This is a genomic window from Pseudomonas sp. LH1G9 (genome assembly GCF_002949975.1).
Lineage (GTDB): Bacteria > Pseudomonadota > Gammaproteobacteria > Pseudomonadales > Pseudomonadaceae > Aquipseudomonas > Aquipseudomonas veronii.
Genome location: NZ_CP026880.1, coordinates 3,369,669 through 3,593,244, shown reverse-complemented (window position 1 = coordinate 3,593,244; position 223,576 = coordinate 3,369,669). Strand labels below are relative to the sequence as shown.

Here is a 223,576-nt window from a genome sequence, read left to right as displayed (position 1 = left end):
TGCTGACCATGCCTGCGTCGATGAGCATCGAGCGCCGCAAAGTGCTCAAGGCCCTGGGCGCCGAGCTGGTGCTGACCGAACCGGCCAAGGGCATGAAGGGCGCAATCGACAAAGCCGCGGAAATCCTCGCCAGCGACCCGGCCACCTACTACATGCCGGCGCAGTTCGAAAACCCGGCCAACCCGGCGATCCACGAAAAAACCACCGGCCCGGAAATCTGGAACGACACCGACGGCGCCGTCGACGTGTTGGTGGCGGGCGTGGGCACCGGCGGCACCATTACCGGGGTGTCGCGCTATATCAAGAACACTGCGGGCAAGCCGATTCTGTCGGTGGCCGTCGAGCCGATCGTCTCGCCGGTGATCACCCAGGCGCTGGCCGGTGAAGAGATCAAGCCGAGCCCGCACAAGATCCAGGGCATCGGCGCCGGGTTCGTGCCGAAGAACCTCGACCTGTCGATGGTCGACCGCGTGGAACTGGTGAGCGACGACGAATCCAAGGCCATGGCCCTGCGCCTGATGCGGGAAGAGGGGATTCTGTGCGGGATCTCCTGCGGCGCGGCGATGGCGGTCGCCGTGCGCCTGGCCGAGAAGCCGGAGATGCAGGGCAAGACCATCGTGGTGATCCTGCCGGACTCCGGCGAGCGCTACCTGTCGAGCATGCTGTTCAGTGATTTGTTTACCGATCAAGAAAACCAGGCTTGATGCAAATCAGCGTGTGAGCGGGGGCCTTATGCATAATTGGCCTACCCTCGCGCCGTTTTAAACGCTGATTGTTGGACTGCGCGGGTTTTTCCCGAGGTCCGGAGTGTTTATCATGGCCGGCTGCTACGCCTGGTTTCCCCTCGACGGGAGGTTGTTGGCCAGGCGCTTATTTCCAGGAGTTGCTGCATGACCTTTTCTTTGGCCGCCAAACTGTCGGTGTTGCTGGTGTTTATCGGCAGCACGCTGTACGTACACCTGCGCGGCAAGGCCCGTTTGCCGATGTTGCGCCAGTTCGTCAACCACTCGGCGCTGTTTGCCCCGTATAACGCCTTGATGTACCTGTTCTCGGCCGTGCCGTCCAAGCCGTACCTGGACCGCAGCAAGTTCCCGGAACTGGACGTGCTCAAGGACAACTGGGAAGTGATCCGCGAAGAAGCCATGCACCTGTTCGACGAGGGTTACATCCGCGCCGCCGAAAAGAATAACGACGCCGGCTTCGGCTCGTTCTTCAAGAAGGGCTGGAAGCGTTTCTACCTCAAGTGGTACGACAAACCGCTGCCGTCGGCCGAGGCCCTGTGCCCGAAAACCGTGGCCCTGGTCAGCAGCATCCCCAACGTCAAGGGCGCGATGTTCGCGCTGTTGCCGGGCGGCAGTCACCTCAACCCGCACCGCGACCCGTTTGCCGGTTCCCTGCGTTATCACCTGGGCCTGTCCACGCCGAACTCCGACGACTGCCGCATTTTCGTCGACGGCCAGGAATACGCCTGGCGCGACGGTGAAGACGTGATGTTCGACGAGACCTACGTACACTGGGTGAAGAACGAGACGGAAAAGACCCGCGTGATCCTGTTCTGCGACATCGAGCGCCCGCTGAGCAATCCGCTGATGACCCGCATCAACCGCTGGGTCAGCGCGCAACTGGGCCGCGCCACCGCGCCGCAGAACCTGGACGACGAACGCGTCGGCGGCATCAACCAGGCTTATGCCTGGAGCAAGTCGTTCAGCGACAAGATCAGCAGCGTGGTCAAGCAGTGGAAGCGCAAGCATCCCAAGGCCTACCGCATTGCGCGGCCGGTGCTGGCGGTTGTCGTCTTGGTACTGCTGTGGAAGTGGCTCTTCGGCTGACTTGAAGTTTTAAATGCGGTCAAAACTGTGGGAGGGGGCTTGCCCCCGATAGCGGTGTGTCAGTCATCAGATGTATCGACTGATCCACCGCCATCGGGGGCAAGCCCCCTCCCACATTTGGCCTCCAGCGACCTTTAGCTGGCGATTAACTGGCGCAGCACATAGTGCAGGATGCCGCCCGCTTTGAAGTATTCCACTTCATTGAGGGTGTCGATCCGGCACAGCACGTCGATCTTCTCGCTGCTGCCATCCTCGCGGGTAATCACCAGGGTCAGGTTCATGCGCGGCACGAGCTGCGCGTCGCTGAGGCCCAGGATGTCGATCTTCTCCTTGCCGGTGAGTTTGAGCGCCTTGCGGTTCTGGTCCAGCTTGAACTGCAACGGCAGCACGCCCATGCCCACCAGGTTGGAACGGTGAATGCGCTCGAAGCTCTCGGCGATCACTGCCTTGACCCCTAGCAGATTAGTACCCTTGGCCGCCCAGTCGCGGCTCGAGCCGGTGCCGTATTCCTGGCCGGCGATCACCACCAGCGGTGTGCCGGCGGCCTGGTACTTCATGGCGGCGTCGTAGATCGGCATTTTCTCGCCGGTGGGCACATACAGCGTGTTGCCGCCTTCCTCGCCGCCGAGCATTTCATTGCGGATACGGATATTGGCGAAGGTGCCGCGCATCATCACTTCATGGTTGCCGCGACGTGAGCCGTAGGAGTTGAAGTCGCGCGGTTCCACGCCTTGTTCGCGCAGGTAATGGCCGGCCGGGCTGTCGGCCTTGATGTTGCCGGCGGGGGAGATGTGGTCGGTGGTCACCGAATCGCCCAGCAGGGCCAGGACGTTGGCGCCGTGGATGTCCTTGATCACTGGCAGCGGCCCGGCGATGTCGTCGAAGAACGGTGGATGCTGGATGTAGGTGGAATCCTTCTGCCACACGTAGGTCGCGGCCTGCGGCACTTCGATGGCTTGCCACTGTGCGTCGCCGGCGAACACCTCGGCGTATTCCTTGTGGAACATACCGGTGCTGACCTGGGCGACCGCGTCGGCAATCTCCTGGCTGCTTGGCCAGATGTCCTTGAGGTAGACCGGATTGCCGTGTTGATCGTTGCCCAACGGTTCGCGGCTGATATCGATGCGTACCGTACCGGCCAACGCATACGCCACCACCAGCGGCGGCGAGGCCAGCCAGTTGGTTTTCACCAGCGGGTGGACGCGGCCTTCGAAGTTGCGGTTGCCGGACAGCACCGACGCCACGGCCAGGTCGGCTTTCTGGATGGCTTTTTCAATTGGCTCGGGCAACGGGCCGGAGTTGCCGATGCAGGTGGTGCAGCCATAACCCACCAGGTCAAAACCGAGCTTGTCCAGGTATTGGGTGAGGCCGGCCGCCTTGTAGTAGTCGGTGACCACTTTGGAGCCGGGGGCCAGGGAGGTTTTTACCCAGGGTTTGCGGGTCAGGCCTTTTTCCACGGCCTTTTTCGCCACCAGCCCGGCGGCCATCATCACGCTGGGGTTGGAGGTGTTGGTGCAGGAGGTGATCGCGGCGATCACCACGGCGCCATTTTTCAGACGATAGGTCTGGCCGTCGTACTCGTAGTCGGTTTCGCCCACCAGATCGGCATTGCCCACGGCCACACCGCCGCCGCCTTCGCTTTCCAGGCGGCCTTCTTCCTTGTTGGTCGGTTTGAATTGCAGGTCGAGGAAGTCACTGAACGCCTGGCCGACATTCGGCAGCGACACGCGGTCCTGCGGGCGTTTCGGCCCGGCGAGGCTGGCTTCGACGCTGCCCATGTCCAGGGCCAGGCTGTCGGTGAACACCGGCTCCTGGCCGGCGTTGCGCCACAGGCCTTGGGCCTTGGTGTAGGCCTCGACCAGTTTGACGGTCTGCGCCGGGCGACCGGACAGGCGCAGGTAGTCCAGGGTCACCTCATCCACCGGGAAAAAGCCGCAGGTGGCGCCGTATTCCGGGGCCATGTTGGCGATGGTGGCGCGGTCAGCCAGGGGCAGGTCGGCCAGGCCGTCGCCGTAGAACTCGACGAATTTGCCGACCACGCCTTTCTTGCGCAGCATCTGGGTGACGGTCAGCACCAGGTCGGTGGCGGTGATGCCTTCTTTCAATTTGCCGGTGAGCTTGAAGCCGATCACTTCCGGAATCAGCATCGACACCGGCTGGCCGAGCATCGCCGCTTCCGCTTCGATCCCGCCCACGCCCCAGCCGAGCACGCCGAGGCCGTTGATCATGGTGGTGTGGGAATCGGTGCCGACCAGGGTGTCGGGGAAGGCGTAGGTGCGGCCGTCTTCGTCCTTGGTCCACACGGTGCGGCCGAGGTATTCGAGGTTGACCTGGTGACAGATGCCGGTGCCCGGCGGCACCACGCTGAAGTTGTCGAAGGCGCTCTGGCCCCAGCGCAGGAAGGCGTAGCGTTCGCCGTTGCGCTGCATTTCGATGTCGACGTTTTGCCCGAACGCGGCGGTGGTGCCGAACTTGTCGACCATCACCGAGTGGTCGATCACCAGGTCCACCGGCGACAGCGGGTTGATGCGCTGCGGGTCGCCACCGGCCTTGGCCACGGCGGCGCGCATGGCGGCCAGGTCGACCACGGCGGGCACCCCGGTAAAGTCTTGCATCAGCACGCGGGCCGGGCGGTACTGGATCTCGCGGTCGGACTGGCGCTCTTTGAGCCAGGCGGCGATGGCCTTGAGGTCGGCGCCGGTGACAGTTTTGTTGTCTTCCCAGCGCAACAGGTTTTCCAGCAGTACTTTGAGAGACATCGGCAGCTTATCCAGGTCACCCAGGCGCTTGGCGGCTTCGGGCAAGCTGAAATAGTGATAAGTCTTGTCGTCGATTTGCAGGGTTTTAAGGGTTCTCAGGCTATCAAGGGATGACATTACATGACTCCTTATGGTCCGCACGGCTACGGACCTGACGGGACGAACAGAACTATCAAACTAGCCCTGTTTTCAGTAGCTGGCTAATTACTGGACTCTATGGACAGATCCAAGGTTCCGAAGTCAGTTATCATGCGCGCGTTTTCATGACAGACATTGCGATAGCGCAAGTCCGTTGGGTCGCCAGGAGAGTCGATGAACACCCTTTTTATGCACTGCCGCCCGGGTTTTGAAGGCGAAGTCTGTTCCGAGATCGCGGAACACGCCGCGCGCCTGAACGTTTCCGGCTACGCCAAGGCCAAGACCGGCAGCGCCTGCGCCGAATTTGTCTGCACCGAGGAAGACGGCGCCCGGCGCCTGATGCACGGCCAGCGTTTTGCCGAGCTGATCTTCCCGCGGCAGTGGGCGCGCGGGGTGTTCATCGACCTGCCGGAAACCGACCGCATCAGCGTGATCCTCGCGCACCTGCGCGAATTCCCGGTGTGCGGCAGCCTGTGGCTGGAGATGGTCGACACCAACGACGGCAAGGAGCTGTCGAACTTCTGCAAGAAATTCGAAGTCCACCTGCGCAAAGCCCTGCTGAACGCCGGCAAGCTGGTGGACGACCCGAGCAAGCCGCGCCTGCTGCTGACCTTCAAGAGCGGCCGCGAAGTGTTCATGGGCCTGGCCGAGTCGAATAACTCGGCGATGTGGCCGATGGGCATCCCGCGCCTGAAATTCCCCCGCGATGCGCCCAGCCGCTCGACCCTGAAGCTGGAAGAAGCCTGGCACCACTTCATCCCCCGCGACCAGTGGGACGAGCGCCTGCACGGCGACATGACCGGCGTCGACCTGGGCGCCGCTCCGGGCGGCTGGACCTGGCAACTGGTCAACCGGGGCATGCTGGTGACCGCCATCGACAACGGCCCCATGGCCGAAAGCCTGATGGACACCGGCCTGGTGCAACACTTGATGGCCGACGGCTTCACCTTCGTGCCCAAGCAGCCGGTGGACTGGATGGTGTGCGACATCGTCGAAAAACCGGCTCGCAACGCCGCCTTGCTGGAAACCTGGATCGGCGAAGGCTATTGCCGTGAAGCGGTGGTCAACCTGAAACTGCCGATGAAGCAGCGTTACGCCGAGGTCAAGCGTTTGCTCGAGCGCATCGAAGACGGCTTCAAGGCGCGCGGTATTCGTGTGGAAATCGGCTGTAAGCAGCTGTACCACGACCGTGAGGAAGTGACCTGCCACTTGCGTCGGCTGGTGGATGTGAAGAAAACCAAGGCCCGTTAAACTGAGCGCCTGCCGTAGGAGTAATCAATGAGCGATATGACCGACACTGCCGTCGACGGCACCCTCGACGCTACCGGCCTGAACTGCCCGGAGCCGGTGATGATGCTGCACCAGCACATCCGTGACCTGCCGCCTGGCGGCTTGCTCAAGGTGATCGCGACCGACCCGTCGACCCGCCGCGACATTCCCAAGTTCTGCGTGTTCCTCGACCACGAACTGGTGGCTCAGCAGGAACAGGCCGGTACGTACCTGTACTGGATTCGCAAGAAGCTCGACTAAGCCCCCGATTCCTGTAGGAGCGAGCTTGCTCGCGAAAACCCCGAGAGCGCCACGTCAAACCAGGCAAGCTGCGTTATCGCTGGCGACCTTCGCGAGCAAGCGCGGGTGTGTGCTGCTTAACCCCGCGCCTTGTCCCGGCGAATGCGTCGGCGTGCGCTGCGCGCCAGGCGCACCAGCAACATCCCCGCCGCGCAGCTCAGGCCCACGATCAGCCCCTGCCACAAACCGCTGGGGCCGCTCGCCGCGCCCAGCCAGTCGGTCAGCCCCAGGGCGTAACCCACCGGCAAGCCCACGCCCCAGTAGGCGAACAGGGTCAGCACCATGGTCACGCGGGTGTCCTGATAACCGCGCAAGGCACCGGCGGCGGTGACCTGGATCGAGTCGGAAAACTGGAACAGCGCGGAAAACACGATCAGCGTCGACGCCAGGTGGATCACCACCGGGTCCGGGGTGTAGATCGCCGCGATCTGCTCGCGGAACACCAGCATCAGGCTGCAGGACAGGCAGGCATACGCCAGCGCCGTGCCCATGCCGACCCCGGCAGCGAAGCGCGCTTCACGCGGCAGGCCACGGCCGAGGGCCTGGCCGACGCGCACGGTGACGGCTGTGCTCAGGGAGTAGGGGATCATGAACACCAGGGAACTGACGTTCAGGGCGATCTGATGGCCGGAGACCACCGTGGCGCCCAGGCTGCCGATCAGCAGGGCGATCACCGCGAAGATGCTCGATTCGGCAAAGATCGCGATGCCGATTGGCAGGCCGATGCCCAATACGCGCTTGATCACCGCCCATTGCGGCCAATCGAAACGCTTGAACAGTTCGCTGCTCTGGTACGCCGGCCCCCAGCGCGTCCAGCCCGCCAGGCCGAGCATCATCACCCACATCACAATGCCCGTGGCCCAGCCGCAGCCCACGCCGCCCATGGCCGGCACGCCGAAATGGCCATAGATGAAGATGTAGTTCAGCGGGATATTCAGCGCCAACCCGCACAGGCCCAGGACCATGCTCGGGCGTGTGCGGCCCAGGCCGTCGCTGAAACAACGCAACACGTAATACAGGGCAACGGCCGGCATGCCTGCGGCGATGCCGTGCAGGTAGCCCATGGACGGTTCGATCAGGTCGGGTTCAACCTTCATCGCGTGCAGGATCGGTTCGGCGCTGAGCAGCAGCAGTGACGCGATGATGCCGACCACCACCGCCAGCCACAGGGATTGGCGCACCAGCGGCCCGATCTCGCTGTAGTGACCGGCGCCATAGCGCTGGGCGACTTTCGGCGTGGTGGCCAGCAAGGTGCCGGTCATCAGCAGGTACACCGGAATCCAGATCGAATTGCCCAGGCCCACCGCCGCCAGGTCCTGCGGGCTGACGCGCCCGGCCATCACCGCATCGACGAAGCTCATCGCGGTGGTTGCCAGTTGGCCGATCATGATCGGCACGGCGAGTGTCAGCAGCCCGCGCACTTCCCGGCTGATGCGGGCGGGACGGGTGAGGGTGGCGGTGGCGGTGTTCACGTGCAGATGTCCAAAGAAGAGCGCAGGACGGCGGATTCTACGCGTTGACGCAGCGGTCAGGAAAAAACCTGTGTTAGCTATTTGTAAGCGATCTTCCAGGCGCCGCAGCGTCCACCTTCGATCTGCGGTGGAACACCGATCGCATCCCTGTACACTGCTGTTCCGCCAAAGGAGCCTGCCATGCTGATTGTTGCCGACGAAAATATTCCGCTGCTCGATGCTTTCTTCCAAGGATTTGGCGAAATACGCCGGGTGCCCGGCCGTTCCATTGACCGCGCCACCGTCGAGCAGGCCGATGTGCTGCTGGTGCGCTCGGTGACCAACGTCAACCGGGCCTTGCTCGAAGGTTCCAAGGTGCGCTTTGTCGGCACCTGCACCATCGGCACCGATCATTTGGACCTCGACTATTTCCAGCGTGCCGGCATTCAATGGTCCAGCGCGCCCGGCTGCAATGCCCGTGGCGTGGTGGACTACGTGCTGGGCAGCTTGCAGACCCTGGCCGAGATCGAGGGCGCCGACCTCAACCAGCGGACTTACGGTGTCGTCGGCGCCGGTGAAGTGGGCGGGCGTTTGGTCAAGGTGCTCAAGGGCCTGGGCTGGAACGTGCTGGTCTGCGACCCGCCGCGGCAGATCGCCGAAGACGGTGACTACGTCAGCCTGGAGCAGATCATCGAGCAATGCGACGTGATCAGCCTGCACACGCCGTTGACCAAGTCCGGCAACGGCTCCACCTGGCACTTGTTCGACCGCGAGCGCCTCAACCGCCTCAAGCCCGGTGCCTGGCTGATCAACGCCAGCCGTGGCCCGGTGGTGGACAACGCCGCCCTGCGCGACGTGCTGCTTTCGCGTGAAGACCTGCAAGCGGTGCTGGATGTGTGGGAAGGCGAGCCCGAAGTGGATGTCGACCTGGCCGACCTCTGCGTGCTGGCCACCCCGCACATCGCCGGTTACAGCCTGGACGGCAAGCAGCGCGGCACGGCGCAGATCTACCAGGCGTTCTGCGCGCATCTGGGCCAGGCGCCGGTGATTGAACTGAGTCATTTGCTGCCGCCGCCGTGGCTGGCCGAGGTCCACTTGAATGCGTCTACCGACCCGGCCTGGGCGCTGGCGACGTTATGCCGCAGCGTGTACGACCCGCGTCGCGACGATGCGGATTTCCGTCGCAGCCTCGTGGGAACGGTGGACGAGCAACGCAAGGCGTTCGATCTGCTGCGCAAGCACTATCCGGAGCGCCGTGAGATCGATGGCTTGAAGGTGCGTATCCATGGGCAATCGGCGCTGTTGTCTGGCATCGTCGAGGCATTGGGCGCTGAGCTGCTGTAGGAACGAGGTCACAAAAAAACCGGCCATCAAGGCCGGTTCTGAAAGAGCGTGGGCGCTTCAGCCTTGCTGGGCAGGCTTGACCAGTCGCTGTTCCAGCTCGCGGCACGCTTGCTGGATCATGTCTTCGGTAATCTGCACTTCGCGGCCTTGGGCGTCGATGACGGAGCAAGGCAGGTATTGCGGTTGGCGGATTACTTCAATCTTGGCATCGCTGCTGTTTTGCAAGGTCATGGCCTGTCTCCTCATCAGGTTGTGTACCAACTTTAACCCCCCCGCGTGACCGAGCTGTTACAACTCCTTGCAAGATCATCGCTTCGAATACTCAGTCCACCAGAAACCGTTACAAATTTCCAGCCGGGTGTTAGACCGATAACCTCTAGGGGGCAGAGTGGGCGGGCATAATTAACCCGACTCATTGTTATTTACCCAAGTTCCCCCAATGTTGTCTGTAGGTTCCGATCTCCCCCTCATCAGGTGATGCCCCCCATGTTCTCAGTCCGTCAACGCCGCGCCATTCGCCTGGCCAGCCGCTTCATTGCGCCCTATCGCTGGCAGGCGCTCGGCGCGCTGGTGGCGCTGATCGTCACCGCCGGCATCACCTTGTCCATGGGCCAGGGCATTCGCCTGTTGGTGGACCAGGGCTTCATGACCCAGTCGCCGCACTTGCTCAACCAATCCATCGGCCTGTTCATGATCCTGGTACTGGGCCTGGCCGTCGGCACGTTTGCGCGGTTTTACCTGGTGTCGTGGATCGGCGAGCGGGTGGTGGCCGACATTCGTCGGCAGGTGTTCAACCACCTGATCTACCTGCATCCTGGGTTTTATGAAAACAATCGCAGCTCGGAAATCCAGTCGCGGTTGACCACCGACACCACATTGTTGCAATCGGTGATCGGCTCCTCGCTGTCGCTGTTCCTGCGCAATGCGTTGATGGTCATCGGCGGCATCGTGCTGCTGTTTGTCACCAACCCCAAGCTCACCAGCATCGTGGTGGTGGCGCTGCCGCTGGTGCTGGCGCCGATCCTGATTTTCGGCCGCCGCGTGCGCAGCCTGTCGCGCTTGAGCCAGGACCGTATCGCCGACGTCGGCAGCTACGTGTCCGAGACGCTCGGCCAGATCAAGACCGTGCAGGCCTATAACCACCAGGCGCAGGACGAACAACGCTTTGCCGTGACCGTCGAGGACGCTTTCAGCACCGCACGTAAGCGCATCGCCCAGCGCGCCTGGCTGATTACCCTGGTGATCATGCTGGTGCTCGGCGCTGTCGGGGTGATGCTGTGGGTCGGCGGCATGGATGTGATCAGCGGGCGCATTTCCGGCGGCGAGCTGGCCGCGTTTGTGTTCTACAGCCTGATCGTCGGCAGCGCCGTCGGCACCTTGAGCGAAGTGCTCGGCGAGTTGCAGCGCGCCGCGGGGGCGGCAGAGCGGATCGGCGAGTTGCTGCAGTCGCACAATGAGATCCAGGCGCCCGTCGCCGGCTGCGTGCAATTACCGCCACGCGTCAGCGGCCGCATGGAGCTGCAAGACCTGCGCTTTTCCTACCCGTCGCGGCCGGACACTTACGCCATCGACGGTTTGAACCTGACCATCAACCCCGGCGAAACCCTCGCGCTGGTGGGGCCGTCGGGCGTGGGCAAGTCGACGATTTTCGACCTGTTGCTGCGCTTCTATGATCCCCAGCACGGCCGCATCCTGCTCGAAGGCCAACCGTTGACCGAACTCGACCCCCAGGACCTGCGCCGCCACTTTGCCCTGGTGTCCCAGAGCCCGGCGCTGTTCTTTGGCAGTGTCGAAGACAACATCCGCTACGGCAACCCGAGCGCCACTCGCGAGCAGGTCGAAGCCGCCGCGCGCATTGCCCATGCCCACGACTTCATCCTGCAAATGCCCGATGGCTACCAGACCCACCTCGGCGACGCCGGCATGGGCCTCTCCGGCGGCCAACGGCAACGCCTGGCGATCGCCCGCGCGTTGCTGGTAGATGCGCCGATCCTGCTGCTGGACGAAGCCACCAGCGCCCTCGACGCCCAGAGCGAACACCTGATCCAGCAGGCGCTGCCACAACTGATGCAGGGCCGCACCACGCTGGTCATCGCGCATCGGCTGGCGACGGTGAAGCATGCGGACCGGATCGCAGTGATGGACCAGGGCAAGCTGGTGGCGATCGGCACGCATCAGCAGTTGATCGCGAGCAACCCGCTGTATGCGCGGTTGGCGGCGTTGCAGTTCAGTGATGGCGTGGAGGAACAGGCTGCGCACTGAAATCACTGCGCATAAAAAATGCCCGCATCCTTCGATGCGGGCATTTTTGTGTGTGCGTCACGCTTTATTGATCGTCGAAATACCGCTCATGCCAGTCCACCAACGGCTGTGGCGAATTGAGCTTCTGCCCGTAGATCACCGAATAAGACAGCACGTTCTGCACGTACTGGCGGGTTTCGTCGAACGGGATGCTTTCCACCCACACGTCGAAACTCAGGTGATCGGCGCCGCGCAGCCACTGGCGCACGCGGCCCGGGCCGGCGTTGTAGGCGGCGGAAGCGAGGACGCGGTTGCCGTTGAACTGGCTGTGTACCTGGCTCAGGTAAGCGGCGCCGAGCTGGATGTTTTTATCCGGATCGAGCACCTGGGCCGGGGAGGCCAGCGGGATGCTGAACTTGCGCGCGGTGTCTTTGGCGGTGCCAGGCATCAGTTGCATCAGGCCGCTGGCGCCGACGCCGGAGCGGGCGTCGTCCATGAACGCGCTTTCCTGGCGGGTGATGGCGAACACCCAGCTCGAATGCAGGCCGCGCACCTTGGCTTCGCGCACCAGGGTGTCGCGGTGGGCCATTGGGAAGCGGATGTCGAGGTCATCCCAGTACTGCGCCTGGCTGATGGTACGGATCGCCGGGAAGTACCACTTCATGTCGTAGGCCAGCCTGGCCTGGGCGACCATTTCGTCGCGGTTGAAGTGACGGCTGACGTGGTACCACTCGCGGCGGCCATCGACCACCTGGCCCCGCGCATAGAACTCCAGGGCGCGGCGCACGCCGGGGGTGTTGCGCACTTTGTTGATCAGCGCCTGGCTCATCAACAGCGGCTTGTTCATCAGTTGGTACGGCGCTTTGGAGCGGTCGGCGGCGAGGAAACCGTAGAAATCGCGCTCCCGCGACAGGTTCTTGTACAGCACCAGGGCTTGCGGGTTTTTCGGCTCGGCCAGTTCCAGGCTGCGGGCCTGCCAGTAGCGCCAGCGGTTGGTGGTGGCCAAGTCCTGCGGGAGTTTGCGCGTGAGTTGGTAGGCGTCTTCCCAACGGGCCAGGCGCAACAGCAGGCGCAGGCGCCATTCGGACACGGTGTTGTCGCGCAGTTCCGGGTCGTACTTGGTCATCACCTCAAGGGCGCGTGGGTCAAAGCGCTTGGCCAGGGTCAGGCCGATCTCGCGGGCAATCGCCACTTTTTCGTCACGGGAGAAGTGCATGCTGCTGGCATAGCCGTCGAGCATGGCCATGGCCTTGTCCGGGTCCTGGCGCGCCAGGCGGCGCAGGCCCAGGCCCACGGCGTCAGACATGGCCTCGGTGGCCGGCAGGAAGCGCGATGGGTCGTTGAGCATCTCCGGCTTTTGCGCCACGTCCACCATCAGGCGGCCTTGGGCGCCGAGGGTCGGCAGGCTTTTCACCAGGCTGTTGGCCAGCGCGTAGTTGCGGGCTTCGGCGGCGAGCTTGGCGCGGTCCCAGATTTTCTGTTCGGTGAGTTGGCCATCTGCGGCCCACTGCGCGAACGTGGCATCACAGGCGGACGGTTGCGATTTACCGGTCAGCCAGAGTTTTTCGGTGGTTTTGTAGCCTTCGGCTTTCAGATTGTGCGTGAGCTGGAACTGGCCATGCAGGCAATCGAGCTCGACGAAATTGAGCTTGGGGTCGTAGTACTTTTCAAAGGTCTGCCAGTCGCCACGCTCGGCCAGCCAGCGCAACCAACGCAGTTTCATCCAGTTGGCCTGGGGCAGGTCGCCGTTTTTGGCGAGGAATTGTTCGATTTCCTCGTTGCTCGCGGTCTTCAGGCGTGCGGTCAGCTCGTCGTAGGCCAGGTACGGCGTCAGCGGATAGTCGGCCAAGGCCTGGCTGTATTGCATGTAGGGCCCGGTATCGCCCTTGGCCAGGGCGCGTTTGGCTTCATCGTAATATTGACGTTGGGTGGTTATGTCCACGGCCAGGGCGGATTGAGCGGCAGTGGCAGTAAGAAGCAGACAAGATAAAAAGTTGAAAAGGCGACTGCGCATGAGACGTCCGTGCAGAGAAATCACGACTAGCGCCGGCACCGCCGACACTCATTGCCTCTAGCTTAGCCTTTTGCCAGCGGCCGGTGAAAGCTTTGCCGACCTGTTCGTTCAAGTTCGCAGGAATTGTCTTACAGAACCCACCCGTAGCGAAAATGCCGGCCGCATCCCACCCTCAACTCAGGTAGAATGCGCGCCCAGTTTTTGGAGAAGCGTATGACCCTGCTCAAATTCAGCGATGTGTCCCTTGCTTTCGGCGCTATGCCGTTGTTGGACAAGGTGTCCTGGCAGATCGCCCGTGGTGAGCGGGTGTGCATCATCGGCCGCAACGGCACCGGCAAGTCCAGCATGATGAAGCTGGTAAAAGGCGACCAGAAGCCCGATGACGGCTCTGTATGGCGCGCCCCGGGCCTCAAGATTGGCGAATTGCCGCAGGAACTGCCGGTGGCCGACGGACGGACAGTGTTCGACGTGGTCGCCGAAGGCCTGGACGGCGTCGGTGAGTTGCTTGCGCAATACCATCACCTGGCGCAGAACTGCGTCACCGAGGAAGACCTGGACAAGCTGATGCACGTCCAGCAAGACCTCGAAGCCCGTGACGGCTGGCGCCTGCAGCAACTGGTGGACAGCACCCTGAGCCGCCTGCAACTGCCGGCCGACAAGACCCTCGCCGAATTGTCCGGCGGCTGGCGTCGCCGCGTCCTGCTGGCCCAGGCCCTGGTGTCCGAGCCGGACCTGCTGCTGCTCGATGAACCGACCAACCACTTGGACATCGGCGCGATCGCCTGGCTCGAAGAAGCCCTCAAGGATTTCCAGGGCGCCGTGCTGTTCATCACGCACGACCGGTCCTTCCTGCAGAACCTGGCGACCCGCATCCTCGAGCTGGACCGTGGTGGCCTGATCGACTGGAACGGCGACTACGCCAGCTTCCTGGTCCACAAAGAAGCCACCCTGGCCGCTGAAGAAACCGCCAACGCCTTGTTCGACAAGCGCCTGGCCCAGGAAGAAGTGTGGATCCGCCAGGGCATCAAGGCGCGCCGCACCCGTAACGAAGGCCGTGTACGCGCACTCAAGGCCCTGCGCGTTGAACGCAGTGAGCGTCGCGAGCGCACCGGCAAGGCCAACATCATGCTGGAAACCGCCGACAAGTCGGGCAAGCAGGTGATGGTGCTGGAGAACGTCAGCTTCCATCACCCGGACGGTCCGTTCCTGATCAAGGACTTCTCCATGGTCCTGCAGCGCGGCGACCGTATCGGCCTGCTCGGCGCCAACGGCACCGGCAAGACCACGTTGCTCAAGCTGATGCTTAACGGCCTGCAACCGACCAGCGGTAAAGTGGAAGAGGGCACGCGCATCGACGTGGCCTACTTCGACCAGTTGCGTCACCAGTTGGACCTGGAAAAAACCGTGATCGACAACGTCGCCGAAGGCCGCGACTTTATCGATATCGACGGCCAGAGCCGCCATGTGCTGAGCTACCTGGGCGACTTCCTGTTCAGCCCGCAGCGCGCGCGCACGCCGGTCAAGGCCTTGTCCGGTGGTGAGCGTGCGCGCTTGCTGCTGGCCAAGCTGTTCAGCAAGCCGGCCAACCTGCTGGTCCTCGACGAACCGACCAACGACCTCGACGTGGAAACCCTTGAGCTGCTGGAAGAGGTCCTGCTGACCTTCAACGGCACTGTGCTGATGGTCAGCCACGACCGGGCATTCCTCGACAACGTGGTTACCAGCACCCTGGTCTTCGAAGGTGAAGGCAAGGTGCGCGAGTACGTCGGTGGTTACCAGGACTGGCTGCGCCAGGGCGGCTCGCCGCGCCTGCTGGGCGTGACCGAGAGCAAGTCCGGCAAGGCCGACTTGACCTCCGCCGTCGTCGCCCCCGTGGCCGCCGCTGCACCGGCGCCGGAAGCCGCGCCTGCCGCGAAGAAGAAACTCAGCTACAAGCTGCAGCGTGAGCTGGAAGCCCTGCCGGGTGAAATCGACGCCAAGGAGCAGCAGATCGCTGCGGTCGAAGCGCAAATGGCTGACGCGGGTTTCTACCTGCGTCCGGCGGCGGAAACCGCCGAGGTCATCGCGTCCCTGGAAACCTTGAACCAGGAGCTGGAAGTGCTGGTTGAACGTTGGGCCGAGTTGGACGCCTGATTGATTCCAGTGCATTAAAAAACCCGGTGTTCATTTCAATGAGCACCGGGTTTTTTATATGAGCTGCAGTCCAACATATGGGAGGGAGCAAGCTCCCTCCCATATTGGATCTCGATCGGTCCTACGCGCCTTTTACCAGCTTCACCGCCAGCACATCGCACGGTGCGCCGTGCAGGACGTCATTGGCGGTGGAGCCCAGCAGCAAGGCCAGGCCGTGACGGCCATGGCTGCCGACCACGATCAGGTCGCAGCCCTGTTCCTTGGCCAGGTGATGGATTTCCTGGCGTGGCTGACCATAGGTCAGGTGGCTCTGATCTTTTTTCAGGGGCGGGTACTTGGTGATCAGGCGCTCAAGGCGTTCCTTGGCTTGATCGAATTGCTGCTGTTGCAGTTGTGACAGGTCCATCGGCACGTCGCCGCCAAAGGCCATGGCCATCGGTTCGACGATATGCACCAGGGACAGTTTGGCAGTGGTGCCAGCCAGATCCACGGCGCGTTTGATCACTGGATCGCACTCTTCGGTCAGGTCTACGGCGACCAGAATATGTTCGTATGACATGGGGCGTTCCTCCAGGGGACTGCAATAAGTTCAGTATGGCTGCTTTCAAGCGGATGGGGTTGCGTCAGGTCAAATCCGCTTATCTAAAAAATCGGGAGTACACATATGACGGTCTGGATAGTGGTGTCAATCCTTGCGGTGGTTTTGAGCCCCCTGGCATGGCTGCGCCCGTCGCGCCATCAGAGTGGGCGCATGGCCCTGCGCATGGAGGCGCGCCGCATGGGCCTGGCGATGCAACTGGCGCCCCAGGCGTGGCCGCACTGGCTCAAGCAGGAGCCGCCGAGCCCGTGCGCGCAATACCACCGGCCACGGCGCGGCAAGGTCCCTGCACTATGGAGTTATTGGCAGTTGGAGCCTGGCGTGTGGGTCAATCAATGGCAGGAAGCCTGCGTGGACGAGCAATTGCTGGCGCATTTTGCGACGCTGCCGGCCAACGTCTACAAAGTCGAGGCAGACCGGCAAATGATCGCGTTGTGCTGGGGCGAGAAGGGCGAGGTGAGCGACCTGCAGGCCATTGATACGTTGCTCAAGGCCCTGGCCTGAACGTCGGGCAATAAAAAGCCCGACATCATCATCGGGCGGGGTTGGCCAGGCAGGCCGGTAAAACTGTGTGTTTCACGCCGGGTATTCACCCAGGCATTTTGACTATTCTGTAATGGCTGCCGCAAGCCTAGCCGGATATCCGGATCTGTACAGTCTTTTCCTACGCTGTATTCATTATTGATTTGGTGAATAGTTGAATATTGGCGAAGCGTGGGCCAAGGGTTGGGGTTCTGAAATGACTGGAAAGTCGCGTTTTTCCTAGCGCTTTCGAGCGATTGACAATTGCCCGGAATTGGATGAAGGTGGCGTACCCAAATCAAACGGGCGTATGAATTGAGCGTTTGTCTGTCAGACGTCTCATACAGAATCCCGACTATCGCATTGGCGGGTGTGCCTGGCGCATTGGGGTGAGCATTGACGAAATCATCAATGTCCAACCAGAGGCCAGCGTCCGATGTGTACTGTTCAGCTTCCATATCGTGGAGATCAGTTGATGATTTACGAAGGTAAAGCCATCACGGTTAAGGCTCTTGAAAGTGGCATCGTCGAACTGAAATTCGACCTCAAGGGTGAGTCCGTCAACAAGTTCAACCGTCTAACCCTGAACGAACTGCGTCAGGCCGTAGACGCCATCAAAGCAGATGCTTCGGTCAAGGGCGTGATCGTCTCCAGCGGCAAGGACGTGTTTATCGTCGGCGCCGACATCACCGAATTCGTCGAGAGCTTCAAGCTGCCCGATGCCGAGCTGGTGGCTGGCAACCTCGAAGCCAACAAGATTTTCAGCGATTTCGAAGACCTCAACGTGCCGACCGTTGCCGCGATCAACGGCATCGCGCTGGGCGGCGGCCTGGAAATGTGCCTGGCCGCGGATTTTCGCGTCATGTCGGCCACTGCGAAAATCGGCCTGCCGGAAGTCAAGCTGGGCATCTACCCAGGTTTCGGCGGCACCGTGCGCCTGCCGCGCATCATCGGGGCCGACAACGCCATCGAGTGGATCGCCGCCGGCAAGGAAAACAAAGCTGAAGACGCGCTGAAAGTCGGTGCCGTCGATGCTGTGGTTGCTCCGGACAAACTGGCCGAAGCCGCGCTGAACCTGATCAAGGGCGCCATCAGCGGCGAATTTGATTACAAGGCCAAGCGTCAGCCGAAGCTGGAAAAACTCAAGCTCAACGCCATCGAACAAATGATGGCGTTCGAAACCGCCAAAGGTTTCGTGGCTGGCCAGGCCGGCCCGAACTACCCGGCGCCGGTTGAAGCGATCAAGACCATCCAGAAAGCCGCGAACTTCGGTCGCGACAAAGCCCTGGAAGTGGAAGCGGCAGGTTTCGTCAAGTTGGCCAAGACCTCCGCTGCCCAGAGCCTGATCGGTCTGTTCCTGAACGATCAGGAACTGAAGAAAAAGGCCAAGGCCTACGATGAAGTCGCCAAGGATGTGAAACAGGCTGCCGTACTCGGTGCCGGCATCATGGGCGGCGGTATCGCCTATCAGTCGGCGTCCAAAGGCACGCCGATCCTGATGAAAGACATCAACGAACACGGCATCGAGCAAGGCCTGGCGGAAGCGGCCAAGCTGCTGGTAGGTCGGGTTGATAAAGGTCGCATGACCGCAGCGAAAATGGCTGAAGTGCTCAACGGCATTCGTCCTACGCTGTCCTACGGCGATTTCGGCCACGTCGACCTGGTGGTCGAAGCGGTTGTCGAAAACCCGAAGGTCAAGCAAGCGGTACTGGCGGAAGTGGAAGCCCAGGTCAAAGACGACACCATCCTGGCGTCCAACACCTCGACCATTTCCATCACGCTGCTGGCCAAGGCCCTCAAGCGTCCGGAAAACTTCGTCGGCATGCACTTCTTCAACCCGGTACACATGATGCCGCTGGTGGAAGTGATCCGTGGTGAGAAGTCCAGCGAGCTGGCCGTCGCCACCACCGTTGCCTACGCCAAGAAAATGGGCAAGAACCCGATCGTGGTCAACGACTGCCCGGGCTTTTTGGTCAACCGCGTGCTGTTCCCGTACTTCGGCGGTTTCGCCAAGCTGGTCAGCGCCGGTGTGGACTTTGTGCGTATCGACAAGGTCATGGAAAAATTCGGCTGGCCGATGGGCCCGGCGTACCTGATGGACGTGGTCGGCATCGACACCGGCCACCACGGTCGCGACGTGATGGCTGAAGGCTTCCCGGACCGCATGAAAGACGACCGCCGCTCGGCGATCGACGCGCTCTACGAGGCCAAGCGCCTGGGCCAGAAGAACGGCAAGGGCTTCTACGCCTACGAGACCGACAAGAAGGGCAAGCAGAAGAAGGTTGCCGATCCGTCGGTCCACGAAGTGCTCGCGCCGGTCATCTATGAACAGCGTGAGGTGTCCGACGAGGACATCATCAACTGGATGATGATCGCTCTGTGCCTGGAAACCGTGCGTTGCCTGGAAGACGGCATCGTCGAAACCGCCGCCGAAGCCGACATGGGCCTGGTGTACGGTATTGGTTTCCCTCCATTCCGTGGCGGTGCGCTGCGTTACATCGACTCGATCGGTGTGGCCGAGTTCGTTGCCCTGGCTGATCAATACGCTGATTTGGGCCCGCTGTACCACCCGACCGCGAAGCTGCGTGAGATGGCCAAGAACGGCCAGAGCTTCTTCGGTTAAGCGTCCCATACACTTGAGCGAGAATATTTATGAGCTTGAATCCAAGAGACGTCGTGATTGTCGACTTCGGTCGCACGCCGATGGGCCGCTCCAAGGGCGGCATGCACCGCAACACCCGCGCCGAAGACATGTCGGCGCACCTGATCAGCAAATTGCTGGAGCGTAACGTCAAGGTCGACCCGAACGAAGTCGAAGACGTGATCTGGGGCTGTGTCAACCAGACCCTGGAGCAGGGCTGGAACATCGCCCGCATGGCTTCCTTGCTGACCCAGATCCCGCACACCGCGGCCGCCCAGACGGTCAGCCGCCTGTGTGGTTCGTCGATGAGCGCATTGCACACGGCTGCCCAGGCGATCATGACCGGCAACGGTGATGTATTCGTGGTCGGTGGCGTGGAGCACATGGGCCACGTCAGCATGATGCACGGTGTCGATCCCAACCCGCACATGTCACTGCACGCGGCAAAAGCCTCGGGCATGATGGGCCTCACCGCGGAAATGCTCGGCAAGATGCACGGCATTACCCGCGAAGCCCAGGATGCGTTCGGCCTGCGTTCCCACCAGCTCGCCCACAAGGCGACCGTGGAAGGCAAGTTCAAGGATGAAATCATCCCGATGAACGGCTACGACGAGAACGGTTTCCTGAAACTGTTCGACTACGACGAAACCATTCGTCCGGATACCACCCTGGAAAGCCTGGCCGCCTTGAAACCGGCGTTCAATCCAAAGGGCGGCACCGTGACAGCCGGCACTTCGTCGCAAATCACCGACGGTGCCTCGTGCATGATCGTGATGTCGGCGCAGCGTGCCAAGGACCTGGGTATCCAGCCGATGGCGGTGATTCGTTCGATGGCCGTAGCGGGTGTGGACCCGGCGATCATGGGCTATGGTCCGGTACCGGCGACACAAAAAGCCTTGAAGCGCGCGGGCCTGACCGTCGCCGATATCGACTTCTTCGAGCTCAACGAAGCCTTCGCCGCACAGGCCCTGCCGGTGCTGAAAGATTTGAAAGTACTCGACAAGATGAACGAGAAGGTTAACCTGCACGGCGGCGCGATCGCCCTGGGCCACCCGTTCGGTTGCTCCGGCGCGCGAATCTCCGGCACTTTGCTCAATGTGATGAAGCAAAATGGCGGCAACCTCGGGGTTGCAACCATGTGCATTGGTCTCGGCCAAGGCATTTCCACCGTCTTCGAACGTCTTTAAGCGTTGGGTTGACGGAAGCCGGGGCCCAGTGCCCCGGTTTTTGTTTTTCGGTAGTTTTATTATTTTTTTTAACAAATTTTGTAAGGTGGCCAGAGCATGAAAGTCGAACCAGGGCTCTACCAACATTATAAAGGTCCGCAGTACCGCGTTTTTAATGTGGCGCGGCACTCCGAGACCGAAGAAGAAGTGGTGTTCTACCAAGCACTGTATGGCGATTACGGCTTTTGGGTGCGCCCGTTGAGCATGTTCCTCGAGTCCGTCGAAGTTGACGGCGAACAGGTCCCACGCTTTGCTTTGGTGCAGGCCGAACCCAGTCTTTTTTCAGGGCAATAACGGCAGGCTGCGCAGAATGCTGCGCTTGACCTCACCCGGTTGCCACTATATATAGCGTTGCCGCGTCAGGCGCCAACTGCCTTTCACTTCTCGAATTCAGGAATTTTCCGATCCATGGGCAAATCGCTGGTCATTGTGGAATCCCCGGCTAAGGCCAAGACCATCAACAAGTACTTGGGCAACGAGTACGTGGTGAAGTCGAGTATCGGCCATATCCGAGACCTGCCCACCAGCGGTTCGGCTAGCGCCAGCAAGGAGCCTGCCGCCAAGCGCGGCAAGGCGGCTGCGGGCGAAGGTCCGGTGCTCACGCCTAAAGAGAAAGCGCGCAAGCAGCTGGTCTCGCGCATGGGTGTGGACCCGGAACATGGCTGGAAGGCCAAGTACGAAATCCTTCCGGGCAAGGAAAAGGTCATCGAAGAGCTGCGCCGGCTCGCCAAAGATGCCGACACCATCTATCTCGCAACGGACTTGGACCGCGAAGGGGAAGCCATTGCCTGGCACCTGCGGGAAGCCATCGGCGGTGATGACAGCCGCTACAAGCGTGTGGTGTTCAACGAAATCACCAAGAAAGCCATCCAGGAAGCCTTCTCCAAGCCGGGCGAACTGGATATCGACCGCGTCAACGCCCAGCAGGCCCGTCGTTTCCTCGACCGTGTCGTGGGTTACATGGTCTCGCCACTGCTGTGGGCCAAGATTGCCCGTGGCCTGTCTGCTGGCCGTGTGCAATCGGTCGCGGTCAAGCTGGTGGTGGAGCGTGAGCGCGAGATTCGTGCGTTCAACCCTGAAGAATACTGGGAAGTCCACGCCGACCTCGGCACCGCCAAGGGCGCCAACGTGCGCTTTGAAGTGGCCCGTGAAAAAGGCGAGGCCTTCAAGCCGCTGAACGAAGCCCAGGCCATGGCCGCGCTGGAGAAGCTCAAGTCTTCCAGCTACAGCATCGTCAAGCGCGAAGACAAACCGACCAGCAGCAAGCCGTCAGCGCCGTTCATCACGTCCACCCTGCAACAGGCCGCGAGTAACCGCCTGGGCTTCGGCGTGAAGAAAACCATGATGATGGCCCAGCGTCTGTACGAAGCCGGCTACATCACCTATATGCGTACCGACTCCACCAACCTGTCGCAAGACGCGGTGGCGATGGCGCGCACGTATATTGAAAGCGAGTTCGGCAAGAAGTACCTGCCGGAGAAGCCAAACGTCTACAGCAGCAAAGAAGGCGCCCAGGAGGCTCACGAAGCGATTCGTCCTTCCGACGCCAACACCGAGCCGAGCAAGCTGAGCGGCATGGAACGTGACGCTGAGCGCCTCTATGAGCTGATCTGGCGCCAGTTCCTGGCCTGCCAGATGCTGCCGGCGCAATACCTGTCCACCACCGTCAGCGTGGGCGCAGGCGACTTCGAGCTGCGTGCCAAGGGCCGTATCCTCAAGTTCGACGGCTACACCCGCGTGATGCCGCAAATCGCCAAGCCAGGCGACGACGACGTACTGCCGGACATGGCCCAGGGCGACACGTTGAAGCTGATCAAGCTCGACCCGTCCCAGCACTTCACCAAGCCACCGGCGCGTTATTCGGAAGCCAGCCTGGTGAAAGAGATGGAGAAACGCGGTATCGGTCGTCCTTCGACCTATGCGGCGATCATCTCCACGATCCAGGACCGTGGCTACGTGGCGCTGCACAACCGGCGTTTCTATTCGGAAAAAATGGGCGACATCGTCACCGAGCGTCTGTCCGAGAGTTTCTCCAACCTGATGGACTACGGCTTCACCGCCGGCATGGAAGAGAACCTCGATGACGTGGCCCAGGGCGAGCGCGACTGGAAGAGCGTGCTCGACGAGTTCTACGGCGACTTCAAGAAAAAACTCGAAGTGGCCGAAAGCCCGGACAGCGGCATGCGTGCCAACCAGCCGGTGATGACCGACATCCCGTGCCTGACCTGCGGCCGGCCGATGCAGATTCGTACCGCGTCCACTGGCGTGTTCCTCGGTTGCTCGGGCTACAGCCTGCCGCCGAAAGAGCGCTGCAAGGCCACCGTCAACCTGGTGCCGGGCGATGAAATCGCCGCCGACGACGAGGGTGAATCCGAATCGCTGGTGCTGCGTGGCAAGCACCGCTGCCCGATCTGCAGCACGGCGATGGATGCCTACCTGTTGGACGAGAAGCACAAGTTGCATATCTGCGGTAACAACCCGGATTGCGACGGCTACGAGATCGAAGAGGGCAGCTACCGCATCAAAGGCTACGAAGGCCCGAGCCTGGAATGCGACAAGTGCGGCAGCGAGATGCAACTCAAGACCGGCCGTTTCGGCAAGTTCTTCGGTTGCACCAACCCGACGTGCAAGAACACCCGCAAACTGCTGAAAAGCGGTGACGCGGCGCCGCCGAAGATGGACCCGGTGAAGATGCCCGAACTCAAGTGCGAGAAGGTCAACGACACCTATATCCTGCGTGATGGCGCTTCGGGGCTGTTCCTGGCTGCCAGCCAGTTCCCGAAAAACCGCGAGACCCGTGCGCCGCTGGTGCTCGAGATTGTGCCGCACAAGGATGAGATCGATCCGAAGTACCACTTCCTGTGCGAAGCGCCGAAGAAGGACCCGGACGGTCGCCCGGCCGTGATCCGCTACAGCCGCAAGACCAAGGAACAGTACGTGCAGTCCGAAGTGGACGGTAAGCCGACCGGTTGGAAGGCGTTCTACGACGGCGGCAAGTGGAAGGTCGAGGACAAGCGCCAGGGCGCTTGATCGGTTAATCTGATAACGCTAAAAGCCGTCTGCATAGACGGCTTTTGCTTGCTGTAGGAGCGAGCTTGCTCGCGAAGGTCGTTAACGATTACACGAAAAACCTGATGCCCCACGGCGCCCCCAGGTTTTTCGCGAGCAAGCTCGCTCCTACATACCAGCATTACGCCTATTCGTTGTGGAGATTGCCGTCATGGCCAACGAACTCTATACCCGTACCAATCAGAAAATTTACTTCGCGGGTTTGTCCCTGGAAGCCCTTGGCCGTGCCGAGGAAGGGAAGGAGATGAACGCCATCGCGCTGGTCCAGGCGGGGCGTGAGGCGGCCCTGTTCCACCTGTACGGCGCCTTGCTCGGGCTGTGTCATGAAATCGCCGGGTTCTACCGTTTGCCCCAGGCCGGTTCGCCGCGTGCGGAAATGATCATGAATCGCGAAGTGCTGGACGCCATGGCGATCCCTGAACTCGCCGAATTGGTGGAAATGGCGCAAAGCCCCGACAGTTGGGTGGCACGCCTGCTCAAAGCGCATGCCGATATGTTCCAGCCGCCACGTGTTCCCCATGTGCCCAAGGGCGATGTGACACAGCCGTTGATCGTGGCGCTGTCGCTGGAAGAGGATGAACCGAAGCCGTTGAGCCGCGAAGAGCTCGAAGGTTGGCGCCAGGAGCTGAAAAACATGGCGCTGCGGTTTCGCGAAGGTTTGAACGAGTGCTGAGACACGCTCGTTGAGCCGGTGATCATTGCGAGCTGACAGCCAAGGCACCTGCGCAGATGGGTGCCAATCAAAATTGTGGCTCACTAAGCACCATTCATCCAGCCGTAAAGAAACCTCGCCAGATCCACTGCGAGGCCTGGCAGATGACTGATATAATCCCGGCCTTTCGTGGAGAACAGACTTTTATGCCAACGTCCTTTCTGGAAATTGTTGAATTGCCTGACGGCCGAATCGAGCTGCGCCGGGCTGAGGACGAGGGTTCTCTGGTTATCTTGGACTTTTCTGAAGACGCCAAGGCGTTCCTGCAAGGCCAGCACGTGGAAGTGGCAAAAGCCATGTTGAGCGTTGGCGTACAGATGGCAGGCCGCCTGGCGGAAGGCGAACCGGAGAAAGAAGACGGTCCACGGGTTCTGCACTGAGTGTGGCGTGGGAGCTTGCTCCCGCTGGGGCGCTAAGCGGCCCTGAACATGCGATTGCTGTACCGTCCAATGGGAGCAAGCTCCCTTGCCACAGGGCTAGCCTGCGGCACCTCGAATTACCCCAAACGAATATTCAAGCTCTGCGCATTGCCAGTACGCGCAGCGCTGATCAACTGTTGCTTGGCGTTGGCATTCAGCGGGTTCAACCAGCTCACCACTGTATGGCTGCGGCCCAGGCGCAGGGCTTCGCAGGTCAACTGCTGGGCACTTTGCGCGCCGCGTGGTTGCAGCAACAGGATGCGCTCGCGGTTGAGACCGGCGTCCCGCAGCCAAGCCTGGGTCAGGCTGGCGGGTGGGGCGATCAGCGTCAACCAGCGTGCATCCTGTTCCTCGCTCAGTTCACGCAGGATCGGCGCCAGCAGGCTCAGGCAGCTCCCGGCCGCACCGCGCAACGACAGTTCACTGAACGCCTCAGGCTCGGCGCACCAGGGCGCCTCGACCGTTTCCTTGAGGATGGGCGCAAGGGGTTGGGCCATGAAGGCCTCGAACAGCGACAGTTGTGTGTGTTGTGGGGTGTGCACGAGCTGCATGATGCCTCCTTTAGCGGCGAATGACGCCGACGCTCAGGCCTTCGATCACCAGGTCCTGGTCTTTCAGGTTGACTTCGATCGGGGCGAACTCAGGGTTCTCGGCCAGGAGCCAGACCTTGCTGCCTTCGCGCTTGAAGCGTTTGACGGTGACTTCATCGCCGATGCGGGCGACGACGATCTGGCCGTTACGGGCTTCACGAGTGGTGTGGACGGCCAGCAGGTCACCGTCGAAAATGCCCACGTCCTTCATGCTCATGCCATGCACCCGCAACAGGTAGTCGGCGCGAGGATGGAAGAAGGTCGGGTTGATGTTGCAGGATTCCTCGACGTGCTGTTGCGCCAGGATCGGCGCGCCGGCAGCGACGCGGCCGATGATCGGCAGGGTCGATTCGTCGGCCTTGGCTTCGAAACCGGGGATGCGAATGCCCCGCGAAGCGCCCGGGGTCATCTCGATCGCGCCTTTGCGAGCGAGGGCCTTGAGGTGTTCTTCGGCGGCGTTGGGGGATTTGAACCCCAGTTCCAGCGCAATTTCCGCGCGCGTCGGCGGGTAGCCGTTGTCGTCGAGGCAGCGCTTGATAAAAGCCAGAATCTCAGCTTGGCGTGGCGTCAGTTTTAGCATGTTGATCGCTCTGTCTTTTTATACAGTGACTGGGATTATATACAGTGGACTGCGCTTGGCAATCATCCTTTTTTGCGCGTCCGCTGGACGGTCATTCGTCAGCCCTCCTACAACGCAAAGACAGCGCTGCCTACAGAGTTGAAAGGATGTGATTAAATAGCGTTCAAATAGATGACTGCCCGGCCGGAAAGCGAACCCGCAGGCTTGACAAGACACAAGCTGAAACGTATGTTTCAAACAAGTGTTTGTCAGGCGGAGTAGCCATGGCCCAGTCGGAAACCGTTGAACGCATTCTCGATGCTGCCGAGCAATTGTTCGCGGAAAAAGGATTTGCTGAAACCTCATTGCGGCTGATCACCAGCAAGGCCGGGGTCAACCTCGCCGCCGTGAACTACCATTTCGGCTCGAAAAAAGCCCTGATCCAGGCGGTGTTCTCGCGTTTCCTGGGGCCGTTCTGCGCCAGTCTCGACCGTGAGCTCGAACGCCGCCAGGCCAAGGCCGACCATAAGCCAAGCTTGGAAGAACTGCTGGAAATCCTCGTTGAGCAAGCGCTGGTGGTGCAGCCACGCAGCGGCAACGACCTGTCGATCTTCATGCGCCTGTTGGGCCTGGCGTTCAGTCAGAGCCAGGGCCACCTGCGCCGCTACCTGGAAGACATGTACGGCAAGGTGTTCCGCCGCTATATGTTGCTGGTCAACGAAGCCGCCCCGCGCATCCCGCCGATCGAATTGTTCTGGCGCGTACACTTCATGCTCGGCGCGGCGGCATTCAGCATGTCCGGGATCAAGGCCTTGCGGGCGATTGCCGAGACCGACTTTGGCGTCAACACCTCCATCGAGCAGGTGATGCGCCTGATGGTGCCGTTCCTCGCTGCCGGCATGCGCGCCGAAACCGGCGTGACCGACCAGACCATGGCCGCCGCGCAATTGCGTCCGCGCAGCAAATCGACGCCAATCCCCGCGAAGGTTTGACCGCCCCGGGTGTGCGCGGCCGCCAGCATCCGCTAAGCTAGCCGCCCATGCCGAATTCAGCTATTTACTCGCAACCCATTGCTCTTGCCGCGCCCGTCGCGCCGCGAGGGCAATGGGTTGTGTGCGTTATTTAAGGAAGGTTTATGACTGCTGCCCTGCAAGGTTCTTTGATGGTCGACGTTGCCGGTACCTGGCTGACGGCCGAGGATCGCCACCTGTTGCGCCAGCCTGAGGTGGGCGGCCTGATCATTTTTGCGCGCAATATCGAGCATCCGCGCCAGGTGCGGGAATTGAGCGCGGCGATTCGTGCCGTGCGCCCGGACCTGCTGCTGGCGGTCGACCAGGAGGGCGGTCGCGTGCAGCGCCTGCGCCAGGGTTTTGTGCGCCTGCCGGCCATGCGCGCGCTGGCGGATCACCCTAACGCTGAATACCTCGCCGAACAGTGTGGCTGGATCATGGCCACTGAAGTCCTGGCCGTCGGCCTGGACCTGAGCTTCGCCCCCGTGCTGGACCTGGACTACCAGCGCAGCGCCGTGGTCGGCAGCCGTTCCTTCGAGGGCAACCCCGAGCGCGCCGCGGTGCTTGCCGGGGCGTTTATCCGCGGCATGAACAGCGCCGGCATGGCCGCCACCGGCAAGCACTTCCCGGGGCACGGGTGGGCTGAGGCCGATTCCCACGTTGCGATTCCCAATGACGAACGCAGCCTGGAACAGATTCGCGCCAATGACCTGGTACCTTTCGCACGCCTGAGCCGGCAATTGGCTGCGGTGATGCCAGCCCACGTCATTTACCCGCAAGTCGACGCCCAGCCGGCCGGTTTCTCGCGCCGCTGGTTGCAGGACATCCTGCGCGGCGAATTGCAATTTGACGGGGTGATTTTCAGCGACGACCTGTCCATGGCTGGTGCCCACGTGGTCGGGGATGCGGCCAGCCGTATTGAGGCCGCACTGACGGCGGGTTGTGACATGGGCCTGGTGTGCAACGATCGGGCGGCTGCCGAACTGGCGCTGAGCGCGGCCCAGCGGATGAAGGTCACGCCATCGGCGCGGATCGCACGGATGCGTGGGCAGGCGGTTGCGTCGATGGAGTATAAGCAAGACCCGCGTTGGCTGGTGGCGCTCGGCGCGTTGCGGGATGCGTAGTTGATCGATTGAAACGGCGGCGCGCCTATCGCGGGTAAGCCCGCTCCTACACTTGATTGCGTACATTCTGTCGAAGTGCGGTCGAATGTGGCGGCGCGCTGGCCCGCGAGGGCGATCTAACCGTCAGCGTTTTTCTTGTTTGTTGGGCAGCGGCGCAAACAGCGCCTCGATCTCTTCGTTGCCCAACTGCCAATCCCCGGTGGTCCGCCCGTCCAGCACGCCCGCTGCAAGGTCGGACTTTTCCTTTTGCAGGTGCTGGATTTTCTCCTCCACCGTGCCCCGTGCAATCATCTTGTAGACGAACACCGGTTTCTCCTGGCCGATGCGATACGCACGGTCGGTGGCCTGGTTTTCCGTGGCCGGGTTCCACCACGGGTCATAGTGGATCACGGTGTCGGCTTCGGTCAGGTTGAGTCCTACGCCACCCGCCTTCAGGCTGATCAGAAAGATCTGCAGCTTGCCGCTCTGGAAGTCTTTCACCGGCGTGCGCCGATCGCGGGTCTGGCCGGTCAGCAGCGCGTAGGCGACACCGCGTTTTTTCAGCTCGAGTTCAATCAGGCTCAGCATCGAGGTGAACTGGGAGAACAACAGAATCCGGCGCCCTTCGGCAAACAGCTCTTCGAGCATCTCCATCAAGCTGTCGAGCTTGCCCGAGCTGCTGCCGCGCGTCGGCAGGGTGGCATCGTTGACCAGGCGCAAATCGCAGCACACCTGGCGCAGCTTGAGCAGCGCTTCAAGAATGATGATCTGGCTGCGCGCCACGCCTTTGCGGGTGATCTCATCGCGGACTTTTTTGTCCATGGCCAGGCGCATGGTTTCGTACACGTCGCGCTGGGCTTCATTGAGCTCGACCCAGTGGATGATCTCGGTTTTCGGCGGTAATTCCGTCGCCACCTGTTCCTTGGTGCGACGCAGCAGGAACGGTTTGATCCGACCGTTCAGGTGCTGCAATCGTACATCGCTGGCGCGTTTTTCAATCGGCACGCGGTAGTCGCGGTTGAAGCTTTTCACGTCGCCCAACCAGCCCGGCAACAGGAAGTGGAACAGCGACCACAGCTCGCCCAGGTGGTTTTCCAGTGGGGTGCCGCTCAGGCACAGGCGCTGCCGTGCGTTCAGCTCACGCGCCGCCTGGGCCGCCTTGCTCGAAGGGTTCTTGATGTACTGCGCTTCGTCGAGGATCAGCACATGCAAGGGCAGGGCGGCGAGTTGCTCGATGTCTTTGGGCAGCAACGCATACGTGGTCAGCAGCAGGTCGTAGTCCTGCAGGTTTGCGAAGTGCTTTTTGCGGGTGGCGCCATACAGCGCCAGGACCTTGAGTTGCGGCGTGAAGTGCGCGGCCTCGTCGAGCCAGTTGGGGATCAGGCTGGTGGGCATCACCACCATGCACGGGCGGTCCAGGCGCCCGGCGATCTTCTCGCTGAGAATATGCGCCAAGGTCTGTAAGGTTTTGCCCAGGCCCATGTCGTCCGCAAGAATGCCGCCCACCTCCAGCTGGCGCAGTGACTGCATCCAGCTCAAGCCCTCCAGCTGATAGGGGCGCAAGGTCGCGTTCAAGCCTTCGGGCGCGACGCAGGTGAAATCCTTGATGTCGCGCAGGCGCTGGGCGAAGGTGCGGATCTTCTCGCCGCCTTCCCATTGCAGCGGCAGGTCTTCCAGCGGGTTGAGGCGGATCGCGTCGGCCTTGGCCAGGCGCAGCGTGGTGGTGCCGGGTTCCTGCAGGTAGAACTCGCCGAGGGTGGCCAGGACGGGTTTCAGACGGCCGTAGGGCAGCGCCACTTGCAGCGGGCCGTGGCCACCGTTGGGCAGGCCGGGGATGTTGACCAGGATCAGTTCGTCATCGCGGCGGCGTGCGAGTTTTTCCGGGTTGAGGATTTCGGTGTGCGAACGCATCAGGTTGAGCAGGATCGGCAGCAGGCTCAGGCGTTCGCCGTTGACGATGATCCCCAGTTCCAGGTCGAACCAGTCGCGCTCGGGGCCTTCGTCGACGGTGGCATACCAGTCGTCCACCGGGCTCAGGTCGAAGCCGAAGTCGTCGTCGATCTGCAACTCCCAGCCTTCGGCCCGCAGTGTCGGCGATGCGTTGAGGGTGAAGTTCAGCCAGGCGCTGTCATTGACCATCTCGAACAGTTCGCCGGCACTTTCCGGCAACGCTTTGCTCTGGCGCGTGGCGATCTTGAAACCGAGCAGGCGCAGTTGTTCGCGATAGCGCTGTTCCAACTCGGGGTGCCGCTTGATCCGCAGGCTCTGGGTTTCCTGGCGGACGATGATGTCGGCGTTCTTTTGCCCGCTGACGTAGTTGCCCAGATAGTTGAACGACAGCGCCGCACGGTGCTGGATATAGCGCTGCATCTTGCCGTTGCGCGGCTCGAACGCGCTGAACGCGACACTGGCCAGCCACAGGCGCGGCACGGGCAGCACGTCGTCCATCACCACTTGCGGCAGTACCACGCGGTTGTCCAGCACGGCCTGGAGTTTTTCCAGCAGTTCGGCGTCCTGGGCCGCCGCCGGGTAGGCCAGGGTTTCCTGGACCTTGAGCAGCACCGCGGCGATGTGTTTGCAGTTGGTGTGTACCGGGCAGGTGCAGCGGCTGTCCACCAGGATCAGCGTGCCCTTGGCCGATTCGCGCAACGAGATGGTCTGCCGGTAGACGTTGCTGCCCGAGCCTTCGCAACTGGCGATGATGGTGCTGTCGCCCGACTCGACGATGCGTACCCGGTTCTCCAAGGCATAGCGCCGCCCGCGCTCCAGGCTTTGTTCTTTGAAGCGATTGGCCCACGAAGGGGCCAGGGGCTTGGTGAGCGGCGACGTCAGGGGCATGGCGCTGGATCAGTCCTGAAAGTCGACGGGCGGTGCGCTGGGCTGTTTGGCGGTCAACGAAGTGATCTTGATCAGCAGCGCCAGGTGGCCGCCATCCAGGTAGTTGAGCTGGTTGTTTTTGGTCCGCACGTCTTTTTGTGCCAGGTGCTCGCTGGCGATGACGCTGCCGTTGCCGTCGAACTGGTTGATCCAGAAGTCCGCGTCGATATCGGTAAAGCGCCCCAGTTGCAGGCTCAGCACACCCTCGAGGGGAAACTGACCGAACTGCTCCCGGCCGTCGGTGATCGCGATTTTTACCGGCTGCTCACCGAGGTTCTGTTCCCAGGCCTTGTGCGCGAGCACCGTGTAGTTGGCGTCTGCGCGGAGTTTGTCGACGATCGTGCCCAGGCGCGCCGGGCTGCTTCTGTCGCCCAGGCGCTCGGCGCCGGCATCCCAGTCTTCCGGCGCGGCGCGGCTGTTGATCACCGGCTCCGCGTTCTGGCGCACCAGGACCATTTCCACTTGGTACAGGCTGTCGGCAAACGCCGAAGGTGCGAGTACCACTAATAACAAGCTCAGAATGCGAAACACGCGCATTGGGGCGTCCTTCAAACAGATTTCGGGATGAGGCGCTCAAACAGCGCCTCCAAGGTATTGAAGCGTTCTTCGGCACGTTCCATCGGCACCATGAACTTGAACAGCGTAGCCCCTTCGAACTTGTACCGGTTGGGCTGGCCCTGGATCAGCTTGATCAGCACCAACGGGTCCACCGGCGTCTGCGCTTCGAACTCGATGCGCCCGCCCTGCGGCCCGGCGTCGACCTTCTTGATCCCCAGTTGCTCGGCCTGCAATTTGAGCAGGGTCAGGCGCACCAGGTTCTTGGTCGGTTCCGGCAACAGGCCGAAGCGATCGATCATCTCCACCTGCAGGTCCTTGAGGCCTTCTTCGTCGGTGGCCGAGGCGATGCGCTTGTACAGGATCAGTCGCGCGTGGACATCCGGCAGGTAGTCTTCGGGGATCAATGCCGGCAAGCGCAGGTTGATCTCCGGACCGCCGCCCAGGGGTTGGTCGAGGTTCGGTTGCTCGCCCTTGCGGATGGCTTTCACCGCGCGTTCGAGCATCTCCATATATAAGGTGAAGCCCACGGCCTGGATCTGCCCGCTCTGGCCGTCGCCGAGCAGTTCGCCGGCGCCACGGATTTCCAGGTCGTTGGTGGCCAGCACAAAGCCGGCGCCCAGGTCCTGGGTGTTGGCGATGGCTTCCAGGCGTTTTTCCGCGTCGCCGGTGATTTGCTGGCGCGGTGGCGTCAGCAGGTAGGCGTAGGCCTGGTGGTGACTGCGTCCGACGCGGCCGCGCAGTTGATGCAGTTGTGCCAGGCCGAACTTGTCGGCGCGCTCGATGATGATGGTGTTGGCGCTCGGCACGTCGATGCCGGTCTCGATGATGGTCGAGGCGATCAGCACGTTGAAGCGCTTGTGGTAGAAGTCGCTCATCACCTGTTCGAGGTCGCGCTCGCGCATTTGCCCGTGGCCGATGGCGATGCGTGCTTCCGGCACCAGTGCGGCGAGGTCGGCGGCGCATTTCTCGATGGTTTTCACATCGTTGTGCAGGTAATACACCTGCCCGCCGCGCAGCAATTCGCGCAGCAGCGCTTCCTTGACCGTGCTGTTGTTCTGCTCCATCACGAAGGTGCGTACCGACAGGCGCCGCGCCGGTGGAGTGGCGATGATCGACAGGTCGCGCATGCCCGACACCGCCATGTTCAGCGTGCGCGGAATCGGCGTGGCGGTGAGGGTCAGAATGTCGACTTCGCTGCGCAGGGCCTTGAGCTGTTCTTTCTGACGCACCCCGAAGCGGTGTTCTTCATCGATGATCACCAGGCCCAGGTTCTTGATCTTCACATCGTCCGACAGCAGCTTGTGGGTGCCGATCACGATGTCGATCTTGCCCTCCGCCAGGTCGGCGACGGCGGCGTTCACTTCCTTGGCGGATTTGAAGCGGCTCATCACTTCCACGGTCACCGGCCAGTCGGCAAAGCGGTCGCGAAAGCTGTTGTAGTGCTGCTGGGCGAGCAGGGTGGTCGGCACCAGGATCGCCACTTGCTTGCCGCCATGCACCGCGATGAAGGCTGCGCGCATCGCCACTTCGGTCTTGCCGAAGCCCACGTCGCCGCACACCAGGCGGTCCATCGGCTTGGGCGCGAGCATGTCGGCGCGCACGGCTTCGATGGTGGTTTGCTGGTCCGGGGTTTCTTCGAAGGCGAAGCCGGCGCTGAAGGTGGCGTAGTCGGCTTTCGGGTCGGCGAACGCATAACCCTCGCGGGCGGCGCGACGGGCATAGATGTCGAGCAGCTCGGCGGCGACGTCGCGCACCTGTTCGGCGGCCTTGCGCTTGGCTTTCTGCCAGGTCTCGGAACCCAGGCGGTGCAACGGCGCCAGAGCGTCGTCGCTGCCGGTGTAGCGGGCGATCAGGTGCAGGTTGGCCACCGGCACATACAGCTTGGCGCCTTCGGCGTATTCCATGGTGAGGAATTCGGCGGCCTGGTTGTCGATTTCCAGCGTTTGCAGGCCCAGGTAGCGGCCGACACCGTGGTCAATATGCACCACCGGCGCGCCTTCGCGCAGTTCGGTGAGGTTTTTGATCACCGCGTCGTTGTTGGCGTCGGCGCGTTTTTCGCGGCGACGGCGCTGCATCACCCGTTGCCCGAACAGCGGGCTTTCGGCAATCAGCGCCAGGGCCGGATCGTCCAGCAACAGGCCTTCATCCAGCGGCGCAATGGTGATCGCCAGGCGCTCTTTGCCGGCGACGAAGTCCGGCCAGCTGTCGACGGTTTTCGGGCGCAGCTTCAGGCGTTCCAGCAGCTCCAGCAGCACTTCGCGGCGCCCGGCCGATTCGGCGGTAAACAGCACGCGCCCGGCGAAATCGCCGAGGAAGTGGGACAGCGCTTCGAGCGGCTGGCTGGCCTTGGCTTCAATCGCCAGGTTCGGCAGGTTTTGCGCGGGGAAGCGCGTGCGGCCGCTGCCTGCGTCCACATCCTCTTGGCTGGCGACCACGCGCGGCCAGTTTTTCAGGCGGGCGAAGCAGTCTTCCACCGGCAGGAACAGTTCAGCCGGCGGTAATAAAGGACGGGACGGATCGACGCGACGCTCTTCATAGCGGTTGCGCACGTCGCTCCAGAAGTTTTCCGCCGCCTGCTCGATGCCCGGCAGCGAGAACACCTGGGTGTCCTGGGGCAGGTAGTCGAACAGGGTGGAGGTTTCGTCGAAGAACAGCGGCAGGTAGTACTCGATACCGGCGGGGGTAATCCCGCTGCTCAAGTCCTGGAAGATCGGGCAGCGGCGGAAGTCGACGTCGAAGCGTTCGCGAAAGCGCGCCTTGAAACGCGTCACCGCGTCTTTCTGCAGCGGGAATTCCCGTGCCGGCAGCAGTTTGATCGACTCGACTTTGTCGATGGAGCGCTGGTTTTCCGGATCGAAGGTGCGCAGGGTCTCGATTTCGTCATCGAACAGGTCGATGCGGTACGGCAACTTGCTGCCCATCGGGAACAGGTCGATCAGCGCACCGCGCACCGCGAATTCGCCGTGCTCGTACACCGTGTCGACGCAGCGGTAGCCGCTGGCTTCCAGGCGTGTACGCATTTGCTCTACGTCGAGCTTCTGGCCGATATCCAGCACCAGGCTGCTGCCCAGCAGGAACTTGGTCGGCGCCAGGCGGTGCAGCGCCGTGGTGATCGGCACCACCAGCACGCCGTGGACCAGTTCCGGCAGGCGGTACAGGCTGGCGATGCGCTGGGAAATGATGTCCTGGTGCGGCGAGAACAGGTCGTAGGGCAGGGTTTCCCAGTCGGGAAAATGCAGCACCGGCAAATCGGGGGCGAAGAAGCTCAGCTCCTGCTCCAGCCGTTCGGCGCTTTGGCTGTCGGCGGTAAGCAGCAGGGTAAAGCGCTTGGCTGCGCTGGCAGCCTCGGCGATGGCCAGGCTCAGGGCGGCACCGGGCAAATTGCCCCAGTGCTGTTTACCTGCCGCGGCAGGGAGTTGCGGTAGACGCAGAACGGGCACGGAAGGTTGAGCTCCAAGCGTTGCGACAAAGTCGGTAATTGTAACGGCCCGAGGTGCCGCCTGTCAGTTGCTGACTGAGCCTATTACGGTTTGCGGGAAATGTGGTGGCTAAGACAAACAATGGCGCGTTTTGACTCAATATGTAGTGCCAAAATGCATATAGTTTTCGGAGGGTTACGGACAAGTCGTGCTGCCCGCTCCACTAGTGGCCTTCTGGAACCCGCGTATTTACTGGGCTGCAGCGAGGTGGCTTTTTTGGGTAAGCGCGTTTTGTTGTAGGACGCGCATTGCTCCGGGGGCGGCCGGACGGCATAATGTAGCCCCTTTTTTCAGCCCCTACATGTGGAAGGTTCCCGTGACTCAGAAGCCCGACCAGTGTCTTGGTGAATGGATCGACCGTGAAGCACTCGCTGAAGCGATGATCCCGCTTATCGGTCAGCTGTACCGCAATAACAATGTGGTGAGCTCGATCTATGGCCGCAGTCTGATCAACCAGTCAGTCATCGCGATTCTCAAGGCGCATCGCTTTGCTCGCCATCGTTCGACCAACGACAGCGAACTCTCCGTCCACGAAACATTCCCTCTGCTCAAAGCCATGAGCGAGCTCAAGCTCGGCGCGGCTTCGGTAGACCTGGGCAAGTTGGCCGCCAAGTTCCGCGCTGAAGCCAACGGCCGTTCCGTCGAGCAATTCGTGCGTGAAGAAATGTCCGACGTGGTCGGCAAGCAGAACGCCTCCGCCCGTAAAGGCACTGACGTTGTGCTCTACGGCTTCGGTCGCATCGGCCGCCTGCTGGCACGCATCCTGATCGGTAAAACCGGTGGCGGCGACGGCCTGCGCCTGCGCGCCATCGTGGTACGCAAGGGCGCCGAGAACGACCTGGCCAAGCGCGCGAGCCTCTTGCGTCGCGACTCGGTACACGGTCCGTTCAACGGCACCATCGTCATCGACGAAGAAAACAACACCATCACCGCCAACGGTAACCTGATCCAGGTGATCTACGCGAAGAACCCGACCGAGGTGGATTACACCCAGTACGGCATCAAGGACGCCCTGCTGGTGGATAACACCGGCGTATGGCGCGACGCCGAAGGCCTGGGCCAGCACCTGACCTGCCCGGGCGTTGCCCGCGTTGTCCTGACCGCGCCTGGCAAAGGCAAGCTGAAGAACATCGTTCACGGCATCAACCACATGGAAATCACCGCTGACGACAAGATCGTGTCCGCCGCTTCCTGCACCACCAACGCCATCGTGCCGGTGCTGAAGGCAGTCAATGACAAGTTCGGCATCATCAACGGCCACGTCGAAACCGTTCACTCGTACACCAACGACCAGAACCTGATCGACAACTTCCACAAGGGCAATCGCCGTGGTCGCAGCGCCGCGCTGAACATGGTGATCACCGAGACCGGTGCCGCCACCGCTGCCGCCAAGGCCCTGCCTGAGCTGGCCGGCAAGCTGACCGGTAACGCGATCCGCGTACCGACGCCTAACGTGTCGATGGCCATTCTCAACCTGAACCTTGAGAAAGCCGCTACCCGTGACGAGATGAACGAGTACCTGCGCTACATGGCGCTGCACTCCGATCTGCATAAGCAAATCGACTTCGTCAACTCCCAGGAAGTGGTCTCCACCGACTTCGTTGGCTCGCGCCACGCCGGTGTGGTGGACGCGGAAGCGACCATTACCCAGGACAACCGTGTTGTGCTGTACGTGTGGTACGACAACGAGTTCGGCTACAGCTGCCAGGTCGTTCGTGTGATGGAAGACATGGCTGGGGTCAACCCGCCTGCATTCCCGCGCTAAGCGTCCAGGTTGAATGAAAAAGCCCCGACTGGTTCGGGGCTTTTTTCTGTCTGTGGGTTTTGGGTGTGTGGGAGGCATCGCGCGCAAGCCTGCGCCTACAGGGGAATGCATTTTTTCAGGCGATACGCCGTCAACTGTGGCCGGCCAAGGTGGGACGATCCGCCTCATTGGTGAGCGCCGGGAGTGCGAACATCAGCCATAAACAGATAACGGCATGCCGCATAATGGGCGGTCCTGCCAGGGTGTACGCCTGCGGGTTAATTCACTTTTCGACGGCGATCAGGTTTATGGGCAATCTGCGACAGATAGCGATGGTGTGCGGTTTTGCGGCGCTGGCCGGCTGTGGCGGCGATACGCTGGAGCAGTTTGGGGGGCCGACCATGGGCAGCACCTATTCGATCCAGTATGTCAGAAGCTCGACGGCACCTACGCCGAAAGAGCTGCAGCGCCAGGTGGAAAAAATCCTGGGGGATGTCGACCGACAGCTGTCGACCTACCGCAGCGACTCGGATATCGAGCGTTTCAACAATCTGCCGGCCAATAGCTGCCAGCCGATGCCCGCACCGGTGCTGCAACTGGTGCGTACCGGCGAGCAACTGTCCCAGGCCAGCGCGGGTGCGTTCGACCTGACGGTGGAACCGCTGCTGAACCTGTGGGGGTTCGGGCCCCAGGCCCGGCAACTCAAGGTGCCGGACGCAGCGACGCTGGCCGAGGTGCGTCAACGGGTCGGTCACCAGCATCTGCGCATCGACGGCGAGCAACTGTGCAAGGACGCCGCCGTCGAGGTCGACTTCAACAGCATTGCTGCCGGTTACGCGGTGGATCGTATCGCCGAGCTGTTGAGCGGCCTGGGTATCCATCACTACCTCGCCGAAGCCACCGGCGAACTCAAGGCTGCCGGCCACAAACCGGATGGTTCGCCCTGGCGCGTCGCGCTGGAAGAGCCTCGCGATGACCAGCAGGTCGCCGAAAAAATCATCCGTGTAGACGGCTTTGGTGTGTCCACATCGGGTGACTATCGTAATTATTTCCAGCAGGGTGGTCGGCGCTATTCCCACACACTGGATGCGCGGACCGGCGCGCCGATTACCCATCAACTGGCATCGGTGACAGTGTTGCACCCGTCGGCGCTGATGGCCGATGGACTGTCGACGTTGCTGTTGATCCTTGGGCCGGAGCAAGGCTGGGATTACGCCGAACAGCACCAGATCGCCGCGTTTTTTGTGCAGCGCGAGGGGGACGTTTTCGTCACGCGCAGTAATCAGGCGTTCGAACAGATGACGGCGCTGAAACCGTAATCCACGTTGTGTAGTAAAGGCAAAACTGGCCTACGACGCGACCAAGGGTTAATGTGCGCGGCGTTGAGCCTTATATAGACTGTGCCCGGGTTCACACACTTGAGCCAAATTGTCCTTCATGACCGCTGGCCGCGGCATGATTTAGCCAGGCGTCAAACCGCGCGCCTGGCCTGTTCTGAGGAGTACGCATGGCTGTCTACAACTACGACGTGGTAGTACTGGGTTCCGGCCCGGCTGGAGAAGGTGCGGCGATGAACGCCGCGAAGGCTGGGCGCAAGGTGGCAATGGTCGATAGCCGTCGCCAGGTCGGCGGAAACTGCACCCACCTGGGTACCATCCCGTCCAAGGCCTTGCGTCACTCAGTGCGCCAGATCATGCAGTTCAATACCAATCCGATGTTCCGGGCCATTGGCGAGCCGCGTTGGTTTTCGTTCCCGGACGTGCTCAAAAGCGCGGAAAAAGTCATCGCCAAGCAGGTGGCTTCGCGGACCGGCTACTACGCCCGTAACCGTGTCGACCTGTTCTTCGGCACCGGCAGCTTCGCCGACGAGCAAACCGTCGAAGTGGTCTGCTCCAACGGTGTGGTCGAGAAGCTGGTGGCCAAGCACATCATCATCGCTACCGGGTCGCGCCCGTATCGCCCGGTGGATATCGATTTCCTCCACCCGCGTATCTACGATAGCGACACCATCCTCAGCCTAGGCCATACCCCACGCAAACTGATCATCTATGGCGCCGGCGTGATCGGCTGCGAATACGCCTCGATCTTCAGCGGCCTGGGGGTGCTGGTAGAGCTGGTGGACAACCGTGAGCAGTTGCTGAGCTTCCTTGACTCGGAAATTTCCCAGGCGTTGAGTTATCACTTCAGCAACAACAACATCACCGTGCGCCACAACGAAGAGTACGAGCGCGTCGAAGGCCTGGACAACGGTGTGATCCTGCACCTCAAGTCCGGCAAGAAGATCAAGGCCGACGCCTTGCTGTGGTGCAACGGTCGTACCGGCAACACCGACAAGCTGGGCATGGAAAATGTCGGGGTCAAGGTCAACAACCGTGGCCAGATCGAAGTGGACGAGAACTATCGCACCTGCGTGTCGAATATCTACGGTGCCGGCGACGTGATCGGCTGGCCAAGCCTGGCCAGCGCCGCCCATGACCAGGGCCGTTCGGCCGCCGGCAGCATTGTCGACAATGGCAGCTGGCGCTATGTGAACGACGTGCCGACCGGGATCTACACGATTCCGGAGATCAGCTCGATCGGTAAGAACGAACACGAACTGACCAAGGCCAAGGTGCCTTACGAAGTGGGCAAGGCGTTCTTCAAGAGCATGGCGCGTGCGCAGATCGCCGGCGAGCCGCAAGGCATGCTGAAGATTCTGTTCCACCGTGAAACCCTGGAAGTCCTCGGCGTGCATTGCTTCGGCTACCAGGCTTCGGAGATCGTCCACATCGGCCAGGCCATCATGAACCAGCCGGGCGAGCAAAATACCCTCAAGTATTTCGTCAACACCACGTTCAACTACCCGACCATGGCGGAAGCCTATCGGGTCGCGGCCTACGACGGCCTCAACCGGCTTTTTTGAGCGGCTCCGGCCGGTGGCCTGAGCCGGCCGGGGAGACCGATTTCAGTAATTCTCGAGCGTGGCAGTGGCCAAACCGGGAAAGTCTGTAATCAGGCTATCTACGCCGAAGTCGGCGAGCCTGCGCATCAGCGCAGGTTCGTTGACTGTCCACACCGACACGTGCAATCCCTGGCGCTGGGCTTTTTCCAGACGCTCGGGGGTACACAACGTCCAGTTCAACGCCAGAAACTCACAGCCATAGTTTTGCGCGACCTTCAGCGGGTCGAGCCAGGCGTATTCGGCCACCAGCCCGCGCGACAGGTCCGGGGTGAGTTCCACCGCCGCTTTCAACACTTCCCGTGAGCTTGAGGTCACTGTGACCTTGTCCATGAGGCCGAAACGCACGGCCATTTCCCGGATCGCCAGCACGGTGGTCGCGGCGCGGGTGCGCGAGGCGCTTTTGACTTCCAGTTGCCAGTGATCGAAGTCGCACTTTTCGAACAGCTCTTCCAGGCGCGGGATCGGGCAGGGGTTGATCCAGCCGGGGCCGCCTTTGCGGGCGTCCATCTTCACCAGGTCTGCCGCCGAATACTCGACGACTTTGCCGCGCCGGTCGGCGGTGCGCTTGAGGGTCGGGTCGTGGATGACCATCAGTTCGCCGTCCATGGACAGGTGCAAATCCAATTCGCAACGGCGTACACCGTGCTTGAGGCACTGCTGGAAGCTGGTCAGGGTGTTTTCTGGTGCTTCGCCTTTGGCACCGCGGTGGCCGTAGATCAGGGTCACAGTTGCTCCTTTGCGCCAGGTCGTCTGGCGGGGTGAATACGAATTCAGGTGTCTTTGGCGTCGCTCTGTTCCCGCGCCAGGCGCCGTTGCTGCGCCTGTTTCTGCAGGATGTAGCGTGCCAGCAGTTGGCGTTGGGCGTCGGTCATCGATTCGAATTCCGTGCCAATGGCAAAAGCGCCGCCCTTGGCATCGCAATGGGTGACCCGCGCCCGTAACAGCAGGCCCAGCGCCTGGGGCATCAGCACCAGCTTGACCGCCAGGTGGGCGTCGAGTGCCAGGGGCGTCGGGTGCAGGAAGTCGATGCCGCCTTCGGAAATGATCACCGGCTGCGGTGCGCCGACTTCGTCCAGCAGGCCGCGCGCCATGATCTGGCTGAGCAGATCCAGGCGTTTGTTCTGGATTCGGAGGAGGGCGGCCAGGCTGCGATCTTTCTCGCTGAGCTGGCGCAACAGGTGTTGGGCTTCGAATTCGCTCAGGTGCAGTTCACTGAGTAGATTGAATAGCGGCGAATCATCCAGCAACACTTCCTTGCTCGCCGCTTCGGGGGCGGACAGGCTTTTGATTTGAAGTGCGATCATGTCGTCGATACGGTAGTATTCGCGGCGTTCTTCTTCATCTAATGTCGACATGGCGAACCCAAAGTAGCGGTAATGGTCTGAGTGTAAAGCTGCTTACCAGACCCCGCCACCGGGACGTCTTCTTTTCCTCCGAACAAGCCCCGACATGTTCAGACCTCTCTTCGTATTTATTGGCACGCGTTATACCCGTGCAAAGCGTCGCAATCATTTTGTGTCGTTCATTTCCTTGACCTCGATGATCGGTCTCGCCCTTGGCGTGGTCGTGATGATCGTGGTGTTGTCGGTGATGAACGGCTTCGATCATGAGATGCGTACCCGCGTGCTGGGCATGGTGCCCCACGCGACCATCGAGTCGGGTGAACCGATCAGCGACTGGCAAAGCCTGGCCGACAAGGTCAAGCAGAACCCCAAGGTCGTGGCCGTGGCGCCGTTCACCCAGATGCAAGGGTTGCTGACCCATGACGGCAAGGTGCAGAAAATCCTGCTCAATGCCATCGACCCGGTCCAGGAGCGCAAGGTCTCGATCATCGACAAGTTCATGCTGCAGGGCAAACTCGACGACCTGGCGCCCGGCAGCTTCGGTATCGTCATCGGCGACAAGGCCGCGGCCAAGCTCGGCGTGGGCATCGGCGACAAGCTGACCTTCGTCGCCCCGGAAGTCACTGTGACCCCGGCCGGCATGTTTCCGCGCATGAAGCGCTTTACCGTGGTCGGCACCTTCCACGTCGGCGCTGGCGAGATCGACGGCTACCTCGGCCTGACCAACCTCACCGACCTGGCGCGTCTGCATCGCTGGAAGCCGGACCAGGTGCAGGGCCTGCGCCTGAAGTTCAACGACTTGTTCGACGCCCCGCGCGGCGCCTGGGAAATCGCCCAGCACCTGGGTGAAAGCCAGTACTACGCCCGCGACTGGACCCGTACCCACGGCAACCTGTACCAGGCCATCCGCATGGAAAAAGCCATGATCGGCCTGCTGTTGCTGCTGATCGTCGCCGTCGCGGCCTTCAACATCATCTCCACCCTGGTGATGGTGGTGAACGACAAGAAGGGCGACATCGCCATCCTGCGCACCCTGGGCGCCACGCCGGGGCAGATCATGGCGATCTTCATGGTGCAGGGCACGGTGATCGGCGTGGTCGGCACCTTGATCGGCACCGCGCTGGGCATTCTGGCTGCGCTCAACGTCAGCGCTGCCATCGCCGGCCTCGAAACCCTGATCGGCCACAAGTTTCTCAACGCCGACGTCTACTTCATCGATTACTTGCCGTCCCAGGTTCAGGCCCAGGACGTGCTGATGGTGGGCGGCGCTGCGTTGGTCCTGAGTTTCCTTGCCACCCTGTATCCAGCCTGGCGCGCGGCACGTACCCAGCCAGCACAGGCCTTACGTTATGAGTGAATCGGGCATGAGTGAAAAAGCAATCCTGAGCTGCCGCAACCTGGGCAAGTCCTACGAGGAAGGTCCGGAATCGGTGGTGGTGTTGTCCAACCTGCAACTTGAGCTGCACCCCGGCGAGCGCGTGGCGATCGTCGGCAGTTCCGGTTCCGGCAAAAGTACCTTGCTCAACCTGTTGGGCGGCCTCGATACGCCGTCCCAGGGCAGCGTGTGGCTGGCCGGCGAAGAACTCTCGGCCCTCGGCGAAAAGGCCCGCGGCCAACTGCGCAACCGTTCGTTGGGTTTCGTGTACCAGTTCCACCACCTGTTGCCGGAGTTCACCGCCCTGGAAAACGTGTGCATGCCGCTGCTGATCGGCAAGACCGCGATCCCAGAGGCGCGCCAGCGTGCCAAGGCTTTGCTGGAGCGCGTTGGCCTCGGCCATCGCCTGGAGCACAAACCGGCCGAATTGTCCGGCGGTGAGCGCCAGCGTGTGGCGATTGCCCGTGCCCTGGTGAACAACCCGGGCCTGGTGATGCTCGACGAGCCGACCGGCAACCTCGATTCCCACACCGCCCAGGGCATCAAGGACTTGATGCTCGAACTGAGCACCCAGATGCGTACCGCGTTCCTGGTGGTGACCCATGACATGAGCATGGCCCGGCAGATGGACCGCGTACTGCACCTGCAGGAAGGTCATCTGGTCGCCATCTGACCTGTTTCAAGCCCGGTGCATGACGCCGGGTTTTTTCATTTTTTCAGGCGGTGCAAGCGAATGTTCAGACCGTTATCGATTTTCATCGGCACGCGCTATACCCGCGCCAAGCGCCGCAACCGTTTTGTTTCGTTTATCTCGATGACCTCGATGATCGGCCTCGCCCTGGGCGTGCTGGCGATGATCGTGGTGTTGTCGGTGATGAATGGCTTTCAACGCGAAATGAGCTCGCGCATCCTCGGCATGGTGCCTCACGCCACCATCGTCGGCGTGAACCCGATCGACAACTGGCAGCCGGTGGCCGCGGCCGCGATGAAGAATCCCGAAGTGACTGCCGCAGTACCGTTCACGCAGATGGACGGTATGTTCTCCTACAAGGGCGCGATGCAGCCGATCGAGATCAGCGGCGTCGACCCGGCCCAGGAAGGCAAGGTGTCGATCGTGGCCCAGCATATCGTCCAGGGCAAACTGGAAGACTTGAAACCCGGCGAGTTCGGCGTGGTGGTCGGTGAAATCACCGCGCGGCGCTTTCGTCTGAACGTGGGCGACAAGCTGACCCTGATCGTCCCGGAAATCAGCAGTGCGCCGGGTGGCATCACCCCGCGCATGCAGCGATTGAACGTGGTCGGTATCTTCAAGGTCGGCGCCGAGCTGGACGGTTCGATGGCGTTGATCCATATGGCCGACGCGGCAGAAATTCAGCATTGGCAGCCGAACCAGGTGCAGAGCGTGCGCCTGGCGGTGAAGGACTTGTACGCGGCGCCCAAGGTCTCGGCGGACATCGCTGCCAGCCTCGGTGCGGCCTACAAGGCGGATGACTGGACCCACACCCAGGGCAGCCTGTTCAGCGCGATGAAGATGGAAAAAACCATGATCGGCCTGCTGTTGCTGATGATCGTCGCGGTGGCGGCGTTCAACATCATCGCCACGTTGATCATGGTGGTGAACGACAAGGGCGCGGACATCGCGATCCTGCGGACCATCGGCGCCACGCCACGGCAGATCATGGCGATCTTCATGGTGCAGGGCACGGTGATCGGTATCGTCGGCACCCTGATCGGCGGTGTGCTGGGCGTGATTGCGGCGCTGAACGTCAGTGAGCTGGTGGGTTGGCTGGAGCGCGTGACCGGGCAGCATATCTTCAGTTCGGACGTGTACTTCGTCAGCAACCTGCCCTCGCAATTGCAGGGTGGGGATGTGCTGCTGATCTGCTCGGCCGGGTTTGTGTTGAGCTTTTTGGCCACGGTTTACCCGGCGTATCGGGCGGCGAAGATCGAGCCGGCGCATGCCCTCAGGTATTCGTAGGATTTAAGACCGCTATCGGGAGCAAGCCCCTCCCACATTTTGATCTGTGAATACATTCAAAATGTGGGAGGGAGCTTGCTCCCGATAGCGCCGGCACAGCTTGCATCAACCCCCCCTGGCAACTCGATCACAAACCGCGTCCACCCCGGCTCAGACTCGCAATAAATCCGCCCGCCATGCGCTCGCACTATCGACTGGGTAATCGCCAGCCCCAGCCCTGCGTGTTCACTGCTGCCTTCATGCCGCGCCGGGTCGGCCCGGTAGAAGCGGTCGAACAATCGCGGTAACACCTCCGCCGGAATGCCTTCGCCGCTGTTCTCCACTGTCAGTGTCACGCCTTGTGCGCCCTGCGCCAGATGCACCCGCACTTCGCCGCCCGCAGGCGTAAAGCGCAGCGCGTTATCCAGCAGGTTCGACAATGCCCGACGCAACATGCCGCGATCGCCGGTTGTGTGAGCCATACCCTCGCGCACCAGGCTGACGTGCGCGTCTTCCGCCAGCAAGACGAAGAACTCCAGCAGTGCGTCCACTTCATCCGCGAGCTTCAACGGTTCGCGCGTGGGCGCCAACAGCCCGTGATCGGCCTTGGCCAGGTACAACATGTCGTTCACCAACTGCGCCATCCACTGCAACTCTTCCAGGTTGCTGTGCAGCGCCTCGCGGTAATCCTCCAGCGGGCGCGGCTGGGTGAGGATGACTTGGGTATGGGTCAACAGGTTCGACAGGGGCGTGCGCAGTTCGTGGGCGATATCGGCGGAGAACGCCGAGAGGCGCTGGAACGCGTCGTCCAGTCGGCCCAGCATGGCGTTGAAGGCCTGGGCCAGTTCCGCCAGTTCCACCGGCATGCCCTGCTCGGGCAAACGCTGGGTCAGGGAGTGGGCCGACACGCTGGCGGCCACTTCGCCCATGCGCCGCAACGGTCGCAGCCCGCTGCGCGCCGCCCAGGCGCCGAGCAGCGCGGTGGCCAGGGCCGAGAGGCTGACTGTGAGCCAGATCAAATGCTGCATGCGCTGCAGGAAGTGCTGATGGTGGGTGATGTCGAGCATCAGGCTCAGTTGCGGCGAGTCGGGTTGGCCCGGCCTTAGCGGCGCGTTGTACACGCGGTAGTCGGTGCCGGCGTTCTGCAGGCTGTGCAGGCCGGGTGACTCGGGCAGGGCAATGGCCGGCGCGCCGTCAAACCAGCGCTGGCCGGCGGCGGTGATGCGTACTGCGAGGTCGGGCTGGCGATTGAGCTCGGCACGCAGTTGCGCTTCGCGCTGGGCGAATAGCTGCGGTGAGTCGACGCCCTGCAAGGTGCTGCGCAGCGCCACCAGTTTGCTTTCGAGCAGTTGCTGGTCCAGCTCGACAAAATGCGCCTCGCTGGCGCGGTTGAACAGCACGCCGGCGAGCAACGAGACCACCGCGGTGCAGGCCGCAAACAGCAGGGCCAGGCGGCTGGCCAGGGACAGACGCTTGATCAACTGCATCGTTCCTCCAGCACATAACCCATGCCGCGCACGGTGTGGATGAGTTTATTGGGGAAGTTGTCGTCGACTTTCAGACGCAGGCGGCGGATCGCCACTTCGATGATGTTGGTGTCGCTGTCAAAGTTCATGTCCCACACCTGGGACGCGATCAGCGACTTGGGCAGTACTTCGCCCTGGCGCCGCAGCAGCAGTTCGAGCAGGGCGAACTCCTTGGCGGTGAGGTCGATGCGCTGGCCGTCGCGCTCGACGCGGCGACGGATCAGGTCCAGGCGCAGGTCGGCCAGTTGCAGGGTGGTTTCCTGTGGTGCGCTGCTGCCACGGCGCAACAGGCTGCGCACCCGCGCAAGCAGTTCGGAGAAGGCGAACGGCTTGACCAGATAATCGTCGGCGCCCAGTTCCAGGCCGTGTACGCGGTCTTCCACAGCGTCGCGGGCGGTGAGAAACAGCACCGGGATGTCGAGGCCGGCGCTGCGCACGGCCTGTAGGATCTGCCAACCATTGCGACCGGGCAGCATCACATCGAGGATCAGCAGGTCGTAATCGCCGGTCAGCGCCAAGTGTTGGCCGCTGGTGCCGTCGGCCACCAGTTCGGTGGTAAAACCGGCTTCGGTCAGGCCTTGGCGCAGGTAATGGCCGGTTTTGGGTTGGTCTTCGACGATCAGCAGTTTCATGGGCAGCTCTTGGCGGCGGGTCACGTCAGGCTTTATACCGTGGTGGCCAGGGGAGGGGCGCAACCTGACAAAGTTGTAATCTAGCAGTCAGCTGGCTGGCAGCGCTGCAATCTTAGAGTGGTCCTCAGACTGATCCCACACCTTTGGAGAATTGAGATGGCATTGCGTACCCCCTTGTTGTTGGCGGGCTGCCTGTTGGCGTTGAGTGTCGGAGCAATGGCCGGCACGGCCCACACCTATGCGTTCGGCCAGCCGGCATCTGCCGATAAGGCCACGCGCACCGTGGAAGTGGTGCTGCAGGATATGTCCTTTTCGCCCAAGTCCCTGGACGTAAAGGCCGGTGAGACCGTGCGCTTTGTGCTGGTCAACAAAGGCCAGTTGCTCCATGAGTTCAACCTGGGCGATGCGGCCATGCATGCGGAGCATCAGAAGCAAATGATGCAGATGCAGGCCAGCGGCATGCTGAACGCCACCGGCATGGGCAAGATGGACCACGGCGCAATGGGTCACGGCGATATGAGCAATATGGGCAATATGGTCGGGATGAAGCACGATGACCCCAACAGTGTTCTGGTAGGACCGGGTAAAACCGCTGAGTTGACCTGGACCTTCAGCAAAGCCACCGGGTTGGAGTTTGCCTGCAATATTCCCGGGCACTACCAGGCGGGCATGGTCGGCAAGATCAACGTCGATTGAGCCGCTGCGGCAACTGACGGTGTCGATGCGGCGGTTGTTAGAGGCGGGGGCAAAGGCTGGTAGACTGGTGGGGTTAATTTAGCCAGGTTTCCGCCATGCATCCCGCAGCCGAACATTCGCCGCTGGGCAAGTCCAGTGAATACATCTCCACCTACACCCCTTCGTTGCTGTTCCCGATTCCGCGCGCCGCGAAATGGGCCGAGCTGGGCCTGAGCGCCGAGACCCTGCCGTACACGGGCGTGGATTTCTGGAACTGCTTCGAACTGTCCTGGCTGCTGCCGTCGGGCAAGCCGGTGGTGGCCATCGGTGAATTCAGCATTGCGGCCGACTCGCCGAATATCATCGAGTCCAAGTCCTTCAAGCTGTACCTCAACTCGCTGAACCAGACTGTGTTTGCCGATACGCAAAGTCTGGAGGCGACGTTGCGCACCGATCTCAGCGCTGCTGCCGGCAAGCCGGTGGGCGTGCGCGTGCGCAGCCTGGCCGAGGTTGAAGCCGAAGGCGTGGTGGCGTTGCCGGGAGTGTGCATCGATGACCTGGATATCAGCGTCAGCAACTACGAACATCCGCGTCCGGAACTGCTGCGTTGCGATGACTCGCGCATTGTCGAGGAGAGCGTGTACAGCCACCTGCTCAAATCCAACTGCCCGGTCACCAGCCAGCCCGACTGGGGCAGCGTGGCGGTGCAATACCGCGGCGCACAGCTGGATCACGCCAGCCTGTTGGAGTATCTGGTGAGCTTTCGCCAGCACTCGGACTTCCATGAGCAGTGCGTGGAGCGGATCTTCCTGGACTTGCAGCGCCTGCTGAAGCCGGAGAAGTTGACGGTATATGCGCGGTATGTGCGGCGGGGTGGGTTGGATATCAACCCATATCGCAGTACTGAGGCGGTGCCGTTCCAGAACCTGCGCCTGGCGCGCCAGTAACCTTTACACAAACCAAAATGTGGGAGGGGGCTTGCCCCCGATAGCGGAGTGTCAGTCACAGTCTCTGTGCCTGACCCACTGCAATCGGGGGCAAGCCCCCTCCCACATCGCACAGCTGGATCACGCCAGCCTGTTGGAGTATCTGGTGAGCTTTCGCCAGCACTCGGACTTCCATGAGCAGTGCGTGGAGCGGATCTTCCTGGACTTGCAGCGCCTGCTGAAGCCGGAGAAGTTGACGGTATATGCGCGGTATGTGCGGCGGGGTGGGTTGGATATCAACCCGTATCGCAGTACTGAGGCGGTGCCGTTCCAGAACCTGCGCCTGGCGCGCCAGTAACCTTTACACAAACCAAAATGTGGGAGGGGGCTTGCCCCCGATAGCGGAGTGTCAGTCACAGTCTCTGTGCCTGACCCACTGCTATCGGGGGCAAGCCCCCTCCCACATCGCACAGCTGGATCACGCCAGCCTGTTGGAGTATCTGGTGAGCTTTCGCCAGCACTCGGACTTCCATGAGCAGTGCGTGGAGCGGATCTTCCTGGACTTGCAGCGCCTGCTGAAGCCGGAGAAGTTGACGGTATATGCGCGGTATGTGCGGCGGGGTGGGTTGGATATCAACCCGTATCGCAGTACTGAGGCGGTGCCGTTCCAGAACCTGCGCCTGGCGCGCCAGTAACCTTTACACAAACCCAATGTGGGAGGGGGCTTGCCCCCGATAGCGGAGTGTCAGTCACAGTCTCTGTGCCTGACCCACCCCTATCGGGGGCAAGCCCCCTCCCACATTTGGTTCTGTGCTTGGTTTGGGCGCGGGTTAAATGCCGATGTTGCCCAGGGTGATCACGATATTGCGCAGCGTCCCGGCAATGCCCGGATGGTCTAACTCGAAACCTTCTACCGCCCGGTTCACATCGTCTACGATGCTGGGCGGCTGGGTGGCCGGTTCCAGTTCAAGTTGTACTTCAAACTTGGCCAGCAAGGCTTCCAGCGCTTCACGTTTTTCGGGTGGCAGCGGTGGTTCCTGATTCAGTTGCTCGCGCAGGATATTGACCTGTTCTTGCAGTTTTTCGCGGGCAGGCATGGTGTTGTTCCTTTTATCGATAGGCACTGGCATAGACCACGGCACGCCGAGAAAGGTCTACGAGAGGAGCTGTAGATTAATCTACCGGCGCCGTCTGTGCATGATCTCAATCAGGGCTTTTCGCCTTTGAGCTGGCGCAGGCTGATGTCTGCCAGGCAGGTGCCGAGCTCGCCGAGGTGATCGATCACCGAATGCACCCCCAGCCCATACAACGCCACGGTGGCCTTGCCGCGTTTGTATTCGCGTTGTTGGTCGGTCAGTGCCTGCCATTGCTCGGGCGCCAGGCCGCACAGCGAACCGCAGGACGCCAGGCCGATAGTCCACAGCCCGGCATTCAGGCCCGATTGCAGCAGGCGCGGCTCACCGCTGACCAGCACGCAGCCTTCCAGGCGTTCGATGTTCAATTCCATCAAGGCTTGCCAGCATGCATGAGGGGCAGGCCAGCGGATGGAAGAGGGCGATGCGGCCTTGAGCCAATCGGGCAGCGCAGCGGCCAGCGGGGTCGTCACCGAGGGCGGCAGTTCATCCAGCCAGGCGCAGGGCACGCCTTGTTCCTGGAGGCTGCGCAGGACCTTCAACGCACCTGGCGTGGCTTCGGCGTGCGGGGAGGGTGAATCGGTACGCGCCTGGGAACCGAAATCGACCAGGCAGCCACTCAGGCCGAACAACACGGCGGTCAAGGTGGGGGCAGTGGCGACGGCAATCTCGGCGTGAGGCATTTCGACATCCTTGAAATAGCTGTGACGCTATCGGAGTGGCGTGACAAGCCCATGACACTTTGTAGGGTTTTTGTACATTCTCTGTATGTCGTTTCTTAGCATCTGCCCAAAAAGGACACTTCCGTCATATACTGGCGCCTTATTCAGGGCATAGCGCCCATGACAGACTATTCAAGGAGCAAAAGCTATGCGCTGGAGCCACTACTTCGCTCAGTTTTCGGTGTGTGCCGCTATCCTGATGGCCCCTTTCGCCGCACAGGCCGCGTCGGAAGATGATCCATGGGAAAGCATCAACCGCCCGATCTTCACCTTCAACGACACCGTTGATACCTACGCCCTCAAACCATTGGCCCAAGGCTATCAGTTTGTGACCCCGCAATTCGTGCAGGACGGCGTGCACAACTTCTTCCGCAATATCGGCGATGTCGGCAACCTGGCCAACAACGTGTTGCAACTCAAGCCACACGCGGCCGGCGTGGACACTGCCCGCCTGTTGATGAACACCACCTTCGGCGTGCTGGGCTTTATCGACGTCGGCACCAAAATGGGGCTGCAACGCAGCGATGAAGACTTCGGCCAAACCCTCGGTTACTGGGGCGTCGGCAGCGGTCCTTACGTGATGCTGCCGCTGCTGGGCCCAAGCACCCTGCGCGACGCGCCGTCCAAATACGTGGACAGCTACACCCAACCGTACCGCTACATGAACGACATCGGCTGGCGCAACAGCACCTTCGGCCTGAACATCGTCGACACCCGTGCCAGCCTGCTCGACAGCGAGAAGTTGATCACCGGCGACAAGTACACCTTCATCCGCAACGCCTACCTGCAGAACCGCGAGTTCAAGGTCAAGGACGGCAAGGTTGTCGACGACTTCTAGGTCGAGACCTCTTGAAACGAAAAAAGGCGACCATGTGGTCGCCTTTTTTGTGCGCGGGTATTAGCGCATTTTCAGGATCTTCAGCCCCAGATGCTGGCCGTCGCCCTCGTTCCTCGCCCATACCACCTGGGTGTCCGCTTCCAGGCCCGCGAGGGCCGCGTGCTCCGACTCGATACGCACGGTCAGCAGATCGCCCACCGTGAACTGGCGAGGTGCCTGCACCTGCATGCCGGAGCTGGAGAGGTCCACGCAAACCCCGTCAATTTCTTGCCCGGCATGGATCAAAGAGACATTGGCATCCACTCGCATGCGGATGAAATCGCGCTTTTCAGCGTAGTCGCGCTCGTGTTCGCTCACAGCTTCCATCCTTACTTTGTGTTGTGGTGATGGCTGTTCTTATAACTCCCGGTGATTTGCGATGTAAAGACGTTCGGCGACCATCGGCATGAGCTTGAAACCCCTGTCGGATGGGAGTACCGTCTGCGCCTTAGAAGGGCACCTCTGCTTTACCTTTGTGCGTGGGCAAAAAGCCTATGCTTTGTAGGACAGAGAGGCTAGAAAGCGAATCCAGTAGCGTGAGCCCGGCCATTGCCGAGCCGCCTACGCCAACCTAATTCTGGCGCCGTTTGCCCACATGCCAAAAACCAGTGCCACGCTGCTGATAATCGATGACGACGAAGTAGTGCGCGCAAGCCTTGCGGCCTATTTGGAAGACAGTGGCTTCAGCGTCCTGCAGGCCAGCAATGGCCAACAGGGTCTCCAGGTATTCGAGCGCGACAAGCCCGACCTCGTGATCTGCGATCTGCGCATGCCCCAGATGGGCGGCCTCGAACTGATTCGCCAGGTGACCGAGCTTGCTCCGCAGACGCCGGTGATTGTCGTGTCCGGTGCCGGGGTGATGAACGATGCCGTCGAGGCCCTGCGCCTGGGCGCCGCCGACTACCTGATCAAGCCCCTGGAAGACCTGGCGGTGCTGGAGCACTCGGTGCGCCGTGCCTTGGACCGCGCACGCCTGCTGGTGGAAAACCAGCGCTACCGCGAAAAGCTCGAAACCGCCAACCGCGAACTCGAAGCCAGCCTGAACCTGCTCCAGGAAGACCAGAACGCCGGTCGCCAGGTGCAGATGAACATGCTGCCGGTCAGCCCGTGGACCATCGATGAGTTCAAGTTTGCGCACCAGATCATCCCGTCGCTGTACCTGTCGGGTGATTTTGTCGACTATTTCCGCGTAGATGAGCGGCGGGTGGCGTTTTATCTGGCTGACGTGTCCGGCCACGGCGCGTCCTCGGCATTTGTCACCGTGTTGTTGAAGTTCATGACCACACGGCTACTGTTCGAATCCAAGCGCAATGGCACCTTGCCGGAGTTCACCCCCTCCGAGGTGCTGGGCCACATCAACCGAGGCCTGATCAGCTGCAAGCTGGGCAAGCACGTGACGATGGTGGGCGGCGTGATTGATGAAGAAACCGGTCTTTTGACCTACAGCATCGGCGGTCACCTGCCGATGCCGGTTTTATACACTCCTGACAGTGTGCGCTACCTGGAAGGGCGTGGTCTGCCCGTCGGCTTGTTCAATGAAGCCACCTACGAAGACCACATCCTGGAGCTGCCGCCGACCTTCAGCCTGACGCTGATGTCCGATGGCATCCTCGACCTTCTTCCAGAGCCTACACTCAAAGAGAAAGAAGCCGCCTTGCCCCAACGGGTCAAGTCGGCGGGCGGCAGCCTGGATGGCCTGCGGCAGGTTTTTGGATTGGCCACGCTAGGGGAGATGCCGGATGATATCGCCCTATTGGTGTTGAGCAGGAATCTTTGATGAGTACCGGAAGAATCCAATTCGCCGAGCAAGACGGGACGTTTGTCCTGAAGTTTGTCGGTGAAGTGCGCCTGACCTTGTGTTCGGCGCTGGATGCAACGATTGAGCGGATCTTCACAGCGCTGAATTTCTCGGCGATCGTGATCGATCTGACCGAAACCCGCAGCATCGATAGCACCACGCTTGGGCTGTTGGCCAAGTTGTCCATTCTGTCTCGGCAGAAGGTCGGCCTGTTGCCCACTGTCGTCACCACCCACGAAGACATCACCCGTCTGCTGCAATCCATGGGCTTCGATCAAGTGTTCAACATCGTTGACCGCCCGATCCCCTGCCCGGAATGTCTGACCGACCTGCCGTCCCAGGACCAATCCGAGGAAATCGTGCGGATCAAGGTGCTGGAAGCGCACAAAATCCTGATGGGCTTGAACGAGTCCAACCGCGAAGCCTTCCACGACCTCGTCAACGCCCTCGAACGCCACTGATCTCTCCAGGTGTGGGAGGGGGCTTGCTTCCGATTGCCCCAGACCTGTCAGTACATGCCTAACGGATTGACGCAAAAAAAGGGCGGAACCCTCACAGGTCCCGCCCTTTTTGCTGCCGCCGCTGTTACAGCTTGGCAGCCAGCAACGCCTCCAGCTTCTCCTGGTCGCGGGCAAACTGACGAATCCCCTCGGCCAGCTTCTCGGTCGCCATCGCATCCTCGTTGGACTCCCAACGGAACTGCGCTTCAGTCAGATGCACCCGCGCTTCACCGGCATGGCCTGGCGACAACTTGCGCTCCAGCTTGCCGGTATCGGCCGCCAGTTTCTCCAGCAGGTCCGGGCTGATGGTCAGGCGATCACAACCGGCCAGCTCTTCGATCTGGCTCAAGTTGCGGAAACTCGCCCCCATCACCACGGTCTTGTAGCCATTGGCCTTGTAGTAGTTGTAGATGCGCGTCACCGACTGCACGCCCGGATCGTCGGCGCCGGTGTAGTCGTTGCCGTTGGCTTTCTTGTACCAGTCGTAGATACGGCCCACGAACGGCGAAATCAGGAACACGCCCGCTTCGGCACAGGCCACGGCCTGGGCGAAGGAGAACAGCAGCGTCAGGTTGGTCTGGATGCCTTCTTTTTCCAGCTTCTCCGCCGCGCGGATACCTTCCCAGGTGGACGCGATCTTGATCAGCACGCGATCACGGCCAACCCCGGCTTTTTCGTACAGGTCGATCAGACGGTGCGCGCGCTTGAGTACGGCGTCAGTGTCGAACGACAGGCGCGCATCCACCTCGGTGGAGATACGGCCGGGCACCACTTTCAGGATCTCTTGACCCACCGCCACCGCAAAACGGTCGCTGGCCAGGCCGACATCACCGTTGCAGTCCTTCACGCACTCATCCAGCAACTTGGCATAGCCCGGGATCGACGCGGCCTTGAGCAGCAGGGAAGGGTTGGTAGTGGCATCTTGCGGCTTGAGATTGGCGAGGGCCGCAAAATCGCCGGTATCGGCGACGACGGTGGTGAACTGTTTGAGTTGTTCCAGCTTGGAAGTCATGAGCGTGCTCTGTCCTATGGGTCTGATGACATTACCCGAGCGCTGGCAGGCGCTCAAGGGCGCAAATGCGTTCGATCGTTTGCGAGGGCAACAACCTGAAAACAGCCGTTTGAATGACTGGCCTTGCTGGTAAATAGGAGGGCAAAATCGCCCGCAGGTTCAACCCAACAGCTCGATGAACACTGCGATCAACCTGTGGGCGCCGGTTTCACCGGCCCTCCAACAACTCCGCCGCCTGATCCAGCAACGCCAGCGGGTCACTCGCTTTATGAATATCCACCGACAACAACTGCCGGAACTTGCGCGCCCCAGGGAAACCCGTGCCCAACCCCAGCACATGCCGCGTAATGTGATGCATCGAGCCACCGCTTGCCAAATGCTCCGCGATATAAGGCCGCAACTGCGCCAACACCTGAGCCCGACTGATCACCGGCCGCGCACTGCCAAACAACTGCTGATCCACCTCCGCCAGTAAATACGGATTGTGATAAGCCTCCCGGCCCAGCATCACCCCGTCAAACGTCTGCAAATGCTCATGGCACTGCTCCAGCGTCTTGATCCCGCCGTTGAGAATAATCTCCAACTCGGCAAAATCCCGCTTCAACTGCGCCGCCACGTCATAACGCAACGGCGGAATGTCGCGATTCTCCTTCGGCGACAACCCCTCCAGAATCGCAATCCGCGCATGCACGGTAAAACTGGTACACCCCGCGTCCTTCACCTGCCCGACGAAATCGCACAATTGCGCATAACTGTCCCGCCCATTGATCCCGATACGGTGCTTCACCGTCACCGGAATCGACACCGCATCGCGCATCGCCTTCACACAATCGGCCACCAACGCCGGATGGCCCATCAGACACGCGCCGATCATATTGTTCTGCACCCGATCGCTGGGGCAGCCGACGTTCAGGTTCACTTCATCGTAACCGGCGGCCTCGGCCATACGGGCACAAGCGGCCAAATCGGCGGGGACACTGCCGCCCAGTTGGAGGGCGAGCGGGTGCTCGGCCTCGCTGTGGCGCAGGAAGCGCTCGTGATCGCCGTGGAGGATCGCGCCGGTGGTGACCATCTCGGTGTAGAGCAGGGCGTGTTTGGAGAGCAGGCGTAGGAAGAACCGGCAGTGGCGGTCGGTCCAATCCATCATGGGTGCAACAGAGAATCGTCTTGATATAACTTGTTGATTCATAAGTAATTTTTTCTAGCGTGATGCACCCATTTTACGCGGTTTTGAGCCCTGAGTGCACACGGGGTGCACATGGGGTGACTAATGGGTGATAATAGTGTCTATAATATGTGCCTACCGAATTGCACACGGGGTGCACACGAATATGGCTACGTTCACAAAGCTTCCCTCTGGCAAAGTCAGGGCGCAGGTGAGGATCGGAGGATTCTACAGGGCACAGACCTTCGATCTCGAAAAAAACGCCAGAAAATGGGCCAAAGAGATCGAGCAGCAGCTCAAGCTCTCTACGAATGGCGACTACATTGATCCGCCGAAGAATGCCAATTTCGAAGATCTCGTCAGCGTCTACGAAGAACATGTTGGCGGCGTGAAGGCGTTTGGAAAGAACAAGAAAGCTGTCCTGAAGTCGCTGAAAGCCAAGATTGGGCACGTCAAGCTGCGGGCTCTGAGCGAAGCTGTCGTTCGAGACTTCGTTGATCGTCGAGTCAAGGAGGGGGCGGGTGGGGTCACTATTGCTGTTGACCTCGCCTATCTCAGAGCTGTGCTCAGCTGGGCCCGCTACGTCAGAAACCTCAATTTAGATCCCGACATCACCCTTGACGTTCGACGCTCACTCGCAAGACGGGGGCTCAAAGTACGTTCCAACGAGCGCACCAGAGTCGCGAGCCCGAGCGAGCTGAGCAAGCTTTGTGAGCATTATCAAAAGATGAAGAGAAACACGATCGACATGATTGCAGTCATCGAATTTGCTCTGCTGACTTCGCTTAGACAAGAAGAAATCTGCATGCTCAGAATTGAGGACATTGATCTGGAGCGTAGAGTGATGCTCGTGCGAGATAGAAAGCATCCGACCGAGAAAATGGGTAATCACGGTGAAGTGCCGGTGCTAGATGACTTCGTTGAGCCGATTAACAAGGCTATAAATGGTAGGGAGACTGGAAGACTGTTTCCGTACGCTCCAAGGTCAGTTAGCGCTTCATTCACCCGCGCCTGCAAAGCAACTGGTATTGAAGACTTGAGATTCCACGATCTACGGCACACAGCCGCAACTGACCTATTCACACGAGAGCTCGACATCGAGTCAGTCTCCCTGTTTACCGGGCACAAAGACTGGAAAATGTTGCGTCGTTACACACATATCAAAGCTGAGTCAGTTCACCTGATCGAACGCAGAAAGGCTCTTCGCAGAGCCGGCGAAGATGTCTCACAAAGCGGCTCGGATGTGACTACGGTCTGATTTAGCTTGAGCAAGACTGTCGAAATAGCCTTTAACGTCTGCCTTCGAGTAAAGGGGCTCGTTTCCGAAGAGAATAGAGTCGGGCCCTTTCGCTCGCTTCCTCCATGATTCTAGCGTCGACTTTTTAACGCCAGCGAGCATCGCAACCTGGGTTTCTGTCAGATAGCCAAGGGACTCCGCAAGCCTCGCACGCTCCCGCTCCGCAGCTGCACCATCGATAGCTAGCTCAAACTCTTCGACATTCACGCACGCATTCATCTCTCATTCCAGTGCTCACAACGGGCAACACCACGCAGCCCCATGCCAATCAATATGTTGGCAAATCGAATTTCTGGCAATACCGCCTGTCGGAAAAAGTCATCAGTACCATTGACAAATTGGCAATTTACTGAAAATACACTTGGTGTACTAATTCAGCCCCGCGTGAGGGAAAACTGAGAAATCCCCAGCAAAACCGGGGCATTGGCATTGCACGACAAGCGGAATCATGCGTTAATAAATGCCATAATATGTCTATTGGAGATCGAAAATGGAAACCATCAAAAATTGGTGTCGTCGTCTGTTTGTCTTCGTGATGATTCTGTACATCCTGTCGATTTGGCTCTAGCTGCCCACAAATCCAACCTTCCAGGAGCTGCCTGGCGGGGTGTTTGGGAACAAAGCTGCCTGGGAGCTGGAGCTGCTGGGGACTACTTGGATTTCTTGGCCTCGATATCCTTCAGGCGCTTAATCTCTCTCGGAAGTGTCAGCTGGTCGTACACGTCGCGGACGGCTGCCAGCTCTGTCTTTGCTGACAGCAGGTGGAGGCGTGGGGAGTTGTGATGCTCTAAGGGGAGATCGGGCTCGCCGAGCTCGATGTAGCGCTTGCGATCCGCTTTAAGGAATTTTAGGTGGCTTTCCAAGCGTGTGACTTCCGACCTAGCTTCGATCTGGTCGACCCCTCCAAGCTCCTTCACAAGCCTCTTAAATTGGGCTAGCACGTCTCTGTAAATCTTGCTGGCCCTATCATGGATCTCCACGCCTTTGAGCTTGGATTCTAGGTCTGTGATCGAGCTGTCCAAATCTTGTTTGCGCTTGGCGTAGTCCGCTTCAACCTGAGCCACCGTCCGTGCAGGACGGCCCATCGATCTTGGGTTCTCTTCGTTGATCATGGCTTTCGCTAAAGCTAGGCGGGCTATGCCGTAGTTTTCTGCCAAGCCCCGATCTAGATTTTCGAGAGGGGTCTTTGATGGCCTGCCAATTTTCGGCGCTGACTCGATCCTCTGGGATATCGACTCAGGTGTTGATATCTCCTCTCCCTGCTCAACCTCAAGGACATTCAGCTCCTCAAGCTCTCGGGTGAATTCAGCGACCATTTCGACGTAGGCTTGCTCATCCGACTTCGCAATCTTTCCAACTCGCAGATGGACTTCTGGGGCTTTCTGAAACGCGAACACGTCATGCACTGCGGGAAGCTGCGCAAGCTGCTTTGAGAGAGCTGCTTTCGTCTCACCTCCCTTCGAAATCAGCATCCCTAGGCTGAGGCGCTGGGACAGCGCGTTTGCGCGCAAAATCGCTGTATGGGGATCGTCCACAGCCAGGGGCTCAGCGAGTTTGTACCCGCACTCATCGAGATTGGCTTTGAGTCGTGCGAGCTGATTTCGCTTTAGCTCGATTCCGGATGGCTTTGCCATGGTGCGGCCCCTGATGCAAATATCGGGGATAATATTCCATGCCGGGGCTTGTGGCTAATCTGAGCGCTCGGATTCTGGCAGAACGAGGTCAAGGTTGCGCCTGTATCGCTTGAGATCTGCTAGGGCCTTTTCGGGAGTGGCCTCCCAGATCTGCCTGTCTTCATTTCTGGTGATGTGGCCACACCAGGCGCTGGGATCTTCTTCAGTGTGTACGAAGTCGATGTCACCAAGCGCAGTGCTGTATCGATAGCTTCGGCCAGTAGTTACGAAGGTTAGGCAGAAAGGCAGTTGGCTGATCCACCCGCATTCACTCAGAACTGATTCGCAACTGAGATAGAAGGTGTCAGCAGGTCTGAGAAAATTGGTTAAGCGAAACAGCCCGGCTGCAGGCGGGCGCAGGAAGGGATTGGTATAAAGCTTGGGGGCAATGCGCTCGATCACTCCGGCTCGTGCATGCCTGGTCATAGCCACGCGGAAGTAGGCTTTATCTGGATAGCCTGCAAAACCAATGAGGGTGGACTCAGGAACACACCAGACGCCGGCAGCAGCCAGCGTTTTGCAGGATTCCAGCAACAGCTTTCGATTCATCACATGCCCTCATTCTACTCAACAAAAAACTATCATTTTTGATAATAAAATGTCGAGTAGGTGGGCGGATCATTGTGGCCCAGACCCAGGCACAACGCGCTGGAACGAGCGGCGGTAGTACTGCTGGCACTCCTTGAGCGAGTAGCGAATGTCGCGATTGTGGCCACGGAAGTAACCCAAATTCGGATTCCTGGCACGCCAGGTCTTTAGAGTGTTGACGCTGACACCCAGCACCTCTGCAGCTTCGCTGGCGGTGATCAGGTCGTTTGGAATCCGCTCGTACATCCCCATCGTTTCGCTCTCTTTTCTGTTGTGTCGTCAACCGACATGAACAAGGCTAAGAGCAATCAATATCCCTGTAAACCGTCGGGAAATAATCAACTAAGTGTACTAATACCCAGTGTCAGACAACCACTCCCAGCAACCCCAGCAATTCCGGGAGTTGTCTGACACTGCCCCAACTTTCTCTCATTACTTTCTCTGACGAATGGTAACGAAATTGGCAAATTGGCAACATAAAAAAGCCCCAGCCAGGAGAGAGAGGCCCGGCCAGGGCTGGCAGTACATAACAATAGAGGCATAGGCAGAAAGAGAGAGGAACTGCCTACATCTTTATATTACCACTGCCGCAATGCTGTATGTGGGGATAAATCAAAAGCTGTTGGGTTTTTGAGTGCAAAGTTTGGTGGGTTTGCGCGCAAAGCCAAAGATTTTATACCCCGGCTAAAATATCCAGGCCGGACTTGTTGATTAGCACATTATGCAGGCCAACGTTCCCTGCCTGATTGTAAATCGAAATCTCGAAGTACCTAGGATGCTGCATATTCCTAGATACGAGCTCATACCTATACACTGCGCTGGGGCAAGGATTCCCTTTCGCATCTTTTGTAAAAAGGCAGTTGAATGAGTCGTTGAGGAAATACTCCCCTAATTCCTCAGGTAGCTGAATGGCGGCTTTGTAAATGAGATTGGCAGTGGTCACTGGCAGCTTGCCGATACGCAGCTGTTCAATTTCCTTGCTTGTGACTTCGGCTGTATCAAACATGGTATAACTCCGCTTTCTTATTATTCTGTCATGTCATTATCTCAATGCGCTTTTTTGAAAGCAATAGTGTGATCTGCTGTATAACTTAAAGTAGTTTAGTGGCAAGGGCTGTCGGGGTGAAAAAGCCCCCGGAGGGGCTGAGCGTTCAGAATAAAGGCGGGACGGAATCAGGGGGTGTCGGGCGATCGGGGTTTCGAGCCTGCCATCGTTTATACATGATCGTCTCCCCTTGCTTCTCAAGCCATTCGACAAAGGCGGACAGCTGCGAAAGTGCATGGTGGAACTTCTCAGTGTCGATGTGAATATGCGGTCTTGTCAGCCAGGTGCGGCCTTCCTCAGTTAACTCCTCGGAAATCTCCTTCTCGCGATCACTGATGAAAAATGGGCTCGGCATCTTGGCCAGGTCTTCATCAGTGTATCGGTACGTATCGAATATCAGGGAGTCAGGGTGCTGAATGCTGTTACGTGCTAGTACGAGTTCCACGATCAGATCAAAATTGAATGGCCCAGTGCCGAAGCTATCAGAGCCATGTGCTTCGTAGAACGCCCTGTAACCGTTTGGCCAGCCTTTATTTTTGAAAACCGAATTAAGCGATGGGCCTGGCGGCGTTCCCAACAGGCTGTGCCACTCAGTCAAGTACAGATGCAGAGCAGCTGAAAGCATTGATAGGCATGAGCTACCTAGAACTTGAATGGAGGCATCGGCTTCTATCCACTCAGTTATGAACGCCGGCTCTCCATCTTCGCTATACGGCGGGATGAATGGATCTTCTTCGTTCTCGATCTTCCGCTTGCGCTCGTCGAAGGGCGCAGATCCATTTAGGTACAGCTGCTTAATAAAGGCTAGGCGTTGTTCGAAGAAGAAGCGAATATCCATTTCCAAGGTCTCGTGGGATGGGGCCAGCACATGATGGCACCTCAGGCTGGCCGACCATATCACGACAAGGGCTGTGTGAAGAACGTCCCGATTTCGTTTTGATCTGCAAAGCCATTAGCACCAGCTTTGAGCTTGATCCGAGCGTGGACGATCACATCTTTTGCTTTCAAAACGTCTGTGAACTTGGTGCTCGGGAGCTTAGCGGCGGTCTTGAGTTTTTCGAGCATCTCATTGCTGATTTTGATGGCTGTTGGGGGTTGCCCTGGCTGTAGAAACGGTGCCAGACGTGCCTGCCGGCGTGCTCTCCGGAGACGATTTCGAACTCTGCCAGCGCTGTTTCTCCGCCTGCCTTGGTCTTGCCCGGCTTAAAGTCTTTTAGTCTGACCCAGGCGTCATGTCCCGGCATTGGCGCTTTGCTCTGTGCTTTGCGGATGACGATCGCGGTGTCGATTCCACGGGCTTTGCGGCGCAGCCAGTTTAGATGAGACCTGACCCAGGAGCGGCATGCGCGGAGTGCTGCGGCGTCTTTGCTTTCGCCAGGGCGTGGTTTGTGACGGGCATAGGATTGATCGAGGAAGTATTCGTTTCCGTTATTCTGCTCCTGATCGACCTCCAAGATTTTTTGAACGATCTGGTCTTCGTTGGCGGAGCGGAACAGGCCACCCAGGATGCGATTGAGCTCGAAGCTGCGGCCTGCTGCGCCGACTGCAGTGCCGGGGGTGCGGGGTTTTATAGTCTTGCTGTATTGAGCGTCGATGCCATAGCTACTTTGAGCCAGCTTGAGGTCTAGGACGTTCAGGGGCTCGCCGGGGTTGTAGAAGCTGATAGCGCCTTTGCGACGCTCAGGGTGCGTTGTGAACGTGTAGTAGCAGCGGGCTGTCTCTCTCCAGCAACCGTCTATGACCTTCAGCAGTCGACCATCGAGGAACTCGTCCAAGGCCTCAAGGGCTGCAGCGGATACAGTCAGAAATTCATCTGGGTAGATCGCCCGATCAAGCGGAAGCACGATTCGAAAGCGCGGGCATTCGGCGGAGCTGCTGTATGAGGTGTAGACAGCATGCTCAAGGCCTAGATCAATCAGGGCATCTTCAACTTCTTCAAGGCTGACAAGGTCATCTTCTGGTTTTTGATCAACGTCAAAGATCACCATGCTTGTCGCAATCACATTCTCCATGTTTCTCTCAGGGGCGCGGAAAAAAGATGGCGTAAAGGTAGGCCCATCCTTTAGATCGCTCATGCGCTGATTTAGAAGTAAATGGTTGTAGAACTGGCGGAACGACTGGGCCTCGCGATTTTGTACGTAGCGAGTTTCAGCAGTGTTCTGAGTTGCGAATTTAATTGCTCTTGTGGTCATGATGGTCTCTCTTGTTATGTTGTGCTCTCTCGCACATTCATAGTGTTGTATATGAGCAAAAGCCAGTGCAACACCTATTTCGCTTGTCGATTCCGGAAGTGGAGGTATACGAAAGGAAATCTACTTCCGTTTTTCTTAGCCAATCAAACCCTGCTTACCCTCAACGGGTCTCTCCTTTTATAAAAGGAAAGGGACGGTTGAAGGTGGTTGCTGATAGAAAACACCAGGCTAATAAGGCTGGCAACTGTTTTGGTTAAGAAAAACTAAAATCACAACACTGCGTTACGCTTCACTCCCGAGCCTCATTTTTGCGCAGCCGAAATCACCCCGGCGTTACCTTGATACCCCTCGATCAACCGAGCGTTACTTGCATACCTCAATGTGCCCGAGTGTCAACCCAAAAAGGTGTTGCATGGTCTTTTGCTCATATTCAACAATACAAATGTGCACAGAAGCACGACAACAATACTGAGAGAAAATCGAAATGCATCAGGTCGAACAAAATATCACTGGCGCTGGCAACACGGTCATTATCGGGATGGATTTTCCAATCAATGGATTCCAAACTGTTATGGCTGATGATCTAACAGATTCTACGCAGTACATTAAGAGCGAATATCCAAGCCTTAAAAGACTGGTGAGTATCTCTAGCTCTGCAAGCCAAGCAGTTGAAGCGGCATTCAAAACCGCATCTGGCCTTTACGATCCTCTCTCTGGGAAAATCACAGACAACGTCTATCAACTGAACAGGTCTGACGTTGCACTGCTCGTGCTCAAAAACGAGATGACTGAAAGCAATTTCAGTAAAGCTGCTTACGAATTGGCTCGGGACACATATATTTCTGGAGATAAAGCAGTTGCAATTCAGCGCTTGGCCTCTGTCTCTGGAAAAAATGAGACAGAATGCGCCATGGCCATTGCTGATAAATCGCTCCGAGTCCAGGCATTCTTCGATTCAAAAAGCGATAGCCATGACTTCCCTGTAGTCCATAAGCCAGTTTCCGCGTCCTGGCTCCGCTCGGTTCTTCTACGCCGTAACCGCCGCGCCCTGATCAAGTGCCCCACCGGCTGGGGCAAAAGCTCGCTCGTCATCAACCCCTGCATCCAAGACTTCCTGGCAGCCGACAAAAAGGTTTTGGTGATCTCCCACCGTCGCTCGATCATCAAAAGCCTCGACATCCCAGGGCTCGTTGACTACGAAGATGTACAGCCCGGTCAGATGCAAAATACTCGCGGCCTCAAAGTCGTGGCCAACTCACTCATCAGTGCAAAATTTGACGATTTCATTAAAGACGTTGATCTGTTGGTAATCGACGAAGCGGCCCAAGTGCTCGATCACGTTTTTGAAGGCTCTGTGCAGCAGCGCGAAGTCGTCTGGAACACTCTGAAGGAAGTCGTACACAACGCAAAATCAGTTGTTTTTGCAGACGCTGACGTCAACGACGAATGTCTGGCTCTGATCAAAAAAGGTAAGGAGTTCATCCACTGCTTCGAGATTGATCAGGCTCACACTGACGTAAGCTGCAAGATTGGCGCTCTCGACCAAGTGCGTGCCATGGCCCTCTCTGCAGCCCAGGCAGGCCAGAACACCCTGATCGCCATCGACATCGCTCGTGACGCCGAGGCCCTGGGCAAAGTCCTCGAAAAGACCGGCATTGCCCCTTTGGTCATCACCAGCAAATCTGCAGGCTGGCCAGCTCAGGCAGCCTTCATCAGCAATCCCAATACCGCAGCCCACCAGGTGGTAATTTATTCACCTGCAATCACCTCGGCCCTGAGCATCACCAGTGGCCATTTCCAGGCCCACTACGGCTTGTTTGAGGGCTCTGTCACACCACGCTCAGCAATTCAGATGATGCGCCGTGACCGCACCGCCTGCGAGTTCGTGATTGGCCTCCGCAACCCTCAAAACAAGCGGGAAGAGATCGCCCAAGTCGAGTTTGACGCCTCTGCCAAATCCACCTTTGATGAAGCTCGTAAAGCCCACATGACCCGCACTGGCTGGCTCCGCGACAACATCCAGCTGACCTTGCCTTACGAGCTGAAACGCCAGGGCTTCCAATTGGAAATGATCCCAAACGACAACGACCTTGGCATCGAAGGCTTCAAAGCGAACAGCGCTGGTCGCAGAGCAGTGAAGAAGGACACTGCCTTGACCCTCCTGAACGCCACAGCAGCAACTGAGGCTCAAGCCAAGCGCACCCAAAAGATCGGTTCCAACTCCGAGGCCGAGCACTTTGCTGCAGTCCGGTACCAGGCTCAGAAAGGCCTGAAACGCAAGGAGCTGAGTTTCAATGATGCTCAGTTTTGGGGTGAAGGCATCGGACAGATAAAGCTGGACAACTACCGCAAGCTCTTCGGCGAGCCAGCCACTCAATTCGAAGAGCTTGTCCAGGAGCTTCACAATGGCCTTATCAATGACATCTGGACTCCAGCTGATTCAGTTGCCCTCTACGACCGAATCAACGCTGTGAGGCACGAAGCAATCCTTGCTGGATTCAAAATGCCCAAGAACACCGGCAGCGTGAGCGATCGCAGTAAACAAGGCGCAATTTCCGAAATCATGTCTCTGCACGGTTTGAAAACAAAGCGGAAGGATGGCGGTAAGTCAGGGTACTACTACATCATTGATCCTAAGTCCCTTGAGCAAATGAAAGAATACACAGGGCTTTAGGAGATTGCCTGGGGGCAAGGATGCCCCTAATTCACAGCAAGTTGTCCGACACAAGAAAGAATTAAGATAATCGAATAAAAGGCGCAATTAGGTGTTGCGCCAGGTTTTGCTCATTTACGATAATAAGATCATAGCAGCACATAATAATAAGAGAGTGCATTGTGAAAGGTCTAGATCCGCAGAAGATTGCTGATATCTTTAAATCAGATTCATACGCCAAGCACTTCCAGAAGCCGCATGGCTATCTCAACGTCGACAACGAGCTCCTCAAACTTTGTGCTGATGCGTGCTACGAAGTCGAGCAAGCCTTCTCCTGGAATGACTACAATCGTCAGGCATACCAGCGCAAGTTTGAGGATGGTGAATCAATCATCAAGACTCCAGACCTGCCTCGCTACCCGCGCCCATATCGGAGCTGGAGTGAATTCAGAATGGGACACTTCGGCGGTATGAAGGGCTTCGATTACGAGCCTTCCGCTTACAAAATTCCTTACTATGTTGAGCATAGCTATCAGCCAGACTGGATCGATCCTCTGAATGATCGCATTGTTTACGAAGGCAAAGGTGTAATCGCGGATCTTGAAACAGCCAGGAAATACATCTGTGCCGCGAAGCAGAACCATATTCACATCGTATTCATCTTTTCAAATCGCAATATCAAATGCCCGTGGGTTAAGCCTCGTGTTGATGGCACTTCAATGACGATGGAGGACTGGGCTAAAAAGCAAGGCTTCGACTATTGCTATGAAGGCCAAGAAGCCGCTTTCCGGAAGTCCGATCGTTACAAATGGCTTGTTCAAAACTTCGGACGTAATCTGCCGTCTCTGAAAGAGCAACTCAGCGCAGACGGAATGAATAGCCATTCAGGCTTTTTTGCGCACAAACAACAATCAGCAAGTGTTACAATGACTGTACAATAAAAATAATAAAGTCAGTCCCCATGCGACATATCCTTGGTATCGATCCAGGTCTTTCAGGTGGTATTGCAGTAATTGACGAGTGCTTCCAACTCGTTGATTGCTTTCGCATGCCCGTGAAAGACATTGGTGGTAAGAACAAAGTTGATGCCGGGGCACTCTTCGCTCGGCTTTCTCAATTCAAAATTGACCTGGCGGTGCTGGAGCTTGTTGGCACGAGGCCAGGTGAAGGGGCCGTGGGGGCTTTCAGTTTTGGCGACGGCTACGGGTGTGTACGGGCAGTTTTAGAGTGCCTTGGTATTGAGTATCGCCTTGAGCGTCCCCAGGCTTGGAGAGGCGGGCAGAGCCTCACTGGGCTGTCGAAAGAGCAGATAGGGGAGATCGCTTTCGAGGTGTTCCAATCTTCCGAAATTTACCGTGGCAAACGCCTGAAAAAGGATGGCACTCGCGGCTGCAACGATGGCATCTCCGACGCCTTGATGATTGCCAAATTTGGCGTGCGGTTTCTGGAGTGACCATGGGTACCAGAGCACTAACCCGAGACCTGATCAAGCGCCTGGCTACTGCGCTAACAAAGACCCCGCTGACAGAGGTTGCGGTGGGCTCGATCGGCCTGCCCAAATCAACGTACTACCACTGGAAATCTCTCGCTCAAGACATCTCTGATGGAAACCCAGATCGGGAAAACCTCAGCCCTAATGATGAGCTGCTCTTAGAGTTTTTGGACGCCATAGAGCTGTCTCGCGCCAAGGTTGGCCAGAAGCTCAGCGACGCAGCTCTAAAGGGGGCAATGCAAGACCCACGGGTAGCAATCGACATTCTGCAGAGGATGTTCCCCGACCAGTTCGCGGCCCCGGCCAGACGCGAAATTGTGATCAGGCAAGAGGGAGGTGAGACAGGAACAGGTATCGCGCTCATTCCAACCACCATGATCGATCAAGACATCGCACAGGTCTTGGCGCAGCAGCAACAACAAGCAATGCAGCTCGCAAAAAAAAGAACAAAAGAGCTCTCAGATGATCAAGCAACGAACCCTAACTGACTGCGGCGTAGCAAGCTTGGCCAACGCACTCAGCATCAAATATGAACAGTCCCTGCAATGCTTCGGGCCTCAGGCAGACCTGCTCGGCACAACCGCTGCGGACACTTGCAATGCTCTGATCACGCTAGGGCTCAATCCAGCCTATGCCACATTCCAGGCCTTCTACCAACACCTGGGCATCACCGGCAACCCCTGCAGCATCGACGTTGTCCGAGACCGTCCCGCAATCCTGACGATCCTCTCCCGCAATGGCTACAACCTGCATGCAGTGTACTGGGACGGCCAACAAGCCCACGACCCAGACCCCAAAGCCCTGCAACCCCGCGACCTCGACTCAATGGTCATCCTCGAAGCGGTGTTTGTAAGCAAAACAGCTTTGTGCGCAAACAGCGAAGCGGGGCTTGGGGCATGACGGCGTTTCAGGCTGTGCGTCCGTTAGCCAAAGCGGTGCAGAACATCATCTGGAAGCCGCTTCCTGGCTCTCAGTCGATGTTCTTGATGTTGGGTCAGCCGCAGCACCTGGTGCGTGAGGTGCTTTTTCATGGTTCTAGGGGCAATGGGAAGTCTGATGCACTGATCATGGGCTTTTTGCAGCATGTTGGTAAGGGTTGGGGGGCGTACTGGCGGGGAGTTATTATGCGCCTGGAGTTCAAGCCTCTGGAGGATTTGGTAAAGACCTCCCAGATGATCATCCCCCGAATTTTTCCAAATGCTGTGTGGAACGAAAAAAAGTACTGCTGGAAATTTGCTACCGGAGAGGTTCTTTTTTTCAAACACATCAAGCACCCACGCGAATACGATGGGAAGTTCCACGGTCATCAGTACAGCTATATTGGATTCGATGAACTGGCGACTTGGGCGACGGATGAAATTTACGAGTCCATCATGTCGACTCTTCGCACAGCCTATCAGCCAACACCAGCTCAACCTTCACTTCCGCCACTTCAAGTGCGCTCCACTACAAACCCTTGGGGTGTAGGCCGCAACTGGGTGTACGAGAGGTTCATTGAAGGCCGCAAGCCTGGCGAGATCACATACAACGCCGATGGCACACGTCAACGCACAGCACTGTTCGGAACAATCTTTCAGAATAACTACATCGACGATGGCTACATCCGAAACTACCTCGCCCAGCTCACAGATCCTGCCAAGCGCGCAGCCTGGCTTGAGGGCGATTGGGAAGCCGTGGACACAGGCGCGATGTTCGGCCCAGTTTGGTCACAAAACCTGTTTCTCGATCCGTTCACCATCCCCGCCAATTGGAAGGTGGACAGGTGCTTTGACTTCGGTCAGTCCACCCCATTTTGCTGTCTCTGGGTTGCCGAGAGTAATGGGGAATCTGTGCGGGTGGGGAATCGTGAATTTTGCCCTCCCAAGGGCAGCTTAGTGGTGATTGGCGAGGATTACGGCACTGAAGTTGACCCTCGCACGGGTAAACAGGCACGCCCGGATGCTGGGTTATTCCTTTCCGCTCGACAAATCGGTGCACGCCTCAAACAGAAAGAGGAAAAGCTGCTGACCGGGGTGTTGAGCAATCATAAGAAAGTTGCTCCTGGGCCTGCAGATAATCAGATCTACAACGGCTCAAAGGTCGATCAGGGAAATGCACCCACAGTGGCCAAGGATTTGAAGGCTGAGGGCATCGACTTTGTGAATTCTGACAAGTCCCCTGGCTCCCGTGTGACCTCTGCGCAGCTCATGTTCGGGCGGCTACATGCCACCAAAATTCAAGATCCGACTAACCCCCATATTTACTTCTTTCCAGCCGCTAAATTCCTCATCAAGACCCTGCCATTCCTGCAGCGCGATGACGATCAGCTCGATGCCGTGGCCAAGGGGCCTGACGATCATGCATGGGATGCCCTAGCTTACAGGCTGACCTGGAAACGCCCACACACATCCATTTCCCATGGGATAATGAGTTAAATAAACGCCATAATAAGAGTCGAAAAGACCGATGAAAGTCCAAGATCGCAGCGAAATCTGCTCGAAGTACCTGTCCGATCGCAAGATCATTCGTGCCCTCCGTGGAGGCACCGAAGCCATGCGCCAGGCCGGACAAGAATACCTACCAAAAGAGCCCGGAGAGACCCCGCACGCCTTCAATAAACGCCTAAAACGCTCAGTACTCACGAATTTCATCGCCCGAGTTGTGAAGAATTTGAGTTCAAAGCCTTTCTCCAGGCCTGTGGGTGTCACGTCTGATAGCCATCCGGAGCTGGCGGAGCTGTTTGCTGGGGATATAGATGGTAAAGGAACTTCAGTGTCTGCCCTGGCGTCCGTGGTGTTCCAGGATGCGCTCTGGAACGGGACGTCGTTCTTGTGTGTTGATGCTCCAGTCGACGGTGGGCAGCCTTACGTTTATTGGCTGTCGGCTGATGACATCTTGGGCTACAAGCTTGATGAAGATGGTCGCCTGCTGGAGATCAGGATCTCGGAAATCGCCGCTGTAGAAGATGGCGAATGGGGTGAGCGCAATGTGGCCCGTGTGCGGGTGTTCAGGCGTTCCGGGGGAAAGGTAATGTGGTGCCTCTACCAGGAGTCGGATAGTGCTGACTACACCCAGGTTGAGCCGTGGCGCGACTTTGGTCTGTCGGAAATCCCGGTCATTCCGATTCACTCGAACCCAGCTGAAACTCGCGGCACGCTGTTCTGTCCGCCACCGATGATCGATCTCGCCCACATGAACGTGGCTCACTGGCAGGAATTTAGTGATCAGCGCAATATTCTTCACGTTGCTCGCGTTCCGATCTTGTTCGCGTCTGGCGTGGAGGAAGGTGTTGAGATCAAGATTGGGGTCGACAGTGCCATCGTCGCGAATGCCGGCAGTGATTTGAAATTCGTAGAGCACTCGGGGAATGCGATCAATGCGGGGCGTCAAAGCCTGCAAGATCTTGAGGGTCTCATGGCCAGCTACGGTATCGAGATGCTGCAGAACAATGGCGTTGTCGAAACGGCGACGGGACGTGCGCTCAATGCCGGCGAAAACAACAATCAGATCGCCTCCATGGCAACCGCAACAGCGTCGGCGATCGCAAAGGTATTTGAGATGTTGGCCAGGTTCTCGCGTGTAAGTGCGGCATCGTTCAGCGTCGACATCAACACCGAGTACGGAATCAACGCGTCGACTGAAGAGCTCCAGGCCTTGGCAACCGCTCGTGCCAACGGCGACCTGTCCCAGTTCGAGTACTTGGCTGAGCTGAAACGACGTGGCGTGCTCAGGAATGACTTCAGTCAGGAAGACAACGCTGACCGGCTTGCGACTGAGTACACTGCTGTTTGATCAGACGATACTATTGCGCAATCTTGCCAAGCCCCTGTCAGCTTGCCATAATTTTGTATGATAGTGGCTTTTTGACTTCGTTCTAGCTAGCTTATTTTTGTGTAAGTAAAGCTAAAAACGAATTGGGGTTCTTTTTTTGGGCAGGAAAGTATGATCTGGTCGCCATTCGTTAATATATTAGAAGGCATCGTTGATTCCTGCAGGGACTCTGTCGAACCTAAAATAGGTAGCATTGTTTACTGCGACTTGGCTTTCGGAATGGCTGAGCATTCGGGTGTTTATATTGGTAATGGTAGAATTGTTAATTTGGCAGGTACAGGAAGGATCGAGATAGTAACGCCCAAGTACTTTATATCAGGTACAACCGCCATGAATATTTACGTTTCCTGTAATGAAAAAAATTCAGTGGGGTGTTCGAGTGTGGCGGATCGCGCATTATCGATGGCTCGCCAGAAGCGTAGTTATAGGTTATTGCTAGATAATTGCCACCAGTTCACCACTGGATGTATTACTGGGGATTTTGAGAATGCAAGTAATTTTCTTTGGATGATGAAGGATGAGGCTAGAAAAGAGCTTGGGGTTAATACATGGCGCTATTGGAATGTTAAACTATTCGATTGATTTATAATTTTGCCAGATACTCCCTTGTGCCTTGATCAACTGGTTTGCCGAGCAATCCCAGGCATCTAATTACCCCTGGAATGCCTCGTCTGAGAGTTTTTATAACACCCTCGCCAAGGTTTAATCTCAACTCATAAGCATTGAAGAACTCGTTATCGCTGCCGACAAGCTCCTGGATTTGATGGATCTCAAGGCCGTCGCCTAGAATAATGGGGAAGTCTTTCATTTCCTACTTTCTTATTATTATGTGCTGCAGGTGGATTTGAAAACAAAAGGCCCGAAGCAAGGGCCGCAGGGTGTGTGTGGTCAGTTATACATCTTGGATTCATCGATCTTTGCTTTGCGCTCGAAGAATATATCTCTGATTGAGCTTCGAGTTGAGCGAGCAGGTACTACGAGCTGTAGGTACTGCTGGTCATAGTCGGGAAGTATCTCTTTGACGATGTATACGTCTTTGATCTTGCCGTTGACTATCCATTCTTCTTTCGGATCAGCTCTGAAGTCATCGTTGATCATGAATGAGTTGCGCAGCATTTTTGGAATCTCTCTTATTAGTCCGGGTCAGCCCCATACCTAAAATGTACTGTACGCATATCCAGTATCGCAAGCCCTGGCAGAAAATATTCTCGACTCGTACAACAACTGGACTACATAAAGCTGGCCTTTTGACTTTGCTGCCATTAGATTTCATAGCACTTACTATAAAGGAGCATCACCGATGTCAAAGGCAGCCGAATACAGAGCCCTGGAACGTCAGATCGCCGAACAACTGCAAGCCTTGGAAGCCCTGAAAGGCAGCGAAGCCCTGCAGCGCGAGCTCGAGTTTGAAGACAAACTGCGCAAGCTGCTCGGGGAGTACGGGTACAGTCTGCGCAACATCATCGCGATCCTCGATCCTAAAGCTAGTTCGGCTGCTGGTGTCGTAGGGGCTGGCAAGGTTGATGGGCGTAAGGCGACGCGTGCACCACGAGCAGTTAAGCGCTACGTGAACCCGCACACCAATGAGGTCGTTGAGACCAAAGGTGGTAATCACGCGACCCTGAAAGCCTGGAAGAGTGAGCATGGCGCTCAGCAGGTAGAAAGCTGGCTACAGTGAGTTAGAATGCTGGCTTCTGAGAAATCTGGAGCCAGGTAATGCCAAGGAAGACACTGATATTCGGAAACGGGTTGGGTATGGCGCTCGACCCTAGGCACTTTTCCCTGACCAATGCCATGGCGGACGTTTGGGCTGACCCCGTAGCGCTTCCTGACGTTCAAAAGCAACTGATCAGTCAGTGTGTTGGTGGAAATGGCGCTATACCTGAGAGAGAGGATCAGCTAGATCCTCTACACCTCGTCATATCGGCTTGCAAGACCCTTGCAAGCATTAACATGTCACAGCGAATGGATGTCCACTGGCTTTCCCAGGAGGGTCAGCAGTTCCCTGTGGCTGTCTCAAACTACATTCACAAAGTCGCAACGAGACTGCACCTGTACGGCGGTGAGCTGCCTCCGGCGTTTTTGGCTCCACTGATTGATTTCGTAAGAACAACCAAATCCCATGTCGCAACTTTGAATTACGACAAACTCCTCTACGGGGCCTTTCTCGATGCCAATTTGATGGCTGGGTATTTCGATACCACGCTTGTTGACGGTATGGTTGGCGGTGGGTTTAGCTCAGAAGCCCTAGAACGACGCTATGGCAATAATTACGGCTATTACCTTCACCTCCACGGGTCGCCTTTGTTTTTCGATCATCATGGTCTAGCACGCAAGCGGGAACGACATGAGCTCAATCCATTCTCGCCGGAGGGCTCTGACCATATTGTTCTCACACACGTTAGGCATAAGCGGTCAGTGATTGGTGCTTCCATGGTTCTCTCAGCTTACTGGAACTACCTGAATTTCTGCCTAAACGAATCAGAAGAAATCATCGTATTTGGTTACTCTGGCGATGACTTGCATTTGAACGACGTCATAGCTGCGTATGCCCAATCCAGGCGTGTTGTGGTTGTAGAGTGGAGCGGGTCTGGAGCAACTGAGCAGCAACGACGTTGGTTCTGGACGCAAAAACTCAAGACGAATAATCTTCAGCACTTGTATCTGCCAAATATTCTGGCTTTTAATCAGTGGTAGCATAACTATTAGTTGCGCTCTCTTTTGCTCCACATGCATAGTTGAATTATGCAGGGCATAACAATAAGAGAGCGCACCGTGAACATCAGCAAAATCTACGCAGACGCAAAAGCCGCTATTGAGCAATCCTCTGGCACTTACTTCCTTTTTCAGATCGCCCCTGATGTCGAGGATTTCTGCGTAGACGAGTGCTTCCGGTTAGCACAGCAAGACACCCGGAAGCCTGTTGATCGCCCAGACCTCCAGCAGCTCCCGAAATGGCAACAGCAGTGCGCCGCTGCGTGCTTGGCTGAGTTTCATGCCTGCCTTTCTAGAATCGCCCAGGAACGCCTGGAGCGCCTGAAAACCGCCTAATTCCCAGCACCCCATGGCCTGGCACCCCCGCTGAGCCCTTGACATTCCTACCCCCAATTGCCAATCTGTCAATAACTGCCATGATATTGAGAGCTGGCCATGCTTACCTTCATCACTCCGAAAGACCGGCTCCTACTCAAGCTTTTGAAGCCAAAAGTCGCGGCTTGGCGGTGGTTTGCGAGGGCTAAAGGGCTTGTGGGCATTTCGGCTGAAAGCCACGAGTTTCTAGAACGTGCGCTTAACGACCAAATCGAGAACTATGACAGCTACTCGATGATCGGGGGCTTCAAGTTTGAGGGTGGTCAGTACCTTTTGAAGCTGCAGACAGCAGATGGCGTTGTGCATCGCTACTGCTCGTCGCTACTAGAGGTTGCTGTGATTGTGAGTTTTAAGTTTAAAGTGTGGAGCGGGCCAGTTCTTAGTTTTACTCCTCCGTTCTCAACTGCAGCTCTTAATGCCACTGGCCCAAATGACTTCATTGCGCGATTTCTTGGGTTGCTGAGAGAAGAGCGGCTTGATCAACTTCGACGGCTCTGGCTCACATATCTGACTACTGAGCGGGATAGCGATTCTTCCAGGCGCTCACAGGTTAAATGTATTGCCGGGATTCTATCTGGGAATTACGAGTCTGCTCATGCGGGAGCGGATGTCGGGGAAAGGTTTTCTGCTGACCTGGTGAGCCTGGGGATTGACAAGAAGAAGGCCTATAACGAGATCTTCGATCTGATGCATCCTTTGATTCTAAAAGAACTGCAGTTGGACAGGCCTCACGCTTATCACTTATACCCAATTTGCGAGAGCGAGGATGAGTTACGTCGACTCTTGGGCGGGGATATGGGTTTTCTTCGCAATAGAGTTGCATTAATGAGTGCTGAGCAGCGCGAATATATGTTTGGGTCGGAGCTGGGGCTGTGATGTACCTACAAAACATCATCAGATTCTGCTCGCCAGCAGATGTAAGATGTGAGAAGGGTCAGTACTACTTTGGTCAAATGGAATTTAGCAAGTTTATAGATTTGTTTAGATATGTAGAACTGGTCTACTCGTTTTCTGAAACCACAACTTTTGTTGATTGGGATTTTGAGTATCTTGCTGCGACTCTTGATCAAGTGCTTGAGCAAAATGCAATCACAGATGACCTGGAGTTTCTTGATTTTATAGTGGGCCGGATCTTCGAAGTGCACGGTCGTAATGAAGCCCTGGATGCACTAGCCGGAAAACTATATTGGTGTTTAAGAAATAGTGATGTCGACGCAGCCTGCAACGCCCTTGCTGGCTATTTCCAACAAGCTTCCGGGGGCGAGAATGCGTTTGTCGGTAGTTAGATACTTGCAATGGTTATTCCCAGCATTACTCAACACCCATGATGGTTATGTTCGCTATGATGGCCAGAAATATAAGTCTGAGCGGGATCTGATTATTGTTTTGTACTCAAATTTCCTGGCGTTGCCTGAAAGTTATTATCGGGAGCGAGGGTTTGACAAGGTTTGGGCGCTGGTTGACTTGATTGCTGATGAGGACTTGCTCTTTCATGAGCTGGGAAATGAGGTTGCTGGGGTTGCGTGGCGGCAGGGGTTTGTGGGAAGGCTGGACAAGATTCTTATTGCCAAGGAAAATGCGGCAGATGAGTATTACTGGGGCCTGCGTAGCGGTAGCGAACTGGCTCTTATGAAATTTGCTCTCAGGTATATGGGTAAGTTTAAGGATATGATCTACGGAGGAAGTATGAAATCACTTATCCAGAGCTTTCATGACAAAAAGCGTGAGGAATTCATTCGTCGATATCGCCTGGTTAATCCTGAGCGTGCAGAGATTCTTGATGAGTGCAAGACCGAAGGGGAGTGCGATAAGTTTTTGAAGAATGATAAGGAGTTCATGCAGGTTCTTCGGCAGAGGCTGATGGATGTCGGGAAGTTTGAGTCGATTGACTATCTAACTGGAGCTGACCTTGGTAAGTAATTTGGTTAAGAAAAACTGCTTTTTGTGATACGGAAGTTGCAGCTAGAATTCAAAGGCTATCTTCCGCATCGCTTGAGGCGTTGATCAGATAGCCGGCTTGACTTGGGCCTGGCAGTTGAGTTTGTAAGAGAGCACTGGTGGTATGTTTCCCCCGTGAGCTGCATGCCATGTTTTTCTAGCAGTCTCTTTGATGGGCAAACTGTAGTCCATTACACCACTGATTCTATTAATGGAAATAAATGTCCCGGTCTGATAGGCCCCTTCGATTTTGTTGCCAGAATCTGATGTGACTGAAAATACTTTGTGGCTTTCTTCCGGGGAGATGATCGTCTTATCCGTGAGATTTACTTCCCAGGTCTTTGGTGGCTCGACAAACAAGCCGATAATTCCTTGCTCAAGCGCATCTTGAATGAACTGCTCTCGCGGGTTCTTGGGCGCTACTTTGTAGGCATCTGGGATATTGAAACTTGACCCAGAAATCTGTTGGCAGTTCAAGAAAATGGACTCAGCGAACGCGCTTGCTGGCAGCGTTGCGAACACCAGCGCTGCGATCTGTACTTTTATCATCAAAAATCCTTTTACCCTTGTGAGCTCTGATGGCGTGGCGCCAGTTTACACGCCTCCGGTGGTCATATCGTAGCCGATCTAAGCTATTAGTAACTGCCATGATATTGACTGCTAGTCAGCTCATGAGTAATAATGAAGCATAAAAACAATAATAAAGAGTGACCCCTTATGACCTCAAAATTTTTGGTCGAGCCCGTGGTGGTATGCGACGAGTCCACTCGGCATCTGTGCGCAACCTATCTGTGCGGGGGGTACGACAAAGCCAAGAATTTCTACCCAGGCGCCTCAGGGTTTTTCAGGCGAGAACGTGGGAAGGCCCTTCGCGACTGGGGCATAGAAGCTGAGCTGGGAGATCACGGGTGCTGGCAGATTTTTAAGGCCATGACCCGTTACCTGCTCACATCAGGACGCTTCAAATATCGGCATACGACATATGAGTTCCGCGTCGATGCTTTTGACGACCGTACGCTAGACGCTCTCACATGGGAGGTTCTAGCCCAGATCAATGAGGACTGACATGCGTGATCCAGCAGCCGACCTGGTGTTTCAACACTTCAGAGCCCGCAACTTGGCAGGGCTCCAAGGCATCCGCCATCATCTGGACAAGCACGAGCTGCAAGCGGGGACAGTTCAGCTCCTGGCAGACATCGCCGATCACCTGCAGGCCCAGGGCTTTGATGGCAAAAGCAAGCCGCTGGACGATGGTTATCGGGAGATGCTGCTGGAGCTGTCGACGATGATCGGGCCTGTAGCGGTGCTGCTGGGGACTCAGCGGGGGGCTCCGATTTCCGGGGATTACGAGCTTGTGCGGTGCCTGCTTAACCAGCTCGCTGAACACCAAGACGAGCTGATCGTTGAGCAAATTCCCTCTGCATTGATGAATTCGCAGTTTAACGTTGGCATGTTGCTGGTTCGGTTTTACCTGCACAAGCTACCAGCGGGGCGAAAGCCGGAGCGGAAGTTGACGGCCATGGAGTTGTACCAGGCATTTGAGGCGTTGGATGAAGTTGTCCCGTTTAATAGCCAGGGCAATGAAGAATTGGTGGCATTGGAGATCATGAGGCTGATGCTGGACACCGGTTTTGTTCACAACGTTCTATATAGAGCACAGACCGGGCGCTTCGTACCTAGCCAGTATTTCTATAATGCACTCAACCTACTTAAGCCATCTGAGCAACAGTTTCTTAAGCAATTCCATGCGCGTAAAAAAGCATGAAAAATATTTGCATTTGTCCCCCTTTGTGTGTTTGGCATTGATATAATGAGATATACCAATAAGAAAACAAAATCCCTTGGGGGGACTAATGTTTCAAGCAAGCAAGCTCGTAAGCCTCATTCGATTCGGTGAAGACGAAGTACCACCACTCGACTTCAATGCCTTGCAGGAAAACCCTGCTTTCCTAGACTTCTTAAAAGCTCATGTAGAGAAGGAAGTCACCCCACTCAAGAGCAAAAACGCTGATCTTCTTAACGAGAAGAAAACTCTGGCTGAGCGCATGAAGGCCTTTGAGTCTGGCATCCAAGAAAAAGATGACTTGGAAGCAATGAAGGCTGGCAAGCTTGATCTCCAGACTTTGCTCGACAAGCGAATCAATGCCAACAGTGCAACATGGCAAGAGAAGCTGGCAGCTGAACAGGCTGAGAAAGAAGATCTACGCAAAGCTGTTGACGGCGAAAGACTCAAGCTCAAGCAGTTCCAGATCAAGCAAAGCATTGGCCAGGTGGCGCTCAAGAACGAGTTTTTCCATCCTTCGGCTCTTGATGACCTGATGTCGGTTGCAGGCAACACATGGCAGCTCAATGACGCAGGCGAGCTCGTGGCTCGTGACCCAAGCGGCAACGTAGCGATCGGGAAAAATGGCAGGCCTCTAACCCCTGACGAGTGGATTTCCGGGCTAACGGCCACGAAACCGCATTACTTTAAGCAAATGCCAGGTTCCGGCTCCAGAGGCGTCACAGGAGCTGGAAAAGCCATCAGCACAGCAGAATGGCAACGCACCCTGATCGCGGCAAGCGCAGAAGAAAAGAAAGCCTTGCTCGCAAAAAGAGCCTCAGGCGAGATCGTCATCAACTGATCTACTTCGGGGCTTTCGGGCCCCTCCGGTTGTGCCGGAACCATCACGCCTTGTGGGCTGATGCCGTGTTAAAACTCCTTATCCATCACCAAAAAAAACAATAAAAACAGGTGAAGTAATGACTGCAATGCTCCCGCTCCTGGCCCTTGTTCGCCACGGCAATGACACTGAAGCACTAATGACCGAGGTGATTCTGCCCTTGGCCATCGATCGACTCTACGGCCAGCTGACGATGCCCCATCTTGTCAGTGTCGATACAGCCGATGAGGCAAAAAATCACGGTGATACGATCCGAATCGCAAAGCCCATCGAATTCTCGGATGCTGAAGACCATCCAACCGATTCGGCTGGCTCGCAGTCTGAAGACATCACTGCCGGCAAAGTGGACGTGAAACTTGATCGTCACCTTTACAAGCAGTTCGCGATGAAAGACGCTGAGTTCCTGGCGCATGCGAACTCGCTGACTCTGCCGTCTGCTGCTGCCGCTGCTGTTGACGCAATTGGTCGTACCGTCAACAAAAACCTGTTCGCGCTGTACAAGGACATCCCGTACATCTCGGGCAACCCGGCTTCGACCGCTGGCCGCGACAAGTCCGATCTGATCGGCGCTCGGAAGGAAATGCAGAACCGCAAAATCCTGAACGGTCGCAGCATCGTTCTGACATCGGACACCGAAGCAGACCTGCTGCTGGAGTTCAGCAAGATTAACGAGAGCGGCGACGCGAACGTGGTCAGCCAGGGCCTGATCGGTCGTAAGTATGGGTTTGATCTGTACTCAGACGTTCAAGCTCCATATCACATCGCTGGCTCCGCTGCTGCTAACGCTGGCATGACCCTGTCTGCTCAGGCTGTCGCTGGCTCCACCACGCTCGCCCTGGCCGGCGTAAACGGAGCGACTTTCCTGAAGGGCGACGTGATCTCGGTTGCTGGCAGCCACCAGACTTTCGTAGTCACCGCCGACACCACTGGCGCTGCTGTTCCAGTCTACCCAGCAGTTCTTGAAGCAATCGCCTCGGGTTCTGCTGTCAGCGTCCTCGGCGATCACCCGATCGACCTAGCCTTCACCAAATCCGCGTTCCTGATCGCCTTCCGCAACCTGGAAGTGCCTGAAGACGCTGCTGGCGTGAACATCGCGCAGATGACTGACCCACGCACCGGGATCTCGCTCCGGATGCTTCGTTGGTACGAGCCTCGCACAGAATCCACTCAGTGGAAATTTGAAACACTGTGCGGCCTCAAGACCGTCAGCCCAGAACGCGCCCTGCGCCTCGGCGGACACTGACAGAGGCTGGGCCCTCCGGGGCCCTTTTTCTTACCATTAACAACTAATCGCCATGATATGTTCCACGTGGAACACGAGCATTTGAGAACAAAAATGAAGCCCGAAGTATCGGTAAATGCACTGCAGCTGGGTGATCACAGGGTGTTTGTGGACGCTGGATCGCGAGCAGAAGCGCACTGGCTTGGCCTGGGGTATCTGTACGTCGGCGGCACTGTCGAATCTACTCCTGGTGAACCTGAGCCCGTTGCTGAAAAGCCGAAGCGTCGGGGTCGCAAGCTTGCTGTCGAGGTTGCTGCGGATGACTAAGCGTCCAGGGTTGTTCACTGCCCAGACCCGCGAGAGAGAGCCGTTGCCAATCGTTGCTCCGGCTGAGTTGCTGGGTCGGAAAGAGCTTTCTGGGGTTGACGTGCTCGTGTCTGCGCCTTGTGAGTCGGAAGCTGCGTATCTGTTTTGCAAATCGCTGATCCACGTCTGCGTTGGCGGCGCTGTTAGCACTGACTCATCTCCTATCGATGCCCGTGGTGGGTCGTTCATTGCCGTTGATCGTGGCGCCGTGCTCCAGGTGCGGCTGATGGATGGCGAAGAGACCGCGAGCTGCTGGGTGCACGCAGTCAAATGATCAAAAACATCGGCCCTGCAGCGCTCTTAGGTCTGCGACTGGCGCCGAAGCAAGCCCACTTATTCGAAGCCCCTGTCGTTGATGCAGTGCTGTTTGAAATGACAGCAGGCAGCTACACGGGTGAGCACACAGACGATTTAGAGCAGCTATTTTATGAGTTCGAAGAAGACAATCAGTGACTTGCCAAGCTGGTCTGGCGACCCAAGCATGCGCATGCACGTACACAAGCCAGGGAGCTCTCAGGCACTGACCTTGAGCGAGTTTGCGGGCCTAATCACTACCGGCGAAGGCCTGCAGGTTGGTGATGTGATTTTGCGGCCAAACGGGTCGTACAGCGATGCCCTTGAATGCGATGGGAAGTTGAGGCCAACGGCTGATTTCCCGGTGCTAGCGGGCAAGCTGAACATCGGGGCTTTCGGGACAACGCCGATCAGTGTCAACGCAAACAGCGGCACCAGGTTCGGTACGGCCAACGTGTATGGCATCGCCCAACTGGGTCGGGTCAAAGTAGCTGGTGAGGCCGGGCAGAACAGAATCTACGTCGACAACGTCCTGAGCTCCTCGATCGCCCAGAGCGGCCAGGCTAATGCTGTGTTTCTGAAGTCCGAGAAGGCCCTGTACTTTAAGGAGCGCAAGGCCTCTGGGGCTGAGTCCGTGTACGCAGTAAGCAAGGAAGGTTTGGCATCGATCGTCTGGACAGCTGCTGGGCTTACTGATGTTGTTGGGGTTGTGTCTCTCAATGCCTCGGTCGACGTTGTGTTTATCAAGACCTCTACCGCTGTGATTGCTGTGCGATACGACACGACTTCGGTGAGCCTCGGCGTGCAGATCGGGGCTCTTGATGCGCAAGGATCAGTGACCCCGATCGTATGTCAGTCCGAGAACGGTAATGTGTACTTCGCTGGGGTTGCTGCTGGGACTCAGGGGCTGCACAAGCTCACAGTTACTGCCAATGCCGTGAGCCCATCTCTGGTTGTTGCCGGTGCTTATGTGCGCCTGGTGGGCGGCAAGTCGAACTACCTGTTGTACGGAACCGGCAACCTGGAATTTAGGCTCAATGCTGAAGACGATACGAGCGTGAAAGTCGTGATGCCAGCCAGTTACTACAGCGGCCTGACCTACGGGGCCTCCTTCGTCGTCCTCAACGGTATAAACGGTGCCAGGCCAGTGATGAGTTTCGACGGCGGCAGCAGCTGGGAAAACGTGCCTGAGATGACTGGATATCGCGCTGTCGACTACGACCACACGGTGGGTGAACTTATCGTTGCGGGTAACGTGGGCACGGCGGGATCGGTGAATGGGCAGTCTGGCTCGATGCAGAACAACGCAATGAATTTCACTTCTAACGTGGTCTTCAGAACTCCTAAAATTAACAGTGGAGTCTCGGGGCTCAAGGCGTATATCAAGACATGAAAATCACATACAACGCCGCTACTGGCTACGTGACCGCGCTCACTGATTCCAGCCTGCCGAGCCTGCCAAGCCTCGATATCCCAGAACTCACCGACTACCTCGAACAGCTCAACACCGGCTTGGTACCGCGAGTCGTCGATGGCGAGCTGATCTGGGAGACCGACAAGGCCGCAGCTTGGGACATGATTCGCACGCGTCGGGATGAGCTTCTGGTGTGCGCTGATCACGCGCTGAACATTGTCTACGACGAAGCCCGCATCGCCCAGGCAGATCCCGACCAGGAACGGATTCGGGCAATTGCTGAGTACAGGCAGGCCCTACGGGACATCACGCTTGCTGCCGATCCTCAGGCAGTTGTTTGGCCGCAAAAGCCCTGGGCCTGAGTGTCCGTCTGATACGAAACTGCTATCATCGCGCTAATTTTTTGCATGCCAGCAGAGACGTATGAAAAGCAAATATTTCGCGATTCCACTTGCCGCGCTGATGGCCTCCGGTTGCTCGAACCTAAAGTCAGTGTCTCCCGAGGAAGCCAACCAGGTCATAGCAAATCTCCAGGGGCCAGGCAGTCCTGAACCTGCGAAACGGATCGAATGGTTGCAGCCTGCAAACAAAAAAGAGTCGTGCAAGATCTACTTTGAGGGCAATGCTTCAGAAGTTGCCGTCATTGAGAAGGCTTACTGGGACGGTAACTGTAAAGACGGGTACGCATACGGGCTTGGCAGGGAGTTCTTGATTCGAGATGTTGACACTGGATCGTGGATCTCGACATACCCAGGCGGGCAGAATAAACCCACTTACCACTCAGTGAGTAACTACACCTCTCAATCCTTCGGATACGGTGACCCCGAGAAGGGTATGTCGGGTGTCGGCAAAATAGGTAATGCAACTACAGGTGAGAACTATAATCAGATTTTGACTATCCAGTCTGGTGGTGATGTCTATTTTAAGAACTTCTCTGTAGCTAGCGGCGAAATTTCGTACGGGAAACTCTACGCGAGTGGCTATGCCATTGGAGTTCAAACGCAAACTAATCCCGCTAGCCAGGTGCTTTCAATCAGTGGCATCAAGAAAGCTGGTCAGTTTTACGGATATGGGATTGTCACGTATCGGAATGGCGTTGTAGAACATAAAAAGGTTGAGCCGCAGGGAATCGTGCCTGCCAAGCTTCCAGGCTCATACATTGCCTTCCTGAATAACCTCGGGGCTGAGATTACAGCGAAGCTGGCTGCTGCAGAGCAGAATGCCAATGAATCTTACAGAAAGGTCGAGGCATACAAGCAAAAGTTCTGTGCCGCTCCGAAAAGCAGTTTTGAAGAGCCTGCGCACTACAGAGATATTTGCCAGGAACAGGGTGATGTTACAGCTATTTACGGTCGAATGATGGCACTCAGTAGTGACCGGAATGCAAGATTCGAAAGGTCTGTGGAGAGCCAAAGGCAAATGGCAGTCCAGGCCGCGCAGATCCAGGCGATCAACAACCAGACCGAAGCAATCAATAACCAGACGCTCACAAACAGCTTAAACAACCTGAATAATACGATTCAGCAGAACAACCAGCGTCTGCAGCAAAACACATATCTAAATCCCGTAACGCCTAATTTCGGAATCAAGCCTACTTATCAGACCAACTGCTACAACTTTGGCGCGGTTACTCGTTGTAATACGCAGTAAGGCATTGCTGGAAGTAAAGCCACATGCCCAGCGGTGTGTGGCTTTTTCGTTTCTGATGCCCACACTTGCAAGATGGCACATGTTACAATGAGTTAAAGGCCATAGAGCCCTTACTGACAACAATAAGAAGAATAACCATGTCAGCAACTCCTCCGGCGCCAACCAACGCCAGCAGCCTCGTCATTTCCCTTTACGCCCTAATTCCACTTCTATCCCTAGTAGTTAGCGGTGTATGGGCATATTCAGGGTTAGACAAGAAAATCGAACTGCTTGATCAGCGTGTCGATATCGTCTCGGCTCAAATCCAGACTTATCAGATTGAGCGCAAGGAAGACAGTAAGCGCATTGAAGACAAACTCGACAAGATCAGCGTGCGGATCGATGCCCTGATTGTTAAGGGGGTGTCGAAATGATCGCAATAGTATCTGCAATCTTTGGATTCCTGGGGCCGTTTGTTCCCAAACTTTTCGACATGTTCCAGGCTAAGCAGGATCACACTCAAGAAATTGAGTTGATGAAGCTGCGTATGGAGTCAGCCTCATCTGAGCACATGTGGAGGCTTGAGGAGATCAATGCCAGGGCTGACATTGCTGAAGCTGTTGCCGTTCATAAGCCCGAAGAGTCATATGCCGATAAGCTGATCAGCTCTGTTGGTGGTGGGACATTGCCAAACTGGGTCAAAGCTTATGTGGCACTGGTGGGCGTGCATGTGGACTTCGTGATCCGCATGTGTCGGCCATTGATCACGTATGCGATGGTGGCTTTCTACATGTCGTACAAAGTTGCCGTATTTCACGCGATTGAGGCTGCAGGCCTAACTGGGTTTGATGCGCTGAAGAGCTCGTGGACTGAATTTGACGAAGCGATGTTGGCCGCGATCATGGCATTTTGGTTTGGCGGTCGAATCCTTCAGCGTCACACGAAGGCTAAGTAATGACTGGCTCTCTGCTGGAACAAGCCGTTGAGATCGCGGCCAGGCTTGTGAGCCGTCCGGAGTTTGATGGGCTGCACGATCCTGATCGCTCCACCGCGTTGATCGAGCCATATTACGACCCAGTCGGCTTGCCCACCATTGGTTATGGCCACCTCCTGTCGCGGACAGCATGGGCGCCTCTGCATCAGTTTCCGGCGATCTCAGTTGCCCAGGCTGAGGCGCTGCTTAGGGCTGACCTAATGAAGGCTGCAGGGGCGGTGATGAGGATGGTAAAAGTCAAACTCAATGCTAATCAAATAGCCGCCCTGATCGACTTTGTCTTTAACTGCGGCGCCGGGAATTTTGAGATCTCGACGATTCGCAAGGTGATCAATCGAGGTGACTTTGCTTCGGTGCCAGCGCAGCTGATGAGATGGGTTTATGCCAAGGGTGTGCGGCTGCCTGGGCTTGTCAAACGCCGCAAGGCTGAAGCTGCGCTCTGGACGGCCTGATGAAAAAGGTCTCAGCCAAAAAGATCATTGGACGCCAGATCCAGCTTCGCGGGCAGTACACGCGCATTGCCAGGGGGGCCGTAGCTCAGCTGTACCAGTTGCGGGCGCAGGTTGCCGAGGAACTACGGGCCGACGTGAAGCCTGGCGGCATTCTCAGTGCCTACAGGCTAAAGGCAAAGCTCAAGACAATCGATCGAGCGATAAGTGATCAGTACAGCGCCATGGAAGTGGATCTCGTTGATGAGTTGACCGACCTGTACAAATCCCAGGCTGACTGGAACGAAGAGGCTTTCGAAGTCGACATCGGTGGTGCGCAGACAAGCGAGGACTTCATTCGATCGTTCATCGAGTCCGATCCCTTTGATGGCAAACTTTTGAAGGAATGGGTCAGCGAGCAGAGCTTGGCTACACAGAATGCGGTCAAGCGGGCTGTTAGATTGGGGGTGGTTAACGGGCTGCCGGTGAGCAAGATCGTCGATGCCATTGTCAGTGATCCTGTGAACCCGTTCACTGCCAGTCGCAGGAATGTTGAGATCCTGGTGCGGACGGCGGCGGCCCATGTCACTGCGAATGCGGACATTATCGGGTTTCAGGAGGCAGGGGTTAAGCAGTACCAACTGAGCTCCGTTTTGGATACTCGAACCACACTGATTTGCGCTTCGCTGAACGGCAAGAAATTCAAAGTTTCAGATCCCAAGAGAAAGGTGCCTCCATTTCACCCTGGCTGTCGCACTACGATGATCGCAATGTTTGATCTGGATGATGAGCCAGTACCAGGTACCTTCGACGATTTCTTAAAGGGTCTGGATGAAGACGATCAGATGAAGATCCTCGGCCCCACTCGATTCAGGATGTGGAAAAAGGGTATGCCGCTTGATGGTTTCGTTGATCAGGACTCCCATCACGTCATTCCTTTGAGTGAAATGAAAGGCATGTCACTGTCATAAAAAGCGTTTCTCTTAACCAAAAGAATCCTACTTCCACCCTCAACCCCCTCTCTTCTATTTAAAAAGAGAAGGTACCGTTGAGGGTAAAGAGGCCAGGTTAGGAGCCCATAAGCCCCAGATAACTTTGGTTAAGAAAAACTGTGTACGCAACCTACCTTGATTACACCTCAGAATTCCCGAATGACCAGCTACCCAGCGAAGGCGAAGCTAGGATCATCCGCGCCATCGAGAAGGCCTCCCGGCTCGCAGATAGCTACGTTCGGTCTGCCGGCCTTGATGCCCCACTCACCGACGTCGAAGCGATCGAAGACATCAGAGGCTTCGTTTTGGACATCGCCAGGTATTACCTGTGGAACGAGAACCCCACGGACGAGCAGCGCCTCAGGTTTGAAGACGCCAGGCGATGGTTCGAAGGCTTGGGCACTGGCCGCAACCGCATCCGCACAGCAACTCAGGAAAGCCGCAAATCAGGGTTTCATAACGTTCGGCTGATCCGGTCATGATTACCGCAGCCAGCCAGCCCATCACCCTGGAGGTCGACACACGGGCCCTACAAGAGCTCGTAAGCAAGGTCAGGCACCTCGGCCCCGCAAACCCTTACGTGAAAAAAGGCCTCAATCAGATTGGAGTCCGCTGGATTGCACGAGTCAAAACCTGTTTCCAGCGCGGAGTAGATCCCTACGGCAATCCATGGGCGCCTATTCACCACCGCCAAGGCCAGCCGCTCCTCGATTCAGGGCGACTCCGCAACAGTATCAAACACAACGTGCGCGGCACCAACCTAGAACTTGCAAGCAACTTGATATATGCCGATAATCACCAATACGGCATCACTGTTAAACAAAGACGGTACCTTCCAGACAAAACCGGACTTCCAAAAGCCTGGCTCGCCGAATATCAAAATATCCTCTTGCAAAATCTCGAAAACGCCCTGGCTACTACTCCGCCTGTGATAAAATAAGAAGAAAAACATGGCAATCACAGAAACCCTAGAAGCCTACAAAACCCTCATTGAGAATTTGCCATCAAAACCGAAGGTGGATCTTTTTTCTGGCAAACTAGCAGACGAAACCTTGAAGAATATTTCACTGCAGGGCGATCAGTGTTATGTGCTCCTGGCTTGTGGTGGCGGCCCCATTGTTGCTGACACTCCAAAAATGTACTGTGATGCCATCTTTGGTGCGTTCATTATCTCTAGGGCTGATCAGGACACAAAGGGTATTTCCCGTCGTGCAATGAGTTTGGGTGTTGAGATTTCAAAGGTACTGAAGAAGTATCGTGGCGTAACCAGTAGCAACCCAAACTTACCAAAAATCCAGTCATTCGAAGAGCTTCTGTCTGGATTCAAGGCGTCAAACAACAATTTTAGCGCCTGGCAACTTGCATGGACGCATTATGTAGCGTTCGATTAATCTACCAACACCAAAAAAATAAGAACAAAGGTGATTACATGTCTGTAAACGTAAAAGACACTAGCATCGGCTGGATCGGCAATGGCGCAATCCTTATTTCCGTGCTCGATGATAACGACGAGCCTACTGGTGGCTTCACTGCTGTCGCGCACTCGTCATCGGCTGTATTGGCCCTGACGTCTGATAAAGTCGAGATGCAGGACACCACTTTTGGCACTCTGTCGACTGCGAAGAGCAAGGTCATCAAGAACACTGGCGAGCTCACAATTAACGCCAAGGATTTTAATTCTGAATTGATGCGTCTGGCGCTATTTGGATCGCTGACCAAAGACGCCGCCGTAGCGTCGAAGGTCTGGACTGGCAAAGCCTACCTGGGCAAGAGTGTCGTCGTCCCTGGCGTGATCGCATCTGTGACCACCATTACCGTTGGCGGCGAGCCACTGGATGCCGGGCTTTATCGTGTCTCCGGTGGCTCCATTGAGTTCGACGCAGACTCTGGTTTCGAGGACGGCGCAGTGATCGAGGTCACGTATGCTAGCAAGGCCACCACTCGCCTCGAAGGCCTTGTGAACAGCGGCATCAACGTCCAAATTGTTTTCGATGGGTTCAACCTTGCCGAAGACGATCGCGAAGTGAAGGTCACGTATCACAAAGTCTCTCTGTCCCCCGCAGCCCAGCGTCAGCTCATCACCAGCGACTACGGCGAACAGGAAATCAAAGGCACTCTGCTTGCGTCCAAAGCCGTGAGCGGCAGCGGTCTGTCGAAGCTGTTCAAAGAAGAGTATGCATAACCACCTGCATTCCAGAAAGGCCGGTCACTGACCGGTTTTTTTTGTTAGGATGCCTTCAAATATTCAGTGCATAAGGACATGGAATGCAAGTGGTTCCACACGCAGATAGACACCATTGGGCTATGAGCATGGGCTGGGTGATTTACTCTGTTAATGAAATCGATTTTCAGCTGATATTTGTTTATGGGGTTCTCACTGGCCAAGAACTCCCGATAAGCCTACCGAATAATTGGAATAAAAAGACAACAGACGAGCGTGTCAAGGTTATAGGTACGCTAGCGGAGGAGCTACCACCATCCCCCGCAGTATCAAGAATAATAAATATGTGCAAACAAATTAAGAGCTTGCTTGATAAAAGAAACCATATCGCCCATGGGGTCTTAGCTATGGTTGGTGGTGGCCATATGAAGATGATTAAGTATGATAAGTCGGGGCAGGTTCACGAAATGGACTATAGCCAGATCTTGCAAGCTCGCGAAACTGCAAACATGATTTGCGAAGGCATAAATATATTGACATTGCATTGTAGAAATCCGGAGTTTATAGCTCCTTACAAGCCTGGCGAAGATATTAATACCTGGATGATCACTCCAAAAGATCAATTCGCATCAGACCAGTAAATCGGATACCGGCCCAGTTGGCCGGTTATTCTTTCAGGTAGTACAAATCAGTGATTGTACTTGAACCAGATCTGTCTTGCCGCTGCAGTACACCACGATTCCTTGAACGCCTCCAGGTTCGAGAACTCCCTCTCAAGCCCAGCCCTGGCATTCAAGCAGAAGCCCTCAATGCACCCCTGATCTGCAAGCTCATCCAGCAGATTGGCTTCAATGAACTCAGCCAGCTCATCAATCCTTTCACGCTCGTAAGAGAGGTCATTGCGCTGTGCGACCTTGCGCTTGCACATGTACTCTGTAACTTCCTGAAGAGACATCGACATCATTTGCGAATCAGTAAGCATCGGCGGGATATCAGTGCGAGCATCAAACATGGCCATTCTCCTCGTCCAGAGCGAGTGACCTGTATTCCTGCAGGGCCTCTTCTACAACCCAATCCATTTCTGGCGGAATAATGAGGTCAGAGCCGATAGACTCCACTTCCTTCCGGAATTCGACGAAGTTACAGGCTTCTGAGTTCAAGGCAATATTCCGAACTGCTGCGCGGATCTCATCCTTCGTTGCGTTCAGCTCAGGGTCATATTCGATATCGTTCATTTCAAATCTCTCTCTTGTTGTGCATTGCTTACATCTTCAATACTACCGATGCCTATCATGCCGCGCCAGTAGACATCTCCAGCAATTGCGGTATACAACGAAAATAGTTCTACCTCGATTTTCTTTGTTGTCAAACTGGGTTTGGCCCACGGGGGGGGGCTGAGTTAGGTATAATGAAGAAAAGCCACACATAATAATAAGAAGAATCTATGGCACTCTCCGATCTCGTGATCCCCTCGCGCCCGATTACTATTACTCAAGCATCTGCAGAAAAGCCAGAAGTCACTATCGATGTGTTCGGGCTGAATACCGAAGACTTCATTTATCTTGTTGATGGCTACAAAGACGCCCTGGGCGCTATTTTTCTGCGTAACGTAAAAGAGTCACTTGCTGACCCTGATGTATCGAAAGAGATCTTGATGAGCTTTCCGGGGTTTGCTGCTGCGTGTGTTGCATGTGCTTGCAAACAGCGTAGTGCCGAAGAGTATGTTCGAAATCTACCTTTCCCCATCCAGCTTGAGTTGCTGGCGACAGTCTTTGCGCTGACGTTTCCTGATGGCCTAAAAAAAAGTCTGGAAAAGCTGCTCCCGACGATCTTACCGCTGCTCAAAAAGTAGCTCAGTTCGAAGCGTCGAGGAAAAAATCCAAGCCTACCGAAGAACAAGATCCAGAGCAGTTTGCGCTTGTTCTTATTGAATGTTGCGAACTGTTGATAGCCAATGGTCATGCTGGCCTCAACCCTTACCAGTATTCGATTAAGCGCCTGTTGCACTTAGTGGGTATCCATAAAGATCGTCTGCGCGATCAGCTGATGACCAAGATCATTGCTGACCACATGAGCCGCATCGCTATTGCCACGAGCGATGGCAAAGAGTTCAAAAATCTAATCGACCAACTTAGCCAAAAAGAAGAATAAGAAATGGCAGGTTCTACAATTATTCAGCTCGTCCTGCGGGCTCGCGACGACATGTCCAAGGGTCTTGGTAGCGCAACTGCCAAGATCACCGCACTTATTGCTGCATTTGCCGGCGCAAGTGCCATTAAAGAAACGGTAGGTCAGCTTACAGAGCTTGACGTTGCAGCAAAGCGCTTGCAAGTAAGCGTTGAGGATTTGACTGCTGCTCAGTACGCTGCATTCAAAACAAGCGGAGTCGGGGCTGAGCAGTTTGTTGACGCGCTAGAAGAAGTTCGTATCAAGATTGAAGAGATGAACTCAATTCAATCTGGTGGTGCCATCGACTTTTTCCAAGTCATGAAGACGTCTAGCGAAGCGTTCATGAAGCTGAACCCCCTAGAGCAGCTTCAGAAAATCTCGGACACTATGAAGGGTATGTCTTCTAGTGCCCAGTTTACATTCCTCGATCAGATCGGCTCGGACAACCTACGAAACCTGCTGCCGCTACTCGAAGACGGATCAGGCAAGTTCAAGGATCTGATGGCGCAGGCCAAGGCAGCCGGGTACACCCTGAGCAGCTTGGATACGAAGAACGTCGAGCAGCTCAACCGCACGTTCAACGAGCTTTCCACCTCGATATCTACCAGCTTCAAGAAAGCGGTGGCTGACGCTGCCCCAGAATTCACCGCCCTGATTCAAATGATGCTGCAGGGCACGACCGATGTTAAGACCGGTGTTGACGAACTTGGCAGCTCTGGCCGCGAGCAATTTCGTAGCATCGTGAGTGCTGCAGGCCAAGCATTCGCAGCTTTTGGGCGTGTTGGTGACGCGCTGTACTCGATCTTTTTCGCTATCGCAAAAGGGGCCGCTGACACTGCCGGTGTGTTCGCGCTCGGTTTTGATCAGATCCTGACGTACCTCGGCAAGTTCGTGGGCAGCTTCGTCACGTTCTACCGCAAAGCGTTTGCTGATGTGCTGGGCTTGGTCGGCAACTCGTTTGTCCCTGGCATTCAAGCACTGCTGAACAAGATCCCCGGCAGCCTCGCAAGCTCTATGTCGAGCTCATTGGACAGCGTCAGGAGCTACATCAACAGCTCGATCGCCGACCTAAATCAGCCGGTCAACAGCGACTTGGGCGGGGGCATTTTTAAAGACTTCGCTGCACAAGCAGAAGGAGCCTCGAAAACCCTCGACAAGCTCGGGCAGGAAGCAGTCAGGGCCACGCTCACTGGTGTCGGCGGCATCAGCGGTGCGATCTCAACAGCGACAGACAAACTGCTTGATGCCGGCGCGGCGATCGAGGCTCAGAACAAGGCATTGGTCGATCAGGATGCAGCACGCGCAAAGCTTGGTATTAGCAAAGGCGGCGATGCCAAAAACTCACTGACAAATACCCAAACTGCAGCAAACCTCGCAGCAACCCAGGCGAAGCTCCAAGCTGATCTCGCGAAGATGGCCATCGACAAAACCATTGAGTCGATCCAGACCCGCCAGCAGCTCGAAAACAAGGCCCTGGATAATCGCGTAACTGCAGAAAAACTCACTGCCGGCGAGGTTGCTGATGCCCGCTTAGCAATCGATTTGAAAGCAAACCGGGAGATCGGCGATCAGCGCAAAGCGAGCATCGGTGAAGACCTGAAAGTGCTACAGGCGCAGCTCTCGGCACAGCAAAAAGTCCTGGGCCAGTCGACTATAGATAGTGAGCGCGGTACGGCTCTTGGTGCGATCGCAGACATTGAGGCTCAGATCAGCGTTAAGAAGCAAGAGCAGGTCAACCTGACGTCGCAGCTCGCGAACCAGGAAGCGTTGCTGAAGGCTGATCGTGCCTCTGCTTTGGCTGATTCTCAAGCTCAGGTGCAGGCCATCAAAGACCAGCTGGAAGTCGATTTGCTGCGCATTCGCGGCTCTGACTACAAAGCCGATCTGCTTGAGATCGAACGCGATTTCGCTGACACCAAACGCATTTTGGAAGCCATGGGTGAGGACTCGACGGCTGCTGCAGATCTGGTCGCGGCAAAGAAAGCGAAAGCAGAGTTGGATGAGATTGACCGGCAATACGCTGCCCTCAAGAGAAAGCTTGAGAACAATCAGATCTCGTCGAAAGACTATCTGACTCAAGTGAATGCCCTTGGCGAACGAGGTCAGAAGGCCTCTGAAACCACGGGTAATCAGGAGGATGTCGATCGAACCAAAGACAGCCTGGAGGCTGCAAAGTCGGAAGTCTTTTCGTTCGACAAGACCTGGAAAGATCTGCAGTCGAGTATGTCTACCGGCCTTGGTGATGCATTCACCTCGATCATTTCCGGTAGCAAATCTGCAAAAGAGGCGTTCGCTGACATGGGTTCGGCGATGATTAGCACGATCCTGCAAGTAATCGCCCAGCTCATGGTTCAGTACGCGATTCAAAGCATGATGGGCATGACAACCGGGGGTGGCTCAACAGCAGCTGGTGGCCTAGCTAGCCTGTTCGGCAAAAAGCACGGTGGCGGCGTGATCGGAGCCCCAGGAGGCATGTCTGGCTACGTATCACCGCTGGCGTTCGCAGGAGCTCTAAGATTCCACACGGGCGGTGTGATTGGCCTTAGCCCAGACGAAGTTCCAATCATTGCTCAGCGTGGCGAAGAGATGCTAACAGCCCAAGATCCAAGGCATCGAAACAACATCAATAAGGGAAATAGCGGCACAGGTGGTGGTGAGCAAACCCGTGTGACGATCAACAACGTCTTGGACTCCCCGTCGATTGCTTCAGCTCTTGAAGGCCCTGATGGCGAGCGAGTAATTATGAACCACATCCGCGCAAATCGCTCCGAAATCAAGAGCATGTAAGTGCTATAATAAATAAAAAGCCTAGAAGAATAAAAACATGGCTCTCTACACTTTCACTGCTGCATCACACACCGATTTTGTGACCAAACTCCTTGCCAGTGCCACTGCCGAGGGGTGGGTTGTTGAGTCGAATTCTGCTTTTGCGAAGGTCTTGCGTGTTCCGGCAGGGGGCTATGTTGCGCTGTTGATTGATGGCGTAAACGTAGAGCTGCAGGCGTTTCGGTCATTTGATCCAGGTCGTGCGATCGCTGATCAAATTGGTGCGATTAAGACGCCGGTTGGTGGGTATCAGTTGCCTCGGGTGCCGCTGCATGACCAGGCGTTTCAGGTGTGGTTGTCAGTCTCGGAAAGGCGCCTAGCGGGGGTGTGCCGGATCTCCAATTCCTACCACAGTTTTTACCTAGGTCTGCTGCTGCCTTTTGCGAACACTGAGTCGTATCCGTTTCCGTGCTTTGCTGGGGGATCGGGGGATGCTGATACCTGGTCTTCCACTGCTTCGACTGCCTCTGGGTTCCCTTGGTATGGCGGGGCTTCTAGGCCTCCGAGGGTTTGCCTGCCTGGCGGAGGGTGGCAAGCCGTTGCGAAGAATGATTCCAGTGACAGCCTGAACTTCACCCCAAATTACGGGTATGACCTGGGCTACGTGTGGCCCTTTGACGGCGGTGTTGCGGGCCTGGGTAAGACCCTTGCCGGGGATCATGTCTTGTACAACGCGATGGTGGTCTCAGGCTCCCCAGCTACTGGTGAAGGCGTAGATGACGGACTCTGGTGCGGATACCTCGACGGCGTGTTTGCAGTTAGCAATGTCGGTGCATCGGCTGAGTCAGTCGTCACGATCGGCGATGACCAATATCTCCTTGTCCCGAACATCTTTAGGGGCTCCCAATACTTCGCTCTGAGGCTCGCATGAAATATCAGACAGGCTCCTTTGCAGGCTCCGAGAACCTCATGCAGATCGTGCGTGAAAAGCTCTTTGCCGAGGGCTGGTTGATCGATCTCCATGCTTACGTGGACATCGCTGACACCCGCTTTGGGAAGCGTCTTCACATGCACAAAGGGGCAACGTACATCGCACTGCGTAGCTTCGACGACTTCAATCCTACGGGCGCTGGCTGGAGCTCCGGGTATGGGAAGTCAGGCATCGATATGCGTATCAGCACTGGCTTTGATGCAGCCCAATCCTGGTTCCAGCAGCCTGGTTATTCGAACAATGGCCGGTACATTCGCGCCGGGTCGTCAGGCACTTACCATCTGTTCACTGCTGATGCGCGGGTGCTGTTGATTTCTGAATTTGAAAACGGTCGGTATAGCCATGCGTTTTTCGGAGATGCGCCGATCATCGTTGCGGGTACTGGCGGAAGCGTTCTGACGGGGATGGAATACGCTTCTGGCGATGGTAAGGCCGTGCCCTTCGATCACTCAGGTGCCGTCACTTCGCTGTGGATTTCGAAGGCTGATTACAGCGGCTGGCTGTATTCGTATCAGGACTCCGGAACTCGCGGGTTTGCCTCAGGGCTGTCAGTTGGTAATGGCGTGCGCGTGCCCAACTTCAGCCCTTCGTCGCCTGCGCAGGTCGGCACGATTGGCAGCAGTGCTAGGAGCTCGAACAGGCTGAATGGGCTCTCAGCGTTGATGCCTGTGTACACGTACGTCCTGAACGATAGTGCCTGGTCTCCGTTTGCTGAATTTGATGACTTGTACTTCGTGAATTGCGACCTCATGGCTGCGGGTCAGGACTACATGGTCGGCGATCAGGTCTTCAAGATCTTCCCATTTTTCGGCAAAGAAATTCCGGCTGTCCGTATCCAGCCATACTTCGGCTTGGGGTTCGCGGTGAAAGTCGATGCCTAAGATCTCGCCTGGATTCCTGACCATTTTCGCTGCGGAACCAAGGTACTGCGGGTATGACTTTGCGCTTGATCCAAAGCCGGTGAGTGCTAGATCTGGAGTGCGCGGTGGGTACGGATACGTTGGATACGCTGGCCTGAATCTGGTACATCAGGGGCTTGACTCGGGAACGTGGGGAGACGTGTTTTTCGACAATGTATTCGTATCGCCACCGGTGATTGATGCAGGACTGATTACTGGCGGAGAGTCGTTCGAGTTCTCGATCTGGCATTCGTATCGTTCGAGCCTGCAGTTGGCTGGGATTACAGAATATGGAGCTGATGGGGTCGACCTGGATGGCATTCGCTCAGGTCGAGTGGCCTCTTTCGTTTCATCAGCGTACTCAGTTTTTCTTAACCAAACATCCGGTGACTTGAGCTACAGAGCCTCTTTTGATTTTGGTCAGGCAGGCTCATACAGCTTCCAGCTCTCAGCGAAGATGGCCATTGTTCTGAATTTCCCTATCGACTGGAGCATGCAGCCTGAGCTTCGTCACAGCTACCTAACCGAAGTCATTGAATCCTGGAATGGGGCCGAGCAGCGCATTTCTCTTCGTGATCAACCTCGACTGTCGGCAACATACCAGTACGGGCTAGCTGACACCGACCAGTACCTCTTCAGCAATCTCGCCGGGAATTTCTCAGGGCAATATTTGGTTCCGATCTGGCCCATGCAATCTGAGCTCGCAGAGCCTGTTGCAAGGTTTGATAGCAAAGCAATCGTGTCCGAGCTGAGCGCCTGGGTGGTGCCTGGCTGTCGAGTGATGCTGAGTGATGGGGATGTGTGGGAGATATGCCTTGTTGAGTCTGTTGCGGACGGTGTGGTGACGTTTGGTTTTTTGGTTAAGAAAAACTATCGAAGCGGCGCTCGCCTGGTGCCGGTTAGCCAGGCATGGATCAACGAAGATGTCTCGTCAACGGCGCACGGGATGAATGTCGAAGTCACAGGGGCATCGTTCGATTTCGACGAGGTGGAGCTGCTTCGTCCTGAGCCTGTCGATGACTTCACAGTTTTCAATCGCAAGCGAGTACTGGACATCAGGCCCGACCGTTCAAAAGACTGCACTATTCAATACAAGCGGCTGCGGGAATCGCTAGACCCAGCCATCGGTCGACGTTACATCTACGATCGCGTGCAAGGCTCAGTGAAATATTCCCAATACAGCTGGAGATTCTTTAACCAAGAGTCCCGAAAACGCTTTGATGACTTTGCTGAACTTGAGCGTGGCGCCCAGGGCGAGTTCTACATCGAAAGCCCTCTAGTGGCTATGCATCTGGTCAAGGATATAGAAGCTCCTACACTTGAGATAACCATTGCTCAGGCTAACTACAAAAACTTCCTGAAGTCGAACACCTTTGCCCCGGCAATTGCGCTCAAGTTGTATAATGGAACTGTGCTATATCGAAACGTCGAATCTGCAATTGATGGCCTAGACAACACTGAAGTGGTAACACTTGAAGAGTCGGTCGAAAATATCAAAATCGAAGATGTTGAGTATATAGCACCACTATTCCTGGGGCGTTTCGAATCGGATGAGTTTGCTCACACTTTCGATACGCCTGCTGACAGCTCAATCACAAAAATAATAAAGCAGCTGATCTATGTTGACCCTGAAATCGATCGAGAGATCACTATCACTTAACAAGCCTGTCGAGCTCTATCTGTTTGAGTTTGGCTCGCAGTTCTTTGCCTATACGTCCGGTTCTAGATCACACCTTCACACTGATGGTGTTATTTATGAACCCCTGGCAATGAAACGCGGCAAAGTCCAGAGAACAGCAGAGGACTACAAAAACCAGCTGACCATTGACCTGCCTGGCGACTCCCCAGTGCCCTTGCTGTTCCGATCGCATCTGCCTGCTAAACACGTAAACCTCAAAATCTTCAGATCCCAGCGCGACAACAAGAACCTGTACGTCAACGTATTTGCTGGGGAAGTCAGCGCTGTCGCATGGAACAACAGCATTGCCACGCTGACCTGCAACCCAGCAAGCGCCTTGCTCCGTCGTCAGATCCTAAGGTTTGGGTATCAGAGCCAGTGCAACCATCACCTCTATGATGATCTCTGCACTCTTGATATCACGCAATATCAAGAAACCCAGACAGTCCTTAAAGTCGAAGACGGCGGCGCCAAGATCTTTCTTTCAGCACTCAATCATGAAGCTGATTATTACTTGGCTGGCCTAGTTTCATTTGACGAAACTGACTATCGAATGATCCTGGAAGTTAACCCATCCGAGAACAGCGTCACCATGATCTCCGGGATGGACTCATTATCAGCAGGTAGCCAAGTCAAACTTGCCAAAGGCTGCGATCGCTCTGCCAGAGCCTGCCAATCTTTCAATAACTTTGAAAACTTCTCGGGATGCCTGACTATTCCTGACGAAAACCCATTCCTATAAAAATAAGAAGAAACCCATGGGCGCTCTCGCTATTTTTCAAATCATCATGATGGTTATTGCTGTCGCGATGATGTTCATTGGCAGCAAAGTAAAAGATGACCGCAAACCTGCTGGGCTAGAGGATTTTACTTTCCCGACTGCGGCAGAGAGACCAATTCAAGTTCTGTACGGGACTCGAAAGCTTGGCGGGGCCAACGTTCTTTGGTATGGAGATCTTCGTTCAAAAGAAATCACTAAGAAAGTGAAGTCTGGCTTCTCGTCAAAAAAGATGACGATTGGGTATAAGTACTTTATGGGTGTGCAGCTGGGGATCTGTCATGGCCCGGACGTTACCCTGCGTGAAGTTTGGTTTGACGACGATAAAGCCTGGTCGGGGCAAGTGACCTCTGGTTCTTTCACTATCAACAAGCCTGACCTGTTTGGCGGCGAAGAGAGCGGCGGCGGAGTTCAGGGCACCGTCAGCTTCTACAACGGTAGCCTGATCCAAAAAGCGAACGCCTACCTGCAGCGCGTGGTTGGTGTCGACCTAGTTTCTGGATTGCGCGGGGTCTGTTACGCCGTTCTTGAGCAGTTTTACATCGGCAACACAGAAACTCCCGCCAAGATCTCCTTTGTCTGCAGCCGATACCCAGCGTCGCCAGGCGGCAACAAGGCCATCGAAGTCGTCGGCGATTACGACGCGAATCCGGCCTATGTCATCTACGAATTCCTCATGGACAAGCGATTCGGGGCGTCGATTTCAGCCTCTCTGGTTGATCTTGCAACGATCGAGGCCTGCGCGCAGATCCTCTTCAATGAAGGCTATGGTGTCAGCGGTGCGGTCGATTCGGCAAAACAAGCATCAGCGGTCATCGACGACATTCTCAAGGTCATCAATGGATCTCTCGTCACTGACGCGGCAACTGGCAAGCTGAAGCTGAAGCTGGCCCGCGAGGACTACATCATTGCCGATCTGCCGGCCCTGAATGCTAACAACATCAGGGGCATCAGCAACTTTAACCGTGGCTCCCTAGACACCGCAATCAACGAAGTCAAAATCAAATACATGTCGATCAGCGATGGCTTCACTGAGCGCACTGCGACTGCGCAAAACCTGGGTCTCCGGATCCACAAGGGCGACAGCGATGGCGTGAGCTACGACTACATGTCCATTTCGACCGGGGCTCTTGCTGCCAAAGTCTCTCAGCGAGAACTCAGACCTTTGTCAGTGCCCCTGGCCAGCTGTATCGTCGAGTGCAATCGAAGTATGTACGACATCGAAATGCTGGACGTAGTAACGCTTGACTGGCCACCGCTGGACGTTAAAGGCTTGGTCATGAGAGTGATGTCTGTCGACGTCGGAAGTCTCAACGACAGCTTGATTAAACTGACTTTGACCCAGGACGTTTTCGGCGTTCAAAACACGGTCTATGCAGATGGCGGCGAGCGCACATGGACAAAGCCAGTGTTTGAGCCAGCTGATCCAGTAAGCATTCAGGTCGTCGAAGCCCCAGCCATTTTCAACGAAACCGCAGGCCTGACAAGAACGCTGATGGTGCTCGCTGAGCAACCTGCAGCAAGCCAGAACTACAAGCTCATTACGCGGCAAGGAATCGAGTCATGGAGCGAGCAAGGCGACTACCAATTCACGCCCGTCTTTCAGCTCAGCGAGGCACTCCCAGAAAGTCCCGCAACCCTGCTCACCGGCCCAATTATTTCCGGCGACATCTCTCTGCTCGACAACTACAGCACTAACGAAAACCGCGAAGCCCTGGGGATCCTCTACATCGATGGCGAATGGCTCAGTTACGAGACCTTCACGATCCTCACTAGCACAACAGCTCAGCTCAAAAACGTACGCCGGGCTCTCTTCGGAAGCACCGCAAAAGCACACCTAGCCAGCACCAAGCTCTGGGCAGTCAGCGAGGGTCACGGCATCACCCTCAGCCAGTTCAATTCGGGCTCGGCGGTCTACCTCAAGACGCTCGTCAAAACCCAAACACGCCGTCAAACAGAGCCCGAAGCAACAGAGCGCTCATTTGTCGTCAAAGGCACCAATGATCAGGTTTTCCCGCCTGCTCGCGTGTTGGTGAATGGTGTTGCGGGTGGTGAGATTAGCGGGATTGCAGAGGTGTCCTGGAGGTACAGGTCAGGGGCTGAGCAGGCTGTCGTTTTCTACACTGACGATCGCGATCAAGCTTTTGAGGGAAGCGTGTCGATTGGCGTATATTCCAGTGGCGTGAAGGTTGACCAGGTGGATAATCTCACTGGGAATTCATGGAGGTTTGAGGGCGAGGCACCGAGTAATGGCGGCGTCTTACGTGACAACTTGGAATTCAGAATCAGCACGTACAACAACGGGGTCAGCTCGTTGCCGATAGTGATCAACGTTACCAGGACGGTATTGACATAAGCGGTCGCAGTAGTAAATGCTATAATTATTTGAATTGGGTGATCGCATGGTCAATCACGAACTGTTTCGAAGGGTCGCTGCACGTCACGCTGTTGCCATGGAAGGTAGCGGGATGAGCGAGTCTGATGCCATGCGAATCTTCAACGAGTCTTCGGTCGAGTCGATCGCCGTTGTCCGAGACTGGTACTTGCTGTACATACCCTTTGACGACGATGGCAACGTACCGGGATCATCAGAGACGGTGAAGCCGTTCAGATTGACTGCCCTGAAAGTCCTTGCCGACAAAAAGAATCGATTTGATGGGTCGGGTCGGCTCGTGACTGGTTACGTGAAGCATTTCCTGGGGAGTCATACATTCCTAACGAAAAACACCACATACCTGCTTGTTGGTGAAGGATCGATTGTCTCAAATCACGAAGAATTGTCATGGGATCTGCTATCGACACAGGCGGAATAGCATGACTTGGCGACCCACCCCATACCCGCCTGGCACCCCATCCGAGAAGCTAGCAGCGCTCCGCAAGCACTCAACGCCAATAATCGGAAGCGGGATGAGTGAAAACCAGGCAATGGCGATATACCGCGAGTCTGACGCCCAATCCATTGCGATTGTCCGAGACTGGTTCATCTTCGAGAACGACTTCGACCATTTTGAATGGCCACAGGTGCCGGATTACAGCATCGTGAAGCCCTTCAAGATGTTCGTCGGCCACATCATCGCAGATCGTAAATGCCGGGATTTGGGGCTGTCGTACGTCACGACATACATGCGCTATTTCGAGCGGAAATGCATATTCGTCACGGCCAACTCGACTTACCTTTTGCTTGGGGAGGGATATATGGTCAACGACTATTCCGCTGTGCTTAACGAGCCAAATTCCATATCTCGCACCCTTTTTCTTTAGAATCCCTGAACTCCAGGGATTTTTAGTTATTGGCGGGGGAAGATGGGTTTTGTTTGCAAAGAATGGCCCTGCAGCGCAGGGCTTTCTTGTGTCAGCCGTATGTGTTGTCCAAGGCTTGGTTATTGAACATGTTATCTACATCCTGTTCCTGTTCAACCTGAGGCAATGATGTCCAATTGGAGCGGAGCTGGTAGTAGGGCTCGCCTTCTTTTTTGTCTTCGAGCTCCCAATTCGCTCTGATACCAAATAGAGCCAAGATCGCAGCTATTATCAACTTGATTGTTGCTTCAAGCTCTTGCTGCTGACGCGCCTTGATGCTGAGACGGATGGGTCGACGATTACGGGCTCTGAGCACGAGATAGAAAATTCGGATTCGTTCTTCGCGCTCCTCATCTCTTCGAGCAGCTTCTGCCTCAAGAGCTGGAAAGGTTTGTGGGTCATATTCGATGCCTTCCTGAGTGGTTAGTTTTTGGAATGTTAGGCGGCTGCGTTTTAGCTTGCGGCCTGAGATTACGGCGCCGTTGTATTCGTAGGCGATGCCGGTTGGTTGCCCTTCCTGGTTCTTTGTGAAGTGTACGAACACCCTTTGACGGCGCAGGAGTTGAACGAGCAGGAACATGTCACCGTTCTGGGACTGGGTTGCTTCTACGGCGCCTGCTATTTTCGCGACCATTCGGTGCTTGAGAGGCGTCGTACCTTCGCGCTGAGAGGCTTCCATCTGGCCCCTGGTGATGGTGGTTCCCCACGTTTCGATTGGTGCGGGCGCCTTGCTGAGGCCGAAGTGATCCTCGATCCTAGACGTGCTATCGCAGCTCCGGGAGCGCTCGTTGCTGTCCTTCACCATGCTGAACTCTTCATTCATGCAGATCCGGTTAGCGACCACGTGCACGTGCTGGTGGTCAGTATCGCCGTGTAGAACAGCAACCCACTTGTTGTCGTCGCCGAAACCGAGGTCATGGAGATACATTTCTACGGTTTCCTGCCATTGGACGTCTGTCAGCTCTTCACCTGGTGGGAGTGACAGGATTGCGTGCCAGACTGGCTTCACGACTCGATCGCTATCAATTGCGTTGTCTCGCAGTTTCTCAACAGCGTCAAACTCGGCAATCATGCCCTCTACATCGATTTTGTCTTTGTCGTGGCCATTGCGAAGTGGATCGGAAGAAAAGCAATTCCGGCAAATCGTCCTGATAGTAGTGAGTGCATGCTCGTGCTTTCGCAGCCCAAAGATGTACTCGATCCGGTTGCGGAATGAACCGACACCTTTATCTGTGATTTTTCCAATCATCTTATTATTCTCCAATGCCCAGCAGGCGATTGTTCATTTCAAATAGCTCCTGAACAATTCGCTCAGAACTTTCACCTTTGTTGATCAGGCTTGCGATCCTCTGGAGTTCCAAAGAAATCTGGATGTGAGCCAGGGGAATGCGTACTTTTCCTGGCATTTTCGAGTGGATCAGAAAGTCACGCACGAAAGCACCAGCGGCCTGATAACCAGCTTCTTCGCACTTGCGCTTAATGACATCTCGCTCTTTGGCGCTGAGTCGGATGATGAGTGGCTTGTCCCGACGTTTTGAAGCATCAAGAGTTGGCCTGCCTTTTTTGTTATTGTTTTCCATGCGCAACCTCCGAAGGAGAGTGAGCAGCTCATTTAATGTCTATCATAGACACAACTGGCCACTCATAAGATCTAGTTTTATTATGCAAATGGAGCAAGGGGTGGTGGAAGTGTTTTATGAAAAATATTTGACTTAAATGGCAATAAAAGTGCCTCAAATGGCAACTCAAGTGCCAGCTCTGGCAACAGAAGTGCCTTAAATGGCCCGATATACTTCTGACTTCGCAAAGTGTCAATGCGACATATTATAGTGGTTACTGTATGCGAGTGTGGAGAGGCTCAAATGTCGCAGTACATGAGTGCGGAACCAGGAAATGTCGCAGGCAATGAGAGTGAAATGGCTTCATGTCACTGAGGGTGATTGCGAGAGACCGGGCTGACGCAGTAGACCAGAGTGGCTCATGGTCATGTCGCACTCCAATTGAGCGGAGCCTGGTGTCTATTCACCCACCTGAGTAGGCAGTGTCAGTCGTGAGTGCCATGGGTTGGACAGACAGATCTGTCGTGAAGCTCTGAGAGCGACTGGACTGATGCTAGGCATGGAGAACGAAAAGGGGTCGTGAAGAGGTCGAGAGGGATGCGATGAGTGGTTCTGAAATTGCACACTGAGTGCACACGGGACAGCTTGAAGATCTGCGGAGGGCCAGTAAAATCAAGGCTTTCAGGCGGGTTTGTCGATCCCATCCATCATCGGCTCGACAGAGAAACAGCGGGATAGCGGAGCAGTTTGTAGGGACATTGGCAATCTGAGTCAACGAGGCGAATGGCGCAGTTTATCAGGGATGTCTCTTAGGTGTCGGGGAGGTGTATTTCGTGACCTTCACCACTTCGAGGGGGGGCGTTGCCGTGTGTGGAATATGCCGGGGTCGCGCCCAATTTTACTGGACGGTCTGGCGCGGTCGGTGGGTTCTAGCGTGCATCCGCATTCTGGGCTGATGTTCAGGCGCAACCTTTTAAGCAAGACCTTTATTCCACATCGGTTGCTTTCGCACTCGGCATGCGAACAGTTCGCCCCGGAATTCCTGTGCCTGGGCAACGCCTATCTGGAAGGGCGGCGCTCGATGCTCGGCCCGGTGCGCGAGCTGGTACCGCCGCTGGCGAAGTACATGCGCTCGGGCAAGGATTGTCGGCAGTTCATGGTCCAGGGCTGGAAGGAAGAGCACGAATTTGAGTAGGGCACCGTTTTCCATCTGCGGGAGGCTGATCTGCATCAGGAAGTGTACGGCCTGCCCGAGTGGATCAGCGCCTTGCAGTCGGTACTGCTGAACGAGTCGGCCACGCTGTTTCGTCGCAAATATTACGAAAACGGCAGTCATGCCGGCTTCATCCTCTACGTGACCGATGCCGCGCAGAACGAAGCGGACGTCGACTCCCTGCGCAAGGCGCTCAAGGATTCCAAGGGGTCGGGCAACTTCCGCAACTTGTTCGTGTACTCGCCGAACGGCAAAAAGGACGGGCTGCAGATCATTCCGGTCAGCGAAATGTAACTGATCCATAAACCCCACTTATCCAAACAGACGGCGCCTGAGGTGGGGAGGAATCAAATCATGCTGGCGCGGAGACGATTCTCGGCACAGTTACTTCATTTTTTCGGCCTGATATCCACCACCATCCCCGCCTGTACGTTTTTGATCGGTGACAGTAAGTGCGGCGAAATATTCCAGCGCTGGCCGGTGTCGGTTACCACTGTGACGGTTTTGCGGTTGAACTTCATGACGGTACCGGACAGGCGCTCACCATTGGGTGAATCGAAGCTTACCCGTGCTCCCGGATGGAACTGCATCATCGATTTATGAGCCTCCAATGACTCCAACATCTTCAGCCGTTCGATAATGTGATGATTCAATGTCACTAACTCATCGACGCTCAGATGATCAATGTTGATACTCATGATGCCCTCCAATTCCAGGGTAGTAACGCCTCAACATCTTCAACTGATTCAGCCTGCGGTAATCGCTCCAGTACGTGGCGCAGCCACGTATAGGGCTCCTGGCCGTTGGCTTTAGCCGTTTCGACCAGACTGTAGATCTGGGCACTGGCGGTGGCGCCCTTGGGCGTATCGCTGAATAACCATGCCTTGCGCCCTATGACAAACGGCTTTATCGCTCTTTCGGCGGCATTGTTGTCGATCGGTAAAAAACCGGCCTCCACGTAACGTTCCAGCCGGCTCCAGTTGCTACCCAGATAACTGAGCGCCTTGCCGAGAGCACTTTGCGATGCGACTTGCGGCTGAGTTTTCTCCAGCCAGCTTTTCAACTGCGCGAGCACCGGCAAGCTCTTTTCCTGGCGACCGGCAAAGCGCTGCTCATCCGTCATTTCTTTCAAATCACGTTCGATACCGTACAACTTGTTGATCATCGTCAGCGCAACATCGGCCCGACCGGTTTTACCCTTGGGCTGCACTTTCTGCGCATCGACAAACTTGCGCCGTACATGGGCCATACAAGCCAAACGCTCGACACTCGGCTGTGCGGCCAAGGCGTTATAGCCGGCGTAATCGTCAGTCATCAAATAGCCACGATAGTCGCCGAGCAGCCGCAACGGCACCTCCTGCGCTCGACTGGTGGTGTAGTCAAAAAGAAGGATTGGTCGCGCCGGTGGGCCGCTGGCTTGTACCCACATCCAGGATTGGCTGGTCGGGTCTCGACCTGGCTCTTTGAGCACCTGCACTCGCGTTTCATCGCAGTGAACAATCGGACTTTCCAGTAACCGATCACGCATCAGATTCAACAGCGGTTGGAAGTGTTCGCAGCACTGGATCACCCAGCGCGCCAGGGTTTGACGCGGGATATCGACACCGTGGCGAGCGAGGACTTTTTCGAAACGGTGCAGCGGCAGGCCATCGACATACTTGGCGGTCAGCAACATGGCCAACACGCTGGGGCTGGCCATGCTTTTTTCGATCAGTTGCGCGGGTTTGTCGGCGGTGACCGGTGCAGTTTCACAACCACGGCAGCCGTAGACCTTGCGGATGTGTTTGATCACCCGGATCTGCATCGGCACGATCTCCAGCTGTTCGCTGGTTTCTTCGCCGATGGTATGTTTGCGGCAGCCGCAAATGCAGGTCAGTTCGTGTTCGGGGAGTTCGTGGATGACTTCGATTCGTGGCAAGTTAGCGGGTAGAGGCTTGCGTTTGCCACGGCGTTTGGTCGGGGCGACAACTTCTTCCTCAGCATCAACGGGCACTGGCGTGGCGATACTTTCAGCTTCATTGAACAACGGCAGCTGTGGTGTCATCGGATCAACGGTTTGCTCAGATTTTCGTCCGAACAGGCGCTGACGAAGCAGTGCATTTTCCTCTTCAAGAAGAGCGACTTTCGACTGCATCTGAGCAAGTAATTGCTTGAGCGCAGCCGGGTCATCGGGATGGTTGTCGGGCATCGAAGTCATGGCCCGGATTATACCCAATCAAGCAACAAATCGCGGCGTCAAAACCTGATGCGGACGGTTGCGCCACAGGTCAAAACCGTCAAGCAGCCAGTTCAGTTCCTGGACGCTCAATACGATGGCTTCGTCAGTCGCGTCGGGCGAGGTTTTGAAACGCTCGGACTCCAGGCGCTTGAGCCAAAGGCAAAAGCCATTGCGCTCCCAGTAAAGGATTTTCACCCGGTTACGGGGGCGATTTAGAAAAACAAAAAGTACCGGGTCGAATACCGCCACCTTGATATCCAGCTCGACCAGGGCGGCGAGGCCGTCGATGGATTTTCGAAAATCCACGGGCTTGGGGTAGAGGTAGACTTTTTCGACTTTGGCGTCGGGACGCATCATGAGGTGCTGGCTCCGTAAAGAGATCGGGAGCACAGCATCAGGCTTCAATGGGCGGCTTTGAATGTGTAGGTGATGGATCGCTTACGATGCTTTAAACAAACAGGTCCAAGCATCCACCGATAAGCAGAGAGCGGAGGAGGGCAGGCGTTTAGCGCTAGAGCAACGTCTTCAGGCCAAAGACCAAACACACCATAAGGAATTGACCGATGAGCAAACAAAGCAGGCTCGTCTGCGTGATCGCCTGGCTACTACTGATCTGCGGTTGTCAGTCGTACTCGCCGCCACCAGCACCACCGGCAGCTGTTCAATGCCAACCACCAGCACCGCCGGCCGCGTGGTTCATGGAACCACAAGAGCCCAACTTGACCCAGCGCATGCTCAACGAATTATCGGAATCACCGATGCCGGCGACCGAGGACTGATCGCGCTACGGGCCTGTCAGGCCTATGCAAAAGAAGTCTCTATACCGAAGTGAAAGGAGCGGCCGGGTAGGATGCGTCAACATCCAAACTCGGCCACCTTCCCCGCAGATGGTCCCTGCAAGTCCGGCCCTGGCTTTAGCAATTAGCGTTGATAGTTGATTCATTGAGTATTCATCCTCACAACGCAACCTATCCGTCATACTTAACCGCAGTACACGTTGGTTATCCATACCTCATGATCCTAGTCGGTCAAAGGTGATGGTGTCCCCGGATCGGGGTAGTATCGCCTGGATCGTCATGCCCGGATGGGGACATTAAAAGCCGACGCAAGTTTCTTAAATCGAGCGTCTTTGAGGGGGGGCTTAAGGAAATATTTTAGTGGCAAGGGAGAAAAAAATAGACACTCAAAACACAGCGCTGGATGTTGTAGTCGTCGGCGCAAGTCAGTCAGCGATGACTGTCGCGTACGTCCTCAACTGTACCAGTTTGTCCTATGTCCGTATGCATCCGGTCATGTCATCTAACTATTGCGTCTGCTGGCATCTCGATTAATTTCTTTTTCACCAAAAAGTCTATAATCGCCAATGCCGATAACGATGGCGAACCTTTACTTCCATCAACTATAAAGTCAGGTTCAACAGGCGGTTCGTAGGTGTCTGAAACGCCGGTGAAAGAGTGGATTGTCCCGGCTCTTGCTTTTGCATAAAGTCCCTTCACATCTCGAGCTTCACATACACTGATTGGGGTATTAACATAGACTTCAAGAAAACAACCGTGTTCTAATATTGTATTACGCATTTCGGCCCTGCTATCAGCATAAGGAGCGATAATCGCGCATAAAACTATCCCCTGATGTTTAACAACTTCAGATGCGACATAAGCGATACGGGCGATATTCGATGTACGTCCCTCTCTTGAGAAATCCAAGTCCGCGCAAAGGTGGGTACGTACAATGTCACCATCTAATAAAGTAACATTTCTTTTAAGTTGTAGCTGTAAGTAGTCCATTAAGGCTTGTGCGATACTAGATTTTCCAGCCCCCGATAACCCTGTAAATAGTATTGATAATCCTTGGAGAGGTAGAGGGTTTGTATCGAGCGGTGGTCTTCTAGAAGAATGGTTGTCGTGGGTGTTCATATTCATTTGTCTTCAGGAAAGTTGGACCAGAATGATTCCTGGTTAGGAGTGGTGAACTTGCCCAACAGTTTTGTGTAAGTTTTGTTAAGGACTGAAGCCAGTGGCTTCGCGTCTGAGTCTGTCCAAGGCTCGAAAGGTTCTGACGGCAATGGATTGATCACCAGTTCAGCTTGCGCATTGAGTGTTGCTAGTGTTGGACGTACTGAACTGTTGGCGTGACTTTTTGAAAGGACGGATTTTTCAAAGCTACCCGAAATCCCATAATTATTAAGTTTTTTATTTAGAGAATTAAGCGTCTCAACGGGATGCGTGCAAAGTTCATCGTAGTTGACACCTATCGAGGAGTGGTAACTGCATTCTAGGATTCGGTTGTTGAGATCGTTCCATAACTGTGCTCGATCTTCGTCTTTCGGTCCCGCCCATTCGTACCCGAGGCTCCAAGAGCGCCTTAGACTATGAATAACCCCCGAATAGTGACGAAACATATAAATAAATAGTGCATTTGGATGTAGTGTCTGAAGTTGTGTAAGTATCCGTGCATTCCAAGGTGTCGAGTCACAAATAATAGACTTTTCTGAACTGGATGATCTGATTTCATCAAGAAAATCCAAAGCGTTACCCATTAAGTTGGCGCGATAGGCCTCTGTGTAAGGGGTAGGAGTTCGCCTAAAGGCCTCCTTACTAACTTGGGTTGAGAAGTACGATACGCCTAACTCTCCGCAATAATTGACTTTGTCCAGCGTCCCTAGCAGTTCTCCCATCAGGGTGTTTCCAGAGCGAGGGCATCCACACACAAAAATCATATCGATCATTTAAGAAGTCCTCATGAGTTAGTGCTCGCAGCAGGTGCAGCAGCAGGCGAAACTACACCTTCGATATGAAAGGATCTTGAAATGCGAAACCCTATTGCGATCAGCCCAATAAGACTACAAAGCAAAAAAACCGAGAACAAAAGACTGGTTCGCTCATCTGATGCTGGCTGATCTTGAGAAATATAAAAGACAAGAGGGAATTTGATTATGGCAGATACTATAAATGCTAACCTTTTTATAAAGGTTGTATCCCCTTTAGCACGTAGAATCGCTCGTTGGGAAAATAGTGTGATACAACTGATAAATGTTATCAGGCTTATTTGAACTATGATGTAGTATGGTACGTGTGTAGGTAGCTTGTTGCCTTGTAGAAACGTATGGTACAGGTAGCCATAGCATGCCAGGGCGCAGATCAGTGCAAGAGGCAAGCTATATAGTAAGTATCCTATCACCGTAGTGATGTAAGTGGTTTTGTTTTTGTTGATAGCTTCCGCGATGGAGACAGAGGCGGCAGTTGCAAAGCCCAAGGATATCCCCTGAAGCATGGCAGTAGTCGAAAAATAAAAACTCATCAATGCAACGAATTGTGTATCCTCTACAAGAATATAGAGGATTAAAAAATCTACCAGTGTCGAAATAATCATTGCTAGGAATAAATTACTAGCATCTTTTGCAAAGCTATTTTTAAACTCCGGTTTTGTGTCGGAAATATTCTGCGTTGTTGTGGGGGGCGCGGTCGTAGATAGGCGCTTATAGGCTTTAATAATCAGAAAGAGATAGATTACTTCTGCCAGTGCACAGCCCGCTCCTAAGTAAGATAGGCTTAGTTTTAGGTGTAAGATACTAATCGCAGAAAAGGTGCTTCCAATGATCAGTGAGATTAGTACGGATTTCAAAATATAGCTGCCCCTTTTTTTTGCGATTAGGGCCATATAATAGGGACTCGCTAACGTGATAGCTATATAAGAAACTGCCATCCAGCGCAGGTACTGCGGGACAGTGTCTACAGTATTTTCAGGGTTTGAGAGTTTGGCTATGTAATGAGAGCCAAGAAAAAATATGGCAAAGCAGGTCGCCGCACCTAGTATCGAAAAACGGACCATACGTTTTAAAACTTTTTCGAACTCGGCTCTTTGGTGGCTCCCATTCAATCGGTTGAGTCTTATGCTGCCTGCACCATTAATTGATATGATAATGGCGCCATAAATAAAGTAGGCTCTGTTTATATATCCAGCGGACGCCGCAGCACTTAAACTGATAGTGGATGCTAGGAAAATGGTCAACATACTCTGTGCTGCGTTTACACAGTTTGTCAGCACTAACGGTATCGCGGCTCTTAGAAAGGGAAGCAACTCTGGCAGAGGGCCGTGGTGAGCAATGCGGTTTGAAATACTCATCTCACATCTCCCATATAAATTTTTTCAGCTGGCGGGGTATCATCCATACGTTGAGATGGCTCGAATTATCGCCGGTGGGCAAGGCTCGATGAATAGTGCATCGAGGCAGGTACATTACGTCACCCGCCTCTAGCGTTATTTCATGGCTCGGAGCATTCTCTGCAACGTGTTCTTTAACTGTAGAGCTATAGAAGTGTGGTGTTGAGGTAGCTTCTACTTCTGAGACGATCGCCGGCCAGATCTGCCATTTTTTACTACCCTCCAACTGTATTATGAAAGCATCGTGCGCATCGAAATGTTCTTCAAAAAGAACTCCTGATGCTGGAGAATAAAATAAACAAAAATTAAATTTAAATGGCGACATTTCCAGATTCAAGTGGTTAACCAAACTGTTGAAATTCACATCGTATTTTTCCAGCCAGCGCAAATAAAGAGCGCACCCTTCTTGCTGTATTAGATGTTTGATATTTTCTTTGAGGCACAAGCCATTTGACATATAGGCATTGCGTTGGCAGTACGTCTTATCTTTGATAATTAGGAGGTCTTCGTGCTCAATGGGAGCATTCAACAGAGAGAGTGCGTAGTCTAGCGGTCTTCCTGTGATTAGGTTCTTGGTTTTTGTTTTTGAGGTGATCAGCGAAGTTTCCCAGTGGTTTGGGAATAAAAGACTCTTGCTGATCCCGAATATTGTTTCAAACACGGAAATTTCTCTATGTGCTAATAGACTTAAAGGTTTTTTTCAAGATCTTTGCTAAAATCTAAAAGTTGGATTAGTAAGTTTTCATTCGTGGAGGGCGTTGCTGATGCGAAGCAGTCAGAAAATGCGGAAATTACGGATCTTGGATATATGTTGTAGGTTTCAGAAAAGCGATTTAGGTTTCTATAACCTCTAAATAATTTTCCATTTATCGCAAAAAAAATATGACAGAAGGCCGCGTATAAAATTCCAAGAATCTCGTTGTAGGTGAAAAAATCTTTCCTTATAATAAATTTGTTAAGATTATAGTATTTTATATATTTTAATTTATCTAAAATAATTAGTCTTGCATGTTCGTATGTAAAGTCTATTTGACTTATTAGATTATCTATTTTTGGGGTGGACTTAAGATAAATACCGTCCTCGAAATTAGCGAGGCAATCTTGATTAGTCGCAGAGATATCTGAAAATGACTGAAAGTTTTGCGCCATGCTCTGTAAGTCTTCCAGGCTTATTACACGAATATCTAGCTTGTTTTTTGGCGGGAATTCAATTTCAACTCGGTACTCGTGCTGTCGGCGCTCATGCTCAGAACTTAATTGATTTAGATAGCTCTTGATATTTTTTTTTGAGGGGACGATACATAAATCAGTGTCTGATAAATGGTCCGCTGTACCTTTTGCAAATGACCCTCCAATTAATACAGCATGCAAATCTGAGGTGAATTGGAGACCGCCATGAAATGAAAGAAATGAAGTAACGTGCTGCCGGCTTTCGTCAAGTAATTTTCTCGCTATTAAGGATGTAGGTTCTTTGGGAGGTAACGCTTGGACTTCCAGAGCACACATTGAAAATGGTAATGCGCAACGGTGTTCTCCTTCCCGCTTTGTATTTACGGAGTCGCTGTGGATTTCAAACATATAGTAAAGGGCCGGTTTGCATGTTCTGAGTGAGTTTTTCTTACGGTGTTTCGTGTGTATCTCTGGAGCCTTTACATATAGCGGGGTTCACCGTCCATAGTGGCAACCATACCTGTCTTGAAAAGCTCTTTAGTGGCAAGAAGGGCTTTTACTTCTTTAGGGTTGCAGGAGGCGCTCGAAGCTTGAGCGCGGTTGATTTTTGCTGCCAGCGTTGAAAATTTAATTTCTGAGAAAGTTTGCGATTGAGATTTCATAATCATTCCTTAATTTATCTGCAAACCGGAGCGGGTAACGTAATTGGCTAAAAGTCGAAAAACAATGAGGGATTTTAAATTTAATTTTTTTATCATAAAAAATTATCTGATTTGACTTTAAATCTTAATTTTAGGTGGGGGACCCCATCCCCTTGATGAGGTTGCTGTTACCAGTACAAGCCTGGTGGCGGAACTTTTCTTTTTCTCAGCGGTGAAGCAGTGCTCCGGAATGCCATCAAGATTATGCTGGCTGCAAACCTGAGATGGATTAGGCTTGGCCGGAACTTGAGCCCTTGAGTGTGATTTTAACTTGCTTAGAAATTGCTACAACGCGAAAGGGTTATAGCGATTCGGCCCGTGAGGCAAGGGTGTTGGGGGAGGGCTAGTCCCAATCCATCATGGGTGCGACGGAGAAGCGGCGGGAGAAGGGGGTGGTTTGTAGGGGCATGGGGGGATCTGAGTTTGCGGGGCGAATGGGGCGTAGTTTATCAGGGATGGATCTTGGGTGTGCTGGAGGTGTGTTCCGCGGCATTCACCACTTCGAACGGGGACGTTGCCGTGTGTGGAATACGCCGAGGATCTGCAGACGATCACCGCGTATGCGATAGGGGATCAGATAAGACCAATTGGGTACTGCCCATTCGCGCGTGTTTGTGACCCGACCTTCACGGCCCATAGAGGGAAACTGCGCCAGTTTGTCGACGCTGGCGAAAATGGCATCGGAGAAGTCGTCAGCTGCTTTGGGGTTTTCGAGAGCTATATAGTTTGCTTCGTCTTCCAGATTTTTGAGTGCTTTTTCAAGCCACTCAACCCGCATTCCGGCTCCAGCGCCTGGCGCGCATGGCTGCTACCTGGTCATCGGTGGCAAATTTGCCCTGGTCGGCTTCTTTCACCGCCAGCTCGATTTGAGCGGTTAGCGTTTTTTCGTGCTCGATGTAGTCGCGGAGGACGTCCATCGCCAGGTAGGTCGCAGTCTGGCCGTTGGTTTTGGCCAGGTCGGCGAGAGAGTTGGACAGGTCTTCCGGCAGGTTTAGGGATATCCCGGTCATGACAGCCTCGAAGGTGGAAGGTTATGGAGCATCTTACACCGTGGAACGCTGGGTTGAATCAGCAGGTCGTCGTGAGGTGTGGCTGGGCTTTTACTCTGCCAGCTCGAAGCCGGGTGCCGGGTATCGTAGTCTGACTTCGATATCAGCAAAATAATTAGCAGGTGATGAGGCGGCTTTTTGCTGTCTGGTGATTAGCTTTTTTTCAGCGATGTTATAAATAAATCTGAGAATCATCTGGCCGGCCTCCCCACCTCACGGAGGTGGCGCAAAATTCAACGTGCGAACTTAGACTTTTGCTGAGGAGGCCGTGATGAAATTCTGTGGCATAGACCTGCATTCGAACAACAGCGTTGTCGTGGTAACCGACGAAACGGACAGAGTCTTGGTGAGCCGACGCTGTCCCAATGAGCTCACGCCGATCCTCTCACTGCTCGAACCACACCGTGACGAGTTGGTCGGTGTGGTGGTCGAGTCGACGTACAACTGGTATTGGCTGGTCGATGGCCTTATGGCCGCGGGCATGGACGTTAAACTGGCAAACCCGGTGGCGATGAGGCGCTACGACGGTTTGAAGCATTCAGACGACAAGGATGATGCGGTATTTCTCGCGCATTTGCTGCGACTCGGGATTCTACCGACGGGCTATATTCATCCGCCTCAGGAGCGTGCGTTGAGAGACTTGGCGCGTAAACGCATTCAACTGGTGCGCACAAGAACCCAGCATATCCTGGCTGTCGAGAACATTGCCGCACGCCAGTTCGGCCATGGTTTTAGCTGCAATGAAATCAAAGGCTTTTCTGCCGCATCCGTTGACAGGCTGGGCCTGCCAACAGATGTGGCTTTGGCAATGAACGCCAATGTGGCGGTCATCCAGACGCTTGAAGCGCAGATCGCCGGGCTTGAAGCGCGACTGCTTCAACAGGCCAAATTACGACCTGAGTATTTGTTGCTAAAAACGATGCCAAGCGTCGGTGAAGTACTGGCAACAGTCATCATGTTGGAAACCGGTGACATAGGACGTTTTGCAGAGGTCGGTCACTTTGCCTCCTATGCTCGGTGCGTAAAAAGTGCGCGCTACTCCAACGGCAAAAAGAAGGGTGAAGGCAACGCCAAAAACGGTAACGCGTACCTGATCTGGGCCTTTATTGAAGCGGCCAATTTTGCGCGGCGATTTAGTGACGATGCCAAACGATTTTTTGAGAAAAAGAAAGCCAAGACCAATGGCGTGGTGGCGACTAAAGCACTGGCTCACAAGCTAGCGCGAGCGACCTACCACATCCTTAAGGAGAAGCAGCCTTTTGACGCTAAACGCTGTTTCGCCTGAAGGGCGAGTCAGGTGATGATCGGGCAACCGAAAGGGGACTGGACGTGAGCCAAAAATCCGAGTGGCGTCCGATCATCACCGCCTGAGTGCGTTGTAACCGGGTCGTCCGCTAAGTGAGCCAGTAGAGACTGGACGTGCGCTTTGCGCACGAGCCACAGTTCTGTGACACGTTTTGGACACATTGGCGGTACCAACGTTTCTCTGGGGCAGTTCACTGCCAGGGCGGTGCGTGTTGTGTTGCTACCGCTTGATCCATATGGGTGTCAGGCACGACTCGGTCGTAGCCATTGATGAGAAAACGGGTACGACGGGTTCAACCGAGCAGGTTGAGACAAAGGGAAACCCTACAGTTAAAAGCTGCAGGGCGAGTTGGCTTTTAGCCTTGACTTGAGACCGGCTAATGGGTGTCAGGCACGACTCGGTCGTAGCCATTGATGAGAAAACGGGTACGACGGGTTCAACCGAGCAGGTTGAGACAAAGGGAAACCCTACAGTTAAAAGCTGCAGGGCGAGTTGGCTTTTAGCCTTGACTTGAGACCGGCTAATGGGTGTCCCCTTTTCGCCATATGGATTTCGTAGGCCATAGGTGTGCCGTCTCCTGACTTTTGGCTGTATGTGAGACACCTGAATGTCAGTGACGGCTGAGGCTAGCGACTGACATATCCCGCATTCTTCTCGACTTGCTCCTCAAACCTCCCGCCGCTAACCTCCTCAAGCCGCTGCCAATCCAGCGGCCGGAGGTGGAAGTCCGTATCGCTAAAGGCGTTTTAACTCCCGTCACTATTTGGAGCTTCGCCCATGCACAGCAACACGCCCAGTCTCTCTATTGATCGCGACCCTTCGCCCGTCGATACCAAGCTTCACGCCACAGCTCAACGTGCCATTGCTCGTGACTTGCCTCAATCCACCGACAATGCGCCTGACGAACACCCAACCCACAACCTATTCCTCGTCAGCCCCGACATAGACACCGAAACCCTCCTGGCCAACGCTTCCGAAAACCTTGCGTCCGCCAGCGAAATGGCCGCTACCGTGGCTTTCAACCTCGACGAGTCCCAGCGCTCCATTGTCTTGGGCATTCAACAACTGATCGACCTGAGCGCGCTACTCGTTGACCGGGCCCATGACCAAGTCGCTCGTGTCATCAGCCCGGCTACAGCCTGACAATCGACCTCCGCCGCCTTAGCCCAAGGCGGCAACCTGAACCCATTCTGTCTTCCGGCGAAGTTTCATCATTCCCTGTGCCGTTGAGGCCTACGATCATCTCTATGGGAAACCCCCGAACCCACAGGGAACTGAAAAAATGATCTCGAACCTTGTCAAAGTCGTGATGATCGCCGGCGCGTTGCTGTTGAGCGCTTGTTCGTCGGATTCGTCGGGCGTGAGTCGCGACCCTTGTTTTGCAGGGGGATGCCAGGCGTTTGGTGACCACAGCCCCAACAAGGCCGCCAAGATGAATTTTGGCGGCAGTGGGCTGGGTAGTAGTTATGGTGAGTATGGTTCTGGGTTGTTGCAGGATGACTGATGGGGTGGTGGGGCAGTCAGGGATGTGTTGATTGAACCGCCGCTATCAAATAGCCATGTCTGTGACGTCACGTCGCGTCTGTCAGGCTTGACACTCACCCCGATCAGCCTTGCCAAAACGCCTATTTTAGAGCTGTCAATTAGCCAAACAGCGCATGATCGCCGGTTGGCGTGATATTCTGCGCGCCATCTCGGTCTAGTCTTTCTCCGGAACGTACACCCGTATACGTCCCGGCGGCTGGCTGTCGCCCAGGTAGCTGAAGCCAATAATGATAAGAAGTCAGCGCAGAAGGGACATAAAAGTGAGGTCGATGCGTCGGCCTTGTGTGCCCACCCTGCGGTCTTTGAGTGAATGTGCAAACCCGGCGCTGCGTTGCCTGACGCGGCGTGATCGAGGGTTGCCCGGGCTCAGGGGCGGTGGGGCGGATGGCGTTTTATCATAGGTGCTACTGATGTTTAAGAAAGTAAACACGGCCCTGCTGGGGCTGGCTTTGTCGATGGGGATCACGTCCGTTCATGCGGAAGAGACAAAGAAAGTCGATGTACTGCTGATCGGCGGCGGCATCATGAGTGCGACCCTGGGTGTCTGGCTCAACGAGCTGGAGCCGGGCTGGTCGATGGAAATGGTCGAGCGCCTCGACGGCGTCGCCGAAGAAAGCTCCAACGGCTGGAACAACGCCGGTACCGGTCACTCGGCCCTCGCCGAGCTGAACTACACCCCGGAAGACAAGAACGGCAACGTTGAGATCCCGAAAGCGGTCGAAATCAACGAAGCGTTCCAGATCTCCCGCCAGTTCTGGTCCTGGCAGGTCCAGCAGGGCGTGCTGAAGAACCCGCGTTCGTTCATCAACTCCACTCCGCACATGAGCTTTGTGTGGGGCGATGACAACATCAAGTTCCTGAAAAAGCGTTACGAAGCCTTGCAAGCGAGCCCGCTGTTCGCTGGCATGCAGTATTCCGAAGACCCGGCGCAGATCGCCAAGTGGGTTCCGCTGATGATGGAAGGGCGTGACCCGAACCAGAAAATCGCGGCCACCTGGAGCCCGCTGGGTACGGACATGAACTTCGGCGAGATCACCCACCAGTTCGTCGCTCACCTGCAAACCACGCCTAAGTTCGACCTGAAACTGTCGAGCGAAGTGCAGGACATCACCAAGAACGCTGACGGTTCGTGGCGTGTCAGCTACAAAAACCTGAAAGATGGCAGCAAGACCGAAACCGACGCCAAGTTCGTGTTCATCGGCGCCGGCGGCGGTGCCCTGCACCTGCTGCAAAAGTCGGGCATTCCTGAAGCCAAGGAATACGCGGGCTTCCCGGTGGGTGGTTCGTTCCTGGTGACCGATAACCCAACCATCGCCGAGCAGCACCTGGCCAAGGCCTACGGTAAAGCGTCGGTGGGCGCGCCGCCGATGTCGGTGCCGCACCTGGACACCCGCGTGCTGGATGGCAAGCGCGTGATTCTGTTTGGCCCGTTCGCGACCTTCTCGACCAAGTTCCTGAAAGAAGGCTCGTACCTGGACCTGCTGACCAGCACCACCACCCACAACATCTGGCCGATGACCAAAGTCGGTATTCGCGAATACCCGCTGGTCGAGTACCTCGCCGGGCAACTGATGCTGTCGGATGACGACCGCTTCAAGGCACTGCAAGAGTACTTCCCGAACGCCAAGCAGTCCGACTGGCGCCTGTGGCAAGCCGGCCAGCGTGTGCAGATCATCAAGCGTGACGAAGAGCAGGGCGGCGTGCTGAAACTCGGCACCGAAGTGGTCAGCTCCGCCGACAACACCATCGCCGGCCTGTTGGGTGCATCGCCAGGCGCGTCGACCGCGGCACCGATCATGCTGACCGTGCTGCAGAAAGTGTTCAAGGACAAGGTCGCGACTCCGGCCTGGCAGGAAAAACTGCATCAGATCGTGCCAAGCTACGGCACCAAGCTGAACGACAGTCCTGAGGCTGTTGCCAAGGAATGGGCCTACACCGCCGGTATCCTGCAACTGACTCCACCACCTGCGATTCCGCAGATGACCGCTCCCAAGGCCACCGAGGCTGCCAAGCCTGCGGCTGAGCCGAGCAAACCGGCGTCTGATCTGGCGCTGTAAGACCAGGCCCTGAGACTGGGGCCGATCGGTCAAAAAAAGCCCGCTGAGCCGATAACGCTCAGCGGGCTTTTTGTGGGCGCGTGTTTATGCGCGGGGGTGGGTGCGCTCCACCGCAGGCAGTTCAACCGTTCGTTCGGCTGCCGCCAGCGCCGCCGTCAAGCCGGCTCGGTCCAGCACAACGCAATAGGCCGGTTTGGCCCGCTCGAAGCGCCAGCTTTCATCCAGCCCACCGGCATCCACGGCGTCGAAACCGAGTTCGTCGAGTAACTCGATCACTTGCGCTTTCGCCGCGGCGTCATCCGCCGCCACCGGCAGTGCGCGGCGGTCGGGTGCGCCGTGAGGGCGGGCGTCCCGCGTCAGGTCCGGTGCAAAGATTGCGTTGAACACCTTCACCACATGGGAATGCGGCAAATGCTCGGCGAGCAGCCGGCTGGTGGTGGTTTCAAAACGGTCCAACTCAGGGATATGCCCGTCGCGCTCTGGGTAGTAATTGTTGGCGTCCATCACTGTTTTGCCTTCCAGCCACTGCGCGGGCACGCTGCGGTAATGTTCCAGGGGGATCGCCACGAGGACCACGTCGCCAAATCTGGCTGCGTCTTGCGCGCTGCCCACTTTAACGCCCCAGATGCCGCTGAGTACGCTGCTCATGGACTGCGGGCCGCGGGAGTTGCTCAACATCACTTCGTGACCGGCCGCCAGCGCCAGTTGGGCCACCGCGCGTCCGATGAAACCTGCTCCAATCACGCCAATCTTCATGGCCTTGCTCCTGCAAAGTAGGGGAGCGGTTATGATGATTAACAATCACGGGGTGATAAACGAGCGTGTTGGCGTGAGTGTCGTTACTGGGAGTTGAGAATGATGGACCGTCTTTCGAGCATGAATGCCTTTGTGGTCGCCGCCGAGTTGGGCTCGTATGCGCGAGCCGCCGAGCGTTTGAATATGTCGGCGCAGATGGTGGCCAAGCATGTTACGGCGCTGGAGCAGCGCCTGGGCGCGCGCTTGCTCAATCGCACCACGCGCCGACAAAGCCTGACGGAGTTGGGTAGCGCGTACTACGAGCGCTGCAAGCATATCCTGACGGAGGCTGAGGCCGCCGATTCCCTGGCGCAGATCATGAATGACACCCCACGCGGCACGCTGAAAATCACCGCCCCGGTGACCTTCGGCTCCTACAGCCTGATGCCCTTGGTGACCGCGTTTTTGCGTGACAACCCCGATGTGAACATCGACCTGCACCTCACCGATCGTTTCGTCGACCTGGTGGAGGAAGGCTACGAAGCCGCCTTCCGCATTGGCCCCCCGGCGATCACTGGGCTGACCGCCAGGCCATTGGCGCCGTACCGTCTGGTGGTCTGTGCGGCGCCGGCCTACCTGGCGGCACGAGGCACACCGCTGTGGCCGGCGGACCTTCAACAGCATGAATGCCTGGGCTACGCCTTCTGGTCACGCCCGGCGGATCGCGAATGGGTGTTCTACCAGGGCTCGGCCCCGCACACCGTGCAGGTTGCCAGCCGTTTGCAGATCAACGAAAGCAGGGCCTTGATGTCGGCCGCGCTGGATGGGTTTGGCATTGTGCTCGGCCCGGAAGATTTTCTGCGCCCGGCCCTGGCCAGGGGCGAGTTGGTGCGAGTGCTGCCGGACTTTGACGCGCCGAGCCGGCCCATGCATTTGGTCTACACCGCCAACCGCCAGCGTACCGCCAAGTTGCGGCGTTTTGTCGAGGCTGTGCTGGAGCGCTTTGGCCCGGTTTGAGCGTTCAAATCGCGACCCGGCCTTCCGTCTGTTCCTCGGGATGCACTGTCGGCAGGTTCAGCAACCCGACAGACACCACCTGTTAAAAAGTACCCAGGCCTTGCAGGAGCGCGGCTGGAACAAGGGGGCGTTTTTTACTGAGGCAGGTGTGGGGCGTTAGCGCCCGAGGGGTTTGTATGTTGCTACGTTATGCAGCATTGGCGGCCATGGTCGTCGCGGCGTCCGGGTGTGTGCAAGAGCGTGTCGTGCATGAGCGGCGACCGGTGCAACGTGAGTACGTCGAAGTGGTCGCGCCACAACCGCCGCCGATGCAAGTGATCGAAGTCGAGCCGGCGGTGCGTGAAGGTTATGTATGGTCACGCGGGTACTGGCGTTGGGACGGTGGACGTTATGTGGCGGTACACGGCCATTGGGAGCCGGTGCGCGAGGGCTACCGTTATGTGCATCCGCATTGGGTGCAACGAAATGACGGTTACCACTGGCAGCATGGTGGCTGGGTTCGCTGAACCCCGCTCAGGCGAGTCGCTTCATGCCCGCAGCCTTGGCCGCATCGAGGTCAAAGGTGGCGGTGTACTCGCAGCCGGCTGCGTGGGCGCAGCGCGCTATCAAACAGTCGGCGAAATCGGCTTTGTTCGCCGAAAACCGCCGGAGCGCCTGCCAGATGATCTCGGCATGCTCGACGATCAATTCACGGGTTCGCAGCAGCGTTTCCAGCACCGCCACCACATCGCTCTTGGCTGACTGGTAGCAACTTTGTAGCACCCATACCAACTCCACCACCGACACCAGGCTGACAAAGCCTGGCGACAGGGTGGTGAGGGATTCGATCAGCTCGGATGCCTTGGCAGATTGGACCGGATCATCCTGGGTGACATAGCGCACCAGCACATTGGTATCCAGGCCGATCATCGGGCTTTCGCTCCCTGTGCCGCAATCGCGCGGTTCATGTCCTCGATGGAAATGGCCTGGGCAGGCTTGCGGATCAGCCCCTTGAGGTCGTGAACGGTTTTGCTCGCGGCAATAATGGAAAATTTGCCGTCTTCCATTTCGACGAATTCAACCCGGTCTCCCGTTTCCAGGCCCAGGGCTGTCCTGACCTGGACGGGGATGGTGATTTGTCCTTTTGAAGTCAGCGTGGCGGTCGCCATATTGAAGGTCTCCATCGTGATGCTCCTTACCTTAGGGTAAGGCGTCTGGGAGAACAAGATCCGTTGGTCCATAGGTCGCTCCTCGGTGTGGGTCAGTCGGGCTTCGTAAAAACGATAGCCCGACGTCTCCCGCCGACAAGCCTGAACACAAGGTTAAAGCGCTACAGCATGTGTGCTGACTTATTGCACCACGCGGTAACACGGCACATATGCCGCGCCACCCGGCAACTTCATGCGGTGCTGGGCGACGAACGCCTGCAGCAGTTCATCCAGCGGCTTCATGATGGCCGGGTCGCCATGGATCTGGTAAGGGCCGTTCTGCTCGATCAGGCGAATGCCCTTGTCCTTGACGTTGCCCGCCACAATCCCCGAGAACGCGCGACGCAGGTTGGCTGCCAGTTCATGGGGTGGCAGCGCGTGGTTCAGTTGCAGGCTGGCCATGTTTTCGTGGGTCGGGTCGAACGGGCGCTGGAAGCCTTCGTCGATCTTCAACAGCCAGTTGAAGTGGAACGCATCGTTACGCTCGCGGCGGAACTGCTTGACGGCCTTGAGCCCGGCGGTCATCTGGCGGGCCACTTCGGCCGGATCGTCGATGATGATCTGGTAGTGCGCCTGCGCGGCCTCGCCGAGGGTGGCGCCGACGAATGCGTGCAACTGTTGCAGGTACGGTGCGGCGTGCTTTGGCCCGGTGAGGATGACCGGGAACGGCAGGCCGCGGTTGTCCGGGTGCATCAGGATGCCCAGCAGGTAGAGGAACTCTTCCGCCGTGCCGGCGCCGCCCGGGAAGATGATGATGCCGTGGCCGACACGCACGAAGGCTTCCAGGCGCTTCTCGATGTCCGGCAGGATCACCAGCTCATTGACGATCGGGTTCGGTGCTTCCGCAGCGATGATGCCCGGCTCGGTCAGGCCCAGGTAGCGCCCGCCGTTGATGCGTTGCTTGGCGTGGGAAATGGTCGCGCCCTTCATCGGGCCTTTCATCACGCCGGGGCCGCAACCGGTGCAGACGTCGAGGCTGCGCAGGCCCAGTTCGTGGCCGACTTTCTTGGTGTATTTGTATTCTTCGGTGTTGATCGAGTGCCCGCCCCAGCACACCACGATCTTCGGCTCGACACCCGGGCGCAGCGTGCGCGCGTTGCGCAACAGGTGGAACACGTAGTCGGTGATGCCCTGGGAGTTGCTCAGGTCGATGCGCTGGCTGTCCAGTTCGTTCTCGGTGTAGACGATGTCGCGCAGGGCGCTGAACAGCATTTCGCGGGTACTGGCGATCATTTCGCCATCGACGAAGGCGTCGGCCGGGGCGTTCAGCAGTTCCAGGCGCACGCCGCGATCCTGCTGGTGGATACGCACTTCAAAGTCTTTATAGGCGTCGAGGATGGTCTTGGCGTTGTCGATGTGCGCGCCGGTGTTGAGGATGGCCAGGGCGCACTGGCGGAACAGGGTATAGATGCTGCCGGAGCCGGCTTCGCTCAGTTGCTGGACTTCACGCTGGGAGAGTGTTTCGAGGCTGCCCTTGGGGCTGACGGAGGCATTGATGACTTGACGTTGGGGCATTCTGATTCCTTGAAAGCACAGCCACCGCGCCCGTCATGGGGGCGATGGCTTGAGAAGAATGGGCGCCGGATACGGTCGCACGAGACGGCTATTTTCGCTGGCCCGCAGGCGCTACGCAAATACTGTCCAGCCCCATCATGCCGCAGAACCTACTGGATCAGCTTCCAGTTTTTGTAGAAAACCCGACGCAGCGTGAACACCAGGCCGGCAAACCCTGTGATCACGGCATTGAGGACGGCGGGCAACGCGGTCGGCCGCACGATATCAATGAACAGGCAGTAGCGCTTGGCATCGTTCTTGTTGAAGGACGCGTGCATCAGCGTGTCATCGAAGATAAACAGTGGGTCATCGTGCCAGTAATGCTTGTGCTTGCCCACCTGGATGTAAACGCCCTCATGGTGGGGCGCCGGCGCCATGTTATAGAGCACCCGGAACATCATGCGCAGGGGGCCGAAGTGGAAGGAGGTCGAACGGTTTTCGTTGAACACCGACACGCCGATGGTCTTCACGAACGGCAATTTCTTGCGCAGTTCCGGGATGTCCAGGGTGGTTTCGATCGGCCGGCCGTACCATTGGAAAAACAGCATGCCGCGTTTCTTCTCGGCCATGCGTTCGTCCAGGTAGCCGATGATTTCATCCTTGTGGGCCATGGCGTCGTCGATCACCTGTTGCAGGTCTTCACGCCAGGCGGGCGGCAGGTCGCGCATCGTGTAGACGTGGCGGTTGCGGCTGCTCAGCAGGTCGAACAGGGTGTTGAACGGTGCCAGCAGCCAGGTATTGCGGCCGCTGCCGATGAAGTATTTCTTGAAGGTGTTGCGGTCATACAGGCCGTTACGCAGGAAATCATAAATACCGCAGACCAGCACGAGGCCGAGGAACACCACGGTGGTCAGGGGAAAGAGGTAAATAATCAGCAGGATGCCGAATGCCCAGGCGAACGACACGGCTTTTTTGCGTAACGCAGATTGACTCATGAAACTCAGCTCCAGCTGGACGCCATTCGACAGGTCTATATGCGTGGCTGCGAGTGGTGGGGTTGCGAAACATATTGAAACAACCTCGTCATGATAAGGCGTTCTCAGGTCGATGGGCGTTTTAAATATTACGAAATTGTGAAGAGCTGACACAGTTTTTAACCCTCGGCGCGGCTTGCGCGGCGCGTTTTGGATTGGATTTTGTAAACAGAAGATTTGCGACTATCGTGACGCTTCGGTTTTTTGGACGTCATAGACCGGTACGATTACGTTGAATGGCCACCATTGGCCTTCGGCACCTTGGAAGAGGCAGAAATTTTATGATCATCAAACCGCGGGTTCGTGGCTTTATCTGTGTGACCGCTCACCCTGTTGGCTGTGAAGCGAACGTCAAGGAACAGATCGACTACGTCACCCAACACGGCGTCATCGAAGGCGGCCCGAAAAAGGTGCTGGTCCTCGGTGCTTCCACCGGTTACGGCCTGGCCGCGCGCATCAGTGCTGCGTTTGGCTGCGGCGCCGATACCCTGGGCGTGTTTTTTGAGAAAGAAGGCGAAGAAGGCAAGCTGAGCTCCGCCGGCTGGTACAACAGCGCCGCGTTCGAGAAGTTTGCCGTCGAAAAAGGCCTGTACGCCAAGAGCATCAACGGCGACGCGTTCTCTGACGAGATCAAGCGCCTGACCATCGAGACCATCAAGAAAGACCTGGGCAAGATCGACCTGGTGGTCTACAGCCTGGCCGCGCCACGCCGCACCGACCCGCAGGGCGTGGTGCACAACTCCACGCTCAAGCCGATCGGCAAGGCCGTGACCCTGCGCGGGATCAACACCGACAAGGGCGTTGTCGTTGACACCACCCTTGAGCCGGCCACCCAGGAAGAAATCGACGGCACCGTGAAAGTCATGGGCGGCGAAGACTGGCAGCTGTGGATCGACGCCCTGCGTGAAGCGGACGTGCTGGCCGAAGGCGCCAAGACCACGGCGTTCACCTACCTCGGCGAGAAGCTGACCCAGGATATCTACTGGAACGGCTCCATCGGCGAAGCCAAGAAGGACCTGGACAAGAAAGTCCTGACCCTGCGCGACAACCTGGCCGCACTGAAGGGCGACGCCCGCGTGTCGGTGCTCAAGGCTGTGGTCACCCAGGCCAGCTCGGCGATCCCGATCATGCCGCTGTACCTGTCGTTGCTGTTCAAAGTGATGAAAGAGCAGGGCACTCACGAAGGTTGCATCGAGCAGGTCTATGGCCTGTTCAAGGACAGCCTGTACGGCCGCGAGCCGAAGCTCGACGCCGACGGCCGCCTGCGTGCCGACCTGGCCGAGCTGCAACCGAAAGTCCAGGACGCCGTGGCTGCGCTGTGGAATCAGGTCACCGACGACAACGTCAACGAGATCAGCGATTTTGCCGGCTACAAGGCTGAGTTCCTGCGCTTGTTCGGCTTTGAGATCGACGGCGTGGACTACGAGGCTGATGTGAATCCGACCGTGAAGATCAACGGTCTGGTCCAAGCCTAAACACCCTCGAAAAACATGTGGGAGCGGGCTTGCCCGCGATTGCAGTGGGTCAGCCGAAACCTCCGGCACTGACAAACCGCCATCGCGAGCAAGCCCGCTCCCACATTCGTTGTGTGTAAAGCCATTGCGATCTGCCAGACTCCATCCGCTATCAACTCACGCTAACGGAGGATCTGATGACGATTCGTGCAGTCGTTTTTGATTTTGGCGGTGTCCTGTTCGATTGGAGCCCGCAGCACCTGTACCGCCAGCTGATCGCCGATGATGAGGAGCGGCAATGGTTCCTCGACAACATCTGCACCCAGGCCTGGAACACCGAGCAAGACGCCGGTCGCACCCTGGCCGAGGCGACGCGCAGCCTGGTCGCGCAATATCCCCAGCACGAACCCTTGATCACGGCCTACTACGACCGCTGGCATGAAATGCTGCGCGGGCCGTTGCCCGAGGGCGTGGCCATTCTCAAGGCGCTGCATCAGGCCGACGTGCCGCTGTTCGGGCTCACCAATTGGTCGGCCGAGACGTTCCCCTATGCGCGGGCCAACTACCCGTTCCTGCAGTGTTTTCGCGATATCGTGGTCTCCGGCGAGTTGAAGCTGATCAAGCCCGATGCCGCGATCTATCACGCCAGCCTCGGCCAGGTGCGCGCTCATCTGCCGGATATCCAGCCTGCCGAAGTGGTGTTCATCGATGACGTCGCGGGCAATATCGACGCGGCCATCGCCCTGGGCTGGCAAGGCATTCACCACGTTTGCGCCGAGCGCACCGCTGAGCGTCTGCGTGAATTGGGCGTGGGCTTTTAGCGCGCCCATTTCTCCAGGGCAAAATCCACGAACGCCCGCAGTTTAGGCAGGCGGTAACGATCTTGGCCGTACAGCAAATGCATGGGGCGGCGGGGCAGTTGATAGGCGGTCAGCAAGGCCACCAGCTTCCCGCTCTGCAGGTCGGGCTGCACCAGGGCGTCGGGCAGCATGACGATGCCCATGCCTTGCACCGCCGCCTGGCGCAGGGCTTGCGAGCTGTTGATGGTCAGCGAGCCGGACACCGGAATCTCCACTTCGCCGTCCGCGTCGCTCATGCGCCACAGTTTGTCGGCGTTACGCCAATCGTCGCCGGATGGGTAGGCGAAGGCCAGGCAGTCGTGTTGTTGCAGATCCTCGGGCGTTTGCGGCGTGCCGCGTCGCGCCAGGTAATCCGGCGCGGCGCACAGGGTGATGGTGTAGTCCTGCAGGGGCCGGGCGATCAGGCTTGAGGGTTCCAACTCGCCCAGGCGGATGGCCACGTCGAAGCCGCTGTCGACCAGGTCCATGCGTTGATTGCTGAGCACCACGTACAGCTTGATCAGCGGGTAACGTTGGGAAAATTCGCTCAAGGCCGGCGCCAGGCGTTCGGTGCCGAAGGCGGGCGGGGCGGTGATGCGCAGGGTGCCCTTGGGCACGTCGCTGTGGGCCTGTTCGGCCAATTGCTCGGAGTCGGCCACCAGCCCCAGCACTTCCAGGCAGCGCTGGTAATACTGCCCGCCGAATTCCGTGAGGCTTTGCTTGCGCGTGGTGCGCTTGAGCAGGCTGACCCCCAGGCGTTGCTCCAGGGCACGCAAATGGTTGCCGACCATGGTGGTCGACATCCCACTGGCATGGGCCGCGGCGGTCATGCTGCCGGTCTCGACCACTTTCACATACACCGACATCGCCTGGAACAGATCCATTATCAAGCCCTGGTTTAAAGTCATTGCAGAAAAGCACAGTTTATCCAGCTTGGGTGGCTAACGATACTGGACCCATCCCAACCCAGCACTGGAGCTTGCCACCATGACCGCCGCTTGCCTGATGACCACTTACCAACCCTTGGCCTTGAGCTTTACGCGTGGCCTGGGCACGCGCCTGTGGGACCAGCAGGGGCGCGAATACCTGGACGCCGTGGCAGGCGTGGCCGTGACCAACGTCGGACACTCCCATCCGAAACTGGTGACAGCCATCAGCGAACAAGCCGGGTTGCTGTTGCACACCTCCAACCTCTACAGCATCGATTGGCAACAACGCTTGGCCCTGCGTCTGACCCAACTGTCGGGCCTCGATCGTGCGTTTTTCAACAACTCCGGCGCCGAAGCCAACGAGACCGCGCTAAAACTGGCGCGGCTGCACGGCTGGAAAAAAGGCATCGAGGCGCCGTTGGTGGTGGTGATGGAAAACGCCTTCCACGGCCGCACGCTGGGCACCATGGCGGCCAGCGACGGGCCTTCGGTACGCTTGGGGTTCCAGCGCTTGCCGGGGGATTTTCTCAAAGTCGGCTTCGGCGACCTGGCGGCGCTGGAGGCGATCACGCAAACGTTCGGCACGCGCATCGCAGCAGTCTTGCTGGAACCGATCCAGGGCGAAAGCGGGGTGCAAGTGGCGCCGCCGGGTTACCTGAAAGCCCTGCGCGCTCACTGCACGCGCCACGGCTGGCTGATGATGCTCGATGAAATCCAGACCGGCATCGGCCGCACCGGCGCCTGGTTTGCCTTCCAGCACGAGGGCATCGTGCCGGACGTGATGACCCTGGCCAAAGGCCTCGGCAACGGCGTGCCCATCGGTGCCTGCCTGGCCAGGAACGTGGCGGCCGACTTGTTCACCCCGGGCAGCCACGGCAGCACGTTCGGCGGCAACCCATTGGCCTGCCGGGTGGGTTGCACCGTGCTGGAGATCATTGAAGAACAAGGCCTGCTGCAGAACGCCGCGCAACAGGGCGAGCGCTTGTTGGCCCGCTTACGGGTGGAGTTGGATGAGCACCCGCAGGTCCTGTCGATTCGTGGCAAGGGCTTGATGATAGGCATCGAGCTGGCAGACCCGTGTCGCGAGCTGGCCCTGCGCGCCGCCGAGGAACATGGGTTGTTGATCAACGTGACGCGGGGCAAGGTGATTCGCCTGCTGCCGCCGCTGACCCTGGAGGCCAAGGAGGTCGAGATGATCGTGCGGGCCATCACCCGCTTGCTGGATTGAAATGAGATCCCCTGTGGGAGGGTGCTTGCCCCCGATGGCGGTGTATCAGTTGCAGATTGCTCGACTGATACACCGCCATCGGGGGCAAGCCCCCTCCTACAAGGGATTCCGGTGATCTTCAGTGGTCACTCCCATTCAACCACTCTTGGTTCATCGTCTCGCTATCCCCCAGGTAGTCCAGCAACCAACTCATCGCCGGGGACAGTTTGTTCTGTGCCCAGGCCACGCATGACGGGCTGGCCGGGAACGGCCTGTGCAGTTGCAGCGCGACCAACTCACCACGTTCGATCCACGGCAACACCTGATGCGCCGGCGCCATGCCGACGCACAGGCCGTCGCGCAGGCAGTCAATGGCCGAGGCCCAGTTCGGTACCACCAGCCGGCGCTGGTTATCCAGGGTCCAGGTATCGCGCTTGGGCAGGTTGCGCGAGGTATCGGTCATGCACAGGGACGCGAACGGGCGCAGTTGATCGTCACTGAGCAAACCATCCAACGCCGCCAGCGGGTGTTTCGCGCTGACCACGCACAACCAGTTCAACAGGCCCATATCGCGAAACGTGAAGTGACTCGTCACCGGCACCGCGCTGGTGGCGCCGATCACGATGTCGGTGCGCTCATCGGCGAGGGCGTCCCACACGCCGTTGTACACCTCGTACTCCAGCAGCAATTCCACGTCAGGGAACTGCCGATAGAAATCCAGCACCAGTTGCCGGCAGCGCTGGGGTTTGACGATGGAGTCCACCGCGACCTTCAACTGGCCGCTCCAGCCATTGGCCACTTGCTGGCACAGGCGCCGTGTACCGAGCATGGTTTTCATCACGCCGCGGGCTTCGTCTATAAATAGACGGCCGGCCGCGGTGAGCTCGACGTCGCGATGGCGCCGCACGAACAAGGGCACGGCCAGCCACTCTTCCAACTGACGCACCGTGTAGCTGATGGCCGACGGCACGCGGTGCAATTCCTGGGCGGCGGCGCTGAAGCTGCCATGGCGTGCGACGGCATCGACCACATCCAGGGAGTATTCGGACCACATGGCAGTTGCCTTCAAATTAATTGATAGAAGTGTCCAATTATTATCGCTTCACAGAGAGGCTGCCAGCTTCATAATGGGCAGCAGTCAGCAAATAGTTTGATGGCAGGTTCAACAAGGCTTCAATGAAAAATTCTTTTGGTTTCACCTGGTACCTGGCGGGGCTGAGCATGCTCGGTTATCTCGCCATGGACATGTACTTGCCGGCGTTCGGCGCCATGGGCGAGCAATTACACATCGGCGCGGGCGCGGTGGGCGCCAGCTTGAGTATTTTCCTCGCGGGCTTTGCCGTGGGGCAGTTGTTGTGGGGGCCGTTGTCTGACCGACTGGGGCGCAAACCGATCCTGCTCACGGGCCTGAGCCTGTTCGTGCTGGGTTGCGTCGGCATGTTCTGGGTCGAGACCGCCACGCAGCTGCTGGCACTGCGTTTTATCCAGGCGATTGGCGTGTGTTCCGCCGCCGTGAGTTGGCAGGCACTGGTGATTGACCGCTACCCGGCCGACAAGGCTCACCGCGTGTTCGCCAGCATCATGCCGCTGATGTCGTTGTCGCCGGCCCTGGCGCCGCTGTTGGGGGCCATGGTGCTGAATCACTTTGGCTGGCAGGCGATTTTCGCGGTGTTGCTGGGCGTGTCGCTGCTGTTGCTGCTGCCGACTCTGTTCCTGCGCACGGCGCCGAAACGGCTGGCGGAGGAAGGCGAACCGACGCGCCTCGGTTATGGACAATTGCTCGGCTCCCGCGTGTTCACCGGCAACGTCATGATCTTTGCTGCCTGCTCCGCCAGTTTCTTCGCCTGGTTGACCGCCTCGCCGTTCATCCTCGGCGATATGGGTTACAGCCCGAATGACATTGGCCTGAGTTATGTGCTGCCGACCCTCGCGTTCCTGATCGGAGGCTACAGCTGCCGCAGCGCGTTGCAGCGTTTCCAGGGCAAGACGCTGTTGCCCTGGCTGCTGGTGGCCTACTGCATCAGTATGCTGGCGTTGTACCTGGTCGCCACCTTGAGCGTGCCGACCCTGACCACCTTGTTGATTCCGTTCTGCCTGATGGCGCTGGTCAACGGCGCCAGTTATCCCATCGTGGTGGCGAATGCGCTGATGCCGTTTGCGGAAAATTCCGGCAAGGCAGCGGCGCTGCAAAACACCCTGCAACTGGGCCTGTGTTTTCTCAGCAGCTTGTTGGTGTCGTCGATGCTCGAGCAGCCGCTGCTGATCACCGTGATCGTGATGCTGGCGACCGCGCCGCTGGCGGTGCTGGGTTACTGGTTGGCGCGGCCGAAAACCGATGATTCGCAGTTGGCGAATGCTTGATCTGACGGGTGGGTGCTGGATTGCCTGCGTTGCGCTGCATCAGGTTTACCGAGCCGATGCGATCGCAGGCAAGCCAACCCCCACACTTGATTGCGGCTTTTTCAGTGTCTTGAGCGGTAGATCCTAGAACGTCACTTCCATATTCAGCGTGGGTGTCGACGTGCGACTGCCCCGACCGCCGTCCACACCGAACTTGTTATGCCAGTACTCGTAGCCCACTCCGAGGTACAGGTTCGGCGTTACGCGCTTGCCGGGTCGCACCGCGACCATCAGCGCGCTACGCATCAGCGTTTCCGCTGCGGTATCGCGGCCGTGGAAGTCCTCGCCCTTGTTGCCGACATGGTTGATAAACCCCTGGAACTTGGCCGCGTGGCTGCCGATCTCGAACGGACGCATCCACGTCAGGTTGAGCATATAGGTGTCGTCGAAGGTATGGTCCGACTCTTTCGCGCCGGGAATCCCGCTGTGATTGCGTTCTTTGTAATACATCAGGCTCAGGTCCAATACGCCGACGGTGTTGAACTTCAAGGTCGGGCCGAGCACCAGCGCGCGTTTTTTCGCCGAGGCAAAGTTGTTGTTGCGGTTGGCATCGAAGCCCAGGGTCAGGGCGTAGTCCTTGATCAGCCCGGTGCCCAGCGGCGTATCGAAAACGCGAGAGGCATACAACTGGTGTCGGTATACCGCATACACCTCACTGCCGCCGTGGTCGGTGCCCTTGCGCGGGTCGCGGCTGTCGGACAAAAACACATCGAGGTTCAGAAAGTTGCTGCCGTACTGGTAGCCACTGGCGTGGGTGACGCTGTAGATGCGCTTGCTGAATGCGTCGGGGTTGTTCGGGTTGGTGAATTGCTGGCCGTAGCGAAATCCTACGCTGTTGTTCATCCATTCCAGCGCGACAGCCTCCCCGCCGCCGAGGAGGGTCAATGCAACGGTTGCGCCCTGTAATGCCTTTTTCATTGTTTTAGGTCCTATGGCGTTCTGGCTCATGACGGCCGGATTGTTTTTGTAACGCCGGTGGAGGGTATCTTGTCCGAATGATTGTATACAACTCTATGGACATCTAGTCTTGGTATTGCATACAGTGGCGCCACAACAAAAACAGAGAACCCCTCACCATGACTATCCCGAAGGCGTCATCGCAACGACCCGAAGATGAGAATCTCGGCGTCGCCGCCAACATGGCTTACGGCCTGCAGCATGTGCTCACCATGTACGGCGGCATCGTTGCCGTACCGTTGATCGTCGGCCAGGCGGCCGGGTTGTCGCCGGCGGATATCGGCCTGTTGATCGCCGCGTCGCTGTTTGCCGGCGGCCTGGCCACGTTGTTGCAAACCCTTGGCCTGCCGTTCTTTGGTTGTCAGTTGCCGCTGGTGCAGGGCGTGTCGTTTGCCGGCGTGGCGACGATGGTGGCGATTGTCGGCAGTGATGGCGCCGGTGGGGTGCCAGCGATTCTCGGGGCGGTGATGGCTGCGTCGTTTATCGGGCTGCTGATCACGCCGGTGTTCTCGCGGATCACCCAGTTTTTCCCGCCGTTGGTGACCGGCATTGTGATCACCACCATCGGCCTGACGCTGATGCCGGTGGCCGCACGCTGGGCCATGGGCGGCAACAGCCGTGCGGCGGATTTCGGCAGCATGGCGAACGTCGGCCTGGCCGCGTTGACCCTGTTGCTGGTGTTGTTGCTGAGCAAGATCGGCAGCGCGACGATCTCGCGGTTATCGATCCTGCTGGCGATGGTGATCGGCACCGTGATTGCGGTGTTCCTGGGCATGGCGGACTTTTCCGGCGTGACCCAGGGGCCGATGTTCGGCTTCCCCACACCGTTCCATTTCGGCATGCCGACCTTCCATGTGGCCGCGATCATTTCCATGTGCATTGTGGTGATGGTGACGCTGGTGGAGACTTCGGCGGACATCCTGGCCGTGGGCGAGATCATCGACACCAAAGTCGACTCCAAACGCCTGGGCAATGGCTTGCGTGCCGACATGCTGTCGAGCCTGTTCGCGCCGATCTTTGGTTCGTTTACCCAGAGCGCGTTCGCCCAGAACGTCGGCCTGGTGGCGGTCACCGGGGTGAAAAGTCGTTTTGTGGTCGCGACGGGCGGGTTGTTCCTGGTCGTCCTCGGCCTGCTGCCGTTCATGGGGCGGGTGATTGCGGCAGTGCCGACCTCGGTGTTGGGTGGTGCCGGGATCGTGTTGTTCGGCACCGTGGCGGCCAGCGGTATTCGTACACTGTCCAAGGTGGATTACCGCAACAACATGAACCTGATCATCGTGGCCACGTCCATCGGTTTCGGCATGATCCCGATTGCCGCGCCGAGCTTCTACGATCATTTTCCCAGCTGGTTCGCGACCATTTTCCATTCGGGCATCAGTTCGTCGGCGATCATGGCGATCTTGCTGAACCTGGCGTTCAACCACTTCACCGCCGGCAATTCGGACCAGCAGTCGGTGTTTGTGGCCGGGACTGAGCGCAGCCTGTGTTTCCAGGATGTGGCCGTCTTGCGCGAAGGCGATTACTTCAGGGGCGGCAAGCTGTTCGATGCCGAAGGCAAGGAGATTCCAGTGGTGGCCGAGGTGCCGAGAAAAACCGCGAAGGCCGAGACCAGCGAGGCTTGAAACGGTGGCAGCGGGGTTGCTCGCGATGGCGGTCAGGCGCTGACTGAACCACCGCCATCATGAGCAAGCCCGCTGCCACATTGCTCGTCAGCTTGCTTTGAGGGCCTTGTGCGGCACTGAACAGGCCTCATCCAAAAACTTCACCACTGTCCCCATGCACGCCTGGCGCTCTTCGACATGGGGCATGTGGCTGGAGTCTTCAAACAGCGCCCAGCGCACATCCGCGATTTCATCCAGGAACGGCTTGACCACCAACGGTGTGGCTTCGTCATGCCGGCCGGAGATCACCAGGGTCGGCACCTTGATTGCCGACAGACGGCCAATCACGTTCCAGTCCTTCAAACTGCCGATCACATGGAACTCGGTCGGGCCGCTCATGGCGTGGTACACGGTCGGGTCTGCATCGACCTGGGCGAACGTGCGCGCAACCTCGTCCGGCCATGGGTTGACCCGGCAGACGTGCTGGTCGTAGAAAATCCGCGAGGCGGCGAGGTATTCCGGGTCCTGGTAGGTGCCGGCGGCTTCATGCTTGAGCAGGGTTTCATGCACGCCTTCGGGCAGCAGCTGACGCAGGCGGTTGGCTTCGCTGACCCAGGTACGCATGCAGGTGGGCGAGTTGGCCGGGATAAACGCACGCAGGCCCTTGGGTTGCAGAATCGCGTGTTCGCTGCCGAGCATGCCGCCCCAGGATTGCCCGAGAATCGCGTAGTCCTGGCTGATTTGCAGGTGGTCCAGCAGGTTGTTCAGTTCGTCGAGGAACAGGCTGACAGTCCAGAAGGAGGGGGCTTTGTCGGGCAAGTGCGTGGAGCGGCCGTTGCCCAGTTGGTCATAGTGGATGACGGCGTGACCGCTGGCGGCGACGTCCTTGAAGGCATCGACGTAATCATGGGTGCAGCCGGGACCGCCGTGGATGATCACCAGCGGTGTACGGCCCGAGGCCAGGTCGCCGGTGACGCGATACCAGGTCTGATAGGGGCCGAAGGGCGCAAACCCTTCGCGGACTTTTTCGATGAATTCCATTTCGTATCCTGCTTTGAAAAAAAAGTATCAGGGACACGATAATCGGCACGCGACGTTTAGGTAACTAGCAAAACAGCTAGGTTTTGCCGAAGGGTCAATCTTCCAGCAGGCGGTAATGAGTGGCGCGCACCACGGCCTGTACGCGATTTTTCGCCCCCAGTTTGTGCATTGCCGAGGCAAGATGCAGGGTAACGACCGCCAGCGAGCGGCTCAGTTGCGTGGCGATTTCGGCGGCGGTCAGGCCGTCGGCGGCCCATTTCAGGCACTCGCGCTCGCGTTTGGTCAGACGGATATGCGGGTAGGTGCGTAGTTCATTGCTGAACAACGGGTAGGCCGCTTCCTGCAGCGCATGGGAAATCAGGCCGAAATCCGACAAGCTCTGTTGCGCGTCCTCCAGCACCGTATGCGCCTTGCCGGTGCGCAAGCCGGTCAACGATGCGAAGCCGCCCCGGGGCAGATGAATCGGCACGCTGACGCCGCAGGTCAGTTGCTGGTCATGCAGGTAAGACGAGACGGGGGCGTGGCACGGGTCGATGATCTTCTGCAGCGCCGTCTGCGCCTTGGCCTCGTAGGACCAGACAAACGGCGACACCGTGTTCAAGGCCAGGTGCTGCACCGGATCGATCTGGTAGAACCCTTCGCCGCACCACAAGGCATGCCAATCGGAAGGCGTGTTGCGCAGTTGCAGCACCGAAGGTGTGATCAACGTGCCGTTGAGGTCGATGGGCACCGGCGAGTAGTCATACACCAGTGCATCGAAACCCAACTGTTGGGCTAGGATAAACGCGTTGTCCATCTGCTCGTCCAGGCTCCTGCCCGGCATGAGACGGTGATTGAAGGCAGTTAGCTTGGCCAGCATCCGTTCTGCTCCCGAATTCATATGAATCTCGACTTACTGCAAGTAGAATGCCACGCCCCGGCGAAGGACTGCCAGGCCAAACCTATAAGAAATACTAGGTTATGGATGCACGGCATCCTCGGTAGCTTATGGCCTCATAAGCGGCCGCAACCCGCCAGGCCGATACCACACAAGGAACGTATGCATGTGGCGTGAAATAGCCCCCGACCAGCAGTACACCGTGCAAGTCGATGGCCATGACCTCGCGGTCTACAGCTTTGGCGAAGGCGATGAGGTGCTGTTGTGCCTCAACGGCGGGCCAGGGCTACCGTGTGACTATTTGCGCGACGCCCATGGCTGGCTCAAAGAGCATGACCTGCGAGTGGTTGCATTCGACCAGCTTGGCACCGGTGCTTCAGCCAGACCGACCGATGTTTCCCTGTGGGAAATCGGCCGTTATGTCGAAGAAGTCGAAACCGTGCGCCAAACCCTGGGCCTGGGTCGTGTGCATTTGCTCGGGCATTCCTGGGGCGGCTGGCTGGGCATCGAATACGCCATCCATTACCCCGATGCGCTGAAAAGCCTGATCCTGGAAAACACCGTCGGCGACATTCCGCACCTCTCCCAGGAACTCGAACGCCTGCGCGGCGCCCTCGGCAGTGAAACCGTGGCGATGATGCAGCGCCATGAAGCCATGGGGACGCTGGATCATCCGCAGTACCAGGCCGCGATCACCTTGCTCAATTATCGCCATGTGTGCCGCCTGGACGAATGGCCGGCGCCGCTCCGGCGCTCCCTCGACGACTGGAACATGGGCCCCTACGCAACCATGCAGGGCCCCAACGAATTTCTGTATATCGGCAACCTCAAGGACTGGAACCGCATCGCCGAGATGGCCGATTTCAACATGCCGATGCTGATCACCACCGGCCAGCACGACGAGCTCACCCCGGCCTGCGCCCTGCGCATGAAACTGGCCGCCCGGCACGCCGAATTGCATGTGTTCCGCAACAGCAGCCATATGCCATTTTACGAAGAGCCCCAGGCGTACTTCCCGGTACTGCTGGACTTCCTCGCTCGTCACCGAGGCTGACGGATGAACCTGGCGCGCTACCGCTTCGTGCTGACCCGGCCGTTGCAATTGCTGCCGGTGCTGTTCGGCATCAGCCTGATCACCTTCGTGCTGGTGCGCTCGATTCCCGGTGACCCGGCGCGCGCGCTGCTCGGCTCGCGCAGCACGCCGGATGCGTTGCTGAAGATCCGCGCACAGTTCGGGCTCGACCAGCCGCTGTGGCTGCAATATTTTTACTTCTTGAAAAACCTGCTCAAGGGCGACCTCGGCCAATCGCTGTTGTACAAGGTCGATGCGTTGAAGCTGATCGTCACCCGTATCGAGCCGACCCTGGTGCTGGTGCTCGGCAGTGTGTTGCTGGCGCTGCTGATCGCAGTGCCACTGGCCACCGTCGCGGCGCGGCGCAAAGGCGGCTGGGCGGACAACCTGATCCGCGTGTTCACCACCGTCGGCCTGGGCATGCCGGCATTTTGGCTGGGGTTGATGCTGATCCTGCTGCTTAGCGTGCAATGGGGCCTGTTTCCGGTGTCTGGCTACGGTCGCACCTGGCTGGACAAGGCGCACCATATGGTCCTGCCGTGCCTGACCATCGCCCTGGCCCTGGCGGCGGTGCTGGTGCGCAACCTGCGGGCGAGCATGTTGATGGAATTGCAGGCGGACCATGTCACCGCCGCCCGGGCGCGCGGGTTGTCGGAAGCGGCGGTGTTTCGCCGGCATGTACTGCCCAATTCCCTGGTGCCGACGGTCAACCTGCTGGCGGTGAATATCGGTTGGCTGATCAGCGGCACGGTGGTCATCGAAAGCCTGTTCGCCATTCCCGGCATCGGCCAGTTACTGGTGCGCGGCATCTTTACCCGTGACTACATGGTGGTGCAGGGCGTGGCCATGGTGCTGGCCTGTGCGACGGTGGTGGTCAACTTCGTCGCGGATGTGGTGACCGTCGCCCTCGACCCACGGGTGAAGATGCAATGAGCACTCGTCCACTGATCGCGCCATGGCGCTTGCGCCTGCGCTTTGGCTTGCGCGACGGGCGGCTGACCGCCGCGTGGGGGTTGCTGATTCTGTTGACGTGGCTGGGCCTGGCGTTGTTTGCGCCGTGGCTCGCGCCGTTCGACCCGATCGCGCAGAACACCGATCTCAGCTTGCTCGGGCCGAGCCTGGGCCATCCCTTCGGTACGGATAATTATGGCCGCGATATTCTCTCGCGGGTGATCTGGGGCGCACGCATCGACCTGCAATTGGCGATTGTCGGGGTGATCTTCCCGTTCATGATCGGTACCTTTATCGGCGCGGTCTCCGGCTATATCGGCGGGCGTTTCGACAGCGTCTGCATGCGCGTCATCGACGTGATCCTGGCGTTCCCGTTCCTGGTGTTGATGCTGGCAATCATGGCCATCCTCGGTCCGGGCTTGAAGAGTTTCTATATCGCCATGGCGCTGGTGGGCTGGGTGTCGTATGCGCGGTTGATCCGCTCGCAGATCCTGGTGCTCAAGGAAAGTGACTTCGCCCTGGCGGCCAAAAGCCTCGGCTTTGGCCATGGGCGCATTCTGTTCCGGCACTTGCTGCCGAATGCGATGTTTGGCTCGATTGTGTTTTCCATGTCTGACGCGGTGCTGGTGCTGCTCAATGGCGCAGCGGTGAGTTACCTGGGCCTGGGCGTGCAACCGCCGACCGCCGAGTGGGGAACGATGGTCGCCGAAGGGCAGGCCTTCATTACCACCGCCTGGTGGATCTGCACCTTTCCGGGGCTGGCCATCGTAACCCTGGCCATGGGCTTCAGCCTGCTGGCCGATGGCGTGGCGCAAGTGTTGGGAGAGCGCCCATGAGCCTGCTGCAAGTGCGCGACCTGAGCGTGATCGCCAACAATGCCGGGCGCGACGTGACCCTGGTCGACCGCATCTCCTTCGACCTGGCCGAAGGCGAGATCCTCGGCCTGGTGGGCGAAAGCGGCTCGGGCAAGACCATGACCTGTCGCGGGCTGATCCGCCTGTTGCCGTCGCCCAACCTGCGCGTGCAGGGCGGCGCGGTGCGCCTGGCCGGCCAGGACTTGCTGCCACTGGACGACGCAGGCATGCGCGCAATCCGTGGCGGGCAATTGGGCATGATCTTCCAGAACCCCAGCAGCCACCTCGACCCGCTGATGCGTATCGGCGAACAGATCGCCGAGGGCATCCGCCTGCATCAAGGCGCGTCGAAAAAAGACGCACGCCGGCAAGCCATCGAGGTGTTGCGCCAAGTGGGCATTCCCGATCCCCAGGCACGGGTCGACAACTACCCCCACGAGTTTTCCGGCGGCATGCGCCAGCGCGCCATGATCGCCGTGGCATTGGGCTGCAACCCGACAGTGCTGATTGCCGACGAACCCACCACGGCCCTCGATGTGACCGTGCAGGCGCAAATCCTGCGGCTGTTGCTGGAGCTGCGCGACCAGCGTGGCTTGTCGATCATCATGATCACTCACGACCTCGGCGTGGTGGCGCAAACCTGCGACTCCATCGCGGTGATGTACGCCGGGCGCCTGTGTGAGCACGCCAGCAAATACGAGTTGCTCGCCCATCCCCGACACCCGTACACCGCGGGGCTGATCGATTGCCAGCCGGCCCACAGCAGCGGCCACGCCTTGCTGCGCACCATTGCTGGCCAGCCGCCGTTGCTCGATGCGTTGCCCGTCGGGTGCCGCTTCCACCCGCGTTGCCCGCAAGTCGGCAGCCTGTGTCGCGAACGCTTGCCGGAAGGTGCGCGGGTGGCCTGTCACTATCCGTTGGGAGATCGCCCATGAGCCTGTTGCAGATCAAGGACCTGGAGGTGCGGTTTGCCGCGTCCGGCAGCGGGATGTTCGGCCTGCACAAACAGTGGGTGAGGGCGGTCAACGGTGTGTCGCTGAACCTGGCGGCGGGCGAGACCCTGGGGCTGGTGGGCGAATCCGGCAGCGGCAAAAGTACCCTCGGCCGGGCGATTCTGCACCTCAACCCGATCAGCGCCGGGCAGGTGTTGTTCGACGGCATCGACATGGCCCACGGCAGCGCCGTCGACATCGCCCGCCTGCGCCATGAAACCGCGATGATCTTCCAAGACCCGTATGCCGCGCTGAACCCACGCCACACCATCGGCGAAACCCTTGCCGAAGTGTTGCGGGTGCAGCGCAAAGTCGCGCCGCAGCAGATCGCGCGGCGTGTCGACGAATTGCTCGAGCTGGTCGGCCTGCGCCCTGAATTGGCCGCTCGCAAGCCCGGCTCCCTCAGCGGCGGCCAGTGCCAGCGAGTCGGCATCGCCCGGGCGCTGGCGGTGGAGCCGCGCCTGATCGTTGCCGATGAATGCGTGGCGGCACTGGATGTCTCGATCCAGGGGCAGATCATCAACCTGTTGCTGGAACTGCAACAGCGCATGAACCTGGCGATCCTGTTCATCGCCCATGACCTGGCCATCGTGCGCCGCCTGTGCGACCGCGTGGCGGTGATGTACCTGGGCCAGATCGTCGAGGAGGGGCCGGTGGAAGCGGTCTTCACTTCACCGCGTCACCCGTATACGGCGGCGTTGATCCAGGCGATTCCCGAGATCGATCCGCATCGGCCGTTGCCCGCAGAGCCCTTGCCCGGCGAGCCGCCGAGCCCGCTGAATTTGCCTACAGGCTGTGCTTTTCACCCGCGTTGCCGGTATGCCCAGGCCATGTGTTCCGTGGTGTTGCCGCCGACCCATTTCCTGCACGAGCATCGGTACAGTTGCGTGCTTGAAGAACCTTTGCTTTGACCCCTGCCATTCTTGAACAACCGCCGTTATAAACAAGGAGTTATGACATGCAATCGCGCCACTTGAAGTTGCTCGCCGCCGCGACCTTGACCGCCTGGTCGCTGACCGCCGGTCTTGCCCAGGCCGCCGGTGTTCTCACCATCGGTTGCCGGGAAGACAGCACCACGTTCGATCCGATCAAAAGCGCGCAAAACCGCGACACCTGGGTCTTTGCCAACGTCTACGACACCCTGGTGCGCGTGGACAACCTGGGCACCAAGATGGAGCCGGGGCTGGCTGAAAGCTGGGAGATTTCCAAGGACGGCCTGACCTACACCTTCAAGCTGCGTGCGGCGAAGTTCTCGGATGGCTCGCCGATCACCGCAGAGGATGCGGCGTTCAGCCTGTTGCGCATCCGCGACAACAAGGCTTCGCTGTGGAGCGACCCATTCAGCCTGATCGACACGGCCAAGGCCGCCGGCCCGCAAACCCTGGTGGTGACGCTGAAGACCCCGGCGGTCGCGTTCCTCTCGCAACTGGCGTCGCCGACGGTGTCGATCCTGTCAGAAAAGGCCATGAGCAAAATGGGCGAAGACGCCTACGCGGAAAACCCGGTGACCTCCGGCGCGTTTACCGTGGGCGAGTGGCGCAAGGGCGATCGGGTGATCCTGAAGAAAAACCCGAACTTCTGGCAGGCCGGGAACGTCAGCCTGGATGGTGTGGAGTGGGTCTCGGTGACCGACGACAACACGCGCATGCGTATGGTGCAGAACAACGAGCTGGACACGGCGATCTTCGTACCGTTCTCCCGGGTTGAAGAACTGAAGAAAGACAAAAACGTGGTGATCCATTCCGACCCGTCCACCCGTGAAGATCACCTGCTGATCAACCACGAGCACGGCCTGCTGGCCAAGCCGGAAGTACGCCAGGCGCTGGACATGGCCATCGATAAACAATCGCTGGTGAAGACGGCCACTTACGGTCAAGGCACTGTGGCTTATTCCTACATCCCCAAAGGTTCGCTGTACCACTACGCCAACAACCTGCAGCGCCCGTATGACCCTACCGCGGCGAAGAAACTGCTGGCCGACGCCGGTGCCAAGGACTTGAAGTTGAACTACGTGGTCAACGCCGGCAACGAAGCCGACGAGCAGATCGCGGTGATCATCAAGGACCAGTTGGCCAAGGTCGGCGTGACGGCCAACCTGCAGAAAGTCGACCCGACCCAAAGCTGGCAGATGCTGGTGGACGGTGAGTACGATATTTCGGTGATGTACTGGACCAACGACATCCTCGACCCGGACCAGAAGACCACCTTCGTGCTGGGCCACGACACCAACCAGAACTACATGACCCGTTACAGGAACGACAAGGTCAAGGAACTGGTCGCCGCCGCACGCATCGAGGCCGACCCGGCCAAGCGTGAGCAGATGTATGTCGACCTGCAGAAACTGGCGAAACAGGATGTGAACTGGATCGACCTGTACTACAGCCCGTACATCAACATCTCACGCAAGAATGTGAGCAACTTCCTGCAAAACCCATTGGGTCGCTTCACCCTCGAGGAAGTCGTGAAAAACTAAAGAACACCGCTAAATAAATGTGGGAGGGGGCTTGCCCCCGATGGCGGTGGGTCAGTTACAGATGCAGTGACTGACACCCTGCTATCGGGGGCAAGCCCCCTCCCACATGTATCAGCCGTTACTGCGCGTCGAACGCTTGCCCGTTGATCCCGCTGCTGTCCGGCCCCATCAGGTACAGGTACACCGGCATGATGTCTTCCGGCGCCGGGTTGTCGGCCGGGTTTTCCCCCGGGTACGCCTGGGCCCGCATGCTGGTGCGCGTGGCGCCGGGGTTGATGCTGTTGGCCCGTACTGGCGCAACGGTGTCGAGCTCGTCGGCCAGGGTTTGCATCAGGCCTTCGGTGGCGAATTTCGATACGCCATAGGCACCCCAATACGCCCGGCCCTTGCGCCCGACGCTGCTGGAGGTGAACACCACCGAGGCGTCCTGGGACAGCTTGAGCAGCGGCAACAGCGTGCTGGTCAGCATGAACATCGCGTTGACGTTGATGTGCATCACCCGCATGAAGTTCTCACCGGACAACTGCTCGATCGGCGTGCGTGGGCCGATGATCGAGGCGTTGTGCAGCAGGCCGTCGAGGTGGCCGAATTCCTTTTCGATCATCGCCGCCAGCTCATCGTATTGATGGGGCAGGGCGGTCTCCAGGTTGAACGGGATCACCACCGGTTGCGGGTGGCCGGCGGCTTCGATCTCGTCGTACACCTGGGCCAGGTTGGCTTCGGTCTTGCCCAGCAACAGCACGGTCGCGCCATGGGCGGCATAGGTTTTCGCCGCCGCCGCGCCAATCCCGCGACCGGCACCGGTCACCAGGATGACGCGGCCTTTGAGCAGTTCGGGACGTGCAGAGTAATCAAACATAAATAGCCTCGACAAAATTCACTAGGTGACCAACACCGAGCTGGAAAACACTGAAGATCCAATGTGGGAGGGGGCTTGCCCCCGATTGCAGTGTGTCATTCAACACATTCATTGACTGAACCACCGCAATCGGGAGCAAGCTCCCTCCCACATTGGATCTTCATAGGTCAGCAAGACCGGTAGACCATCAGCAACTGCACAGCGCGTTATCCAGCACCTTGCGCAATTCCAACGGGTGATCCACCACCACATCCGCGCCCCAGTGACGCGGGTTGTCGTCCGGGTGGATGTAGCCATAGGTGACCGCCGCCGTGCGGGTGCCGGCGTCGCGGCCGGACTCGATGTCGCGCAGGTCATCGCCGACGAACAGCACGCTGGCCGGGTCCAGGTTGAGCATCTGGCACGCCAGGATCAACGGCTCCGGGTGTGGCTTGCTGTTCGTCACGTGGTCTGGGCAGATCAGCAGCGCCGAGCGCTCGGCCAGGCCCAGCTGCTGCATGATCGGCTCGGCAAACCGCAACGGTTTGTTGGTGACCACGCCCCAGATCAGCTTGGACTTTTCGATGTCTGCCAGCAGCTCGGCCATCCCGTCGAACAACGCGCTGTGGATCGCGCAGCCCTTGAGGTAGCGCTCGAGGAACTCCAGGCGCAGTTCTTCAAAGCCCGGGGATTCCGGGTCCATCGAGAAGGTCACGGCGACCATCGCCCGCGCGCCGCCGGAGATTTCATCGCGGATATGCTGGTCGTTGATCGGCGCCAGGTCACGGTCGGCGCGCATCGCCTGGCAGATGGCGATAAAGTCCGGCGCGGTGTCCAGCAGGGTACCGTCCATATCGAAGAGAACCGCTCGCAACTTCACAGGCTTACTCCTCGCGCAGGGTCTGGATCATGTAGTTGACGTCGACGTCGCTGGCCAGCTTGTAGTGCTTGGTCAGCGGGTTGTAGGTCAGGCCGATGATGTCCTTGACGCTCAGCCCGGCCTGACGGCTCCAGGCGCCCAGCTCGGAAGGGCGGATGAATTTCTTGAAGTCGTGGGTGCCGCGCGGCAGCAGCTTCATGATGTATTCGGCGCCGATGATCGCGAACAGGTAGGCCTTGGGGTTGCGGTTGATCGTGGAGAAAAACACCTGGCCGCCGGGCTTGACCATGCGGAAGCAGGCGCGGATCACCGAGGAGGGGTCCGGCACGTGTTCGAGCATTTCCAGGCAGGTGATCACGTCGAACTGCTCGGGCATTTCCTCGGCCAGGGCTTCGGCGGTGATCTGGCGGTATTCGACGTTCACCCCGGATTCCAACTGATGCAACTGGGCCACGGCCAACGGCGCTTCGCCCATGTCGATCCCCAGCACGGTGGCGCCGCGCTGGGCCATGGCTTCGCTGAGGATGCCGCCGCCGCAACCGACGTCCAGCACCTTCTTGCCGGCCAGGTTGATGCGTTCGTCAATCCAGTTGACCCGCAGCGGGTTGATGTCGTGCAGGGGTTTGAACTCGCTTTCGCGGTCCCACCAGCGGTGGGCCAGGGCTTCGAATTTGGCGATTTCGGCGTGGTCGACATTGCTCATGGTGGTTCCTCTAAATCGGATAAATCGGTTTGTCAGCCCTGAACCCGGGTTCAGGACCGGCGTTATTCGCGGTGCCCGCTGATGCGCTGGCCCCAGGCAATGGCCATGGCGGTCAACTGTGGTTCATCCATGCGGGTCAACTGCCGGTTGTCGAGCAACTGCTTGCCGGCGACCCAAAGGTGTTTCACGCTATCGCGTCCGGTGGCATATATAAGCTGTGAGACCGGATCGTAGATCGGTTGTTGCGCCAGCCCCGAAAGATCAAAGGCGACGATATCCGCCGCCTTGCCGACCTCCAGCGAGCCAATCTCGCCCTCCAGGCCCATGGCGCGGGCGCCGTTGAGGGTCGCCATGCGCAAGGCGCGATGGGCATCCAGGGCGGTCACCGAACCGGAGACGGCCTTGGCCAGCATCGCGGCGGTACGGGTTTCGCCCAGCAGGTCGAGGTCATTGTTGCTGGCGGCGCCATCGGTACCGATGGCCACATTGACGCCAGCCTGCCACAGACGCTCCACCGGGCAGAAGCCGCTGGCCAGTTTCAGGTTCGATTCCGGGCAATGGATGACGCTGGTGTTGCTTTCTACCAGCAAAGCCAGGTCGTCCTCGCTGATTTGGGTCATGTGAACGGCCTGAAAGCGCGGGCCCAGCAGGCCAAGCCGGCCGAGGCGCGCCAATGGGCGTTCGCCGGTCTGCTCGACAGACTGTTGTACCTCGAACGCGCTCTCGTGCACATGCATATGGATCGCCGCGTCCAGCTCCTCGGCGATCACCCGGATCTTTTCCAGGTTGGCGTCGCTCACGGTGTAGGGCGCGTGGGGGCCGAAGGTGATCTTGATGCGCGGGTGATGCTTGAGGTCGCCGAACAACTCGATGCCCTGGCGAATCGCCTCGTCGGCGCTGCTGGCGCCGGGAATCGGGAAGTCGAGGATCGGAATCGCGATCTGCGCGCGCATCCCGCTGTTGTGGACGCAATCACTGGCGACCTTGGGAAAGAAGTACATGTCCGAGAAGCAAGTAATGCCACCCTTGAGCTGTTCGGCGATGGCCAGGTCGGTGCCGTCGCGCACGAAGGCTTCATCGACCCACTTGGTCTCGGCGGGCCAGATGTGTTTTTCCAGCCAGGTCATCAGCGGCAGGTCATCGGCCAGGCCGCGAAACAGGGTCATCGCCGCGTGGCCGTGGGCGTTGATCAGGCCGGGGCTGAGCAGCATGCCCGGCAGCTCGCGCACTTCACTGGCGGAAAGTTTCAGTGCTGCGGCCCGCGGGCCGATAAAGGCAATACGCCCATCGCGGATGCCCAGGCCATGCTCCTTGAGCACCACGCCGGCGGGTTCGACAGGTACCAGCCACGTCGGCAGTAGCAATAAGTCGAGCGGGGCGGCAGTGGAGGTCATCGCAGGCTTCTTCCCGGGCAGCAATAAAAGAAGGGCGAAGTATACCCGAGCGTCCTGGCTGGCGGATCGCTATAATCGGCGGCTTTTGTTCATGAGTGCGGGGTGAGGGATGCGCGATCGACTGTTGGCTGCGGAGAAAGTGAAGGCCATCGATTGGCGCGATGGCGCACTGCACCTGCTCGACCAGCGTGTTTTGCCGTCCCGGGAAAGCTGGGTGACCTGCTCCACGGTCGATGAAGTGGCCGCGGCCATACGCTCGATGGTCGTGCGCGGCGCGGCAGCCATCGGCATCAGTGCCGCCTACGGCCTGGTACTCGCCGCCCGCGAACGGATCGCCGAGGGCGATGACTGGCAGGCTGGATGGGAAGAAGACTACGCACTTTTGGCCGATACCCGCCCGACCGGCGCAAACCTGCTCTGGGCCCTCAAACGCATGCGCGACCGCCTGGACCGTCTCAAACAGCACGCCGATCCGCTGGCGGTGCTGGAGGCCGAGGCCATCGCGATTCATGAGAGCGACCGCGAAGCCAACGTCGTCATGGCCCAGTTGGGCGTCGAGCGGATTCGCAAGCACCAGGGCAACGCCCAGGCGATCCTGACCCATGGCAACGCAGGCGCCCTGGCCACGGGAGGCGTCGGCACGGCCCTCGGCGTGATCCGCGCGGCCTTCCTGGAGGGGCTGGTCGAGCAGGTCTATGTCAACGAAACCCGGCCATGGTTGCAAGGTTCGCGGCTGACGGCGTGGGAATTGGCTGGCGAGGGGCTGCCCGTCACGGTCAATGCCGACTCGGCGGGCGCGCATATCCTCAAGACTAAAGGCGTGACCTGGGTGATCGTCGGTGCCGACTGCATTGCGGCCAACGGTGATGTGATCGGCAAGATCGGCACTTATCAATTGGCGGTGTGCGCCATGCACCATGGCGTGCGTTTCATGGTGGTGGCGCCGAGTTCGACCCTGGACCTGATGATGGCCTCCGGCGACGACGTGGCCCTGGAAGAGCGCGCTGCGGGCGAGTTGCTGGACGTCGCCGGGCAGCGTTTTGCTGCGGATGTGAATGCCTTCAATCCGGTGTTTGATGTGACCCCGGCCGACTTGATCGACGTGATCGTGACCGAAAAGGGTATTGTCGAACGGCCCGACACGGCCAAGCTCGCCAAGTTGATGTGCCGTAAACGCCTGCATTGAGGGCTTTGGTGGCTGTTAGATTACCATCGGGAGCAAGCTCCCTCCCACATTTGACTGTGTTCACAATTTGAGTGTGGCAGGGGGCTTGCTCCCGATTGGCCTTGAAAGGCCATGGTTTCTTCGGATCTGCCGCGCAAAAACAGCACCACCCCGGCTCTAAGCCCCTCTCGTCGCCCTCAAGCCTGTCATCCGTCAACTTACTATGCTCCATGCCCGTCAGGGGGATAGGTGCGTGGCGGCGATTGTGATAACATCCGGCGGTTTCCAGGGTCGCCCCGAGGGGCTGCCTTTAACGTGCAGATCCGTGTCATAACTCGTTGATTTGTCGTAAGTCGTTGCCAGGCACCATGCCGGCAGCGGCGAGCTTCGTTCGTCCCATATGGATGTGACGAGGTTTCACCCGAAAAAGGAATCAGGCTTCTCATGGGCGAACTGGCCAAAGAAATCCTCCCGGTCAATATCGAAGACGAGCTGAAACAGTCCTACCTCGACTACGCGATGAGCGTAATTGTCGGTCGGGCACTGCCTGATGCGCGCGATGGCTTGAAGCCCGTGCACCGGCGTGTGCTGTTCGCGATGAGCGAGCTGGGTAACGACTGGAACAAGCCGTACAAGAAATCTGCCCGTGTTGTCGGTGACGTGATCGGTAAGTATCACCCTCACGGCGACACTGCGGTGTACGACACCATCGTTCGGATGGCCCAGCCGTTTTCCCTGCGCTACCTGCTGGTAGACGGCCAGGGCAACTTCGGTTCGGTCGACGGCGATAACGCCGCGGCCATGCGATACACCGAAGTCCGCATGACCAAGCTGGCGCACGAGCTGCTGGCCGACCTGCACAAAGAAACCGTGGACTGGGTGCCGAACTACGACGGCACCGAAATGATCCCTGCGGTCATGCCAACCCGTATTCCCAACTTGCTGGTCAACGGCTCCAGCGGTATCGCCGTGGGCATGGCCACCAACATCCCGCCGCACAACCTCGGTGAAGTCATCGACGGTTGCCTGGCCCTCATCGACAACCCCGAGTTGACCGTCGATGAGCTGATGCAATACATCCCGGGCCCGGACTTCCCGACCGCCGCGATCATCAACGGTCGCGCCGGCATCATCGAAGCCTATCGCACCGGCCGTGGCCGCATTTACATGCGCGCCCGCTCGATCATCGAAGACATCGACAAGGTCGGTGGCCGCCAGCAGATCGTCATCACCGAGCTGCCTTACCAGTTGAACAAGGCGCGTCTGATCGAGAAGATCGCCGAGCTGGTCAAGGAGAAGAAGCTCGAAGGCATCACCGAGCTGCGCGACGAGTCCGACAAGGACGGTATGCGCGTCGTGATCGAGCTGCGTCGTGGCGAAGTGCCTGAGGTGATCCTCAACAACCTCTACGCCCAGACCCAGCTGCAAAGCGTGTTCGGTATCAACGTCGTGGCCCTGATCGACGGTCGCCCGCGCATCCTGAACCTCAAGGATCTGCTGGAAGCCTTCGTCCGTCACCGTCGCGAAGTCGTGACCCGCCGCACCGTGTTCGAACTGCGCAAGGCCCGCGAGCGCGGCCACATCCTGGAAGGCCAGGCGGTTGCGCTGTCGAACATCGACCCGGTCATCGCCCTGATCAAGGCTTCGCCGACCCCGTCGGAAGCCAAGGAAGCGCTGATCAAGATGCCGTGGGAATCCAGCGCCGTGGTGGCGATGGTTGAACGCGCCGGCGCCGATTCCTGCCGTCCCGAGACCCTCGACCCGCAATACGGTCTGCGCGACGGCAAGTATTTCCTGTCGCCGGAACAGGCTCAGGCCATCCTCGAACTGCGCCTGCACCGCCTGACCGGTCTGGAGCACGAGAAGCTGCTGGCCGAGTACCAGGAGATCCTCAACCAGATCGGCGAGCTGATCCGCATCCTCAACAGCGCCGTGCGCCTGATGGAAGTGATCCGCGAAGAACTGGAAGTGATCCGCGCCGAATACGGTGACGTGCGCCGCACCGAAATCCTCGATGCGCGTCTCGACCTGACCCTGGGTGACATGATCCCGGAAGAAGAGCGCGTCGTGACCATCTCCCACGGTGGCTATGCCAAGACCCAGCCATTGGCTGCGTACCAGGCCCAGCGTCGTGGCGGTAAAGGCAAATCGGCTACCGGCGTCAAGGATGAGGACTACATCGCTCACCTGCTTGTCGCCAACAGCCACACCACGCTGCTGCTGTTCTCCAGCAAGGGCAAGGTGTACTGGCTGAAAACCTACGAAATCCCGGAAGCCTCCCGTGCCGCCCGTGGGCGTCCGCTGGTCAACCTGCTGCCGCTGGACAGTGATGAGTACATCACCACCATGCTGCCGGTCGATGAATACACCGAAGGTCACTTCATCTTCATGGCCACCGCCAAGGGCACCGTGAAGAAGACCCCGCTGGAATCCTTCAGCCGTCAACGCAGCGTGGGCCTGATCGCCCTGGAGCTGGATGAAGGCGACGTGTTGATCTCCGCAGCCATCACCGATGGCGAGCGTGAAGTCATGCTGTTCTCCGATGGCGGCAAAGTGACGCGCTTCAAAGAATCCGACGTGCGTGCCATGGGCCGTACCGCCCGCGGTGTGCGCGGGATGCGCCTGCCGGAAGGGCAGAAGCTGATTTCCATGTTGATCCCGGAAGAAGGCAGCCAGATCCTCACCGCTTCGGCGCGTGGTTATGGCAAGCGCACCGCCATCAGCGAGTTCCCGGAGTACAAGCGTGGCGGCCAGGGCGTTATCGCCATGGTCAGCAACGACCGCAACGGCCGTCTGGTCGGCGCGGTACAGGTGCTCGATGGCGAGGAGATCATGCTGATTTCCGACCAGGGCACCCTGGTGCGTACCCGTGTCGCCGAAGTATCGAGCCTGGGCCGTAACACCCAGGGCGTGACGCTGATCAAGCTGGCCAACGACGAAACGCTGGTTGGCTTGGAACGCGTCCAGGAACCGTCGGAAGTCGAAGGCGAAGAGCTGGAAGGCGAGGCATTTGACGGCGAGGTGATCGCAACCGGCGATGACAGCGTCGACGAGCCGACCCTCGACGCTGCCGCAGACGAAGAAGAACCGCAGGAATAAGCGGACAAACAGGGGGGCGGATGAAGATTCGCCCCTTGTTGTTTGTCACCTTTGAAATATCAATGCTCCCCCTGTAGGAGCGGGCTTGCCCGCGAAAAACGCAAGATCACCGCGTTTATCCAGGATGCACGCGTTATCGTTGACGTTTTTCGCGGGCAAGCCCGCTCCTACAGGCAGCGTTAGCAGTTAATATTCGATTTATTGCACCACCCCCACCAGATCAGAGTGAGATTGGATGTGAGCAAGAGAGCCTATAACTTCTGTGCCGGTCCCGCGGCGCTTCCTGAAGCAGTCCTGCAGCGCGCGCAGGGTGAACTCCTCGATTGGCATGGAAAAGGCCTCTCTGTGATGGAAATGAGCCATCGCAGTGATGAGTTCGTGTCCATCGCCACCAAGGCCGAGCAGGACCTGCGCGACTTGCTGGACATTCCCTCCGACTACAAAGTGCTGTTCCTGCAGGGCGGCGCGAGCCAGCAGTTCGCCCAGGTGCCGCTGAACCTGCTGCCCGAAGACGGCACGGCCGATTACATCGATACCGGTATCTGGTCGCAGAAAGCCATCGAAGAAGCTGCGCGCTACGGCAACGTCAACGTCGCCGGTACCGCCAAGCCTTACGATTACTTCGCGATTCCAGGTCAGAACGAGTGGAAGCTGTCGAAGGACGCGGCCTACGTACACTACGTGGCCAACGAAACCATCGGCGGCCTGGAATTCGACTGGGTGCCGCAAGTGGGTGACGTGCCGCTGGTGTGCGACATGTCTTCGGACATTCTCTCGCGGCCGATCGATGTGTCCAAGTACGGCATGATCTACGCCGGCGCGCAGAAGAACATCGGCCCGAGCGGCATCCTGGTCAACATCGTCCGTGAAGACCTGCTCGGTCGCGCCCGCTCGCTGTGCCCGACCATGCTCAACTACAAGGTCGCGGCCGACAACGGCTCGATGTACAACACGCCGCCGGCGTTTGCCTGGTACCTCTCGGGCCTGGTGTTCGAGTGGCTCAAAGAGCAGGGCGGTGTTGCCGCCATGGGCAAGCTCAACGAAGTGAAGAAGCGCACCCTGTACGACTTCATCGACGCCAGCGGTTTGTACAGCAACCCGATCAACCTGACCGACCGCTCGTGGATGAACGTACCGTTCCGCCTGGCCGACGACCGTCTGGACAAGCCGTTCCTGGCCGGTGCCGAGGCGCGCGGCCTGCTGAACCTCAAGGGTCACCGTTCGGTGGGCGGCATGCGCGCCTCCATCTACAACGCTGTCGATATCAATGCCATCAACGCGTTGGTGGCCTACATGGCAGAGTTCGAAAAGGAACACGGCTAATGTCTGAGCAAGAACTCAAGGCCCTGCGTGTACGCATTGACAGCCTGGACGAGAAAGTCCTGGAGCTGATCAGTGAGCGCGCGCGCTGTGCCCAGGAAGTGGCGCGGGTGAAGATGGCGTCCCTGGCGGAAGGCGAAGTGCCGGTGTTCTACCGTCCGGAGCGTGAAGCCCAGGTGCTCAAGCGCGTGATGGAGCGCAACAAGGGGCCGTTGGGTAACGAAGAGATGGCGCGGTTGTTCCGTGAAATCATGTCTTCCTGCCTGGCGCTCGAGCAGCCGCTGAAAGTGGCTTACCTCGGCCCGGAAGGCACCTTCACCCAGGCGGCGGCGATGAAGCACTTCGGCCACGCGGTGATCAGCAAGCCTATGGCAGCGATCGACGAAGTGTTCCGTGAAGTGGCGGCCGGCGCGGTGAATTTTGGCGTGGTGCCGGTGGAAAACTCCACCGAAGGCGCGGTCAACCACACCCTGGACAGCTTCCTTGAGCACGACATGGTGATCTGCGGCGAAGTCGAGCTGCGCATCCACCACCATTTGCTGGTGGGTGAAAACACCAAGACCGACAGCATCAGCCGCATCTACTCCCACGCCCAGTCCCTGGCCCAGTGCCGCAAGTGGCTGGATGCCCATTACCCGAATGTCGAGCGCGTGGCGGTGTCCAGCAACGCCGAAGCGGCCAAGCGGGTCAAGGGCGAGTGGAACTCGGCGGCGATTGCCGGCGATATGGCGGCGGGCCTGTACGGCCTGACGCGCCTGGCCGAAAAAATCGAAGACCGCCCGGACAACTCCACGCGCTTTTTGATGATCGGCAGCCAGGAAGTGCCGCCGACTGGCGACGACAAGACCTCGATCATCGTCTCCATGAGCAACAAGCCCGGCGCGCTGCATGAACTGCTGGTGCCGTTCCACGACAACGGGATTGACCTGACGCGCATCGAGACTCGTCCTTCGCGCAGCGGTAAATGGACCTACGTGTTTTTTATCGACTTCATCGGCCATCACCGCGATCCGCTGGTCAAAAGCGTGCTCGAGAAAATCAGTCAGGAAGCCGTGGCACTCAAGGTGCTGGGCTCTTACCCGAAAGCGGTTTTGTGAGGCGTTAACATGAGTGGCAACTTCCTCGCCCTGGCGCAGCCGGGCGTGCAACAACTGTCGCCTTACGTTCCAGGCAAGCCTGTGGACGAGCTGGCGCGTGAGTTGAACCTGGACCCGGCGAAGATCGTCAAGCTGGCCAGTAACGAGAACCCACTGGGCCCAAGCCCCAAGGTGCTGGCGGCGATTCGTGAAGAACTGGCCAAGCTGACCCGTTATCCGGATGGCAACGGTTTTGCCCTCAAGTCCCTGCTGGCGCAGAAGTGCGGGGTCGAGCTGAATCAGGTGACCCTGGGCAACGGCTCCAACGACATTCTTGAACTGGTCGGTCGCGCCTATCTGGCGCCCGGCCTGAACGCCGTGTTCAGCGAGCACGCGTTTGCGGTCTACCCGATCGTCACCCAGGCCGTCGGTGCCGATGCGCGGGTGATTCCGGCCAAGGACTGGGGTCACGACCTGCCGGCCATGCTGGCGGCGATCGATGCACAGACCCGCGTCGTGTTTATCGCCAACCCGAACAACCCGACCGGCACCTGGTTCGATGCGCAGGCACTGAACGACTTCCTACAGGATGTGCCGGAACATGTGCTGGTGGTGCTGGACGAGGCCTACATCGAGTACGCCGAAGGCAGCGACCTGCCCGACGGCCTGGATTTCCTCGCGGCCTACCCGAACCTGCTGGTCTCGCGCACATTCTCCAAGGCTTATGGCCTGGCGTCGCTGCGCGTCGGTTATGGTCTGTCGACGGCGGTGGTGGCCGATGTGCTCAACCGTGTGCGTCAGCCGTTCAACGTCAACAGCCTTGCCCTGGCGGCGGCCTGCGCAGCGTTGCAGGATGCCGAGTACCTGGAAGAAGGGCGTCGCATCAACGAAAGCGGCATGCTGCAGTTGCAGGCAGGCTTTCGTGAGCTGGGCCTGGGCTGGATTCCGTCCAAGGGCAACTTCATCTGCGTCGATCTCGGCCAAGTGGCGGCCCCGGTGTTCCAGGGCTTGCTGCGCGAAGGCGTGATCGTGCGTCCGGTGGCCAACTACGGCATGCCGAACCACCTGCGCATCACCGTCGGTCTGCCGGCTGAGAACAGCCGCTTCCTGGAGGCGCTGGCCAAGGTTCTGGCCCGTGGTTGATGTCACTGCATTGCAACCTGCTGTGCCTATGATCGGTCGCCTGGTGGTGGTCGGTCTGGGGTTGATCGGTGGTTCCTTCGCCAAGGGCCTGCGCGAGAGCGGGTTGTGTGGCGAAGTGGTCGGCGTGGACCTGGACCCGCAATCGTGCAAGTTGGCGGTTGAGCTGGGTGTCGTCGATCGCTGTGAAACCGACCTGGCGCGCGCATGCCGGGGCGCCGATGTGATCCAGCTCGCCGTGCCGATCCTGGCCATGGAGAAGTTGCTGGCGGTGCTGGCCGGCATGGACCTCGGCCAGGCGATCCTCACCGACGTCGGCAGCGCCAAGGGCAATGTGGTGCGGGCGGCGCAGCAGGCGTTTGGCGAGATGCCCGCGCGTTTTGTGCCGGGCCATCCGATTGCCGGTTCCGAGCAGAGCGGGGTGGAAGCGTCCAATGCGCAATTGTTCCGTCGGCATAAAGTGATTCTGACGCCGCTGGCGCAAACCGATCCGGCGGCCTTGGCCGTGGTCGATCGTCTGTGGCGCGAGCTGGGCGCGGATGTCGAGCATATGCAGGTCGAGCGCCACGACGAAGTGCTGGCGGCGACCAGTCATCTGCCCCATCTGCTGGCGTTCGGATTGGTGGATTCGTTGGCCAAACGCAACGAAAACCTCGAGATTTTCCGCTATGCCGCCGGTGGCTTTCGCGATTTCACGCGGATCGCCGGCAGCGACCCGGTGATGTGGCACGACATCTTCCTCGCCAACCGCGAGGCCGTGTTGCGCACCCTGGACACCTTCCGCAGCGACCTTGACGCCTTGCGCGATGCGGTCGATGCCGGGGATGGCCACCAATTATTGGGCGTGTTTACCCGTGCGCGGGTGGCGCGTGAACATTTCAGCAAGATCCTGGCACGCCGGGCCTACATGGAAACCGCTGTGAACGCCGACGACCTGACTTTCCTCGCCAACCCGGGCGGCCGCTTGAGCGGGCGTATTCGGGTGCCGGGCGACAAGTCGATCTCCCATCGGTCGATCATGCTCGGTTCGTTGGCCGAGGGCGTGACCGAAGTCGAAGGTTTCCTTGAGGGTGAAGATGCCTTGGCGACCTTGCAGGCGTTTCGCGACATGGGCGTGGTGATCGAGGGGCCGCACCACGGGCGCGTGACCATTCATGGTGTCGGGCTTCATGGTTTGAAGCCGGCGCCGGGGCCGATTTATCTCGGTAACTCCGGCACCTCCATGCGCCTGCTGTCCGGCTTACTCGCCGCACAGGCCTTCGACAGCGTGCTGACCGGCGATGCTTCGTTGTCCAAGCGCCCAATGAACCGCGTGGCCGAGCCGCTGCGGAAGATGGGCGCGGTGATCGAAACCGGGCCGGAAGGGCGCCCACCGCTGACCATCCGTGGCGGCCAGAAGTTGAAAGGCCTGACGTATGTGCTGCCGATGGCCAGTGCGCAGGTTAAATCCTGCCTGCTGCTGGCGGGCCTGTATGCCGAGGGCAAGACGTCCGTCACCGAGCCGGCACCGACCCGTGACCATACCGAGCGCATGCTGCGCGGTTTTGGTTATCCGGTAGAGGTCGTGGGCGCAACGGCAACGGTCGAGTCGGGCCATGCGCTGGTCGCCACCCATATCGAAGTGCCGGGGGATATTTCCTCGTCGGCATTTTTCCTGGTGGCGGCGTCGATCGCGGAAGGTTCCGAGTTGTTGCTGGAGCATGTCGGCATCAATCCGACGCGCACCGGGGTGATCGATATCCTGCGGCTGATGGGCGCGGATATCCGCCTGGAAAACCCACGCGAAGTGGGCGGCGAACCGGTGGCCGACCTGCGGGTGCGGGCGGCTGCGTTGAAAGGGATCGAGATCCCCGAAGCGCTGGTGCCGTTGGCAATCGATGAATTTCCTGTGCTGTTTGTGGCTGCTGCCTGCGCTGAAGGGCGAACCGTCCTGCGCGGTGCACAAGAATTGCGGGTCAAGGAGTCCGACCGTATCCAGGTCATGGCCGACGGTCTGCTCGCCCTTGGCGTGAAGTGTGAACCCACCCCTGATGGGATTATCATTGACGGTGGCCTGATGGGCGGTGGCGAAGTGCATGCCCATGGCGATCACCGGATCGCCATGGCGTTCAGCGTGGCTTCGCTGCGGGCAACGGCGCCGATTCGTATCCGTGACTGCGCCAATGTTGCTACGTCTTTTCCGAACTTTCTTACACTGTGTGCCCAAGTCGGCATCCGTGTTGCCCAAGAGGCTCAATTGTGAATATCAAAGCACCGGTGATTACCATCGACGGGCCAAGCGGCTCGGGCAAAGGCACGATCGCCGGCATCCTGGCCAAGCGCCTGGGCTGGTGCCTGCTGGATTCCGGCGCGCTGTACCGCCTGCTGGCATTTGCCGCCCGCAACCACGGCGTCGACCTCACCAACGAAGAATCCCTGAAGCTGCTGGCGGCGCACCTTGATGTGCAGTTCGTCGCTGCGACGGAAGGTCATCCCCAGCGCATCATCCTGGAAGGGGACGATGTGACCGATGACCTGCGTAACGAACAAGTCGGTTCCTGGGCCTCCCAGGTTGCCGCGCTGCCGGCCGTGCGTGATGCGCTGCTGCAGCGCCAGCGGGCGTTTCAGGAACCGCCGGGCCTGGTAGCCGATGGCCGCGACATGGGCACGGTGGTATTTCCCGAGGCGCCGCTGAAGATTTTCCTGACCGCCAGTGCCGAGGAGCGGGCGCGTCGCCGCTACTTGCAGTTGAAGGGCAAAGTGGATGGTGTTAGTCTGTCGAGTCTGCTAGATGAGATCCGTGCACGCGACGAGCGTGATACCCAGCGCGCAGTAGCCCCGCTCAAGCCGGCGGCTGATGCCATACAGCTGGATTCCACGGAGTTGTCCATCGAGCAGGTGCTGGAACGCATCTTGAGTGAAATCGCTATTCGCGATATCGCCGGGTGACCAAGAAGTCTGCAGGGGACCAGTCATAGTCCTGCGGTGCTTCTTTTAATTGAAACTAACCCACACCGTCTGGGGCGTGGAGATGGGCGTATTCTTCGCCCTTATCAACAGGAATTAAAATGAGCGAAAGCTTTGCGGAACTCTTTGAAGAAAGCCTAAAAACCCTGAACCTTCAGGCAGGCTCCATCATCACCGGTGTTATCGTTGATATCGATTACCAAGCTCGCTGGGTAACCGTTCACGCTGGTCTGAAGTCTGAAGCACTCATCCCGCTTGAGCAGTTCTACAACGACGCTGGCGATCTGACTATCAATGTCGGTGACGAAGTTCACGTTGCTCTGGACTCGGTTGAAGACGGTTTCGGTGAAACCAAGCTGTCCCGTGAAAAAGCCAAGCGCGCTGAATGCTGGATTGTTCTCGAAGCAGCCTTCGCAGCTGAAGAAGTGGTCAAGGGCGTTATCAACGGTAAGGTTAAAGGCGGCTTCACTGTCGACGTTAACGGCATCCGTGCGTTCCTGCCAGGTTCTTTGGTCGACGTCCGTCCAGTGCGCGACACCACGCACCTGGAAGGCAAGGAACTCGAATTCAAGGTCATCAAGCTCGATCAGAAACGCAACAACGTTGTCGTTTCCCGTCGCAGCGTCCTGGAAGCAGAGAACTCCGCCGAGCGTGAAGCTCTGCTGGAATCCCTGCAGGAAGGCCAACAAGTCAAAGGTATCGTCAAGAACCTCACCGATTACGGCGCATTCGTCGATCTGGGTGGCGTCGATGGCCTGCTGCACATTACCGACATGGCTTGGAAGCGTATCAAGCATCCTTCCGAAATCGTCAACGTTGGCGACGAGATCGATGTCAAGGTTCTGAAATACGATCGCGAACGCAACCGTGTTTCCCTGGGCCTGAAGCAACTGGGTGAAGATCCATGGGTCGCTATCAAAGCCCGTTACCCAGAAAGCACCCGCGTGACCGCGCGTGTTACCAACCTGACCGACTACGGCTGCTTCGCTGAGCTGGAAGAAGGCGTTGAAGGCCTGGTACACGTTTCCGAAATGGACTGGACCAACAAAAACATCCACCCTTCGAAAGTCGTACAAGTCGGCGACGAAGTGGAAGTTATGGTTCTGGACATCGACGAAGAGCGTCGTCGTATCTCCCTGGGCATCAAGCAGTGCAAATCTAACCCATGGGAAGATTTCTCTGGCCAGTTCAACAAGGGCGATAAAATCTCCGGCACCATCAAGTCGATCACCGATTTCGGTATCTTCATTGGTCTGGACGGCGGCATCGACGGCCTGGTTCACCTGTCCGACATCTCCTGGAACGAAGTGGGCGAAGAAGCTGTTCGTCGCTTCAAGAAGGGCGACGAGCTGGACACCGTTATCCTGTCGGTTGACCCAGAGCGCGAGCGCATCTCCCTGGGCATCAAGCAACTGGAAAGCGATCCGTTCTCCGAGTACGTTCAAGAGAACGACAAAGGCGCAATCGTTAAAGGCATCGTGAAAGAAGTTGACGCTAAAGGCGCCATCATCACCCTGGCCGACGATATCGAAGCGACTCTGAAAGCCTCCGAAATCAGCCGTGACCGCGTTGAAGACGCGCGCAACGTTCTGAAAGAAGGCGAAGAAGTAGAAGCCAAGATCATCAGCGTTGACCGCAAGAGCCGCGTAATCCAGCTCTCCATCAAGTCGAAAGACGATGCTGAAGAGAAAGAAGCCATCCAGAGCCTGCGCGACAAGCCAGCTACCTCTGAGCCTTCTGCTGGTCCTACCACTCTGGGCGACCTGCTGCGTGCACAAATGGAAAAACAGAACTGAGTTCTGTCAGACCATAGAAAAAGGGCGACTTCGGTCGCCCTTTTTTGTGCCTGAAATTTGTTGAATCAACAACTTAGAATCACGTAGAGCTGATCGGTGTCAGAACTGATTATAGTCTTTGGATAAGCTATTCCCGTGCTGCTGATTCAGTAAGGATTTTCAATGAACAGGCTCATCTTAGTGTTCGCAATGGCCATGCTTGCAGGTTGCGCCGCCACCAATGCCAAGACTCACGCACGGCATGGCGTCAGTGGCATCGAGATCGACTGCTCAGGCTTGGGCTCCAACTGGGAGAAGTGTGAGAAGCGCGCGGCTCGAGAGTGCAAGATGCAGGGGTACAAGGTCGTCACAAGGTCCAGTGACGCCAAGGACGAGGAAGGGGATTACTTGTTTGGCTGGAACCCGGCAGGCGCCGTTACCCGCACGATGCTGGTGATCTGCAACTGAGCGCGTAAGCGCTTGATAGTGAAGTCGATCTGGCGTGTAGATAAGTTATTGGATGGGCTGTTCAAATTCATCAAGTCATGCTAAAACCTTTGAAGCGCTTTTCCTAGCTGCTTGAAAAAGAAGGGAAAAATATGACGAAGTCGGAGTTGATCGAACGAATTGTCACCCATCAAGGGCTGCTCTCATCCAAGGATGTGGAGCTGGCCATCAAGACCATGCTTGAACAAATGTCCCAATGCCTGGCTACGGGCGATCGTATTGAGATCCGAGGGTTTGGCAGCTTCTCGCTACACTACCGCGCTCCGCGCGTAGGCCGTAACCCTAAGACCGGACAGTCCGTCAGCCTGGATGGCAAGTTCGTTCCGCATTTCAAACCAGGTAAAGAGTTGCGAGACCGGGTCAACGAGGAAGAGGACGAGGTTTGAAACTCGTTCAGGGAGTAAGTCATGAGTAGCTTCAAGCGCGTGCTTGGTATTTTGGTGATACTTTTGGTTTTGCTCTGCATTCTGGCGTTCGTGCTGGAGAACCAACAGGTGGTTTCTCTACGGTTTTTTGGATGGGTCGTGCCACAGTTTCCAGTATCTGTCTTTATCGTGGCTGCCTTATTTCTCGGTATGACGGTGGGCCCTCTGGTTGGTTGGATTGCAAGCCGTACTATAAGAGCGCGACGCCGCAAGCATTTGGCTTGACTGCGTAAAGTGACGTCGCTCTGCTCATATAGAGACGAGAAGGCGGCTGCCATCCCGGAGTCGATCAGCAAATCTCTTTAGCTCCTGCCTTGAACTTTACCGCTAACGCAACTAACGGTAGATAGGCCAGAAGTAGCCCAATTACCCCATCCAATATGTTACCGCTGACCAGCAGTGCCATGGGGAGCAACCAACCAATATTGATTGCCGCCACCGTCAGGGTTACCGGCAAGTGTTTGCCAAACTGGCGTGAAGCAAATTGGTAAGCGTGGCTGCGATGTGCCTCATAAACTTTTTCCCCCCTCAACAAGCGGTGCAGCAGGGTCCAAGTGGCATCGGTAATAAACACGCCGAGCAGGATTAGCCAGCTCCAAAGGAGCTGCGGCGCAGTCCAGGCTGCCTGTAATGACAGTATCCCCAGCGTGACTCCCAAAAAGCCACTGCCGGCGTCGCCCATGAAGATGCGCGCTCTAGGAAAGTTCCAATACAGGAAGCCCGCAACCGCAAATGCCAATAGCAGCGGCAGCAGCGCCAAACGATCATATCCGGCAAGCCAATACAGCAGAGCACTGCTGAGACCGACACAAATTGCTTCGACGCTGGCTATGCCATCAATTCCGTCCATGAAATTGTATAGGTTTAACAGCCAGACTAAATAAACAGCCGCCAACACATGACCGACCCAGCCAAGGTCGATTGAAAACCCTAGTAGTTCCAGCGGCGGAAGTCCGCCAACCCAGAAAAGTACCCAAGCAGCCGCAATGAAATGCCCGAGTAGGCGCCAGCGAGCACCAATATGGCCATGGTCGTCAAGAAACCCCAATACTGCGATACCGGCACCGGCGCCCAAAAGCGCCCAGGCAAAAGACCAGGCGACGGCACCCAGGTTTGCAGTCAGTACCAGGGCAAGCAAAAAGCTTATAACGATCGATACTCCGCCGCCTCTGGGGGTCGGTACGACATGCGAACTGCGCGCGTTGGGTATATCGATCAGGCTTCTGGCGAGTGCGTAATGGCGCAAGGCACCTGTCAGAATAAGTGCGACAAGGGTCGCAGCCGGTAACAGCCACCACATATTCATTTAGCGTGTAGTTCCAAAAAATGTTTGCCTGTTTTACGCAGTGCGTCATCCACGCTGCACGGTGGTGTCCATCCCAAGAGTTCGCGAGTCTTGGAGATATCTACTTGTAGAGAGCCACATAATCGTTGTGCGAGAGCCCGTCGCCCCAATATGGCGGCTCCGGCTTCGAGCATCCAGGCGGGTAAGGGCAGCAGGTGTGCGGGCTTCCCGATAGCCTTAGCCATACGGCGTAACAACGTTGTAGTCGAGAGATCCTCGCCATCACTCACTAAAAAAGTTTGGTTTGCTGCAGCAGAGTGTTCGACACAGGTCACTATCAAGTCAACGAGGTTATCCAGAGCGACCAGGCTGCGTTGGTTATCGATAGCGCCAAGCGGCAATGGCAGGCCCTTATGCAGCCAGCGCATCATGCTGAGAAAGTTCGCCTGCACGCCGGGGCCATACACAAGAACGGGACGGATTATCACAACCTCCATCCCTGTTTCGTCTGCTAAGGCACGTAGACCGCGTTCGGCCTCCATCTTGGAGATACCGTAAGGGTCGGTTGGCGCCGTCGGACCATCAGCCGTGTAAGCCATGCCCCCCGTGGTGCTTTCTCCGTTAACTTTGATTGAGCTGATGAAGATGAAGCGTTTGACGCCGGCATCGGCGGCTTGCCGCGCCAAATGGAGGGTTCCATCAACATTGACCCGGCGGTATTCGACTAGCGGGTCGGCTGAGTTGTCACTCATGACGTGTACACGAGCCGCCAAATGGATCACTAGATCTTTGCCAGCCAGCAATGGCTGCCACTTCTGATCTGCGGACAGCCCGCTTATCTGAACCTGGTCAATGTGCAGATCAAACTCTGCATTCAGGTTGCGCATGGCAGCGGTGATGTTGTGTCGTCGTGCCAATAATGGGGGAACTAGACCACGACCAACGAAACCGCTCGCTCCTGTCAGGAGGATTTGCATGATCAAGTAGTCTCTAGGAGTGAAAGAACGTCTTCTGACATTTCACGCATGATACTACTGCGATCGAAATGTTCTACGAAGGCATGGCGGGGGCTGGTCGCGATAGTCAAGGTTTCGAGGGCCTTTACCCCGGCGGCGACATCGCAAGGCTCAAAGACAGCCGCGTTTTCGATATGCATGGAAACAAAATTCGCCGCATAACCGGATATGCCGGCCCAGATCGGCTTGCCCAGCGCAGCGTATTCGAACAGTTTCGACGGTAAAACTTTGCGAAACGCATCATAGTCGTTCAAGTGTAGAAAGAGCACATCCGCAGACTGATAAATCTGAATCAACTCATCGCGCTTGACGGGGGTTAATAATTCAACATTAGTACATCCTTGCGCCGTAATGGCTTCTCTTAGAAGCGCCAGCCGGCCTCCGTCACCGATTACCCGAAATCGCAACACGCCTTCGAGCTGTTTTGCTAAAAACGGGACGATATGATGTAGGCCCTGGCCTTCACCAATGTTCCCGGCATAGACGACGTCCATCACCTTCGGCGAGCTAACTGTGGTTTCCAACGGCTGGGCGCTCAAGAACTCGCTGTCGATGCCGTTTGTAAAAAATGAATAGCTCTGGTCTGGATAGCGTGATTTGAAGTACGGATAAAATCCTTCAGAAACCAGATTCACCTTTTTCGCTGAGGTGATGGCAAATCTTTCGAGTAGCGAAAGTATTGGCTTCATTAGCCAAACCAGTTTCTTCGGTAAAACATCTTTGATCGTATCAACAAAAATATCGCGAATGTCTAAATAAAGCGGAGCTTTTTGTTTGCGTGCGATGAGGGCGCCCAGCACTGCCGTCATAAGGCGTGAAGAGGTGGCATAGACAAGGTCATGGCGCTTGTCTTTTATTATTTTGCGCACAGTATTTGCGTAAACCAGAAAAGCCTTGGCTTGATCAATCATTCCGCTTTTGTGGGCGGGCAGGGCGACTCTTCGCACCGTCAGGCGAGGATGCTCTTCCAGTTCCGGCGCTGCGCTAGTGAAGGTGCTATAGCGGTTTGGCAGGGTTGTAATCAATTCGATATGAGCATCCACTGGCAGTCGCTTGAGCAGCGCGTCTACCAACGCGGTTGAGCGAAAGGAGCCCGCCGAAAGGTCAGGTTGGTAATAGAAGCTCAAAATTAAAAGTTTCAAATAAACCTCACCAGGTTATACGAGTGCTCAGCACGGTGGATGACAGTTCAGCAATGATGCATTGGTTTGGAATTGATTCACCGAATGCTGGATGCCACGTAGTAGAAATCAAGCTGACACTTTTCGCGCCTTGTACGGTAGCGACGGCGACCAGACCTCCTGGGAGCGTTAACGTAAAGGTGTCGCCATTTTGAATAATCTTGACTTCGGGGTGTACGTAGAGCCTGGCTAATGCTCGGTTGAAATCGCCTGTGACCGAATCGCGGATTTGTAATTCGCCCGGTGTAGCTATCCATTCACGCGTGTGCAGATTTTTGCCTTTCAATCGCTGGTAGCCATCGTGGCTGCTGCGAATACGCACGGCGTTTTCATTTTGTTCGATCAAGCTCAGTGTCGTTCGTGCTCGGCGTGCGACCCTGAAGCCTGCCCATACTTCAGATGAGTTTTCATCATTAACGTCGACTGTATTGTGTGCCGCAGTACTGCGTTGGCGATGACGTTCGGAGTCTTCACCGTATTGCGAGGTTCCGGAGTTAACGAACACTCGATGCCCAAACAAACTGAGTTCGAAGCTCAAGGTGTCCGCGTGGGTATGTCCGGGTTGATAGTCGGGGGCTACTTGTGTCAGGTTCAAAAGCGCCTTGCTGGCGTCACTGAAATTAACCGCCACGTAACCACTTTCGATATGATGTTCTGCGTAAACAGCCAAGGGCTTTGGCTTGTTGTTCGCTGGTAAACACCCCAGTTCGCTGGCATACATTTCAATATTGCCTAATGTTGGGGCAATACCCAATGCCGAGTCGTTAAAAAATGGTATATCTCCATCCGGGTGCTGGAGGCTGCGCAGCCAGACGATGCCATTTTTAATAATTTGTTTCCACTCGGGAAGGCGTGTTCTTAGTGTTGGTATTGCAGTATGAGTGGCTAAATTCACTAAGTCACACATGTCCCAAAGCAAGGATGCGTGGTACATGGGGGATAGTTCAAAATGCGCGCCATCAGCCAAAAACTGCTCTTTGACCTCTGTGTCCAGTATCTTCAATCCGGCAGATTGCCAACGTTCAGCATCTGCGCCATCTAAGAAGCAGCCGCCAAATAGCAGCGCCTTACCATTCACAAATATATGGTTGGCGAGGATGTGGTGTTCAACCTGCTTTGAGAGTGCATGGCATTGTATGGCCAGGCTATCCAGCCACTTCGGCTCAAGGGTGGGCTGCTGATTGAACCATTTAATGAGGTTCACAATGCGCAGTGAAAGTGTATAAGGCTCCCAGCCGCAACCTGCATAGGGTGGGTTGCCGGCAATCCAGCTGTTTACCAAGGTTCTATCAAAATCAGGTCGTGTGCGGTCTGATGACACGAGGTGATCAAGGTAGTGCAGGTTGTACTGCCAGATCTTCGGGCGCTGTTGATTGTTCCACTCAAACGGTGCTTTAAGGCCCATAAATTCAAACTGTTCGTCAGCTGTAAAGTGCGAAGAACTCCAGTGCGGTGGATTAGCTAAGCCGAAACTCATCCGTTTGACAGGTGTGGGGGCAGTAAAAGAACTGATTTTAGCGTAACGGTAATACAGTCGATAGAAAATCTGCTTCATCCGCAACAGTTTTACCGTATGGTAGAGCTTTAGTAGTCGATGCATTAACGTATTGCCCATGAGAACCACTTGAATAGTGAGAAGTCAGATTGATTGATTTTAGTGATGCTCATGGAAAGTTATGTTTTAGCCAGCGTTCGAAGTACAACACCTGCCATAGCTTGTAGGTGTTATTGGCGGTACCCATGAAATGGTTTTTGACCAGTTTCTCTACTTCTTCAGGTCGCAGGTAAGCATAAATACGCTCGAACTCTGACAGCAGGCGTTCTGAGCCAATGCGACGGATAATGCCATCGAGAGGGGGGTTGAATCCGGTTTTTGGACGATCGACAAGTGAGGCGGGTAGCAGGCTTTTTAATAGAGTCTTAAGTGGCGCCTTGGGATTGCCGCCTTTCAACAAATCGGCACTGGAGGTCGCCAAGCCTTTCGCAACGATTCGTTCATCCAGCAGTGGAACGCGCAGCTCAATACTGGCGAGCATGCTGGCTTTGTCAGATACGCTGAGGTTATGACTGAGAAAACCTGTCAGGTCAAAGTGTTGTGCGAATTTTACCTTGTCTGCCGGATCGCCACTGTAATCAAGGAGTACGGCGTTCAAGCGTTGTTTGTAGTGGCACTCCAGCCCCGCAAAATCGCGGAAAAAGCCCTTGAGTTCTTGGCGCGAAAAATATCCCAGCATTCGAGAATAGGCCAGAGGCCAATAGCTTTCTTCGGCATAGGAAACCAGCCGCTCAAATTTCTTGTCAAGTTGCTTGGGGAATAGCTTCAGTTTCAGCAGCGCGTTCAAGACCGGGTAGAGCAGACGGATCAACCGGTGATGCTTCAGGACCTTGTAGCGTGGGTATCCAGCAAATGCTTCGTCTCCGCCCATTCCACTGAGCATCACTGTGTATCCGCTCTTCCTGGCTTCAGCCGATAAGCGGTAGGTGGCCCAGAAGGTGTAATCGGATACCAGCTCTTCTGTATTCGCGGCGACAAAATCGATCGACTCGAAAACATCATCTTTTGAATCAAGAATCTCTGTGACGACCAGCTTTTTGTGCAGGTAATCGGCGATTTCAGCTGAAAACCTCATGTCGATGACGGAGTCATCCGTTGCTTCGTACTTTGCAAAAAAAAGATCTGCTTCACCTGTGAAACTCGCCAGTATGCTCGAATCAGCGCCACCACTGAAAAATACACCGACTGGAACGTCTGCTTCCAATTGCCGCGTGACAGCGGAGCATACATTTTCTGCAAGGCTCTGTTCTGATGTGTAGCTCGTTATGGTCTGGTGCCGCCGCGTCCTGCAGTCGCCGGTCAATAGATCGAACTCAAGGTAAGTCCCCGGCATTAGCTTTTTGATAGCTTTGTAGCCGGTGTTCGGCTCGTAGAGGAAGCCGTTGTTGAAGAACTCAAAAACGTCGTCATTGTCGATCTCAGTTACGACGTCCGAATAACACTTGAGGCCACGGATTTCGGAGCAGGCATAGATGCCATATTCGCCAGTGTAGCAATATACCGGCTTTATCCCGATCACATCCCTTACCAAGAATGTTTTCTGGCGCGGTTCGTCCAGAATGACAAATGTATACATTCCTTGTAGACGTTTGAAGGCGTGGTCCCCGTGCGCTACATACAATTGAAGGATTACCTCGGTGTCGGAGGTGCCATTGAATGTGTAGCCTTGTTCGATCAACTGGTTACGTAGTTCATGATGGTTAAAGATTTCTCCATTGAATACGATGCTAATTCCATTGCCAGTAAACATCGGTTGGCTGCCAGTTGCCGAAAGATCCAAAATGCTGAGTCTATTATGACCAAGTCCAACTTGGTGGTTGGCAATTTCGGCGAAATAGGTGCCGGAAGCGTCTGGGCCACGATGCTTGGTGGCCGCGAGACTCGCTTGCAATTGGTCTCGTAGCGCAGGAGTATCGCGTTTAACCGCAAAAAAACTTAAACCGCACATTAAACTGGTTGCTCCCTATTTTGTTGGTCAGTAACTTTATTTTTTATGGCGTGTTCGGTTGCTGAACATTGGGGGGTGTTCAATTCCGTGTTTTTTGCGCTGTCACTGATTTTTTGCATAGGCCATTTTTGCGCATAAATTAATCCCCATGCTGTGGCGAGCAGTATGTTGAAAGAGATCAATCGAAAGACCGCAAAAAATAATCCATATATAGCCATGGTCATGACGGTTATGCGAATAACTGTCAAATAGTTGGGCTCGGATTTTAGAGTGGTCAGTTTGTACAGGGCGGGGCCCATGATAATGAGTGTGTAGGTCAGGAGTCCTAGTACTCCACTCACCATTAGCATATACAAAGGCCAGTTGTGTATGTATCCAACAAGTTCTATAAGTGATGAGCCGTCAGGTTTTTCCCAGTGCATCTCATGCTTTACACCTATTCCATTACCGAATACGGGGCTGCTCAAAAACATGTCCCATGCAATTTCGTATTCTTTGACTCTAGATGCTACGTTGAAATCCTCTTTCTTTTTCGTGATGGTATTTAAAACGATTATTTCCGTGTTCTCTGGGGTATTTGACGAGATGGGGGCGGTAGCCATTGGCAGTGCTGCGTCGGACAGGGAATTCAAGCGCCCCAGCCAAGATTGATCCATACCGGTGGAGAAGATGAATACCAAGCCTAATACCAGTTGAGTGGTAATGTTGGCAGAAATTTTTACACGGAGATTTTTGTGAGTGACAAAAATATAGATTGAGAATAGAGCAATGGTAGCGACGCCACTGATCAACATGCTTCTCGTTAACGTGATCAGCACCGCTGTCAGGCAAAGCAATGATATGAAGGCACTCACCAGTGCGATATATCGGTTTCGCGTTAATGTGTTGATAACAAAACCTGCGGCCATTCCAGAAGGCAGCAGTGCATCTGTCGCCTGCGGTAACAGCATGGTTATCCGGTCCCGCAGGGGGCCTACGGTATTTGCCATATTCAGTGCGGCTTCCCGTGACAACCTTATCTGTTCTCCATCCACCAATACGGTCCAGTACGGTTGCCATATATCATATTGGAAATAGTACAAAACGATATGGCCTGCGCTCAATAAGACCAGTGCGCCGATCGAGGCGCCAATCCAATAAATATTTTTTTGCTCACCGTTGATAAGTACGCATACGGGCATGAGCGCAAATATAAATAAAAAGGGTGTAACGCCCCTGATCCAATCTTGTACAGGGACATGGTGTTTCATCGCAATCAATAAGTTTAGGCACAGTAACCCAATGCCGATCAAAAGTGGCCAGGCAAAGAAACGAAAAATGGATTTTATGCTTCGGATACGAAAAAGTCTGATAAAGGTGCTGACGAACACCGTTGCCGTGAGTGCGGCAAATATTAACTCTTGGGTACCTACGGATGGCGGCGCGGGGCGCAGCGCAAATACCAGCGGGAATAATGCCAATAAACCGTGCCATGGCGAAGCGGCGGCGGCCAGCACTAGGAACAGGCCTCCTAGTATGCCGATATAAAAAAGCACACCGGCATTCTGCGTAAGTAGAATAGCAACGCAGGCTGACATTGCAATCATCAGGCTGCTTTTAAAGTAGTCACTGCCATTCATCGCGATGCTCCAATTGCCATATCAGGGGCGTATTGCCTTGTAGTCTGCGGACGTTTGTCCGACAATTCTGGCCGGAACTCCTACAACGATTGAGTTGTCAGGGATATCTTTTAGTACTACAGCTGAAGCGCCAATTTGACAGTTGTCACCGATTTTTATATCGCCAATGATCTTGGCGCCCGCTCCGATATAGCAGTTATGCCCAATGACCGGGCATCGATTGATCTCACTTGTTACATAACCTTCGGCAGCGCCAATCGTGATTCCCTGACCCAGTACACATCCGTCCCCCACTTTGGCATTCGCATGGAGCACGACCCCAATCGCACCGTAAGCGAAAATGGTGCCCTTTCCGATATTTGCCGAAACCGGGATGTACGAGTTGAACAACAGAAAGATCAGGTTGCGAACAAAGCCCGGCAAGACGGGGATTCGGCGCTGGTAGAACCAATGGCCTATTCGATATAGTTTCACTGCATTCACTGTCAAAACCTCAATGTGCGAAGATCAGCCAGTCGAAGCCGAAGCACTCCTGCTGCGATAATTGTAAGCGAACCCATATAAAGTACGCCCCAGATCAAGCTGATGTCTTTCATGATTACTGCAATTGGCGAAAGTAGTGCTACCCAGAAAACCACTGACAACCGGATTCCGGGTTGGCACATAACATGCAGAAATAACAGGTACGCCGAGAATCCTATAGCGTAAAAGAGCTCTGCCTGCTTAAGACCGTGAACAAAGAGAATCATTCCGGCCACTGCCAGGGGGGCAATGATCAGGTTGACGACGATGACCTTGCGATGAAGTCCGCAGGCCACTAGGTAGCGTTCTGTCACTACAGACCAGTAAAGCACAGGTAAGCAGGGTAGCATCGCTAAGTAGGCGGAATACTGGGGAAATAGCCAGCCGGCTGCGTAACCTGTCAGTCCTGCCAGAGCAAAGTACAGTAGCGCCGTTGACATGATGATTTTATATTGCTCCTGGCGCTGGCTGCCAGAAACGAAAGCGACGAATACTGCCCTGACATTGATGGGAAATAAACTTGTCGCCGATTGAATGATTGATACGATCACCCGGAAAAGTCCCAGATCTCGGACGGGAAGGCTTTTTGAAAGGATAAAAGGGAGGATATTGGTAAATAGATTGAATACCAGAGTGATGGATACCATTCTCGGTAGTAATACCACGACGTTTTTGCAAGTAGACAGTAGCTGTTTCCCCATGGGCAACCGTGCGCCATGACAGACCAGTACCGCAATCGCAAACAAGCAGGGCAGCAGGTTCGTCAGAATCAGCACATCAACGATGTTCAATGGCAATATTTTTTGGTAACTGATGAGAAGCGCCGAGAAAAACACACATAGGAAAATCATCAGATAGCCGACAATCCACCGTTGAAGGCGTAGGCCGAAGAGCGATAACAAGCATGCTGAACTGAGCAGCATCACGCCTAATAACAAAGGATTGCCGATGCTATCGATAAGATTCATCGCGCTGAAAAGTAGAAAAATCAACACCGCCATAAACAGTGAGGTGACGAGTATGTACTCGGCCTCCACGCTGGCAATGAGTTGTTCGTTGATGATGTCTAGGAGCTTCTGAAATAGAAATACCAGTACGTTAGCCTTAATAAAGGCGCCATAAGCTTCCAGGCCATACAGCCCTGGGATGACAAAATTGACAACTAATCCACTTAACAGTGTCAGCGCCTGAATCAGTAGATTGAACATGCTAAGACCTCGTCAAACTTATTACGACAAATGCTATTCCGCGAGTACCTGATGACCGCTATTGCGTCATCGCATAAGATCTGGCGGAAACCTGTGTTTTCCGCCAGACCATTATGTTTGAGCCTGATGCCTTCAGGCCCAGACGCCGCGGGTATCAATGACTTGTCGTGATGACAATTGGTCTTTTGAGATGTTCTTGAACGGACTGTGGTCCACAAGCAGAACAACGACATCAGCCAAGGACAGCGCGTTATCAATCTCGCTCAATGCTGCAAGACCGTTCAGGCGTTCTGGTATTTGTTCGATGTTGGGCTCCACCGCCAGCACGGTACCTGGGTGGTTTTTTGCGATTTGCACCGCAATTTCCAGGGATGGGCTTTCACGAAGGTCGTCGATGTTTGGCTTGAATGCCAGGCCCAGGCAAGCGATTGTCACATCTTTGGCTGTCTTGGAGGGATGCGCCTGCAGGAACTTACCAATCGCAAGCCTTACTTGGTCCAGTACCCATGTTGGCTTACTATCATTCACTTCGCGAGCGGTCCGGATCAGGCGCGCATCATCAGGTGTCTTACTGACAATAAACCAAGGATCGACAGCAATGCAGTGCCCGCCAACACCAGGGCCCGGTTGCAGAATGTTGACTCGCGGGTGGTGGTTGGCCAAGCGAATCAGTTCCCAAACGCTAATCTCAAGTTTTTTGCAAATCATCGACAGTTCATTGGCAAAAGCAATGTTCACATCGCGGAAACTGTTTTCAGTGAGCTTGCACATTTCGGCTGTGCGTGCGTCGGTAATGATGCATTCGCCCTTAACGAATGTTTGATATAAGTGCTTTGCGGCTTCCGAGCATTTTCTGGTCAGGCCGCCGATGATCCGATCATTCTCAATCAACTCTCGTAACACGTGCCCAGGTAGGACGCGTTCTGGACAATGCGCAATACGGATATCCGATGCTTCGCCCAGCGTCTGCGGGAAGCTCAGGTCTGGCCGTGCTTGCGCCAGCCACGCGGACATTTGCTCAGTGGCTCCCACAGGAGAAGTCGATTCGAGGATTACTAGGTCGCCTCTCTTCAGTACCGGGGCGATGGATTTACTAGCCGCTTTAATATAAGAGAGATCAGGCTCGTGGTCGCCCTTGAAGGGGGTCGGCACTGCAATCAGGAACGCATCGGCGGGTTCGGCGATGGTGGTCGCCCTCAGATAGCCTTCAGTTACCGCGGTGCGTACGACGATGTCCAAATCCGGTTCGATAATATGGATATCACCGCGGTTGATCGTGGCTACCGCTTGTGCGTTGACATCGACGCCGATAACTTTTTTCTTTCTTGCTGCGAAAACGGCGGCAGTAGGGAGTCCGATGTAGCCTAGGCCGACTACAGAAATAGTTTCAAAGCTCATGGATTAGCCTTTTTTGATTTGGGAAAGAGCTTCAAGGATCCGAGCGGATGCCTTTCCGTCGCCGTAAGGGTTGTGCGCGAAGCTCATCTGGTGATAAGCGTCAGGGTCCGTCAGAAGACTGCGCAGATTATTTGTAATGACCTCGATGTCGGTACCGACCAACCTGACGGTACCCGCTTCTACGGCTTCCGGGCGCTCAGTAGTGTCGCGCATGACCAGCACAGGTTTGCCCAGTGATGGAGCTTCCTCTTGTATGCCGCCTGAGTCGCTGAGAATCAGGTGCGAACGCTCCATCAAATAGACGAATGGCAAGTAATCCAGGGGCTCGATCAAATGAACATTTTGAATGCCCGCCAACAATCGATTGACCGGCTCGCGTACGTTTGGATTCAGGTGAACGGGATAGACGATCTGGACGTCAGGAAAGTCTTTGGCCGTTTTGATCAGGGCCTGGCAAATTTTCTCGAAACCGTCGCCAAAGCTTTCGCGACGGTGGCCGGTGACGAGGATGATTCGTTTTTCTTCACCCAGGAATGAAAACTGTTGGTGAAACTTCTGTTGCAGAGCGGGGCTGTTTTTGATTCTTGCCACAACCTCAAGCAGCGCATCAATAACGGTATTGCCAGTCACATGGATGCATCCAGCATCAACCCCTTCTCTCAGCAGGTTCTGCCTGGACGTTTCTGTAGGCGCGAAATGTACAGCCGCGAGCGCGCCGGTCAACTTGCGGTTGGCTTCTTCTGGCCACGGTGAGTAGAGATTGCCGGTGCGCAGACCTGCCTCGACGTGAGCGACGGGGATCTGGTGATAATAGGCCGCTAGTGTTGTCGCGAAGGTCGTCGCTGTATCCCCATGCACCAAGACGATATCGGGTTTGAACTTGGCGAAGACACCTTTCATCCCTTGTAAAATGCTGCTGGTGACATCAGTCAGATCCTGGCCCGACTTCATGATATTGAGATCGAAGTTCGGAGCGATCTCAAACAGGTTGAGCACCTGATCCAACATTTCGCGATGTTGTCCGGTTACGCAGACCTTGGCATCGAAGCGCTCGTCTGCAGCAAGTCTCAGCGCCAAAGGGGCCATTTTAATTGCTTCAGGACGCGTGCCGAATACACACAAGGTTTTCAAAATCATTGCCACACCAGTGTTAAAAATGAATTTCACCACACGCTTCTGTTAATCATGCGGCGGGGGAGTCGTAAATTTTTATAGTTCCTTGAACGTCTAAGCTTTTTTGATAACGTGTTTACTCACTTCTCTTCGCTGCTTTTTACATGACAGGGGGCGAACGCCTGCCTGTATTTTTTTCAAAAGCCCATCTAGAGCCCGTTTTGTGAGTCGACGCTGGATTCAGGGTTGCTGTAAGGGGTTTCTTACAGCTGGGTATTGCATTTGAATCAGCGCCCTCTTGTTGCACCCTTGCTGCGTTGCACATGGACTGGCATCGTTGGCATGGCTATTCGTACAAAATGACGTTTGAGGTCACGGATGCGTCTACAACGCATGTCTATCATTTTTTTGTGACGTTTCATTGCTGAATTTCTGATGTGATTAAGATTATAGCCTTCTTTTCCAATGGTTTTTCAAGGCCGTGATATTTCTGGCGGTTGGCAGTAGGGATTTGCATGGCGCCATCTTTTTTTGCAGTCAATGTGTTTGGAGCAATCACACTGCGCCTTAGGTGTCTTTGATTAAAGTAATAAAAAATGTAAATATTTCAGTTTTTTAATCTGATCAATTTAGACACTAGCATTACAGAGACTGGGGTGTGAATCCTAGTGCGCCGGTTATACTGGTTTTGTGTGACCGTCATCGGCGCGGGGGCGGGTAAGATGGACGAGTCCCGCGAGTCCCGCGAGTGTCTCTGAGTTTTCCTACGCATGGATTGGCCTGCCAACAACGTGTACGTGCGCTTCGGGTCAGCCAGTCGGTTGCCCCTGGGTCAGGGAATGCAGAGGATTTGTGGTACAACCTGAGTATCATATCGGGATTGGATCTGTGGTGAGTCGTAAGGCCCAGCCTCGTTTCTGGTTCCCGTGCCGGATGAGCCTTTTTTGTGCTTCGGGTGCCACGCCTGTATGGCGCTTGTTCAGCACCGATCAATCATCGTAAATCGATTTTTGGCGGACTCAAGGGTAGCTGTTCATTTTTTGATTTTGGAAGACTGGAGAGGTGTTCGAGAGGGTCATGGATAAGGTAAGAGTTTTTTTATTGAATCTTCCGCGCCGACACAAGCGCATTCTGCAAGTGCTTGCAGATGTGGTGCTGGTATGGCTTTCGTTGTGGATGGCTTTTGTCGTCCGTCTCGGCATTTTCGAAATGAACGAGCCTGTTCGGCATCACTTGTGGCTGTTTGTGAGTGCTCCTATCGTCGCTGTCCCTCTGTTTATCCGTTTTGGCATGTACCGGGCGGTGATGCGCTATTTCGGCAATGATGCGCTTGTCACAATAATCAAGGCAGTCAGTCTTTCCTCGCTCATCCTCGGTATGTTCGTCTATGTCTATAGCAATCATCAGATAGTTGTCCCGCGCTCGGTTATTTTTAACTACTGGTGGTTGAGCATGATTATGATTGGCGGCTTGCGCTTGGCAATGCGTCAATATTTCTTGGGGGACTGGTTTACCGGAGTACAGCATGTTCCGTTCACTAGTCGCGATGACGGCTTGACGAAGGTTGCTATCTACGGTGCCGGTTCAGCGGGCAACCAACTGGTTGCAGCATTACGCATGGGCCGAGTCATGCGTCCTGTCGCGTTCATCGACGATGACAGGAGCATTGCCGGTCGTGTGATTTCAGGCTTGCAAGTGTTCAAGCCCAAACATATCGAGCAGATGATCGACGCCACAGGCGCACAGGAAATCCTGCTGGCGGTACCGTCGGCAAATCGGGGGCGCAGGCGAGAAATTCTGAGCTATCTTGAACGCTTCCCGCTTCATGTTCGCAGCGTTCCGGGCTTCATGGATCTTGCGAGTGGTCGAGTCAAAGTGGACGACATCCAAGAAGTGGATATCGCCGACCTGTTGGGGCGCGACGCCGTACCTGCTCAAGAGGATCTCCTCGAGCGTTGCATCGTCGGCCAGTCGGTGATGGTCACGGGCGCAGGTGGATCAATTGGTTCGGAGCTTTGTCGCCAGATCCTTGCACTAAAGCCCACGACGCTGCTGCTGTATGAGCATAGCGAATTCAATCTTTACAGCATTTTATCTGAGCTTGAGTACCGAGTCGCACGCGAGTCATTGCCGGTTAAGCTGTTACCGATGCTGGGCTCTGTGCGCAACGAGACTAAGTTGCTCGATGTGATGAAATGCTGGCATATCGACACGGTTTACCATGCTGCCGCTTATAAGCATGTTCCGATTGTCGAGCACAATATTGCCGAAGGCGTGTTGAACAATGTCATTGGCACGCTCAATACTGCCCAGGCTGCTCTTCAGGCGGGGGTAGCTAACTTTGTACTGATTTCCACCGACAAAGCTGTTCGTCCTACCAATGTGATGGGCAGTACAAAACGACTTGCAGAACTGGCATTACAGGCGCTCAGCCGTGAGAAAGCGCCGGTTATGTTCGGTGATAGGTCGGGTTTTTCCCGCGTCAACAAGACTCGCTTCACGATGGTGAGATTCGGTAATGTGCTGGGTTCATCAGGCTCCGTCATTCCGCTTTTTCACAAACAAATCAAGTCAGGCGGCCCTTTGACCGTCACTCACCCAAAAATCACACGCTATTTCATGACGATCCCCGAAGCGGCACAGTTGGTCATCCAGGCCGGCTCCATGGGGCTGGGCGGTGATGTATTTGTGCTGGATATGGGCGAGCCGGTGAAAATTGTCGAGTTGGCGGAGAAAATGATTCACCTTTCCGGCCTGAGCGTTCGTTCCGACAAAAATCCCCATGGCGATATCGCCATTGAATTCACTGGGCTGCGTCCTGGCGAAAAACTTTATGAAGAGTTGCTTATCGGCGACAACGTAGTCGCCACGCAGCATCCGATGATCATGAGTGCCAATGAAGACTTCCTGTCATGGGATGTCCTGAAAGGCAAATTGAGTGAGCTGCTTGCAGCGGTAGATGTGGATGATTACTCCCGCGTCCGCCAACTCTTGCGTGACACCGTCAGTGGTTACTCTCCGGATGGCGAAATTGTCGACCTGATCTATCAACGGCACCGGCTTGAACCCTGAATTCACACGCTGTAACGCAGCCATTTTTGACTCTCTACGCACATCACCTAAGTTAGAGAAGCAGCTTTGGAAAAGCTGCTTTCACTCATTGATGTCATGGAGCGTCACTCATGCCAAACGCTTATTTTTCTTCCCTCGTTTTCGCCCTCCTTGCGAGCATCTCGGTAGCAACTACCGCGGCGCCTGCGATCACGCCCGAGCCCGCTACCATCCGCTCTGGCCAGATGAACCCGGTGGAGCAGTCCACCAAGGTCAATCTCAACGCTGCAGATGCTGAAGCCTTGCAACGTGATCTCCTGGGCATTGGCGCCGCAAAGGCGAGGGCTATCGTTGCTTACCGCAACAGCAACGGCCCTTTCAAGGCGCTTGATGAGTTGTTGGAGGTTAAGGGGATCGGCAAGGCACTGCTGGAGCGGAATCGCGACAGGCTAGCGATCAACTAAGGGGGCAGCGTTCGCCGAGGAGGCCGGTTATTGACCGGCCTTTTTATAGTGCAATAGCTGCGCCTTCAAACGTTCACGTACCCGCCCATGATGCGCGTCGCCAATTCAGCGCTCTCGACACTTCTGCTCAGCACCCCTTCATCCTTGGATTTGAGATGTGTGCATAGAACCCGCCATGGGTCAGGTTCAGTGCTTTCATCAAGGGCGGCAGGCCGGTGGCGCCGACGCCATCGCGGCAAAAGCAAACGGAGGCTTCCTTGATGATGCGGGTTAGAGCGTTGTGGTCGTGTGAATAGCGCATAGCCTGCCTCGTAGACGTGCCGACATGTTAACCAAGCTGAACTTTTACCCCCGGGGTGGCGTTGGCATGAAAAGTGATTACTGATACAGGGAGGATTGTTCAACAATCGTGAGGTAACGATGACACTCAGCTTGTCCTTAGCCGACCAGATCGCCCTGGAACTGCGTGCCGACATCATTGGTGGCCGACTGTTGCCGGGAATGGCATTGGTCGAAGCCGAGCTGGTCAGGGCCTATAACGCATCGCGCAATACGATTCGTGAGGCGTTGCACCGTTTGGAGCGGGAAGGGTTGACGCGCTATGTGCGCAACAAGGGCGTGGTGGTTCGTCGGTTGGAGCGCGAAGAGGTGCGTGATTTATTTGTCGTCCGCCGCACGCTCGAATTGCAGGCCATTGCCCAGAGCGGTGCGTTCACCCAGGATCAATCCGAGCGTATGCAAAACGCCATCGAGGCCACCGCGCTGGCCCGGGAGCGTGAGGACTGGCGTGCGGTTGCGACCCACAGCCTGTTGGTGCATCAGCAGATTGTCGGGCTGATGCGCAGCCCGTTGTTTGACGAGTTTTTCGCCCAGGTGATTGCGCAGTTGCGTCTGGTGTTCTGCGCCGCGCCCGATGAGCAGCGTTTCCAGTCGCCCTGGCTGGAACGGGACCTTGAGATCCACACGTTATTAGCCAATAACAACAAGCTGGCGGCCGGGGAGGCGATGAGCCTGTACCTGGATGATTCAGAACGGCAGTCGTTGGCCCTGTTTACTTTCCCTTGATCGAGGATTTGCCCCATGTACAAAGACTATCCAGCCGCTTACCAGGTCAGCAAGGGTTCGGCGTTGCAGGTCGACACCGCGTTTTACGAACGTATCCGTGAGCGCAAGGATCAACGCACCTTGGTCGAACAGTTCGAGGTGCCGATTCGCACGGGCAGGGCGTGGAAGGTGCTGGCCGGGCATGTGTTCCGTGTGACTACGCCGGTGGGGCCGCAGGTGGGCGACTTCAATGTGTGGAACGCCAACGACCCGCGCGAACGCCTGTGGGCCGCGCGCACGCGCCAGTTACAGGGCGCGCATGTCAGCACCCATGATCGGTTGTGGTCTAACCTGCCGTTCCTGCGGCCGCTGGTGACCATCACCGATGACAGCCTGGCCAGCTACGGCATCGATGAGCACGGCGGGCGCCTGCATGATTTGCTCGGTACGCGCTGCGATCCGTATGTGAACCGCATGCTCACTGGTGAAGATTTCCATCATCACTGTCACTCGAACCTGACCCGTGCGGTGTTGCCTCACGGTCTGACGGAATTCGACGTGCATGACGTGCTGAACATCTTCCAATGCACCGGCCTCAATCACGACGACATGTATTTCATGAAAGCCTGTCCGGCGCAGAAGGGCGATTACCTGGAGTTTTTTGCCGAGATTGATTTGTTGTGTGCGCTGTCGACCTGCCCGGGCGGGGATCTGTCGCTGCCGATGTGGGGCCCGGATGCACAGGACCCGCTGACGGTGTGTCGTCCGCTGGGGGTTGAGATTTATCGATTGGAAGAAGAGTTGCTGAACGGTTGGAGCTCGCCTGCGCGTGCTGCTTATAAGGGGCTGCACGGGTTGCAGATTGCCAAGGCGGATTGGGAGTAACCGGGGGAGGGGGCTGCTTCGCAGCCCAACGGGAGCAAGCTCCCTCGCCACAGGGGCAAACCAGGTCAGCGGTCCTGCGAGTCCTTGGCATCCGCCTGCGCATTGCGCTCGGCCACGCGTTTGCGTTGTTCGTCGGTGAGTTCCACTTTGTTGGCGCTGTCACGCAGCATCAGCAGCCCGCCGACGATCGACCCGATCGCAACCACCATAATCAACCATGCATACCACGGCATAACGCTCTCCTTGAGGCAGATTGCCGTGGGAGGTTTTTCCCACGGTAATAACTGCTTTGAGTTACAGGCTTTCTGAGTAGTTCAGTGTAGGCCTGTTCCGCCTCAAAACCTTAGAGCCCGGTCAACATTGCATCTGCCGGTGCCGCGGCGCGGTCGTGCGCGGTCATCTGGAAGTAGATGAAGCCGACCACCATGAAGCCGAGGAAGATCATGCCGATCAGTGCGTTGAACCAGGCCATGGCCACCAGGCACACCACCGCCAGCACCAGCGCGATGCCCGGCACGATTGGGTAGCCCGGAGCGCGGAAGGTGCGTTCCAGCAGCGGTTCGGTCTTACGCAGTTTGAACAGGCTGAGCATGCTCATGATGTACATCACGATGGCGCCGAATACGGCCATGGTGATCATTGCAGCAGTCAGGGTCATGCCGCCCAGGTTGATCAAACCGTCGCTGTAGATGGCGGCAATACCGACCACGCCGCCAGCGATGATTGCCCGGTGCGGTGTATGAAAACGCGACAGCTTGGCCAGGAACGACGGCAGGTAGCCGGCCCGAGCCAGGGCGAAGAATTGGCGCGAGTAGCCAAGGATGATGCCGTGGAAGCTCGCTACCAGCCCGAACAGGCCGATCCACACCAGCATGTGCAGCCAGCCGGAGCTTTCACCGACCACGGTTTTCATCGCCTGGGGCAGCGGGTCGTTGATATTCGACAGAGTGCGCCAGTCGCCCACGCCGCCGGCGAAGAACATCACGCCCATGGCCAGGATCACCAGGGTCAGGATGCCGCTGATGTAGGCTTTCGGAATGGTGCGCTTGGGATCTTTCGCTTCCTCGGCCGCCATGGCCGCGCCTTCGATGGCGAGGAAGAACCAGATCGCGAAGGGGATCGCCGCGAACATCCCGGCAATCGCCGGAGCACCGAAGGTGTCGGAGCCGGCCCAGCCATTAAGGGCGAAGTTGCTGAAGCTGAACGCGGGGGCGACCACGCCCATGAATACCAGCAGTTCGGCGACGGCGAGTACGCACACCACCAGTTCGAAGGTGGCGGCGAGTTTCACGCCGAGGATGTTCAGGCCCATGAACACGATGTAGGCGCCGACGGCGGCGTGTTTCGGATCGAGTGCGGGAAACTGCACATTCAGATACGCACCGATGGCCAAGGCGATGGCGGGCGGGGCGAACACGAATTCGATCAGGGTCGCCAGGCCGGCAATCAGGCCGCCTTTTTCCCCAAACGCGCGGCGGCTGTAGGCAAAGGGCCCACCTGCGTGGGGAATGGCGGTGGTCAGTTCGGTGAAACTGAAGATAAAGCAGGTGTACATCGCGGCGACCATCAACGAGGTCACCAGGAAGCCCAAGGTCCCGGCCACGCCCCAGCCATAGCTCCAGCCGAAGTATTCCCCGGAAATCACCAGCCCAACCGCGATGCCCCACAAATGCAGGGTGCCCAAGGTGGGTTTGAGTTGTGTGTTCATCGTATTGCGCTCCCTGAACCGGTTGGAATGATTCAAGGTGTTGCAGCGGCCATGCCAGCCTGAGAATCATTGTCGTAAAGCTGCGCTACTGTCGTTTGGGGGATGGTTTGGCGTTTGAAATTTTCTGTTGCTGCACCAGATAAGTGCGGCGGTGACTGTGCCGGTGCTATCGGGAGCAAGCTCCCTCCCACACTTGACCGAGTTGTCACGCCGAGCGCCGATCAACCTGTGGGAGGGGGCTTGCTCCCGATAGCACCCGCCCAGGCGCCGAAACCCCCGGTGTAAACCCCGCATAAACCCACTCTTTACGCCATCTTTACGCCCCACCCAGCCCCTCGCTCTCGTTCCTTTACACCACTCCTGCCGACAATTGCCCCACACGCGGCACTCGCCGCTAAACGGAGAGACTTCCATGAGCGTTCTGGACGGGGTGTCACTGCTATTGGCCGTGGCGCTGTTCATTTATCTGCTGGTTGCGCTGTTACGCGCGGATCGGAACTAGGAGCAGGCTATGCACAGTTATGACTATTGGCTGATCATCGCCTTCTTCGCCGTGGTACTGGTGCCGGCCCCGTTCCTGGGGCGGTTCTATTACAACGTGATGGAAGGCCGGCGCACTTGGCTCACGCCGCTGCTCGGGCCCGTGGAGCGCGCGTGCTATCGCCTCTCGGGCGTGGACGCGCAGCAGGAACAGAGCTGGCAGAAATACATGCTGGCGTTGCTGGCGTTCAACCTCGCCGGGTTTGTGTTGCTGTTCTCGATCCTGTTGTTCCAGGGCTACTTCCCACTGAACCCGCAGAAGTTGCCGGGCCTGGAGTGGACCCAGGCCTTCAACACCGCAGTCAGTTTCATCACCAACACCAACTGGCAGTCCTACAGCGGTGAAGCGTCCCTCAGCTACCTCAGCCAGATGGCCGGCCTCACCGTGCAGAACTTCGTCAGTGCGGCCACCGGCCTGGCAGTCCTGGTCGCGCTGTGCCGTGGGATCGGTCGCAAATCCACCCAGACCCTGGGCAACTTCTGGGTCGACATGACCCGCGCCACGCTCTACGGCCTGTTGCCGTTGTGCCTGGTGATGGCGTTGTTCCTGGTGTGGCAGGGCGTGCCGCAAACCTTCGCGCATTACGTTGATGCCGTGACCCTGCAGGGCGTCGACCAGGTGATCCCTTTGGGCCCGGCAGCCAGCCAGATTGCCATCAAGCAACTGGGCACCAACGGCGGTGGTTTCTTTGGCGTGAACTCGGCGCATCCGTTTGAAAACCCGACGGCCTGGGCCAACCTGTTCGAGGTGTCGGCGATCATCCTGATCCCGGTGGCGCTGGTGTTTACCTTCGGCCATTACGTGAAGGATCTGCGTCAGAGCCGGGCGATTCTCGCTTGCATGCTGGCCCTGTTCCTGATCGGCGGCGCGACCTCGCTGTGGGCCGAATACCAGCCCAACCCGACCCTGAACAACCCGGCGGTTGAGCAGACCGCACCGCTGGAAGGTAAAGAAGCGCGCTTCGGCACCACTGGCACCGTGTTGTGGTCGGTGACCACCACCGCGGCGTCCAACGGTTCGGTCAACGGCATGCACGACAGCCTCAGCCCCCTCAGCGGGATGGTGGCACTGGTCAACATGATGGTCGGCGAAGTGATCTTCGGCGGCGTCGGCGCCGGTATGTACGGCATGTTGCTCAACGTGTTGATCGCGGTGTTCCTCGCCGGCCTGATGATCGGCCGCACTCCGGAATACCTGGGCAAGAAGCTGCAGGCCAAGGAAGTGCAATTGCTGGTCGTGACCCTGATGGTGATGCCGATCGGCGTACTGGTGCTCGGTGCCATAGCCTCCAGCCTGCCCGGCCCGGCCGGTGCGATCAGCAACCCTGGCCCCCACGGGTTCAGCCAGTTGCTCTATGCCTACACCTCGGCCAGTGCCAACAACGGTTCGGCGTTCGGCGGCTTCAGTGCCAACACGCCGTTCCACAACCTGATGCTGGGCCTGGGCATGTTGATCGGTCGCTTCGGCTACATCCTCCCGGTACTGGCCCTGGCCGGCAGCCTGGCGATGAAGAAGACCGCACCGATTGGCCAGAACAGCTTCCCCACCCATGGTCCGCTGTTCGTGACCCTGTTGACCGTGACCATTTTGCTGGTGGGCGGCCTGACCTTCCTGCCGACACTGGCACTGGGCCCTATTGCTGAACACCTGAGCATGGCTGCTTTTAAATGAAGAGCCGAGGGATATGAAAATGAACATGCCTGCAAAGAACGCGAGCCCGGTCAAAACCCACGAGCCCGCCAAAACCGCGATCTCCGCGCTGTGGCGCCCGGCGTTGGTCCAAGCGTTCGTCAAGCTCGACCCACGGCAACTGCAACGCTCGCCGGTGATGCTGGTGGTCGAACTGACCGCCATCCTCACCACCGTGCTGTGCCTGGTGCCCGACACCGACGTGCCGACCTTCGTCGCCGCGCAAATCGCCGTGTGGCTGTGGTTCACCGTGCTGTTCGCCAACTTCGCCGAAGCCTTGGCCGAAGGGCGTGGCAAGGCCCGCGCCGACAGCCTCAAGGCCGGCAGCGAAGGCCTCAGCGCTCGGCGCAAGGAGGCCGATGGCAGCTTCAAGGTCGTGCCCGCCACCAGCCTGCGCAAAGGTGATGTGGTGCGCGTCGCCGCCGGGGAAATGATCCCCGGCGACGGCGAGGTCATCGAAGGCATCGCCGCGGTCAACGAAGCGGCGATCACCGGTGAATCCGCGCCGGTGATTCGCGAATCCGGCGGCGATCGCTCGGCCGTCACCGGCAACACGCGCCTGGTCTCGGACTGGCTGCTGATCCGCATCACCGCCAACCCCGGCGAGTCCACGCTGGACCGCATGATCGCGCTGGTGGAAGGCGCCAAACGCCAGAAAACCCCCAACGAAGTGGCGCTGGATATCCTGCTGATCGGCCTGACCCTGATCTTCCTGCTGGTGGTCGTGACCCTGCAGCCGTTCGCCCACTTCGCCAATGGCAGCTTGCCCCTGGTGTTCCTGGTCGCCCTGTTGGTGACGCTGATTCCGACCACCATCGGCGGCTTGCTCTCGGCCATCGGTATCGCCGGCATGGACCGCCTGGTGCGCCTCAACGTGATCGCCAAGTCCGGTCGCGCCGTGGAAGCGGCGGGGGACGTGCATGTGTTGTTGCTGGACAAGACCGGCACCATCACCTTTGGCAACCGTCGCTGCGCGGCAGTGGTGGCGGCGCCGGGCGTGAGCGGCCGGGAACTGGCCGAGGGCGCGCTGCTGGCGTCCCTGGCGGATGACACGGCAGAGGGTAAATCCATCGTTGAATACCTGCGGGCCCTGCACCCACAGGCCGAGCCGTCCCTGGCGGAACTGACCGCCGTGCCGTTCACCGCCGAAACCCGTTTGTCCGGCGTCGACTATCAGGGCCGCGTATTCCGCAAAGGCGCCGTGGACTCGCTGCTGGCGTTTATCGGTCAGCCTCGCGGCGACCTGCAACCGGCCCTGTCGCGGGAAGTCGACAAGATCGCCCAGAGCGGCGGCACGCCGTTGCTGGTGTGCGTCGATGGCAAGTTGCTCGGTGCGATCCATCTGAAGGACGTGGTCAAGCCCGGCATCCGCGAACGGTTTGCCGAGCTGCGCAAGCTGGGAATCCGCACCGTGATGGTCACCGGCGACAACCCGCTGACAGCGGCCGCGATTGCCGCGGAAGCTGGCGTGGACGACGTGTTGGCCGAAGCCACCCCGGAGAAAAAACTCGCGCGGATTCGCCACGAACAGAACGACGGTCGACTGGTGGCGATGTGCGGCGACGGCGCCAACGACGCCCCGGCGCTGGCCCAGGCGGACGTCGGCATGGCGATGAACGACGGCACCCAGGCTGCCCGCGAAGCGGCCAACATGGTCGACCTCGACAGCGACCCGACCAAGCTGCTGGACGTGGTGCAGATTGGCAAGGAATTGCTGGTGACCCGCGGCGCGCTGACCACCTTTTCCATCGCCAACGACGTGGCCAAGTACTTCGCGATCCTGCCGGCGCTGTTCGCCTCGATCTACCCGCAACTGGGCGTGCTCAACGTGATGCACCTGCAGAGCCCGCAGAGCGCGATCCTCTCGGCCATCGTGTTCAACGCGCTGATCATCGTCGTGCTGATTCCCCTGGCGCTGCGCGGTGTGCGGGTGCAGGCGGCGAGTGCAGCGGCGTTGCTGCGGCGCAACCTATTGATCTACGGCCTGGGCGGGATTGTGGTGCCGTTCGTGGGCATCAAGGCGATCGACATGTTGCTGACCGCGCTGCACCTGGTTTGACCCGATGCCTGTGGGCACCGGCAAAGCGGTGGCCACAGGTTGCACTGACCGAATCGAGGAATTTGAAATGTCCAATATCATCCGCCCGGCCCTGAGCCTGCTGGTCCTCATGACCCTGATCACCGGCGTCGCCTACCCGTTGGTGGTGACCGGCGTCGCCCAGGTTGCCTTCCCGGACCAGGCCAACGGCAGCCTGGTGCGCGACGCCAGCGGCAAGGTGCGCGGCTCCAGCCTGATTGCTCAGGACTTTACCGGCGACAGTTGGTTCCACCCGCGTCCTTCGGCGGGCGCGTTCGCGACCGTGTCCAGCAGCGCGAGCAACCTGGGGCCAAGCAACCCGGCACTGGCCACGCGCGTGTTCGATGACGCGAATAAACAGTTCGTGCCCGCGCAAGGGCCGGTGCCGTTAGCCTCGCTGACTACCTCCGGCAGCGGTCTTGATCCACACTTGCCTCCGCAGGCGATTGCCTATCAACTGGCGCGGGTAGCCGCCGCGCGGAATGTGCCGGTGGCCACCCTGCAACGCTTGCTGGATGAACACATCGAAAGCCCACTGGTGGGCCCGCCGGTGGTGAATGTGCTGGCGCTGAACATGGCCCTGGAAAAATTGTAAACAGGAGCGCCGCTATCGCGGGCAATGCATTCCAAATGTGGGAGCGGGCTTGCCCGCGATAGCGCCCTGAAAGACACCCTATAAACCCCTGAAGGAACCCCCGCGCATGAGCGACTCCGGCCGCGCCGATGCCCTGTTAGCCGATCTGCCCCGGGACGGCCGTGGCCGGCTCAAAGTCTTCCTGGGCGCCGCGCCGGGTGTGGGCAAGACCTACGCCATGCTCCAGGCCGCCCACACGCAGTTGCGCCAGGGCGTCAGGTTGCTCGCTGGCGTGGTCGAAACCCACGGCCGCGCCGAGACCGAAGCGTTGCTCAGCGGCCTGCCGCAGCAACCGTTGCTGCGCAGTGAATACCGGGGCGTGATGCTCGAGGAAATGGACCTGGACGGCCTGCTCGCCGCCAAGCCGCAACTGGTGCTGGTGGACGAACTGGCCCACAGCAACGCGCCCGGCAGCCGCCATGAAAAGCGCTGGCAGGATATTCAGGAACTGCTTGCCGCCGGCATCAACGTGTTCACCACGGTCAACGTCCAGCACCTGGAAAGCCTCAACGATCAAGTGCGTGGCATCACCGGCGTGCAGGTGCGCGAAACCCTGCCCGATTGGGTCCTGCAGGAGGCCGATGAGCTGCTGCTGATCGACCTGCCGTCGCGCGAGTTGCTGGAGCGCCTGCGCGACGGCAAGGTGTATGTGCCAGAACAGGCCCGTGCGGCCATCGACGCGTTTTTCACCCAGACCAACCTGATGGCCCTGCGCGAGCTGGCGATGCAAACCGCCGCCGCTCACGTCGACGACGACCTGGCCCAGGGTTACCGCCAACTCGGCCAGGCCGCGCCGGCCGTGCGCGGACGCTTGCTGGTCGGCGTCGACGGCGATGCACAAGCCGAACGCCTGGTGCGCCATGCCAGCCGCGTGGCGCAGCGTCGCCATCTGCCCTGGACCCTGGTGCATATCGATAACGGCCGCGCACGCGATGAACAAGCACGTCTGCGTCTGCAAAATGCCCAGCAACTGGCCGAACGCCTCGGCGGTGACGTGGTGCTGCTGCGTGCGGGTGAGGTGACCAAGACGTTGATCCAGCATGCCGCCGAGCGCCGCGCCAGCCTGGTGCTGGTCGGGCAGTCGCGGATGAACTGGCGACGCCGGCTGTTCGGCGGTGGCGTGGCCGAGCGCCTGATGCGCAATGCGCGCGGTCTGGAAATCAATATCCTCGACAGCGACGACGTACCTGCACCGCCGCGCCTGCCGGATGTGCGCGGGCTGGTGTGGTTCGACTATGCGCTGGCGGTGGTGGCGACGGTGATCGCGGCGGCCCTGGCCTGGGCGGTCGCCAGTGTGTTGCCGTTGCCGAATATCTCGCTGGTGTTTCTCGCGGCAGTATTGCTGGTGGCGGTGCGCAGCAGCCTGGGGCCGTCCCTGATGTGCGCGGCGCTGTCGTTCCTGACGTATGACTTCCTGTTTATTCCGCCAAAATTCTCCTTCGCCATCCAGCGTGAAGAAGACGTACTGACTCTGTTGTTCTTCCTGCTGATGGCGGCGTTGACCGGCAACCTCGCGGCGCGCCAGCGTCGGCAGTTGCAGGCGTTGCGCGATACCCAGGAAGAAACCAGCGAGCTGCTCGACCTGTCGCGCAAACTCACCGCCGCCACCGACCGCCAGGCGGTGATCAGCGCGGCGGCGCATCACCTGGAAGGCTGGAGCGACCTGGATCTGTGCCTGGTCAACCGCGACGGCCAGGGCGCCTGGAAAGTCGAGACCGGCGGGCCGCTGACCTTCACCGAAGCCGAACGCGCCGCCGCCGACTGGGCCTGGCAGCATGACCAGCCGGCAGGTAAGGGCACCGGCACGCTGCCGTTCGGGCGCTGGTGGTGGTGGCCGTTGTCGGGCGAAGAGGGCCCGCTGGGGTTGCTCGGCGTCAGCGCAAAACCCGGTATGGAACTGAGCGGCCAGCGCCGTCGCTTGCTGACTGCCTTGAGCCAGCCGCTGGCCCAGGCGTTGGCCCGCGCGCAATTGGCGCAGGAGCTGGAGTCCGCGCGCCTGCACGGCGAGACCGAGCAACTGCGCAGTGCCTTGCTCGCCTCGGTGTCCCACGATTTGCGCACGCCGTTGACGTCCATGCGTGGCAGTATCGACAGCCTGCTGGCACTCGGCGAAGCCATCCCGCTGGAGGATCGCCGCGAGTTGCTCGAAGGCACCCGCGATGAAGCCGAGCGCCTCGACCGCTATATCCAGAACCTGTTGGACATGACCCGCCTGGGCCACGGCGCGTTGAAGCTGGCGCGCGATTGGGTCTCGCCCGGCGATATCGTCGGCAGCGCCCTCGGCCGTTTGCGCGCGGTGCTCGCGCCGTTGCAGGTGAGGATCGATGTGCCGTCTGAACTGCCATTGCTGTATGTGCATGCCGCGTTGATCGAGCAGGCGCTGGTCAACGTGCTGGAAAACGCCGCCCGATTCTCGCCGGCCCAGGGCCATTTGCACGTCAGCGCCGGGGTGTCGGATAACCAGCTATTCTTCGCCGTGGCGGACGAGGGCCCCGGGATTCCCGAAGACGAGCGCGCGAAGATTTTCGATATGTTCTACACCGCTGCCCGTGGTGATCGCGGCGGGCAGGGCACGGGGCTGGGCCTGGCGATCTGCCAGGGCATGGTCGGCGCCCATGGCGGGCATATCAGCGTCGCCGATGGGATTGGCGGGCGGGGCACTTGCATCACGCTGTTCCTGCCGCTGCCGACACAGCCTGGCCTGGAACGCGAGGCGTGAGCTACTCTCTTTTTTCGATGGATTTTGATTGGACACCATGAGCCAGACCGCGACGATTTTGGTCATTGACGACGAACCGCAGATCCGCAAATTCCTGCGCATCAGCCTGGCCTCCCAGGGCTACAAAGTGATCGAGGCCGGCACTGGCAACGAAGGCCTGGCCCAGGCCGCCTTGAGCAAGCCGGATTTGCTGGTACTCGACCTCGGCTTGCCGGACATGGACGGCCAGCAGGTGCTGCGCGAGTTTCGTGAGTGGTCGACGGTGCCGGTGCTGGTGTTGTCGGTGCGCGCCAGCGAAGTGCAAAAGGTCGAGGCGCTGGATGGGGGCGCGAACGATTACGTCACCAAACCCTTTGGCATCCAGGAGTTTCTGGCCCGCGTGCGCGCCTTGTTGCGCCAGGCCCCAGCGGGTGAAGCCCAGGAAGCGGCGTTGTGTTTTGGCCCGCTGACGGTGGACCTGGCCTTCCGCCGCGTATTGCTGGACGGCGCCGAAGTGGCGCTGACCCGCAAGGAATACGCGGTGCTGGCGCAATTGGCGCGACATCCGGGGCGGGTGATTACCCAGCAACAACTGCTCAAGGACATCTGGGGGCCGACCCATACCGAGGACAGCCACTACCTGCGCATCGTGGTGGGCCACCTGCGCCAGAAGCTGGCGGATGATCCGACTCAGCCGCGGTTTATCGTGACCGAGGCGGGGGTGGGGTATCGGTTGTTGGGGGCTTAGGCCTGGTGGGTTTTCGTTGGCTGTCAGGGCCCTATCGGGGGCAAGCCCCCTCCCACATTTTGAAATGTGTTCACAAATCAAACTGTGGGAGGGGCGGTGCGACGATTCGACTTGCCCCCGATAGGGCCCCCAGCCACACCGCCAATCTCAGTGCTGCTCACTCTCATACCGATCCAACGTATCACTGGCGATCTCGCGCCCCAGGGCGATCAGTTCCGGCGCCTTGTAGAACTCGAAAAACCGGCACACCCGCTTCGGCACGTTGATCAGCACATCCGGCGGGTAGCCGGCGATCTTGTATTGCGCCAGCGATGTCTGCATCACCTCGAAGCTCTGGTTGATCAGGTCCAGCAATGATGCCGGGCCGACGTTGTCGATGATGAACGAACCGGTCGCCGACTTCGGCGCCCCGGCTTTTTCCGGGGCGGCGGCGGGCTGCTGGGATTCCGGTTCGGCCGACTCCAGCCACGGGTTGATCTCGGCCGCTTGGGCCTGCAAGGCTTCCTGTTCGAGCTTCATCAACTGCTCGGCCTGCTTGCGGCGAAACGGCAAGTGCGACCCCAGCGACTTCGCCAGGCTGTTGAAGCGGCTCTTGAACGCCGGCGGCCGCTGGATCACCGGCAAGTGGTAGTGTTTCTGGTTGGTCGCGTTGAGGTTGACCGCAATGATCAAGTCGCAATGGCTCGACACCACCGGCACGATCGGCAGCGGGTTGAGCAGGCCGCCGTCCACCAGCATGCGGTTGCCCTGCATCACCGGGGTGAACAGGCTCGGAATCGCCGCCGATGCGCGCATGGCCTGGTGCAGGCAGCCTTCCTGGAACCAGATTTCCTGCTGGTTGGTGAGGTCGGTGGCCACGGCGGTATAGGGGATGCGCAGCTCTTCGATATTGATCTCGCCGACGATCTTGCGGATCTGCCCGAAGACCTTCTCGCCGCGAATCGCTCCCAGGCGGAAGCTCACATCGACCAGGCGCAGTACGTCGAGGTAATCCAGGCTTTCGATCCAGTTGCGATACTCATCGAGTTTGCCGGCAGCATAGATTCCGCCGACCACCGCGCCCATGGAGCAGCCGGCGATACAGGCGATGTCGTAGCCGCGCCGTTCGATTTCCTCGATCACACCGATATGGGCATAGCCCCTGGCCCCACCGGAGCCCAGCACCAAGGCAACACGCTTCTTCATGGTCGATGTCCTTCGTTAAGCAGGCGCCCACAATGCACCCAATACGGGGGCGGCTTCAATCTTCGCGCCACCGCGCAATATTTTTCCAGAATAGCGGCTAGGCTCGGGTATGCTCTGGCAATAGGCGCTTTTGATTTCGGGTGGCGGACAAGGCACTTTTCTTTGTAGGCAACGTCTACACGGTACGACCGTTTTTCTTTATTTTGAGGTGTCATCGATGAAAGCCTGGATGTGTGTGCCTGTGATCATGTTGGCCCTGGCCGGTTGCGCCGGGAAAACTGCCTATCGCGACAGCTGCGGCAGCCAATTGGACGCCGCGTGGAAAGAGCTGGACCTGGCCAAGGCCGAAGGCTTTGCCGGTACCGTGAGTTACTCCAAGGCCTTGTCCCTGCTGACCGGCGCCAAGACCCAGCAGCAATTCGAAGCGTTCGAAGGCTGCGCCAACAAGGCCGAGAAGGCGCGTTTCTATATTCGTGAGTCGCGCGCCGGCCGCTGATTCGTCGCAGCTGTCGAGTGCAACCAGGCTGCGTCAGCGGTTTGAGTGATGCAGGGATTATTCGTCGTCAGTGGAGGAAAACATGTCAGCCTTGGTAGATCAGTTAGTCGCTCAGGTCATCGGCCTGGAAGTAGGGTTACTGAGCTGCCAGGCTCGGCTCGCCGCCGTCACCGACGATGAAGCCCTGCATGATTTGCGCACCACCGTGCGGCGCCTGCGTAGCCTGTTGCGACCCTTGCGCGGCTTGCCGGGGGTCGAACAACTCGAACTGGCCGCCAGTACCGTCGGCCAATTGACCACCCCGTTGCGCGATCGTGAAGTGCTGGCCGCGCATCTGCACCAGCACGGTCACCATGCCGCCGCCGACCGTCGTCTGCGCCTGCAACCCGAGGCCTATCGCCACGTCGCCGAGGGCCCGGAGCTGGCGCACCTGCTGCAGATCCTCGATGCATTCCCGCGGTTTATCCGTGCCTCGCAACACCAGAAACTGCTCAGGGGCCTGCGCACGCGTATCGAGAAACGCCTGGCCAAGCAATGGCACAACCTCGATGACGCCCTGCAGGACCCCAGCCACGATCGCCACCGTCTGCGCTTGTTGATCAAGCGCGTGCGCTACGCCGCCGAAGCCTACCCCGAGCTGGACAAGCTGCCGGTCAAGGCGATGTCGCGCCTCAAGCAAGCCCAAGGCGCCCTGGGCGATTGGCATGATTGCTGGCAGTGGCTGCTCCAGGCTGAGCATCAAGCCGATCTGCAGCCCTGTGTGACGATTTGGCGTCGCACCATGGCCCAGGCCGAAGGCGAGGCGGATCGGGTGCTGGACAAACTCTGCGCGGATTGTTTCTGAGCCGGTCCGGTTTTTGGCCGGAATAGGCGCTGTACCTGGTGGGTGCGCTGGTTAAGATCGCTGCTCCGGTCTTTTTGATGTGAGGTCGCCATGCGCTTCAGTGATTTGCTCGACGCCGCCCGTAACCACCCGCTGGAGGTCACCATCCCCGCCGAATGGGCGCAGGGTCGCGCGACCTTTGGTGGCCTGGTGGCCGCTTTGCAATATGAAGCGCTACGCGCCCAGGTCCCTGCCGACCGGCCGTTACGCTCGTTGGCAATCACTTTTGTCGGCCCGGTCGCCGCGGATGTGCCCGCCAGTTATCACGTCGAAGTGCTGCGCGAAGGCAAGGCGGTCAGCCAATTGCTTGGCCGGGTGGTGCAGAACGGTGAAGTGGCGACGCTGGTCCAGGCCAGTTTCGGCGCGTCCCGTGAGTCGCAAGTCGTGGTGGCGAGTGAGCCGCCGCCGACCTTCAAGCATTGGGATGAATGCCAGGAGCTGCCGTATATCCAGGGCGTCACCCCGGAATTCATGCGGCACCTGGCGATGCGCTGGAGTGTCGGCGGCCTGCCGTTTACCGGCAATACCTCCCGCGACATGGGCGGTTGGGTGCGCTTGCGCGGCGATGTGAAAGAAGAGCCGCTGACCGAGTCGCACATCCTCGCCCTGGTGGATGCCTGGCCGCCAGCGTTGCTGCCGCACCTGCGCAAGCCCGCGCCGGGCAGCACCCTGACCTGGACCATCGAGTTTATCCAGCCGCTGCAAGACCTCACCACACTTGACTGGTGCCAGTACTACGTCAACATCGAACACGCCCGTGACGGCTACGGCCATGCCGCTGCGGCGCTGTGGAGCCCGAGCGGCGAGTTGATCGCCATCAGCCGCCAGACCGTGGTGGTCTTCGCCTGACCTTCAGTGCCGGTGGCGTTGACGCCAGGCGCGCCACCAGCCACCGCTGAGCACAAAGCGCGGGAAGCTCACGAACTGCTCGACCAACAGGCGTTGGACCGCGTCTTTGCGGTCGCTGAACGGTTCACCGGCCTGGGCTTCCAGGCTGTGGCCATGCCGCTGCAAGGCAAGGCCGGCGAGGATGCCGACAACGCCCACGGCCAAACTGGCCAGGCTCAGGCTGAACACCCCGGAAACGACCAACAGAAACCCGATGATAAACAGCGGCACCGCGATCATGTGCAACGCCAGGTTGGTCGGGTGCTGGTGGTTCTGCGGGTACTGACGCCATTGCCAGGCGGGGAGATTGGGATGACGTTTGCCCATGATGATGAATCCTCTGTCCGTTGAAACAACTTGAACAGAGTTTAGGTCGGGTCGGCTGGCGCGGCGAATCAAGGCTGGCTATGGGGGCCATAGCCTCGCCTTGTATTGCTTATAGCTTCAACTGGCCAATCGCCTTGCTCAACTCCCCGGCCAATGTGGCGAGCTGATTGCTGGTGGTGGCCGAATCCACGGTCTGCTGCACGGTGTTCTCGGTCACATCACGAATACTCACCACGGCGCGGTTCATCTCTTCGGCGACATGGCTCTGCTGTTCGGCGGCGACGGCGATCTGGGTGTTGCTTTCGCGCATCTGCGCCACGGCGCCGGTGATTTCGGCCAGTGCCGCGCCGGCTTCCTGGGCCTGTTGCACGCAGTCATCGGCCTTGAACGAGCTTTCTTGCATGAAGTCCACCGCATCGCGGGTGCCGGCTTGCAGCGCCGAGACCATGAGCGTGATTTCGTCGGTGGAGGTTTGCACGCGTTTGGCCAGGTTGCGCACTTCGTCGGCGACCACGGCGAAACCGCGGCCCATCTCCCCGGCGCGGGCGGCTTCGATGGCGGCGTTGAGCGCGAGCAGGTTGGTCTGTTCGGCGATGCTGTGGATCACGCTGACCACACCGTTGATTTTCTGGCTGTCTTCGGCGAGTTTCTGGATCATCTCGGCGGTCTGTTGCACGCCGCTGGACAGCCCGGCGATTGAGCGCTGCACCCGATCCACCACTTCGCGGCCGCTGCCGGCGAGGGTGTCGGCGGTCTGGGACAAATCGCGGGTGGCGCCGGCGTGCTGGGCGATGTGGTGGACGGTGGCCGTCATCTCGTTGATGGCGGTGGCGGCCTGGTCGGTTTCGCTTTGCTGGCCGAGCATGCCGTGCTGCACCTCGTTCATGCTGCTGGCCAGACGCGCCGCGCCCTCATCCAGTTGCTTGGCGGTGCTGGCCACGGTGTTGACCACTCGCTGGTAGCCGGCTTGCATGGCATTGAACGCGCTGGCCATCTGCCCGACTTCATCTTTGCAGGCCAGCGGGACACGCGCCGACAAGTCGCCGGTTTTCTCGACGTGGAGCATCACGTCCTTGAGGGTGTTGAGCTGGCTGAGCAGGAAGCGGATCAGCAACTGCGAGGCGCAGAGCATCGCCAGCATCAGGATCAGCACCGCCACCGCGTAGTTGGCGAAGCGCTCACTGAACACCTGGCTCAGGCTCGGCGCATAAGCGAGCACGGCGACCTGTTGCCCGTCGGCGCGGGCGACCACTTCAGCGCCCATCAACGGGTTTTCGCCGAACAAGGGCAGGTGATTGAGTTCGACCCAGCCGCTGGCACTGCTCAGGTCTGACAGATCTTGATCAGCCAACTGTGGGACTTGGCCACGGGCAAACGTCAGCCACGCCTCGCCCTTGGGCAGCGCCTTGTCGGCCGGCCAGGCGCTGAGCACGCGCGCCTGGGCTTGTGCCGAGGCCTGGGACGCCTGGCTGCGCGACTGCTGTTCGAGATGCACAGCGTATAGCACCAACAGCAGCGTGGTGATAAAGGCGACCGCGTTGACGGCCCAGAATTTGTATTTCAGCGAGATATTGCTAAGCCAGGCACCCATAGAAGGTTTTTCTCTGATAGCGGAAACAGCATTGGCAAGGTGCCATTATTGTGCCGCTACCGAAAAAATACCACTTTGATATGGGTCAATACGCCACATCAAACCACCGCGGGTAGGCCAAAAAAAATGCGCGCGCAGGCGGTGCTGTGCTGGGCCAGGTCTTCCAGGCTTTCGTTGCGGTGCAGGGCGACTTCGCGCAGCACCTCCGGCAGGTAGGCCGGTTCGTTGCGGCCGTTTTTCGGTTTGGGCCGCAGGGTGCGCGGCAGCAGGTAAGGCGCATCGCTTTCCAGCATCAGGCGGCCCCGAGGAATTTCTCTGACCAGCGGATGCAGGTGCGTCCCACGGCGCTCGTCGCAGATCCAGCCGGTGATGCCGATGTGCAAGTCGAGGTCGAGGTAGCTGAACAGCGCCTGCTGCTCGCCCGTGAAACAATGCACCACGGCGGCGGACAAGTGATCGCGGTAATCCTTGAGGATCTCCAGCAGGCGCTGGTTGGCGTCGCGTTCGTGGAGAAACACCGGCAATTTCAGCTCGACGGCCAGGGCCAGGTGTTCTTCGAGGACTTTTTCCTGCTGCGGGCGCGGTGAGAAGTCGCGGTTGAAATCCAGCCCGCATTCGCCCACCGCGCGCACGCGGTTGTCGTTGAGCAAACCACGTAGGCGTTGGGCGCTGTCGCCGTTCCAGTCGCTGGCGGAATGGGGGTGGATGCCGGCGGTGCAGAACAGTCGCTGGCCGCTTTCATCCAGCTTTTCGCACAATTGCAGGGCCTGTTCGCTGCCGTCGACACTGGTGCCGGTGAGCACCAATTGTTGCACGCCGGCAGCATACGCACGCTCGAGAACGGCCTGGTGCTTCTCGTCGAAACTTGGGTTTGTCAGGTTGACGCCGATATCAATGAGTTGCATGGTGCTATCTCCGCCTGCGGCCGGAAAGCATATCAGAGCTGTAGATTTATAAGAAAAACCTAGAACTACAACGAGTTATAGCTGTCTTTGAACGTCGCAAGTGACATTGTGGTGGGTCTATCGCCTATCCTGGTGCCGCCGTTGCGTGCCTTGTCAGCGCATAAAGCGCTCTGTTTCTGACCTCCAGCCCCTCGTTTTTCGCGAAGGTGCTGGCCAGTATTCTTTCCGGAGAGCGGATGATCCGACCCTCGGCGTTGCTTATGTTGTGCCTGACGTTATCGCTGCCCATGGCGGCGGTCGCGCGGCTGGACGGGCCGCTGGAAGTGACCAAACCGAGCAAGGTGCGCGACCTGGCCGAGATTCGCTCCAGTCGTACCCTGCGCGTACTGGTCAACCAGAGCCGCAACAGTTCCGGCGAAATCCAGGGCCAGGCCATTGGTGTCGAATACCATCGCCTGCGTGCGTTCGAGCAGTACCTCAACGACCAAGCCCGCGATGGCCAGGAAATCAATCTGAAGGTCATCCCCAAGGCCAAGGACCAACTGCTCGGCGCGCTGGCGCGGGGTGAAGGCGATCTGGTAGCCCCCGGGGAATTGCTGGAAGTGAAGGCCACGCACAAGATCAGTGCGAGCGACCCGATTGCCAGCGGTGTGCCGTTATGGCTGGTGGGGGTCAAGGGCGAGCGCCGGTTCACCCGGCTGGAGCAGTTGTCCGGGCGCACATTGGCGCTGACCACCGGCAGCGCGGCGGCGGATGCGATCAACCAGGTCAACCAGAAACTGGCCCTGCACAAGCAGCCGCCGATCAAGGTGGAGTGGGTCGACCCGAGCCTGGCGGTGGAGGACGTGCTGGAGATGGTCCAGGCCGGCATCTTTCACCTGACCATCGTCGAGAAGCCCATCGCCGAACGCTGGTCGAAGATCCTGCCCAAGCTGCGCTTCGACAAGCAGGTGGTGATCAATGAGCCGGGCGAAGAGTATTGGTTCGTGCGGCAGGACGCCGCGATGCTGCGGGCGAGTATTGATCGCTTCCTCAAGACCTACCGCACGCCGTCCGACCAGGACGTGGCGTTTCAGCGCATTTATCGACGCCTTTACCAAGTGCGCAACCCGCTGGCCCGCATCGACCGCCAGCGCCTGGAGAAACTGCGCCCGATCCTGCAAAAACATGCGCGCGAGCAAGGCATGGATTGGTTGAACCTCGCCGCGCTGGCCTTCAAGGAGTCCGCCCTCGACCCAAGCGCACGCAGCAGCGGTGGCCCCACCGGCCTGATGCAGATCACGCCTTCGGCGGCGCAGCGGGTGGGCGTGAACAATATCGAAAATCTCGACAGCAATGTGCAGGCGGGCGCACGTTACCTGTCGATGATCCGCCGCAAGTTTTTCGCCAGCCCCAAGCTCAACGAGCGTGAGCGCATGGCGTTCGTGCTGGCGGCCTACAACATGGGGCCGGAACGCGTGCAAGGCATGCGTACCGAAGCCAAGCGGCGTGGGTTGAACCCCAATCAGTGGTTCTTCCAGGTGGAGCGCATTGCCATGGAGCAGGTGGGGATGAGCGGCGTGAGCTATGTGAATAGCGTCAACAAGTACTACCTGGCGTTTGATCGGGAGCGGGACTCCCTGGAGCCGTCGGCGTTGGAGCCGAAAATCGCTTCGCGCAAGTGATCGATTTTATAGATATTAATCAGGCATTTTTTCGGCTTTTATCATTGCCTAAACTGATTAATATAGCGGCCAACCAACCCCTACTCTGAAAAGGATTATCCCCATGAGCCCACTGATCAAAAGCATCCTGTCCACCCGCGCCGGCTATGGCTTGACCATTCTGCGCATTGTCGTCGGCATCATCTTCGCTGCCCACGGTTCGCAAAAACTCTTTGGCTGGTTTGGCGGCTACGGCCTGGCGGGCACCGCGCAGTGGATGGAAAGCATCGGCCTGGCGCCGGGCACCCTGATGGCCTTGTTGTCGGGCGGTACCGAGTTCTTCGCCGGCCTGGCCTTGATCATCGGCCTGCTGGCACGCCCTGCGGCCTTGGGCCTGACGATCCTGTCGCTGGTGGCGATCTTCTCGGTGCATATCCATAACGGTCTGTTCATGGCGAATAATGGTTATGAGTTCGCCCTGGCCTTGCTCGGCGGCTCCCTGGCCGTCCTGTTCGAAGGTGCCGGCAAACTGTCCGCCGACCGCGCCATCACCCACTGATCGATCTGTAACCGCTGGAGAAGGCCCGCCATGTGCGGGCCTTTCCGTTGCGCGGGATTCTTGACACCGCCCCATCGGCTTCTCTAGGATGTTGGTTATGCGCCGATTTAAACAGCTAATTGCGGGGCGCCACTGGGACTCGATGCAGCCCGACAGAAGCCAGTTCTCATTGCAGACGCCGGCTTCGAAATACCGCTAAAGCGCTGGTTCGGTGTTGCCTCTCACCTGCCCGCAGACTTTTGAGGCAGAGACACGACACGATGAATGCACCACGCCCCCTCATACGCCTGGCTCCGATCACTGCGGAGCTGACTCAACGCAATCCGAGAATTCTCCTGGGCGGCAAGCACCAGCCGACGCTGTTGCGTTACCTGGACGGCTGGCCGCGTCGGGGCGGGCGGCCCTCGGCGTTCCTGATCCAATTTGTCGAAGATGGCGATTCCCTGGCACGCTTTGCCAGCAACAGCTTTGACCTCGCGGTGATCCAGGCGCCCAGCGCCAGTGACGCGGCTGAGGTGATCCGCCAACTGACGCGCATTGCCCGGCAAGGCTTGATCGCGCGGCGCTGAGCCCTCAATAAAACGCCGACGGCGGCACCGGCCAGCGACGACGCCGCCGCCGAAACAGCCCCCAGGCAATCAGGCACAGCAGTGCCGGCAACGGCACAATCACCAGCAGTTTTACGTTGCGTTCCAGGCGCTGCACCGGCGCGTAAAGCGTGTTTTTCAGCGTATGCAGTTCCATCGGTAAACGCAGGCGTTCCTTGTTGAGCGCTTGCAACTGGGTACTGGTATCGACCGACTCCGTGCCCAGGGCCGTGACGTCGGGGTTAAGGCGCTGCCATTCCTTTTCCGTTCGTGCCAGGCGCCGTTCCAGCTCGGCAGCCTGATCCCGATAGGCGCGTTCGGCAGCCTCGCGCCGCTTCGCCAGCAGCTTCAATGAATGGCCGGCCACCGCGCGCGGGCGAATATCCGCCAGGGCCTGCGGCGCGGCGAGGTTATCCAGTGCGTTCATGACAAACAGCTTGTTGGCATTTCGCGCGGATTCGCCGGGAGGCTCGCTCAACATATCCGTATCTGCAACCACGACCACATGGATCTGCGCCGCCTTCTGCAACCCCGGCGGCCGCCCGCCAAATCCGTCGGCAAACGCCGAATAGGCTGGCCCTTCGAGGCGGGCAGCGATCACGTGAGGTTCGCCACGCGTGGGTAACGCACTGCCCACGGCGTCTGAATCGATCAGTAACGACTGTCTGGAACTGCGCAACAGCGGCGTGAAGATGGCGCGGCTTTTATCCAGGGAGAACAGGGCGCCGCTGTTCGACACGGTCACTGTGCCCAGCTTCCAGGTGCTGACATCGCGGGTATTCATTGCTTGGCGTGGCAGGGTGAATGTGGCCGGTTGATGTTCCGACGGGGCATAGGTGGGGTCGACCAGCACTTTGTTGCTCGGCATGCTGACCCCCCAGCCGGCGAGCAACGCGTCTAGCCGGGTGGCGGAGGACGTTGTCTTTGAGCCGCCTTTGTCGAGGGGGTCGATAAACATCAGCAGTTTGCCGCCGCCCAGGACGAACTGGTCGATCGCATACAGTGTTTTTTCCGGCAGCCCGCGTGGATGTACCAGCATCAGGGTTTTAATCCGCGAGGGCACATGATCGGCCGTCGGCTCCAGCTCCAGGAGGTCGAAATGTCGGTGCAATTCCAGTACCAGCGGCTCGATGGATGCGCCGGCCGGTAACCCTGATAACAGCCCGACGATCGCAGGCTCGGGGTGCAGCAACTGGGTGATCAAGTGGCTGATTTCATACTCCAGCAGCGGCTCGTTCTCCGGGTTGAACGACTCGATGCGTTGGGCGGTTTGCCCCTCCCGAGCGCCGATAAGACCGAAGAACCCCGGTTGATCGCGCAGGCCATACAGTCCTGCTTTGTAGGCATCCTCTGAAAAGGGAGTGGGATCGATAATGTGCAGATTGATCCTGCCGTTTGCTGCGTGTTCGAACGCCCTGAGTTGTTCTTCAACGCGTTTGGCATAGTGTTTCAGGATGCTTTTTTTGGCCGGTATGCTTGAATTGAAATAATAGAAGTCCAGTGGGCTTTCCAGTGTGGTGAGTAAGTGCAATACCGCGGGTGACAATGTATTGGTCTGTTGTTGGGAAAAGTCCTGGCGTAAATCAGGAAGTTTGACTACCCATACCAGGTTGAATGCGAGGAACAGCAGCAGTATGACGCTAAGTGTCATGCCGGTGCGCAATGGATATCGCATCGAGAGTGTTCCTTCTCAGCTGTTCTTGTAGTTGAGGATAACGGTCGTCGCAGCAAGAAAAGCAATGATCATGCTGATGAAATACGCGCCGTCCTGAAAGGTAAGTGTCCCGTGATCAATCAGGCCAAAACGCAGGAATGGGCTGAGAGATGTCAAACTGTCGATGATCCATATGGGGGCTTGACGCTCCAGTGCATCCAATATCGAAGACACGCCGCTGGCCAATAACAGCAGGCTCAGCGTCAATATGAAAATGGCCAGGCGCTGGCGGGTCAGTGCGCAAATAAAAACACCCACTGAGAGATAGCTTCCGCTCAATAACCAACTGGCCAGGAATTGGGAGACGATGACCCGGTTGTCCGCACTGCCCAACAAGTTGACCACCGTCACGATGGGGAATGTCAGTAATAATGCCAGGCCCGCCACGACCCAGGCGGCGAGGAACTTCCCAATAACCAGTTCGGCGGGCCGCACAGGCAGTGTTTTCATGAAATCGCCAAAGCCTGTCTCGTTCTCGTCCGCCCAAAGTTGAGTCGACAGTGCAGGGATCAGTAACAGGTACAACCAAGGGTGCCATTGAAAAAAGCCCTGCAAATCGCTGCTGCTGCGCTCCAGCAGTTGGCTGGTGTGCAACCCCAGCAAGGTCGACAGCAACAGGAACAGCGCAACGCTCAGGTAGGTGGCAGGTGCCGATAGATAGCTGGCAAGCTGGCGTTTGAAAACAGATGGCAGCAGGTTCAATGGGAGGCCTCCTGGCTCAGGTGGTGAACGACATCGTTCAGGCGGCCTGGCTCCAGATTCAGTGAGTGTATTTCCCAGCGTCGGTTGGCAATCAATGCGCAGATGGCGGGGTAGATGGAGTGTCCCGGCATGGCGAGAACGGTTACCGTGCCCGGGCCGTGCCGGTCTTCTTCGATACCTGCCACGCCGGGCAGTACGGCAAGCGCCAGTAAATCCAGGGCTGTCTCCGCCGCCAGGGTGACCGCGCGAAAGTGCCGGGAACTGCGCTGCAGCTCGGGCATCGGGGTGTCCGCCAACAGGCGCCCGCCGCCAATGACCAGGGCGCGGGTGCAGACGCCGGCCAGTGCTTCGCAATCGCGTGAGGCAACGATGATCGTCATCTCGTCGGCCAACGACTGGATAAGCCTGCTGATCTTGCCTTGCTGATGGGGCGCCAACCCTTCGCTGGGTTCGTCCAGCAACAGCACGTCGGGGTCGTGCAGCAGGGCCTGGGCAAACGCGACTTTGCGTTTCAGACCAGGGGGAAGGGTGTTGATCGGGTAATCGAGGACTGGCCAGAGTTCGAGTCGGCTGGCCGCGTGATCCACCCGCCTGCGTCGCTCCGCGCCTTGGAATCCCCGAACGGTGGCGATGAACTTGAGCAGGTTCTTGACCGACAGAGTCGGGTGACTGACACCGGATTCGGGTTGATAGCCTATTGCCTTGCGTGCGTGATAGCCGTGTGTGTGTGTATCCAGCCCCAGAATCCGCACTTGCCCCGAGGAGGGTTGGATGGCGCCGGCGATCATTTTTAAAAGTGTCGTTTTACCTGCCCCCTCCAATCCAAATAAACCAAGGCACTCTTGGCGTTTGGCAGAAAATGAGACATCGCTGATTACACTCTTTTTGTTCAAGTATTTTGTGAGGTTGCTTATCTCGATCATTATGCTTTTCTGTTCGGTTGATGAGGCAAGAAGAATGAAGAGGCAAGCGCCTTTGTTGAGTGATATAGGGCTCGGGTTTAAAAATGGTACGTTCAATGTACAGTGCTTGGAAACGCTGAAGTATCTTAATAAGAGAAGTCCTACGTTCAGTCTGTTACCTCGCTGAAACAATCGTTGAGTGATAAATGCATGTTGATGGTCGGATGTTTATCTGATGTTTATATACGCTTTGCTTGTTGTCATGAGGCCTGATTACTATGATGCTTCTACGTACCCTAGTTCTTGAACGCTCTGGTGAGGATGCGCCGGTCAACGGTGCTCTGCTCTGTGGTTTTGCTGTTCCCCAGATCGAGTCGAACTTTCTTGTGTACAGCCTGGATGAAGAAATAGAGCCGGGTAGTTCCCGGGTATATGTCGCAGCATTGCGTAGGAAAGTTGAACGCTACTTCTTGGGTGGGGTGGATACCCAAGAGGATCTGCAAGTTGCGATGCGGGTGTTTAAACAAATACTGACCCTGGCCGCTTCCGGTACCAAGTCGGGTAGCGTCGGCGACGGCCAGATTCCCTATCACTTTGTCGACTTGAAAGGCTGCAAGTTGCCGCCCGCCAGGCCCGAAGATCATCATTCAATGAACATCAAGAAAGCCTTGGTGATGAAGGTGATTACCTTGGGCACATCGGCCCCTGCGTCAGAGGCGATTGAAAGTCCTACGCTGATTGTCCCGTCCATTCGTTTTTCTTCCAAATTGGTCTCGGCTCCCAAAGTCACCAAGGAGCCTGAAAAGGTCTTGCCCGTGGTGATCGAGGGGCTGGCTGAACCTCAGCGGCAGGTGCCCGCGGTCGTGGCGCCAACTGCTGCGCCGGTCGTCGCGGTTGCACCCAGTGCGCCGCCGGCATCCAACGAACAGGCAGAACACAATTCACTGTTCGAGGTGGACAGCACCTTGACCAACCTCGCGCGTGTCGCCCAGGAACTGACCCAGCAAAAACTTGCAATGCAAAAGCGCGAAGAAGCACTCGAACAGCGCCAGGTTGAACTGCAGCGAGGGCTGGCGGAGCTTGAGCAAAAGCGCCAGGAACTGACCCGTCGCATGGTGCAGGAGGAGGGCGCCGTGCAGTTGCAGGCGCAGGCGTTGGAGGGGCGTGAAGCGCAGTTGGCAAATGCCGTGGCCATGCAGCAGCAAGGGCAGCGTCAAATGGATGAGCGCACCCGCTTCCTGGAAGAGCGGGCCATTCAAGTCGAGGCGCAAGAGCTGCGGGCGCGTCAGAAAGGCGAGACGTTGGCGGCGCTGCTCGTGCAGTTACCAGGGTTGCGCCAGAATGTGCATGCCATTCTCTATGAACTCGACCAGGCGTTGGACGGCCTGGCCAGGAATGAACTGGTTCAAGCGAGCAGCGAGCCGGGCGCAATCCAGCTGTGATGCGAGGCGTCAGAGGGTCTGGCTACTTTCCCCGGTTCATTTATCATCACCCTCTGTTCGTCGACGCCGGGGCCTGCATGCCGCGGCGTATTGGAATCAATGGACATTGCCTGGGGATGCACACGTTTGAGTACCAAGCTGATTACCAAAGAAGGTCATGAGGCGCTGAAGAAGGAGTTGGATTACCTGTGGCGCGAAAAGCGTCCGGACACCACGCGCAAAGTGACTTGGGCCGCTTCCCTGGGGGATCGCAGCGAGAACGCGGACTACCAGTACAACAAGAAGCTGCTGCGTGAGATTGACCGACGGGTGCGCTACCTGCGCAAGCGTCTGGAAGACATGCGCGTGGTGGAGTACATGCCCGAACAGGAAGGGCGGGTATTTTTCGGTGCCTGGGTCGATATCGAAAACGAGCAGGGCGAAACCAAGCGTTTTCGCATCGTCGGCTATGACGAGATCTACGAGCGCATGGACTACATCTCCATCGACTCGCCGATGGCGCGGGCGCTGCTGCGCAAGCAAGTCGACGATGAGGCCATCGTGCAGACGCCGAACGGCGAGGTGTGCTGGTGGATCACCGCTATCGAGTATGTGAAATAGACAATGGTGGCCCGCGGTCTGTGACGCGCGGGCCATTGTCGTCTCAGCCTTCGCGCAATACCGCCAATGGCGTGGCATTCAGCGCGCGGCGCGTCCCGAACACCCCGGCAGCGCCGATCAGCACGCCACCGATCACCGGCAGCAACAACAACCACGGGTGTGGGTGCCAGGCCAGGTCGAAGGCATAGCGGTACAGCACCCAGGTCACCAGTTCGGTGCCCAGCGCCGCGAGCAAACCGCTGACGGCGCCGAGCAGGCCGAACTCGATGCGTCGGGCCTTCACCAGCAGCTTGCGCTCGGCGCCCAGCGCACGCAGCAGCGCACCTTGGCGAATGCGCTCGTCCAGGGTGGCCTGCAGGCCGGAGAACAGCACCGCCATCCCTGCCGCCAGCACGAACAGCAGCACATACTCCACGGCCAGCGTTACTTGGGCGAGGATGCTGCGCAGCTGTTCCAGCAGGGCCTCGACCTGCAGGATCGTGACCGCCGGGAAGGCCCGGGACAGGTCGACGATCTGCCGGTCATGGCCGGGGGCCAGATAGAAGCTGGTCAGGTAGGTGGCCGGCAGGTCTTTCAAGGTGCCAGGCTGGAAAATCATGAAGAAGTTGGGCTGGAAGTTATCCCAATTGATGGTGCGCAGGCTGGTGACCCGCGCTTCACGGGTTTCGCCCGCCACGGTGAACACCAGGTGGTCGTCGAGCTTGAGTTTCAGGCTTTCGGCAACCTTGGCTTCCACCGACACACCCGGTATTTCATCGCCCGGTTGCTGTGACCACCAGGTACCCGCAGTCAGGGCATTGCCCGGCGGCAGGTCGGCGGCCCAGGTCAGGCTCAGGTCGCGCTGGATCGCGCGGTCGCCGCTGGAGTCCTTGCTGACGATCGCCTGCACGGGCTCGCCGTTGACGCTGATCAGCCGGCCGGGCACCACCGGATACAGCGGCGCCGATTGTGCCTGCAGTTCGAGCAGGCGAGCGCCAAAGGCGTCTTTGTCGGCGGGCAGGATGTTCAGCGCGAAGTAGTTGGGGGCGTCCTTGGGCAGCTGGTTTTGCCAGGTGTCGAGCAATTCGCCGCGCAGCAGGGCGATCAAGCCCATGGACAGCAGGATCAAGCCGAACGCCAGCGACTGGCCTGCCGCCGCCAACGGATAACGCAGCAACTGGCCCAGGCCCAGGCGCCACGGCAGGGACGCCCGGGCCAGCAGGCGGCGCAGGCTCTGCAACAGCAGCAGGAGCAGGCCACCGAGGATCAACGCCGCAACCACGCCCCCGCCGAGCAGGGCGAAGGTCAGCACCAGGTCGAGGCTCAGGCGCCACATGATCAGGCCCAGGGCAAGCAGCGCCGCGCCGTAGACCATCCAGGTGCTGGACGGGATGGGCAGCAGGTCGCGCCGCAACACGCGCAGCGGTGGGACGCGGCCCAGTGCCGCCAACGGTGGCAGGGCGAAACCGGCGAGGGCCACCAGCCCGGTGCCGATCCCGGCAATGGCCGGCAGCAGCCCGCCGGGCGGTACGTCCGCCGGCAGCAGGTCGTGCAGGAAATAGAACAGGCCAAATTGCGCCAGCCAGCCCAGCAGGGCGCCGGCCAGGCTCGCCAACAGGCCGAGTACGCTCAGTTGCAGGCTGAACAACAGCATGGTTTCACGCCGCGATAAACCCAGGCAGCGCAACAACGCGCTGGCATCAAAACGTCGGCTGGCGAAACGGTTGGCGGACAACGCCACGGCCACACCGGCCAGCAACACCGCCACCAGGCTGGCCATGTTCAGGTAGCGCTCGGCCTTGCCCAGGGCGCCGCCGATCTGCTGGTTGCCATCCCGCGAGTCCTGCAGGCGCTGGTTGGCCGCGAGGCCCGGCTCGATCAGATCACGATAGGTTTGCAGTGCCGTACTTGAGGGGGCTGCGCGCCACAGCTCGCGGTAACTGACGCGGCTGCCGGGCTGGACGACGCCAGTGGCGCCCAGGTCGGCCAGGTTGATCATCACCCGTGGCGTGAGGCTGTAGAAATTGCCGGCGCGGTCCGGTTCATAGGTCAGCACACGCGCCAGGCGCAGGGACTTCATGCCCACGTCGATGCTGTCACCCACTTTCAGGTCGAGTGCGGTGAGCAGCCGTGCCTCCACCCAGGCTTCGCCGGGTTTCGGGCCGCCGCCTGCGGTTTCGTCAGCGAATGGCGCGGCTGCGCTCTTCAGTTCGCCGCGCAGCGGGTATTGTTCGTTGACCGCCTTGATGCTGGACAGCTGGATGCCGTTATCGGTGGCGATAACGCTGGAAAACTCGACGACGCGTGCGTGATCCAGGCCCAGTTCGATCCCGGACCTGATTTGCTCGGGGCGCGCGGGTGAGCTGCCCTCGAGCACCAGGTCGGCGCCGAGGAACTCGGTGGCGCGCAACAGCATGGCGCCATTAAGGCGTGCGCCGAAGTAGCCGATGGCGGTGCTGGAGGCCACGGCCACCAGCAGGGCGAAGAACAACACGCGCAATTCGCCGGCGCGGGCATCGCGCAGCAATTGGCGCAGGGCAAGGCTGAACAGGCGCAACAGCGGCAAGCGTGCCATCAAGGCTCCAGGGGCGCGACCAGCAGGCCGGCTTCAAGGCGGATCAGGCGTCGGCAACGGTGCGCCAGGCGCTCGTCGTGAGTGACCAGGACCAGGGTCGTACCGCTTTCTTTATTCAGTTCGAACAGCAGGTCGCTGATGCGCTCGCCGGTATGGCTGTCGAGGTTGCCGGTGGGTTCGTCGGCAAACAGCACGTCCGGTTCGGCGGCAAAGGCGCGGGCGATCGCCACCCGTTGCTGCTCACCCCCGGAGAGTTGGCGTGGCGAGTGGGTCAGGCGTTGGCCCAGGCCGACCCGTTCGAGCAGGTACCTGGCGCGCTCGCGGGCGTCTTTGCGGCCGTCCAGCTCCAGCGGCAGCATGACGTTTTCCAGGGCGTTGAGGCTGTCGAGCAGTTGGAATGACTGGAAGACGAAGCCCACATGCTCGGCGCGGATGCGCGCGCGCTGGTCTTCGTCGAGGCTGCTCAGCGCTTGGCCGGCGAGGATGACTTCGCCGCTGCTGGGCAGGTCGAGGCCGGCCAGCAGACCGAGGAGGGTGGACTTGCCGGAGCCGGAGGCACCGACGATAGCCAGGCTATCGCCCTTGTTCAGTTCCAGGCTCAGTTCGTGCAGGATAGTCAGTTCACCTTCCGCGCTGGGAACCACTTTGCTAAGGTTTCGCGCGATGAGAATGCTTGCGCCCATGGAGAATCCGATGCGAATGTGGTTTTTGAGTGCTGGCCTGGCCTTGATGTGCATGGCCCAGAACGCAGCGGCGGGTACAGTCCTGATCGTTGGCGATAGTATCAGTGCCGGTTTCGGACTGGATACCAGCAAAGGGTGGGTAGCCTTGTTGGGACAGCGGCTCAAACACGAAGGTTTCGACGATAAAGTGGTCAACGCGTCCATCAGCGGCGACACCAGCGCCGGAGGCCTCGCGCGGCTGCCGGCGGCGCTTGCGGAGCATAAGCCCAACCTGGTGATTATCGAGCTGGGCGGCAATGACGGCCTGCGTGGACAGCCGCCCGCGCAATTGAAACAAAATCTTGCGTCGATGATCGAGCAGTCCCAGGCGGTCGGCGCCAAGGTCCTGCTGCTGGGCATGCAGTTGCCGCCTAACTACGGTCCGAAATACACCACGGCATTTGCCGGGGTCTACGCGGCCCTGGCCAAGGAAAAGAGCGTGCCGTTGGTACCGTTTTTCCTCGACGGCGTGGGCGGTCATCCCGAGCTGATGCAGGCCGATCAACTGCACCCGGCGGTCGGCGCCCAGGGTAAGTTGCTGGAAAATGTCTGGCCGACGCTAAAACCGCTGTTATGACGCTTTTCTACCGGCAGGCTTTCGGCTAAGGTGGCGCCCCCCCGATTTGGAGCCCTCGATGTCGCGTCCTGCCTGGTCCCTGTTTAATTACCAACTGATCGAGCCGGACGAGCAGCTGGATCTGTTCGCCTGCCAGGAAGTCCGGGTGCATCTGGTCACGCGTCAATTGGAGCTGGGCGGCACGATCGATCGCACGCTCTGCGGCACGTTGTTGCCGGCTCAGCCACGCTGGTCGGCGGTGGATCGCTCGATTTTCCAGGATCAGCGCCTGTGCCCCCTGTGCCGTGCCATCTTGGAGTCGCAAAAGCGTGGCACGCCGCCGATCTGGCCGGAGCTGCGCTTCGAGTGGTGAGGGGCGCTACGAGCTTGCAGCTTGAAGCCCGCATCGCGTATACAATCGCTTTTTACCTACACGTTGTTCTGCGAAGGATTTTCCGGATGTTGTCGCGCCTTTCCGCCGTCACCTGCTGCCTGTCTCTTGCCGCCCTGTGTGCGGCGGGTTCCGCGGCGGCCTTGCAGTTGCCCTTGCCACCCCCGGGCGAAGACATCGTCGGCCAGGTCCAAGTGATCAAGGCCAAGTACGAAGATACGTTTGCCGACCTGGGTACCACCTACGACCTGGGCTACTCGGAGATGGTCGCCGCCAACCCGGGCGTCGATGCCTGGTTGCCGGGGGCGGGCACCGAGATCGTCCTGCCGACGCGGTTCATCCTGCCGCCGGGCCCCCGCGAAGGCATCGTGATCAACCTTGCCGAATACCGGCTCTACTATTTCCCCAAGGGCCAGAACGTCGTCTACACCTTCCCGCTGGGGATTGGTCGTGAAGGCTGGGGCTCGCCGATCGCCCATACCAGCATTGTCGCGAAAACGCCGAACCCGACCTGGACGCCGCCCGCTTCGATCAAGGCCGAGCACGCCGCCAACGGCGATCCGTTGCCCAACGTGGTACCGGCCGGCCCGGACAACCCGCTGGGGCCGTTCAAGTTCACCCTGGGCACGCCGGGCTACCTGATCCACGGCTCCAACATGAAGTTCGGTATCGGCACGCGTACCAGCCACGGCTGCTTCCGCATGTTCAACAATAACGTGCTGGAAATGGCCGGCATGGTACCGGTGGGTACTCCGGTGCGTATCATCAACGATGCCTACAAGTTCGGCAGCAGTGGCGGCAAGGTCTACCTCGAAGCGCATACGCCGCTGAACGACGATGGCACGCCGTCGGTGGTCGACAAGCACACCGCGGTGATCAACGCGCTGCTCAAGCGTGAAGACCTGGCCAATCACCTGCGGGTGAACTGGGATCAGGTGCGCGACGTGGTCGCGGCGGAAGATGGCCTGCCGACTGAAATCGGTGTGCCGGCTGCGGCGTCGATGGTCTCGAACGCGCCGCTCGATCCGTTGCAATAAGCCGGTTCGATCAATCGCCCGCCACGGCCTTGGGCTGCGGCGGGCTTTTTATTGCCCGTGATCCGGGACCGAATCGCAGGCAATAAAAAGCCGGTCCAAGAATGGACCGGCTTGGTAACAACCCCGAAGGACTATTACTTGCGGCTAGCTTTTTCAAGCATGCGCAGAGCGCGCTCGTTAGCTTCGTCAGCAGTCTGTTGTGCTTTTTGAGCAGCAGCCAGAGCTTCATCAGCTTTACGGTAGGCTTCGTCTGCACGAGCCTGGGAGCGAGCTGCTGCGTCTTCAGTTGCAGTCAGACGAGCTTCGGTTTCTTTGGAGACGCTGCTGCAACCGGTAGCCAGAACTGCGGCCAGAGCCAGAGCAGAGAATTTCAGAACGTTGTTCATCGTGTTCCCCTTCAAGGACTTTCTATAAGATAGCTACTATCTCAGAGTGAGCTAATAGCCGGCGTACATACTACTCATTACTTGTAGTAAGTAAACTGACGTAGCGCAAGAAGCAAAAAAAAATTTCTGTGCTGAATCTATTTTGGCTAATCTTTTGGGAAATTGTATAAAAAGCGTTCAATTTTTAGCAGTCTGCTGAAGAATGCATGCGCCCTGAAAGGGCCGGCCCGCATGTGTCAAGCCTTGTAAGTAGATGAAAATTTATATACTGAAGCTAACACTTTTGTACAGGTTGACTTTGCCAAACCCTGTATCTTTTGCGCATGTAGAGGTGACTTTAACAGCGCCTGTTCGTCTCAAGCTTCAACTGCCGGCAATGTTCAGGCTTTCGGTCACCGATTGATCGAGGCCCTTTCTATATCCGCCAGCCCCAGGGATGACGAGTGCGTCTTGAGCAATTTCAGGATTGCCGCCTACTATTCTCTACGTGCTGGTTGTGAGCGCTCACGGTTTTCTCGTTGTCGAAACCGGCACGGGGTGGCGTAGATGTTCCTTCGCCGGAAAAACATCGGTAAGGTAGGGGTCAGAATCCAAGACCCGCGAGGAGTAGTGATGAGCGAGGCGTTGTCCATCCACCATGACCAGGCTGGTCATCAGTTCGAGACCAATGTGGACGGTCATCGTGCCTACCTGACCTATATGGACCTCGGGAAGCAGACCTTGGACATCTATCGGACCTTCGTGCCCAACGCACTGCGAGGTCGCGGTATCGCGGCTGCATTGACCGAGGAAGCCTTGAAGTTCGCCGAAGAGGCCGGCTACACGGTGATCCCGTCGTGCTCTTACGTCGAGCGCTACATGGAGCGCCACCAGCGCCATGCGGCCAAGCTGTAAGGCATGAACTGCAACATGAAAAACGCCGGGCTTAGCCCGGCGTTTTTGTGTGCGCTGATCAGGATCAGGATCAGGTTCAGCTGCGCTTGCGCAGGGGCAACACGTCCTTGAGTTTGGCGTGCATGCTGCGCAGGGTGTTCTCGGTGGTTGCCCAGTCGATGCAGGCATCGGTGATCGACACGCCGTACTGCAAGTCGGCCAGGTCTTTGGGGATCGCCTGGCAGCCCCAGTTCAGGTGGCTTTCGACCATCAGGCCGATGATCGACTGGTTGCCTTCCAGGATCTGGTTGGCGACGTTTTCCATCACCAGCGGTTGCAGGGCCGGGTCCTTGTTGGAGTTGGCGTGGCTGCAATCGACCATGATGTTCGGCTTGATCTTGGCCTTGTTCAGCGCCTGTTCGCACAGGGCAACGCTGACCGAATCATAGTTGGGCTTGCCGTTGCCGCCGCGCAATACCACGTGACCGTAGGCGTTGCCTTTGGTGGTGACGATGGAGACGCCGCCTTCCTGGTTGATACCCAGGAAGCGATGAGGGCTGGAGACCGACTGCAGCGCGTTGATCGCCACGGTCAGGCCGCCGTCGGTGCCGTTCTTGAAGCCCACGGCCGAAGACAGGCCGGACGCCATTTCGCGGTGGGTTTGCGATTCGGTGGTGCGCGCGCCGATGGCCGACCAGCTGATCAGGTCCTGCAGGTACTGCGGGGAGATCGGGTCGAGGGCTTCGGTGGCGGTGGGCAGGCCCATTTCGGCCAGGTCCAGCAGCAACTTGCGACCGATGTGCAAACCGTCCTGGATCTTGAACGAGTCGTCCAGGTACGGGTCGTTGATCAGGCCCTTCCAGCCGACGGTGGTACGCGGTTTCTCGAAATAGACGCGCATGACCAGATACAAGGTGTCGGACACTTCTTCGGCCAGCGCCTTGAGGCGCTCGGCGTATTCGTGGGCAGCCTTGAGGTCGTGGATCGAGCATGGCCCGATTACCACGAAGAGGCGGTGGTCGGTGCCGTCGAGAATGTCACGAATGACTTCGCGGCCCTTGGTGACGGTCTGCAGGGCAGCGTCGCTCAGGGGGATTTCGCGCTTGAGCTGATCGGGCGTGATCAGGGTCTCGTTGGATTCGACGTTCAGGTCGTTGATCGGTAAATCAGCCATCGTGTTACTCGTCAGGGTCACGGGTGCCGGCCGCCAGCCATCCCCGTGCGGCGGAGCACAGCATGATTTGAATGCAGGGGGGAGGAACCTTAGCGCGTAACACGGGCCCGCGACAATGGGCAAAGCCCGCTTTAATCCAGTGCCGGCGCTACAAACGCCTCATGGGAGAATTCACCGGCATGCCGCGCCACCCACTCGCGGGCCATGGTTTCGAACTGCTCGGGCGTCGACTCGGCGTCTTCGTGCTGGCGGCAGTAGCGCTCTATCCGGCATGCTTGCTCACCCATGCGTGCGCCGAACAACGCATGTTCATCGGTAAACGAGATGCCGACGCGATAGCCGTCTTCTACCTTGCGGCACCATGCCACATAGCCCGGGTAGCGGGCCCCGGCGCCCAGGGACGGGATATGCAGGTCAACCGGCGTACCCTGGCGCCAGGCACGCGGGCAATTGCAGGCGATGCCGCCCAGGCCGATAGTGTGCAGGCGTTGGCGGGGAATGGGGGGAGAGGGACGTTGGATCAACAGGGCAGCGACATCATCAGGATGAGGTAAAAAACGACCCATGTACACGGACTCCGAGCACCGTCCAGTCGACGGCGGTGGCAGCAGTATAGTGAAGGAGCAGGCATTGACCGACCTGGATATTGACCAGCAACTGCTGGGATTACCAGGCATTTCGCTCGTGCTGTTTACCAGCGTGGGCTGTTCCGGTTGCCGTTGGGCGCATCAGCAGCTACCGGGCTGGCAGTTGCCGGTGGATCGGTTGTGCTGGGTGGATGCCGGGCACAACGGCGGCGCGGTGGAACGTTATCAGGTCTTTCATTTGCCGGCGCTGTTCGTGGTGTGCGAGGGTCAATTCTTCGGGCAGATACAGACACGTCTTACACCTTCCGAGCTTACCGACGCTATTCATCAAGCGCTTACCCGCACTCCAGAGGATTTGCCATGACCGCATTGTCGCCACGCATTGGCATTATCGGCACCGGCGCCATCGGTGGTTTCTACGGCCTGATGCTGGCGCGCGCCGGCTTCGATGTGCATTTCCTGCTGCGCAGCGAATACGCAGCGGTCAGTGAGCGTGGCCTGCGCCTCAATAGCAGCGTGCATGGCACCTTGCACCTGAACCCCGTGCAGGCCTATGCCCACGCCGCCGACATGCCACCGTGCGACTGGCTGCTGGTGGGCACCAAATCCACGGGCAATGTCGACCTGGCCCCGACCATCGCCCAGGTCGCGGCGCCCGACGCGAAGGTGGTGTTGCTGCAAAATGGCCTCGACGTCGAAGACAGCCTGCGCGAACACTTGCCGGCGTCCCTGCATCTGCTCGGTGGGTTGTGCTATATCGGCGTACACCGTTCCGCCCCCGGCGTTGTCGAGCATCAGGCGTTGGGCCGGGTCAACCTGGGTTATCACAGCGGCACTGCCGCCAACGACGAAGCGCGCCAGAAGGCGATTGTCGAGGCAGGCGCCGCGTTGTTTCATCAGGCCGGCATCGAGTCCCAGGCCATGGCCAACGTACACCTGGCGCGCTGGCACAAGCTGGTGTGGAACGTGCCTTATAACGGTCTCTCCGTGCTGTTGGGCTGTGGCACCACGGCGATGATGGCGGACGAGTCCAGCCGCGAACTGATCCAGGCGCTGATGGCCGAAGTGGTGAAGGGCGCTCACGCCTGCGGTCATGAGATTCCGGCCAGCTATGCCGAGCAGATGTTTACCATGACCGAAAGCATGGACGACTACCTGCCCAGCATGTACCACGACCATATCCATAAACGCCCGCTGGAACTGGCGGCGATCTACGCTCGCCCACTCGCCGCCGCCAAGGCCGCGGGCTGCGAGCTGCCGCGCATGCAGGCGTTGTATCAGGCCTTGAGTTTTATTGATCGGCATAACCGCTGATTGGGGGGAACCACCATGGCAAACGGATTGGGCGACAAACTGGTGCTGGCGATTTCATCGCGAGCCCTGTTCGACTTGAGCGATAGCCACAAGGTCTACCTGGCCCAAGGCGTGGAGGCCTACCGCAAATACCAGATCGAGCACGAAGAAGAAACGCTCGAGCCGGGCGATGCCTTCCCGCTGGTCAAAAAACTGCTGAGCCTCAACGCCAGCTTGGGCCGGGCCCGGGTCGAGGTGGTGCTGGTGTCGCGCAACAGTGCCGACACCGGCCTGCGCGTGTTCAATTCGATCCAGCATTACGGGTTGGATATTTCCCGCGCCGCTTTCGTAGGAGGGCGTAGTCCATATCCTTATTTGGCGGCGTTTGGTTGCCATCTGTTTCTTTCGACCCATGCTGACGATGTGCGCAGTGCGCTCGATGCCGGGTTCGCCGCGGCGACGATTCTGTCGGGCGGCGCACGCCGTGCATCGAGCGAGGAGCTGCGGATCGCATTCGATGGCGATGCGGTGTTGTTTTCCGACGAGTCGGAGCGCGTTTACCAACAGGGCGGGCTGGAAGCGTTCCAGGCCAGCGAACGCGAATCGGCGCGCCAGCCGTTGCATGGCGGCCCCTTCAAGGGCTTCCTCGCGGCGCTGAACCTGTTGCAGCGTGAGTTTCCGGACGCGGCCTGCCCGATCCGCACTGCCCTGGTCACCGCCCGATCGGCGCCGTCCCATGAGCGGGTGATCCGCACCCTGCGCGAGTGGGATATCCGCCTGGACGAGTCGTTGTTCCTCGGCGGCCTGGAGAAATCCGCGTTCCTGGAGGCGTTCGCCGCCGACGTTTTTTTCGACGACCAGGCCGGCCATTGCGAGAAAGCCAGGGAGGTGGTGGCCACCGGGCATGTGCCCCATGGCATCAGTAATGAGGTGAAGATTCAGACGCCGAGCTAAGTCAGTCGAAATCCCCGAGGCGCTGCTAAGCTCATTCAATCTCCGCCATCCTGGCAGTCCAGGAGGTTTTATGATCCGTTCGATGCTGTATGCCACGGACCTTGGTCTGTATGCGCCTTATGTGATGCAACATGCGCTGGCGCTGGCGCGAACGTTCAAGGCTGAGCTGTCGGTGATTCATGTGGTCGAACCCATCGGGCTGTTCGCCGAATCGGTGTTGCAAAGCTACCTTGATGAAAAGGCCCTGAACGAATGGCAGAGCCAGGGCCTGAGCACAGTGATGGCGACGATCGAGCAGCGGGTCCTCGAGAGTTTTCGCGAGGAGCTGGGGGACGGCGCGCAAGACTTGCAACTGATCCACTCGGTGCGGGTGATCCAGGGTGACCCGTGCGAGGTGATTCTCGACCAGTTGCGTAAACTTTCCGTGGATTTGTTGATCGTAGGCAGTCATAGCCACGCAACGGCCGCGGCCACACCCCTTGGGCGCACTGCCGCGCGGGTGTTGCAGCTGTCTCCGGTGCCGGTTTACCTGGTGCCATCGTTACAACGTCGACGCAGTGATGACGTGTGAGGGGGAGTGATAGATAAAAAGTTCTAGATTTATCCGTCTAACCTTTAATATAGTTATATATCGTCGCTGATACCCGTGGCGTCTATCTGCTTTGAGGGATACATATGAAGCTTCAACAACTGCGCTACATCTGGGAAGTGGCGCACCACGATCTCAACGTTTCCGCTACCGCTCAAAGCCTGTACACCTCGCAACCGGGTATCAGCAAACAGATCCGCCTGCTCGAAGACGAGCTGGGTGTCGAAGTGTTCGCCCGCAGCGGCAAGCACCTGACACGCGTCACCCCGGCCGGTGAGCGCATCATCACCACCGCCGGCGAGATCCTGCGCAAAGTCGAAAGCATCAAGCAGATCGCCCAGGAATTCTCCAACGAGAAGAAGGGCACCCTGTCGATCGCGACCACCCACACCCAGGCACGGTATGCGTTGCCGCCGGTGATCCGCGATTTCATCAAGCAATACCCGGACGTGGCCCTGCACATGCACCAGGGGTCGCCGATGCAGATCGCTGAAATGGCCGCCGACGGCACCGTCGATTTCGCGATTGCGACTGAGGCGCTGGAGTTGTTCGGCGACCTGGTGATGATGCCGTGCTATCGCTGGAACCGTTGTGTGGTGGTGCCGCAAGGCCACCCGCTGGCCAAGCTGCCGAAGCTGACCCTGGAAGCCCTGGCGGAATACCCGATCGTGACTTATGTGTTCGGCTTTACCGGCCGCTCCAAGCTCGACGAAGCCTTCAGCCACCGCGGCCTCACGCCGAAAGTGGTGTTCACCGCGGCCGACGCCGACGTGATCAAGACTTACGTTCGCCTGGGCCTGGGCGTGGGGATCGTCGCCAAGATGGCGGTCGATACCCAGCTCGATAAAGACCTGGTCGTGCTCGACGCCAGCGAGTTGTTCGAGTCCAGCGTGACCAAGATCGGTTTCCGTCGCGGCACGTTCCTGCGTGGTTTCATGTGCGACTTCATCGAGAAATTCGCCCCGCACCTGACGCGCGAAGTCATGGCCAAGGCGATCCAGTGCCACAACAAGCAGGAACTGGAAGAGTTGTTCGACGGCGTAGAACTGCCCGTCCACTGAGTGGTTTCAGCGGGCCTCGGTCACCGTAAAGTGTTGCCGGGCGCCCGCCACCAGGATTTCCACCTCATCGCCTTCGAACTTGCCCAGCAGGCTGTGGCCCAGGGGCGAGCGCGGGGTGATGACGGTGACCGGTTGCCCCACCACATCGACTTTCAAACCCGCAGCATCCGGCGCCAGGAACAACCATTGCTGGCGACCGTTTTCGTCTTCCAGGCCCACTAGCGCGCCGACTTCTATGCCCCGTTGCTCATCGTATGCACGCAGCTGCAGTTGCAGGTTCTGGCACAGCGCCAGCGACTGCTTGATTTCCTCCACCCGCTTGGCCTGCCCGGCCGCCAGGTAAGACGCTTCCAGGCCGAGGGTGTCGTATTTGTTTTCGGCGATGTTTTCTTCGTGGGTCGCGGTTTCGTAGGCGGTCTGCGCGGCGCGCTGGGCGATGTCGAGGTCGACGCTGAGTTTTTCCAGGATCAACTGGAGGACGGCGTGTTTATTCATGGTTGGGCTTGATCATTCGCAAAATTGCAGGACATTCGCCTTGCTCTTTTCATTGGGCGCGTTCTGGTCCTGTTGCAGCCAGAACTGGCATTTGGGGTTGGACAGGTTGCGCGCATTGTTGCGCGCCTGATCCAGGCTCTGCCGTTGTTCCTGCTTGCGCAGGTTCTCTTGATACTGCTCGAACAGACGGTTCGGCGGTTCCACCGCGACTGGCGCGGGCTTGCCGAGTTGCTCGACGGCCTGGGCGACCGGCGCCAGGCTCTGCGGGAACAGATAGCGCGACGCCAGCCAGGTGGTCAGCGCAATCGCGATAAACCCCAGCCACACGCCCAGGGCGATAGCGAGACAAAGCTTGAACAACGACAGCGGACGGTCAGACATGGCGGCCTCCTGGCAGGCATTTACGGCGTGGCGGCGATTGTCGCACAGCCACCGTGCAGAATAATCGCGATCAAGCCTTCTGCATCGGGGCATTTATGCGGACAATCGAGCCTTTGAGCGTGGGAGCCCGGAATGAAAGCCCGCTGGGATATTTTTTGCAGCGTCGTCGACAACTACGGCGACATTGGCGTGACCTGGCGTCTGGCCCGGCAATTGGTGGTGGAGCACGCCTGTGACGTGCGCTTGTGGGTCGATGACCTGCGGGCCTTCGAACGCATGTGTCCGGAGATTGATGTACGGCTGGAGCAGCAATGGCAAGAGGGCGTCGACGTGCGCCATTGGCCGGCGCAGTGGTCGGCCACGCCATCGGCGGATGTGGTGATCGCCGCGTTTGCCTGCCAGTTGCCGCCTGACTACATGGACGCGATGGCCGCGCGCGAGCACGCGCCGTTGTGGATGAACCTGGACTACCTGAGTGCCGAGGACTGGGTGGTGGGGTGCCATCGTCTGCCGTCGGTGAAGTTCAAGGGGGTGCAGAAGTACTTCTTCTTTCCCGGCTTCCGGCCCGGCACCGGTGGCCTGTTGCGTGAGGCGGGGTTGCTGCAACAGCGTCAGGCGTTTCAGCAGGATGCTGGCGCGCAGAAACATTTCCTGCAAAGCCTGGGCGTATTTCCCGCAACCGGTGCGCGGCTGATGTCGCTGTTTGCCTACGAAAATGCCGCGCTTGCCGGTTGGCTGGACGTGTTGGCGACGGACGGGCGCGCCACTCATCTGCTGGTGCCGGAAGGGCGCATCCTCGGCGATGTGCAGCGCTGGCTCGGCGTGGACCGGCTGGCGGCGGGCGATACTCATCAGCGCGACGCCCTGACCGTGCAGGTGCTGCCGTTCGTGCGCCAGGAGCAATACGACCGCCTGCTGTGGTGTTGCGAGTTCAACGCCGTGCGCGGCGAAGACTCGTTCGTGCGGGCCCAATGGGCCGGGCGCCCGTTGCTGTGGCACATCTATCGCCAGGACGAAGACATCCACCTGGACAAGCTCGACGCCTTTCTGGAGCTGTACACCGCAGCCCTTTCGCCGGCGGCAAAAGCCGCGGTGGTGGCGCTTTGGCAGGCCTGGAATACCGAGGGCGATATGGCCCAGCCGTGGAAAATGCTGCTGGAACACTGGCCGGAAGTGGCTGCACACGCCGAAACATGGTGTCTGGAACAGGCCTTGCAGGCGGATCTTGCGACGGCGCTGGTACAGTTTTATGAAAGTTGGATATGATACGCCACCTTGATTTTTGTAAACCCCATCCAAATTTCGGATATACGCAATGAAAACTGGTAAAGAACTGAAACCCGGTATGGTAATCCGTATCGACAACGATCCTTGGTTGGTTCAGAAAGCTGAGTTCACCAAGTCGGGCCGTAACAGCGCGATCATGAAGACCAAGCTGAAAAACCTGCTGACTGGTTACAAGACCGAAACCGTTTACAGCGCTGATGACAAGCTGGACGACGTGATCCTCGACCGTAAAGAAGCGACCCTGTCCTTCATCAGCGGCGACGCTTACACGTTCATGGACACCACCGACTACACCATGTACGAGCTGAACGCTGAAGATATCGAAGCCGTTCTGCCGTTCATCGAAGAAGGCATGACCGACGTCTGCGAAGCTATCTTCTTCGAAGACCGTCTGGTTTCCGTAGAGCTGCCGACCACCATCGTGCGTAAGGTTGCCTACACCGAAGGTTCCGCTCGCGGCGACACTTCGGGCAAAGTCATGAAGCCTGCCAAGCTGGCTAACGGTACCGAACTGCAAGTGGCCGATTTCATCGAAATCGACGACTTGATCGAGATCGACACCCGTGAAGGCGGTTCGTACAAAGGTCGCGCCAAGAAGTAATTCTGGCCCCACCGTGTACGAAAAAAGCCCGACCTTGAGTCGGGCTTTTTTGTGGGCGTTTACCTGTCACTTCAAGTATTGCCTCAGCTCATCCGATGCTTGCCGCAACGCCAGCACGTGGCTGGCGGCGTGTCGTTGGCGAGCCGCGCGGGTTAGACGGTGACGTGCAGACGCACATCGACGTTGCCGCGGGTGGCGTTGGAGTACGGGCAGACTTGGTGGGCAGCGTCGACCAGGCTTTGCGCGTCGTCCTGGGCCAGGCCCGGCAGGCTGATGTGCAGGTCGATATCCAGACCGAAGCCACCCGGGATCTGACCGATGCCGACATGGGCAGTGATCGACGCATCATCCGGAATTTTGCGTTTGGTCTGGCTGGCGACGAATTTCAGTGCGCCGATAAAGCAAGCCGAGTAGCCGGCGGCGAACAGTTGTTCCGGGTTGGTGGCCTGACCGCCGGCACCGCCCAGTTCCTTGGGGGTGGAGAGTTTGACGTCGAGGATGTTGTCGTTGGAAACGGCGCGACCATCACGGCCGCCGGTGGCGGTGGCTACTGCGGTATAGAGCGTTTGCATGGTGTTGCCCTCTTTGTGTTTTGCGCTAAATATTTGCGCGCTAAGTAGTTGGTGAGATGAATGTATAGCGCTAATGTTTAGTGCGCAAGATAAATTTCAGGATTTTTCCGTAAGGGCACCTCAAAACCACCTGTGGGAGGGGATTGCCCCCTCCGCAGGTATGGGGCTTGGGTGTGTTTAGACAGCGCCTTGCAGATTGCCCCGCAATGCAATCAAATCAGCTTGCAGCTTGCGCAGTTGCTCCAGCTCCAGGCCGCTGGCGCCTAGGATGCACTGAGGAATCCCCTTGGCCTTGTCTTGCAAGGCACGGCCAGCGTCGGTCAGTTCCACCACCACCACTCGCTCGTCTTCGCGACTGCGCGTGCGGCTGAGCAGGCCCTCGGCTTCCAGGCGCTTGAGCAGGGGGGTCAGGGAGCCGGGATCGGTCAGCAGGCGGCTGCTGATTTCGCCGACAGTCAAGCCATCTTCTTCCCACAGCACCATCATGGCCAGGTACTGCGGATAGGTCAGGCCAAGGGCTTGCAGCAGCGGCTTGTAGACCTTGGTCATCAGCAATGAAGTGGAGTGCAGGGCGAAGCACAGCTGGTTATCCAGCAATAGGGATTGGCAAGGATCGGGATTTTTGCTCATGGTGCTGCCTCAAAAAAGCGTATCTGGGCTGGAATCTAGCGGGCAAATCTTTAATGCGCCAGGTAATTCTCTCCGGGGGGTCAGACCAATCCGCTTTGCAGTGCCAGGTCCCAGGGCGGCACTGGGCTGAAGCGCGATTTCAGGTATTCGAGCAACAAGCGGCTACGTGCGTTCGGCTGTTGTTCCAGGCGCAGCGCATAGATGCCGGTGGTTTCCGGGCTGGGCAGGCCGTTTTCGCAAAACAGGGGCAAGAGTTCGCCGCGGACCAGGTATTCACTCGCCAGCCAGGTGGGCAGGTGCGCGATACCCAGGCCGGCCAGGGCGCCGGAGAGCAGGGCTTCGGCGTTGTTGGCGCTCATGCGGATGCGTTGCGGGCGATAGGTGGCGCGACGCCCGTCCAGTTCGAAGCGCCAGGCGAACATCGGCGCCAGGCCATCCCAGTCCAGGCCGTCGTGTTCGCTGAGGTCTCGCGGATGGGTCGGCGTGCCACGGTTTTTCAGGTAGGCCGGGCTGGCACAGGCAATTCGCACGATGCTGGCCAGCGGCGTGGCGATCAGCCGGGTGTCGACGATATGCCCGGCACGCAGCACCAGATCGACCTTGCCCAGGTGCGCGCCCTGCATGTCCACGAAGCTGTCGATCAAATGCAGGTGTACATCCAGCCCCGGGTAGACGTTCAGGAAGTCGGCGATCACCGGCGCCAGATGCCGTCGACCGAACGCCGCCGGTGCGTCCACGCGAATCAAACCTTCCGGCGCATGGCTCAAGGACACCGCTTCCGCCCGCGCCAATTGCAACTCGGTGACGATGCGCCGCGCGCGTTCGGCGAACGCCAGGCCGGCCGGTGTCGGCAGCACCGCGTGGGTGCTGCGCTGGAACAAGCGGCTGCCCACCGAGCTTTCCAGGCTGTCGATACGCCGGGCCACGGCGGAGGGCGTCAGCGGATGGCGACGCGCGGCGGCGGAAAAACTGCCGGTTTCCAGCACATCGAGAAACAGGCTGAGTTGGTCGGTGAGGATATGCGGGTTCATCGGTCGACGCTTATGCGGGATTGGCACAGCCATTGTGCGTTGCTGTGCGTATCCGCGCCAGAGCGGACTGCGTAGCATGCAAGGCTTGGGATTGTGGAGTAATGCGTGGTGTTGGATTTAGCGATGTACTTGGTTATGGGCGCGGCATTGGGCACGGTGGGCGGCCTGTTCGGCATTGGCGGCGGGTTGATTGCCATCCCGGTGCTCGGCGTGCTGTTCGGCCTCGATCAGCAGATCGCCCAAGGCACCGCGCTGGTGATGGTGGTGCCCAACGTGATGCTCGCGCTGTGGCGTTATCACCAGCGTAATCGCATTGAACTGCGCCACGCGCTGCCGCTGGGGGTGATGGGCTTCAGCTTTGCCTGGCTCGGTTCGATCTGGGCCGTGGGCCTGGACGCCGGCGCGATGCGTGTCGGCTTTATCGCATTTCTGCTGGCGCTGTCGGCCTACAACCTGCTGCGCATGTTCACCCGCAATGCGCCGCCGACGGCACAGATGCGCCATGCCTGGCCGTGGCTCGGGGTGTTGGGCGCGGTCTCCGGCTCTATGGGCGGTTTGTTCGGTGTCGGTGGTGCGGTGGTCGCCACGCCGGTGCTGACCAGTGTGTTCGGCACCACCCAGGTGGTGGCCCAAGGCTTGTCCCTGGCCTTGGCGCTGCCCAGCACCGGGGTGACTCTTGTCACTTACGCCTGGCACCACGAAGTGGACTGGATGATCGGCATCCCCCTGGCGGTCGGTGGCCTGCTCAGCATCAGTTGGGGTGTAAAAGTTGCCCACGCTCTGCCGGAGCGCCTGTTGCGCGGTTTGTTCTGCGGTTTCCTGGTGGTGTGCGCCGTGATGCTGATGTTTAAGGTTTGAAGCCGTCGATGATGTACTCCGCCAGGCATTCGGTGATAGGTGACGTCATCAGCGGGTTGCGTAACAAGCGCAGATTCATCGACGGCAAGGGTGGGAAACCCTCGTCACTGCCGAGCACGCGCAGGTCATCCGTCACCAGGCTTTCCATGCTGACCATCACTGCCAGGCCGGCGCTGACCACGGCCTGGATCGCCGCCCCGTTGGTGCTGTTGTAGGCCAGGCGATAATTGCGCCCGACGGTATCCAGTGAGGTACGCGCCCACTGGGTGTAAAGGCAATCGGCGCCGGACATCGCCAGTGGCAGGGCGTCGTGCTCGTCCACGCAGAAACACGGCGCCGCCGCCCACACCACGCGCTCGGTGCGCAACAACTCGCCGATATCATTGCCGGGTTCGCGGCTGATCACCGTCAACGCCAGATCCCGCCGTTGCATCAGCACGGTGGATGCCTCGCAGTGCATCTCGATCTGGATCAGCGGGTAGGCCTTGGAAAACTGTTTGAGAATCCCCGGCAGGAAGCGCATCACATAGTCGTCCGGGGTGCCGATGCGTACCAGCCCGACCATATGCGGTTCTCGCAGGGTGTTGAACACCTCGCTGTGCAGTTTCAGGATGCGCCGCGCATACCCCAGCAGCACCTGGCCCTCCGGCGTCAGTCGCACTTGGCGGCCGTCGCGCTCGAACAGTTTGCGCTGCAGCACGTCTTCTTCCAGGCGCTTCATCTGCATGCTGACCGCCGATTGGGTGCGATTGACCTGCTCGCCGGCGCGGGTAAACCCACCCTGGTCGGCGATGGCGACGAAGGTGCGCAGCACGTCGGTGTCGATGCTTGGGTAGGCGGCCAATTGATCAATTCCTGAGATGTATTTCATAAGAAACATTCGTTGGATTGATCATAGCCGCCGGCACACACTCGCGTCATCCCCAAGGGAGGGCGAGAAGATGAAAGGTCAAACAGGTTGTGCAGGATGGACGAAGCGGCCGCTTTCCGGGCTGTTCCAAGCGATTGCGCGGTGGCAGGTATTGCGGCACGAGCGTCGGTTAGTGGCCACGCTGAGCGATGCGGCGCTCAAGGATATCGGGCTGAGCCGCGCTGATGTGGAGCACGAAACCCATCGGCATTTCTGGGAAGACCCACTGCGAAAATGACCGAGGATGCAGTAGGGTGGTCGGCACGTTCATACGGAGATGCCCATGCCCGCCGACCTGTCGTTTTCCCTCAAGCAAGCGCGCCGCATGGCACTGGCCGCCCAGGGCTTTTCCGGGCGCCAGGCGCCTGCATTGATCAAGGCCGCACACCTCAACCGCTTGATCGACCGCCTGGGTGTGCTGCAGATCGATTCGGTCAATGCCGTGGTGCGCTCCCATTACCTGCCGTTGTTTTCCCGCCTGGGGCAGTACGCCCCGTCACTGCTTGAGCAGGCGGCCTGGAGCCAGGGCCGACAGCGTTCGTTGTTCGAGTATTGGGGGCATGAGGCCTCGTTGTTGCCGATGGCGCTGTACCCCTTGATGCGCTGGCGCATGGAGCGGGCAAGACAAGGGCAGGGGATCTACGCGCAGATGGCGCGTTTTGGTCGCGAGCAGCAGGCCATCATCCAGCGCGTGTTGAACACTGTCGAACAACAGGGCGCCCTGGGTGCAGGCAGTCTGTCGACCCGCGCCGAGCGCGCCGGCCCGTGGTGGGACTGGAGCGATGAAAAGCACGCGCTGGAATGGCTGTTCGCCGCTGGCCTGGTCACGGTTGCCGGTCGGCGCGGGTTCGAGCGGCTCTACGATTTGCCCGAGCGCGTGATTCCCGGCGACCGGCTGCACCAGGCGCCGTTGAGCGAGGCCGAGGCTCAGCGCGGTTTGCTGCTGCACAGTGCGACCGCGCTGGGTGTGGGCAGCGAAAAAGATCTGCGCGATTACTTCCGTCTGGAGCCTGCCGACACTCGCAGCCGCTTGGCCGAACTCGTCGAGGACGGCCAATTGCTGATGTGCCGCGTGCAGGGCTGGAAGCAGCCGGCCTACTGCCTGCCGGAGCCGAAAGTACCGCGCAAGGTGCCGGCCAGCGCGCTGTTGTCGCCGTTCGATTCGCTGATCTGGGAGCGCAGCCGCACCGAACGGCTGTTCGATTTCCGTTATCGGCTGGAGATTTATACGCCGCAGGACAAGCGGGTGTACGGCTACTACGTGCTGCCGTTTCTGCACAACGAGCGGATCGCCGCGCGCGTCGACCTGCGTGCCGAACGCGCCCACGGCCGCCTGGCCGTGCATGCGGTGCATGAAGAAACGCCGGGGCTGGACGAGGAGGGGATGCGCGCGCTGGCGCTGAACTTGCGGCAAATGGCCGATTGGCTGGGGCTCGAACAGGTGCAGCTCAATTGCCCACGGCCGAGTGCCGACCGATTAAGGGCGGCGATGCTCACATCACGGTAGGCCCGAGCTTGCTCGCGAGAAACGTTAACGATGACGCGGGAAACCGACACCCCGCGGCATTCTCAGGTTTTTCGCGAACAAGCTCGCGCCTACCGAATGGTGTCACCGTTTTACTTGCTTCAACGTCTCGGCGATCAGGAACGCCAGCTCCAGCGACTGATCGGCATTCATCCGTGGGTCGCAGTGGGTGTGGTAGCGGTCCGACAAGCCATCTTCGGTGATCGGCCGCGCGCCGCCGATGCATTCGGTGACGTTCTGCCCGGTCATCTCGATATGAATCCCGCCGGCATAGGTGCCTTCGGCCTCGTGTACCTGGAAGAATTCCTTCACCTCGCCGAGGATCTGCGCAAAGTCGCGGGTCTTGTAGCCGCTGCTGGCCTTGATCGTGTTGCCGTGCATCGGGTCGGAGCTCCACAGCACCTGTTTGCCCTCACGCTGCACGGCGCGAAGCAGCGCCGGCAGGTGGTCGCCGACCTTGTTGGCGCCCATGCGCGCGATCAGGTTCAAGCGGCCGGGGTCGTTGTCCGGGTTGAGGATGTCGATCAGGCGGATCAGGTCATCCGGGTTCATGCTCGGGCCGACCTTGACCCCGATCGGGTTGTGTACCCCGCGCAGGAACTCGACGTGGGCGCCGTCCAACTGACGGGTGCGATCGCCGATCCACAGCATGTGGGCCGAGCAGTCGTAGTAGTCGTTGGTCAGGCTGTCGCGGCGCACGAAGGCTTGTTCGTAGTTGAGCAGCAGCGCTTCGTGGGCGGTGAAGAAGCTGGTTTCGCGCAGTTGCGGCGAGCTGTCCATGCCACAGGCGCGCATGAAGGCCAGGGTTTCGTCGATACGGTTCGCCAACTGGCTGTACTTCTCGGCCAGTGCGGAGTTGGCGATGAAGTCCAGGTTCCACTTGTGTACCTGGTGCAGGTCGGCAAACCCGCCCTGGGCGAACGCGCGCAGCAGGTTAAGGGTGGCGGTGGACTGGTGGTAGGACTGCAGCAGGCGGTCGGGGTCCGGCACGCGGCTTTTTTCGTCGAAGCCGATGCCGTTGACGATATCGCCACGGTAGGCCGGCAAGGTGACGCCATCGATGGTTTCATCGTTGGACGAGCGCGGCTTGGCGAACTGGCCGGCCATGCGCCCGACTTTCACCACCGGGCAGCCGGCGGCGAAGGTCATCACGATAGCCATCTGCAGCAGCACCTTGAAGGTGTCGCGGATTTTTGCGGCGGAGAACTCGGCAAAACTCTCGGCGCAGTCGCCGCCTTGCAGCAGGAAGGCGCGACCCTGGGTCACCTCGGCAAACTGGCGGCGCAACTCGCGGGCCTCCCCGGCAAATACCAGCGGCGGGTAGCTGGCCAGGCTCTGCTCCACCTGTAACAGGTGTGCAGCGTCCGGGTACTGGGGTTGTTGCTGGATCGGCAGGGCGCGCCAGCTGTCGGGGCTCCAGGGTTGGCTCATCGTGGACTCGATAGGGTGATTGACGGTCGGGCGCCAATGTTATCAGCAATTAGTGCGTGACCTGTTGCCGCCGGTTGGCCGACAATCGCGCCTTTGCCCTGGGGTGAACCCGTTAGGAGTTGTAAATGAGCGAGGAGCGTGTCGAGCGCCTGCTGGCCGAGGTCCATGATGACTTCGGCATGATCCGCGTGCTCGAAGTGGCCGATTACCGTTTTCTCGAGTTTGGCGACGCCATCGAGCAAAGCTGCGTGTTCACCGCCGACCCGAGCTGGCTGGAGTACGACTACACCCGTGCGATGCTGATCGGTGCGTTGTGCCACGAGCAGCCGGAAAGCGCGTTGTTCCTCGGCCTGGGCGCCGGCACGCTGACCCAGGCGTGCCTCAAGTTCCTGCCGCTGGAGGATGTCGAAGCCATCGAGCTGCGCCCCGAAGTGCCGCGCCTGGCCATTGAGTTCCTGGGGCTGGACGACGATCCGCGCCTGTACATCCGCATTGGCGATGCTCTGGAATTGCTCGAGACCGCCGAAACGGCCGACCTGATCTTCGTCGACCTGTACACCGATGTCGGCCCCGGCGTCGGGCACCTGGCCTGGACCTTCCTGGAAAACTGCCAGAAGAAACTCAACCCCGGCGGTTGGCTGGTGATCAACCAGTGGGCCACCGACGACGGCAAGCCGTTGGGTGCGGCCCTGCTGCGCGGGTTGTATCACCGGCATTATTGGGAGCTGCCGGTGAAGGAGGGCAATGTGATCCTGCTGGTGCCTTCGGAGTTGGATCAGGCGCTGGACGCTGCGGCGCTCTCGGCCCGCGCCGAAGCGCTGGCACCGCGATTGGGCTATTCGTTGCAGCCATTGATCAAGGCGATTCGGCCGGCAACCTAGTTGTCTGAACGGGCGTCATCGCGGGCAAGCCCACTCCCACATTTGACCGAGCACATCCTGAAGGAATGCGGTCGATATGGGCGCGGGCTTGCTCGCGATGACTGCGGCACGGCCAACTCAAATTCCCCTGAATACCCCCGGGCGCTTCTCGAGCATGGCGCGCACGCCTTCCTTGGCGTCTTCGCTGTTGAACAATTGCGCGACCAGCGGCGGTAACGCCGCGGCCGCGACAGCTTCGCCCTCCAAGCGCGCCAGGCGGGCCGACATCAACGTGGCTTGCACGCCGAAGGGCGCCTGGCGCGCGATGCGGCTGGCCAGTTCGATGGCGCGCGGCAGCAGGTCTTCGCTGGCCATCACTTCCTGCACCAACCCCAGGCGCAGGGCTTCGTGGGCATCGAACTCATCGCCGGTGAGCAGCCAGCGCATGGCGTTGCCCCAGCCTGCTATTTGATGAAAGCGCAACGTCGCACCGCCAAATGGAAAGATCCCACGTTGTACTTCCATCTGCGCGAAGCGGGTGTTGCTCGCGCAGAGATTGATATCCGCCGCCAGCATCAGCTCGATGCCAAGGGTCAGGCAGTAGCCCTGGGCGGCGACGATCACCGGTTTGCCGACCCGAGGGCCGGCGAACACGCCCCAGGGATCGCAGCCCCCCGGTGGCGGTTGCCAGCCTCCGGCCATCACTGCGCTGACGTTGGCCAGGTCCAGCCCGGCGGTGAAGTGGTCGCCGTGGGCGAACACCACGGCCACCCGCGCATCGTCGTTTCGATCAAATTCGCCATAGGCCAGGCTCAGTTCGTTGAGCAGATCCAGGTCAAAGGCATTGCGCTTGGCGACCCGATCCAGGCCCAACAACAGGACATGACCCAGGAGTTCACGGCTGACGAGGCTGCTGCTGGCTTGATTCATCGGGTGTGCCCTCGGGCGCAGTAAGGG

218 protein-coding genes and 5 pseudogenes (1 of these 223 running past the window's edge) are annotated in these 223,576 nt (G+C 58.1%); 133 read left to right on the top strand and 90 right to left on the bottom strand.

The genetic code is table 11. The annotated features are described in order from the left end of the window. Window positions 1-704 carry the 3' portion of a cysteine synthase A gene (gene cysK, locus C5F70_RS16630; protein ID WP_017848760.1) on the top strand. The gene continues 271 nt to the left of window position 1, outside the view, so only the last 704 of its 975 coding nucleotides appear in the window; its start codon lies off the left edge, out of view; it ends in the stop codon at window positions 702-704. Between the two features lie 186 nt (window positions 705-890). Next, window positions 891-1,829: an aspartyl/asparaginyl beta-hydroxylase domain-containing protein gene (locus tag C5F70_RS16625; protein WP_017848761.1), complete on the top strand. Its 939-nt coding sequence runs from the start codon at window positions 891-893 to the stop codon at window positions 1,827-1,829. 134 nt (window positions 1,830-1,963) lie between these two features. Here the strand turns inward: C5F70_RS16625 and acnA are convergent, their stop codons facing one another. Further along, window positions 1,964-4,705 carry an aconitate hydratase AcnA gene (gene acnA / locus C5F70_RS16620; protein WP_017848762.1) on the bottom strand — a complete coding sequence of 914 codons (2,742 nt, stop codon included), beginning with the start codon at window positions 4,703-4,705 and terminating at the stop codon, window positions 1,964-1,966. 195 nt (window positions 4,706-4,900) lie between these two features. On the opposite strand from acnA, the gene rlmM reads away from it, so the two are divergent. Both rlmM and tusA read left to right on the top strand, forming a co-directional pair. After that, complete coding sequence (gene rlmM, locus C5F70_RS16615; protein WP_017848763.1) at window positions 4,901-5,977, top strand: 23S rRNA (cytidine(2498)-2'-O)-methyltransferase RlmM; 1,077 nt, start codon at window positions 4,901-4,903, stop codon at window positions 5,975-5,977. Between the two features lie 27 nt (window positions 5,978-6,004). Further along, a complete protein-coding gene (gene tusA / locus C5F70_RS16610; RefSeq protein ID WP_017848764.1) occupies window positions 6,005-6,256 on the top strand; it encodes a sulfurtransferase TusA in 252 nt (83 codons plus the stop codon). A gap of 116 nt (window positions 6,257-6,372) precedes the next feature. Here tusA and C5F70_RS16605 read toward each other — a convergent pair whose 3' ends face one another. Then, the gene (locus C5F70_RS16605) at window positions 6,373-7,767 is read right to left on the bottom strand and encodes an MATE family efflux transporter (protein WP_104903753.1); all 1,395 of its coding nucleotides are present in this window, start codon (window positions 7,765-7,767) and stop codon (window positions 6,373-6,375) included. 180 nt (window positions 7,768-7,947) lie between these two features. Between C5F70_RS16605 and pdxB the strand changes: the two genes are divergently transcribed. Continuing rightward, complete coding sequence (pdxB, locus tag C5F70_RS16600; RefSeq protein ID WP_104903752.1) at window positions 7,948-9,090, top strand: 4-phosphoerythronate dehydrogenase PdxB; 1,143 nt, start codon at window positions 7,948-7,950, stop codon at window positions 9,088-9,090. A gap of 57 nt (window positions 9,091-9,147) precedes the next feature. On the opposite strand, the gene C5F70_RS30825 is transcribed toward pdxB, so the two are convergent. After that, complete coding sequence (locus C5F70_RS30825) at window positions 9,148-9,321, bottom strand: PA1571 family protein (protein WP_017848767.1); 174 nt, start codon at window positions 9,319-9,321, stop codon at window positions 9,148-9,150. Window positions 9,322-9,567: 246 nt separating this feature from the next. Here C5F70_RS30825 and C5F70_RS16595 point away from each other — a divergent pair, with 246 nt between their 5' ends. Then, a complete protein-coding gene (locus tag C5F70_RS16595) occupies window positions 9,568-11,352 on the top strand; it encodes an ABC transporter ATP-binding protein/permease (RefSeq protein ID WP_177410561.1) in 1,785 nt (594 codons plus the stop codon). Between the two features lie 64 nt (window positions 11,353-11,416). Here C5F70_RS16595 and C5F70_RS16590 read toward each other — a convergent pair whose 3' ends face one another. Continuing rightward, window positions 11,417-13,345: a transglycosylase SLT domain-containing protein gene (locus C5F70_RS16590; RefSeq protein ID WP_017848769.1), complete on the bottom strand. Its 1,929-nt coding sequence runs from the start codon at window positions 13,343-13,345 to the stop codon at window positions 11,417-11,419. A gap of 213 nt (window positions 13,346-13,558) precedes the next feature. Here C5F70_RS16590 and C5F70_RS16585 point away from each other — a divergent pair, with 213 nt between their 5' ends. Next, window positions 13,559-15,478: an ATP-binding cassette domain-containing protein gene (locus C5F70_RS16585; protein WP_017848770.1), complete on the top strand. Its 1,920-nt coding sequence runs from the start codon at window positions 13,559-13,561 to the stop codon at window positions 15,476-15,478. A 121-nt stretch (window positions 15,479-15,599) separates the two neighbouring features. On the opposite strand, the gene C5F70_RS16580 is transcribed toward C5F70_RS16585, so the two are convergent. After that, entirely contained in the window at window positions 15,600-16,037 is a 438-nt protein-coding gene (locus tag C5F70_RS16580) for a universal stress protein (RefSeq protein WP_104903750.1), read from the bottom strand. Window positions 16,038-16,142: 105 nt separating this feature from the next. Between C5F70_RS16580 and C5F70_RS16575 the strand changes: the two genes are divergently transcribed. The 7 genes from C5F70_RS16575 (at window position 16,143) to C5F70_RS16540 (ending at window position 24,626) form a co-directional block, all read left to right on the top strand. Beyond that, entirely contained in the window at window positions 16,143-16,580 is a 438-nt protein-coding gene (locus C5F70_RS16575; RefSeq protein ID WP_017848772.1) for a hypothetical protein, read from the top strand. Window positions 16,581-17,073: 493 nt separating this feature from the next. After that, window positions 17,074-19,221: a fatty acid oxidation complex subunit alpha FadB gene (fadB, locus tag C5F70_RS16570; RefSeq protein WP_104903749.1), complete on the top strand. Its 2,148-nt coding sequence runs from the start codon at window positions 17,074-17,076 to the stop codon at window positions 19,219-19,221. A 29-nt stretch (window positions 19,222-19,250) separates the two neighbouring features. Further along, window positions 19,251-20,426 (top strand): acetyl-CoA C-acyltransferase FadA, encoded by a 1,176-nt coding sequence (gene fadA / locus C5F70_RS16565; RefSeq protein WP_026140242.1) that lies wholly within the window; start codon window positions 19,251-19,253, stop codon window positions 20,424-20,426. 96 nt (window positions 20,427-20,522) lie between these two features. After that, on the top strand, window positions 20,523-20,759 hold the full coding sequence (locus tag C5F70_RS16560; protein WP_010563748.1) for a DUF1653 domain-containing protein: 237 nt from the start codon (window positions 20,523-20,525) through the stop codon (window positions 20,757-20,759). 114 nt (window positions 20,760-20,873) lie between these two features. Continuing rightward, a complete protein-coding gene (gene topA / locus C5F70_RS16555) occupies window positions 20,874-23,495 on the top strand; it encodes a type I DNA topoisomerase (protein ID WP_046384322.1) in 2,622 nt (873 codons plus the stop codon). Between the two features lie 190 nt (window positions 23,496-23,685). Next, entirely contained in the window at window positions 23,686-24,207 is a 522-nt protein-coding gene (locus tag C5F70_RS16545; RefSeq protein ID WP_017848776.1) for a DUF6586 family protein, read from the top strand. Between the two features lie 185 nt (window positions 24,208-24,392). Beyond that, window positions 24,393-24,626 (top strand): hypothetical protein, encoded by a 234-nt coding sequence (locus C5F70_RS16540; protein WP_017254451.1) that lies wholly within the window; start codon window positions 24,393-24,395, stop codon window positions 24,624-24,626. A 116-nt stretch (window positions 24,627-24,742) separates the two neighbouring features. Here C5F70_RS16540 and sulA read toward each other — a convergent pair whose 3' ends face one another. After that, on the bottom strand, window positions 24,743-25,216 hold the full coding sequence (gene sulA / locus C5F70_RS16535; RefSeq protein ID WP_102617705.1) for an SOS-induced cell division inhibitor SulA: 474 nt from the start codon (window positions 25,214-25,216) through the stop codon (window positions 24,743-24,745). A gap of 10 nt (window positions 25,217-25,226) precedes the next feature. After that, complete coding sequence (gene lexA / locus C5F70_RS16530; protein ID WP_003172575.1) at window positions 25,227-25,835, bottom strand: transcriptional repressor LexA; 609 nt, start codon at window positions 25,833-25,835, stop codon at window positions 25,227-25,229. Window positions 25,836-26,098: 263 nt separating this feature from the next. On the opposite strand from lexA, the gene C5F70_RS16525 reads away from it, so the two are divergent. Together C5F70_RS16525 and nagZ are read left to right on the top strand one after the other, a co-directional pair. Further along, the gene (locus C5F70_RS16525) at window positions 26,099-26,806 is read left to right on the top strand and encodes a TetR/AcrR family transcriptional regulator (RefSeq protein WP_046384321.1); all 708 of its coding nucleotides are present in this window, start codon (window positions 26,099-26,101) and stop codon (window positions 26,804-26,806) included. Between the two features lie 143 nt (window positions 26,807-26,949). Then, complete coding sequence (gene nagZ / locus C5F70_RS16520) at window positions 26,950-27,948, top strand: beta-N-acetylhexosaminidase (protein ID WP_104903747.1); 999 nt, start codon at window positions 26,950-26,952, stop codon at window positions 27,946-27,948. Window positions 27,949-28,071: 123 nt separating this feature from the next. Here nagZ and C5F70_RS16515 read toward each other — a convergent pair whose 3' ends face one another. From C5F70_RS16515 to mfd, 3 genes are read right to left on the bottom strand one after another with little or no spacing between them, the layout of a single operon-like run. Next, a complete protein-coding gene (locus C5F70_RS16515) occupies window positions 28,072-30,765 on the bottom strand; it encodes a DEAD/DEAH box helicase (RefSeq protein WP_104903746.1) in 2,694 nt (897 codons plus the stop codon). A 9-nt stretch (window positions 30,766-30,774) separates the two neighbouring features. Beyond that, a complete protein-coding gene (locus C5F70_RS16510) occupies window positions 30,775-31,341 on the bottom strand; it encodes a CsiV family protein (RefSeq protein ID WP_017848781.1) in 567 nt (188 codons plus the stop codon). A gap of 11 nt (window positions 31,342-31,352) precedes the next feature. Continuing rightward, entirely contained in the window at window positions 31,353-34,802 is a 3,450-nt protein-coding gene (gene mfd / locus C5F70_RS16505; RefSeq protein ID WP_104903745.1) for a transcription-repair coupling factor, read from the bottom strand. Window positions 34,803-35,142: 340 nt separating this feature from the next. On the opposite strand from mfd, the gene C5F70_RS16500 reads away from it, so the two are divergent. From C5F70_RS16500 to sthA, 3 genes are all read left to right on the top strand, one after another. After that, window positions 35,143-36,606 carry a glyceraldehyde-3-phosphate dehydrogenase gene (locus C5F70_RS16500; protein WP_104903744.1) on the top strand — a complete coding sequence of 488 codons (1,464 nt, stop codon included), beginning with the start codon at window positions 35,143-35,145 and terminating at the stop codon, window positions 36,604-36,606. A gap of 287 nt (window positions 36,607-36,893) precedes the next feature. Beyond that, window positions 36,894-37,904 (top strand): FAD:protein FMN transferase, encoded by a 1,011-nt coding sequence (locus C5F70_RS16495; RefSeq protein ID WP_017848784.1) that lies wholly within the window; start codon window positions 36,894-36,896, stop codon window positions 37,902-37,904. Between the two features lie 188 nt (window positions 37,905-38,092). Next, entirely contained in the window at window positions 38,093-39,487 is a 1,395-nt protein-coding gene (gene sthA / locus C5F70_RS16490; RefSeq protein ID WP_017848785.1) for a Si-specific NAD(P)(+) transhydrogenase, read from the top strand. A gap of 42 nt (window positions 39,488-39,529) precedes the next feature. Here the strand turns inward: sthA and C5F70_RS16485 are convergent, their stop codons facing one another. Both C5F70_RS16485 and C5F70_RS16480 read right to left on the bottom strand, forming a co-directional pair. Beyond that, window positions 39,530-40,252, bottom strand: coding sequence for a glycerophosphodiester phosphodiesterase (locus C5F70_RS16485; protein ID WP_017848786.1), 723 nt, complete (start codon window positions 40,250-40,252; stop codon window positions 39,530-39,532). A gap of 44 nt (window positions 40,253-40,296) precedes the next feature. Further along, a complete protein-coding gene (locus C5F70_RS16480) occupies window positions 40,297-40,881 on the bottom strand; it encodes a PilZ domain-containing protein (RefSeq protein WP_017848787.1) in 585 nt (194 codons plus the stop codon). Window positions 40,882-40,975: 94 nt separating this feature from the next. Between C5F70_RS16480 and C5F70_RS16475 the strand changes: the two genes are divergently transcribed. The 3 genes from C5F70_RS16475 to C5F70_RS16465 are packed head-to-tail and all read left to right on the top strand — an operon-like array spanning window position 40,976 to window position 44,222. Further along, window positions 40,976-42,226: a lipoprotein-releasing ABC transporter permease subunit gene (locus C5F70_RS16475; RefSeq protein WP_026140246.1), complete on the top strand. Its 1,251-nt coding sequence runs from the start codon at window positions 40,976-40,978 to the stop codon at window positions 42,224-42,226. 7 nt (window positions 42,227-42,233) lie between these two features. Further along, entirely contained in the window at window positions 42,234-42,917 is a 684-nt protein-coding gene (gene lolD, locus C5F70_RS16470) for a lipoprotein-releasing ABC transporter ATP-binding protein LolD (RefSeq protein WP_017477213.1), read from the top strand. Between the two features lie 60 nt (window positions 42,918-42,977). Next, window positions 42,978-44,222 carry a lipoprotein-releasing ABC transporter permease subunit gene (locus tag C5F70_RS16465; protein ID WP_017848789.1) on the top strand — a complete coding sequence of 415 codons (1,245 nt, stop codon included), beginning with the start codon at window positions 42,978-42,980 and terminating at the stop codon, window positions 44,220-44,222. A 56-nt stretch (window positions 44,223-44,278) separates the two neighbouring features. Here the strand turns inward: C5F70_RS16465 and C5F70_RS16460 are convergent, their stop codons facing one another. Beyond that, on the bottom strand, window positions 44,279-45,682 hold the full coding sequence (locus tag C5F70_RS16460; protein ID WP_104904571.1) for a heavy metal sensor histidine kinase: 1,404 nt from the start codon (window positions 45,680-45,682) through the stop codon (window positions 44,279-44,281). Further along, complete coding sequence (locus C5F70_RS16455) at window positions 45,679-46,359, bottom strand: heavy metal response regulator transcription factor (protein ID WP_017848791.1); 681 nt, start codon at window positions 46,357-46,359, stop codon at window positions 45,679-45,681. The genes C5F70_RS16460 and C5F70_RS16455 overlap by 4 nt, the downstream gene beginning before the upstream one ends. A gap of 156 nt (window positions 46,360-46,515) precedes the next feature. On the opposite strand from C5F70_RS16455, the gene C5F70_RS16450 reads away from it, so the two are divergent. The 4 genes and pseudogenes from C5F70_RS16450 to C5F70_RS16435 form a co-directional block, all read left to right on the top strand. Continuing rightward, window positions 46,516-47,055 (top strand): plastocyanin/azurin family copper-binding protein, encoded by a 540-nt coding sequence (locus C5F70_RS16450; protein WP_104903743.1) that lies wholly within the window; start codon window positions 46,516-46,518, stop codon window positions 47,053-47,055. Window positions 47,056-47,150: 95 nt separating this feature from the next. Beyond that, window positions 47,151-47,981 carry an NADPH-dependent 7-cyano-7-deazaguanine reductase QueF gene (gene queF, locus C5F70_RS16445; protein ID WP_046490437.1) on the top strand — a complete coding sequence of 277 codons (831 nt, stop codon included), beginning with the start codon at window positions 47,151-47,153 and terminating at the stop codon, window positions 47,979-47,981. A 115-nt stretch (window positions 47,982-48,096) separates the two neighbouring features. Continuing rightward, window positions 48,097-48,318 (top strand): annotated as a pseudogene (locus tag C5F70_RS16440) (NADPH-dependent 7-cyano-7-deazaguanine reductase QueF); the annotation flags it as partial. 82 nt (window positions 48,319-48,400) lie between these two features. Continuing rightward, window positions 48,401-48,655: pseudogene (locus tag C5F70_RS16435) on the top strand (NADPH-dependent 7-cyano-7-deazaguanine reductase QueF); the annotation flags it as partial. A 135-nt stretch (window positions 48,656-48,790) separates the two neighbouring features. Here the strand turns inward: C5F70_RS16435 and C5F70_RS16430 are convergent. Together C5F70_RS16430 and C5F70_RS16425 are read right to left on the bottom strand one after the other, a co-directional pair. Beyond that, the gene (locus C5F70_RS16430; protein WP_017848895.1) at window positions 48,791-49,057 is read right to left on the bottom strand and encodes a DUF4404 family protein; all 267 of its coding nucleotides are present in this window, start codon (window positions 49,055-49,057) and stop codon (window positions 48,791-48,793) included. Window positions 49,058-49,167: 110 nt separating this feature from the next. Further along, window positions 49,168-49,776: a hypothetical protein gene (locus C5F70_RS16425; protein ID WP_017848894.1), complete on the bottom strand. Its 609-nt coding sequence runs from the start codon at window positions 49,774-49,776 to the stop codon at window positions 49,168-49,170. Window positions 49,777-50,014: 238 nt separating this feature from the next. On the opposite strand from C5F70_RS16425, the gene C5F70_RS16420 reads away from it, so the two are divergent. Next, window positions 50,015-50,653 carry a VacJ family lipoprotein gene (locus C5F70_RS16420; RefSeq protein ID WP_370737570.1) on the top strand — a complete coding sequence of 213 codons (639 nt, stop codon included), beginning with the start codon at window positions 50,015-50,017 and terminating at the stop codon, window positions 50,651-50,653. 60 nt (window positions 50,654-50,713) lie between these two features. Here the strand turns inward: C5F70_RS16420 and C5F70_RS16415 are convergent, their stop codons facing one another. Next, window positions 50,714-51,010 (bottom strand): PilZ domain-containing protein, encoded by a 297-nt coding sequence (locus C5F70_RS16415; protein ID WP_046384310.1) that lies wholly within the window; start codon window positions 51,008-51,010, stop codon window positions 50,714-50,716. 277 nt (window positions 51,011-51,287) lie between these two features. Between C5F70_RS16415 and rssB the strand changes: the two genes are divergently transcribed. Further along, a complete protein-coding gene (gene rssB / locus C5F70_RS16410) occupies window positions 51,288-52,469 on the top strand; it encodes a two-component system response regulator RssB (protein WP_017848892.1) in 1,182 nt (393 codons plus the stop codon). Further along, a complete protein-coding gene (gene rssC / locus C5F70_RS16405) occupies window positions 52,469-52,951 on the top strand; it encodes an anti-sigma factor antagonist RssC (RefSeq protein ID WP_017848891.1) in 483 nt (160 codons plus the stop codon). The genes rssB and rssC overlap by 1 nt, the downstream gene beginning before the upstream one ends. 124 nt (window positions 52,952-53,075) lie before the next feature. On the opposite strand, the gene tal is transcribed toward rssC, so the two are convergent. Further along, window positions 53,076-54,002 (bottom strand): transaldolase, encoded by a 927-nt coding sequence (gene tal / locus C5F70_RS16400; RefSeq protein WP_017848890.1) that lies wholly within the window; start codon window positions 54,000-54,002, stop codon window positions 53,076-53,078. Between the two features lie 208 nt (window positions 54,003-54,210). Then, window positions 54,211-55,191, bottom strand: a complete 981-nt coding sequence (gene dusA / locus C5F70_RS16395; protein WP_104903741.1) for a tRNA dihydrouridine(20/20a) synthase DusA — start codon at window positions 55,189-55,191, stop codon at window positions 54,211-54,213. A gap of 142 nt (window positions 55,192-55,333) precedes the next feature. Here dusA and C5F70_RS16390 point away from each other — a divergent pair, with 142 nt between their 5' ends. Continuing rightward, a complete protein-coding gene (locus C5F70_RS16390) occupies window positions 55,334-56,425 on the top strand; it encodes a site-specific integrase (RefSeq protein ID WP_104903740.1) in 1,092 nt (363 codons plus the stop codon). A 689-nt stretch (window positions 56,426-57,114) separates the two neighbouring features. Here C5F70_RS16390 and C5F70_RS16380 read toward each other — a convergent pair. From C5F70_RS16380 to C5F70_RS16355, 6 genes are all read right to left on the bottom strand, one after another. After that, entirely contained in the window at window positions 57,115-58,098 is a 984-nt protein-coding gene (locus tag C5F70_RS16380) for a hypothetical protein (protein WP_104903738.1), read from the bottom strand. A 54-nt stretch (window positions 58,099-58,152) separates the two neighbouring features. After that, a complete protein-coding gene (gene abiEi, locus C5F70_RS16375; protein WP_104903737.1) occupies window positions 58,153-58,686 on the bottom strand; it encodes a type IV toxin-antitoxin system AbiEi family antitoxin in 534 nt (177 codons plus the stop codon). Between the two features lie 69 nt (window positions 58,687-58,755). Continuing rightward, window positions 58,756-58,977 carry a helix-turn-helix domain-containing protein gene (locus C5F70_RS16370; RefSeq protein WP_104903736.1) on the bottom strand — a complete coding sequence of 74 codons (222 nt, stop codon included), beginning with the start codon at window positions 58,975-58,977 and terminating at the stop codon, window positions 58,756-58,758. Window positions 58,978-59,398: 421 nt separating this feature from the next. Continuing rightward, entirely contained in the window at window positions 59,399-59,731 is a 333-nt protein-coding gene (locus C5F70_RS16365; protein WP_104903735.1) for a hypothetical protein, read from the bottom strand. A gap of 145 nt (window positions 59,732-59,876) precedes the next feature. After that, the gene (locus C5F70_RS16360; RefSeq protein WP_104903734.1) at window positions 59,877-60,608 is read right to left on the bottom strand and encodes a hypothetical protein; all 732 of its coding nucleotides are present in this window, start codon (window positions 60,606-60,608) and stop codon (window positions 59,877-59,879) included. Window positions 60,609-60,774: 166 nt separating this feature from the next. Next, window positions 60,775-61,962, bottom strand: a complete 1,188-nt coding sequence (locus C5F70_RS16355; protein WP_256588292.1) for a hypothetical protein — start codon at window positions 61,960-61,962, stop codon at window positions 60,775-60,777. 484 nt (window positions 61,963-62,446) lie between these two features. On the opposite strand from C5F70_RS16355, the gene C5F70_RS16350 reads away from it, so the two are divergent. From C5F70_RS16350 to C5F70_RS16315, 8 genes are all read left to right on the top strand, one after another. Next, window positions 62,447-64,636: a hypothetical protein gene (locus tag C5F70_RS16350; RefSeq protein WP_104903733.1), complete on the top strand. Its 2,190-nt coding sequence runs from the start codon at window positions 62,447-62,449 to the stop codon at window positions 64,634-64,636. A 161-nt stretch (window positions 64,637-64,797) separates the two neighbouring features. Continuing rightward, window positions 64,798-65,556, top strand: coding sequence for a hypothetical protein (locus tag C5F70_RS16345; RefSeq protein WP_104903732.1), 759 nt, complete (start codon window positions 64,798-64,800; stop codon window positions 65,554-65,556). A 20-nt stretch (window positions 65,557-65,576) separates the two neighbouring features. After that, entirely contained in the window at window positions 65,577-66,068 is a 492-nt protein-coding gene (locus C5F70_RS16340; RefSeq protein ID WP_104903731.1) for a hypothetical protein, read from the top strand. A 2-nt stretch (window positions 66,069-66,070) separates the two neighbouring features. After that, window positions 66,071-66,595: a hypothetical protein gene (locus tag C5F70_RS16335; protein ID WP_104903730.1), complete on the top strand. Its 525-nt coding sequence runs from the start codon at window positions 66,071-66,073 to the stop codon at window positions 66,593-66,595. Further along, on the top strand, window positions 66,570-67,007 hold the full coding sequence (locus C5F70_RS16330) for a hypothetical protein (protein ID WP_104903729.1): 438 nt from the start codon (window positions 66,570-66,572) through the stop codon (window positions 67,005-67,007). Before C5F70_RS16335 ends, C5F70_RS16330 begins: the two co-directional genes overlap by 26 nt. Further along, window positions 67,004-68,521 (top strand): terminase large subunit domain-containing protein, encoded by a 1,518-nt coding sequence (locus tag C5F70_RS16325; RefSeq protein ID WP_104903728.1) that lies wholly within the window; start codon window positions 67,004-67,006, stop codon window positions 68,519-68,521. The genes C5F70_RS16330 and C5F70_RS16325 overlap by 4 nt, the downstream gene beginning before the upstream one ends. Window positions 68,522-68,552: 31 nt before the next feature. Beyond that, window positions 68,553-69,878 (top strand): DUF4055 domain-containing protein, encoded by a 1,326-nt coding sequence (locus C5F70_RS16320; RefSeq protein WP_256588291.1) that lies wholly within the window; start codon window positions 68,553-68,555, stop codon window positions 69,876-69,878. A 258-nt stretch (window positions 69,879-70,136) separates the two neighbouring features. Continuing rightward, window positions 70,137-70,499, top strand: coding sequence for a lecithin retinol acyltransferase family protein (locus C5F70_RS16315; protein WP_104904569.1), 363 nt, complete (start codon window positions 70,137-70,139; stop codon window positions 70,497-70,499). Window position 70,500: 1 nt separating this feature from the next. Here C5F70_RS16315 and C5F70_RS16310 read toward each other — a convergent pair whose 3' ends face one another. Beyond that, complete coding sequence (locus C5F70_RS16310; protein WP_104903727.1) at window positions 70,501-70,725, bottom strand: hypothetical protein; 225 nt, start codon at window positions 70,723-70,725, stop codon at window positions 70,501-70,503. Between the two features lie 80 nt (window positions 70,726-70,805). Continuing rightward, entirely contained in the window at window positions 70,806-71,033 is a 228-nt protein-coding gene (locus tag C5F70_RS16305) for a hypothetical protein (RefSeq protein WP_104903726.1), read from the bottom strand. Between the two features lie 184 nt (window positions 71,034-71,217). Here C5F70_RS16305 and C5F70_RS16300 point away from each other — a divergent pair, with 184 nt between their 5' ends. The 6 genes from C5F70_RS16300 (at window position 71,218) to C5F70_RS16275 (ending at window position 74,927) form a co-directional block, all read left to right on the top strand. Then, window positions 71,218-71,595, top strand: a complete 378-nt coding sequence (locus tag C5F70_RS16300) for a histone-like nucleoid-structuring protein, MvaT/MvaU family (protein ID WP_104903725.1) — start codon at window positions 71,218-71,220, stop codon at window positions 71,593-71,595. 38 nt (window positions 71,596-71,633) lie between these two features. Further along, on the top strand, window positions 71,634-72,614 hold the full coding sequence (locus tag C5F70_RS16295) for an SIR2 family protein (protein WP_104903724.1): 981 nt from the start codon (window positions 71,634-71,636) through the stop codon (window positions 72,612-72,614). Between the two features lie 78 nt (window positions 72,615-72,692). Then, complete coding sequence (locus tag C5F70_RS16290; protein WP_158683864.1) at window positions 72,693-72,968, top strand: hypothetical protein; 276 nt, start codon at window positions 72,693-72,695, stop codon at window positions 72,966-72,968. A 99-nt stretch (window positions 72,969-73,067) separates the two neighbouring features. Next, on the top strand, window positions 73,068-73,883 hold the full coding sequence (locus C5F70_RS16285; RefSeq protein WP_104903722.1) for a hypothetical protein: 816 nt from the start codon (window positions 73,068-73,070) through the stop codon (window positions 73,881-73,883). Beyond that, the gene (locus C5F70_RS16280) at window positions 73,883-74,293 is read left to right on the top strand and encodes a hypothetical protein (RefSeq protein WP_104903721.1); all 411 of its coding nucleotides are present in this window, start codon (window positions 73,883-73,885) and stop codon (window positions 74,291-74,293) included. Before C5F70_RS16285 ends, C5F70_RS16280 begins: the two co-directional genes overlap by 1 nt. Continuing rightward, window positions 74,274-74,927, top strand: coding sequence for a hypothetical protein (locus C5F70_RS16275; protein WP_104903720.1), 654 nt, complete (start codon window positions 74,274-74,276; stop codon window positions 74,925-74,927). Before C5F70_RS16280 ends, C5F70_RS16275 begins: the two co-directional genes overlap by 20 nt. 84 nt (window positions 74,928-75,011) lie before the next feature. Here C5F70_RS16275 and C5F70_RS16270 read toward each other — a convergent pair whose 3' ends face one another. Beyond that, window positions 75,012-75,494 carry a hypothetical protein gene (locus C5F70_RS16270; RefSeq protein ID WP_104903719.1) on the bottom strand — a complete coding sequence of 161 codons (483 nt, stop codon included), beginning with the start codon at window positions 75,492-75,494 and terminating at the stop codon, window positions 75,012-75,014. A gap of 517 nt (window positions 75,495-76,011) precedes the next feature. Here C5F70_RS16270 and C5F70_RS16260 point away from each other — a divergent pair. The 16 genes from C5F70_RS16260 to C5F70_RS16180 all read left to right on the top strand — a co-directional run bounded on the left by C5F70_RS16260 (window position 76,012) and on the right by C5F70_RS16180 (window position 87,749). Further along, complete coding sequence (locus tag C5F70_RS16260) at window positions 76,012-76,710, top strand: hypothetical protein (protein ID WP_104903717.1); 699 nt, start codon at window positions 76,012-76,014, stop codon at window positions 76,708-76,710. Window positions 76,711-76,798: 88 nt separating this feature from the next. Then, a complete protein-coding gene (locus tag C5F70_RS16255) occupies window positions 76,799-77,569 on the top strand; it encodes a hypothetical protein (protein ID WP_104903716.1) in 771 nt (256 codons plus the stop codon). A 118-nt stretch (window positions 77,570-77,687) separates the two neighbouring features. After that, window positions 77,688-78,851 (top strand): P22 phage major capsid protein family protein, encoded by a 1,164-nt coding sequence (locus C5F70_RS16250; protein ID WP_104903715.1) that lies wholly within the window; start codon window positions 77,688-77,690, stop codon window positions 78,849-78,851. A gap of 615 nt (window positions 78,852-79,466) precedes the next feature. Next, entirely contained in the window at window positions 79,467-79,649 is a 183-nt protein-coding gene (locus tag C5F70_RS16240; protein WP_104903713.1) for a hypothetical protein, read from the top strand. Window positions 79,650-79,722: 73 nt separating this feature from the next. Beyond that, the gene (locus C5F70_RS16235; RefSeq protein ID WP_158683863.1) at window positions 79,723-80,883 is read left to right on the top strand and encodes a hypothetical protein; all 1,161 of its coding nucleotides are present in this window, start codon (window positions 79,723-79,725) and stop codon (window positions 80,881-80,883) included. Continuing rightward, window positions 80,880-81,266 (top strand): phage tail assembly chaperone, encoded by a 387-nt coding sequence (locus C5F70_RS31160; RefSeq protein ID WP_256588290.1) that lies wholly within the window; start codon window positions 80,880-80,882, stop codon window positions 81,264-81,266. The genes C5F70_RS16235 and C5F70_RS31160 overlap by 4 nt, the downstream gene beginning before the upstream one ends. A gap of 61 nt (window positions 81,267-81,327) precedes the next feature. Next, entirely contained in the window at window positions 81,328-82,554 is a 1,227-nt protein-coding gene (locus C5F70_RS16225) for a hypothetical protein (RefSeq protein WP_104903711.1), read from the top strand. A gap of 137 nt (window positions 82,555-82,691) precedes the next feature. Then, window positions 82,692-82,967 carry a hypothetical protein gene (locus tag C5F70_RS16220; protein WP_104903710.1) on the top strand — a complete coding sequence of 92 codons (276 nt, stop codon included), beginning with the start codon at window positions 82,692-82,694 and terminating at the stop codon, window positions 82,965-82,967. Beyond that, window positions 82,964-83,488, top strand: coding sequence for a hypothetical protein (locus C5F70_RS16215; protein WP_104903709.1), 525 nt, complete (start codon window positions 82,964-82,966; stop codon window positions 83,486-83,488). Before C5F70_RS16220 ends, C5F70_RS16215 begins: the two co-directional genes overlap by 4 nt. Continuing rightward, window positions 83,488-83,979 carry a lysozyme gene (locus C5F70_RS16210; protein WP_104903708.1) on the top strand — a complete coding sequence of 164 codons (492 nt, stop codon included), beginning with the start codon at window positions 83,488-83,490 and terminating at the stop codon, window positions 83,977-83,979. Before C5F70_RS16215 ends, C5F70_RS16210 begins: the two co-directional genes overlap by 1 nt. Beyond that, window positions 83,979-84,926 (top strand): minor capsid protein, encoded by a 948-nt coding sequence (locus tag C5F70_RS16205; protein WP_104903707.1) that lies wholly within the window; start codon window positions 83,979-83,981, stop codon window positions 84,924-84,926. The genes C5F70_RS16210 and C5F70_RS16205 overlap by 1 nt, the downstream gene beginning before the upstream one ends. A gap of 140 nt (window positions 84,927-85,066) precedes the next feature. Next, window positions 85,067-85,429, top strand: a complete 363-nt coding sequence (locus C5F70_RS16200; RefSeq protein WP_104903706.1) for a phage protein Gp36 family protein — start codon at window positions 85,067-85,069, stop codon at window positions 85,427-85,429. After that, on the top strand, window positions 85,426-85,887 hold the full coding sequence (locus tag C5F70_RS16195) for a phage virion morphogenesis protein (RefSeq protein ID WP_104903705.1): 462 nt from the start codon (window positions 85,426-85,428) through the stop codon (window positions 85,885-85,887). The genes C5F70_RS16200 and C5F70_RS16195 overlap by 4 nt, the downstream gene beginning before the upstream one ends. A gap of 10 nt (window positions 85,888-85,897) precedes the next feature. Then, a complete protein-coding gene (locus C5F70_RS16190; RefSeq protein ID WP_104903704.1) occupies window positions 85,898-86,338 on the top strand; it encodes a hypothetical protein in 441 nt (146 codons plus the stop codon). A gap of 38 nt (window positions 86,339-86,376) precedes the next feature. Beyond that, window positions 86,377-87,129, top strand: coding sequence for a hypothetical protein (locus C5F70_RS16185; protein WP_104903703.1), 753 nt, complete (start codon window positions 86,377-86,379; stop codon window positions 87,127-87,129). An 83-nt stretch (window positions 87,130-87,212) separates the two neighbouring features. Beyond that, window positions 87,213-87,749 carry a hypothetical protein gene (locus C5F70_RS16180; RefSeq protein ID WP_104903702.1) on the top strand — a complete coding sequence of 179 codons (537 nt, stop codon included), beginning with the start codon at window positions 87,213-87,215 and terminating at the stop codon, window positions 87,747-87,749. A 47-nt stretch (window positions 87,750-87,796) separates the two neighbouring features. On the opposite strand, the gene C5F70_RS16175 is transcribed toward C5F70_RS16180, so the two are convergent. After that, on the bottom strand, window positions 87,797-88,120 hold the full coding sequence (locus C5F70_RS16175) for a hypothetical protein (RefSeq protein WP_104903701.1): 324 nt from the start codon (window positions 88,118-88,120) through the stop codon (window positions 87,797-87,799). After that, the gene (locus tag C5F70_RS16170; RefSeq protein ID WP_104903700.1) at window positions 88,113-88,343 is read right to left on the bottom strand and encodes a hypothetical protein; all 231 of its coding nucleotides are present in this window, start codon (window positions 88,341-88,343) and stop codon (window positions 88,113-88,115) included. Before C5F70_RS16170 ends, C5F70_RS16175 begins: the two co-directional genes overlap by 8 nt. 209 nt (window positions 88,344-88,552) lie before the next feature. Here C5F70_RS16170 and C5F70_RS16165 point away from each other — a divergent pair, with 209 nt between their 5' ends. From C5F70_RS16165 to C5F70_RS16120, 10 genes are all read left to right on the top strand, one after another. Further along, window positions 88,553-88,960, top strand: a complete 408-nt coding sequence (locus tag C5F70_RS16165) for a hypothetical protein (RefSeq protein WP_104903699.1) — start codon at window positions 88,553-88,555, stop codon at window positions 88,958-88,960. Window positions 88,961-89,052: 92 nt separating this feature from the next. Continuing rightward, on the top strand, window positions 89,053-89,259 hold the full coding sequence (locus tag C5F70_RS16160; protein ID WP_104903698.1) for a hypothetical protein: 207 nt from the start codon (window positions 89,053-89,055) through the stop codon (window positions 89,257-89,259). 3 nt (window positions 89,260-89,262) lie between these two features. After that, window positions 89,263-92,064: a phage tail tape measure protein gene (locus C5F70_RS16155; protein WP_104903697.1), complete on the top strand. Its 2,802-nt coding sequence runs from the start codon at window positions 89,263-89,265 to the stop codon at window positions 92,062-92,064. A 37-nt stretch (window positions 92,065-92,101) separates the two neighbouring features. Beyond that, window positions 92,102-92,974: a hypothetical protein gene (locus tag C5F70_RS16150; RefSeq protein ID WP_104903696.1), complete on the top strand. Its 873-nt coding sequence runs from the start codon at window positions 92,102-92,104 to the stop codon at window positions 92,972-92,974. Beyond that, the gene (locus C5F70_RS16145) at window positions 92,971-93,915 is read left to right on the top strand and encodes a hypothetical protein (protein ID WP_104903695.1); all 945 of its coding nucleotides are present in this window, start codon (window positions 92,971-92,973) and stop codon (window positions 93,913-93,915) included. The genes C5F70_RS16150 and C5F70_RS16145 overlap by 4 nt, the downstream gene beginning before the upstream one ends. Continuing rightward, window positions 93,908-95,593 (top strand): hypothetical protein, encoded by a 1,686-nt coding sequence (locus C5F70_RS16140; protein ID WP_104903694.1) that lies wholly within the window; start codon window positions 93,908-93,910, stop codon window positions 95,591-95,593. The genes C5F70_RS16145 and C5F70_RS16140 overlap by 8 nt, the downstream gene beginning before the upstream one ends. Next, on the top strand, window positions 95,553-96,353 hold the full coding sequence (locus tag C5F70_RS16135; RefSeq protein ID WP_104903693.1) for a phage BR0599 family protein: 801 nt from the start codon (window positions 95,553-95,555) through the stop codon (window positions 96,351-96,353). The genes C5F70_RS16140 and C5F70_RS16135 overlap by 41 nt, the downstream gene beginning before the upstream one ends. Before the next feature lie 16 nt (window positions 96,354-96,369). Continuing rightward, the gene (locus tag C5F70_RS16130; RefSeq protein WP_104903692.1) at window positions 96,370-98,745 is read left to right on the top strand and encodes a phage tail protein; all 2,376 of its coding nucleotides are present in this window, start codon (window positions 96,370-96,372) and stop codon (window positions 98,743-98,745) included. 112 nt (window positions 98,746-98,857) lie between these two features. After that, window positions 98,858-99,202 (top strand): hypothetical protein, encoded by a 345-nt coding sequence (locus C5F70_RS16125; RefSeq protein WP_104903691.1) that lies wholly within the window; start codon window positions 98,858-98,860, stop codon window positions 99,200-99,202. 94 nt (window positions 99,203-99,296) lie between these two features. Then, window positions 99,297-99,650, top strand: a complete 354-nt coding sequence (locus tag C5F70_RS16120) for a hypothetical protein (RefSeq protein WP_104903690.1) — start codon at window positions 99,297-99,299, stop codon at window positions 99,648-99,650. Window positions 99,651-99,741: 91 nt separating this feature from the next. Here the strand turns inward: C5F70_RS16120 and C5F70_RS16115 are convergent, their stop codons facing one another. Then, the gene (locus tag C5F70_RS16115; protein ID WP_104903689.1) at window positions 99,742-100,938 is read right to left on the bottom strand and encodes a relaxase/mobilization nuclease domain-containing protein; all 1,197 of its coding nucleotides are present in this window, start codon (window positions 100,936-100,938) and stop codon (window positions 99,742-99,744) included. A 4-nt stretch (window positions 100,939-100,942) separates the two neighbouring features. Then, window positions 100,943-101,269, bottom strand: a complete 327-nt coding sequence (locus C5F70_RS16110; protein ID WP_104903688.1) for a hypothetical protein — start codon at window positions 101,267-101,269, stop codon at window positions 100,943-100,945. An 805-nt stretch (window positions 101,270-102,074) separates the two neighbouring features. Between C5F70_RS16110 and C5F70_RS16105 the strand changes: the two are divergent. After that, window positions 102,075-102,752: pseudogene (locus C5F70_RS16105) on the top strand (phage portal protein); the annotation flags it as partial. 98 nt (window positions 102,753-102,850) lie between these two features. Here the strand turns inward: C5F70_RS16105 and C5F70_RS16100 are convergent. The 3 genes from C5F70_RS16100 to tnpB are packed head-to-tail and all read right to left on the bottom strand — an operon-like array spanning window position 102,851 to window position 105,036. Continuing rightward, complete coding sequence (locus tag C5F70_RS16100; protein ID WP_104903687.1) at window positions 102,851-103,159, bottom strand: hypothetical protein; 309 nt, start codon at window positions 103,157-103,159, stop codon at window positions 102,851-102,853. Beyond that, a complete protein-coding gene (locus tag C5F70_RS16095) occupies window positions 103,156-104,658 on the bottom strand; it encodes an IS66 family transposase (protein ID WP_102619022.1) in 1,503 nt (500 codons plus the stop codon). Before C5F70_RS16095 ends, C5F70_RS16100 begins: the two co-directional genes overlap by 4 nt. 18 nt (window positions 104,659-104,676) lie before the next feature. Continuing rightward, window positions 104,677-105,036, bottom strand: a complete 360-nt coding sequence (gene tnpB / locus C5F70_RS16090) for an IS66 family insertion sequence element accessory protein TnpB (RefSeq protein WP_046489445.1) — start codon at window positions 105,034-105,036, stop codon at window positions 104,677-104,679. A gap of 100 nt (window positions 105,037-105,136) precedes the next feature. On the opposite strand from tnpB, the pseudogene C5F70_RS16085 reads away from it, so the two are divergent. Continuing rightward, window positions 105,137-105,511, top strand: a pseudogene (locus C5F70_RS16085) (lysis protein); the annotation flags it as partial. Window positions 105,512-105,974: 463 nt separating this feature from the next. Here C5F70_RS16085 and cysC read toward each other — a convergent pair. From cysC to C5F70_RS16050, 8 genes are all read right to left on the bottom strand, one after another. After that, a complete protein-coding gene (gene cysC / locus C5F70_RS16080) occupies window positions 105,975-106,595 on the bottom strand; it encodes an adenylyl-sulfate kinase (protein ID WP_158683862.1) in 621 nt (206 codons plus the stop codon). 2 nt (window positions 106,596-106,597) lie between these two features. Continuing rightward, window positions 106,598-107,407, bottom strand: coding sequence for a sulfotransferase (locus C5F70_RS16075; RefSeq protein ID WP_104903684.1), 810 nt, complete (start codon window positions 107,405-107,407; stop codon window positions 106,598-106,600). Window positions 107,408-107,418: 11 nt separating this feature from the next. Continuing rightward, on the bottom strand, window positions 107,419-108,804 hold the full coding sequence (locus tag C5F70_RS16070) for an MATE family efflux transporter (protein ID WP_104903683.1): 1,386 nt from the start codon (window positions 108,802-108,804) through the stop codon (window positions 107,419-107,421). Between the two features lies 1 nt (window position 108,805). Further along, window positions 108,806-109,504 carry a JmjC domain-containing protein gene (locus C5F70_RS16065; RefSeq protein WP_104903682.1) on the bottom strand — a complete coding sequence of 233 codons (699 nt, stop codon included), beginning with the start codon at window positions 109,502-109,504 and terminating at the stop codon, window positions 108,806-108,808. 26 nt (window positions 109,505-109,530) lie between these two features. Then, window positions 109,531-110,421 (bottom strand): nucleotidyltransferase domain-containing protein, encoded by an 891-nt coding sequence (locus tag C5F70_RS30610; RefSeq protein ID WP_158683861.1) that lies wholly within the window; start codon window positions 110,419-110,421, stop codon window positions 109,531-109,533. A gap of 71 nt (window positions 110,422-110,492) precedes the next feature. Next, window positions 110,493-110,675, bottom strand: a complete 183-nt coding sequence (locus C5F70_RS16060) for a hypothetical protein (protein ID WP_104903681.1) — start codon at window positions 110,673-110,675, stop codon at window positions 110,493-110,495. Between the two features lie 532 nt (window positions 110,676-111,207). Next, window positions 111,208-111,492: a type II toxin-antitoxin system RelE/ParE family toxin gene (locus C5F70_RS16055; RefSeq protein WP_017848888.1), complete on the bottom strand. Its 285-nt coding sequence runs from the start codon at window positions 111,490-111,492 to the stop codon at window positions 111,208-111,210. After that, complete coding sequence (locus tag C5F70_RS16050; RefSeq protein ID WP_017848887.1) at window positions 111,482-111,724, bottom strand: CopG family ribbon-helix-helix protein; 243 nt, start codon at window positions 111,722-111,724, stop codon at window positions 111,482-111,484. Before C5F70_RS16050 ends, C5F70_RS16055 begins: the two co-directional genes overlap by 11 nt. Before the next feature lie 310 nt (window positions 111,725-112,034). On the opposite strand from C5F70_RS16050, the gene C5F70_RS16045 reads away from it, so the two are divergent. The 4 genes from C5F70_RS16045 to mqo all read left to right on the top strand — a co-directional run bounded on the left by C5F70_RS16045 (window position 112,035) and on the right by mqo (window position 116,671). After that, entirely contained in the window at window positions 112,035-113,048 is a 1,014-nt protein-coding gene (locus tag C5F70_RS16045; protein ID WP_017845878.1) for an IS110 family transposase, read from the top strand. 798 nt (window positions 113,049-113,846) lie between these two features. After that, window positions 113,847-114,212, top strand: coding sequence for a DUF6124 family protein (locus C5F70_RS16040; protein ID WP_104903680.1), 366 nt, complete (start codon window positions 113,847-113,849; stop codon window positions 114,210-114,212). Between the two features lie 139 nt (window positions 114,213-114,351). After that, window positions 114,352-114,573: a lipoprotein gene (locus tag C5F70_RS16035; RefSeq protein WP_046384304.1), complete on the top strand. Its 222-nt coding sequence runs from the start codon at window positions 114,352-114,354 to the stop codon at window positions 114,571-114,573. 451 nt (window positions 114,574-115,024) lie between these two features. Continuing rightward, window positions 115,025-116,671, top strand: a complete 1,647-nt coding sequence (mqo, locus tag C5F70_RS16030; RefSeq protein WP_104903679.1) for a malate dehydrogenase (quinone) — start codon at window positions 115,025-115,027, stop codon at window positions 116,669-116,671. Window positions 116,672-116,755: 84 nt separating this feature from the next. Here the strand turns inward: mqo and C5F70_RS16025 are convergent, their stop codons facing one another. Further along, window positions 116,756-117,427: an NADPH-dependent F420 reductase gene (locus tag C5F70_RS16025; protein WP_046384302.1), complete on the bottom strand. Its 672-nt coding sequence runs from the start codon at window positions 117,425-117,427 to the stop codon at window positions 116,756-116,758. Between the two features lie 99 nt (window positions 117,428-117,526). Between C5F70_RS16025 and C5F70_RS16020 the strand changes: the two genes are divergently transcribed. Together C5F70_RS16020 and C5F70_RS16015 are read left to right on the top strand one after the other, a co-directional pair. Beyond that, window positions 117,527-118,423, top strand: coding sequence for a LysR family transcriptional regulator (locus C5F70_RS16020; protein ID WP_104903678.1), 897 nt, complete (start codon window positions 117,527-117,529; stop codon window positions 118,421-118,423). Window positions 118,424-118,599: 176 nt separating this feature from the next. Then, window positions 118,600-118,929 carry a YXWGXW repeat-containing protein gene (locus tag C5F70_RS16015; protein ID WP_032804869.1) on the top strand — a complete coding sequence of 110 codons (330 nt, stop codon included), beginning with the start codon at window positions 118,600-118,602 and terminating at the stop codon, window positions 118,927-118,929. Window positions 118,930-118,936: 7 nt separating this feature from the next. Here the strand turns inward: C5F70_RS16015 and C5F70_RS16010 are convergent, their stop codons facing one another. The 4 genes from C5F70_RS16010 to C5F70_RS15995 all read right to left on the bottom strand — a co-directional run bounded on the left by C5F70_RS16010 (window position 118,937) and on the right by C5F70_RS15995 (window position 122,099). Continuing rightward, a complete protein-coding gene (locus C5F70_RS16010; RefSeq protein WP_057003768.1) occupies window positions 118,937-119,332 on the bottom strand; it encodes a PIN domain-containing protein in 396 nt (131 codons plus the stop codon). Further along, window positions 119,329-119,586 (bottom strand): AbrB/MazE/SpoVT family DNA-binding domain-containing protein, encoded by a 258-nt coding sequence (locus C5F70_RS16005; RefSeq protein WP_026140263.1) that lies wholly within the window; start codon window positions 119,584-119,586, stop codon window positions 119,329-119,331. The genes C5F70_RS16010 and C5F70_RS16005 overlap by 4 nt, the downstream gene beginning before the upstream one ends. Window positions 119,587-119,751: 165 nt before the next feature. Next, entirely contained in the window at window positions 119,752-121,125 is a 1,374-nt protein-coding gene (ppnN, locus tag C5F70_RS16000; protein ID WP_046384299.1) for a nucleotide 5'-monophosphate nucleosidase PpnN, read from the bottom strand. Window positions 121,126-121,274: 149 nt separating this feature from the next. Beyond that, window positions 121,275-122,099, bottom strand: a complete 825-nt coding sequence (locus tag C5F70_RS15995) for an aspartyl/asparaginyl beta-hydroxylase domain-containing protein (RefSeq protein ID WP_104903677.1) — start codon at window positions 122,097-122,099, stop codon at window positions 121,275-121,277. Between the two features lie 320 nt (window positions 122,100-122,419). Between C5F70_RS15995 and fabV the strand changes: the two genes are divergently transcribed. Both fabV and C5F70_RS15985 read left to right on the top strand, forming a co-directional pair. After that, complete coding sequence (fabV, locus tag C5F70_RS15990) at window positions 122,420-123,613, top strand: enoyl-ACP reductase FabV (protein WP_046384297.1); 1,194 nt, start codon at window positions 122,420-122,422, stop codon at window positions 123,611-123,613. A 176-nt stretch (window positions 123,614-123,789) separates the two neighbouring features. Further along, on the top strand, window positions 123,790-124,413 hold the full coding sequence (locus C5F70_RS15985) for an HAD family phosphatase (RefSeq protein ID WP_104903676.1): 624 nt from the start codon (window positions 123,790-123,792) through the stop codon (window positions 124,411-124,413). Here C5F70_RS15985 and C5F70_RS15980 read toward each other — a convergent pair. Then, the gene (locus C5F70_RS15980; protein ID WP_017848872.1) at window positions 124,410-125,315 is read right to left on the bottom strand and encodes a LysR family transcriptional regulator; all 906 of its coding nucleotides are present in this window, start codon (window positions 125,313-125,315) and stop codon (window positions 124,410-124,412) included. The two genes, C5F70_RS15985 and C5F70_RS15980, sit on opposite strands and share 4 nt — an antisense overlap. Before the next feature lie 103 nt (window positions 125,316-125,418). On the opposite strand from C5F70_RS15980, the gene C5F70_RS15975 reads away from it, so the two are divergent. Then, entirely contained in the window at window positions 125,419-126,588 is a 1,170-nt protein-coding gene (locus tag C5F70_RS15975; RefSeq protein WP_104903675.1) for an aspartate aminotransferase family protein, read from the top strand. Window positions 126,589-126,706: 118 nt separating this feature from the next. Here C5F70_RS15975 and punR read toward each other — a convergent pair whose 3' ends face one another. Continuing rightward, a complete protein-coding gene (gene punR / locus C5F70_RS15970; protein ID WP_104903674.1) occupies window positions 126,707-127,621 on the bottom strand; it encodes a DNA-binding transcriptional activator PunR in 915 nt (304 codons plus the stop codon). A 122-nt stretch (window positions 127,622-127,743) separates the two neighbouring features. Here punR and punC point away from each other — a divergent pair, with 122 nt between their 5' ends. Next, window positions 127,744-128,928: a purine nucleoside transporter PunC gene (punC, locus tag C5F70_RS15965; protein ID WP_017848869.1), complete on the top strand. Its 1,185-nt coding sequence runs from the start codon at window positions 127,744-127,746 to the stop codon at window positions 128,926-128,928. Between the two features lie 123 nt (window positions 128,929-129,051). Here punC and C5F70_RS15960 read toward each other — a convergent pair whose 3' ends face one another. Then, complete coding sequence (locus tag C5F70_RS15960; RefSeq protein WP_046384292.1) at window positions 129,052-129,885, bottom strand: hypothetical protein; 834 nt, start codon at window positions 129,883-129,885, stop codon at window positions 129,052-129,054. A gap of 158 nt (window positions 129,886-130,043) precedes the next feature. Here C5F70_RS15960 and C5F70_RS15955 point away from each other — a divergent pair, with 158 nt between their 5' ends. After that, complete coding sequence (locus C5F70_RS15955; protein ID WP_104903673.1) at window positions 130,044-131,546, top strand: nucleobase:cation symporter-2 family protein; 1,503 nt, start codon at window positions 130,044-130,046, stop codon at window positions 131,544-131,546. An 87-nt stretch (window positions 131,547-131,633) separates the two neighbouring features. Here the strand turns inward: C5F70_RS15955 and C5F70_RS15950 are convergent, their stop codons facing one another. Together C5F70_RS15950 and C5F70_RS15945 are read right to left on the bottom strand one after the other, a co-directional pair. Then, window positions 131,634-132,566 carry a proline iminopeptidase-family hydrolase gene (locus C5F70_RS15950; RefSeq protein WP_017848866.1) on the bottom strand — a complete coding sequence of 311 codons (933 nt, stop codon included), beginning with the start codon at window positions 132,564-132,566 and terminating at the stop codon, window positions 131,634-131,636. A 94-nt stretch (window positions 132,567-132,660) separates the two neighbouring features. Continuing rightward, on the bottom strand, window positions 132,661-133,425 hold the full coding sequence (locus C5F70_RS15945; protein ID WP_046384289.1) for a LuxR family transcriptional regulator: 765 nt from the start codon (window positions 133,423-133,425) through the stop codon (window positions 132,661-132,663). A gap of 184 nt (window positions 133,426-133,609) precedes the next feature. On the opposite strand from C5F70_RS15945, the gene C5F70_RS15940 reads away from it, so the two are divergent. The 6 genes from C5F70_RS15940 to C5F70_RS15915 are packed head-to-tail and all read left to right on the top strand — an operon-like array spanning window position 133,610 to window position 139,785. Next, window positions 133,610-134,497, top strand: a complete 888-nt coding sequence (locus tag C5F70_RS15940) for a proline iminopeptidase-family hydrolase (protein ID WP_017848864.1) — start codon at window positions 133,610-133,612, stop codon at window positions 134,495-134,497. Between the two features lie 3 nt (window positions 134,498-134,500). Further along, complete coding sequence (locus C5F70_RS15935; RefSeq protein ID WP_104903672.1) at window positions 134,501-135,448, top strand: ABC transporter permease; 948 nt, start codon at window positions 134,501-134,503, stop codon at window positions 135,446-135,448. Continuing rightward, window positions 135,445-136,302 carry an ABC transporter permease gene (locus tag C5F70_RS15930; RefSeq protein WP_017848862.1) on the top strand — a complete coding sequence of 286 codons (858 nt, stop codon included), beginning with the start codon at window positions 135,445-135,447 and terminating at the stop codon, window positions 136,300-136,302. The genes C5F70_RS15935 and C5F70_RS15930 overlap by 4 nt, the downstream gene beginning before the upstream one ends. Further along, entirely contained in the window at window positions 136,299-137,255 is a 957-nt protein-coding gene (locus tag C5F70_RS15925; RefSeq protein ID WP_104903671.1) for an ABC transporter ATP-binding protein, read from the top strand. Before C5F70_RS15930 ends, C5F70_RS15925 begins: the two co-directional genes overlap by 4 nt. Then, window positions 137,252-138,223 carry an ABC transporter ATP-binding protein gene (locus C5F70_RS15920; protein WP_104903670.1) on the top strand — a complete coding sequence of 324 codons (972 nt, stop codon included), beginning with the start codon at window positions 137,252-137,254 and terminating at the stop codon, window positions 138,221-138,223. Before C5F70_RS15925 ends, C5F70_RS15920 begins: the two co-directional genes overlap by 4 nt. Window positions 138,224-138,270: 47 nt before the next feature. Continuing rightward, window positions 138,271-139,785, top strand: a complete 1,515-nt coding sequence (locus C5F70_RS15915) for an ABC transporter substrate-binding protein (RefSeq protein WP_017848859.1) — start codon at window positions 138,271-138,273, stop codon at window positions 139,783-139,785. A 118-nt stretch (window positions 139,786-139,903) separates the two neighbouring features. Here C5F70_RS15915 and C5F70_RS15910 read toward each other — a convergent pair whose 3' ends face one another. The 4 genes from C5F70_RS15910 to C5F70_RS15895 form a co-directional block, all read right to left on the bottom strand. Beyond that, window positions 139,904-140,644, bottom strand: coding sequence for a YciK family oxidoreductase (locus tag C5F70_RS15910; protein WP_017848858.1), 741 nt, complete (start codon window positions 140,642-140,644; stop codon window positions 139,904-139,906). A gap of 187 nt (window positions 140,645-140,831) precedes the next feature. Then, window positions 140,832-141,503, bottom strand: a complete 672-nt coding sequence (mupP, locus tag C5F70_RS15905) for an N-acetylmuramic acid 6-phosphate phosphatase MupP (protein ID WP_026140262.1) — start codon at window positions 141,501-141,503, stop codon at window positions 140,832-140,834. A gap of 4 nt (window positions 141,504-141,507) precedes the next feature. Next, the gene (ubiG, locus tag C5F70_RS15900) at window positions 141,508-142,206 is read right to left on the bottom strand and encodes a bifunctional 2-polyprenyl-6-hydroxyphenol methylase/3-demethylubiquinol 3-O-methyltransferase UbiG (protein ID WP_017848856.1); all 699 of its coding nucleotides are present in this window, start codon (window positions 142,204-142,206) and stop codon (window positions 141,508-141,510) included. Between the two features lie 62 nt (window positions 142,207-142,268). After that, window positions 142,269-143,600 (bottom strand): TRZ/ATZ family hydrolase, encoded by a 1,332-nt coding sequence (locus C5F70_RS15895; RefSeq protein WP_046384283.1) that lies wholly within the window; start codon window positions 143,598-143,600, stop codon window positions 142,269-142,271. A gap of 109 nt (window positions 143,601-143,709) precedes the next feature. On the opposite strand from C5F70_RS15895, the gene mtnA reads away from it, so the two are divergent. The 11 genes from mtnA to C5F70_RS15840 all read left to right on the top strand — a co-directional run bounded on the left by mtnA (window position 143,710) and on the right by C5F70_RS15840 (window position 157,278). After that, window positions 143,710-144,786 (top strand): S-methyl-5-thioribose-1-phosphate isomerase, encoded by a 1,077-nt coding sequence (gene mtnA / locus C5F70_RS15890; protein ID WP_104903669.1) that lies wholly within the window; start codon window positions 143,710-143,712, stop codon window positions 144,784-144,786. 423 nt (window positions 144,787-145,209) lie between these two features. After that, window positions 145,210-147,864, top strand: coding sequence for a DNA gyrase subunit A (gene gyrA, locus C5F70_RS15885; protein WP_017848853.1), 2,655 nt, complete (start codon window positions 145,210-145,212; stop codon window positions 147,862-147,864). Between the two features lie 237 nt (window positions 147,865-148,101). After that, window positions 148,102-149,187: a 3-phosphoserine/phosphohydroxythreonine transaminase gene (gene serC, locus C5F70_RS15880; protein WP_026140261.1), complete on the top strand. Its 1,086-nt coding sequence runs from the start codon at window positions 148,102-148,104 to the stop codon at window positions 149,185-149,187. Then, window positions 149,187-150,281, top strand: coding sequence for a prephenate dehydratase (pheA, locus tag C5F70_RS15875; protein WP_017848851.1), 1,095 nt, complete (start codon window positions 149,187-149,189; stop codon window positions 150,279-150,281). The genes serC and pheA overlap by 1 nt, the downstream gene beginning before the upstream one ends. Before the next feature lie 9 nt (window positions 150,282-150,290). Next, window positions 150,291-151,403, top strand: coding sequence for a histidinol-phosphate transaminase (gene hisC, locus C5F70_RS15870; protein ID WP_104903668.1), 1,113 nt, complete (start codon window positions 150,291-150,293; stop codon window positions 151,401-151,403). Between the two features lie 28 nt (window positions 151,404-151,431). Further along, window positions 151,432-153,642: a bifunctional prephenate dehydrogenase/3-phosphoshikimate 1-carboxyvinyltransferase gene (locus tag C5F70_RS15865; protein WP_017848849.1), complete on the top strand. Its 2,211-nt coding sequence runs from the start codon at window positions 151,432-151,434 to the stop codon at window positions 153,640-153,642. Beyond that, window positions 153,639-154,328 (top strand): (d)CMP kinase, encoded by a 690-nt coding sequence (cmk, locus tag C5F70_RS15860; protein WP_017848848.1) that lies wholly within the window; start codon window positions 153,639-153,641, stop codon window positions 154,326-154,328. Before C5F70_RS15865 ends, cmk begins: the two co-directional genes overlap by 4 nt. A gap of 119 nt (window positions 154,329-154,447) precedes the next feature. Next, window positions 154,448-156,142, top strand: coding sequence for a 30S ribosomal protein S1 (gene rpsA / locus C5F70_RS15855; RefSeq protein WP_003218806.1), 1,695 nt, complete (start codon window positions 154,448-154,450; stop codon window positions 156,140-156,142). Window positions 156,143-156,304: 162 nt separating this feature from the next. Continuing rightward, complete coding sequence (locus tag C5F70_RS15850; RefSeq protein ID WP_104903667.1) at window positions 156,305-156,589, top strand: hypothetical protein; 285 nt, start codon at window positions 156,305-156,307, stop codon at window positions 156,587-156,589. A gap of 131 nt (window positions 156,590-156,720) precedes the next feature. After that, the gene (ihfB, locus tag C5F70_RS15845) at window positions 156,721-157,014 is read left to right on the top strand and encodes an integration host factor subunit beta (protein ID WP_104903666.1); all 294 of its coding nucleotides are present in this window, start codon (window positions 156,721-156,723) and stop codon (window positions 157,012-157,014) included. Between the two features lie 21 nt (window positions 157,015-157,035). Continuing rightward, window positions 157,036-157,278, top strand: a complete 243-nt coding sequence (locus C5F70_RS15840) for a LapA family protein (protein ID WP_104903665.1) — start codon at window positions 157,036-157,038, stop codon at window positions 157,276-157,278. A gap of 64 nt (window positions 157,279-157,342) precedes the next feature. Here C5F70_RS15840 and C5F70_RS15835 read toward each other — a convergent pair whose 3' ends face one another. The 10 genes from C5F70_RS15835 to wecB all read right to left on the bottom strand — a co-directional run bounded on the left by C5F70_RS15835 (window position 157,343) and on the right by wecB (window position 169,922). Further along, entirely contained in the window at window positions 157,343-158,359 is a 1,017-nt protein-coding gene (locus C5F70_RS15835) for a glycosyltransferase family 4 protein (protein ID WP_104903664.1), read from the bottom strand. After that, window positions 158,356-159,315, bottom strand: a complete 960-nt coding sequence (locus tag C5F70_RS15830; RefSeq protein WP_104903663.1) for an SDR family oxidoreductase — start codon at window positions 159,313-159,315, stop codon at window positions 158,356-158,358. The genes C5F70_RS15835 and C5F70_RS15830 overlap by 4 nt, the downstream gene beginning before the upstream one ends. 2 nt (window positions 159,316-159,317) lie before the next feature. Next, window positions 159,318-160,496: a glycosyltransferase family 4 protein gene (locus C5F70_RS15825; protein WP_104903662.1), complete on the bottom strand. Its 1,179-nt coding sequence runs from the start codon at window positions 160,494-160,496 to the stop codon at window positions 159,318-159,320. 7 nt (window positions 160,497-160,503) lie between these two features. After that, window positions 160,504-162,150: a heparinase II/III family protein gene (locus C5F70_RS15820; RefSeq protein ID WP_256588289.1), complete on the bottom strand. Its 1,647-nt coding sequence runs from the start codon at window positions 162,148-162,150 to the stop codon at window positions 160,504-160,506. 49 nt (window positions 162,151-162,199) lie between these two features. Beyond that, a complete protein-coding gene (gene asnB, locus C5F70_RS15815; protein ID WP_104903661.1) occupies window positions 162,200-164,038 on the bottom strand; it encodes an asparagine synthase (glutamine-hydrolyzing) in 1,839 nt (612 codons plus the stop codon). Next, the gene (locus tag C5F70_RS15810) at window positions 164,038-165,657 is read right to left on the bottom strand and encodes an O-antigen ligase (protein ID WP_104903660.1); all 1,620 of its coding nucleotides are present in this window, start codon (window positions 165,655-165,657) and stop codon (window positions 164,038-164,040) included. Before C5F70_RS15810 ends, asnB begins: the two co-directional genes overlap by 1 nt. A 21-nt stretch (window positions 165,658-165,678) precedes the next feature. Beyond that, the gene (locus C5F70_RS15805) at window positions 165,679-166,140 is read right to left on the bottom strand and encodes a serine O-acetyltransferase (protein WP_158683860.1); all 462 of its coding nucleotides are present in this window, start codon (window positions 166,138-166,140) and stop codon (window positions 165,679-165,681) included. 2 nt (window positions 166,141-166,142) lie between these two features. Next, a complete protein-coding gene (locus tag C5F70_RS15800; RefSeq protein ID WP_104903659.1) occupies window positions 166,143-167,387 on the bottom strand; it encodes a hypothetical protein in 1,245 nt (414 codons plus the stop codon). 132 nt (window positions 167,388-167,519) lie between these two features. After that, entirely contained in the window at window positions 167,520-168,785 is a 1,266-nt protein-coding gene (gene wecC, locus C5F70_RS15795) for a UDP-N-acetyl-D-mannosamine dehydrogenase (protein ID WP_104903658.1), read from the bottom strand. Between the two features lie 3 nt (window positions 168,786-168,788). Further along, complete coding sequence (gene wecB / locus C5F70_RS15790) at window positions 168,789-169,922, bottom strand: non-hydrolyzing UDP-N-acetylglucosamine 2-epimerase (RefSeq protein ID WP_158683908.1); 1,134 nt, start codon at window positions 169,920-169,922, stop codon at window positions 168,789-168,791. Between the two features lie 1,053 nt (window positions 169,923-170,975). On the opposite strand from wecB, the gene C5F70_RS15785 reads away from it, so the two are divergent. After that, window positions 170,976-172,970: a nucleoside-diphosphate sugar epimerase/dehydratase gene (locus tag C5F70_RS15785; protein ID WP_104904564.1), complete on the top strand. Its 1,995-nt coding sequence runs from the start codon at window positions 170,976-170,978 to the stop codon at window positions 172,968-172,970. Between the two features lie 110 nt (window positions 172,971-173,080). Then, window positions 173,081-173,413, top strand: a complete 333-nt coding sequence (locus tag C5F70_RS15780; RefSeq protein WP_104903657.1) for a ComEA family DNA-binding protein — start codon at window positions 173,081-173,083, stop codon at window positions 173,411-173,413. Between the two features lie 107 nt (window positions 173,414-173,520). Here C5F70_RS15780 and C5F70_RS31155 read toward each other — a convergent pair. Then, window positions 173,521-173,714: pseudogene (locus C5F70_RS31155) on the bottom strand (TetR/AcrR family transcriptional regulator); the annotation flags it as partial. A gap of 119 nt (window positions 173,715-173,833) precedes the next feature. On the opposite strand from C5F70_RS31155, the gene C5F70_RS15770 reads away from it, so the two are divergent. After that, entirely contained in the window at window positions 173,834-174,478 is a 645-nt protein-coding gene (locus tag C5F70_RS15770) for a GntR family transcriptional regulator (protein WP_104903656.1), read from the top strand. Between the two features lie 15 nt (window positions 174,479-174,493). Next, complete coding sequence (locus C5F70_RS15765; RefSeq protein WP_104903655.1) at window positions 174,494-175,342, top strand: DUF1989 domain-containing protein; 849 nt, start codon at window positions 174,494-174,496, stop codon at window positions 175,340-175,342. A gap of 65 nt (window positions 175,343-175,407) precedes the next feature. Here the strand turns inward: C5F70_RS15765 and C5F70_RS15760 are convergent, their stop codons facing one another. Then, window positions 175,408-175,575: a DUF2897 family protein gene (locus C5F70_RS15760; protein ID WP_017848826.1), complete on the bottom strand. Its 168-nt coding sequence runs from the start codon at window positions 175,573-175,575 to the stop codon at window positions 175,408-175,410. Window positions 175,576-175,685: 110 nt separating this feature from the next. Continuing rightward, window positions 175,686-177,050 (bottom strand): ethanolamine permease, encoded by a 1,365-nt coding sequence (gene eat / locus C5F70_RS15755; RefSeq protein ID WP_017848825.1) that lies wholly within the window; start codon window positions 177,048-177,050, stop codon window positions 175,686-175,688. Between the two features lie 412 nt (window positions 177,051-177,462). On the opposite strand from eat, the gene kdpF reads away from it, so the two are divergent. The 6 genes from kdpF to C5F70_RS15725 all read left to right on the top strand — a co-directional run bounded on the left by kdpF (window position 177,463) and on the right by C5F70_RS15725 (window position 185,437). Then, entirely contained in the window at window positions 177,463-177,552 is a 90-nt protein-coding gene (kdpF, locus tag C5F70_RS15750) for a K(+)-transporting ATPase subunit F (RefSeq protein ID WP_003218754.1), read from the top strand. 9 nt (window positions 177,553-177,561) lie between these two features. Then, window positions 177,562-179,262 (top strand): potassium-transporting ATPase subunit KdpA, encoded by a 1,701-nt coding sequence (gene kdpA, locus C5F70_RS15745; protein WP_017848824.1) that lies wholly within the window; start codon window positions 177,562-177,564, stop codon window positions 179,260-179,262. Window positions 179,263-179,281: 19 nt separating this feature from the next. After that, the gene (gene kdpB, locus C5F70_RS15740) at window positions 179,282-181,339 is read left to right on the top strand and encodes a potassium-transporting ATPase subunit KdpB (RefSeq protein ID WP_177410559.1); all 2,058 of its coding nucleotides are present in this window, start codon (window positions 179,282-179,284) and stop codon (window positions 181,337-181,339) included. 67 nt (window positions 181,340-181,406) lie between these two features. After that, on the top strand, window positions 181,407-181,952 hold the full coding sequence (gene kdpC, locus C5F70_RS15735) for a potassium-transporting ATPase subunit KdpC (RefSeq protein WP_026140252.1): 546 nt from the start codon (window positions 181,407-181,409) through the stop codon (window positions 181,950-181,952). A 106-nt stretch (window positions 181,953-182,058) separates the two neighbouring features. Further along, window positions 182,059-184,710 carry a sensor histidine kinase KdpD gene (locus tag C5F70_RS15730; protein ID WP_104903653.1) on the top strand — a complete coding sequence of 884 codons (2,652 nt, stop codon included), beginning with the start codon at window positions 182,059-182,061 and terminating at the stop codon, window positions 184,708-184,710. A 37-nt stretch (window positions 184,711-184,747) separates the two neighbouring features. Beyond that, window positions 184,748-185,437: a response regulator gene (locus C5F70_RS15725; protein WP_026140251.1), complete on the top strand. Its 690-nt coding sequence runs from the start codon at window positions 184,748-184,750 to the stop codon at window positions 185,435-185,437. A 147-nt stretch (window positions 185,438-185,584) separates the two neighbouring features. On the opposite strand, the gene C5F70_RS15720 is transcribed toward C5F70_RS15725, so the two are convergent. Continuing rightward, window positions 185,585-186,622: a patatin-like phospholipase family protein gene (locus C5F70_RS15720; protein ID WP_017848819.1), complete on the bottom strand. Its 1,038-nt coding sequence runs from the start codon at window positions 186,620-186,622 to the stop codon at window positions 185,585-185,587. 217 nt (window positions 186,623-186,839) lie between these two features. Between C5F70_RS15720 and C5F70_RS15715 the strand changes: the two genes are divergently transcribed. The 3 genes from C5F70_RS15715 to C5F70_RS15705 all read left to right on the top strand — a co-directional run bounded on the left by C5F70_RS15715 (window position 186,840) and on the right by C5F70_RS15705 (window position 188,850). Then, entirely contained in the window at window positions 186,840-187,118 is a 279-nt protein-coding gene (locus tag C5F70_RS15715; protein ID WP_017848818.1) for a hypothetical protein, read from the top strand. 82 nt (window positions 187,119-187,200) lie between these two features. Next, window positions 187,201-187,962 (top strand): CHAD domain-containing protein, encoded by a 762-nt coding sequence (locus C5F70_RS15710; RefSeq protein WP_017848817.1) that lies wholly within the window; start codon window positions 187,201-187,203, stop codon window positions 187,960-187,962. A 90-nt stretch (window positions 187,963-188,052) separates the two neighbouring features. Then, the gene (locus tag C5F70_RS15705) at window positions 188,053-188,850 is read left to right on the top strand and encodes an acyl-CoA thioesterase II (protein WP_017848816.1); all 798 of its coding nucleotides are present in this window, start codon (window positions 188,053-188,055) and stop codon (window positions 188,848-188,850) included. Between the two features lie 3 nt (window positions 188,851-188,853). Here C5F70_RS15705 and C5F70_RS15700 read toward each other — a convergent pair whose 3' ends face one another. From C5F70_RS15700 to C5F70_RS15690, 3 genes are all read right to left on the bottom strand, one after another. Beyond that, entirely contained in the window at window positions 188,854-189,216 is a 363-nt protein-coding gene (locus tag C5F70_RS15700; RefSeq protein ID WP_017848815.1) for an Mpo1-like protein, read from the bottom strand. 109 nt (window positions 189,217-189,325) lie between these two features. Next, on the bottom strand, window positions 189,326-190,807 hold the full coding sequence (locus C5F70_RS15695; protein WP_046483459.1) for a methyl-accepting chemotaxis protein: 1,482 nt from the start codon (window positions 190,805-190,807) through the stop codon (window positions 189,326-189,328). Between the two features lie 98 nt (window positions 190,808-190,905). After that, the gene (locus C5F70_RS15690; RefSeq protein ID WP_104903652.1) at window positions 190,906-191,712 is read right to left on the bottom strand and encodes a TatD family hydrolase; all 807 of its coding nucleotides are present in this window, start codon (window positions 191,710-191,712) and stop codon (window positions 190,906-190,908) included. Window positions 191,713-191,948: 236 nt separating this feature from the next. On the opposite strand from C5F70_RS15690, the gene C5F70_RS15685 reads away from it, so the two are divergent. The 3 genes from C5F70_RS15685 to C5F70_RS15675 all read left to right on the top strand — a co-directional run bounded on the left by C5F70_RS15685 (window position 191,949) and on the right by C5F70_RS15675 (window position 194,483). Next, a complete protein-coding gene (locus C5F70_RS15685; protein ID WP_026140250.1) occupies window positions 191,949-193,376 on the top strand; it encodes a transglycosylase SLT domain-containing protein in 1,428 nt (475 codons plus the stop codon). Between the two features lie 103 nt (window positions 193,377-193,479). Next, entirely contained in the window at window positions 193,480-193,914 is a 435-nt protein-coding gene (locus tag C5F70_RS15680; protein WP_017848811.1) for a DoxX family protein, read from the top strand. A 260-nt stretch (window positions 193,915-194,174) separates the two neighbouring features. Next, entirely contained in the window at window positions 194,175-194,483 is a 309-nt protein-coding gene (locus C5F70_RS15675) for a hypothetical protein (protein WP_017848810.1), read from the top strand. A 4-nt stretch (window positions 194,484-194,487) separates the two neighbouring features. Here the strand turns inward: C5F70_RS15675 and C5F70_RS15670 are convergent, their stop codons facing one another. Genes C5F70_RS15670 through C5F70_RS15660 form a run of 3 tightly spaced genes read right to left on the bottom strand, consistent with a single transcriptional unit; the run spans window position 194,488 to window position 197,840 of the window. Continuing rightward, window positions 194,488-196,176, bottom strand: coding sequence for a Gldg family protein (locus C5F70_RS15670; protein WP_104903651.1), 1,689 nt, complete (start codon window positions 196,174-196,176; stop codon window positions 194,488-194,490). Between the two features lie 15 nt (window positions 196,177-196,191). Next, on the bottom strand, window positions 196,192-196,917 hold the full coding sequence (locus tag C5F70_RS15665) for an ABC transporter permease (RefSeq protein ID WP_104903650.1): 726 nt from the start codon (window positions 196,915-196,917) through the stop codon (window positions 196,192-196,194). Next, window positions 196,914-197,840: an ABC transporter ATP-binding protein gene (locus tag C5F70_RS15660; protein ID WP_104903649.1), complete on the bottom strand. Its 927-nt coding sequence runs from the start codon at window positions 197,838-197,840 to the stop codon at window positions 196,914-196,916. Before C5F70_RS15660 ends, C5F70_RS15665 begins: the two co-directional genes overlap by 4 nt. Window positions 197,841-198,097: 257 nt before the next feature. Here C5F70_RS15660 and C5F70_RS15655 point away from each other — a divergent pair, with 257 nt between their 5' ends. Both C5F70_RS15655 and greB read left to right on the top strand, forming a co-directional pair. Continuing rightward, window positions 198,098-199,261 carry a hypothetical protein gene (locus C5F70_RS15655; RefSeq protein WP_104903648.1) on the top strand — a complete coding sequence of 388 codons (1,164 nt, stop codon included), beginning with the start codon at window positions 198,098-198,100 and terminating at the stop codon, window positions 199,259-199,261. Between the two features lie 126 nt (window positions 199,262-199,387). Further along, the gene (greB, locus tag C5F70_RS15650) at window positions 199,388-199,861 is read left to right on the top strand and encodes a transcription elongation factor GreB (RefSeq protein ID WP_026140354.1); all 474 of its coding nucleotides are present in this window, start codon (window positions 199,388-199,390) and stop codon (window positions 199,859-199,861) included. Window positions 199,862-199,904: 43 nt separating this feature from the next. Here the strand turns inward: greB and C5F70_RS15645 are convergent, their stop codons facing one another. Together C5F70_RS15645 and C5F70_RS15640 are read right to left on the bottom strand one after the other, a co-directional pair. Then, a complete protein-coding gene (locus tag C5F70_RS15645) occupies window positions 199,905-202,415 on the bottom strand; it encodes an ABC transporter permease (protein WP_046384245.1) in 2,511 nt (836 codons plus the stop codon). Next, window positions 202,415-203,098 carry an ABC transporter ATP-binding protein gene (locus tag C5F70_RS15640; RefSeq protein ID WP_017849531.1) on the bottom strand — a complete coding sequence of 228 codons (684 nt, stop codon included), beginning with the start codon at window positions 203,096-203,098 and terminating at the stop codon, window positions 202,415-202,417. The genes C5F70_RS15645 and C5F70_RS15640 overlap by 1 nt, the downstream gene beginning before the upstream one ends. 10 nt (window positions 203,099-203,108) lie before the next feature. Between C5F70_RS15640 and C5F70_RS15635 the strand changes: the two genes are divergently transcribed. From C5F70_RS15635 to C5F70_RS15625, 3 genes are all read left to right on the top strand, one after another. After that, on the top strand, window positions 203,109-203,714 hold the full coding sequence (locus C5F70_RS15635; protein WP_026140353.1) for an arylesterase: 606 nt from the start codon (window positions 203,109-203,111) through the stop codon (window positions 203,712-203,714). Between the two features lie 58 nt (window positions 203,715-203,772). After that, window positions 203,773-204,066: a hypothetical protein gene (locus tag C5F70_RS15630; protein ID WP_017849529.1), complete on the top strand. Its 294-nt coding sequence runs from the start codon at window positions 203,773-203,775 to the stop codon at window positions 204,064-204,066. An 86-nt stretch (window positions 204,067-204,152) separates the two neighbouring features. Continuing rightward, window positions 204,153-205,121 carry a L,D-transpeptidase family protein gene (locus C5F70_RS15625; protein WP_017849528.1) on the top strand — a complete coding sequence of 323 codons (969 nt, stop codon included), beginning with the start codon at window positions 204,153-204,155 and terminating at the stop codon, window positions 205,119-205,121. A gap of 134 nt (window positions 205,122-205,255) precedes the next feature. Here the strand turns inward: C5F70_RS15625 and oprI are convergent, their stop codons facing one another. Beyond that, entirely contained in the window at window positions 205,256-205,507 is a 252-nt protein-coding gene (oprI, locus tag C5F70_RS15620; protein ID WP_003172710.1) for an outer membrane lipoprotei OprI, read from the bottom strand. A gap of 612 nt (window positions 205,508-206,119) precedes the next feature. Between oprI and C5F70_RS15615 the strand changes: the two genes are divergently transcribed. After that, window positions 206,120-206,401, top strand: coding sequence for a GNAT family N-acetyltransferase (locus C5F70_RS15615; protein ID WP_003189869.1), 282 nt, complete (start codon window positions 206,120-206,122; stop codon window positions 206,399-206,401). A gap of 76 nt (window positions 206,402-206,477) precedes the next feature. Here the strand turns inward: C5F70_RS15615 and C5F70_RS15610 are convergent, their stop codons facing one another. After that, window positions 206,478-207,554 carry a 3-deoxy-7-phosphoheptulonate synthase gene (locus C5F70_RS15610; RefSeq protein WP_017849526.1) on the bottom strand — a complete coding sequence of 359 codons (1,077 nt, stop codon included), beginning with the start codon at window positions 207,552-207,554 and terminating at the stop codon, window positions 206,478-206,480. A 131-nt stretch (window positions 207,555-207,685) separates the two neighbouring features. Continuing rightward, window positions 207,686-208,120, bottom strand: coding sequence for a PilZ domain-containing protein (locus C5F70_RS15605; RefSeq protein ID WP_104903647.1), 435 nt, complete (start codon window positions 208,118-208,120; stop codon window positions 207,686-207,688). On the opposite strand from C5F70_RS15605, the gene C5F70_RS15600 reads away from it, so the two are divergent. From C5F70_RS15600 to cysB, 5 genes are all read left to right on the top strand, one after another. Next, window positions 208,119-208,505 carry a hypothetical protein gene (locus C5F70_RS15600; RefSeq protein WP_017849524.1) on the top strand — a complete coding sequence of 129 codons (387 nt, stop codon included), beginning with the start codon at window positions 208,119-208,121 and terminating at the stop codon, window positions 208,503-208,505. The two genes, C5F70_RS15605 and C5F70_RS15600, sit on opposite strands and share 2 nt — an antisense overlap. After that, on the top strand, window positions 208,502-209,455 hold the full coding sequence (locus C5F70_RS15595) for a putative 2-dehydropantoate 2-reductase (RefSeq protein WP_046384244.1): 954 nt from the start codon (window positions 208,502-208,504) through the stop codon (window positions 209,453-209,455). The genes C5F70_RS15600 and C5F70_RS15595 overlap by 4 nt, the downstream gene beginning before the upstream one ends. Before the next feature lie 15 nt (window positions 209,456-209,470). After that, window positions 209,471-210,388: a 5'-nucleotidase gene (locus C5F70_RS15590; RefSeq protein ID WP_017849522.1), complete on the top strand. Its 918-nt coding sequence runs from the start codon at window positions 209,471-209,473 to the stop codon at window positions 210,386-210,388. 70 nt (window positions 210,389-210,458) lie between these two features. Continuing rightward, a complete protein-coding gene (locus C5F70_RS15585; protein WP_046384242.1) occupies window positions 210,459-210,959 on the top strand; it encodes a universal stress protein in 501 nt (166 codons plus the stop codon). 104 nt (window positions 210,960-211,063) lie between these two features. Further along, window positions 211,064-212,038: an HTH-type transcriptional regulator CysB gene (gene cysB, locus C5F70_RS15580; protein WP_017849520.1), complete on the top strand. Its 975-nt coding sequence runs from the start codon at window positions 211,064-211,066 to the stop codon at window positions 212,036-212,038. A gap of 6 nt (window positions 212,039-212,044) precedes the next feature. On the opposite strand, the gene C5F70_RS15575 is transcribed toward cysB, so the two are convergent. Continuing rightward, window positions 212,045-212,533 carry a GreA/GreB family elongation factor gene (locus C5F70_RS15575; RefSeq protein ID WP_046384241.1) on the bottom strand — a complete coding sequence of 163 codons (489 nt, stop codon included), beginning with the start codon at window positions 212,531-212,533 and terminating at the stop codon, window positions 212,045-212,047. Between the two features lie 12 nt (window positions 212,534-212,545). Further along, window positions 212,546-212,914, bottom strand: coding sequence for a hypothetical protein (locus C5F70_RS15570; protein WP_017849518.1), 369 nt, complete (start codon window positions 212,912-212,914; stop codon window positions 212,546-212,548). 132 nt (window positions 212,915-213,046) lie between these two features. On the opposite strand from C5F70_RS15570, the gene earP reads away from it, so the two are divergent. Both earP and C5F70_RS15560 read left to right on the top strand, forming a co-directional pair. Continuing rightward, window positions 213,047-214,180 (top strand): elongation factor P maturation arginine rhamnosyltransferase EarP, encoded by a 1,134-nt coding sequence (earP, locus tag C5F70_RS15565; RefSeq protein WP_102617958.1) that lies wholly within the window; start codon window positions 213,047-213,049, stop codon window positions 214,178-214,180. Window positions 214,181-214,229: 49 nt separating this feature from the next. After that, complete coding sequence (locus C5F70_RS15560) at window positions 214,230-214,802, top strand: elongation factor P (RefSeq protein WP_017849516.1); 573 nt, start codon at window positions 214,230-214,232, stop codon at window positions 214,800-214,802. 152 nt (window positions 214,803-214,954) lie between these two features. Here the strand turns inward: C5F70_RS15560 and C5F70_RS15555 are convergent, their stop codons facing one another. From C5F70_RS15555 to C5F70_RS15545, 3 genes are all read right to left on the bottom strand, one after another. Beyond that, window positions 214,955-215,374, bottom strand: coding sequence for an organic hydroperoxide resistance protein (locus C5F70_RS15555; RefSeq protein WP_010211852.1), 420 nt, complete (start codon window positions 215,372-215,374; stop codon window positions 214,955-214,957). 177 nt (window positions 215,375-215,551) lie between these two features. Next, the gene (locus C5F70_RS15550) at window positions 215,552-216,004 is read right to left on the bottom strand and encodes a MarR family winged helix-turn-helix transcriptional regulator (RefSeq protein ID WP_026140352.1); all 453 of its coding nucleotides are present in this window, start codon (window positions 216,002-216,004) and stop codon (window positions 215,552-215,554) included. A gap of 80 nt (window positions 216,005-216,084) precedes the next feature. Further along, window positions 216,085-217,035 (bottom strand): LysR family transcriptional regulator, encoded by a 951-nt coding sequence (locus tag C5F70_RS15545; protein ID WP_017849514.1) that lies wholly within the window; start codon window positions 217,033-217,035, stop codon window positions 216,085-216,087. Window positions 217,036-217,143: 108 nt separating this feature from the next. Between C5F70_RS15545 and C5F70_RS15540 the strand changes: the two genes are divergently transcribed. Continuing rightward, entirely contained in the window at window positions 217,144-217,893 is a 750-nt protein-coding gene (locus C5F70_RS15540) for a sulfite exporter TauE/SafE family protein (RefSeq protein WP_046385336.1), read from the top strand. On the opposite strand, the gene C5F70_RS15535 is transcribed toward C5F70_RS15540, so the two are convergent. Next, on the bottom strand, window positions 217,883-218,764 hold the full coding sequence (locus tag C5F70_RS15535) for a LysR family transcriptional regulator (RefSeq protein ID WP_032805034.1): 882 nt from the start codon (window positions 218,762-218,764) through the stop codon (window positions 217,883-217,885). The genes C5F70_RS15540 and C5F70_RS15535 overlap by 11 nt on opposite strands. 70 nt (window positions 218,765-218,834) lie before the next feature. Here C5F70_RS15535 and C5F70_RS15530 point away from each other — a divergent pair, with 70 nt between their 5' ends. Next, a complete protein-coding gene (locus C5F70_RS15530) occupies window positions 218,835-219,041 on the top strand; it encodes a DUF1127 domain-containing protein (RefSeq protein WP_167379481.1) in 207 nt (68 codons plus the stop codon). 45 nt (window positions 219,042-219,086) lie between these two features. Beyond that, window positions 219,087-220,310 carry a winged helix-turn-helix domain-containing protein gene (locus C5F70_RS15525; protein WP_104903645.1) on the top strand — a complete coding sequence of 408 codons (1,224 nt, stop codon included), beginning with the start codon at window positions 219,087-219,089 and terminating at the stop codon, window positions 220,308-220,310. Window positions 220,311-220,412: 102 nt separating this feature from the next. Here C5F70_RS15525 and C5F70_RS15520 read toward each other — a convergent pair whose 3' ends face one another. Further along, a complete protein-coding gene (locus C5F70_RS15520; protein WP_017849509.1) occupies window positions 220,413-221,759 on the bottom strand; it encodes a class II 3-deoxy-7-phosphoheptulonate synthase in 1,347 nt (448 codons plus the stop codon). 125 nt (window positions 221,760-221,884) lie between these two features. On the opposite strand from C5F70_RS15520, the gene C5F70_RS15515 reads away from it, so the two are divergent. After that, entirely contained in the window at window positions 221,885-222,640 is a 756-nt protein-coding gene (locus C5F70_RS15515; protein ID WP_017849508.1) for a spermidine synthase, read from the top strand. A 117-nt stretch (window positions 222,641-222,757) separates the two neighbouring features. Here C5F70_RS15515 and C5F70_RS15510 read toward each other — a convergent pair whose 3' ends face one another. Beyond that, window positions 222,758-223,549 (bottom strand): crotonase/enoyl-CoA hydratase family protein, encoded by a 792-nt coding sequence (locus C5F70_RS15510; protein WP_104903644.1) that lies wholly within the window; start codon window positions 223,547-223,549, stop codon window positions 222,758-222,760. Window positions 223,550-223,576: the final 27 nt, after the last annotated feature.

What these genes read in the sequence shown, in the direction of transcription:
- C5F70_RS16625 (WP_017848761.1), top strand. Translation starts at nt 891, where the DNA reads ATGACCTTTTCTTTGGCCGCCAAACTGTCGGTGTTGCTGGTGTTTATC.
- acnA (WP_017848762.1), bottom strand. Translation starts at nt 4,705, where the DNA reads ATGTCATCCCTTGATAGCCTGAGAACCCTTAAAACCCTGCAAATCGAC.
- rlmM (WP_017848763.1), top strand. Translation starts at nt 4,901, where the DNA reads ATGAACACCCTTTTTATGCACTGCCGCCCGGGTTTTGAAGGCGAAGTC.
- tusA (WP_017848764.1), top strand. Translation starts at nt 6,005, where the DNA reads ATGAGCGATATGACCGACACTGCCGTCGACGGCACCCTCGACGCTACC.
- pdxB (WP_104903752.1), top strand. Translation starts at nt 7,948, where the DNA reads ATGCTGATTGTTGCCGACGAAAATATTCCGCTGCTCGATGCTTTCTTC.
- C5F70_RS30825 (WP_017848767.1), bottom strand. Translation starts at nt 9,321, where the DNA reads ATGACCTTGCAAAACAGCAGCGATGCCAAGATTGAAGTAATCCGCCAA.
- C5F70_RS16595 (WP_177410561.1), top strand. Translation starts at nt 9,568, where the DNA reads ATGCCCCCCATGTTCTCAGTCCGTCAACGCCGCGCCATTCGCCTGGCC.
- C5F70_RS16590 (WP_017848769.1), bottom strand. Translation starts at nt 13,345, where the DNA reads ATGCGCAGTCGCCTTTTCAACTTTTTATCTTGTCTGCTTCTTACTGCC.
- C5F70_RS16585 (WP_017848770.1), top strand. Translation starts at nt 13,559, where the DNA reads ATGACCCTGCTCAAATTCAGCGATGTGTCCCTTGCTTTCGGCGCTATG.
- C5F70_RS16580 (WP_104903750.1), bottom strand. Translation starts at nt 16,037, where the DNA reads ATGTCATACGAACATATTCTGGTCGCCGTAGACCTGACCGAAGAGTGC.
- C5F70_RS16575 (WP_017848772.1), top strand. Translation starts at nt 16,143, where the DNA reads ATGACGGTCTGGATAGTGGTGTCAATCCTTGCGGTGGTTTTGAGCCCC.
- fadB (WP_104903749.1), top strand. Translation starts at nt 17,074, where the DNA reads ATGATTTACGAAGGTAAAGCCATCACGGTTAAGGCTCTTGAAAGTGGC.
- fadA (WP_026140242.1), top strand. Translation starts at nt 19,251, where the DNA reads ATGAGCTTGAATCCAAGAGACGTCGTGATTGTCGACTTCGGTCGCACG.
- C5F70_RS16560 (WP_010563748.1), top strand. Translation starts at nt 20,523, where the DNA reads ATGAAAGTCGAACCAGGGCTCTACCAACATTATAAAGGTCCGCAGTAC.
- topA (WP_046384322.1), top strand. Translation starts at nt 20,874, where the DNA reads ATGGGCAAATCGCTGGTCATTGTGGAATCCCCGGCTAAGGCCAAGACC.
- C5F70_RS16545 (WP_017848776.1), top strand. Translation starts at nt 23,686, where the DNA reads ATGGCCAACGAACTCTATACCCGTACCAATCAGAAAATTTACTTCGCG.
- C5F70_RS16540 (WP_017254451.1), top strand. Translation starts at nt 24,393, where the DNA reads ATGCCAACGTCCTTTCTGGAAATTGTTGAATTGCCTGACGGCCGAATC.
- sulA (WP_102617705.1), bottom strand. Translation starts at nt 25,216, where the DNA reads ATGCAGCTCGTGCACACCCCACAACACACACAACTGTCGCTGTTCGAG.
- lexA (WP_003172575.1), bottom strand. Translation starts at nt 25,835, where the DNA reads ATGCTAAAACTGACGCCACGCCAAGCTGAGATTCTGGCTTTTATCAAG.
- C5F70_RS16525 (WP_046384321.1), top strand. Translation starts at nt 26,099, where the DNA reads ATGGCCCAGTCGGAAACCGTTGAACGCATTCTCGATGCTGCCGAGCAA.
- nagZ (WP_104903747.1), top strand. Translation starts at nt 26,950, where the DNA reads ATGACTGCTGCCCTGCAAGGTTCTTTGATGGTCGACGTTGCCGGTACC.
- C5F70_RS16515 (WP_104903746.1), bottom strand. Translation starts at nt 30,765, where the DNA reads ATGCCCCTGACGTCGCCGCTCACCAAGCCCCTGGCCCCTTCGTGGGCC.
- C5F70_RS16510 (WP_017848781.1), bottom strand. Translation starts at nt 31,341, where the DNA reads ATGCGCGTGTTTCGCATTCTGAGCTTGTTATTAGTGGTACTCGCACCT.
- C5F70_RS16500 (WP_104903744.1), top strand. Translation starts at nt 35,143, where the DNA reads ATGTGGAAGGTTCCCGTGACTCAGAAGCCCGACCAGTGTCTTGGTGAA.
- C5F70_RS16495 (WP_017848784.1), top strand. Translation starts at nt 36,894, where the DNA reads ATGGGCAATCTGCGACAGATAGCGATGGTGTGCGGTTTTGCGGCGCTG.
- sthA (WP_017848785.1), top strand. Translation starts at nt 38,093, where the DNA reads ATGGCTGTCTACAACTACGACGTGGTAGTACTGGGTTCCGGCCCGGCT.
- C5F70_RS16480 (WP_017848787.1), bottom strand. Translation starts at nt 40,881, where the DNA reads ATGTCGACATTAGATGAAGAAGAACGCCGCGAATACTACCGTATCGAC.
- C5F70_RS16475 (WP_026140246.1), top strand. Translation starts at nt 40,976, where the DNA reads ATGTTCAGACCTCTCTTCGTATTTATTGGCACGCGTTATACCCGTGCA.
- lolD (WP_017477213.1), top strand. Translation starts at nt 42,234, where the DNA reads ATGAGTGAAAAAGCAATCCTGAGCTGCCGCAACCTGGGCAAGTCCTAC.
- C5F70_RS16465 (WP_017848789.1), top strand. Translation starts at nt 42,978, where the DNA reads ATGTTCAGACCGTTATCGATTTTCATCGGCACGCGCTATACCCGCGCC.
- C5F70_RS16455 (WP_017848791.1), bottom strand. Translation starts at nt 46,359, where the DNA reads ATGAAACTGCTGATCGTCGAAGACCAACCCAAAACCGGCCATTACCTG.
- C5F70_RS16450 (WP_104903743.1), top strand. Translation starts at nt 46,516, where the DNA reads ATGGCATTGCGTACCCCCTTGTTGTTGGCGGGCTGCCTGTTGGCGTTG.
- queF (WP_046490437.1), top strand. Translation starts at nt 47,151, where the DNA reads ATGCATCCCGCAGCCGAACATTCGCCGCTGGGCAAGTCCAGTGAATAC.
- C5F70_RS16430 (WP_017848895.1), bottom strand. Translation starts at nt 49,057, where the DNA reads ATGCCTGCCCGCGAAAAACTGCAAGAACAGGTCAATATCCTGCGCGAG.
- C5F70_RS16425 (WP_017848894.1), bottom strand. Translation starts at nt 49,776, where the DNA reads ATGCCTCACGCCGAGATTGCCGTCGCCACTGCCCCCACCTTGACCGCC.
- C5F70_RS16420 (WP_370737570.1), top strand. Translation starts at nt 50,015, where the DNA reads ATGGCCCCTTTCGCCGCACAGGCCGCGTCGGAAGATGATCCATGGGAA.
- rssB (WP_017848892.1), top strand. Translation starts at nt 51,288, where the DNA reads ATGCCAAAAACCAGTGCCACGCTGCTGATAATCGATGACGACGAAGTA.
- rssC (WP_017848891.1), top strand. Translation starts at nt 52,469, where the DNA reads ATGAGTACCGGAAGAATCCAATTCGCCGAGCAAGACGGGACGTTTGTC.
- tal (WP_017848890.1), bottom strand. Translation starts at nt 54,002, where the DNA reads ATGACTTCCAAGCTGGAACAACTCAAACAGTTCACCACCGTCGTCGCC.
- dusA (WP_104903741.1), bottom strand. Translation starts at nt 55,191, where the DNA reads ATGAATCAACAAGTTATATCAAGACGATTCTCTGTTGCACCCATGATG.
- C5F70_RS16390 (WP_104903740.1), top strand. Translation starts at nt 55,334, where the DNA reads ATGGCTACGTTCACAAAGCTTCCCTCTGGCAAAGTCAGGGCGCAGGTG.
- C5F70_RS16380 (WP_104903738.1), bottom strand. Translation starts at nt 58,098, where the DNA reads ATGGCAAAGCCATCCGGAATCGAGCTAAAGCGAAATCAGCTCGCACGA.
- abiEi (WP_104903737.1), bottom strand. Translation starts at nt 58,686, where the DNA reads ATGAATCGAAAGCTGTTGCTGGAATCCTGCAAAACGCTGGCTGCTGCC.
- C5F70_RS16370 (WP_104903736.1), bottom strand. Translation starts at nt 58,977, where the DNA reads ATGGGGATGTACGAGCGGATTCCAAACGACCTGATCACCGCCAGCGAA.
- C5F70_RS16365 (WP_104903735.1), bottom strand. Translation starts at nt 59,731, where the DNA reads ATGTTTGATACAGCCGAAGTCACAAGCAAGGAAATTGAACAGCTGCGT.
- C5F70_RS16360 (WP_104903734.1), bottom strand. Translation starts at nt 60,608, where the DNA reads ATGGATATTCGCTTCTTCTTCGAACAACGCCTAGCCTTTATTAAGCAG.
- C5F70_RS16355 (WP_256588292.1), bottom strand. Translation starts at nt 61,962, where the DNA reads ATGACCACAAGAGCAATTAAATTCGCAACTCAGAACACTGCTGAAACT.
- C5F70_RS16350 (WP_104903733.1), top strand. Translation starts at nt 62,447, where the DNA reads ATGCATCAGGTCGAACAAAATATCACTGGCGCTGGCAACACGGTCATT.
- C5F70_RS16340 (WP_104903731.1), top strand. Translation starts at nt 65,577, where the DNA reads ATGCGACATATCCTTGGTATCGATCCAGGTCTTTCAGGTGGTATTGCA.
- C5F70_RS16335 (WP_104903730.1), top strand. Translation starts at nt 66,071, where the DNA reads ATGGGTACCAGAGCACTAACCCGAGACCTGATCAAGCGCCTGGCTACT.
- C5F70_RS16330 (WP_104903729.1), top strand. Translation starts at nt 66,570, where the DNA reads ATGATCAAGCAACGAACCCTAACTGACTGCGGCGTAGCAAGCTTGGCC.
- C5F70_RS16325 (WP_104903728.1), top strand. Translation starts at nt 67,004, where the DNA reads ATGACGGCGTTTCAGGCTGTGCGTCCGTTAGCCAAAGCGGTGCAGAAC.
- C5F70_RS16320 (WP_256588291.1), top strand. Translation starts at nt 68,553, where the DNA reads ATGAAAGTCCAAGATCGCAGCGAAATCTGCTCGAAGTACCTGTCCGAT.
- C5F70_RS16315 (WP_104904569.1), top strand. Translation starts at nt 70,137, where the DNA reads ATGGCTGAGCATTCGGGTGTTTATATTGGTAATGGTAGAATTGTTAAT.
- C5F70_RS16310 (WP_104903727.1), bottom strand. Translation starts at nt 70,725, where the DNA reads ATGAAAGACTTCCCCATTATTCTAGGCGACGGCCTTGAGATCCATCAA.
- C5F70_RS16305 (WP_104903726.1), bottom strand. Translation starts at nt 71,033, where the DNA reads ATGCTGCGCAACTCATTCATGATCAACGATGACTTCAGAGCTGATCCG.
- C5F70_RS16300 (WP_104903725.1), top strand. Translation starts at nt 71,218, where the DNA reads ATGTCAAAGGCAGCCGAATACAGAGCCCTGGAACGTCAGATCGCCGAA.
- C5F70_RS16295 (WP_104903724.1), top strand. Translation starts at nt 71,634, where the DNA reads ATGCCAAGGAAGACACTGATATTCGGAAACGGGTTGGGTATGGCGCTC.
- C5F70_RS16285 (WP_104903722.1), top strand. Translation starts at nt 73,068, where the DNA reads ATGCTTACCTTCATCACTCCGAAAGACCGGCTCCTACTCAAGCTTTTG.
- C5F70_RS16280 (WP_104903721.1), top strand. Translation starts at nt 73,883, where the DNA reads ATGTACCTACAAAACATCATCAGATTCTGCTCGCCAGCAGATGTAAGA.
- C5F70_RS16275 (WP_104903720.1), top strand. Translation starts at nt 74,274, where the DNA reads ATGCGTTTGTCGGTAGTTAGATACTTGCAATGGTTATTCCCAGCATTA.
- C5F70_RS16270 (WP_104903719.1), bottom strand. Translation starts at nt 75,494, where the DNA reads ATGATAAAAGTACAGATCGCAGCGCTGGTGTTCGCAACGCTGCCAGCA.
- C5F70_RS16260 (WP_104903717.1), top strand. Translation starts at nt 76,012, where the DNA reads ATGCGTGATCCAGCAGCCGACCTGGTGTTTCAACACTTCAGAGCCCGC.
- C5F70_RS16255 (WP_104903716.1), top strand. Translation starts at nt 76,799, where the DNA reads ATGTTTCAAGCAAGCAAGCTCGTAAGCCTCATTCGATTCGGTGAAGAC.
- C5F70_RS16250 (WP_104903715.1), top strand. Translation starts at nt 77,688, where the DNA reads ATGACTGCAATGCTCCCGCTCCTGGCCCTTGTTCGCCACGGCAATGAC.
- C5F70_RS16240 (WP_104903713.1), top strand. Translation starts at nt 79,467, where the DNA reads ATGATCAAAAACATCGGCCCTGCAGCGCTCTTAGGTCTGCGACTGGCG.
- C5F70_RS31160 (WP_256588290.1), top strand. Translation starts at nt 80,880, where the DNA reads ATGAAAATCACATACAACGCCGCTACTGGCTACGTGACCGCGCTCACT.
- C5F70_RS16225 (WP_104903711.1), top strand. Translation starts at nt 81,328, where the DNA reads ATGAAAAGCAAATATTTCGCGATTCCACTTGCCGCGCTGATGGCCTCC.
- C5F70_RS16220 (WP_104903710.1), top strand. Translation starts at nt 82,692, where the DNA reads ATGTCAGCAACTCCTCCGGCGCCAACCAACGCCAGCAGCCTCGTCATT.
- C5F70_RS16215 (WP_104903709.1), top strand. Translation starts at nt 82,964, where the DNA reads ATGATCGCAATAGTATCTGCAATCTTTGGATTCCTGGGGCCGTTTGTT.
- C5F70_RS16210 (WP_104903708.1), top strand. Translation starts at nt 83,488, where the DNA reads ATGACTGGCTCTCTGCTGGAACAAGCCGTTGAGATCGCGGCCAGGCTT.
- C5F70_RS16205 (WP_104903707.1), top strand. Translation starts at nt 83,979, where the DNA reads ATGAAAAAGGTCTCAGCCAAAAAGATCATTGGACGCCAGATCCAGCTT.
- C5F70_RS16195 (WP_104903705.1), top strand. Translation starts at nt 85,426, where the DNA reads ATGATTACCGCAGCCAGCCAGCCCATCACCCTGGAGGTCGACACACGG.
- C5F70_RS16190 (WP_104903704.1), top strand. Translation starts at nt 85,898, where the DNA reads ATGGCAATCACAGAAACCCTAGAAGCCTACAAAACCCTCATTGAGAAT.
- C5F70_RS16185 (WP_104903703.1), top strand. Translation starts at nt 86,377, where the DNA reads ATGTCTGTAAACGTAAAAGACACTAGCATCGGCTGGATCGGCAATGGC.
- C5F70_RS16180 (WP_104903702.1), top strand. Translation starts at nt 87,213, where the DNA reads ATGCAAGTGGTTCCACACGCAGATAGACACCATTGGGCTATGAGCATG.
- C5F70_RS16175 (WP_104903701.1), bottom strand. Translation starts at nt 88,120, where the DNA reads ATGTTTGATGCTCGCACTGATATCCCGCCGATGCTTACTGATTCGCAA.
- C5F70_RS16170 (WP_104903700.1), bottom strand. Translation starts at nt 88,343, where the DNA reads ATGAACGATATCGAATATGACCCTGAGCTGAACGCAACGAAGGATGAG.
- C5F70_RS16165 (WP_104903699.1), top strand. Translation starts at nt 88,553, where the DNA reads ATGGCACTCTCCGATCTCGTGATCCCCTCGCGCCCGATTACTATTACT.
- C5F70_RS16155 (WP_104903697.1), top strand. Translation starts at nt 89,263, where the DNA reads ATGGCAGGTTCTACAATTATTCAGCTCGTCCTGCGGGCTCGCGACGAC.
- C5F70_RS16150 (WP_104903696.1), top strand. Translation starts at nt 92,102, where the DNA reads ATGGCTCTCTACACTTTCACTGCTGCATCACACACCGATTTTGTGACC.
- C5F70_RS16145 (WP_104903695.1), top strand. Translation starts at nt 92,971, where the DNA reads ATGAAATATCAGACAGGCTCCTTTGCAGGCTCCGAGAACCTCATGCAG.
- C5F70_RS16140 (WP_104903694.1), top strand. Translation starts at nt 93,908, where the DNA reads ATGCCTAAGATCTCGCCTGGATTCCTGACCATTTTCGCTGCGGAACCA.
- C5F70_RS16135 (WP_104903693.1), top strand. Translation starts at nt 95,553, where the DNA reads ATGTTGACCCTGAAATCGATCGAGAGATCACTATCACTTAACAAGCCT.
- C5F70_RS16130 (WP_104903692.1), top strand. Translation starts at nt 96,370, where the DNA reads ATGGGCGCTCTCGCTATTTTTCAAATCATCATGATGGTTATTGCTGTC.
- C5F70_RS16125 (WP_104903691.1), top strand. Translation starts at nt 98,858, where the DNA reads ATGAGCGAGTCTGATGCCATGCGAATCTTCAACGAGTCTTCGGTCGAG.
- C5F70_RS16120 (WP_104903690.1), top strand. Translation starts at nt 99,297, where the DNA reads ATGAGTGAAAACCAGGCAATGGCGATATACCGCGAGTCTGACGCCCAA.
- C5F70_RS16115 (WP_104903689.1), bottom strand. Translation starts at nt 100,938, where the DNA reads ATGATTGGAAAAATCACAGATAAAGGTGTCGGTTCATTCCGCAACCGG.
- C5F70_RS16110 (WP_104903688.1), bottom strand. Translation starts at nt 101,269, where the DNA reads ATGGAAAACAATAACAAAAAAGGCAGGCCAACTCTTGATGCTTCAAAA.
- C5F70_RS16100 (WP_104903687.1), bottom strand. Translation starts at nt 103,159, where the DNA reads ATGAGTATCAACATTGATCATCTGAGCGTCGATGAGTTAGTGACATTG.
- C5F70_RS16095 (WP_102619022.1), bottom strand. Translation starts at nt 104,658, where the DNA reads ATGACTTCGATGCCCGACAACCATCCCGATGACCCGGCTGCGCTCAAG.
- tnpB (WP_046489445.1), bottom strand. Translation starts at nt 105,036, where the DNA reads ATGATGCGTCCCGACGCCAAAGTCGAAAAAGTCTACCTCTACCCCAAG.
- cysC (WP_158683862.1), bottom strand. Translation starts at nt 106,595, where the DNA reads ATGAACACCCACGACAACCATTCTTCTAGAAGACCACCGCTCGATACA.
- C5F70_RS16075 (WP_104903684.1), bottom strand. Translation starts at nt 107,407, where the DNA reads ATGATCGATATGATTTTTGTGTGTGGATGCCCTCGCTCTGGAAACACC.
- C5F70_RS16070 (WP_104903683.1), bottom strand. Translation starts at nt 108,804, where the DNA reads ATGAGTATTTCAAACCGCATTGCTCACCACGGCCCTCTGCCAGAGTTG.
- C5F70_RS30610 (WP_158683861.1), bottom strand. Translation starts at nt 110,421, where the DNA reads ATGTTTGAAATCCACAGCGACTCCGTAAATACAAAGCGGGAAGGAGAA.
- C5F70_RS16060 (WP_104903681.1), bottom strand. Translation starts at nt 110,675, where the DNA reads ATGAAATCTCAATCGCAAACTTTCTCAGAAATTAAATTTTCAACGCTG.
- C5F70_RS16055 (WP_017848888.1), bottom strand. Translation starts at nt 111,492, where the DNA reads ATGCGGGTTGAGTGGCTTGAAAAAGCACTCAAAAATCTGGAAGACGAA.
- C5F70_RS16050 (WP_017848887.1), bottom strand. Translation starts at nt 111,724, where the DNA reads ATGACCGGGATATCCCTAAACCTGCCGGAAGACCTGTCCAACTCTCTC.
- C5F70_RS16045 (WP_017845878.1), top strand. Translation starts at nt 112,035, where the DNA reads ATGAAATTCTGTGGCATAGACCTGCATTCGAACAACAGCGTTGTCGTG.
- C5F70_RS16040 (WP_104903680.1), top strand. Translation starts at nt 113,847, where the DNA reads ATGCACAGCAACACGCCCAGTCTCTCTATTGATCGCGACCCTTCGCCC.
- C5F70_RS16035 (WP_046384304.1), top strand. Translation starts at nt 114,352, where the DNA reads ATGATCTCGAACCTTGTCAAAGTCGTGATGATCGCCGGCGCGTTGCTG.
- mqo (WP_104903679.1), top strand. Translation starts at nt 115,025, where the DNA reads ATGTTTAAGAAAGTAAACACGGCCCTGCTGGGGCTGGCTTTGTCGATG.
- C5F70_RS16025 (WP_046384302.1), bottom strand. Translation starts at nt 117,427, where the DNA reads ATGAAGATTGGCGTGATTGGAGCAGGTTTCATCGGACGCGCGGTGGCC.
- C5F70_RS16020 (WP_104903678.1), top strand. Translation starts at nt 117,527, where the DNA reads ATGATGGACCGTCTTTCGAGCATGAATGCCTTTGTGGTCGCCGCCGAG.
- C5F70_RS16015 (WP_032804869.1), top strand. Translation starts at nt 118,600, where the DNA reads ATGTTGCTACGTTATGCAGCATTGGCGGCCATGGTCGTCGCGGCGTCC.
- C5F70_RS16010 (WP_057003768.1), bottom strand. Translation starts at nt 119,332, where the DNA reads ATGATCGGCCTGGATACCAATGTGCTGGTGCGCTATGTCACCCAGGAT.
- C5F70_RS16005 (WP_026140263.1), bottom strand. Translation starts at nt 119,586, where the DNA reads ATGGAGACCTTCAATATGGCGACCGCCACGCTGACTTCAAAAGGACAA.
- ppnN (WP_046384299.1), bottom strand. Translation starts at nt 121,125, where the DNA reads ATGCCCCAACGTCAAGTCATCAATGCCTCCGTCAGCCCCAAGGGCAGC.
- C5F70_RS15995 (WP_104903677.1), bottom strand. Translation starts at nt 122,099, where the DNA reads ATGAGTCAATCTGCGTTACGCAAAAAAGCCGTGTCGTTCGCCTGGGCA.
- fabV (WP_046384297.1), top strand. Translation starts at nt 122,420, where the DNA reads ATGATCATCAAACCGCGGGTTCGTGGCTTTATCTGTGTGACCGCTCAC.
- C5F70_RS15985 (WP_104903676.1), top strand. Translation starts at nt 123,790, where the DNA reads ATGACGATTCGTGCAGTCGTTTTTGATTTTGGCGGTGTCCTGTTCGAT.
- C5F70_RS15980 (WP_017848872.1), bottom strand. Translation starts at nt 125,315, where the DNA reads ATGGATCTGTTCCAGGCGATGTCGGTGTATGTGAAAGTGGTCGAGACC.
- C5F70_RS15975 (WP_104903675.1), top strand. Translation starts at nt 125,419, where the DNA reads ATGACCGCCGCTTGCCTGATGACCACTTACCAACCCTTGGCCTTGAGC.
- punR (WP_104903674.1), bottom strand. Translation starts at nt 127,621, where the DNA reads ATGTGGTCCGAATACTCCCTGGATGTGGTCGATGCCGTCGCACGCCAT.
- punC (WP_017848869.1), top strand. Translation starts at nt 127,744, where the DNA reads ATGAAAAATTCTTTTGGTTTCACCTGGTACCTGGCGGGGCTGAGCATG.
- C5F70_RS15960 (WP_046384292.1), bottom strand. Translation starts at nt 129,885, where the DNA reads ATGAAAAAGGCATTACAGGGCGCAACCGTTGCATTGACCCTCCTCGGC.
- C5F70_RS15955 (WP_104903673.1), top strand. Translation starts at nt 130,044, where the DNA reads ATGACTATCCCGAAGGCGTCATCGCAACGACCCGAAGATGAGAATCTC.
- C5F70_RS15950 (WP_017848866.1), bottom strand. Translation starts at nt 132,566, where the DNA reads ATGGAATTCATCGAAAAAGTCCGCGAAGGGTTTGCGCCCTTCGGCCCC.
- C5F70_RS15945 (WP_046384289.1), bottom strand. Translation starts at nt 133,425, where the DNA reads ATGCTGGCCAAGCTAACTGCCTTCAATCACCGTCTCATGCCGGGCAGG.
- C5F70_RS15940 (WP_017848864.1), top strand. Translation starts at nt 133,610, where the DNA reads ATGTGGCGTGAAATAGCCCCCGACCAGCAGTACACCGTGCAAGTCGAT.
- C5F70_RS15935 (WP_104903672.1), top strand. Translation starts at nt 134,501, where the DNA reads ATGAACCTGGCGCGCTACCGCTTCGTGCTGACCCGGCCGTTGCAATTG.
- C5F70_RS15930 (WP_017848862.1), top strand. Translation starts at nt 135,445, where the DNA reads ATGAGCACTCGTCCACTGATCGCGCCATGGCGCTTGCGCCTGCGCTTT.
- C5F70_RS15925 (WP_104903671.1), top strand. Translation starts at nt 136,299, where the DNA reads ATGAGCCTGCTGCAAGTGCGCGACCTGAGCGTGATCGCCAACAATGCC.
- C5F70_RS15920 (WP_104903670.1), top strand. Translation starts at nt 137,252, where the DNA reads ATGAGCCTGTTGCAGATCAAGGACCTGGAGGTGCGGTTTGCCGCGTCC.
- C5F70_RS15915 (WP_017848859.1), top strand. Translation starts at nt 138,271, where the DNA reads ATGCAATCGCGCCACTTGAAGTTGCTCGCCGCCGCGACCTTGACCGCC.
- C5F70_RS15910 (WP_017848858.1), bottom strand. Translation starts at nt 140,644, where the DNA reads ATGTTTGATTACTCTGCACGTCCCGAACTGCTCAAAGGCCGCGTCATC.
- ubiG (WP_017848856.1), bottom strand. Translation starts at nt 142,206, where the DNA reads ATGAGCAATGTCGACCACGCCGAAATCGCCAAATTCGAAGCCCTGGCC.
- C5F70_RS15895 (WP_046384283.1), bottom strand. Translation starts at nt 143,600, where the DNA reads ATGACCTCCACTGCCGCCCCGCTCGACTTATTGCTACTGCCGACGTGG.
- mtnA (WP_104903669.1), top strand. Translation starts at nt 143,710, where the DNA reads ATGCGCGATCGACTGTTGGCTGCGGAGAAAGTGAAGGCCATCGATTGG.
- gyrA (WP_017848853.1), top strand. Translation starts at nt 145,210, where the DNA reads ATGGGCGAACTGGCCAAAGAAATCCTCCCGGTCAATATCGAAGACGAG.
- pheA (WP_017848851.1), top strand. Translation starts at nt 149,187, where the DNA reads ATGTCTGAGCAAGAACTCAAGGCCCTGCGTGTACGCATTGACAGCCTG.
- hisC (WP_104903668.1), top strand. Translation starts at nt 150,291, where the DNA reads ATGAGTGGCAACTTCCTCGCCCTGGCGCAGCCGGGCGTGCAACAACTG.
- C5F70_RS15865 (WP_017848849.1), top strand. Translation starts at nt 151,432, where the DNA reads ATGATCGGTCGCCTGGTGGTGGTCGGTCTGGGGTTGATCGGTGGTTCC.
- rpsA (WP_003218806.1), top strand. Translation starts at nt 154,448, where the DNA reads ATGAGCGAAAGCTTTGCGGAACTCTTTGAAGAAAGCCTAAAAACCCTG.
- C5F70_RS15850 (WP_104903667.1), top strand. Translation starts at nt 156,305, where the DNA reads ATGAACAGGCTCATCTTAGTGTTCGCAATGGCCATGCTTGCAGGTTGC.
- ihfB (WP_104903666.1), top strand. Translation starts at nt 156,721, where the DNA reads ATGACGAAGTCGGAGTTGATCGAACGAATTGTCACCCATCAAGGGCTG.
- C5F70_RS15840 (WP_104903665.1), top strand. Translation starts at nt 157,036, where the DNA reads ATGAGTAGCTTCAAGCGCGTGCTTGGTATTTTGGTGATACTTTTGGTT.
- C5F70_RS15835 (WP_104903664.1), bottom strand. Translation starts at nt 158,359, where the DNA reads ATGAATATGTGGTGGCTGTTACCGGCTGCGACCCTTGTCGCACTTATT.
- C5F70_RS15830 (WP_104903663.1), bottom strand. Translation starts at nt 159,315, where the DNA reads ATGCAAATCCTCCTGACAGGAGCGAGCGGTTTCGTTGGTCGTGGTCTA.
- C5F70_RS15820 (WP_256588289.1), bottom strand. Translation starts at nt 162,150, where the DNA reads ATGGGCAATACGTTAATGCATCGACTACTAAAGCTCTACCATACGGTA.
- asnB (WP_104903661.1), bottom strand. Translation starts at nt 164,038, where the DNA reads ATGTGCGGTTTAAGTTTTTTTGCGGTTAAACGCGATACTCCTGCGCTA.
- C5F70_RS15810 (WP_104903660.1), bottom strand. Translation starts at nt 165,657, where the DNA reads ATGAATGGCAGTGACTACTTTAAAAGCAGCCTGATGATTGCAATGTCA.
- C5F70_RS15800 (WP_104903659.1), bottom strand. Translation starts at nt 167,387, where the DNA reads ATGTTCAATCTACTGATTCAGGCGCTGACACTGTTAAGTGGATTAGTT.
- wecC (WP_104903658.1), bottom strand. Translation starts at nt 168,785, where the DNA reads ATGAGCTTTGAAACTATTTCTGTAGTCGGCCTAGGCTACATCGGACTC.
- wecB (WP_158683908.1), bottom strand. Translation starts at nt 169,922, where the DNA reads ATGATTTTGAAAACCTTGTGTGTATTCGGCACGCGTCCTGAAGCAATT.
- C5F70_RS15785 (WP_104904564.1), top strand. Translation starts at nt 170,976, where the DNA reads ATGGATAAGGTAAGAGTTTTTTTATTGAATCTTCCGCGCCGACACAAG.
- C5F70_RS15780 (WP_104903657.1), top strand. Translation starts at nt 173,081, where the DNA reads ATGCCAAACGCTTATTTTTCTTCCCTCGTTTTCGCCCTCCTTGCGAGC.
- C5F70_RS15770 (WP_104903656.1), top strand. Translation starts at nt 173,834, where the DNA reads ATGACACTCAGCTTGTCCTTAGCCGACCAGATCGCCCTGGAACTGCGT.
- C5F70_RS15765 (WP_104903655.1), top strand. Translation starts at nt 174,494, where the DNA reads ATGTACAAAGACTATCCAGCCGCTTACCAGGTCAGCAAGGGTTCGGCG.
- C5F70_RS15760 (WP_017848826.1), bottom strand. Translation starts at nt 175,575, where the DNA reads ATGCCGTGGTATGCATGGTTGATTATGGTGGTTGCGATCGGGTCGATC.
- eat (WP_017848825.1), bottom strand. Translation starts at nt 177,050, where the DNA reads ATGAACACACAACTCAAACCCACCTTGGGCACCCTGCATTTGTGGGGC.
- kdpF (WP_003218754.1), top strand. Translation starts at nt 177,463, where the DNA reads ATGAGCGTTCTGGACGGGGTGTCACTGCTATTGGCCGTGGCGCTGTTC.
- kdpA (WP_017848824.1), top strand. Translation starts at nt 177,562, where the DNA reads ATGCACAGTTATGACTATTGGCTGATCATCGCCTTCTTCGCCGTGGTA.
- kdpB (WP_177410559.1), top strand. Translation starts at nt 179,282, where the DNA reads ATGAACATGCCTGCAAAGAACGCGAGCCCGGTCAAAACCCACGAGCCC.
- kdpC (WP_026140252.1), top strand. Translation starts at nt 181,407, where the DNA reads ATGTCCAATATCATCCGCCCGGCCCTGAGCCTGCTGGTCCTCATGACC.
- C5F70_RS15730 (WP_104903653.1), top strand. Translation starts at nt 182,059, where the DNA reads ATGAGCGACTCCGGCCGCGCCGATGCCCTGTTAGCCGATCTGCCCCGG.
- C5F70_RS15725 (WP_026140251.1), top strand. Translation starts at nt 184,748, where the DNA reads ATGAGCCAGACCGCGACGATTTTGGTCATTGACGACGAACCGCAGATC.
- C5F70_RS15720 (WP_017848819.1), bottom strand. Translation starts at nt 186,622, where the DNA reads ATGAAGAAGCGTGTTGCCTTGGTGCTGGGCTCCGGTGGGGCCAGGGGC.
- C5F70_RS15715 (WP_017848818.1), top strand. Translation starts at nt 186,840, where the DNA reads ATGAAAGCCTGGATGTGTGTGCCTGTGATCATGTTGGCCCTGGCCGGT.
- C5F70_RS15710 (WP_017848817.1), top strand. Translation starts at nt 187,201, where the DNA reads ATGTCAGCCTTGGTAGATCAGTTAGTCGCTCAGGTCATCGGCCTGGAA.
- C5F70_RS15705 (WP_017848816.1), top strand. Translation starts at nt 188,053, where the DNA reads ATGCGCTTCAGTGATTTGCTCGACGCCGCCCGTAACCACCCGCTGGAG.
- C5F70_RS15700 (WP_017848815.1), bottom strand. Translation starts at nt 189,216, where the DNA reads ATGGGCAAACGTCATCCCAATCTCCCCGCCTGGCAATGGCGTCAGTAC.
- C5F70_RS15695 (WP_046483459.1), bottom strand. Translation starts at nt 190,807, where the DNA reads ATGGGTGCCTGGCTTAGCAATATCTCGCTGAAATACAAATTCTGGGCC.
- C5F70_RS15690 (WP_104903652.1), bottom strand. Translation starts at nt 191,712, where the DNA reads ATGCAACTCATTGATATCGGCGTCAACCTGACAAACCCAAGTTTCGAC.
- C5F70_RS15685 (WP_026140250.1), top strand. Translation starts at nt 191,949, where the DNA reads ATGATCCGACCCTCGGCGTTGCTTATGTTGTGCCTGACGTTATCGCTG.
- C5F70_RS15680 (WP_017848811.1), top strand. Translation starts at nt 193,480, where the DNA reads ATGAGCCCACTGATCAAAAGCATCCTGTCCACCCGCGCCGGCTATGGC.
- C5F70_RS15675 (WP_017848810.1), top strand. Translation starts at nt 194,175, where the DNA reads ATGAATGCACCACGCCCCCTCATACGCCTGGCTCCGATCACTGCGGAG.
- C5F70_RS15670 (WP_104903651.1), bottom strand. Translation starts at nt 196,176, where the DNA reads ATGCGATATCCATTGCGCACCGGCATGACACTTAGCGTCATACTGCTG.
- C5F70_RS15660 (WP_104903649.1), bottom strand. Translation starts at nt 197,840, where the DNA reads ATGATCGAGATAAGCAACCTCACAAAATACTTGAACAAAAAGAGTGTA.
- C5F70_RS15655 (WP_104903648.1), top strand. Translation starts at nt 198,098, where the DNA reads ATGATGCTTCTACGTACCCTAGTTCTTGAACGCTCTGGTGAGGATGCG.
- C5F70_RS15645 (WP_046384245.1), bottom strand. Translation starts at nt 202,415, where the DNA reads ATGGCACGCTTGCCGCTGTTGCGCCTGTTCAGCCTTGCCCTGCGCCAA.
- C5F70_RS15640 (WP_017849531.1), bottom strand. Translation starts at nt 203,098, where the DNA reads ATGGGCGCAAGCATTCTCATCGCGCGAAACCTTAGCAAAGTGGTTCCC.
- C5F70_RS15635 (WP_026140353.1), top strand. Translation starts at nt 203,109, where the DNA reads ATGCGAATGTGGTTTTTGAGTGCTGGCCTGGCCTTGATGTGCATGGCC.
- C5F70_RS15630 (WP_017849529.1), top strand. Translation starts at nt 203,773, where the DNA reads ATGTCGCGTCCTGCCTGGTCCCTGTTTAATTACCAACTGATCGAGCCG.
- C5F70_RS15625 (WP_017849528.1), top strand. Translation starts at nt 204,153, where the DNA reads ATGTTGTCGCGCCTTTCCGCCGTCACCTGCTGCCTGTCTCTTGCCGCC.
- oprI (WP_003172710.1), bottom strand. Translation starts at nt 205,507, where the DNA reads ATGAACAACGTTCTGAAATTCTCTGCTCTGGCTCTGGCCGCAGTTCTG.
- C5F70_RS15615 (WP_003189869.1), top strand. Translation starts at nt 206,120, where the DNA reads ATGAGCGAGGCGTTGTCCATCCACCATGACCAGGCTGGTCATCAGTTC.
- C5F70_RS15610 (WP_017849526.1), bottom strand. Translation starts at nt 207,554, where the DNA reads ATGGCTGATTTACCGATCAACGACCTGAACGTCGAATCCAACGAGACC.
- C5F70_RS15600 (WP_017849524.1), top strand. Translation starts at nt 208,119, where the DNA reads ATGTACACGGACTCCGAGCACCGTCCAGTCGACGGCGGTGGCAGCAGT.
- C5F70_RS15605 (WP_104903647.1), bottom strand. Translation starts at nt 208,120, where the DNA reads ATGGGTCGTTTTTTACCTCATCCTGATGATGTCGCTGCCCTGTTGATC.
- C5F70_RS15595 (WP_046384244.1), top strand. Translation starts at nt 208,502, where the DNA reads ATGACCGCATTGTCGCCACGCATTGGCATTATCGGCACCGGCGCCATC.
- C5F70_RS15590 (WP_017849522.1), top strand. Translation starts at nt 209,471, where the DNA reads ATGGCAAACGGATTGGGCGACAAACTGGTGCTGGCGATTTCATCGCGA.
- C5F70_RS15585 (WP_046384242.1), top strand. Translation starts at nt 210,459, where the DNA reads ATGATCCGTTCGATGCTGTATGCCACGGACCTTGGTCTGTATGCGCCT.
- cysB (WP_017849520.1), top strand. Translation starts at nt 211,064, where the DNA reads ATGAAGCTTCAACAACTGCGCTACATCTGGGAAGTGGCGCACCACGAT.
- C5F70_RS15575 (WP_046384241.1), bottom strand. Translation starts at nt 212,533, where the DNA reads ATGAATAAACACGCCGTCCTCCAGTTGATCCTGGAAAAACTCAGCGTC.
- C5F70_RS15570 (WP_017849518.1), bottom strand. Translation starts at nt 212,914, where the DNA reads ATGTCTGACCGTCCGCTGTCGTTGTTCAAGCTTTGTCTCGCTATCGCC.
- earP (WP_102617958.1), top strand. Translation starts at nt 213,047, where the DNA reads ATGAAAGCCCGCTGGGATATTTTTTGCAGCGTCGTCGACAACTACGGC.
- C5F70_RS15560 (WP_017849516.1), top strand. Translation starts at nt 214,230, where the DNA reads ATGAAAACTGGTAAAGAACTGAAACCCGGTATGGTAATCCGTATCGAC.
- C5F70_RS15555 (WP_010211852.1), bottom strand. Translation starts at nt 215,374, where the DNA reads ATGCAAACGCTCTATACCGCAGTAGCCACCGCCACCGGCGGCCGTGAT.
- C5F70_RS15550 (WP_026140352.1), bottom strand. Translation starts at nt 216,004, where the DNA reads ATGAGCAAAAATCCCGATCCTTGCCAATCCCTATTGCTGGATAACCAG.
- C5F70_RS15545 (WP_017849514.1), bottom strand. Translation starts at nt 217,035, where the DNA reads ATGAACCCGCATATCCTCACCGACCAACTCAGCCTGTTTCTCGATGTG.
- C5F70_RS15535 (WP_032805034.1), bottom strand. Translation starts at nt 218,764, where the DNA reads ATGAAATACATCTCAGGAATTGATCAATTGGCCGCCTACCCAAGCATC.
- C5F70_RS15530 (WP_167379481.1), top strand. Translation starts at nt 218,835, where the DNA reads ATGAAAGGTCAAACAGGTTGTGCAGGATGGACGAAGCGGCCGCTTTCC.
- C5F70_RS15525 (WP_104903645.1), top strand. Translation starts at nt 219,087, where the DNA reads ATGCCCGCCGACCTGTCGTTTTCCCTCAAGCAAGCGCGCCGCATGGCA.
- C5F70_RS15520 (WP_017849509.1), bottom strand. Translation starts at nt 221,759, where the DNA reads ATGAGCCAACCCTGGAGCCCCGACAGCTGGCGCGCCCTGCCGATCCAG.
- C5F70_RS15515 (WP_017849508.1), top strand. Translation starts at nt 221,885, where the DNA reads ATGAGCGAGGAGCGTGTCGAGCGCCTGCTGGCCGAGGTCCATGATGAC.
- C5F70_RS15510 (WP_104903644.1), bottom strand. Translation starts at nt 223,549, where the DNA reads ATGAATCAAGCCAGCAGCAGCCTCGTCAGCCGTGAACTCCTGGGTCAT.